Genomic DNA, 225,283 nt, shown 5'->3' on the forward strand with positions numbered 1-225,283 from the left:
GATAAAGATAGATGGCAAGGCCAACAGGCGCGAGCAGAATGGTTGCGACTTTGGCGGCAGAACTGCGCCGGATATCTCGCTTTTCGGCATCTTCTATCTGCCACCAGGCAAACAGCGTGATGATGCCGATCATCTGGACGAGATCGTTTGCGGTAAAGGAACTTGGAGGTCCGGCGGGCCAGATGGCGGCGTCGATCAAGAGGCCGAGGGAGAGGAAGGCGAGCAGGGCGACATAAATCCAGTTACGTTTCGCCATACGCAAGTCCCGCCGAAAGATGCATTGTTGTCTGTGCCGATATTGCTATCGACGAAACCATCTCCGTCAATCCCAAACTCTTATGGAGCAACGGAAGTGGCACGCATGGGGCGTTTCCTTTTCACTGGAAACGCCCCACGATTATCGTGATCAGGCCGGCGCCACTTCCCGGTCATCGAGCGCGTCGATGTCCTTGGCGTTGTTGTAGACGGCCTCATTGAGAATGCCTTCGCGCTTGGCGACGATGGTCGGCACCAGCGCCTGACCGGCAACGTTGACCGCCGTGCGGCCCATGTCGAGGATCGGGTCGATGGCGAGCAGCAGGCCCACACCTTCGAGTGGCAGCCCAAGCGTGGAGAGCGTCAGCGTCAGCATCACCACCGCGCCCGTGAGACCCGCTGTTGCAGCCGAACCCAGCACCGAAACGAAGACGATCAGCACATATTCCTGAATGCCGAGCGGCACCTGGAAGAACTGCGCGATGAAGATCGCCGAAATCGCCGGATAGATGGCAGCACAGCCGTCCATCTTGGTGGTGGCGCCGAGCGGCACGGAGAAGGCGGCATATTCGCGCGGCACGCCGAGGCTCCTTTCCGTCACGGTTTCGGTGACGGGCAGCGTGCCGATCGACGAGCGCGATACGAAAGCGAGCTGGATGGCCGGCCACGCGCCCGCAAAGAAGCGTGACGGCTTCAGGCCATGGGCGATCAGCAGCGCCGGATAGACCACGAAGAGCACCAGCGCGAGACCAATATAGACGGCCGCCGCATACCAGCCGAGCTGCGAAAGCGTCGTCCAGCCGTATTGGTCAACCGCACGCCCGAGCAGGCCGATGGTGCCGATGGGGGTGAGGCGGATGACCCACCACAGGATTTTACGCACGATGGCAAGCAGCGACTGGTTGAAGGCAAGGAATGGCTCCGCCGCCTTGCCAGCTTTCAGCGCCGCAACACCAAAGGCAATCGACACCACCAGCAGCTGCAGAACGTTGAAGTTCAGCGAGGTGCTGCCGGAACCGTTATTGATTTTGGTAGAGGCTTCAAGTCCGAAGACGTTGGCGGGAACGAGACCCTTAAGGAAGTCCAGCCAGGAGCCGGTGGAGGAGGGGGCTGCCGCTGCCGTATTGGCAATCGCCGTGTTGACACCCGGCTGAATGACGAGGCCGAGCACGATGCCGATGACCACGGCGATAAGCGCCGTGATGGCGAACCACAAAAGCGTCTGCCAGACGAGCTTTGCCGCATTGGAAAGGTTCTTGAGATTGGCGATGGAGGCGACGATGGCCGTGAAGATCAGCGGCGGCACTAGCGCTCGCAGGAGCTGCACGAAAATGCTGCCGATGGTCTGCAGCGTCACCGAAAGCCCGTTCGGGCTGCCGGCGGCATCGGGACCGATGTTGCGCGCAACGAGCCCGAGCAGCAGGCCGATGACCATGGCGATCAGAACCTGAAAGCCGAAATTGCGATAAAAGGGTTTAGGCCCGGAGGGGCCGGCGGACGTCGTTGCCTGTGACATGACATGTCTCTTTATTGTGCAAGAAAACGAGAATGTTGCACTTTTTACACGCATTCTCGAGGGAGGTCGCTGAGGATACGCCGATTTCCTCAGCAATTAAGGGATGAGCTTGCGTATTTGTTGCATTGCCGGGGAATTATTCTCTTAAGCGGCGATAATGAGGAAAAATATTCCCGCTTCCTTTTGCCGTGGCCGCTCAGTCTGCCGGAGCGACACCGGAGGCCGGAGAGCGTCTGCATTTGGCAGGAGCGTTGCGCACCCCGGGCCATGTCCACTGCTGCCCGATTTAAGTTTCTGGATGAGGCACAAGACTCTCATTCGAATAGGCTTTCCGGATTCTCGCCTTAACCGGACACCAAAGAAGAGCAGCGTCGTCCGATGGGAAGGAAAGCATGCCAATTGCGCCGACGTCATCCTCGGGCCTGTCCCAGGATCTGCCAACGTATTGATTTTATTCAACGTGATTAGATCCTCGGCATAAGGCCGAGGATGACGTTGAGTGAATGTTCACCCTTCATCATCGACTTCAAGGCGACAGCGACCTGTCCGGAAGTTTAACCCGACAGCCGTGGATCATGTCCGGCATGACGGAAGAGAGGTCTTCGGAGGTTGTGAGCACGCTTTACCCGCAGATCGGCTCCCTCCTTTGTTTTCCTCGCCGCAAATCCGGTCTATGACATCATATGCAGGTGATTCCCTTGCCAGATTTCGGGTGCAACGCTTTTACGCCAATGCGATCTTACGGATATCCGCTTCCATGACTGTGCGTTTCGTCCGGCCTTTTTCGGTTGCAGCCTATCTTTCCCGCTATCTCGGTCTGGCGGCGCTGGCGCTATTTCTGATCGCCGCCTGTGTCCACCGGTTTGGACCACTGACGACGCCTGACCTCGTGGGGTTGCTGATAATTGCCGCCGGCATCGCGTTGGCGGCGGTGCTTCTGGCGCTGATCGGCCTTGAGCGACTGTGGACAAAGGGCGCGCGGGGCGGGCTTTCGGCGCTTGCCGCTCTTCTCCTGTCGGCCCTGCCGCTCGGTGTGGTCGGTTACGGCGCATATCTTTATTGGCAGCAGCCGAAGATCTACGACATTTCGACCGACCTGACCGACGTGCCGGAATGGCTGGTGACGCCGGTGGCGAACCAGCAATGGCTGGCAAGGCCCGCCATGGTGGCAAAGGAAGACCGGGACGCGCAGGCGATTGCCTATGCCAGCCTCGCCGGCCGCCGTTATGAAGGCGCGATCGATCGCATCTATGCCGCCGCCAAGAAGATGGCCGCTGCCCAGAATATCCGCATCAGCCACACAAGAGGCGTCATCGGCGCGGAGGAAGCGCCCTCCACCGGCATTCCAGAACAGGACAAGACGCCCCCGGCTGAAGAGGGGCCCGTGGAAGACCTGCCCTCCATTGTGCCGGTGCCCACGGCCCGGCCGGCCGAGGCGCCGCAGCCCACCTTCTTTAATGGCAGCGGCGTGGTGTTGATGCAGGGCGAAACGCGCACCCGCATCTGGGGCCTGCGTTTTGATATCCTCATCCGCCTCAGGGAAGAGGCGGAAACCACCATCGTCGATATCCGCGTCGCCTCGCGTTATGCCCCGCATGATCTCGGCATGGGGGCGGCCATCGCCGAGGCCTATCTCGATGCGCTGGATGCGGAAATGCAGGGGTTGAACGACAATTGAGGTGTAGTTGACGCTACGCGTCGTCTTGATGGAGGACGAGAGGTCGCCACCTCTTTCTTCTCCCCGAGGGGGAGAAGGTGGCCCGAAGGGTCGGATGAGGGGGCAACGTTGCCGAATATATCTACCCTTGCCCCCTCATCCCGCTGCCGCGGACTTCTCCCCGGCGGGGAGAAGAAACAAGTGGCATCCGCTCGTTCCCCAACGGGGCGTAAGCGGCGAAAGTATCTTGAGAATTCGCGCCTCAAAACCCCGTCAGGCCGGAAAATACGCGCCCAAGAGCGAAGGCGTACCATCCGTCCGCACGTCGCCCTTTTCGATCAGGTCTTCGATATGCGCCAGCACCGAAAGTGCGGCTGCCCCGTGCAGGCGCTTGTCGGTGCTGGCATAGATCACCTTCACCATATCGGCGATCAGCCTGTCCCCGTCCCGGATACGCTTCAGAACCGCCTTTTCCCGCATGCGGCGGTGGGCGCGTAAGCCCCGCATGAAGGCGGCGGGATCGGTGACCGGTCCGCCATGGCCGGGCAGGAACAGCCGGTCGTCGCGGGTGAGCAGCCGCTCCAGCGAGGTCATGTAATCGCTCATCGCCCCATCCGGCGGTGCGACGATGGTGGTGGCCCAGGCCATCACATGATCGGCGGAAAAGACGATGCCGCTGCCATCAAGCGCAAAGGCGGCGTGATTGGCGGTGTGGCCCGGCGTATGCAGGGCGGTCAATGTCCAGCCATCGCCGGAAAGGCTCTGCCCGTCACCAAGCGCGATATCGGGCACGAAGGCCGTATCGGAGCTTTCGGCAAAGGGGTTGGTTTCACCCGCATAGAGCGGCCGGGCGGCGCGGTGCGGACCTTCCGCCACCGTCAATGCCCCGGTCACCTGCTTCAGCCGCCGGGCAAGCGGCGAGTGATCGCGATGGGTGTGGCTGACGAAGATGTGGGTGACCTCGCGGCCGTCAAGCGCCGTCATCAGCGCCTGAAAATGCGCCTCATCCTCCGGGCCGGGATCGATGACGGCGACGGAACGGTCGCCGACGATATAGCTGTTGGTGCCATGGAAGGTGAAGGCGGAAGGATTGTTAACGGTGAGGCGCTGGACCAGCGGGGCGACAGGAACCGCCTCGCCATAGGCCGGCTTGAAATCGAGATCGAATGCCGGGTCCGCCATCAAGACCTCCTGAATGAACGCCATGCCGCCAGTGCCGGCGGCGCCCGCCGCACAATCGCCAAGCCCTATCATGCCGTCTGCGGCACAGCATCCAAAAAGCTTGGGTTTTGTGAAAAAATTGGTCGCCGGGTCATTGCCGCGCCCGTCCGGCTTTGCTAATCAGGCGCGGTTCAGGCAGCGGCTTTTCGCTTTCGCTGCCCTGTTGGGGCGTCGCCAAGCGGTAAGGCACCGGTTTTTGGTACCGGCATTCCCAGGTTCGAATCCTGGCGCCCCAGCCAAGTTTCCCTTTTCAAGCCAGAATCACGGTTTCTCAGCACATCCGAGTTAGCTGGGAATCGAATTCGAGGCACTGTCGTACCGGACTGTCTTACACGACTGTCGTACACAGCTGTCTTACGGGAAGGCGAACCAAGTCCTGCTCACCCTCTTAGGAAAGGGTTTAGCATGGCAACGATTCAACACGTCTACAAGCGCGGTTCGGTCTACTGGTGGCGACGGCGTTTACCACTTGGAACAGGTGTCCATGCTTGGGTGAGGCTCGAAATCAGCCTGCACACCAAGGAACTGGAACGGGTGCGGGTCGTCGCTCCGGAGGTGACGCTTGCCAGCCATCGTCTCCTGCCCAGCCTGAGACAAAAGATGATATCGCCGGAAGACGCAAAGAAAATCCTGATACACGCCGCCAAGCAGCACAGCTTCCATCTGGATTCGATGATGGCGGCCGGTTCCAGAACAGGCGTCGACGCAGCAAGTAAGCGTTTAACGGAAATTCAGAGCGGTTGGGCGTTACGCCTGTTCGCCGCCCAAGGGATCAATGCAAGGATTGGTCCCGACGAAGAGCGCCAAATGCGCGCTGCCGGACTTGATGACGAGATGATCCACGGCGTTCGTGAGACAATGGGGTTCCTCAGTACCAATGGATTTGGCCAAATCGGTCGCCGTCAGCTGGAGGCTATCCTCCAGGACCACAACATCGCGCCGGCGGAAACGCACATCCTCCAAGCAGAGCAGCTTTGCTTGCGCGGCATGTCGGCAGCGTTGCTCAATACCGAACGGCGATGGTCCGGCGTCCGACCTGATGATATTGCCCTCCTCAATGCGGCGCTTGTCGGCGATACCGCAGCGACGGCTGTATCGCACGCTGCTTCGTCTCAATCCGTGTCGCAGCGAACGTCGGTAGCACCATTTGGAAGTCGAACTGTACCGTCGTTTTCGCAACCTTACACACCTCTTGAGAAGGTGCCTGCATCTGTTCGTACGATCGCGGTTGCCGCCCCTCCGGTTGAAACCGAGGACGAATTCGATCTCGACGATGAGGATGAAGCGGAACTGGAACTGCAGGATTCGGACAAGGGACTTGTCGAAATCGTCCAACTGGCAGCGGAGGAGAGGGTCGCAACCAAAGAATGGCGTCACAAGATGATTAAGCAACACGTGAGTATTGCCAAGTTGTTGGTTCGATTCGTCGGACACGACCAGCCGGCACGCTTGAGGCAGCGAAACATCTCGGAATTCCGAAGCATGCTGTTCAAGCTTCCGAAAAATCATGGAAAGTCGCCGAACGACCATATCATGCCCCTCAGCGAGCTTCTGGCTCGTGCCACGACGTTGCCGCCCGAGGAGGTTGGCTTGTCGCCCGCGACGATAAATCGCTACATGACCCAAATGGGCAACATCGTGGACATCTGCAAACACGCCGGATTTCCATTCGGGAATTTCGAGGGCGTTTCCGGCCTGCGAACCAAGAGGAAGGGCGACGTCAGAAACGAGCGTGGACGTTTCTCAACCGAGGAACTGCAGACCATCTTCTCGCTGCCAGTGTGGGAGGGGTCGAGTAGCTTCGACGAGCGCTTCGGCGGCGGAGACGAAATCTTCCATGACGCGGCCTATTGGGTTCCTTTACTGGCGATCTATGTCGGAACTCGTCGTGAAGAGATGTGTGGCTTGCTCCTCGATGAGGTCGAGACCCATTTTGAGCTTCCGTGCATCCGCATTGAGGAAAACTTCGTCCGCAAGCTGAAAAACGCTCAATCGAAGCGGCGCGTGCCCATCCACCCAGAGCTGCTTCGCCTCGGATTCCTTGAATACGTTGATGAGCTTCGCAATCTCGGTCACGTCCTGTTGTTCCCCGAACTGAAGGCTGCATCCCCTACGACGCCGATGGGTGACGTGTTTGATGACAGCTGGCAAAAAATACGATCGACAGCGCTGCCCAAGGCCAAGGATGATGGGAAGGTCCTGCATTCGCTGCGCCATTGGTGCAACAATGAAATGAAGCAGGCCGGCATTCGGGAGGAGTACCGAAAGGACATCCTGGGGCACACCAACGAGGGTGTGAATGAGGGGCGTTACACCGATCCGGCGCGGCTGCGTGTCATGGCCGATGCACTGTCAACATTGCCTTTACCGACCGCGCATTTGAAAGCTCATCCAATCCGACCGATCGAGTCAGTCCTGACGCATTCTTCCCGACCGGCACGAACCAAGAAAACTGCGACGTAAGGGAATTGAATCAATCAAAGGTTGAATTAGTAATCACGTAATTAAAATGCGAACTAAAAAAAATGCCGCGTTGAATTCATTGAGGAATCCAGCGCGGCAAATGGCGGAAAACTCTTGTATATAGAGAAAAATCTTTAAATTACATAATGTTGGCAATCTCGGTTGTAACGCGTTTTTGAAATTCGTGTCACCATTATCTCACGGTCGCTGATGAAGACCGGATGAAAACGGAGACAAGAAACGAATGACAAAATACACCCATAAGAAGAGGGCGGCTGTTGCCCAGACCAAGCCGGGGCCGACCATCAGCCCTGCCCAGGAGGACGAACTGAAGTGGCTACGGGACGCGTTCCAGTCGCTCGGACGCCGGACGACAGCGCAGGCCTTCGAGATCGGCGGCTACCTCGTGCGCGCAAAGTCCATTCTCCCGGACAAGGCGTTGGGCGCATGGATCAAGGCGGTGTGCAAGTTCACGCCGAAGACCGGCCGCAACTACATGGCAGTCCAGGCGAACCTGGCGGACTATAAAGAGCGGCTCGAGGCAGCGGCGGTTGCTCCGACGGTCCTCTTCGTGCTGGCCTACGCCGAACAGCCGGAGGTCGAACGGGTCATCTCGGCGATCGAGGCTGGCGAACAACTGACTGTGGCTCAGGTCAAAGCGACGGTGGGCGTCGAGGCAAAGCGAAAGGTCGCTACCACCCACGATGCTCTCAATGTTGGCGGCCTCGCCGGCTTGCGTAAGGCTGCCGAGTTGAAGATCACGCAGGACGTTACTGAGTTCCACGGGCTAATGTCCGCAGTCCTCAAGCGAGTTGAGAAGGCCATGGAGCCGATCGCCAGAGGCAGGGCGGTGAAGAAGGGGCTGCTCCAGGATGCGATTGTGTACGATTGCCGTCACGCCCACGATCTTCTCAACAGCATCGCCGCGCCGATGAAGGTGGAAATGGTTTCACATGTGAACTGGCGGCCGGCGCGTCTGCCCGAAGGCAGCGCATGGCGCACGGTACAGGCATTGCTTCACCGTATGGGCGGCGCTGACGACTGGCCGGATCGGACCGAGTTTGTCAGCTGGCTTCAGGACGAAGTCATTCCGGCGTTACGCTTCGTGGTCCATGGGGAGGCGCTTACCTCGACGGAGGAGGAAATAGAGAGCGCCGATGCGGGTGATGACCTTGCGTCACAGGAACCGGCAGAGGCCAGCGACCGGGTGCAAAGGGGAGAAGAGGCGACGCTGGCTCGCATCAACAGCGTGTTCAATGGGATGATCGCGCAGGCGTCATCGGTCGGAAAATCCCGGGAGCGCCGTTCCGTACCCTCGGCGGTCGCGGCGTAACGATCCCGGCAAAGACGACACCCATGGCCCCGCTCGCGCGGGGCTATTTTTTGTCCGCTGGTCGCCGCGTGTCCCGTTAACCATACCGGAGCTCTGTCGTTCCGGAAGTGTTCTTGCCGGCTTGCCGGACACAATTCTCCGGGCTATGTCGACAGGGTCAGCAGAAACCGAATATCTGCAGACACTTAGCGGCCCCCGCCGGTGGTGGAACACCGAACGAGGGCCTGACCCGCAACCTTGTGTTCTAAGGAATTGGGCTATGTCGACCCATATCTGCTTCGCTTCCGAACGGGAAGCTTTCTCGTCTCCTGATCCTGTTGACGATCGTGCGTCGCCGCGGCGCCGGTTGGCGTGCTTCACGATCCCGTGCGCCTTCGGACTGGCACTCGCCAGATTCTAACGGCTGATCATCCCTGACTTCGGACACAGCTTCATTTGAAGCCAGCCGGCCACCGGATGGGGAAATCATTTCCGCATCGGACGCCGTGCGCCTGAAGTTTGCCGGCCGGTCGCCTCCGTCAACAGGAGCAATATCATGACGACCATTCTTTCCGGTGCGCCTGGCGCGCCAGCCTATCCGCATGCCGTCGATCTCGACACCCTTCAGTCCCGTTTCGACGTCCTCATCGACGCACTTTCGTCGCAGTCCTTCTCCGCCGTCGCTCTTTCCAAGGCGCTTGCCGGCGGTGTCTCTGAAGCCGCGGCAATCCTGCGCGCCATTCCCATCCAGGAAGGGAGGCTGCTCGAGCGCGGCATCGGTATCATCGCCGACCTGAACCCGGACCTCGTGGTGCTGACGCAAAATCTGCGGCTGCCGGTCACGAAGACGGCGCTCGAGCTGGTCGAGAAAAACGATCCGAAACACTTTCGATCGCTGACGCTCGACGCCGACATCGGCGGACGCAAAACGTATACGCCGGACCTGATCATCGTGAACCGGAAGACGAAGCTTGCCCACGTCATCGACGTCAAGCGCAGCCTCGGCTCGTACGAAGTCTCGCGGATCAACGAGCTGAAGAGCCGCATGCTGGCCGCAGCACTCGTCGTTCCCGATCTTCTCTACCGCGAACATCATCGGCTGGTGGCCGAAGAAGTCCGCGTCGTCATCTTGAATGCAGAAAACCAGCGCTCGGACATTGCCGGTGGCGTCTGGCCCCTTAGCGATCTCGATCATCTCGTCGAGGTTTGCGGGGCGGGGAAGGCGATCGGCATGCTGCGTGAACGTTTCCATGGCCGGATCGACGAGAACTGGAAACTGGCTAGGAATGCCTTTGCCGGACCGATGGAGGAACGGGTACGTCGCGGTGGCTCTGCGGACATCACTGGCGTGAATGAAAACGAGACGACCGATCCCGCCGCTGGCTCGACCACGGAGGTCCATCAGCCAGCCGGTCGTGGCCAAATCCGTGTCGGCTTCGCCCGCATCCCACGGGCCGGCACGGGCTGACCGGCCCTCTCACGTTCCTTTCCGCTTTCTATTCCATTCGTTCGCGCCGAACCGTGCTGTTCGGCGACAGGAGACGCCTGTCATGAGCCGACACACTTCTAACGTGATCCCTTTCCCAAACAACCTCCCGCACGAAGCACCTCCGACGCCGAAGCCATCCAGCCGGATGAAGCGACTGGCGAAGTTGCAAGAGGCGACGAGCTGCGGGGCGACTTCCATGTCACAAGCCATTCCTCAGGCCATGGCCATGTGCGCGGCAAAGCCAGATGCCTCGCCCGATCCGGCGATCGTCGCCCAGGTCGTGATCGGTTTTGCCCGACGCAAAGGTATCGCCATGACCAGCGTCCCGAAAATCTTCCGTGAACAACTCCTCACGCTGTGTGCGGTCAGCGATCCGACTGCGCTGATGTTACGCGACTGGCTTGAGGGCAATCGCAAGCTGCTGGGCGTCATTGGTATGCCGACACCTCACGGTATTCATGGAACGGAGGAGGGCGCGTGATGGAAACGCTCACTGATCGCATCACGCGTTATCTGTTTGCCCGCATCCGCCGGCTGGCCATCCTCGATCTTTACGAGCGCGCCTCAGTCGTCGGATTGCTGGAGGCGGACTTCATCGTCGCTGGGGATGAGACGACCGGTACGGTCTGGCGTGTCCCGGAGCAATCCCTGCGATTGCTCGACGCCGACCCGGCTTGGGCGCGCGCCGAACTCATGCGGCGTCTCGGGAAAGCGCCATATAGGACGACGGCAATCGACGTGCTGATCCGGGACATTCCAGGAGAACCGCCACATGAAAACGTCCGTTCCGCCCCGAAGGGCAGGACCGATCGGGAAAACCATGCCGCATGCCGCCGCCCGAAATCGGGAGCCGATGCTGCATCGAGCGTTTCTGAAGCACCATCGGCGTCCAGCGAATTTCTGGCGCTGCTTCGCGAGCAGCTTGCTCCGCCAAGCGTCGCCCATGTCGCAGTCGCCCTATTGGTCGCCCGTGCCGTTGGTTCAAGCGTTCCCGACCTGTCGGTGCTCTCGGCCGCACTTCGGAACCCGGGAGCCTTCGTCTTGATCAAAGCACCGGTTGGCCGTTTCGAACGCCGCTTCGGTCTGATGCTCGAAGATGGCTTGATCCTGCCGTACTGGACGAAACTCGAAGACGTTCATCGCAGCAGCCCGCTCTCGGACGGATACGGTGATCGCCGCCGGGGAAAGACCCGTAAGACGATCAAGACACTAGCCGGCACCGATGTGCCGAAGGCGGTCGAGCGATCGTTGAGCCGGTTCCTCGTGGATGTCCTGCTGGAGCGGTCAGCGCCCGTGGTTCTTGCCGATGAGACAAAGACCGCGCTTCCGCCCTTTGTGTCGATGACGGCCGATCTCGTTCTCGAGAGCGGTGGCCTCGATCATGAACTGATCGCGGAACTCCTGCAGACGTGTTGCGGTATCGCGCCGAAGCAGTCGCTGCGGCAGATGGAGAAGATGGCGCTTGATCTTGAAGGGCTTTCGATCGATGCGCTGGCGCTGGCTGTTCGTCCCGGACGTGGTCTCGATAGCATCCTGTCAATCCTCGAAGTCCTCGGCGAACGGGCGCGCTCCTCCGACAAGTCGGACGATGATGACGATGACGGTCGCAACTCCGGGCGCGGTAGCGATCGGTCGGGGCGGCCGAAGGTCAAGAGCCGGTTTTTGATCAAGGACGGTGATGACCCACCAAAATCCGTGGATGGGATCGATGTCGTTCAGCCGGAGAAGCTGGCGGAGACATCCGGGAAGGAGGGCAGCGGCAGCGCATCCGTTGATCCGGCCAATCCGGAACACAGCCGGCTGCGTCAGCTGCGGGTCGAGAGACTCTCGGGCTATGGCGACGCACACGGTTGGGCGCTCGACCTCAAGACAGACCTTCAGCTCTGGCGCGACGGTGGGCTGGCCTGGAGCGAGATGAGTACGAAACTAATGCTGTCGGGATCGCCCGGCACCGGCAAGACGACCTATGCCCGCGCGCTTTGCAATACGTTGCAGGTTCCGCTGCTGGTGACGTCGGTAGCCTCCTGGCTTGAGCCTGGTTATCTCGGTGACGTTCTCAAGCGCATGTCCAAGGCGTTCGAGCTGGCACGGGAAAATGCTCCGGTCATCCTGTTCATCGACGAAATCGACAACATCGGAAGCCGGTCCGCAGGTCGACGGGAGCAGCACGATGACTACTGGCACTCGCTGATCAATCGGCTGCTTGAGCTTCTCGATGGAACCTCGAAGACCGATGGCGTGATCGTCATTGCCGCGACGAACCTCCCCGAAAAGATTGATCCGGCACTGTTGCGATCGGGCCGACTGGAAAAGCATGTCGCGATCCCTTTGCCGGATATGGAGGCACTGGCCGGCATCCTCGCTCATCATCTCGGTGACGATCTGGCTGGTGTGTTGGCGTCTGCGCCGTCATGCCGTCCCAAAACGATCGAAACAGCACGGCAACAACAGGTCCATGTCGGCGGTGATGCAGATGTCATCGACCAGTCCAATCGCGGAGTATCCCAAGATGCCTGAAGCCAGCCAGACGATTACACCTGAGCAGCATCCCGATCTTCGACGGCTGGCCTTGCTGGCGACCGGCAGCACCGGAGCCGACATAGAACGACTTGTGCGTGACGTTCGCCGGAAAACCAGAAGGCAGCAGCGGTCGCTGACTTGGGGCGATCTTGAGCATGCCTTGCTGGCCGGCCAGGTGAAACTCTCCGACGATGTGCGCTGGCGTACCGCCATCCACGAGGCGGGACATGCGATCGCCTTCTGTGACATGGGGATCGCAGAGGTCATCACCGCAAGCATCGGGATCGGAGGAATGGGGCAGGTGGTCAGCCGGCAAGGTCAACATCTCCCGCAGACGCAGGACTGGCTGATGCGCAGCATCGCCTGCATGCTGGCCGGGCGTACGGCAGAGCTGCTCATCTTTGGCGACACGGTGGCCGGGGCAGGTGGATACGATGATAGCGATCTGGCCAGGGCCACCGAACATGCGGTCGCCGCCGAGACCCGGCTCGGATTCTCCAATCATCAGCCGTTGCTCTATCGGTCAGTGGCAGGAAGCATCAACGAGCTCAGTCTCGACCGGCATCTGGCTGAGCGGGTCAACAGTCGCCTGATGGAAGCCGAAGCGATGGCCCGCAGTCTGCTGGAGAACAGGCGGGACGCGCTGGTCGCCATCGCCACGCGGTTGAAGGACGTCGGGGTCATGACGGGCGAGGAGATCACGCACCTGCTCGTCGCGTCCGCTGGTCCACCGACCTGACGAAACCCGACGGGGAGCTCTGAAACCGCGATTCCTGCCGGCGCCACGGCGATTCACCGTTCCCAAATGCCGATTCCGAAGTCGCGGAAATCGATTCCGATCTGCGGAAGTTCGATTCCCGCTCCGGTACCGGCACCGCGGGGACGAGTTCGGGTGACCTGCCATCGGCAGCCGTCCGAGGTGGCGATGGTTGCAAGAAGACGATGACGCGGTGCATCGAGTGACCCGGTCGATACACCACCACAAAACAGCCGGAAAGGCAGTTGGAAAGGTTCAGGATGTTGTCGAGAGTTGTGATGCTGTCCACCCCGCGAAAGCGGCATCTCAACGTGCGGCAATGCGCTTCACGCCGGATCAAGTCTTCTGCAAATCAATTCCTCTCAGATCAAAGTACCATGCCTTGGCCTACGTTCCGGGCAACTCGAAATACATCATCTCAATTTACGCTTCCGCGATTCCTGTTCCAGTTTTCTCGTTGCCAACGTCCCAATCAGTGATTCCGGCAAACCGCGTTTGCAGGCCGAAGCCGTCTGGCTGGCGATTAGAGACGAGCCAGCCCTCCCTGTCCGAAATGTCAACATAGGCAGACGACGCTTGTCCCTTGCATGGCCGGCACCGAGGCTGAGGCTCCACAACAAGGAGACAGGCAATGCCCCGGAAATCGAAGAAACAACGCAATGCAGAACAGGTCGCCCGGCAGCAGCGAGTGAGGGATGCGGCCAAGGTCCGACGTCGGCCGTCTCGCGACGATTTCGCGAGGGTGCTGCTCTGGCAGATGATCACGGCCGCTCACGGACGAGAAGATGCGCGGCTCGCCCTGGATAAGCTCAGCGAAGCCATCGTCGGCGGACTGGAACGTCAGGGATTCGATGCCCGCGAAAGCGAGGATGTCTTCGAGGAGCTGGCCGATCGGTACTCGGATGGCCTGTTTCCGTTCCGGCCTAAATGGCATCTCAAGTCTCAGCCTACGGTCTGCCAGCCATGACGTTGATGGCGCGGTGCCGCGATGTCAGTTCGCTTTCCCTGAAGGCTTGCAGCATCCTCCCGCAAACGGCGTTCCTTTATTGCCCAACGTCTTCCCCCCATTACTCCCGATCACGGCGTTTGCAGAGGAATCGCGGGCGGAGACAATCCGATCAAACGTGAAGCAAGTCCTCCAGGAACTCTGAACCGGGCCCAACCGCGGAGACGAAGAGATGATCCCGGGCGCGGGTTGCGGCGACGTAGAGCAGTTGTCGTTCTGTCGCCACGACCTCGTCCAACTCGAACTCGTCGGCGACGTCATCGATGCGCGCCGCCAACGGCAACACACCTTCATCGCAGGCGACGATTAATACAGCACGGAATTCTAATCCCTTTGCGAGATGCATCGTACCGATGAGCATTGCCTCTTCAGGGCCTCGCCCAGCAAGCGATGAAACTGTCTCGACGGCTGCCAGTTCGGCGACCTTCGATGCACGAGCTATCTGCTCGTTTGATCGGCAGAAGATGCCGATCTCGTTTGCTTTAATTCCCTGTTCCAGAAGGTTGCGAAGGAATTGCGAGGCAGCCGTAGCCTCTTCCTCAATTGTTGGTGCGACGACGATAACAGGCTCGACGCCATCGAATACCGATACCGTACCCTTGCGCAGGTCCTCCTCACCGTCGACGTCTCGGACACTTTCGGGAAGCAGCCGGTCCGCCATCCTTCTTATCTGATGCGAGGTGCGATAGTTGACCTTGAGCGTGAAAGACCGCCCGCGCACGTCGATACCCAGCCCCTTCCAGGAAAATGGTTGCTGAAAGATGCGCTGGCCGATGTCTCCGGCGAAGAAGAGCGAGTCCGGTCGGTTGGGCACGATGGCGCTCAGGAACCGCAGTTCGGCGACGCCGAGGTCCTGGGCCTCATCGACGACTACATGCGTGTAAGGCTTTTCGGTGCGGTCTTCGAAATGCTTGGTGACCACGGTGAACAGGTCCGCAGAGGTCAGTAGAGCTTTCGTTCGCAACTGCTTGCAGACCTCCGAGAAGACTGTCCAGAGCTCTTCGCGTTGCTTCGAGCCAAGCCGGTTCTTACGTCCCATCCTCGGTACTGTTGCATAGGTTTCGGCGCTGTCGATCTGCCAAGCGTCGATCACATGCTCCCATTCTGAATTGAGAAACTGAGGAGTATACCTCGTCACGTTCACCGCCTTCGTGGAGTCGGCGATAAGTGCCCTCAGTTTTTCTCGGCCGACCAGATAGGCCTTCCGACCCGTCATGAGCGCGAACAGGTCAGCTGCCGCTTGTTCGAATGACGATATGGTCACCCTGTCGGCGAGAGAGGGGCTGTCGGCAAGGAGCACGCCAAGCTTGCGCTTCAGCGCGGCGGCAAGCGGCTCCGAGAAGGTCGTCAAGAGCACCTTCGCCTGAGGCTCGTTGCGGAGAATGCGTGCGACCCGGTGTAAGGCGACCACGGTCTTTCCGGTGCCAGCCGAGCCGACCACGCGCACCGGTCCAGAAAAGTCCCGGTCCACCAACGCCCGCTGTGACGGATGAAGGAACACCGACCATTTTTCGAATGGCTGGTCGAGCGCCGCGGCCAGTTCCTCATGCCCTTCCAGGATACGGAACCGCCGTTGCGCATCAGGATGGCTATAGGGATCGGTGGTAACCGGCGCCGGCTTACTCAGAACACCTGTTGCGGCATATTCCAGCAAGGCCTCGGCGGCTTCCTGCGGTAAATGACCGGCGAGCGTGAAGAATTTGTCTTCGCTTGCGTCGAGGACGTCCCTGATCCAGTCCTCTGGGACACCGATCGACAGTGCGTCGTCGGTGGATAATTTCGAAAAAAGCGGCAGTGTCGAAACCGACGGCGTAGCTGGAACGAGGAACGGCAACTCTGGCTGTCGTGCCGGCGCCGGCTGGACCACGATCTCTTCGACCCGTTCGCGCACTTCGACGATCTGAAGTGCACCTGTGCGCGAATGGGTCTCGATCCGGCGTCGTTCTGCCCATTTGTAGGCGTCGTCGTGGTGGTCGACATAGGCGAGCATGACGCTGTCGCCGGTCTTATGGATGATGATCCGGAGATCGCGATTGACCCGGACCGACCAGAAGTTCGGGTCCTTGGACGCATCGATCCTGTGGAACTGCAGGCCTGGCCGGTTCGGATCGGTCTGCAGGTCGAACGCCGTCAGCTTCACCTGTTTCTGCTCGTCATTGGTCAGCTTGGCCAAGGATGCGGTAAAGCTGTCGGCGAGGATGGTGGGCATCAGTATGGTCCCCGTGATTCTTCGGCTTTTCGAAACTCTTCGAATCGATACAGTAAAATGTCTGGATCGGGGCGAGATGCCTCATCGTTGATCGCATTTACCAACAGCCCATCATGAGCTGCGTATTCAGATCGCGCGATGCGCTTGGAAACAACCACCTTCAGGCGATTGTTGATCGGCTCAAAGCCGATCAGTTGTTTGTCAAAGAGCACATGCACATCTGCCCGGAGCGCAATCCCGTTGCGGACGTCATTTGTCTTCGGACCAAGGTATCTGAAGAGATGTGCGGCCTCGACAACTGCTGAGGTCCGAGACCGAGTAACTGCGCATCGCTTCCAGGCCAATAGTACCTGCTTGCGGAAATCTCGCTGGCCTTCGCGAACAACGTTGAGAGACTCGGTTCGCCTGCGTTCATCCACTGGATCAGCCAAGTTGAAATCCAGGCCGGATAGAAGAGGGAGTGGTCCTGGCGACACCCGCCGCACCAACTCGCGACGTAGAAGTTCGAGTCTCGACAGGAGGCGGGGCCCTGGAGTCGCTGCCAAGATCGTCCGATCTGACGATAAGTGAAAATGAATGTGTTCGCTTCCACGGTTGGCGAGAAATTTGATACAGCCGGCATCGAGGGATCGTACCTCGCCGTCAATCGTCCTGAAGGCATAGGGGACGGGAGCGCCGAGCTTCCAGAAGAGGCCGACGAAAACCTTCTCGAAGAAGTCGGTTCGGGCCGTTTTCCCAAGCGCCTTATCCCCGAGCGTCTCTGGAGTGTAGAATTTTGGGTTCTGACCGCGGGAGAAAGGGTGACTCGGCTCTCGCCAGTCGGGGATTGAAACAGGTAATTGGGGAAATTCCTCCATCCCTAAACATCAGACCTTATATATCCAGACCAATCGCATCTTAGGATTGATCAAAATCCGTTAAGATATAATCCTCTTGGAACGCCTCGTACCGCCGCCACTGCCGCAGTTGACTATTCTCTACCGAACGCAAACGTGAGCCGATCAGTGGGTTGCTGGCCATGAAAAATCAAATCGGCCGACGTATAGCGTGTCATGCAGACGCTGCAGATCATGTTCCCATTCGCCAATCGCCCGACGATAGGAGGGGTTTTGCCGGCGCTTGGCGTTTCGAACAAACGCGGCGATGGTTTCCGCCAGTTTGTGTAGCCTGCGTAGCGAATTTGGCGTGCCCCAGAGTGCCATATGCGGACTCGGCAGGACAGGAGGCAGAGCAATTCTGAATACCCGATCGAGTATCGCGTATCTCATCGAAGGGGTAAGCACGCTTAGTTGGCCTACTTTGTATCCAAAGAAGGATAGAACGCCATCTTCAGGCGCATCAAACGAGTTTAAGCTTCCGTTGCCCTTTAGAGCGTCTGTGGACGGCCATTTGAAATATTCCCCGTCGAGTGCGAGTAGTTGTTCCTCAATCCTCGCAAGCTGCTCGAGCGCCTTCTTTCTGACCTCCTCACTTGCTGTTTGATTAAGAGATAAATTCAACTGCCTTAACCAGCGTTCAGCAAAGCTCATGGCAGAGATTTTTGTACTGACCTTGGCCGTTCTTTTTGCGTCTGGGGCTGACGGGAACTTGGAGGCAAGCGTCTCCAGCTTTGCGCCGTCCGCGTGGTCTGAATGTTCTTTTGCTAACGTCTGAAAGGGACGTGAGGGAGTGACAGGGAAGCGCTCGGAAGCGATTGCAGTAGAACTGACAACCGAGCAACTCGTCTTTGGCTTCCCCCGGATAGAAACATCGATGAACAGATACTCGCCGGAATACCGGATGGGATAAACGACCTTGCGGCTCGATACACCTAGTTCTCCATCTGGCATCCTAAGAAGAACGAAACCGTGCATCAGGTGACGGAACTCATCTCGATTGAAAACGAGTATTTGCTTCGTCAGCTCAGGCAACGGCCGCAATCGTTGAGGAGCCTTGGGAGAAGGCACATTCTTTTTGTTAAGGGCTCTGCTCACCCGGATGGCCAAAGCTCTGTCCGGGGTCATTTGCAGGCCGTGTTTGCTTACCAGTGACGATGTCTTTAGACCACGCTTTCTTCGTTTCCGTTGAGACACAGTTCTTCCCTCATCGCCTACACCCCAAACACCTTCAACACCTCGTCCCCGAAGTGGTTGATCACCTTCACCGCGATCCTCCCCGTGCTCGGCCGAGCGAACGGCCGCGACGTGTCCGCATAAAGCGTCCCCCACGCATCCGGGTCGATCTCCGCCTTCAGCGCGGTCTTCAGCGACTTGTAGGGATCGTTCGCGCCGAGGAAATAGGCGTGGCGGACGAAGAAGCTCTCCTCGTCGTAATCGGTGTCGATGAACCAGGCGGCGATGCCCTTGACGTCGTCGGAGCGGATTTCGCCGGTGGAGGGGTCGAAGACATCGACGCCGTGGACCTTCACCCTGATCTCGCCGCTGGGCGCATCGAGGATTTCGACGTCCGGCTCACCGAAGACGACGAAGAGGTTGCCCTTTCCGGTGTTCTTCAGGTCCTCGGCCATGTGCAGGTCGGGGTTCATGCGTGCCTTCAGGATGGCGAGTGGGCCGAGCCGGTTGAGGTCGGTCGCTTGCGCATCGAAATTGAAGGCGCAGGCGATCAGCACGTCGAAGCGGGCGTCGGAGGCTTCCCGAGCTGCAGCGGTGATCTGACTGCGGGTCAGCGTGCCGAATTCAGGTCCAACAAGGATCGCCGCGCGCTTCTCCGCCGCGCCGCCATCGGTATAGCGGCCCTCGGCGGCGATATAGTTGCCCGGCCAGGGCTCGATGGAATTGAAGTGGATCGTATCGGCCTTTGCCTGCTGGTGGACGCCGGCGCTGCGAAGATGCGCTAGCACCATCTCGCCGAAATCGGCCTCCGGCATATTAGCGGGGGCGGACGCGCGGGACGTGATTGCACCGGCTGCGGCCAGTTCCGCGCCCAGCGTGTCCTCGCGCGCGGCGACGACGCGATGCGGCGACAGGCTCTCGACGGTGAAAGGCCCGGCGACGCGCACCTTGCTCTTGTCCTCATAGGGGCGGTCGTAGAGTAGTTCGACATCGGCGGCGCGGGCGATCGAGCCGTCGATCTCCTGCTGCCTGCTGATGCGGCCCTCCCACCAGGCGGCATGCAGCTTGCGCACCGCGTCGGTCACCAGATGCACCTTGGCCTGCCCGTCCTTGCTGTCAAGCCAGGCGTCGAGATCGCGGGGGATTTCCCATTCCTCGAAGGCGGTGGACAGCGCCTCGTTGAGCCGCCGCCGCAGCGGCTCCAGCACGTCCTGCCACTTTTCCCAGATCACGTCGATCTCGGCATTGTTGGCGATGCTTTTTAGCGTCACACGAGCTGCACGATCATAGATGAAGCCCTGCCGGATATCGCCCGTGACTGGGGTATCGGCTAGAATCTTTCCGGAGACGTCCTGCTCCTTGGCGCGACCCTCGCGGCTGTCAGCCAAAAGGTAGTAGGGGAAGCGCGCGCTCATCAGCCGCGTGCGGGCAAGAGCCAGCGCCACACGTGATGTATCAACGGTGATCCAGCGTCGGCCCCACTGTTCGGCGACATAGGCTGTCGTGCCCGAGCCGCAGGTAGGATCAAAGACCAGATCGCCTGGATCACTGGTCATCAGAATGCATCGCTGCAAAACAGACGGGCTGGTTTGGACTACGTATGTTTTGTCTGGGCTGCCCGCCGTGTCAGTCCAGATGTTTGACACGGGATAGGCGCGAAAATCATCGATGTAGCGCACATAACGTAGAGTGCGCCCCGCCTTCTTGATCCTGCTTGCCTTTAGAAGCTTTTCAAAGCCAGCTTGTCCTGTCTTCCAGTATCCTCCGCTCGGGCCAAAGGTTGTTCCTTCAAATTTAACCGGAAATGAACCAGGCGGCCTATTTGAAGTTAGGCTCGTGAGCTGAAAGGCGCGACCATCCTCGTCCATTTGATCGTATCGAGCGCCCGAACCGTGACCAACACCAAGTTCCTTTGTAAAATAGGGTCTGCGGAATTTGATCTTGCTGATGTCTCGGCAGTACCAAATCAGATAGTCCTGAACAGCGGGTAGGAGGTCGCTTGTTTGGCCGCCAGTCTTTTGGAAGGTGATCTCGCTGACAAAATTCTCCTCGCCAAATACCTCATCCATCAGAGCCCGCACTCGATGCACGTTCTCGTCGCCGATCTGCACGAAGATCGAGCCGCTTTCGGCGAGCAGTTCCCGCGCCACCATCAGCCGGTCGCGAAGATAGGTGAGGTAAGAGTGGATGCCATCCTTCCAGGTGTCGCGGAAGGCCTTCACCTGTTCTGGCTCTCTGGAGACATCCTCCTTCTTGCCGTCCTTCACGTCCCGGCTCATGGTCGAGACCTGCCAGTTCGAGTTGAACTTGATGCCATAGGGCGGATCAAAGAAGATGCTCTGCACCTTGCCGCGCATCTCCTCCCGCTCGGCAAGGCTCGCCATCACCTGCAGCGAGTCGCCGAGGATCATGCGGTTTTGCCAATGCTTGGTGTGTTGGTAGAATTCCGCCCGAGCCTCCGGATCGGCAATGCCGTTGAAATCGGCAAACAGGTCCGGCGCGTCCGACTTCTCCTCGCGGGCCTTGTTCGTCCGACGCTTCAAATCGTCGATGATCGCCTTGGGATGCACCTTTTCCTGGATGTAAAGCGGCGGCGCATTGACCACGAGATCGGACCAGTCCTGACGGTCCTTGCCGCGCCAGACAAGTTGGGCGTCGCCGATCTCGATCTCGCCTGTCTCGGCCAGCTTTCTCATCTGCGCCTGCGTGATCCTGATCTTCGCGCCGTTCCAGATGACCTGGGGGTCGCGGTCCATGTCCCGATCCCGCTCCTCGCCATGCGCCAGCGGCCGATCGCGTGGGATGCGCATCTCGCGAGAACTCTCGCCCAGCATTTCCATCTGCTGCTCATAGAGCGACGCCATCTCGGCCGTCGGGTTGTTCAGCCGCACCGCCTTGTCGTGTGTGAGGGTGGAGACATCTTTTTCGCGCGGGGTCTTGGCCATGTGGACGATGTTCTTTCAGAGAAATTTCTTGATCAGGAAATGATGGACGGCGACGATCTCGGCGTCATACTCTCGTTCAATACCCTTGATGGTGAAATCGGAGACTTTTCCCCGGATCGTACCGGTACCGGGTGTCGATCCATTTCTTACAACACCATCTTTGACGTTCCCCAAAGGGCTTCCTGCGCCAAGCGTCGAGCCACTTCGAATGACGGCATCCTTGACATTGCCAAGCGCGGTTCCCGCGCCGGGCGTGGAGCCATTCCGGATCACACCATTCTTCAGATTGCCTAGCGCCTTGCCAGAACCGATGGTGTTTCCGTCGCGGATCACACCGTCCTTGAAGTTTGCCATTTTCAGTTCCCGGTCATTGTTGCGATTGATCGTGGTTGCTCGAGCTGTTTCATGTCGGAATCTGGCTCACCGTCGAGGCGGAGAAGAGGCTCGAGTAGCGCGATGTCATGTATGCAGCCCATTCCGCGCCACCTGCACTTTGCAGGATCGGCTTGAAGGCTGACGAAATATCGAGGCTTGTGAACCGGTCGGGGGACTGCAGCAGTTTCGGCCAGACCGATGCGAAATCCGATCCGTACTCCCGAAGTCTGGGAGCGGTTACCGCTTTCAAAGCCGAATTGCCGGCGGGCGAGAGATGCAGCACTCGCACGATGTCCGCGCCATATTCTCGGGCCTTCTCCATCTGGAATGCCAACATCTGCTGACGGAGAAGCTGGTAGAACGGCTCCCAGAAAAAATCCTCCAATGCCAAGCCAAGGTCAGCACGGATTGGTCCCTCTGGGTAAAAGGCGAGTTTTTCGTAGCGCTTCAGACGCGTAGCATTTCCGTTCGCGCTGATCGGAGCACCGTAGCACTCGGTGTACTTCCACTCGATCAACAGCGTTTCCAGTTTGCCATCTCGCTCGAACATCAACACCGCGTCAGCGGATGTCGCGTTCGCGCCACGCGAGCGAGAACCATTTTTACCTGACTCGTTCAGATAGTCTCCGCCGATCCACTCAAATCCGACAAACCACTCACCATCCGGACCTTCTTCGATCGGCCGCATGGTCGGCTTTTCACCCCCAAGTGCCGCCTGAACTAGACGCGCAAGCATTTCTGGCTTTCGAGCCAGAGGTGCCAGAAAATTCAGACAGCAAACCTGCGATGACAGACCATGATTGCTGTGCGTGTGCCACTGGATGCCTTTGTGTGTGAAATACGCGGGGACGACGCTCCTGATCGACGGAGCGAGATTCCGCTCAAAGCTCACCGGATCGAGGCGATAGGCTGAACCACGGTATCCTCCGTGCCCGGGCTCGGAGTCGGCGAAGAACTTGGATTGACTTTCCCGCTGGACCCTTATGAACGTATTCATCTGCTACTCCGCCGCGATTGTCAGCTGCGCTTCGGCCTCATCGCCCTCGCTCTCGGCGTCGATCCCTTCTTCCGGCTGATTGCCGCGATAAGCCTGTTTGCCTGTTGCCTTCTCGATCAGCGCGAGAAGCTGTTTCTGCCGCTCGGCCATGAATTCGATGAACCTGTCTGCCCGTAACAAAGACGGATCGACAAGGTGTGAAGACAAATAAGTGTCGAGCTCCGCAGCCTCGATCGGTGGGGTGGCACTGGTGCCCTTCTCCAGGGTAGCCAGATAGTCCGAAGGGGCAACGCCGCCAATAATGCGATTGGTGCGATAGGTCAGCGGTGTCTTGTTGATGATGGAGTCGTAAACTTCCGGTTTGATCTTGTTGTCCTCACACCACTTCTTCGGAAAGATATGGTGGATGTCGACGCTCTCGCCGAAAAAGACGATATGGTCAAATTTCAGACCGGATCGGAAATCGAGAGCGCCTTCCTTCATCAGCAGGGCGTTCATGCCCTTGTAGGCCGCCGAGAGGCGCATGCGCATGGTTTTCAGGCGATCGGACCGGAACGTTGTGTCGCTGACAGTTGAAGGCATTGCGCCGCCCTGCAGCCACACAGGTACCTCCATGAAGTCCTTCGCTATCCGGGTATCGACGGCCGAGCCATAGAGTTCGCCGAAGACGCCGTTCCAATACCACTGCTGAAGCTGCTGTTTCAGCGTGGCGTGGTGAAGAGCTCCCTCGTTTTCTGCGAGGATCGCGGCCAGCGGCACTATCTGCGACTGATAAGGCAGGTCCTCGACCTTATAGATGTTCAGTTCGAACAGAAACTTGGCAGCCCGCTCGAAACCCTGTTCGGCCTTGTCGCAATAGGCGGTGTACGCACTTAGTGGTAGATTGAGGAGGGCTTGTCGATTGCCCGTCACCTGGGGCAGGTCCTTGCCCTGCTTTCCCTCAGATTCGGCGGCACGTCGTTTGTCGCGTGTATGGAAGAGCGAAATCACCTGTAGGAGATCGGTGTTTGTCACGTTGGCGAGGATGCCCGTGTCCCGCCCAGCCGGCCGTAGAGTCTCTGCAAGCCTTTGGTGGCGGCCCTTTTGCCCGTCGGCCCCATACCAGTCCTTGCGTAGCTCAAAACCATCCGCTGCATACATGGCTGTTACCAACTCGAAGGCGTCGAGCGGCTTGCCGCCGGTATTGACCTTCTCGAAGACGGTGCAAACAGCTTCTTTGGTCGTGGCCTTGTCCAGGGTGATAACCGGCACCTGGTACGATTTGAAATTATCGAGGACATCCTTCTTGAAGGCTTTCCATTTCTCCTTTGCGGATTTGCCCTCGTCACCCTGCCAATGGTCGTTGAACCCGTCCTGCCAGTCGTCCCAATCGAATACTTCAGTCAGCGGGAACATCATCGACGCATATTCGTGTTCCCGCGACGAGAGGTCGAGCTTGATCTCCCGGCCGAAATCAGTCCGAACAATCCTATCTTCAGGCACGCCTACGATGGCTTCCTCTCGATTGGCCTCTGCATCGAGCGCCATTTCGATATAGATGTAGAACCACCGCTTCACTCGCTTGTTCTTCGGTGTGACGGTCTCGACCACCTTGTTACGAAGGGTGACCTGGTACAACGACGTCATCCGCTGCTGGCCATCGAGAAGGAGAGAAGAAGGCGAAACATGCTTTGCTGAATCCGGCGCGCCCTCAACGGGGCGAGGTTTGAAGTTGACCTCGCCGCCGGTCTCCAACGTCATTAGTGCGCCCACCGGGAACGCGCGCGAGACGGAAGCAATCAGGCTTTTAATGCGATCTTCGTCCCATACCCAACTGCGTTGAAAGTCAGGAAGTTGGAGATTGCCTTTTTGGCAGTTGCTGAGCAATTCGTGCAGCGAAAATGGATTCGTCTTAAACGTTGCGCCAGTCATCATGCCTCCTCGGGGATTCTCGCGCTAAAGTTAGCTACTAACTTGCTGTAGTCTTCTTCCATCGCAAAAGCATTGCGGAATTCGGCAAAGGCCCAGCGGCCATAGACCTTTAGGTTGTTGACGCCGGGGACCCAGAAGTTCGTCATTGTCTCAGCCTTGATCTGCTCATCGAGACCGCGGAAGCCCTTAACCTCGACGATCAGGTTCAACGGGTCATCCGGTCCGTGACCGTCATCAACCTGTATGATGAAGTCCGGCAGGTAGCGGCGCGGCACGCTGCCTGAGCGATAGGGTAGTTCGAAACCAAGTGCCTGGTTCTTCACGTAGGAGATCGTAGCTGGGTGCGCTTCCACGACGCGGGCAAATTCCGCCTCCCAATCGCTATCGCAGACGACGTAGTTCACGTGGGAAAGCCGGGTTTCCCAGAGCGTCTGCTTGGTCGTGATGAAGGACACGTGGTCGGTGTAGCCGTGCGGATTGTACGGATCGAGCATGGCCTTCACGACACTCTCCCCATCTTCACCGGCGCTGCGGACTATGGCTTGGTAGATGAGTTCGGATGCTTTCTCCGCCAACTCGGCATAGGTCAGCATGCCCGCCCTGGTGCCACCAGTGAGCTTCAGGCAAGTGGCAATCCAGCGTCGCGTAATGGGCTGGAGCTGGTTATAGAGGTAATAGGGAACGTCTTGATCCGGCTCACGGAAATACATCTCGATGAGCTTCTTGGTGAGATGCGTCGCGACGGTGTTCGGCCGCATGTCATCGAGCGCATCCGGAGAAATGTCATGGCCTTCGCCGACCAGCCCTTCGAGACGGACCGTACAGGGGCCGACCAATTCTGGCGTCAGGTCGAGGATTGAGTCCGCCGAGAAATTGGCCGAAAAGCTCTCAGAGGGGAGCTCGGCGCGATAGCCGGCAACGCGCGGAAAGCGGATGGAAAGGTCGTTGCGCTCCTTGAGCGAATGGACACGTGTCGTTGGCTTCGGCGGCGTGCGCGTCACTTCCTGTGGCTCGGTGGCAAAGTCGAAGGGAATGCCGAGGATGTCGGCGTATTCGGTATTGAACAATCCGTTGTCATTCAGCTCGTAGGACTGGCGGCGCAGGCCTCGACCAATCACCTGCTCGCAGAGGAGCTGCGTTCCGAATGCGCGGACGCCAAGTATGTGGGTGACCGTGTTGGCATCCCAGCCTTCCGTCAGCATCGACACGGAGACAACGCACCGCACCTGTTCGCCGAGACGGCCCTTCTGCCCGACGGTGTTCATCACTTCACGCAATAGCTCCGAGTCCGAGAGCTTGTCGGCCGCCGCGGCACCCTCGCGCTCCTTGATTTCCCTACGGAACTGCTCGATTTCTGCCTCGGCCATGTCGCGGAACTTGGCATCCAGCGCCTCTCCGGACTCAAGCTGTTGCGAGTCGATCAGCAGCGTGTTCATGCGCGGCAGCCGATTGCCATTGCGGTCATCGTAGTTCCGGAACAGCTCCAGATGCCCGTAGTGCTTTGTCTGGCGCTCACCTTCAACTTCCCGTTCCCAGCCCGAAATCCATTCGAAAATGAGCTTCGAACTGGCAGTGTTGTTGCAGACGACGATGAACACCGGGGGGACGCCAATGCCGGCCTTTTGCCAGGCATCGTATTCCTTCTCGTAATGGGAGTAGAGCGAGTAGAGCGCGGTCTGCAGTTCGGCAGGTATACTCAACGGATCAAGATCGCCGGATTTGCCCGCCCCCTTCTTCGGCATCTTCTTGCCGATGTGATCCCATAGATTGCGAAATACCGGAGTGGCGGCATTGACGGCATTGTCCGATACCGGAACGCGGGGCAGCTTTACGATGCCGCACTCGATTGCATCTACGAGAGAGAAGTCGGAGACAACCCAAGGGAAGAGGGTGCCTTCCTCATAACCCGACCCGCGCAAGAAGAACGGTGTCGCCGAGAGATCATAGACCGCGCGAACGCCGACTTTCCGCTTCAAAGCCTCGATGCCGGAAATCCAAAGCCGTGCAGCCTCATTGTTTTCCTTGGCCTCGTCCTTTTCCTCCCCCTTCAGTTCATCTTCCTCGTGGCTTCCCGGACGTTCGCGATAGCAATGGTGTGCCTCGTCGTTGATCACCACGACGTTCTTCATCTGCAGGAGATCGCCGCAGGCCCGCTGAAGCATCTGTCCCTCGGTTTCGAGTTCCTCGATTGCTTCGCCTTTCCAGCCCTTCATCAGACGGAGACCCACTGCGTTCAGCTCGTGAGCCTTGCGCCGCTGAAAAACATGATAGTTGACGATTTCGATCTTCGCCTTGTTCAAGTCGGGCATCATGTCCTGTGGAACAAGTTCCCGAGAACGATAGTAGCTATTGCCGTCAGAAGGCTTCAGTACGCGCAGTCGGTCCTTGATGGTGATACCGGGCGCAACGATAAGGAAACCTCTCGAGAACAAACTGGAGTTCGGCTGCCGAGCGGCATTGATCGCCTGCCAGGCAATGAGCATGGCCATGACAGTTGTCTTGCCGGCGCCGGTGGCCAACTTCAGCGCAAGGCGAAAGATTTCTGGGTTAGCATCTCGGTTTGCTTCTTCGAGATGGCGGAAGATGTGAGCGTACTGCTTGTTTTTGCGTGCCACCTCCGCAAGCCAGATCGCCGTTTCTACGGCCTCCACCTGGCAATAAAAGGGGCGGGGGCCGGAGAAGTTGTCACTTCGCCAATATTGGAGCAATCGCTGGGTAACGGGCGTGACACCCCAGTCGTTTGGATTGGGAATTGAACGCCATGACGCGATGTGGCCGCGAATTTCATTGATGATCGGCGTGGGGTTGTAGTGGCTGCTACCGTCCTTGGTCTGGTCGAGATCAAGCGTAGCCTGCTTTTTGGCGTCTGCTTTGATCTTGCGGCTCTTCGGAACGGGGGTCACGTATTTCGACCGGCGCCGGCCTTCAATGGGCGGTTGATTGAGCGGCTCGCCACTTTCAGACAGCGCATGATGGCGCGTGGGAACGTCATACGGCGAATTGAGAATTGGCTCGGCGTAAAATGGCTTGGTCATGCAATCTGTCCCAGAATCGGCATCGCCATTCAATCGCCCCCGCGAGGGTGATGCAACTCTTACGATGCAGATTGCTGCATGTCGCGAAGAATTGCACACGGAAATTATTTCCTCATTGCAACGGTATTCAAGAAGTTGGACTTGCATCCCGGTAGTCGCATGGGAATGGCGCGGTTTCGCGGGCTTCACATGCGCGGGTCGCGCACTCTTTCGTAAGTTGTGGAAATTAAATCACATCGCAGTTCAATTTTGTGGAGTTTTGGCCAAACCGCCCAGGTCCGCTTGATTGCAAGGCCGTGCCTCTAATAGTTTCCAATTCGTTACCACTCAAGGGTAGTGGTTGGGGATCGGATTAAGTGATTCAGGAAATTGGAAGTTTCGTCGTTGCCTCGATTCTTGGCGCGGCGAATTATCTTGTAAAGGATGCGGCTGCTCCGGGTATTGTCGCTCTAGGAATTGTCGTTCTCCTGGTAGTTTTTACTGCGGCTTTCTTTCGAGAAGTCGTTCAGCGCAGGAAAGCAGTTCAGTGGCTAAAACGTGAAATTCAGAACAGCCCGACAGGCGCTGATTTTAGTCGTGATATCGACGTTCTTTCCGCCTCAATCAAGAAGACAGGCACGAACAGGTATCGCCGGCAATTGGCGGCTGCGTGGGAGAAATACAGAGAGACCCTTGTACCTCACGAGGAAGACGGCAAGGTTGTGCTTCGCAATGCCGTCCGACCGTCCATGTTTCTCAATCCAGAGGACTTGGGTTTTGGGGTTGGCTTTTGGCGCATCGTACCCGGTCTCTTTGTTTCGGTTGGGCTTTTTCTGACGTTCCTGGGGTTGATTGCCGCTCTCTCGACTATGGCGCAAGGAGCCGAGATCGATAGCGGTGTCATGCGACAGCTGCTTTCTGTGGCCTCGGCGAAGTTTATCATGTCGTTGACGGGGCTTTTCTGCTCAATCGTCTTCACGATCCTTCTTAGAAGCATCTACGGGCGACTGGAGCAGTCGATCCATGAACTGTGTGCCGCCATTGAGCAGCGTCTCACCTATATCAGTCTGGAGGCCCTTGCCACAGAACAACTGAAGGCAACCCGGGAACAGCGGGAACATTTCCGATTGATCGGCATGGAGTTGGTCGCGGAGATTGGCCGTCCCTTGAGGGAGGAGCTCCCAGCGGCGATCCAGAGCTCGATTGCTGGGGCCATGGCGCCTATTGTAGAAAGAGTGGGTAAACTCGGCGCAGAGGGCGTCGGAGATATGGTGTCCGGGATTTCGGACAAGCTAACGGATTCTATCGGTATCGCGCTGACCGAGGCGAGCCAGAAAATCTCTGATGCAGGTGAAAGGCTTGGGTTGCTTGCTGATCGGCTGGATCAGAGCTCGGGGCGGATAGGCTCGGAGATGGAGGGCGTGACAGAACGTGTCGCTCAAGCTGTGGAAGACCTCCGTGCGGCTATCACGAATACGGCTGAGGTAACCGGGGGGACGTTTAACGAAGGTGCCGAGAAGCTCCTTGCGGTCATGAACCGTACGCTTGAGGGAATTCGCGACAATACGGGCGAAGGTGCGCGCGCCATGTCGGCAGCGGCTGAGGACATGCGCCAGGCGGCTGAATCCTTCAAACAGGAGATCGAGTCCGCAGCGCGAACAGGTACAGAAGCCGCGCAGGAACGCATGAAACTTGCAGGTCAGCAGGTGAGCTCGGCTATCGGCGATGCCGGCAAGGACGTGGCAGAAGTGTTCAGCCGCACCAGTGCGGAGATTGCTCGGGTTGCGGAAGAGGTCTCCGAGAAAGCCGGCGCCGGCTTGCTCGCTCCGCTGGCTGAAATAGGCTCCAGGTTGGAGGGGCTGGTCAAGCAGTTGAACGACGGTACGTCCAACATGCGACGCATGGCCGATGGGGTGAAGGCGGGTGCCGACGCTTCAGAAAAGGCTGCAGGTACCTTCAATGGAGCGGCTAGCTCCCTTGTTGCCGCTGTCACTCCAGTAAAAGCCGTCGTGGATCGCATGGAAGGTTCGATCCGGCAACTTACCGACAGCACACAACACGCGGCGAGCACTGTTTCGAGGTCTGCGGAGGCGACCGCCGAGTCTGCCGCTTCGGCTCTTGCCGCTGCGAAGGAAATCCTCCAGGCGGAAGCGAAATCCATCGAGAACGCTTTGGGCGGTGTCTCCGTGATGCTGGAACGTCTAAAGGGGCAGGGTGACCGCCTGGATGAGATGGATGGAAAGCTAGGCCAGGCTTTCGATCTCTACACGGAAAATGTGGAGAAGGCCGTCCAAGGCATGTTCGGCCACGTGCGCGATCTGCAGGAAAGGCTAAATCCTGCCCTCGATACCATGCGTGAAATCGTTGAACAGGCCGAGCAATTCGCTCCGCAGTCGCGGAGAGCCTGATGCGCGGCGGTTTCCGGACGCGTTACAAAGAGGAAGAGGAGGAGAGCGCATTTGTGTCCATGACGGACATGACCGTCAGCTTCCTCTTCATCATCATCCTTTTGCTGGCTTACTTCGCCCAGCAATATAGCGAAAAGGACACCGTCCCCAGACCCATACATGAGGAGGTCATTAAAGAAAGGAATGACGCGCAACGGGAGATAGTCCGACTGCAGGCAATCATCGCTGTTCATGAGAAAACGATCGCTACCCTCAAGCAGGAGATTAACGAGAAGCAGGTGGAGATCGAGCGGTTGCAGGCTGATATCGCGAAACTGCAGGCCGAGATCAAAGAGCTAAAAGAGGCGCTCGAAAAGCTTCGGAAAGTTGACCCACTGGAAGCCTACCTAGCCACGTCGGCGATCGAGAGACGACGAATTCTCGAAACTCTACGCGACCAGTTGAAGATTGATTTTCCTGATCTCGAGGTGGTTATCAGTGAAGAAACCGACGCTTTGCGCTTTCAGGGCGACGGCCTGTTTGCAACCGGATCGTCCACGTTGCGCCCCGACCGGAGGGCAATCGTGGAAACTGTCGCAACGAGGCTATCGCAGATTTTGCCCTGCTATACGATTGGCCCGCGTTCGAAGTGGACGGCCGAATGCAATCCAGGCAATGCGATTATTGAAGCTTTGCAGATTGAGGGACATACCGACTCGACCGGGGATTTTACGGCCAACCTGGCTCTATCTACCAATCGCGCAAACAGCACTTTTTCTACAATTCTCGGCAAATCGGGCGAGCTAGTCGATTTTCTGAACTTCCGACATCAACCCGTTCTGTCCGTCGCAGGATACGGCCAAATGCGCCCGGTTAAGGACAACTCGACGAAGGAGGGACGAGATACGAACCGCCGCGTCGACCTGCGAATCATCATGTACACACCAAGCCAGTCTGCGGAAATCGACCGCATTCGGCAGGCGTTGAATGAAAACAACCCCGGGGGTGTCGCGAATTGACCCTCAGCAAGAGCCTCTCCCAGAACCTTCAGTTCGCCAGGCCCGCCTTGCCAGCTTTGAACTCACTCGCATCTCGGACAGAGAGAATTCTATCCCGCTGGCCGGATGTTGTCGCCAATCCGCCCGAGAAAGACCGTGAAAAACTCGTGGCCATTGTGCGGGACAAACTGGAGAATAATAGCTGGGAGGACACGAAGCTCTCGCTGATTACAAGCGCTGGCAGGGCGTTGTTCGACGAGGATCGTCGCACTAGACCTGACCTGGTGGAGATGCGAGATTTTTATTACAGCGAGACCCGCGCCTCGACACGGGCGGGGTTTCTCGGCGGAATGTTCTCCATCTACATGGACAGCTTTGATGCCAAGGCGGAACATACGTGGCAATTGGCCGGTGCATTGTCGGCAGCGGCGGGGCGTCTCGGAGCTCGCTGGCGTATGATGCTCGATGCCATCCCGGAGATGCTCTCACCCGACGCTGTGGCAGAGGCCGTCGGCCGACAGATGGTGTTGATGGACGACCTCTGGATCGGACTGCAGAAGCTCGGTATTCGCAGCCCTCATGCACCCGGTCTGATGAATGCCGTCCACTTGGCCTATGTGAAGCAGATCGAGCCGCACCTCGATCAGCGGGTGGAGATGGAGCGGCTGATCGAGTGGTTGAAGCCGGAGGGCAGGGAGGCGAAGACGACCGGCGCCGGCGAAGCGATCTCGGCTCTGCTTGGACACTGGGTCAAGCATTCTCCGAAGCCCGATGACCTACGCTACCTCACAGAGAACATCATCGGCATTTACGGTGATCCTCGTGTCCAGCGTGGCGGCGTTTGGTCAGCAGTACCGGAAGACAGGATGGCGGTTATCCTGCGCTGGCTGACGGGCGAGAACATCCGGTTCTTCCTTGATGTCGTCTCTGAGGTGGAAGACAGCCACATGTGGGAGCCTCGCAGGAGATTTTGGCTCGGCCTGCATGATCGTGGCCGTATCGATGCAGCCTGGGTTGCTTTCAGCGATTCCGCCGCGAAAGAGGCAAGGCGACGCGGGGCGGGAGGTAAGGGGACGTTGAGATTTGGCGTTCAAACGGCAGGCTACGGTCGCGCGAATACATCACTGCTTATACTGAAGATCGGCAGGAAGATCGTCGTTGAGGGCTCTCACAGCTATAAGGTCCACATTTTCGACGAGTCCAACCAGCGTGCGCCTGCGCTCTACCAGTGGCGATATGACTGTGAAGCAATCAGGTTCATTCCCGGCTCCAATGCGAAATCGCACAACGGCGACTGGCAGAGTTGGGTCTTGGAACACATCTAGGTGAAAAAATGAACTTGGAAGCTTCTTTCTCTCCAGATGCAATCACTCTGTCCGCAAAGAACGAGCGCGCGGGTCTACTGCACCGGTTGGTGCGCCGTAGTGTCAAATCTGATCTTCAGAACCTGAGTCCCGACGAACGTTCACTGGCCTTTGCAATTGCCGATCTACGGGCCGCAGCGGACACGCTCGGCGAACAACTTTCGATCGATTCTGATCGCATCGTCATGTCCCATCGCATCGCTGCGTCCGTCACCGGTGAAACAGGCGCAGTACTCGGTCTGCCGCCTTTGGTAGAGATGACGCTGAAAACCGATGCGGAGGGAATTGTCGGTTCGTCAGGTTTCCGACTTAGGTACGAATGGTCGCGCAATGGCCAACGGCAAATGCCACGTCGAACTGGAGCCATTCTGGAAACCGCAAACGGTTTGCGACGAATTCCTATGTGGATGATGGACGCCATCGCCATCGCCGACGCCTACCGGCCGGATGGAAACGACGCCGCCGATTGGGAGGCGCTAGGACGTTTCCGCAAGGCACTTGATCCTGGTGCTGTCAGCGGAGCCTCGGACGAGGCGTCGCGTATCTCGATGACAGATTTTCTGAGCGGTCTGGAGGTGCGTCTCGTCGACCGCTTCTCACTCTCGCCAAAGGGGGAGACGGACTTCGACGTGGTGCCGTTCTCTGGTTATACCTTGGAGGTGCATGGTAGCGCTTCTGAAGCCGCCGAGGTTTCCGAGTCCATGAGCGAGGTACAGGGACTAGACCTGCAGCGATTTCAGACATTGGTAAGAGGAAGGGGGGCCCTGCCCGCCTATCGATTATCTCCTGGTCGTTACGTGGTGGTAGAACAGTCAGCGTCACCGGCCCTTGCCGTGATGGCTGAAATGCAGAAGGCAGCAGCCGAGGAGCGGCGCGCCTTCATCCGTAATCCCTTGCCACGAGTAACGGAAGCAGTGGAGGCGCAGCTCCGTTCTTCCGGGCAATTGGATGGTTTGTCGCCCCAGGCCGAGCAGGAAGCCATAGAGGCAGCGGTTGGTCCCGTACTTGTTGAAACCCGGGAATTTTCCGAACGGGTTACTGGCGTCGTCAAGTATGAAAAGCCGGGTCTCGGCGAGTTCGAGGATAGCGGGACAAGCTGGCTGCCGGAGGACTTCAGCGCGCGCCTGATCGATATCCTCGATAGGCAGGGTACTGCCGAGCTGCTGCAGACCCTGCGCGAGCGCGTCCAGGAAGCAATTGAGGCTGGAAGGCCGACCGTCGATTTCGAGGATTTGGAGGTCCCCGCTCGACCGGAAATGCTGCAGCTCATCGACGAGCGGATGGTGTCGGGAGACGCTGACGACCGTGGCGAGGATGAGGCAAAACCAGAAAAGGTGGGCCCATTCGTTCTCGATACCGAAGTGAACTACGACGATCTCAAATGGCTCGCTAAGCTCAGGCCGCGCATGTCCGAGTTGCCGGACACCCTACCCGAGGGCATTCGAACGCCGTTGAAAGGGCATCAGAAGGAGAGTTTCAGCTGGCAGGTTGGCGCGTGGCGGGCCGGATTGCCGGGCGTCCTCAATGCCGACGAGCAGGGCCTCGGCAAAACTCTCCAAACCATCTCTTTCCTGGCCTGGCTCAAGGAAGTGATCGCTCGTCCTCAAGCCGAGAGCCGGGGGCCTGTTCTCGTTGTTGCGCCAACATCCCTTCTCGAAAATTGGGAGCAGGAAGTCGCCCGACACATGCACGAGCCTGGGCTGGGTCATCTGATCCGCCTCTATGGGTCGAGTATCGGTGGACGCAAGCTGACGGGAGCGAAGGGAAAGGACACGGACGATGGGGAGGCCAAGCTTGACTTGGGCGCGCTGCATGAAGCCGTGGCAGAGGGGCGGGCGCATCGCTACTGGCTTCTCACCACTTATACGACGCTGACGAACTATCAGCATTCTCTGGCTCGCATACCCTTTTCCGCCGTTGTCTTTGACGAAATCCAGGCCTTGAAAAACCCTGTCAGCCTCCGCGCAGTTGCTGCCCGTTCGATCAATGCTGATTTTCGAATTGGCCTCACCGGTACACCCATCGAGAATGCCACTGTTGACCTCTGGGCAATCATGGACCAGCTCGCACCGGGATCGCTCGACAGCCTCAAAGATTTCCGTCAACGCTATGCGAAGCCAGAGGAAGACAACATGGCCGAGCTGCACGGCAGGGTTTTTCTGCCCCGTGGCGGCACGCCGCCTCTTGCTGTCCGCCGCCTGAAGGAAACGGTCGCAACCGATCTGCCCGCCAAATCCCGTCGTATTCACCCCCGCCTGATGCCGGATGTTCAGGCCTTGGCATATGACGATGCCCGACTGAAGCTTGCGCGAGGAGGCATGGGCGCGCAGCTCAAAATGCTTCATCACATTCGCAGCGTTTCCGTCCACCCGGCGCTGGAAATCAAAGCAAGTAACGATGAGTTCGTCGTATCGTCTGCGCGGCTACAGGCTGCCATGGATATCCTGAATCGCATCAAAGCGAATGGCGAACGTGCCCTTGTCTTCATCGAGCACCGCCAGATGCAGTATCGCTTCATCGAGTTGGTTCGCAGTGAATTAGGTCTGCCGCGAGTCGATCTCATCAACGGCGACACTCCCATTCCTCAACGTCAGGCAATTGTGAACCGGTTCCAGCGCCATCTGGATGACGACCAGGGGTTTGACCTTCTAGTTCTCGGTCCGAAGGCAGCGGGCACCGGGCTGACGCTAACGGCGGCGACCCACGTCATCCACTTATCTCGATGGTGGAATCCGGCAGTTGAGGAACAGTGCAACGATCGCGTACACCGGATTGGCCAGACGCGGCCTGTTACAGTGCATTTGCCCATGGCCATTCACGAAGGCTATCGGGAGCAGTCTTTTGACTGCCTCCTCCAGAGCTTGATGATGCGCAAGCGTCGCCTCGCCAGTTCGGCGCTTTGGCCCATGGGGGACGTCGATGACGACGTTGCTGGCCTTCAGAAGGGCATGGCGTCCGAGCGGTTAGGCATGGAGGCTGACCCTCTTGGCAAGACCATGGCGGCCATGTTTGCCCGCGACGAGCTGGAGCTGCCGCCGCGAGAAGCTGACGGTTCCTACCCCATCCATTGATACAGAATGGCAGATTTTCATGAATGACATTTGGGTGAGCAAAGGGCTGGTCATCGACGCGCCTTGGATCAGTTTGATCTTGAGTGGCCAGAAAGATTGGGAGATGCGCTCCACCGGTACAAGCCACCGCGGATGGTTTGGCTTGATCTGGAAGGGGATGGGGAGCGTCTATGGCGTCGCACGATTGGCCGGCGCCGGCGGTCCTATGAGCCCGCAGGAAATGATCGAGGCTTTTGAACACCACCGTATTCCAGAAGAGATGATCCGTTCGGGTGCGGTTGCTAAATGGAACAGGCCCTGGTTTCTGGCTGACGTCATAAGGCTTCCCACGCCAGTGCGCTACAAGCACCCAAACGGTGCCGTGACCTGGGTCGAATTCAGCGAGAATGTAAGCTCTGCGATCAAGGATCAGATTGCAGCGCTACAGGAGCCCCTCCCGGAGCCGGCGCCGGTGGTCAAACTGGAAGCCCATGGCATGCAATCGGAAGCCGTGTGGCGTCAAATCGGCGAAAGCGTGCTGACCCAAGGCAATCTCGATCACAATCACATCTATCTACGCGAGTTTTTCCATCGCTTCCCGAAAGATGCAGTAGGGGGCTCGAACAAGGCGGAGATGGCCTCTCGCGAAATATCGATCATGTGGGATGGCGGGCCCCTTGTTGTTACTGATCTGGATGGCTCGAAAAGGTTCTTTCGCGCAAGGGGGTGGCTAGGCTCCTTCTTCCGTTACAATGGTGCGCGTATCGGCGACCGCGTTATCGTCGAAGAGGGAGCGCCCTACAGTTACAGAGTTCGCATCCTACGGTGAGGTGAGGCAGGCTCTCTTGGTTGACGTTGTCTTGTTAGGGGTTATACCTTTCCCGGATGCAGCTATTTCACGACCCTTACTATTTATTTGGAAAAGAAGATGAGCAGCAGACAATCTCGCGGTGATTGGCTACTTGAATTCTTGTTGAATGAAAGGGGATGCTCAAATTTTGCCTGCGGAAAATGTTATTATCCAATCCGCGCTAAGCTTATAGGCGAATTGCGCAAAGCTTATTATTGCCGGGAGACTTCAAGCCGGGAGACTTCCGAGATGATTTTCGCGCAGCATCTTCCTCAATTGGAGCCAAAAGTCCTCGAATTTCTGGCAGAGAGCCTAGCAGCTGTACGTCCGCACCCCGGACAGACCGCTTCGGTTGAGACTACAATGTTTGTTATCCTTGGTCTTCACAGCGCCTATTCGCGGCGAGGAGACGAAAATCGACTCGATGAGATGCTCCAAGAATCGTGGGCGGGAACTGTCCTGGCCAAAATGCGGGCCCACTATGAAGCAGTCCAGAAGCGCATACGTAGCCATCGCGAGCGGGAACGAAGCGCCCCATTAGAGCGTGAGCGCAAAAAGGCAGAAAAGGCAGCCCGGCACTTGGCGCGGATTTCAAAAAAAGACGAACGCTACGAAGCATGGCTGATGAAAAAGACGACGTAGACTTCCCGTCTTGGCTGGCGATGTCGAGCAGCTTTAGCCTTTGATCCGCTATCGGGGCTATAGGGACTGCGAACGACTGTCGCCCCGCGGAAATAATTTCCGCATGCTTCCATATTTCCCCGGACTGCCGTTCTGGAATGTCGTACAAGAGTGTCGTAAAAGCATATTAGGTGATCAAGATTTGTTAACCTTCTCAGAGGCTTGAAAGAGGGCGAAATCCCTAGCTGGGAATCCTGGCGCCCCAGCCATTCCTGACTTTTATCATATATAGTTTTCACGCTTTTTGCGAGAATGTGCAAATAGAAACAATTTTAGATTGAATATTGCAGATTCCGCAACACTTTTATGATTTTCTAATTCAGATATCAGGAGTGTACAGTAGTGACCCAAACATTAGAACCAAGTCCATCCCACAACGAACTCCCAAACAAGCCCGATTTCGAATGGATTTTCTGGGTGCTTCCCATCATCGTGTTTGCCGTAATTGCATATCTCGGTGACTGGAAATGGGCGTTTATAATCGGAGGGGGAATTGCCGCGATGCTCTTTGTCTATTTCAAGTTTATCAAGCGATAATAGCCTCATAAGAAGTCATGTGATCTAGGCACCGAGTTTTCTGTATAGATTTCATAAAAAACGCCGCGCATCCAGAGACACGCGGCGTCCAATCTTAAATCTCGCGACGATGCCTTAAAGCGCGATATCAGGCACCTTCTTCACTGGCGCACCCGCAGGGGTCGCGCCGGCACCCTTCAGCGCATCAAGATCGATCTGCGGCGGGGTCGGCAACTGCAGGTGCTCGGCGGTGTAAGCCCATTCCTCACGTACCTTTTCCGGATCGTCATTGAGCTTGGTGCCGTAGCTCGGCACGATCTGGCGGATCTTGGCCTGCCATTCCGGCGTTGCCACCTTGTCCTTGAACACCTTTTCCAGGACGCTCAGCATGATCGGCGCTGCGGTCGATGCACCCGGCGAAGCGCCGAGCAGGCCGGCGATGCTGCCGTCCTGTGCGGAGACGACTTCGGTGCCGAGCCGCAGCACGCCGCCCTTTTCTTCGTCGCGCTTGATGATCTGCACACGCTGGCCCGCCTGCCACAGGCGCCATTCGCCCTGCTTGGCATTGGGGAAATATTCCTTCAGCGCGGCAAAGCGGTCGTCATCCGACATCATCAGCTGGCCGGCGAGATATTCCACCAGCGGATATTCATCGATGCCCACACGCACCATTGGCCAGGCGTTGCTGGTCGTGACGGAGGAGACGAGATCGAAATAGGAGCCTTCCTTCAGGAACTTGGTGGAGAAGGTGGCGAAAGGCCCGAACAGGATGACACGCTTGCCACCCAGCACGCGGGTGTCGAGATGCGGAACCGACATGGGCGGCGAACCGACCGAGGCCTTGCCATAGGCCTTGGCCAGATGCTGCATCGTCACATCGGGGTTTTCGTTGATGAGGAACGAGCCGCCCACCGGGAAGCCGGCATAATCATCGGCTTCCGGAATGCCGGACATCTGCAGCAGATGCAGCGCGCCGCCGCCGGCGCCGATGAACACGAATTTCGCATCCACCACCTGTTCGGCATCGGTCTTGGTGTTGGCATAGGTCACGCGCCAGCTGCCATCGGCATTGCGCTGAATGTCGGAGACTTCGCTATTGACCTGCAGGTCGAAATTCTGGTCACCCTGCAGATGCGACACGAACTGACGGGTGATTTCGCCGAATTCCATGTCGGTGCCGAGCGGCGACCAGGTCGCGCCGATCTTCTGGGACGGATCGCGGCCTTCCATCATCAGCGGCACCCACTTCTTGATCTGCTCGGGGTCGCTGGAATATTCCATGCCGGCGAACAGCGGGCTGGCCTTGAGCGCCTGATAGCGCTTTTCCAGATAGGCGATGTTCTCATCGCCCCAGACGACGCTCATATGCGGCGTGTGGTTGATGAAGGAGCGCGGGTTCTTCAAGACGCCGTTGCGCACCTGCCAGGCCCAGAACTGCCGGGAGATCTGGAAGGACTCGTTGATGTTGATCGCCTGGGTGATCTTGATGTTGCCGTTGTCGTCTTCCGGCGTGTAGTTGAGTTCCGCCAGTGCGGAATGGCCGGTGCCGGCATTGTTCCAGCCGTTGGAGCTTTCAAGCGCCACGCTATCCAGCCGCTCCAGCATCTGCATCGACCAGGTCGGCTCCAGTTCGCGCAGCCACACACCGAGCGTCGCGCTCATGATGCCGCCGCCGATCAACAGCACATCGACCTTCTTGGCGGTCGTGTTGGCGAGAAGCGGAGAGGAGGGCAGCGCCGCTGCGGCAATCCCGGCAAGCGCGCCACCCAGAACCTGACGGCGGTTCATTGGAAAAGCGTGGGAAAGGGAAGTGTCCTGGGAGAGATCAGTGAGCTGGGATTTGTCTTGATTGATGGGAGTCACGGCCATACCTGATTCTTGTTTTGTGTTAAAAACATTCCTCCCGACCGCCCCGTTATAGCAAAGCGCAAAGCGGCACAACCCGGACTTTTTCACTCCAGTTCAAGCACTTTTGCAGGTGGCTCGTCGGGACATATGGTCGCAACGGCATTTTTTGCGGTCTTGCGGATTGTCAGTTTTATGGATGCGAAGATCAGACAGGTCTTTCAAACGGTTGAAAGCGGTCTCTGGGCCAAATATCGCGAAACGGCCCACAATCCAGTGCCTGCGGGGTGCAATGGAACGGGCCACGTGATTTTAGGCAAAAGTTTTTTCAGGAAAATGACAATAATCCCGAAAAAGTGAAAAGGCCCGCCGTTGCGGGCGGGCCTCGTTCGTTCGGTTTCGGGCCGAAATCTTAGTTTGCGGCGAGGAATTCCGCGCAGTAGCTGGGGCCGTTGACGCCGGGGCGGTCGGAGACCGTGCGCACCGAGGTGATCGTATAATTGCTGGAAACGACCAGCTGCACCGTGCAGGAGAGCGAGGCGGTGCGGGCGGGCGAAATCTGGCGACCCTTCTTGCCGTCCTTGCCTTCTTCGAACTTGGCCGGAATGGTGGCCTTCTTGTAACCGCCGCGCCAGTTATAGACGGTGGAGCTGCCGGATTCCGTGTCGCTCAGCGGCGGGCCGAATTTCGCGAAGAAAATGCCTGCCGACTGACCGACCCAGCGTGTTTCCACGGGGCTCTTCTGGGTGAAGGAAGGCACGGAGCCTTCCGATGTCGTGCAGGCGGAGAGCGCAATGGCGAGCCCTGCGAGCGTTACGCTGCGAAATAGCATGGTGAAATGTCCTTTGTGCCGTGTCCGGCATCCCGCCGGTCATTCCGTTCCCCTAGCAGATTTGGCGGCGGCCGGCAGGGGAGGTATGCGGCTTGACGAAAATTTCCTGCCACAATTGCTTTTTTGTAACGTTTTTCAGCCCTGCACCCTTTGCCGCAAGCGGTCGGCGAGGCTGCCTCACTGCGGGGAGGAAACTTGTCATAAAAAATGCAATAAGCCGCTTGTCGAATGCCGGAGGCTGGTCTATAGAAGCGCCGCTGGTCACGGAGTGTAGCGCAGTCTGGTAGCGCACCACGTTCGGGACGTGGGGGTCGGAGGTTCGAATCCTCTCACTCCGACCAGCTGAAAGCCTTGTATTTACGATGGCTTGCAACTCTTCCCGATATTTCCTTAAAATCCCTGATGCAAAGTCTCGTGTCGAACCGACGTTTGAGACCCCGGCCGTTTGGTATTCAGTCACCGACTGCCCGGCATCGCCGCCCGCTTGTGCCCTCGATTAGCAATTGCACGAGCATTTCTCATTCTCGTCAGTGCGAGAATGAGAAAGGCAAACAACGGCCGGACGCCGGTAAGAGGCAGTAGGCCTAATCCAATCGACCATTATCAGCGGTAGCGGTGGTCACCACGCCAGTCGCGACGATCACGCCAATCCCTCCGGTCGCGCCAGTCACGACGATCATAGTCGCGGTAGTGGCGATCGCGGTCATAGGTGCGGTAATACACGCCGGTCGTATAATATCCGCCGCTCCGGTATCCTCTGTCGTCAACACAGCCGCTCAGGATGCCAACCGAAACCAGACAGATCGCTGCGGTTAAAATTTTCATGATCTTCATCTCCCAATGACGAACCCAAACGCGCGCTGGAGTTCGTAGTTCCATGGTTGAGAGAGTGACGTGTCGGCCATTAACCGGGCCTGAACGCGGTTCCACGGGTTTGCCTGAGGATAAGGTCCGTGGGTGCGCGATGGGTGATGGCGCAGGATCCAGCGCCGATGTGGCGGGGTGCCGTGGCGAGCCATCTTCTCGGTTTCTCCCGCCTTCGCAGACCTGATGCTTTTGACGTTATCAACTGCGAGGAAGCCAATGTCGGCTCAGCCGCAGGGAACGCAAAAGCACTTCAGCCGTTATCCATTCACAACAACGATGGAGGATAATATGCTGAAGGGTATTGCATTGTGGGCTATGGGTGTTCCGATCTTCGTGATCATTCTGCTTTATATGTTCGTGTTTTAAGCGGCGCCTCACACCAACGGCCCGCAACGAAAAAGGCGACCGCACTGCGGTCGCCTTTTTGTTTGTATCGGAAATTTTCTCAGTCCAGATCGCCGATCAGCCTTGAGGCCGTCGCCACATCGGTGCGGCGAATGTCGATCTCGTCGCGGTGTCTGGCCAGCAATTCGCTCGCCAGCAGCTTTTCCGCAAGATCGGCGGGCAGCGAGAGAATGACCCGGTCGCCCTTTTCCTCCGTCGCACCAACGCTGCGTTTACCGGCGATCATGCCGCCTGCAACCGTGTTGTTGGTGTCGGGGTCGATCAGGATGAAGGAGCCGGTCGCCCGGTTCTGCTCATAGGCATCGAAAATCGCCGTCTCGTCGAAAGAGAGGCGCACCTTGCCGATGGCGTTCATAGGCAGCGAGGTCTCATGCGCCTGCCATTCGCCTTCCTTCAGGTTCAGCTGGCTGATCGGCTGCACGCTGACGCGCTGGCGGCGGCTGCCGCTTTTCAGCCAATAGCGCTTGCCGGCCTCGATGCCGCCGGGCTGCAGGGCCACGATCTGCGCATCGAAGGCAAGGCCCGTCTGCGGTTGCGCCTCAATCGAGACGATCATGTCGCCGCGCGATACGTCCACCTGACGGTCAAGCACGAGGGTGACGGCATCACCGGCGACGGCAGCGTTGCGCACCAGATCGAAAGTGACGATCTGCTTGACATTGGCGACCATGCCAGAGGGCAAAACCACGACGCTGTCACCCGGTTTCACCGAACCGCCGGCAACCGTGCCCTGATAACCGCGGAAGCTCTCACCCGGCCGCGAGACGCGCTGTACGGGCAGGCGGAAGCCGCCGGACTGCGCGGAGCGCACAGTGGCAAGCTCCAGCGTTTCCACCAGCGTCGGGCCTTCATACCATGGCATGGAGGCCTTGCCTGATAGCACGACATTTTCGCCCTTCAGCGCCGACATCGGAATGGCGGTAATCTGCTTGATGCCGAGATTGGAGGCGAATTCGCGGAATTCGTGGGCGATCAGTTCGAAACCGGCCTTGTCGTAATTCGTCAGGTCGATCTTGTTGATCGCCAGCACGAATTGCCGGATGCCCATCAGCGCCGCGATGGTGGCGTGACGGCGGGTCTGTTCGAGAATGCCGGTGCGCGCATCGACGAGCAGCACGGCCAGATCGGCCGTCGAAGCGCCGGTCGCCATATTGCGGGTATATTGTTCATGGCCGGGGGTGTCGGCGACGATGAAGGCGCGCCGGTCGGTGGCGAAATAACGATAGGCGACATCGATGGTGATGCCCTGTTCGCGCTCGGCCTGCAAACCGTCCAGCAGCAGCGCGAAATCGGGCAGGCCGAGATCGTTCTGCTTGCCGCTGTCGCGATGCAGGGTGGCGGCCTGGTCTTCCTTGACGGCCTTGGTGTCCCAGAGAAGACGGCCGATCAGGGTCGATTTGCCGTCATCGACGCTGCCGCAGGTGATGAGGCGCAGCGGACGCGTATCGCGCGTTGCCTTCGAATGTTCGGCAAACGGCAGAATGGTGGCGGAAGAGGGGGGATTGATGGCGGTGGCACTCATCAGAAATACCCCTCGCGTTTCTTTTTCTCCATCGAGCCGGACTGGTCGCGGTCAATCGCGCGGCCCTGCCGTTCGGAAACGGTGGCGATTTCCAGTTCGGCGATCACGTCCTGAAGCGTCGCCGCCTCGGAACGGATGGCGCCGGTAAGCGGGAAGCAGCCGAGCGTCCGGAAGCGGATCGAGCCATGCTTGATCTCTTCGCCGGGCAGCAGTTCCAGCCGCTCGTCTTCGGCAAGGATCATCATGCCGTCACGCTCGATATAGGGGCGCTCGGCGGCGTAATAGAGCGGCACCAGCGGAATGTTTTCCGCCTCGATGTAACGCCAGATGTCGACCTCGGTCCAGTTGGACAGCGGGAAGGCACGCACGCTTTCGCCCTTGCGAACCATGCCGTTATAGATGTTCCACAGTTCCGGGCGCTGGTTGCGCGGGTCCCATTTATGATCGGGCGTGCGGAAGGAGTAGATGCGCTCCTTGGCGCGGCTCGCCTCTTCGTCGCGCCGTGCGCCGCCGAAGGCGGCATCGAACTGGCCGGCATCCAGCGCTTGACGCAGCGCTTCGGTCTTCATGATGTCGGTGTAAAGCGCCGATCCATGCGAGAAAGGCGTGACGTTCTCCGTCGCACCGCGCGGATTGGTGTGGGAGATCAGGTCGAGATCGTATTCCTTGACGATATTGTCGCGGAATTCGATCATTTCCTTGAACTTCCAGCCGGTATTGACGTGCAGCAGCGGGAAGGGAATGCGACCCGGGAAAAACGCCTTGCGCGCCAGGTGCAGCAGCACGGACGAATCCTTGCCGATGGAATAGAGCATCACAGGGTTATCGAATTCGGCGGCGACTTCGCGGAAAATATGAATAGCTTCGTTTTCAAGCGCCTTCAGATGGGGATCGAGCGGCGGCTTGGATGCGACAGTATTCTTGCTGTCCGTCTCGTGGACTGCGTTGGACATTGTGAACTCCGGGAGATGTACTGAATGATTATCGTTGCGGGATGGCGGAAATGGCGGATGTTTGCTCCGCACCGGCGACGTGAAGACCGCATTCGCGCTTCTCGTCGTTTTCCCACCACCATCGTCCGGCGCGCTCAGGCTCGCCGGGCTTGATGGCGCGCGTACACGGCTCACAGCCGATGGAGGGGTAACCGCGCTGATGCAACGGGTTGACGGGGATGTTTTCCTTGGCGACATGCGCGCGAATAAGGTCGATATCCCAGTCAGCCAAAGGATTGATCTTAATGAGATTGCGATCCGCATCAAATTCGGCGAACGGCGTCGTGGCGCGATTGCCGGACTGGCCGCGACGAAGGCCGGTGATCCAGAAGGCAGCGCCATCAAGCGCCTTGCCGAGCGGGATCAGCTTTCTGACATGACAGCAGGCGTGACGGGCTTCGACGCTTTCGTAAAAACCGTTCAGACCGTATTTTTCGGCATAGGCGTCGATATCGTCCTGTTCCGGCCGGAAGCGGCGGATTTCGATGCCGAAACGCTCTTCGGTTTCATCGATGAGATCGACGGTTTCCTTAAACAGCCGACCGGTCTCCAGCGTCACTACATCGATCGGCAGGCGATGCGTGCCGATGGCAGCCGTGATGACCTGATCCTCGATGCCGAGGCTGGTGGTGAAGACGGCGCGCCCGCCAAGACCGGCGATAAACGAAAGCCGACCCGCCAGATCGAGCCCGGCAAGCGTGGCATCGAGAGAGGCGGTATCGGCTAAGGCATTTGCTAAATTGATCGTCATTGTCACGTCCGGGATTTCCATGGCCGATTATTGTGGAAATTCGGCCCTGCGAACAGAAATGACAGTCTTTGTGCGCTGCACTTCAGAGCAAAAATGCCTCACGCGTGCAGGGTATGAGCAAAAGATACCCGTTCACCTTCTTCGCAGCTTGGATTTGAATTGTGACAACTTCTACGCTAAGCCGGAATTGCCGGGTTTCCGGGCTTGTGGTCTACTGGTTTTACAATGATTTCGCAGAAGGCAAAATATGCGCTGAGGGCGCTCCTTTCGCTGGCTAAGGCCGACGGCGCCTGTCCTGTGCAGATTTCCGACATTGCCCGTGAACAGGCCATCCCGAAAAAGTTTCTGGAACAGATCCTTCTCGAAATGAAGAAGGAACGTCTCGTCGAAAGCCGGCGTGGCAAGCAGGGCGGTTATCTTCTGGCGCGCCCGGCCGCAGACATCACCTTCGGCGAGGTGCTGCGCCTCATCGACGGGCCGCTTGCCCCCTTGCCCTGCCTGTCGCAGACCGCCTATCGCCGCTGCGAGGATTGCGATGGCGAAAAGCAGTGCGAAATCCGCCACGTCTTTGCCCGCGTGGCCGACGCGACGCGCAACATCCTTTTCAACACCACCATCGCCGATGCGGTGGCGGGTGTCGAAGTGCCCGAGCTTTTGACGGCCTAGCACCACACCATCCACGACCTCCACCCACGACCTCCATCGTCATCCTCGGGCTTGACCCGAGGATCCATGGTCAGGCTGGGTTGTGGATCCTCGGGTCACGCCCGAGGATGACCGGGGGAGAGGGATACCGGCCTGTCGGCACATGGTCTTGCAACTTGTGACACGAGTTTCGCAGTGGTGGATGCTCAAACAACGAAACAGGCGGCAGAGCCCTTAGCTGTCGCCCTCCTGCGTCCCCCAAACGAAAAAATCGTCTAAAACCCCATAATATTTTTCGCCATCGCGGCAAAAAATCGGCAAAAATGTGAAACGGTTTTGCATTCAGCAAAGTTTTACACGACGCTTGTTGCGCCTTTCGCTTATGCTGCGCTGTATTTGTTGCCCGGGAAAACGCTCTCGGGAAACACTTTTTCGATCGTATTCGGCCTCATTGACCAACTCTACTCAACCGGTAGAGTTAAGCCATCGCAATCAGGAGGGAATACCGATGTCCAAGCTTCTGTCCGGTTTGAGCGTTGTCGCGCTTGGCCTTTCACTGGCACTTGGCGGCGCTGGCTCGGCCGCCGCGCAGACCAAGCTGCTCAACGTGTCCTACGATCCGACCCGTGAGCTCTACAAGGATTTCAACGAGGCCTTCGCCAAGAAGTGGAAGGCCGATACCGGTGAGGATGTCACGATCCAGCAGTCGCATGGCGGCTCCGGCAAGCAGGCGCGCTCGGTCATCGACGGTCTGGAGGCGGATGTGGTGACGCTGGCGCTGCAGAGCGACATCGACGCCATCGTTCAAAATTCCGGCAAGATCAACAAGGACTGGCGCACCCGCCTGCCGCATAATTCCTCGCCTTACACCTCCACCATCGTTTTCCTGGTGCGCAAGGGCAACCCGAAGGGCATCCATAATTGGGGTGATCTGGTGAAGGGCGATATCCAGATCGTCACGCCGAACCCCAAGACTTCGGGCGGCGCACGCTGGAACTATCTTGCTGCCTGGGCCTGGGCCAATGAAGAATTCAAGGGCGATCAGGAAAAGATCAAGGCCTATGTCGGCGATCTCTACAAGCGCGCCCCGGTTCTCGATACCGGCGCCCGCGGCTCCACGGTCACTTTCGCACAGCGCCAGATCGGCGACGTGCTGCTGGCCTGGGAAAACGAAGCCTATCTCGCTGGCCAGGAATTCGGCGCTGATGCCTTCGATATCGTCGTGCCGCCGATCTCGATCCTTGCCGAACCGCCGGTTGCCGTGGTTGACGCCAATGTCGACGCCAAGGGCACCCGCAAGGCGGCGGAAGCCTATCTGCAATATCTCTATTCCGACGAAGGACAGAATATTGCGGCCAAGCACTTCTACCGTCCGTCCAATCCCGCCGTGGTCTCCAAGGACCTGCTGAAGCAGCTGCCCGATATCAAGCTCGTCACCATCGATGATCCGATCTTCGGTGGTTGGGCCAAGGCGCAGCCGGAACATTTTGGCGATGGCGGCATCTTCGACCAGATTTACAAGCCCGCAAAGTAAGCGGATGATGGGGTGAAACGCGATCACCCGTCCGCAGGGACAAGACAATAAGAGCCTGATCGACCGGACGCCGTGCCGGTCGATACTTTATAATAAACGCCGGGGAACGCCGGCTCCCAGAGGGCATTTCCAGGAAAAGCGGACCCCGGTTTCCTGTCCTGGAAATGTACAAAAACAAAGATTATCCGGAGCCTTGATGAGCAATAATACATCCGGAAACAGGTGGAAATGGCGGCAGTCGAGCGTCATACCCGGCTTCGGCCTGACGTTTGGCTACACCGTCACCTATCTGTTTCTCATCATTCTTATTCCGCTCGGCGGCCTCGTCTGGTCCACGGCGAAACTTGGTTTTGCAGATTTTATCGCGATTGCCACCGATAGCCGCACGCTGAATGCGCTGCGCGTCAGCTTCGGCACCGCCTTCATCGCCGCTTTGGTCAACGCCGTTTTCGGCGTCATCGTCGCCTGGGTGCTGACGCGTTACCGGTTTCCCGGTCGCCGCTTCGTGGATGCCATCGTCGATCTGCCCTTTGCCCTGCCAACGGCGGTGGCCGGTATTGCGCTCACCACGCTTTATGCCAATCGCGGCTGGGTCGGCTCGCTGTTCGAACCCTTCGGCATCAAGATCGCGTTCACGCCGACCGGCATCGTCATCGCGCTTATCTTCATCGGCCTGCCCTTCGTGGTGCGCACGGTGCAGCCGGTCATGGAGGAGATCGACCGTCAGGTGGAAGAAGTGGCGGCAACGCTCGGCGCCAACCGCTTCCAGACCATCACCCGCGTTCTGCTGCCAAGCCTCACGCCCGCCATCCTCACCGGTTTTGCGCTCGCCTTCGCGCGCGGCGTCGGCGAATATGGCTCGGTCATCTTCATCGCCGGCAATATTCCGTATGTCTCGGAAATCGCGCCGCTCCTCATCGTCATCAGGCTGGAGGAGTTCAACTATGCGGCCGCGACCGGCATCGCCACCATCATGCTGATCATCTCCTTCGCCATGCTGTTCCTCATCAATCTCATTCAGGCCTGGAGCCGCAAGAGGTACGGTTATGTCTGAGACCGCTTCCCGCACCTCGCCCCGGCCGTTTCGCGATCCCGCCAGCGAGAGCCTTCCCGCCCGGCTGGCGCTGATAACTGTCGCCTTCCTGTTCCTTGCAGCCTTCCTCGTGCTGCCGCTTGTCTCGGTGTTCTTCGAAGCCTTCCGCAAAGGCGGGGAAGCCTTCTGGGAAGCCGTCGTCGAGCCTGATGCGCTGTCGGCCATTCGCCTCACGCTGCTTGTCGCCGCTATTTCGGTGCCGCTCAACGTGGTCTTCGGGGTTGCCGCCGCCTGGGCGATCGCCAAGTTCGAATTCAAGGGCAAGGCGTTCCTGATCACGCTGATCGACCTGCCATTTTCGATTTCGCCGGTTATTTCAGGTCTGGTCTATGTCATCCTGTTTTCCGCCCACAGCGTGCTTGGCCCATGGCTGAAGAGTTACGGCATCGAAATCCTGTTTGCGGTGCCGGGCATCGTGCTCGCCACCATCTTCGTCACCTTTCCCTTCGTCGCGCGCGAGTTGATCCCGCTGATGCAGGATCAGGGCAATGGCGATGAGGAGGCGGCGATTTCGCTTGGCGCTTCCGGCTGGCAGACCTTCTGGTATGTCACGCTGCCGAATATCAAATGGGGCCTGCTTTACGGCGTGCTGCTCTGCAACGCCCGCGCCATGGGGGAATTCGGCGCCGTTTCCGTCGTGTCAGGCCATATTCGCGGTGAGACCAACACCATGCCGCTGCATGTGGAGATACTCTATAATGAGTACAATATCGGCGCGGCCTTCGCTGTGGCGACGCTGCTGGCCGGTCTGGCACTGGTGACGCTCGTTCTCAAAACCATTCTCGAAATACGCTTTGGCGCGGGCAACGCAGCCGGCAAGCATTGAAAGGCATCTTCATGGAAGTGAAAGTTTCCGGCATCACCAAGCAGTTCGATCGGTTTCCGGCGCTGAACGACGTGTCGCTCGACATTCGTTCCGGTGAGTTGATCGCGCTGCTCGGTCCTTCCGGCTCCGGCAAGACGACGTTGCTGCGTCTGATCGCCGGCCTCGAACAGCCGACGCAGGGTCAAATCTTTTTCGGCGATGAGGATGCGTCGCACCGCACGGTGCAGGAGCGCAACGTCGGTTTCGTGTTCCAGCACTATGCGCTGTTCCGCCATATGACGGTGGCCGACAATATCGCCTTCGGCCTCAAGGTGCGCCCCTCCGCCAACCGCCCGCCGAAAGTCGAGATCCGCAAACGCGTATCCGAACTTCTCGACATGGTGCATCTCTCCGGTCTTGAAAAGCGCTATCCAACCCAGCTTTCCGGCGGCCAGCGCCAGCGCGTGGCGCTGGCCCGCGCTGTCGCCATCGAGCCGAAGGTCCTGCTTCTCGATGAACCCTTCGGCGCGCTCGATGCCAAGGTGCGCAAGGAGCTGCGCCGCTGGCTGCGCGAATTCCACGACCGCACCGGCCACACCACCGTTTTCGTCACCCACGATCAGGAAGAGGCACTGGAACTGGCCGACCGCGTCGTCGTCATGAGCCAGGGCAAGATCGAACAGGTCGGCACGGCCGATGACGTCTATGACACACCGAATTCTCCTTTCGTCTTCTCCTTCATCGGCGAATCCTCCAGCCTGCCGGTGACGATCCGCGATGGCCATGTGCTGTTCCAGGGCGAAAGCATCGGCATCGATGAGAGCGGCACGGGCGAGGGCGAGCTGTTCTTCCGGCCGGAAGATGTGGTGTTGACGGATGAGAAGGACGCGCTTTACGGCAAGGTCACCACCTGTCGCCGCCTTGCCGGCACCCGTATCGCCGAAATCGACATCGCCAATAACGGCCACGAGCCCTATCACCTCGAAATCGAAGTGCCGCTCAACGCCGCCGTGGCTGTTGGCGCGGAACTGCGCTTCCGCCCGACGCGGTGGAAGGTGTTTGGGAAGAAGTAGGCAGAAGCGGCGCGATTGGCGGCGTTGGTTCTGCAGTCGCCCTCAGTTCCCCGTCATACCGGCCTCGAGCCGGTATCCAGCCAGCCCAAATCCTTGGGCTGAAAGGAATCTCCCCGCCGCGCAGATGCGCGCCAGCTGGATGCCGGGTCATCTTCGGGCTTGGTCCGGGGACCGGCATGACGGGAAAGATGTAACCAGCAACACAAGACGCCGAATTTATAGCGCCAAATTACCCACACCCTCATTCCTGTGCTTGTCACAGGAATCCAGCCGACGCGCGTCTGCGCGACGAAAAAGACTCCTCCAGCCCAAAGACTTGGTCTGGCTGGATCTCTGTGACAAGCACAGAGATGAGGGAGGGGATGCACACAGATAGGGGGAGAAGCTACACGGAGGTGAGCCAGGCACACGTACCGGCCCCACAAATGCAGAAACGGAAAAGGGCCGCTGAAGCGACCCTTCCATGAGTTTGGTCATGTTTACAGACCCGGGACTGTTTCTCAACGTTCCGAAGGCAGAAGAGGTTTACAACGAGGGTTGCCCCGTCGAAAACACACCCTTTCCATTGCCTGCACCAGAGACCGAAATCTCACTAGACATTGGATCACCTCCTTCCGATACGTTGAACATAACTAGAAGGTAGTACGATTCGTGAGTAATGCAAGAGGTGTTGCTTTAATCTGCCGCCGGACAGTTATGCCGCATCTGCAGCCTTCACGTCGAATTCGAAGTGGATGCTGTCATAGGGAAACTCCACGCCGGTCTCGTTCCGGTCGATAATGCCGGCATGGAGGAGCGACGTCACATCGCGATGAACGGCCTGCACGTCCCGCCCGACCCGACGGGCAACCTCCCGGATGGAAAGCGGTCCCTGTCCGGCGAGAGCCTTAACGATGGCAAGGCGCAATGGCGCGAGAATGCGGTGCAAATCCTCGTAACTGGAAAATTCGACTGATGGTTTCGCCTCCATCGGCTTTCCAGACATCGCCAGATTTCCGGCGGTAACAAAGCGGCTCTTTATGTCCTTGATCGTGCTGAGACGGACAGTAAGCGCTGTCATGACAAGATCCTTTCCATATCCGCTTCAAAAGCGTCGAACAGGGCTTCAAGTGAGGTGAATGTGATTACGTCTTCACGTCCATCCATATGACGATGATCGCCTTTGCCGCGTTCATTGTCATAACGCAAAACACATCTCCCTTTGATCACCAGCGCGAGCCGATATTTGAACGGATGGAGACTTCCGGGAACAGGCTCAGGCAAATGCCACAGGACAACCTCAAAGAAGGCCGTTTCATCGATCACTTTACGCGTCTTTTGGAGCAAAACAGCCTTCATGTTGTTATTCATGACAACATGAAGGCTTGTTGTCAATGAAAACAACACATGTGGTTCAAGACACTCGCATCACGATCTTGCCGATATGATTGCTGCTTTCCATCAGCCGGTGCGCTTCCACGACCTCATCCAGCGCAAAGACCCGGTTGATGACCGGCGCGACCTTGCCGCTTTCGACGAGCGGCCAGACCAGTTCGGTGAGGTCGTCGCGGATGGCGCGTTTTTCGTCGGCGGTGCGTGGCCGCATGGTGGAGCCGGTGACGGTGAGGCGTTTGACCATGATGGGGCGCAAATCGACTTTCTCGGCCGTCGTGCCACCCAGAAAGGCGATGATGGAGAGGCAGCCGTCCCTGGCGAGTGCGGCGATGTTCTTTTCGAAATAGGCCGCACCGATCATGTCGAGAACCACATCCACACCCTTGCCGCCGGTCTCGGCCTTGATGACGGCGGCGAAATCCTCTTCGCGGTAATTGATCGCCCGTCTGGCGCCAAGCTTGACGCAGGCGTCGCATTTTTCCGCGGAGCCGGCCGTCGCATAGACCTCAGCACCAAAGGCTTTGGCGAGCTGGATGGCTGTTGTGCCGATACCGCTGGTGCCGCCGTGGATCAGCACGCTTTCGCCTTCGGTGAGGCCCGCCATCTGGAAGAGATTGGCCCAGACCGTAAAGAAGGTTTCCGGCAGCGCTGCGGCTTTGATGGCATCATAACCCTTGGGGAAGGGCAGCGCCTGCCCGGCCGGCACGGTGCAATATTCCGCATAGCCGCCGCCATTGGCGAGCGCGCAGATTTTATCGCCCGGTTTGAATTCGGTCACACCTTCGCCGAGCGCAACCACTTCACCGGCAATTTCCAGGCCAAGGATCGGGCTTGCATCTTTGGGCGGCGGATAGATGCCCTGTCTCTGCGCGACATCGGGGCGGTTGACGCCCGCCGCCTCGACCTTGACCAGAATTTCGCCTTTGGCCGGTTTCGGCAAAGCCATCTGCGAAAGCCGCATGACCTCCGGGCCGCCATGGGAAGGAAGGTCGATGAAGCGCATTGTTTCGGGCAGGGTCGTGGGATCGGACATGGGCGAGGGCAACTCCCTGAGGATTGGCGTTACCTTAAAATGTAGGCCGGATGCGTCCTTTAGGGAAGGCGGCTCTTTGACGCTGGGGTACGTTGGGCGTTGTTGGTTCGCATGGGCGTGGAGTGAGCGGCTTTACCCCCCTCTGCCCTGCCGGGCATCTCCCCCACAAGGAGGGAGACCATGCGCGGCGAGGTTTCGCCCTTATAAAAAGTTTGAGAATGGAACAGAGAAAGAGCCGCTTGCCGATCTCCCTCCTTGTGGGGGAGATGCCCGGCAGGGCAGAGGGGGGTAAAGCCGCACACTCCGGGCCAACCGGATTCTAAACTCGCCCCTTGTTTCTCAATTTGTCTCGCCGAACACCCGGATGACCAGCCCGCCTTCGCTTTCCTTGGCGGCGGTTTTCACACTGGCGATTTCGCTGCCGATACGCTCGGGATTGGCGATGATCAACCCTTTCGGCAGGGTGAGGACACCGATCGAGCAGCGCAGCAGGGCGAAATCCCGCTCATTGCCGCGGCGGTCGAGCCCGACCATGTGGCCGGCCTCGCGGTCCTCGGGCGAATAGAGTTCCGCCACGTCGTCGTGAAAATCGCTGAGCAGGCGTTCGAGGATTTCCGTCAGCTCTTCCACCGTCCAGTCACGCACGCCGACGAAGAAATCGTCGCCGCCAATATGGCCGAGAAAGCAGTCGCCGGCGAAAAAGTAGCGGCGCATCAACGCTGAAAACAGGGTGATGGCGTGGTCGCCGGCGTTGAAGCCGTATTTATCGTTGAAGGGTTTGAAATTGTCGAAGTCGCAATAGCAGAAGAACCGCGTCTCGTCGCCGTCGCCGCAGCTGTCGGCAATGAAGCCACCAATGGCGCGGTTGCCGGGCAGCGCGGTCAGCGGGTTCTGATCCTGCGCCATCTTCAGCTGTTTTTCATTGATGACCTTGATGAGCGAGGCCGCCGAGACGATGCCGGCATAACGCATGTTCTCGGTCAGGATGATGCAGGCGCTGCCGCCCATGCTGGCGAACATGTTCATCAGCTGGTCGGCATCCGCATCAAGGCCGACGATCGGCGCGGGATCGACGAAATGGGAAATCGTGCGCTCATAGATCTTGTTCTTGAGCAGGTCGCGGCCGAAAGGCCGGTAGATATATTCCTTGAGGTGATATTCGTTGATGACGCCGCGCGGTTCGCCATTGGCGTTGAGAACCGGGAAAAATGCCTGCTGCGGGTTTCTGCGAAACAGCTCGAAGACATTGTCGACGCTGTCATGCTCATAGACGGTGGGAAGACGCTCGATTTCCCGGCGGATCAATATTTCGTCCAGCGACTGGCTGCTGCGCCGCGCCACGCCCATGCGGTTGAGATGCGGAAAGCTCTCCGGCAGTTCGCTGGTGAAGACCGTCGGCCTGGCGATCAGCCAGCCCTGCACCAGATCGACGCCGAATTCGCGGCAGGTCAGGAACTCCGCTTCCGTTTCTATGCCTTCGGCAATCACCCGCACACCGAGAACATGGGCGATGTTGACGATATTGCGCACGAGGTGCTGTTTGCGCGGAAGATGATCGACGCCACTGATGAAGTGCCGGTCGATCTTCAGGTAGTCCAGCGGATAGTCGCATAAAAGCTTCATCTCGCCGTGACCGGCGCCGAAATCATCGATCGCCAGCTTGAAGCCTTCCTTGCGCATGCGGGCAATCAGCGCCGTAAATTCCGGCACGCTGGTATTGTCGAAACGTTCGGAAAGCTCAAAGCAGATGGATGAGGCCGGAATACCTGCCCGCGCCAGATGGCCGACCAGCTTGTCGAGAATGGCATCGCCATGCGGGATCAGCCGCACATCGAGATTGAGGAACAGCGTGGTGGAGGAAAAGTCGGGCAGGGTGGAGAACTTTGCCAGCGCCCGGCTTGCCAGCATCTGCTCGAAAGCCTTCAGTTCGCCATCGGCAGCAGCCTGGTCGAGTAGCGCCAGCGGATTGGAAAAGCCAAGCCGGTCATGGCCGCGCATCAGCGATTCATAACCGAAGATCGTGCCCGTCGTCGCCTCGACAATCGGCTGAAACGCGGTTTCGAGCACAAGCTTTGCCATGGGAAACATATGCCCGGAGGCAAATCGCCTTATGACATCATTCTCCATCGTGACGGCCTGCATTTCGTTCTCCGCGATTGGCCGGCCCCCCGTTATTGCATGGCGTGAAAATCCGCCACACGGGGCCGTTTCTTTTACGGCGAACAATTGCAGATGACAGGTCAACAAAAGCTTTCACGACTGTGAAGCTTTGATGAACGTTTTGTCACAACCCCCTCAATATGCGGGGTTGCCGGGCAAGGCTTCAGGCCCGGCGCGCATGCCCGGTATGAGCGGCGTAAAGTTCCGCAACATTCATGCGTTCCCGGTCCGCTTCGACCGGAGCGGAAGGCCTTGTTTCGCTATTGTGTTGGGCAGAGGCCGCCCATAGCCGCAGCGCGGCCCTGACGACCTCGCTGCCGGATGCGTAAGCGCCGCAATTCACGGCTTCACGCATTCTTGCTGCCTGTTCCGGGGAAATCGATACTGTTACCATTGGCATGATATCACTCCCTTCTTTAAACGCTGCGATCGAGCCCTTGATGTCCAATTTGCGGACCGGGTACCGTCGTGGTCTATGGCGGGCGTTTTTATCGTTTTTCGTCTGGCGCCGCTTCCAGCGAAATTTGTATCACTTCCCATATTAGCACGAAACGCGTTTCATTCCCAATTCGCAGTATATCACGGTTTAGTTTTTCCCCTGTGAGGAGGGAAAGCGAGCCGGATGCGAGCCGCGCCGCAGCGCAAGGTTCATCAGGTTGCTCGGTATTTATGAGATTATCGGAACAAGGCGGCGGAAAATATGATCCATCGCAAATCCGCGACATAAAATGGCGCGTTTTTTATTGATTGATCGATCAATCAAGAATAATTTGCCATCCGTCAAGGAGACGACTATGCCCAAGATCGGAATGGAGCCTTTGCGCCGCAAGGCGCTTGTGGATGCGGCATTGCGCACCATCGGCCACCATGGTTCGCTGAATGTGACGATGTCTGACATTGCCCGGGAAGCGGGCGTGTCGGCGGCCCTTGCGCATCATTATTTCGGCAGCAAGCAGCAGCTTCTTCTGGAAACCATCCGCAGCCTGCTGCGCGACCTTAGGCGCGATGCCGTGGCGGCGCTGACCCGCGCTTCCGGCCCGCGCGAGAGGCTGAGCGCCATCGTGCACGTCTCCTTCCAGAGCGACCAGTTCACGCCGGAAACGGTGGCGGCATGGCTTGCCTTTTATGTCGAGGCGCAGCGTTCGGAGGAGACCCGGCGGCTGCTGGTGATTTATTCCCGCCGCCTGCGCTCCAACCTCATGGCAAGCCTCTCCCGGCTTTGCCCGCCCGATGACGCGGCGCGGATCGCCGAGGGGGCAGCGGCCCTGATCGACGGGCTCTATATCAGGCACAGCCTGCGTTCGGCCCCGCTTGGCATCGCCTCCGCGCCGGCGCTTGTCGAGGATTATTTCGACATGCAGCTCAAACACTATCCAGATGGACAGCGCCCCAAGCCGTCCATCCGCGTTCTTTAAGGAGACTTCGACATGACCATCGCGACGCCGCTCAAGGCGCAGCCCAAAGCCTCGCATTTCATCGACGGCACCTATGTCGAAGACACTGCCGGCACAGTGATCGAGAGCATCTTTCCGGCCACCGGCGAGGTTATCGCAAGGCTGCATGCGGCAACCCCGGCGATTGTCGAGCGCGCCATCGCCTCGGCCAAACGCGCCCAGAAGGAATGGGCGGCAATGAGCCCCATGGCCCGTGGCCGTATCCTCAAGCGTGCCGCCGATATCATGCGTGAACGCAACGATGCGCTTTCGACGCTGGAGACACTCGATACCGGCAAGCCGATCCAGGAAACCATTGTCGCCGACCCGACGTCCGGCGCGGATGCCTTCGAATTTTTCGGCGGCATCGCGCCTTCCGCGCTGAACGGCGATTACATCCCGCTCGGCGGCGATTTCGCCTATACCAAGCGCGTGCCGCTCGGCGTCTGCGTCGGCATCGGCGCATGGAACTATCCGCAGCAGATCGCCTGCTGGAAGGCGGCGCCCGCGCTGGTCTCCGGCAACGCCATGGTCTTCAAACCTTCGGAAAACACCCCGCTCGGCGCATTGAAGATCGCCGAAATCCTGATCGAGGCCGGTCTGCCCAAGGGCCTGTTCAACGTCATTCAGGGTGATCGTGATACCGGCCCGCTATTGGTCAATCACCCCGATGTCGCCAAGGTCTCGCTCACCGGCTCGGTGCCGACCGGCCGCAAGGTGGCCGCCGCCGCCGCCGGGCATCTCAAGCACGTGACCATGGAACTCGGCGGCAAGTCGCCGCTGATCGTCTTCGACGACGCCGATATCGAAAGCGCCGTCGGCGGGGCCATGCTCGGCAATTTTTATTCCTCCGGCCAGGTCTGCTCCAACGGCACGCGCGTCTTCGTGCAGAAAAAGGCCAAGGACCGTTTCCTCGAAAATCTGAAGCGCCGCACCGAAGCGATGATCCTCGGTGATCCGCTCGATTATGCCACCCATCTCGGCCCGCTGGTTTCCAAGGCCCAGCAGGAGAAGGTTCTCGCCTATATCGAAAAGGGCAAGGCGGAAGGCGCGACGCTGGTGACCGGCGGCGGCATTCCCAACAATGTCTCGGGCGAGGGTGCCTATGTGCAGCCGACCGTTTTTGCCGACGTGACCGACAACATGACCATCGCCCGTGAGGAAATCTTCGGGCCGGTTATGTGTGTGCTGGATTTCGATGACGAGGATGAGGTTCTCACCCGCGCCAACGCCACCGAATTCGGGCTGGCCGGCGGCGTCTTCACCGCCGATCTTGCCCGCGCCCACCGTGTGGTCGATGCGCTCGAGGCGGGTACGCTTTGGATCAACACCTATAATCTCTGCCCGGTGGAAATCCCCTTCGGCGGCTCGAAACAATCCGGCTTCGGGCGGGAGAATTCGGCGGCGGCGCTCGAGCATTATAGCGAGTTGAAGACGGTTTATGTGAGCACGGGGAAGGTGGACGCGCCTTATTGACGGTTGGCGGGTGGGGCTTACCCCCCTCTGCCCTGCCGGGCATCTCCCCCACAAGGGGGGAGATCGATCTGCGGCGAGGTCCCGCCCATCTCCACGTTTGAGATTGAAGTGACAAACGCGCGTCTTGCCGATCTCCCTCCTTGTGGGGGAGATGCCCGGCAGGGCAGAGGGGGGTAAGCCCCACCCAAAACCGGAACCCTTGGGAAAGAAACGGTAATGCAAGCAGATTACATCATCGTCGGCTCCGGCTCCGCAGGTTCCGCCATCGCCTATCGCTTGTCGGAGGACGGTCGTTATTCCGTCATCGTCATCGAGGCCGGGGGGTCGGATTTCGGCCCCTTCATCCAGATGCCGGCCGCACTCGCCTGGCCGATGAGCATGAAGCGTTACAATTGGGGTTACCACTCCGAACCCGAACCGAACCTCAACAACCGCCGCATCACCGCACCCCGCGGCAAGGTCATCGGCGGCTCGTCCTCCATCAACGGTCTCGTCTACGTGCGCGGCCATGCCGAGGATTTCAACCGCTGGGAAGAACTCGGCGCGCAGGGATGGGCCTATGCGGATGTGCTGCCCTATTTCAAGCGCATGGAACACAGCCATGGCGGCGAAGAAGGCTGGCGCGGCACGGATGGGCCGCTGCATGTGCAGCGCGGCCCGGTGAATAATCCGCTGTTCCACGCCTTCATTCAGGCCGGCGCGCAGGCCGGCTTCGAGCTGACCGACGACTATAACGGCTCCAAGCAGGAAGGTTTCGGCCTGATGGAGCAGACCATCCACAACGGCCGTCGCTGGTCCGCCGCCAATGCTTATCTGCGGCCGGCGCTGAAGCGCGGCAATGTTACGCTGGTTGGCGGTTTCGCCCGCAAGATCGTCATCGACAATGGCCGCGCCGTGGGTGTGGAGATCGAGCGCAAGGGCGTGGTCGAAACCATCAAGGCCAATCGCGAAGTCATCGTGTCCGCATCCTCATTCAATTCGCCGAAGCTGCTGATGCTGTCGGGCATCGGCCCCGCTGCGCATCTGAAGGACATGGGCATCGAGGTGAAGGCGGATCGTCCGGGTGTGGGCGCAAACCTCCAGGACCATATGGAGTTCTATTTCCAGCAGGTCTCCACCAAACCGGTCTCGTTATATTCCTGGCTGCCATGGTTCTGGCAGGGCGTGGCCGGCGCGCAATGGCTGCTGTCGAAAGGCGGGCTTGGCGCTTCCAACCAGTTCGAGGCCTGCGCCTTCCTGCGCTCCGCACCGGGCCTGAAGCAGCCTGATATCCAGTATCATTTCCTGCCCGTCGCCATTTCCTATGACGGCAAGGCGGCGGCGAAAAGCCATGGTTTTCAGGTGCATGTCGGCTACAACCTGTCGAAATCACGCGGCAACGTCACGCTGCGCTCAGCCGATCCGAAGGATGATCCGGTCATTCGTTTCAACTATATGAGCCACCCGGAAGACTGGGAAAAATTCCGCCATTGCGTGCGTCTGACCCGCGAAATCTTCAGCCAGAAAGCTTTCGACGATTTTCGCGGACCGGAAATCCAGCCGGGTGAAAAAGTGGCGAGCGACGATGAGATCGACGCCTTTTTGCGGGAGCATCTGGAAAGCGCCTATCACCCCTGCGGCACCTGCCGGATGGGCGACAGGGACGATCCGATGGCTGTCGTCGATCCCGAATGCCGGGTCATCGGCGTGGAGGGCCTGCGTGTCGCCGACAGTTCGATCTTCCCGCATGTGACCTATGGCAACCTCAACGGCCCGTCGATCATGACCGGCGAAAAGGCCGCCGATCATATTCTCGGCAAAACCCCGTTGCCGCGTTCCAATCAGGAACCGTGGGCGAACCCGCGCGCGGCCGTCAGCGACCGGTGAGGATCAATGGTAATCATCCTCGCGCTGGTGGCGGACGGCGGCGATGGTGACGGTTTCCGGGCTGTCGATGCGGAACAGCACGACATATCCGGAGGAGCCGAAAGGAACGAGGAGTTCGCGCATCAGGCTGTTTTCCGCAGATGCCTTGCGGCAACTGAAGGGAAAGTCGCTAAGGATCTCTAATCCTGCCCTGATGGCGCGGATCGCTTTCTCCGCCACATCGATATCATAGGCAATCAGAAAGTCGTAAATTCGGTCAAAATCACCCAGCGCTTCTTCAGTATAGCGAAGCTCATACGTCATTTCCGCTTCGCGGCTTTCGCAGCATCAAGTTTTCTTTGCATCATCGAGAGAACATCGTCTGTGGTATAATAAATCCCAGTACGCTCCGCCTCTTCGAGCGATGCCAAACCGCGTGCGATAAACTCCGCCTGTGATTTGCGGATCTCCACCTGCCTGCGCACGGAATCTTCAACGAAGGAGGAGAGCGTCTCGCCGTCCTTCAGCACGCTTTCGGCCGCCTCGCGAAAATCCGCCGTTACCCGCAGCGAAGGCAATGTTGCCGTTTTCATGTCGCATCTCCATGCGTTGCAATTGCGATGCGCAGGATGTCTCAGTTATGAGGTCGAGTCAATTTCAAACTCGGCGGAGGTAACGTGAAGCCCACTATTTCAGGCCTCCGGACCCGCCACCCCAAAGTAACCCAACCCCGGTATCTTCACCCCCGGCCTGCTGAAATCGACCCCGGCGACCAGACCCAGAAAATTGATCTCGAAACCGCTGCGCGCACCCGCCGCAACGCCAAACAACCCACCGAGTGACACGCTCGCATCCTTCCAGTCGTCGGCAATGTGATAGAACGCGCCGTTCGGCAGGTAGTCGCGGCCCACGGCATCGGGCGGCAGAACGACGCCGAGTTCCGGCACGCTGCGTAGCACATGGGCAACGAAGGTGTTGGAGTTCGGGCCGGGATAGATGCGGTAGCCGCCCGGTTTGGCATAGGGGTAATCGGCAATCGCCTGTTCGATCCTGGGGATCAGCTTTTCCGCCTCAGCACCATGAATGGCCACCACCTGGCGCGGCGTGTTGGAATACCAATAGGCATCGGCCGCATAGCCATTGCGGCGGATGGGCGTTCCCCAACCCACTTTGTCATAACGATCATAGGCCGTCGCACCCGGTTTTTTCAGCACGATCCAGGCATGGCTGGCGACGGAACCCTTGAAGCCGCCGGTCATGGCGGAAAACACGTAAACCGCAGCCTGCTTGTCGGCTCCGGCTTGCGGAAGGGTGCCGGAGGAGGACCAGCGGGCATCGCGCCAGCCCTGCGGATGTTCCCGCATGGCCCACAAGCCGGCGGATGCCAGAGCGGGAAGCAGATAGATAATGGCAATCGCCAGCAGCAGACGTTTTGCAAATTTCACTGATAGCCCCGTGCATCGAAAAATCAATTGCGGTATCAACGGCATAAAATCAGAACTTTTTGAGGCTGCGAACATGAACAATTCCGTTACCGTCGAAGTCACCAGGGGCAGCCTCGTCGAAAGCCGCCATCAGGGCCTTGCCGTGGTGGTGGATGGTGATGGCGGCGTTGTGTTTTCCGCTGGTGATGTAGGGCGCGGCATCTTCCCGCGTTCCGCCTGCAAGGCCATGCAGGCGCTGCCGCTGGTGGAAAGCGGGGCTGCGGATGCCTATGGTTTCGGCAATCGTGAACTGGCGCTTGCCTGCTCCTCCCATTCCGGCGAGGACGCGCATGTGGAACTTGCCGCCGCCATGCTTGCGAAGGCCGGCAGGGATGTCGATACGCTGGAATGCGGTGCGCACTGGTCATCCGACCAGAAAACCATCATCCATCAGGCCCGCACGCTGGAAAAACCGACGGCGCTACACAATAATTGCTCCGGCAAACACTCCGGCTTCATCTGCGCCTGCTGCCACACGGGTACCGACCCCAAGGGCTATGTCGGTTATGATCACCCGCTGCAGCAAGAAATCCGCGCCACGATGGCAAGCCTGACGGGCGCGGCGCTCGGCCATGATAATTGCGGCGTCGATGGTTGCTCCATCCCCACCTATGCTGTGTCGCTCACGGGACTGGCGCATGGTTTCGCCAGAATGGCGACGGGCACGGGGCTGGAAGAGGGCCGCGCCAAAGCCTCGCGTCGTCTCATCGAGGCCTGCATGGCGGAACCCTTTTACGTGGCAGGCAGCGGCCGCGCCTGCACCAGGCTGATGCAGATCGCACCGGGCAAGATTTTCGCCAAGACCGGCGCTGAAGGTGTCTTCGTGGCGGCCCTGCCGGAAAAGGGCATAGCCATGGCGGTGAAATGCGAGGATGGCACGACGCGGGCGGCCGAAGCCATGGTCTCGGCACTGCTCGCCCGCTATTTCGATGATGGCAGCGCCGAAAAACAGGCTCTGACAGGCATGGCCAACCGGCAGATGCGCAACTGGAACGGCATCCATGTCGGTGATGTCAGAGTCGTCGGGCTGTAAAATCCGGCGTTAAAAAAACACGATAAAACCTTTGACGCCGCCGGTTGCCGGCACGATGATGGCTTGCCCTGCGCGTGACGGCCGAACCCCGGCCGCCGGCAGCCCGGCGTCCGCAGCAAGAGGAGGTGGACGCCTTCATTGTCCTGGAGGTCGCATATCCATGTTTACCCTGTTTTTCTCCCCCGGTTCCTGCTCCCGCGCCAGCCATATCGTGCTTGAGGAATCCGGCCTGCCTTACACGGCCCACCGCGTCAATTTCGCCGAGGGCGAACAGCGCTCCGAGACATTTCTGAAGATCAATCCGAAAGGCCGCGTGCCGGCGCTCGCCACCGCAAGCGGCGTGCTGACCGAGACGCCTGCCATCCTCGCCTTCATCGCCCAGATGGCGCCGGAAAAGAAGCTCGCACCGCTTGACGATCCCTTCGAGTTCGCTGTCATGCAGTCCTTCAACGCTTTCATTTCCTCCACCGTGCATGTCGCCCACGCCCATGGCCGGCGCGGCAGCCGCTGGGCGAGCGACGATAGTTCGCTGGCGGATATGAAGGCGAAGGTGCCGCAAACCATGGGCGAGTGCTTCGAACTGATCGAGCACGGCCTCTTGCATGGCCCGTGGGTTTTGGGCACGGCCTATTCGGTGGCCGATCCCTATCTTTTCGTCATGTCCGGCTGGCTGGAAAGCGACGGTGTGGATATTGCCCGTTTCCCGAAAGTGCACGACCACTTCCGCCGCATGAACGACCGCCCGGCGGTGCAGCGGGCGCTGGCGAGCGAGAGGGGTCAATAGTTACTGCCGTCATCCTCGGGCTTGTCCCGAGGATCTGCAACGTATTGATTTTATTTGACGTGGTTGGATCCTCGGGACAAGCCCGAGGATGACGTTGAGTACGGAGGGACGTCTCCAGTCCGCGCCCAAAGCAAAGCTCGTGTCAAGCCGCCTCGGCCGCGCGCGTATCCCACATGGTCTTGAATGCCGTGCGCGCCTGGCAGCGGGTGAGCCAGGCCTTTACCGCCGGATGGGCATCAAACAGCGGCTGGTGACCCTGCGCATAACGAACGATTTCCGCCGCATTGAGATCGGCGACGGTGAAACGATCCCCCACCAGATAGTCATGTTGGACAAGATGCTGCTCCAGCACCCGGAACGGGCGCTTCAGCAGCCGTGCGGCAACATCGATCACCGCTTTGCCGCTGTCGCTCTCCGACAGGCCTTCGGCGATGGCGGAGGAAATTTTCAGCGAATTGGTCTCGATTTCGGTTGCGGCAAAGAAAGACCATTGCAGCATCGCCGCATCTTCCTTCAGATCGACCGGGGCGAGCGGCCCGCCATATTTGCGCACCAGATAGAGATTGATGGCCATGGATTCGTAAAGCACCATGCCATCATCCTCGATGCAGGGAATGGTGCCCATCGGGTTGACGGCGAGAAATGCGGGAGACAGCGTGTTGAGCGGCGCATCCGCTGCCAGCGGATCGGCAAGACGGCGGGCCTGTATGACGGGCACGTGCTTGAATTCTATGCCGAGTTCGCCTGCCAGCCAAAGTGTGCGCGTGGCGCGGGACCGGTAGACACCGTAAATCGTCAACATCGAAATTACCCCTTGAACCTGTTCGATGGCGGCACGTTACGGTCTCGCCGCTTTAAAGTGAAGTTGCAGATATCAGGGGCAACTATGATTTTTTCTGATCCGTCAGGAAGTCCGTATCCGGCGATAGCCGGTATTCGAAACGGTCGATGAACCGCTCGAACAGGCGGGCGAAAGTCTCCACATCGTCGGCCGGCCAGCCATCCATCACATCTTCGATGACGCTCATCTTGGTGCGGCGCATTTCCTGCAGCAGGCTGGTGCCGAGCGGCGTGATCTCGACGATGCTGCGGCGGCCGTCTTCCTGCGAGACGCCGCGTTTCAGCAGGCCGCGCCCCACCATGTCCGCCACCACTCGGCTACCGCGTGAGGGATCAATGCGCATGCCCTCGGCAATCGCACCCACGGTGACATCACCTTCGGCGCGCCGCAGAATATCCAGAACGTCGATATGCGAGAGTTCGAGACCCGGAGCGAGCTTGGCAAGCGCCATGCGGCCGATGATGCGGCGACCGATCATGATGCGCATGCGCGTCATCGTATTGCCGATCCGCTTGATGTCCTCGGGCAGATCCTCGTTCCAGTTTTCCTCACTTGCCACTCTCGGTCGTTCCTTTTCTTGCGCGGTCGCGATCACATTTAGCGCGAATAGCATGGATGTCAAAAACTTGCCATTGACATATATATGCTGATAGCACACAAATTGTCGCAGCAAATATGCCGGAACTCAACGAGATTTTTCATGGATATGTCCGCAGCCCCCGTGGCGCCGCTTGTGTCGGATCATCGGCGCAGGCTCATCGTTTTCCTGTTTCTGATGCTGGCCATGTTCATGGCCACCCTCGACAACCAGATCGTATCGACAGCGCTGCCCACCATCGTCGGCGAGTTCGGGGCACTGGAACGCTTCGGCTGGATCGGCTCCGCCTATCTTCTGGCAACCAGCGCGGTCATGCCTGTTTATGGCAAGCTCGGCGATCTGTTCGGGCGCAAATATGTGATGATCGCGGCGGTGGTCATCTTCACGCTGGGCTCGCTCGCCTGCGGTCTGGCCTGGTCGATGGATAGCCTGATTGCTGCCCGTGTGTTGCAGGGGCTTGGCGGCGGCGGCATCATGGTGTCGATCTTCTCCGTCAATGCGGATCTGTTCGAACCGCGCGAACGCGCCCGTTATCAGAGCTATTCCAGCCTCACCATCATGGCGTCAGGCAGTGTCGGCCCGATCCTCGGCGGCACGATGAGCGACCTGTTCGGCTGGCGGTCGATCTTCCTCATCAACCTGCCGCTCGGCATCATCGTCATTGCGGGCCTGGCGCTGATGTTGCCTTACCGTCGTCCGGCGCGCCAGCCGAAGATCGACTATCTCGGTGCGGTTCTGCTGGCGGCCACCATTGCCAGCGTGGTGTTCTGGGCCGATAGCAGCGAATTGTTCGGCTCGCTGATCGCCGCCCCAAGCCTCGGCATCATCGCCTTCGCCGTCATCGCCGCCTTCCTCTGGGTGCAGGTGGAGCGCCGTGCGCCGGAACCCGTCGTACCGCTCAGGCTGTTCAAGGATTCGACCTTTCCGCTCTTGATGATCGTGTCGCTGACCAGCGGCGGCATCGGCATCGGCATGGTCAATTATTACGCCCTGTTCCTGCAGACCACGACCGGCCTTTCCCCCTCCCATGCCGGCCTGTTCTTCATCGCCGTCACCGGCGGCATCGTCATGGGCTCGCTATCGGCCGGCCGGCTGATTTCGATTACCGGTGTCTACAAGCCGTTCTCGGTGGCGGGGCTCACCATCAACGTCATCGCCATGCTGCTGTTCACGCAAATGCATGCGGGCACGCCGTTGGCACTGATCGCCGCACTGATGCTGGTGCAGGGTTTCGCAGTCGGTCTCGGCCAGCAGGCGCCGATCATCGGTGTGCAGAATTCAGCACCCAAGGCTGATATCGGTGCGGCGAGCGGCGCGGTGACGCTGACCCGCATGGGCGGCGCTGCCATCGCCATCTCGGTCTATGGCGCGATTGTCACCTCCAGCCTCAAGGGCGTGGCGGTGGATATTCCCGGCGTCGGCAGAATAGAGGAACTGACGCCGAAAATGCTCGCCGAACTGCCCGCCGCCTCGCAGGCCGCAGTCGCCTCGCTTTATTCGGACGCCTTTACGCCGCTATTCTTCGCGGCCGCCGCAACCGCTGCCATCGGCCTTGCGGCAGCGCTGATGCTGAAGCCGGTGCGTCTGCCGGCCGCGGTTGAGGCGAAGCCGGCGGAAGCAGCGGGGGAGTAGGCAGGTCGGCAGGCAGTTGTGAACGCTGGTTTTGTGCTGAAACCTCTCCTCCGTCATACCGGCCTTGTGCCGGTTTCCAGTCAGCCCAAGTCCTTGGGCTGAGAGAGCTCTTCCCGCCGCGCAGACGCGCGGCTGCTGGATTCCGGCTCAAGGCCGGAATGACGGGAGATGCTTACAAAACAAAAACACCATCACTGGAAATTTAACGCCCGTTCCGCGTTATGCTCGCAGCACTTTACATTCGCGCGGGCGGCCCTATCTCAATGAATATGAAGCCGGAACAGCTCCTGAACTCCACGCCCAAGGGCCTTTATTGCCCGGCGGGCGATTTTTATATCGATCCCGTGCGCCCCGTGGCGCGGGCGCTCATCACCCATGGCCATTCCGATCACGCCCGTGCCGGCCATGGCGCGGTGCTGGCCACGCGCCAGACGCTTGATATCATGCGCATTCGTTATGGCGAGGATTTTTGCGGCAGCGAGCAGGCGGTGGCATTCGGTGAGAGGGTGGGGGTGAACGGCGTCACCGTCGGGTTCCATCCGGCTGGCCATGTGCTGGGTTCGGCGCAAATCTCCGTCGAGATGAATGGCATGCGCATCGTTGCATCGGGGGACTACAAGCGCGGCATCGATCCAACCTGCGCGCCCTTCGAGACGGTGCCATGTGATGTCTTCATCACCGAGGCTACCTTCGGTCTGCCGGTGTTTCACCATCCGCTGCCGCGCGTGGAAATCGGCAAGCTGCTCACTTCCATCAAACAATTTCCCGAACGCACCCATCTGGTCGGCGCCTATTCGCTCGGCAAGGCGCAACGTGTCATCCGGCTATTGCGCGATAATGGTTATGCCGAGCCGATCTATATCCACGGCGCGCTGGCGCGGCTTTGCGATTATTACGTTTCGCAGGGTATCGATCTCGGCGACCTGAGGCCCGCCACGCTGGAAAAAAGTAACCCCGCCGCCTTCAAGGGCGCGATCGTCGTCGGCCCGCCCTCGGCCTTTCAGGAACGCTGGGCGCGGCGCTTCAACGAGCCGCTGATCGCCTTTGCCTCCGGCTGGATGATGGTGCGGCAACGCGCCAAGCAGGGCGGCGTGGAACTGCCTCTGGTCATATCGGACCATTGCGACTGGCCTGAATTGCTGGAGACCATCAGGGAAATCGGCCCGCAGGCCGTCTGGGTCACCCATGGCCGCGAAGAGGCGCTGGTGCGCTGGTGTCAATTGCAGGGCATTGCCGCCAAGCCGCTGCATCTTGTCGGTTACGAAGACGAGGGGGATTGAGATGAAAGCCTTCGCCACCCTTCTCGACCGCCTCGTCCTCACTCCGTCGCGCAACGGCAAGCTGAAGCTTCTCACCGATTATTTCCGCGATACGCCCGATCCCGACCGGGGTTACGGTCTGGCGGCGATTGCCGGCACGCTGGACCTCAAAAGCGTCAAACCGGCCATGCTGCGCGAGCTGGTGCTGGAGCGTATGGACGAGGTGCTGTTTCGTTATTCCTATGATTATGTCGGCGATCTGGCCGAGACCATCTCGCTGGTCTGGGGCAATATCGGCGGTGCTGATGATTCCGAGGCGCAGGACCCGCGTCTCGGCGACGTCGTGACGCTGATGAATTCGCTGGGGCGCACCGAAGTACGTGGCGCGGTGCGCGATCTGCTTGACCGGCTCGATACCTCCTCGCGTTTCGCCTTCCTCAAACTCGCCACCGGCAGCCTGCGCATCGGCGTTTCGGCGCGGCTGGCGCGGCAGGCGCTGGCGGATTTTGCGGGCAAGGATATCACCGAAATCGAAACCCTCTGGCACGGTCTGACGCCGCCCTACACCACGCTTTTTACATGGCTGGAGGGCAAGTCCGACCGGCCGCTACTGGCCACGCCCGCCATCTTCCATTCGGTCATGCTGGCCACACCGGTGGCCGATGGTGACCTGGATCAGCTGGACCCTGCCGATTATGCCGCCGAATGGAAATGGGACGGTATTCGCGTGCAGCTCTCCCGCGCCGGGGAGACGCGAAAGCTTTATTCCCGCTCCGGCGACGATATTTCCGGGGCATTCCCGGATGTGCTCGATGCGCTTGATTTCGAAGGCGTGATGGACGGTGAATTGCTGATTGGCGGGACAGTGCGCTCCAACAATCTCACGCGCACTTTTTCTGACCTGCAGCAGCGGCTGAACCGCAAGACGGTGACGGCAAAGATGATGGACGACTACCCCGCCTTCATCCGCGCTTACGACCTGCTGTTCGATGGCGAGAACGACATCCGTGCACAAACCTATCTGGAGCGCCGTGGCAGGCTGTCCGATATCATCGAGGACGCCCCGCATGACCGTTTCGACCTGTCGCCGCTGATCGGCTTCTCCACATGGCCGGAACTCGACACGCTGCGCGCCGCTCCGCCCGATCCGGTGATCGAAGGCGTGATGATCAAGCGCCGCGACAGCGCCTATCAGGCCGGCCGCGCCAAAGGGCCATGGTTCAAATGGAAGCGCGATCCCTATAATATCGATGCGGTCATGATGTATGCGCAGCGCGGCCACGGCAAAAGGTCGAGCTATTATTCCGATTTCACCTTTGGTGTGTGGGCGGAAGGCGAGGGTGGCGAACAGCTCGTGCCGGTCGGCAAGGCCTATTTCGGTTTTACCGATGCGGAACTCGAAGTGCTGGATAAATTCGTCCGCGACAACACCGTCGAGCGTTTCGGCCCGGTGCGGGCGGTGCGGGCCACGCCGGATTTCGGCTTCGTGCTGGAAGTGGCCTTTGAGGGCATCAATCGCTCCACCCGCCACAAATCCGGCGTCGCCATGCGGTTCCCGCGCATTGCGCGGCTGAGAGCCGACAAGCTTCCGGCCGAGGCGGACCGGCTTTCGACGCTGGTGGCGATGATCGACGGTGTCGAGGGATCGGTGTGATGGTCTGCGCCAGTCTCGAAATTTACTGTAGCTAGCCCTGCCTCTAGTTCCGTCATTCCGGCCCCGAGCCGGAATCCAGCCGCCGCGCGTCGGCGCGGCGAGAGGGGTTTTTACGCCCAAGGACTTGGGCTGGCTGGATACCGGCTTGAGGCCGGTATGACGGAGAGGGAGCCAGTTATCAGGCAGGAAACATTGCGCCGTCCAGAAATTGCCACGATGGCTGCGAATACATTGTTGTCATTCGCGAATCCGTGATTGGACAGTCTCCCGCCGCAGTGCTGAACTGCTAATACCTCCATCCCCGTCCTCAGAGTGCACCCATGGCCGATAAACGCTTTCTTTCCTCAGCCTTCGGACAGGAAGAGAGCGGCGTGATATGCCAGGGCCTGACGCGGCGCGGCCTGCTTGCCGGCGCCATGGGCCTGTCGGTGGCAGCACTTCTGCCGCAGGGTGCGAAAGCCGGCATTGTCGCCCCCGAGGTTCTGCCGCTGGAACGGCAGGATTACGCGGAGGCCCGCCAACATTTTCATACCCGCTTGCTGCGCAAGATGGCCGCGCCGGAAAAATCCTCGGCGCTTGGCACACCGCCCGGCGCGGAACGCGTCACCTATCCCGGCGGGCCGGATGGTTCCATCGAGCTTGTCGCCTGGCTCTCCCACTATCAGCCGTCCAAAACACCAAAGCCGGCAGTGCTTTTCCTGCACGGCGGCAATGCCACGGGAGACGGCCACTGGGCGCTGATGAAGCCCTATTGGGAGGCTGGTTTTGTCGTGCTGCTGCCGTCTTTCCGGGGCGAGAACGGCCAGAGTGGCAATTATTCCGGTTTTTACAACGAAACGGCGGATGCGCTGGCGGCGGCCACCTATCTGGAAAACCTGCCCGGCATCGATAAAAAACGTTTCTTCATCGCCGGCCATTCCAATGGCGGCACGCTGACATTGCTCGCCGCCATGAGCCGCAAATTCCGTGCGGCGGCCCCCATGTCGGCGGGCGTCAATTCATGGCGATATTTCAACCGGTATTCGGACGAGATCTGTTTCGACGAAACCGACGAGCGCGAATTCATCATGCGCTCCTCGGTCTGTTTCGGCCCCAGCCTCAAATGTCCGGCCCTGTTGCTGCGCGGCGATGAGGAGCGGCCTTTCGATGCCGATCACCAACTGTTCGTGGATCGCGCCCTGATGTCCGGGTTCAAGGTGGACAAAAAACTGCTGCCCGGCACCCACAATGGCGTGGTTCCGGGCGCAGTGGTGGAAAGCATTCGTTTTTTCAATCAGTTCGCATAAAAGGGCCGAAAGCCGCTTTTGCAGCTTTCGGCCCTCCTACGAAATCAGGCGCTCTTCTTGAAATAACCGAGCAGCCGCATGGCATTGGCGGTTACCAGCACCGTCGCGCCGGTATCGGCAAAGACGGCGAGCCACAGGCCGGAAAGGCCGGTGACGGTCGTGACCAGAAACACAGCCTTCAGGCCAAGCGAGATCGCCACGTTCTGGCGGATGTTGCTCATGGTGGCGCGTGAGAGGCCGATGAGGCGGGCGGCATCGCCGACATTGTTGCGCATCAGCGCCGCATCCGCCGCTTCCATTGCCACGTCCGTGCCGGAGCCGATGGCGACGCCGACGCTGGCGGCGGCAAGCGCCGGCGCATCGTTGATGCCGTCACCCACCATCACCACGGTTTTCTTTGCGGCGAGTTTGCGGATTTCCTCGACCTTGTTCTGCGGCAGCAGTTCGCCGCGTGCTTCAAGACCCAGCTTGTTGCCGATGGCACGCGCCGTGCGGGCATTGTCGCCCGACAGCATCAGCGAGGAAATGCCCATCTCCTTCAGCGCCCTGATGCCTTCGGCCGCATCCTTGCGCGGTTCGTCGCGCATGGCGAAGAGACCGCTAGCCGCACCGCCGGCCATGACCACGGCCACCGTCTTGCCTTCGCTCTCAAGTGCCGTGATGCGGTCGGCCAGCTCCTTCGAGAGTGTGCCGACTTCAGTTGCAAAGCGCGGTGCGCCGATGAACAGGGCTTTTCCGCCAACGGTGCCCTGCATGCCGCGACCGGAAATCGCCTTGATGTCGGAACCGGGCAGGGGCTTCAAACCGGCCTTTTCGGCGTGGTTGACGATGGCTCTGGCAAGCGGATGGCTCGATTCATGCTCGATGGTGGCGGCTTCGGCGATCAGCCCTGCCTCGTTGCCGTCAAGCGCCACCACGTCGGTCACCACAGGTTCGCCGAGCGTCAGCGTGCCCGTTTTGTCGAAGGCGACGGTTTCGGTGCGCGCCAGCATTTCGATGACGGCGCCGCCCTTCACCAGCATGCCGTGGCGTGCCGCAGCCGAAAGGCTGGAAGCTATTGCCGCGGGAACGGAGATGACCAGCGCGCAGGGGCAACCGATCAGCAGCAAAGCGAGACCGCGATAGATCCAGGTATCCCAGTCACCGAGACCGGCAAGCGGCGGTACCACGATGGTCAGAGCCGAAATCGCCACGATCAGCGGCATGTAATAACGCGAGAAATTCTGGATGAAGCGTTCGGTCGGTGCGCGCGCATCCTGGGCTTCCTCGACAAGCGTGATGATGCGGGCAATGGTGTTGTCTTCCGGCGCGCGGTCGACACGGATGCGCAGCGAACCGTCATGGTTGATCGAACCGGCAAAGACGCGGGCGCCTTTTTCCTTGGCAACCGGAATGCTCTCGCCGGTCATCGGCGACTCATCAACGCTCGATTCGCCCTCCATCACCACGCCGTCGGCGGCGATACGGTCACCGGGACGGGCCACGACCACCTGGCCGATGCGGACCTGATCGGCAGCGACCTGACGGAGCGTGCCGTTTTCCTCGACCAGCGCCGTTTTCGGCAGCAATGAACCAAGCGCCTTGATGCCGGAACGGGCGCGTGCGGCCGCAAAGCCTTCAAGCAGTTCGCCGATCGAAAAGAGCAGCACGACGATGGCGGCTTCTTCCGCTTCACCGATGAAGATCGCGCCGATGGCGGCAATGGTCATCAGCATCTCGATGGTGAAGACCGCGCCGAAACGGGCGGCGTTGAAGGCATTGCGTGCAATCGGAAACAGCGTCACCAGCGTGGCGATGATGAAGGCATAACCGCCCCAGGCCGGAAAGGTGAGTTCCGCCGCATAGGCGGCCGCGACCAGAATGGTGCCGGTGAAGGTGTTTCGGGCCTTCGCCGTGCGCCACCATGCACCCTTCTCATCGGCGCCATGGGCGTGTCCCACCTCGGCGCTTGGCGTGACTGTCGCGGGCTGTGCCTTTGCATGCGAATGCCCGGCGTGATCATGGTCGTGGCCGCCGCAATTGGCGTGGTCATGGTCCGCATGATCGTGCCCGGAATGGTCATGGCCCGAGTGGTCATGGCCCGAGTGATCGTGGCCTGAATGATCATGATCACCGTTGCAGGATCCGTGGTCGTGCCCGTTATCTTCCGCCTTGCCCCGCGCCGATTTGTCTTGTGGCAGCAAGGCGGGTTTGAAGCCGAGCTTGCGCAGCGTATCCTCGATTTTTGCGGTCGGCGTTGTGTTTTCGACAAGCGAAAGGTTCAGTCTTTCGCGTGCAACCGACACCTTGACGTCGGCAACACCGGGCAGGCGGGAGAGCGCGGTTTCGATCTTCGCGGCGCAGCTGCCGCAGTCCATGCCGCCGACCGAAAAGGTCAGGGCATTGTTCTGCTCAACGCTGGGGGCGGCTTCCGCAGGGTGGTGACCTCCGCACGATGAATGGTCGTGGTCATGCTCATGGTCGTGAGGTTCCGCTGCGATCTTTTCGCGCGGAGCCTTCTCCTGCGGCAGCAAAGCAGGCTTGAAACCGAGCTTGCGCAGCGTATCCTCGATCTTTGCGACCGATGTCTTGTCTTCCGCCAGCGACAGGTTCAACCTTTCGCGTGCAACGGACACCTTGACGTCGGCAACGCCGGGCAGGCGGGAGAGCGCGGTTTCGATCTTCGCCGCACAGCTGCCGCAATCCATGCCGCCGACCGTGAAGGTCAGGTCTCCCGATTCCCCGTTCAGATTGCCGCGTGTCGAAATATTCATGGTTTTCGCTCCTGAATTCCAGTCGACAGCCAATCTGGCACCTCTAGCAACTAGAGGTTCAAGGGCAAAAATGCGATTTTCCGATTTTTTTTGAAAAGTGCACACCAGCTTCGCGCCAGCCGCGCGGTTCATCATGCAGCCATATTGGATTCCATGAAGCGGTTCAGATGACAGCACTCTTTATGAAACACTGCCGCCGGGCGGCCTCTCTGGCGGGTCTTGTGGCTCTGCCGCTCCTCAGCGGCTGCCTTTTCGTGACGGATACGACCCGGATGGACCCGGATGTCTTCGTGCGGGAAACGGCGCCGGTCTTCAACTTCAATTCCGTCAGCTCGAACCGCCAGCCGGAACTGCCGCCGCAGCCGGGCCAGCTTTCAACGCGTCCGCCGGATCTGTTCAGAACCCGCTTCCATCAGGAATACGGCCCGCCGGTGCGCGGGCAGGGCCTGAGCGCGCCGCAGGTGCAGGGTCAGGCCGCACCGCTTGCGCCAGATCGCATGGTGACCTATGGCCTGCCGGTTTCCAATCCGCTGCATCGGGTCATGTATGGCCCGATCCGCGACGAGGACCGTTCGCTGCCGGCTATTCCTTATGGCCGCATCGACCCGCGTTATCTGCGGCAGGAAGTAAGTTATCAGACAGCGGAAGCGCCCGGCACCATCATCGTCGATACCAAGCAGCATTTCCTTTATCTGGTGCAGCCGGGCGGCAAGGCGATCCGTTACGGCGTCGGTCTCGGGCGCGATGGTTATGCGTGGTCGGGCCGCGGCAAGATCCAGTGGAAGGCGAAATGGCCGCGCTGGACGCCGCCGGACGAAATGGTCAAGCGCCAGCCGGAGCTTACCTCCATCTCGGCGGCCAATGGCGGCATGACCCCGGGTCTCAACAATCCGCTCGGCGCGCGTGCGCTTTATATTTTCAAGGACGGCAAGGACACGCTTTACCGCGTGCACGGCACGCCGGACTGGCAGTCCGTCGGCAAGGCGACGTCCTCCGGCTGCGTGCGCATGCTCAATCAGGATGTCATCGACCTTTACGAGCGTGTGCCCAAAGGGGCGCAGATTGTGGTTATCTGACCACGTTCTAAAAGAAAGAGATGCGAGCTCCAATCCACCGGCGCCTTGTGACTGGCTTTTAGCGGTCGGTTAACTATTTTCGCAATACGCATGATACGGAACAAATGACGTACAACGGCGATATAGCCGTTCGAAATGTGGGACAAACCGGCCTTATGACAAGCACCGACACAGATCTTTCCAGACGCACCTTTCTTTCCCTTCTCGGCATCTCCTCCGCTTCGCTTCTGGCGGGCTGCGCTTCATCCGGCACGGGAGACGCCATCCGCCAGCAGGCGAGCGCCATCGGCAGCGATTTCCGCCAGATGTTCTCGCCCGGCGTCAGCGATGCGGAACTGGCCGTCATGTACGGCTCGGTTGAAGATGGCGGTTACGTCATTCCCGCCGTACCCTATCAGAAAATCGACCGGCGTTATTACCGCCAGCGGGTCGTCGACCCGACCGGCGAACGCCCCGGCACCGTCGTTGTCGATACGCGCTCGCGCTTCCTTTATGTCGTGGAGCAGGGCGGCAGCGCCATGCGTTACGGCGTCGGCATCGGCCGCGATGGCTTCGCCTGGTCGGGCGAAGGTGTCATCCAGTGGCGTCAGAAATGGCCGAAATGGACCCCGCCAGACGAAATGGTCGCCCGCCAGCCGGAACTCACCAAATATTCATCCAAGAATGGCGGCATGCCGCCGGGCCTGAAGAACCCGCTGGGCGCGCGCGCGCTCTATATCTTCCAGAACGGCAAGGACACGCTTTACCGCCTGCACGGCTCGCCGGAATGGAACTCCATCGGCAAGGCCGTCTCATCCGGCTGCGTGCGCCTGATGAACCAGGACGTCATAGACCTCTACGACCGCGTGCCGCAGAAGGCACGTGTGGTGGTTTGGCAGTAGGTCCAGCTGGACGCATTAAGAAGGTATCCGGTAAGTGAATTGACGAGTAATGGCTGCAACACGAAGCGTGTTGTGGCCATTATTTATTTCTAATATATCAATATTGTTTTTAATGTTGATATTCAATTCTATAGTATATTTAAAAAAATCGTGACTCTTGTTGACTTTAGTTATAATAATATTTGGGTATTCATGGGTGGCTACTGGAATTGATTTCCTATTGCAATCATTCTCATATCTCAGTTGTTGATCGAGGAGTGAATGGCATGACTCTTTATCTCTCAAATAGTTGGCAGGTGGGTACAAGTCCCTACGAAATCTTTTACGGTGATCGCTACGGCGTAGCGAGAAACGACGTATTTCAGCTTGGCGGCAGCGAGACCGGAACTCTGGGCGGCATTCGAAACGGTTGGGAAAAATTTATCGGTGGCGCGGGTATAGACACGATATACGTCGCTCCGAAGTACTACTATTCTTGGACTGCTGTGATGATTGATCACAACGGTTTGGATGGTGTCGAGCGTATTGAGTTTAACGGCGCTACCTCCTGGCCTGTAAAACCAGTTTACTTCGCTGGAATGGCAGATTTTTCGAGCGTGACATATATGTCGCCCGGCGTGACGATCTATGGTCGTGAGAACAGCAATATATTCGTCGGTAGTCAGCTTGGGGAGAGGGTCGAAGGCGACGGCGGTGACGATCTGCTCTTTGGCAATGCCGGCGACGATAGGCTGTACGGCGATACCACCGATGTAAATCCTTGGCCGGCGCAATTGAATGCCGCTGGCAATGACTGGCTGTTCGGCGGCACCGGCAATGACTATCTGGATGGTCAGGGCGGTAACGACAATCTGTCCGGTGATGCGGGCGATGACAATCTTTACGGCGGACCCGGAAGCGACCAGCTTAACGGCGGAGACGGCTCAGACAAGTTGTTTGGTGAAGCCGGAAATGACCAGGTGCGCGGTGGGTCTGGAAACGATGAGCTATTTGGTGGAGATAATGATGATCTTCTTGATGGGGGAGCGGGTAGAGACATTCTTTGGGGCGGTGTGGGCGCGGACACTTTCCAATTTGTGACGCAAGCTGCCGTGACTTTGGTTGAAGACTTTGAAGTCGGGATCGACAAGTTACGTTTTCATAACGCAATCGCCGATGACTTCAGCGACTTGACGATTATCGATAACTCTGCCGGATATGCGAGTATAACTGTCGCCGATGTCGAAGTTATTTTGAACGGGGTTTCATCAGCCTCGTTGAACAATTCGATGTTCGAGTTTGGCGTGTACGCATAAACTACCAGGCTCCTCCGTCACCGGCGGCGGAGCCTGACTGAATTTTTATCAAATGCTGCAGAAGTAGCATCGGTTTTGTGTTTGGAATAAACGTCGAACATGTAGACTGAGAACATACAGCTCACACTTGTTGCAGCAAGCACGCTAGTAAGGTTGAAGTTCTGATTTTCTATAATTTTTTGTCATAATTCCATTTTCATCAAATATTTCCAGCTCACCGTTTTCTTTATAATCAACCATTTTCTGCCCGTTATTATAGTAAATAATACCTGGAGTTACGGATACTTTTCCGTTTTCCCCAAATTTGAGGGCTATGGCAGAGCCGAAAAATTCTTTTAGAGCTTTCTCGCTATAATACATATCGCTGCGTGATGCTTCGCTGTAATAGCCGTTGTTCGCTGTTCTCAGGGCAGCTAAATCCAGCCGGGCCTGATAGGCGCGATCGCTGGTGAAATATTCGACTTGCTTGTTAACCAGAGCTTCGTCTTCACCATTCGCGATGCGTTTTGCGCCCCATTCAGCATACTGCGCATTATATTCGTCACGCGGCGGCACAATAATTTCAGGTACATAACGGGGGCTTGCCCGCGCAGCTCTTGTGATCAGGTTGGTTACGATGAACTCCGCGTTTTCCGCGGTGCGCTCGATCGGATTAACGTAATAGGACGACATCATATTCGTGGCCGCGGCGTTCATGGCGCTCATCGTCGCTTGCGGAATGGCGGCGGAGACGGTCTCTTTTTTTGCGGCGGTTTCCAGCTTTGCTTTGGTAGCCTGCGAAGCGAGCGTCAAAATCGTTTCGATGGCTTGCGCAGTTTTTTGCTGACCTCCGGCTACCATTCCGAGGATCGGGGTCGCGGCGTCGTTGCCTGATATTTTGGGGACCGAAAAAGTTTGATTGAGAATGGTCAGCGCCATTGAATTTGCAGAGATCAAAGTCATAGCTATGCCTTTTGAAATCTGCCGCAAAAGGCCTTCACCGGCTTTTGAGGCTGGAAACGCTGCTAAAAGTCATTTTAGCTGCATAAAATATAAATACAACTTTATCGGGAATTGGTAAATAAATACTTTCGACACCCCAGATCTTGAGGGGTATTAAGACTTCGAAAGACCGTCCTTCAACGCGTTCACCCGATCCCGCAGCTGTGCCAGCTCCTCCAGCCCGCAGCCGGTGGCGCCGCCGATGGCCGCCATGATCTTCACGCCCTCTTTTTTGAGGTCGGCGCCTTTTGGCGTTAAGGCCACCAGCACCTGCCGCTCATCCACCGTGCCGCGCTTGCGGGTGATCAGGCCCGCATGTTCGAGCCTTTTCAGCAGCGGTGACAGCGTGCCGGAATCCAGCCCCAGCATTTCGCCAAGCGCCTTGACCGTGGAGGTCTGTTTTTCCCACAGCGCCATCATGACCAGATATTGCGGATAGGTCAGTCCGATCGGGTCAAGCAGCGGTTTATAGGCACGTGTGAAAGCGTGCGCTGCGCCATAAAGGGCAAAGCATATCTGCTGGTCCAGCCTCAACAGGCTTTCCATCTTCGTGTCGTTGCCCTCTGCGCCCATAGTCCTGCTCCAAAATAAAACCGGGGAGGGAACAATCGGCCCCCGCTTTCGGTTCCTGCCACATGGATGTGCGGCGAAATTTCGTGAAAACTATCGCAAAAAACAAAATTTCATTCAACGTGCAAAATCATATTGCGCACAATTTAATTGTTCGCTATAAAACACTCAACACCAACCCGAAGGGAGTAAATGCCATGCCTATTCTCTACACGACCAAAGCATCCGCCACCGGTGGCCGTGCAGGTAACGCCAAGTCGGAAGACGGCGTTCTCGACGTAACGCTGACCGTTCCGAAGGAACTGGGCGGTGACGGTGCCCGCGGCACCAACCCGGAGCAGCTTTTCGCCGCCGGTTATTCCGCCTGCTTCCTTGGCGCACTGAAGGCGGTTGCCGGCAAGCAGAAGGTAAAGATCCCCGAAGACACCACTGTGACGGCAACCGTCGGCATCGGCCCGCGCGAAGATGGCACGGGCTTCGGCATCGAAGTGTCGCTGAAGGTCAACATTCCCGGCCTGGAGCGCGAAAAGGCAGAGGAACTGGTTGCTGCCGCTCATATTGTTTGCCCTTATAGCCACGCCATGCGCACCTCCACGGAAGTGCCGGTTTCGGTGGCCTGATATTGCAGTCATGAAAAGCAGGGCCGGGGTTCATCCCCGGCCTTCTTGTTTGTGGAAATAAATATGCTATATTCTTTCCAAGGAAAGGATGTTTGCCATGAATATTCACGCCAAGACTGCCATGGATCCTGCAGCGCAGGGCAGGGTCGTCACCAAGGCCGTTATCGCCGCTGCCGAGCGGCTGGGCCTGAATGCCGCCCGCATGGCGGATATTCTCGGCGTTTCCGCCCCCACCGTCTCGCGCATGAAAAGACTGGATTTCCTGCTGGAGCCGGGCGCCAAATCGTTCGAGCTGGCGGTACTGCTGATCCGGGTTTTCCGCTCACTGGACGCGATTGCCGGCGGTGATGAGGCCGTCGCGAAAAGCTGGCTACGCAATCACAATGTTGCGCTGAACGCCGTACCTGCTGAAAAGCTGACCACCATTACCGGATTGATCGATGTCCTCTCCTATCTGGACGCCCGACGCGCTCCTGTCTGAAAAGCGCGCCGCATCGGGAAAATACTGGCGGCTGGTGGAAGCACAGCATCAGGTTTCCACCATGAAGCTGGTGGATACGGTGGAGGAGCAATCGTTGCTGGAAGATATTCTGGAGACGAGCAAGCGGCCGTTTCCGCCCGAATGCGCCGGGCTCGATTATCTTCTCGCCACGCCCTTCCGTTATGGCGCCGCCTATCCCTATGGCTCGCGTTTTCGCCGGGCGGGTTTCACCGAGGGCGTTTATTACGCCGCCGCCAGGGTGGAGACGGCGCTTGCCGAAATGGCCTTTTACCGGCTGCTGTTTTATGCCGAATCGCCGGGCACACCGCTGCCCGCCAATCCCGCCGAATATTCCGCCTTCGCCGCCCGTGTCGCCACCGATGCCGCACTTGATCTGACGAAACCGGAGCTGAGCCGTAACGAGGCGCTGTGGACCGATCTCACGAATTACGAGCCGTGCCAGGCATTGGCAGAGCAGGCGCGCGAGGCAAAGGTTGAAGCCATCCTTTACCGCTCGGTGCGCGATCCCGCAGGTGGCATCAACATCGCAATTTTGTCGCCAAAGGCCTTTGCGGCCAAAACGCCGGTAGAGCGGATGAGCTGGCGCATTCACCTGTCTAAAACCGGGGTGCAGGCCCTGTGCGAATTCCCGATGCGCCGCACGGGGTTTTTGGCCTCGGATTTTGCCAATGACCCGCGTCTGGCCGGCCTCTTGGGGTGACGGCCGCTGGTTGAGCAGACGCTGCCGCTTCTTTCTTCTCCCCGCCGGGGAGAAGGTGGCCCGAAGGGCCGGATGAGGTAGCACCGTTGCCGGATTTCGGAGAGCTTGCCCCCTCATCCCGCTGCCGCGGACTTCTCCCCGGCGGGGAGAAGAAACAGGCGGCATGCCCTCGGCCTGTTCAGGCCCAGCCGTAAGCCTGAGCCCCGCTACTGCTTGCCCACACGGGCACGCAGCTCTTCCACATGCGCTGCGATTTCCGGCGTTACGACATCGCCAAAGTCTTCCATTTCAAACAGCGGGCGGATTTCGATTTCGCTGCGCTCCAGCATCGGGTTGGGGCAGCGCTTCACCCACGCCACCGCCTCATCCATGTCCTTGACATTCCACAGCCAGAAGCCGGCTACCAGCTCGTTGGTGTGCGGGAAGGGGCCATCAACCACGGTGCGGCTGTCGCCATCAAAAACAACCCTCTTGCCCTTGGAGGAGGGGTGCAGCCCGTCGCCGGATTTCATGATGCCGGCATTGACCAGCTCCTCGTTGAATTTTCCCATTGCCTCCATGAGTTCAGTCGTGGGCATGACGCCATCTTCGCTGCTCTTGGTGGCTTTTACAAAAACGATTGCACGCATGATCTTTCCTCCTCGATTGTATGTTCCGGGTCGTCGGGTCCTTAGTCTGGTTTTCCAGCACGACGGCCCGATGACATTCTGGCCGACAAAAGTGGCGTCATGCCGTCGTGCGGTCAGCCTAGATCGATAAGATCGCGGCGCAGCCGATCGGGGTCGCCGCTGCCAATCCTCGCTTCGATTTCCGCATGGGTCTGTTCCCAGATGGGAAAGGCTGCCGCGAGCACTGCCATGCCATCCGCCGTCAGTCGCAGCCGTTTGCCGCGCCTGTCTTTCGGGTCCTGTTCGATGCTGACCAGCCCGCGCCGCTCCAGCGGCTTCAGGGCCGCCGTCAGCGTCGTGCGGTCCATGGCGAGAAGATGGGCGACCGGTCCCATCGGCGGCGGCTCCGGCCGGTTGAGCGACATCAGCAGGGAAAACTGGCCGTTATTGATGCCAACAGGCTTCAGCGCATTGTCGAACAGCCGCGCCAAAGCCCGTGCAGCGCGTTGCGCATGCAGGCAAAGGCAGGCGTCCCGCACGAAAAGAGTTGTCGAAAAAGGAATCACGCTGGCGTTTGACATGCTATAAATATGTTGATATCAACCTAATTAGTCAAGCGGAACTTGATGCTCCGCTGATGGTTTAAATGACTTTCAATGCAGAAATAGGCGGTGCCCTCCGGAGGAGCGGAGTGGTGCCGTGGTGAAAGACGGATCCAAGGAGGAAAGATCATGTCTCATCCTGTTGTTTCGAATGAAGAGTGGCTTGCGGCCCGCCGCGATCTGCTGGTGAAGGAAAAGGAACTGACCCGCGCCCGTGATCGGCTGAACGAGGCGCGGCGCGCATTGCCCTGGGAAGAGGTGACGAAAGACTATATTTTCGATGCGCCTTCCGGCCCGAAATCGCTGAAGGAATTGTTCGGCGATTGCAGCCAGCTCATCGTTTATCACTTCATGCTGGCGCCTGACTGGGAGGAGGGCTGCGTTGGCTGTTCCTTCTTTGCCGATCACGTCGATGGCGCGCTCGTCCATCTCAGGCATGGCGATGCGAGCTTCGTCGCGGTATCGCGCGCGCCGCTTGAAAAGATCGAAGGCTACAAACACCGCATGGGCTGGAAATTCCCCTGGGTTTCCGCCGAAGGCACTGATTTCAACTATGATTATCAGGCCTCCTTCCGCGACGAGGATATGGCCAGCGGCGAAATTACCTATAACTATCGCGAAATGGCGCCCTATGGCGACCTGAAGGATTTGCACGGCATCAGCGTTTTCGCCAGGGGCGAGGACGGCAGGATCTACCACACCTATTCCACTTATGCCCGCGGCGCGGAACAGACGCTCGGCACGCTGATGCTGCTCGATCTGGTGCCAAAAGGCCGTAACGAAGAGGAGGTAATGGATTGGGTGCGCCGGCACGATCAGTATGAGGACGCGCCGAAAGCGGCAGCCTGCTGCCACTGAAACGGGAAGACTAGGAGGAGACAACAATGGAAATGGAAAGCGTAAAGCCGCAGAAGGAACATGAATTCCTGTCGAGGTTGGTCGGCGACTGGGTGATGGTTGCCGGCCATGAGGGATATGATCCTGATGATCCGAACCAGCGTTTCACCGAAACCGTGCGCTCCATCGGCGGACTGTGGATCATCGGCGAGGGCACCGGCAGGATGCCCGACGGCGACCAGATGACAGCGGTGATAACGGTCGGTTTTGACCCGGCAAAGGGCAATTTCGTCGGCACCTGGGTAGGCTCGATGATGACCCATCTCTGGGTCTACAAGGGCTGGCTGGAAGATGACGGCAAAACCCTGACGCTGGAAGCCGAAGGCCCCGCCTTTGACGGTTCCGGCCGCATCGATACCTATCACGACGTGCTGGTGCTGCATGACGACAATCATCGCAGCTTTTCCGGCAGCGTCCGCCAGCCGGATGGCACATTCAAGACCTTCATGACATCGGAGTTCCGCCGCAAGGGGTAAGGCCCTGCCGGAACTTGCCGCAACGACAAGCGCCGCCGCGTCCTGCGGCGGGCGATCCCGAATATAGACGCCCAAACCTCCTGAGGAGACGAAGATGTCCGATACACATGGAAAATTCATCTGGGTTGAACTGATGACGCCTGATATGGAGGCGGCCGCCCGCTTTTATGGCCATGTCGTCGGCTGGCAGACCAAGGATTTCGGTTCGCCGGAAATGCCTTATCTGGTGCTGGAAGCCAATGGCAAAGGCATGGGCGGCGTCATGGAACTGACCGAGGAACTCAAGGGGCAGGGCATTCCGCCGAACTGGACCGCTTATGTCGCCGTGGACGATGTTGATGCCTCGGCCAGGCAGTTCGAGGAAAAGGGCGGCTCCGTCATGCGCCAGCCGCAGGATATTCCTGAAATCGGTCGGTTTGCGGTGGTGACAGACCCCTATGGTGCGGTTCTATGCATCATGACGCCACTGCCGATGGAAAGCGGCGGTTTTCCCGAAGATGCGCAAAGCCTGCCCGGCCATGTCGGCTGGCATGAGCTGATGACGGGCGATGTGGATGGCGCGATCGCCTTTTATGGCGAGGTCTTCGGCTGGACCAAGGACCATGATTTCGACATGGGCGAAATGGGGCCGTATCGCATCTTCGCTGAGCACGGCAAGGCCATAGGCGGCATGATGAAGCGTATGCCGCAGGCGCCCGGCTGTTATTGGGGTTATTACTTCAATGTCGACGGCATTGATGATGCCATCACCCGTGTCAGCACCGGCGGCGGCAAGGTCGTCAACGGTCCAATGGAGGTTCCCGGCGAAAGTTGGATCGTCAACTGCGAGGACCCGCAGGGCGCTTTCTTCTCACTTCTGTCGCAGAAGAAATAATGATGCATGCCCTCCCGCCACTCGATTGGCGGGAGGGGCCTTCGTTTTGAGAACAGTCATGCCGAGGCGAAAAATGCTTCCGCATCGTCGACTTCCACCAGCCGGCGTTTGTCGATCAGCCAGAACCGTGTTCCAACCGCCCGCACGAAACTCCGGTCGTGCGAGACGAGCACGCAGCTGGCCTGACGGCCGGTGATTTCCGCCTCCAGCGCTTCCTGTCCCTCAATGTCGAGATGGTTGGTCGGTTCGTCCAGCAGATAGAAATTCGGCTCGGTCAGGCGCAGCGCCAGCATGGCAAGCCGCGCCTTCTGCCCGCCGGAAAGCGTCGCGACGCGACGTTTCTGCATTTCCATGTCGATGCCTGCACCGGCCAGCAACCCGTGCGCGCGCTGGTCACCTATGTCGAACCGGTGTGTGATGAGTGTCAGCGGCGTGCTGGCATCATCGATCTCGGCGAGCGACTGGTCGACATATCCCGCCACCAGCGAGGGGGTGGCCTTGATGCCCTCCGCCACCGGTTCGTCAGCCCTTATTGCCGTCTTCAGAAGCGAAACCAGCCGCGTCTTGCCGACGCCATTATGGCCGAGAATGACGACGCGGTCGCCCTGCCGGATGAATTGCTGGCCGGTGCGAAACAGCAGGGTGCCATCCGGTGTCGAGACGGGAATATCCTCCAGCGTCACCAGTACCTTGGCGTGTGTGCCGCGATTGGCAAGCTGGATCTTTCCGGCAGATCGATCCTGATGGGCGGGCCGGGCTTTTTCCTCCAGCTTCTCGGCGCGCTCGCGCAATTGCTTGGTCTTGATGGTTAGAAGATCGCTGCCCGAATTGATGCCGATATTGTTGAGCTTCGCCGCCTGCCGGCGCAACTGCTGCACGGTCTTCATGTCACGCTCGAAACGCCGTTCATCGGCGGCATCCTCCTCTTCCAGCGCCCTTCGCGCATGGCCATAGGGCAACCGGAAGAGCGCGGAATTTTCCGGCCGCAGGAACAGCGTGGTTTTGGTGACATTGTCGAGAAAGGCACGGTCATGGCTGACGATGATCACCGCCGTATCGCGTGGCAATTGTTGAAGAAAACCCTCCAGCACCTTGATTTTTTCAAGGTCGAGATGGTTGGTCGGCTCATCGAGCAGCAACAGGTCCGGCTCGGTGATCCACGCCCGCGCCAGCATGGCAAGCCGCTGCCAGCCACCGCTCAGCGCCTGCAGCGGGCGATGGCGATAACTTTCCGGCACGGCCATCTCGTCGAGGATGATGTCGGCCCGCCAGCTGTCGCTGTCGATCACATCCGCCGGCAGGGCGGATAATACCGCATCCCGCATTGTCCGTGCGAGAAGGGCCGGGGGCAGATGCTGGTGGACGATGGACTGCGTCAACCCGCGCAACCGGGTGATATCGCCGCTGCTGGCATCCAGTTCGCCGGCAAGGCAATTGAGCAGGGTGGATTTGCCGCAGCCATTCGCGGCGACGATGCCGATGCGGTCTCCCGCATGGATGGTGAGGCTGAGACCGGAAAAAAGCGGCTTGCCCAGAATGATTCCGAGGTTTCGAAGCGTGATAATGGTCATGATGTATCTCTGGCGAAACGGATCAACGACGAAGCTGGCTGCCACATGCGGGCAGGGTTGTTCGGTCGCGATGATCCGTCATGAAAACATGCGTGATGGCAGACGATCTGCGTTCCGCGCGGCCTTTTGGGCAAACCAGAGTCTTGGAAGTTCCGGTCAGCCCTGCAAACGCATCTGCAGGGCAGAAAGGTGGCGGATCTGGCGGTAACGCCAGAAGCAGGAAATATCCATGCGAAGCCTCCTTTCTTGATACGAGTTGAACGGCTTGATGATTAGCAGCGCTGGTGACGGGAGGCAATGGGTTTTGCGCAGGTGCGGCCGTTACAGGATGGCGCCACGGTGCGGCATATTTCTTCTCCCCGCCGGGGAGAAGGTGGCCCGAAGGGTCGGATGAGGGGGCTACGCTAGCGATATGCGGAGAGTTTGCCCCCTCATCCCGCTGCCGCGGGACTTCTCCCCGGCGGGGAGAAGAAACAAGCAGCGCGCGCCCGGCCCCATAGGTGCTTCAACCCATATTTACCGCTTCAAACTACCCAAAATCCCGCGCACGATCGCCCGTCCCACCGAGGTCGCCACCGAGCGGGCGGCACTTTTCATCGCCGCCTCGATCACCGTTTCGCGCTGATAGCCGGTCTTGCGGGTGCCGCCATTGCGCGAGCTGGTGGAGGCCGGTGCGGGCTCCTCGTCGCCGAAGCCGGGCAAGCGCCAGCGTCCGGAAGCGTTGTCGGACTGGTTGGCGGCATTTTCCTCTTCCGCGCGCTTGGCGGCTTCGGCTTCCGCTGCCTTCTGGGCGCGGGCGGCGAGGATTTCGAAGGCGGATTCCCGGTCGATATCCTTGTCATATTGGCCGGCGACGGGGCTGAGGTCGATCAGCGACTTCCGCTCCGCATCGGTGAGCGGCCCGACGCGGCCGGAGGGCGGCCGCACGAGGGTGCGCTCGACGATGGACGGCGCGCCCTTGTCATGCAGGGTGGAAATTAGCGCCTCACCCGTGCCGAGCGTGGTGATGGTGTCGGCGGTGTTGAAGGCCGGGTTCTGGCGGAAAGTGTCGGCGGCGGTGCGCACGGCCTTCTGTTCGCGCGGCGTATAGGCGCGCAACGCATGCTGCACGCGGTTGCCGAGCTGGGCGAGAACGGTTTCCGGCACGTCGAGCGGGTTCTGCGTCACGAAATAAACGCCCACGCCCTTGGAGCGGATGAGGCGCACCACCTGTTCCACGCGCTCGACCAGCACCTTCGGCGCATCGTTGAACAGCAGATGTGCTTCATCGAAGAAGAACACCAGGCGCGGCTTTTCCGGATCGCCCACTTCAGGCAGTTCTTCAAACAGTTCCGAGAGCATCCAGAGCAGGAAGGTGGCGTAAAGGCGCGGGTTCATCATCAGCCGGTCAGCCGCAAGAACCGAAACCGTGCCGCGGCCATCCGCGCCGACGCGCATGATGTCGGCAATCTTCAGCGCCGGCTCACCGAAGAAATTGGCGGCACCCTGCTGTTCGAGAACCAGCAGCCCGCGTTGCAGCGAGCCAACCGAGGCCTTGGAAATCAGGCCGAACTGGCTGGAAAGCGCCGATGCGTTTTCGCCCATATAGTTCAGCAGTGATTGCAGGTCTTTCAGATCGAGCAGTGGCAGCCCGCCCTGATCGGCGATCTTGAAGGCGATGTTGAGCACGCCTTCCTGCGCTTCCGAGGCGTCCATCAGCCGGGCAAGCAGCAGCGGTCCCATCTCGGCGATGGTGGCGCGCACGCGATGGCCTTTTTCACCGTAGAGATCCCAGAAGATGACGGGAGACTTGCCATAGGAGAAATCGGTAAAGCCGATCTGCTCGGCGCGTTTCTGTACCCAGTCTTTCGCCTCGCCCTCGGCCGCGATGCCGGAAAGGTCGCCTTTGATATCGGCGCAGAACACCGGAACGCCGGCCTTGGAATAGCCTTCGGCGAGAACCTGCAACGTCACGGTCTTGCCCGTTCCCGTCGCGCCGGTGATGAGGCCATGGCGGTTGCCGAATTTCAGTTCCAGATATTCGCCCTTGTTCAGGCTGTCATCCGGATTGCGGCTGGTCCCGATATAGAGCTGTCCGTCCTGCAACATCGACCAATTTCTCCTGCGGCTGATGCATGACCCTTAAAATCACCCTGGATTTCACAAAAGTCATGTCCGAATTAAAAGCGTAACGAGCGTGCCTTGACCGCTGATGGTAAACGCGGCCTTTTCATAGTTTGGTTGTGATGATCTTATAAGGACAGTTTCAAGGCGCAACAACTGCTTGATGGCGATGAATAAAAAGCGCTTGATGAAAGTTGCCGCACCTATCCGTGGCCGCTTGAATGCGGCATGAGATTGTTTTACGTTGACGTTAACGTCAGTTATTCGATGTTGGCGTCGTTTTTCAACAGGAGGCAAGAATGAACGAAATCGTTGATCAGATCGCCGCGAAGGCGGGTATCGACCCTCAGCTGGCCGAAAAGGCTGTTGGCATGATTCTCGGTTTTCTCCAGCGCGAGGCGGCCGACGGCCCGATCGCCAAGATGATCGAAGCCATTCCGGGCGCCAGTGATCTTGTGGCCCAATATAACGGCGAGGGTACCGGTAATGGCGGCGGCGGTCTGCTGGGCGGACTGATGAGCGCGATCGGCGGCGGCGGCATCATGGGTCTTGGCCAGCAGTTGATGAGCCAGGGCATCGGCATGAGCGAGATTTCCACGCTCGCCAAGGAAACCATCGCCGTTGCCCGTCAGCACGCCGGTGACGAGACCGTTGACCAGGTGATCGCCTCGGTTCCGGGCCTCAGCCAGTTCGCGTAAGGCGACATTAATCCATTGCGGGGCGCGGTGGCTGTTCTTTGAACCGCCGCCGCGCCTCTTCTATGTCCGCATGGTGCGTTTCCGCCCAGATCCACACGCCGCAAAAGGCACTGCCGAGCGTGCGGCCGAGATGGGTGAGATCATAATCCACATGCGGCGGGATGACGGGATGCACGGTACGGCGCACCAGCCCATCGCTTTCCATCTGTCTCAGCGTTTTTGTCAGCATCTTCTGGCTGATGCTGCCCACATGTTTGCCGATCTGCGTGAAACGCAGCGTGCCATGCTCTTCCAGCACCTCCAGAATGAGCATCGTCCATTTGTCCGCCACCTTGGCGATGATATCCTGAACCAGCGCCTCGATGACCGGATCGGTTTCCGTGGGCGGCGGAACCTTGCGCTGGCTCTCGATGGCCGGGTCGGCGGCATGCCGTTTCATCTTACACTCTCCTTTGGGTAAGTATAAATCTTTTGGGTGCCTACTTTCGATTGGAGAGTATCATAGCTAACTTCCTTTCAGCCAACAAGCAAAGGATGCTGCAATGAAAATCACCGACAACACCATTCTCATCACCGGCGGCGGTTCCGGCATCGGCCGGGCGTTGGCGGAAGCGTTTCATCAGGCGGGCAACAGGGTCATCATTTCCGGCCGCCGTAAGGCCGTGCTTGATGAGGTGACGGCTGCCAATCCCGGCATGGCCTCGATGGTCATGGACGCGACGGACGCCGCAGGCATCCGCGCGTTTGCCGAAGCTCTGGTGAAGGCCCATCCGAGCCTCAACGCCGTCATCAACAATGCCGGCATCATGCGGCCGGAAGAGATCGCCGCCGCGCCGGATTATCTGGATACGGCCGAAGAAACCATTGCCACCAATCTTCTCGCGCCCATCCGCCTGACGGCGGCGCTTTTGCCGCATTTCCTCAAGCAGCCCGCCGCCACCGTGCTCACGGTCTCCTCCGGCTTGGCCTTCGTGCCCATGGTGCTGACCCCCACTTACAGCGCCACCAAATCGGCCATTCACGCCTATTCGGTCGCGCTGCGCCAGCAGCTGAAGGAGACGCCGGTGGAGGTCATTGAAATCGTGCCGCCCTATGTGCAGACGACGCTGATGGGCGAGGGGCAGGCCGTTGACGAAAGGGCCATGCCGCTTGAGGCGTTCATTTCCGAAGTGATGGACATTCTCAAGAACCGCCCGGATGAGAAGGAAGTCGTGGTGGAGCGCTGCAAGCCGTTGCGTTTTGCTGCGCAGAACGGCAATTTCGATCAGGTCTTCGCCATGATCAACCATATGCATCCTTAAGCGTCGGCGTCTGTCGCACAAGGACATCCTGTGATAGCGTCGCGCTCTTTCCCTTGGAGCGCGCGCTTTCATGGCCCAAGGCCAGTTTCTGATGCCGAAAACCAGCATGCCCGGTGTCGCCGCCGTGGTGGCGGATAGCGATCGTTGCTTTCCGCGCCATATGCATGATCAGTTCGGCATCGGCCTCATCGAGCGCGGCGCGCAGAAATCGCTCTCCGGCCGTGGCATGGTGGAGGCGGGCGCCGGCCATGTCATCACCGTCAATCCCGGCGAGGTGCATGACGGTATCCCGCTCGGGGAGGGTGGCCGCGCCTGGCGGATGCTCTATCTCGACATCGATATCGTTCGCGATGCCGTTGCCGATGTCTGCGAGAAGGATCACGGCGCGTTCGAATTTGCCTATCCCGTTGATGCGAGGCCTTTGGCTGATCGGTTCAACGCTGTCTTTTCCGCCGCCACTGCGACGGAACGACCGGGCGAAACCCTGCATGGCGATGAGACCTTGCTGGTGCTTCTGGCGGCTGCGATGGAGACGGCGGCTAAACCGCCTGTGGTGACTGCGCCCGACACCATCAGGCGCGCGAAAAGCAGCATCGATGACGACCCTTGCCACCCGTTCCGCCTTGCCGATCTGGCCGGGGAGGCCGGCATGAGCCAGTTCCGCTTCCTGCGGGCCTTCGCAAGAGCAACCGGCCTGACACCGCACAGCTATCTTCTCCAGCGGCGCGTGCATGTGGCGCGCCATGAACTGGCCAGAGGCACACCGCCCGCCGAGGCGGCCTTCATCGCCGGTTTTGCCGACCAGAGCCATCTGAACCGGTTCTTCGTGCGGCAATTCGGGGTGACGCCTGCGGTTTACCGGGCGGCGACGGGCGGCTGATCGCCGTTCTCTTCCGTCATGCCGGACTAGATCCGGCATCCAGCCACGGCGCGTCTGCGCCGTGAGGGGAGTTTTTCGCGATCAAAGACTTGATCGCGCTGGACCCCGGATCAAGTCCGGGGTGACGGTGTGCGGGTGTGGCGCTGCAATTTCATCCAAGACACCCACCCCACGCACCCTCATGCTCCCGTCCTCCACCCACAGGACACACCCGCATCATGACACCCGAATTCCTCATCACATCCTTCATCGTCGCCGCGTCTCCCGGAACCGGGGTGGTCTACACGCTGGCCGCCGGTCTTTCGCAAGGGGCAAGGGCGAGCATCATCGCGGCTTTCGGCTGCACGCTTGGCATCGTGCCGCATCTGCTTGCCGCCATCACCGGGCTTGCCGCCATTCTGCACACGAGTGCGCTGGCCTTCGGCATCGTCAAATATCTGGGGGTTGCCTATCTCCTCTACATGGCGTGGAACACGCTGCGGGAAGATGGTGCGCTGAAGATCGACGATACGAGGGAGCCCCAGAAGGCCACCCGTGTCATCGGCGAGGCGATCCTCATCAATCTGCTGAACCCGAAACTGTCGATCTTCTTTTTCGCCTTCCTGCCGCAATTCATCTCGCCGGATGAGGCTTTGCCGACATGGCGCATGGTCGATCTCGGGCTGATCTTCATGGCGATGACATTTCTGGTCTTTGCGCTTTATGGCTGCTTTGCCGCCTCTGTAAGGCGTCAGGTGATATCACGCCCGGCGGTCCTCGCCTGGCTGAGGCGCAGCTTCGCGGCCGCTTTCGTGGCGCTGGGTGCGAAGCTGGCCCTGACCGAGCGATAAGACGGGACCGAATGGCCCCGTCGCCTCAGTCGTCCCAGTCGGGCGCGAGGTGGCCGGGGCTGACGATGCGGCCATTCGGCCTGGCAAGCGCGTGGATCGCCCGCATTTCCTCTTCCGACAGCGCGAAATCGAAAATATCGAAATTCTCTTTCAGGCGGCTTTCCGTCGCCGTTTTGGAAAGCGCCACGATATCCGGCTGCTGCACCGCCCAGCGCAGGGTCACCTGCGCGGCGGTCTTGCCGTGTTTCGCGCCGATATCCTTCAGAACGGGATCGTTCGGCACCTTGCCATCGGCCATCAGATAATAGGCCGTCACCGACATTCCGTGCTTGCGTGCGGCCGAAATCACCTTCGTCTGGTCGAGATAGGGGTGATATTCGATCTGGTTGGTGGCAAGCGGCGTATCGGACAGTTTCACCGCCTCGTCAGTCAGCGCTACATTGAAGTTGGAAATGCCGATATTGCGCGCCTTGCCGGCCTTGCGCACCGCATTCAGCGCGCCCATGCGCTCGGCAAGCGGCACGTCGCTTTTCGGCCAGTGCAGCAGCAGCAGATCGACATAGTCGGTCTTCAGTTTCGCTAGGCTTTCATCAACCGAGGCAAGAAAATCGTCGTGACGGTAGCGGTCCACCCAGACCTTGGTGGTCAGGAAAATATCGTGGCGGGAAATGCCTGACTGAGCGATGACCTCACCGACCGCGCCTTCGTTCTTGTAGATTTGGGCGGTATCGACATGGCGGAAGCCGAGCTTCAGCGCCTCCGGCAGAATGCGCCTGATATCGTCTTCCGGAATACGGAAGGTGCCGAAACCGAGGGCGGGAATATTCGCGCCATTCGCGCTGACGTCATACATGGGATGTCTCTCCTGTTTGCTGAAAACATGGCCGGCGGCGGACGCCGGGCGGGAAGCCGTCTTTCATTAACTGGTATCGGCGCAATCGGTTTCAACCGTTTTGACACGGTCACTCATCCGCGCCATTGCGGGCGGAGAAGCGCGGCGATAACAGTCGGCGGCAGAAGATCATATCGCGGTATGGATTTGAATATGCGGATGGAAGGAAATGTCGCATGTCACGCTCACAACGGTTGCTTGATCTGTTGCAGATCCTGCGCTCCCACCGCATGCCGGTCAGCGGTGCGGCCCTTGCCGCGCAGACCGGCGTCAGCCTGCGCACGCTCTACCGCGATATAGCGACGCTTCAGGCGCAGGGCGCGGATATCGAGGGCGAGGCGGGCGTGGGTTATGTGCTGCGCCCCGGCTTTCTTTTGCCGCCGCTGATGTTCTCCGGGCAGGAAATCGAGGCGCTGGTGCTGGGTTCGCGCTGGGTGGCGGGCCGTGCCGATGCGGGGCTGGCCGAGGCCGCCCGCGCCGCGCTCGTCAAGATCGCCGCCGTGCTTCCCGATGCCCTGCGCGAAGAACTCGACAATTCCACGCTTCTCATCGGCCCCGGGCAAGCCGTGGCAACCATCCGCATCGATCTCGCCGAAATTCGCGATACGATTCGCAAGGAGAGCAAGGTCGTGATGACCTATGGTGACGAAAAGGGAGAGTTGACGGAGCGGGTGATCTGGCCCTTCGCGCTCGCCTTTTTCGATCTGGTGCGGGTGGTGCTGGCATGGTGCGAAACGCGGCAGGATTTCCGCAGTTTCCGCGCCGATCGCATCGAAACTTTCCGCCCTTTGGACAGCCGTTATCCCCGCCGCCGGCAGGCTTTGCTGAAAGAATGGCGCGAGCGCGAAAAACAGCGGCGGCGGCCGGATCATGCTGACAAAAACTGACAGCAGACGGGTCTAGACCTCGTTCATCCGCAACACAGGAGAACGACCATGACCCACCCCGATTTCACCATCCTTTACGTCGACAATCCACCCGCCAGCACGCAGTTTTACAAGGCCCTGCTGGGTACGGAGCCGGTCGAATCTTCGCCGACATTCTCGCTCTTCGTTCTTCAGAACGGCATGAAGCTCGGCCTCTGGTCGCGCCACACGGTGGAGCCGAAGGCATCGGTGACGGGCGGTGGCGGCGAGCTTGCCTTCCGTGTCGAAAACGATGCACAGGTGGATGAGGCTTTCGCCGGATGGCGGGCAAAAGGTGTCCCCATGCTGCAGCAGCCCGCGAAAATGGAATTCGGCTACACTTTCACGGCCACAGACCCCGACAACCACCGTCTCAGGGTCTATGCCTTCGCGGGCTGACGCTACTTCTTCACCGCCACCACAAACAGCCGTGGAAAGCGCAGCAGCAGGCGGCCGTCCGTCATCGGCGGATAGGCCGCCTTGATACGCTGCGTATAATCGCTGAGGAAGGCTTCGCGGTTTTCCTCACCGGCGGCGGCGAGATAGGGGCGCAGCCCCGTGCCCTTCACCCATTCGACGATGCTTTCCGCATCCTTCATCGGGTGATTGTAGATGGTGTGCCACACATCCACGCGGGCGGATTTCGGCGCCAGTGCATTGAAATAGTCGGATGGCGCGGGCAGGGGTTTGCGCCGCAGCCTGCCATCGACAAAGGTATCCTTCCAGGAGCCGTTGGCGCCGGTGTCCTCCATGGCGCGATGTGTCGGTTCCTGCAGATTGTCCGGCATCTGCACCGCCAGAACCCCGCCGCTTTCCAGCTGATCCATCAATTGCGAAAGAACGGCAAGATGATCGGGCACCCACTGGAAAACTGCATTGGCGTAAAGCAGGTCGGCCTTCTGGGCCGGCCGCCACTGCGAAAGATCGGCCTTGCCGAAACGGGTATTCGGCAGCCGGTCGGCGGCCTTTTCCAGCATGTCGTCATCGCTGTCGATGCCGGTGATGACATTGACGCCGTAGCGGTCGGTCAGAAGCTCGGTGGAATTGCCCGGCCCGCAGCCGAGATCATAGCCGTTCAGTACCCGTTCCAGCGGCACCTGCGCCAGAAGGTCCCGGGCGGGACGTGTCCGCTCATCTTCGAATTTCAGATATTGCTGGGCGGACCATGCCATGATTTCCTCCTGCCAGAGAGCTGTAAGACCGGGAGCATCGCACGGGCGAAATGACGCCGCCATCATCCGATGCATGAATTATTGTGATGAACCTATTCAACAACCTTTTGTTTCGCCTCATAAAACATCTTTATCGGGGCGTCGCTTTGTTATTTTCCATCAAAATCCGAGATCGCGGCAATTAAAACTTGACCTCCTCGGGCGACAGGCATTCACTCCGGCCGATTTCCAGAGCATTTCCAATAAAGTGCAAAGCGTTTTGCGCCGGGAATTGCGCCAAGACAAAAAGACGGAGCGTTTTCGCCGTACGGAAACGCTTGAAAACAGGAGCCCGCCATGAGCGTCGATACCGCACCCCGATCAACCACCTGGACCTATGTTGACGGTCAATGGCTGCCCGGCAACCCGCCGCTCATCGGCCCGACCTCGCATGCCATGTGGCTGGCCTCGACGGTGTTTGACGGCGCGCGCTGGTTCGATGGCGTGGCGCCCGATCTGGATCTGCATTGCCAGCGTGTCAACCGCTCGGCCGTTAATATGGGCATGAAAGCGACCATGACGGCGGAAGAGATCGAGACCCTGGCGCTGGAAGGTGTCAAGAAATTCGACGGCAAGATGGCGATCTATATCAAGCCGATGTACTGGGCCGAACACGGCATGCCCGGCAGCGTCGTGGCACCGGATGCCAGCTCCACCCGTTTTGCGCTCTGCCTGTTTGAAGCGCCGATGGATGCCGGCAAGCCGCTGACACTTACCGTTTCGCCGCTGCGCCGTCCTTCGCCGGAAACCGCGATGACCGACGCCAAGGCCGGCAGCCTTTACCCCAATAGCGGCCGCGCCATTCTGGAAGCCCGTTCGCGCGGTTTCGACAACGCCCTGATGCGCGACATGAACGGCAATGTCGCCGAATCGGCCTCCGCCAACATCTTCATGGTCAAGGATGGTGTCGTCCTCACTCCGGTGCCGAACCGCACCTTCCTTGCCGGCATCACCCGTTCGCGGGTGATCGGCCTGCTGCGCCAGGCCGGCTTCGACGTTCGCGAGGCGACCTTGTCGGTCGAGGATTTCCGTGAGGCCGATGAAATCTTCTGCTCGGGCAATTATTCGAAAGTATCGCCGGTCGTGAAGCTCGATGACCGCGAGCTGCAGGCCGGTCCCGTGGCGCGCAAGGCGCTGGATCTCTACATGGACTGGGCGCGTCTCGGCGCGGACGTCTGAGCCTTCAATAACGCTTTTTTCAGAAGCCGCGATGGGTCTTACCCGTCGCGGCTTTTATTTTGAACTGCGAGCCTGAACGGCCTCACCGTGTCCGCACATCCGGCAAGGCAGCGGCAAGCGCCCGCAACGGCGCGGTCATATGTTTGTCGCGCCTGAGCGCCAGCGCGATCCGTCGCTCCAGCGGCGGGTCGAGTGAGCGCCACTCAAGCCCGGATGCCGCAGCTTCATGCTCCATGGCCATGCGTGGCACGATCGCAAGGCCGAGACCTGCACCCGCCAGTTTCTTGATGGCCTCGACACTGCCCAGCTCCATGGCGGGCTGCACGGTGCGGCCGCTCGCTGCAAACCATTGATCCACCAGCCTGCGCGTATTGCCACCCTCATAAAGCAGCAGCGGCTGCCTCGATAATGTTTCGGCATTCAGTACCTTTTCGCCGGTGCCCCGTGGAAAAACCGCGACCAGTTCGTCGAGATGGATGTCGCTGATATCAAGGCTGCGGCCGCTGGCGGGCAGGGCCACCACGGCGGCATCGATGGTGTTGGCCTCCAGGAGCCGCAAAATATCGTGGGTATTGCCGGTCTGTACGACGATGTCGATACCCGGCATGGCCTGGCGGATTTTGCCCAGCACCGGCGGCAGCAGGTAGATGCAGGCGGTGGCGCCCGTGCCGATGCGCAGCCGCCCCGTCACCCCGCTGCGATGTGGCGCAACCGTCTCGATGGCATGCGCCACCTCTTCCGCGATCCGCCTTGCATGGATGAGAAAATCCCGGCCCGCAGCCGTCGGCTGCGCCCGCCTGCCGACCCTTTCGATAAGCCGCACGCCGAGCTGCTTTTCCAGCAACCTTATATGCAGGCTGATGGCCGGCTGCGTCAGCCCCGCCTTGTCGGCGGCGGCGGAAAAGCTGCCGAGATCGGCCACATCCATGAAGCTGCGCACCTGCCGCAGATCGAGGTCCATCATCAAAGAAAACCTTATCGTTTGTATAAGATAGATAATCTTTATTTTGATTGCGCCGCAATGCACAATGATGGCGTGAATGATCCGCAGGACAGCAAGAATGACCCCTTCCACCGTTTCCAGCCTTTCGATCCGCCCCTGTGAAGAGGCGGATATTCCAGCCATTACCGAAATTTACCGGGATGCCGTGCTTTATGGCCGCGCGAGCTTCGAGATCGATCCGCCGACCGCCGAGACGATGGCCGAGCGCCGCCGCCTTCTGGTGGAAGGCAATTATCCCTATCTCGTCGCCGAAGTCGGCGGAAAGGTAGCCGGATATGCCTATGCCGGCGCATATCGTGCGCGCCCGGCCTATGGCGCGGCGGTTGAGAATTCCGTCTATATTGATCCGGCCATGAAAGGCATGGGCATTGGCCGCAAGCTTCTCGATGCGCTGATTAAGGAGGCGACTGCGCGCGGCTTCCGCCAGATGATCGCCGTCATCGGTGACAGCGCCAATGCCGCCTCGATCGGCGTGCATCGCGCCGCCGGTTTCGAGCATGTCGGCACTTTCAAATCCATCGGCTGGAAACATGGCCAATGGCTCGATACGGTGCTGATGCAACGATCACTGGGCGAGGGTGACACCACGCCCCGTTTCTGACCGATCAGGGTTTGGTAGAGCCGGGAATTTCCACCTTCAGCGTATCGCCGGCAAGTTCGCTGCCCAGCTCCACGGCCTTGGTCTTCTTGTCATAGACGCAGATATGGCTGACCGTCGCATCCGCGCCCTTCGCCTTGCCGGTGAGGATGGCAAGGCCGTAATTCTCGCTGCCGACGGGATCGACCACCGCCTTGGCATCCTCGATCATGTCCTTGGCGCCCGCAAGGCAGGCGGTCTGCACATCCGCCACGAATTCCTTCCACGCATCATCAGAAGATGCAGCGGCAGGCAGTGTCAGCGATGCGAAGGCGGCGACGAAGAGAATGTTTCGGGTGATGAAGCGCGTCATGGAATTTCCTTCCTGCATTTTCGGCAAAAGCGAACCGATAGGGTGGAAAACGGTACGCCAGGGTTGTGAAACAAATGTGGTGGCGGCTGGCCAGAGACGAATTTTCTCTTTTGTCGGAACATTTTGATATTTCGCAGGTTGCCCAAACAGAGGTTCGCTCCTATGGTCCGCTCACACGGTTTCTAGGAGCGGTAACCCGCTGCAAAAAGGAGTAAAAACCATGGCCTTCGAACTTCCCGAACTCCCCTACGACTACGACGCGCTTGCACCTTACATGTCGCGCGAGACGCTCGAGTTCCATCACGACAAGCACCACAAGGCATATGTCGACAACGGTAACAAGCTGGCTGCCGAAGCCGGTCTTTCCGACCTGTCGCTCGAGGAAGTCGTGAAGAAGTCCTTTGGCACCAATGCCGGCCTCTTCAACAACGCTGCCCAGCACTACAACCACGTTCATTTCTGGAAGTGGATGAAGAAGGACGGCGGCGGCAACAAGCTGCCGGGCAAGCTCGAGCAGGCGATTGCTTCCGATCTCGGCGGCTACGACAAGTTCAAGGCTGATTTCATTGCTGCCGGCACCACGCAGTTCGGATCCGGCTGGGCATGGCTCTCCGTCAAGAACGGCAAGCTCGAAATCTCCAAGACCCCGAACGGCGAAAACCCGCTGGTTCATGGTGCAGAGCCGATCCTCGGCGTCGACGTCTGGGAACACTCCTACTACATCGACTACCGCAACCTGCGTCCGAAGTACCTGGAAGCCTTCGTTGATAACCTCATCAACTGGGACTACGTCCTGGAGCGTTACGAAGCCGCTGCCAAGTAAGGCTTGGCGAACGGAATTTTTTGAACACCCGGCCTTTGTGCCGGGTGTTCTGCTTTTGGGGCACGCCGTTCCGGCCGTTTGTCACAAGCCTGTCATCAGCCGGGTTTATCGCGGCGCATCATGACTGAAAAAAGCAAGCCTCTCTTCTCCTTCGGCATCGTCGCCGATCCCCAATATGCCAATGCCGATCCCCGTCCGGACATGGGGCGCTACTACGCCGAAAGCCCGAAAAAGCTTTCCGAAGCGGTGGCCGCCTTCAACCAAGAGGACCTCGCCTTTGTGGTGACGCTCGGCGACATCATCGACCGCGATTTCGAGAATTTCGATGCGATCCTCAGCGTTTATGACGGGCTTCGCCATCCCTCGGTCCTGTTGCCGGGTAATCATGATTTTTCAGTTGCGCCTGAACATCTGACCGCCATCCATGCCCGCCTTGGCATGCCGGCCCCCTGGCATGACTTTGCCATCGGCAATGTCCGCTTCGCCGTGCTTGATGGCAACGAGGTCAGTCTCTTCGCCCCGCCGCCCGGCGATCCGCGTCGCGCACTTGCGCAGGAGCGGCTGAAGCACCTGCAGGAAGCGGGCGCGATTAATGCACAGGACTGGAACGCCTCACTCAGCGACGAACAGTTCGAATGGCTGCAAAGCGTCCTGCAAAAATCGGATGCAGCCGGCGAAAAAGTGGTCGTGCTGTGCCACTATCCGCTTTATCCGGAAAACGCCCACAACATGTGGGATGCGCCGCGCATTCTTGATCTTCTCGGCGCCCATGTTTCGGCGGTCGCATGGTTCAATGGCCATAATCACGAAGGCAATTACGGTGTGCTGGGCAACACCCACTTCGTCAATTTCAAGGGCATGGTGGACACGCCCGACCAGAACACCTTTGCCATCGCCGATGTTTTCGGAGACCGGATCGTCATTCGCGGTTTCGGCCGCGAGGAGAATCGCCTCTTACGGCTTTAAGGATGGCATGCCCGGCTGGTTGCTATGCCAGCCGCTCATCCACAATTGCCGCAGCTTTTCACCTTCCAGCTTGAAAAAGCTGCCGGTGCTTTCGCAGGTTAAAACCCGGTCCGAGCGGAAGTTGCGGATCGCCTGCCGTAATTCGCACCAGCCGACGATATTCACCGTCTCAGAATAATAGATCACGGCAATGGGCCGGATCTGCCGCCGGGTCTCTGCGCCGGTTTCATCGCGATAGCTGATCTCCAGCCGCTCTTCATCGCGCACCGCTCGCCGCACGGTGGCGAGATCAATGCCGACAGGTGCGGGCGCGATGCTGCCCCAGGCATGCAGGGCATTGGCCGACAGGGTTTTGGACAGGGGTTCGGGCAGGGAAGCGGCAATCTTGTCGCTCGCCTTTTTCGCCGCCTGCCGCAATTCGGTATCACTGGAACGGCCCACCATGGCGAGCGCCAGCACGATCGCCTCGGTCTCTTCGATGGAAAACATCAGCGGCGGCAGGCTGAAGCCGGGGCGCAGAATATAACCGACGCCGCGCTCGCCTTCGATGGGCACCCGCATGGTCTGGAGGGCGGCTATGTCGCGATAGACCGAACGCGCCGTCACTTCCAGCTTTTCGCCAATCATCTGGGCGGTAACGGGCCGGCGGGCCAGCCGCAGGATCTGAATGATCTCGAACAGTCTCGAGGCCTTGCGCATTGACATTTCCCCGGCGTTTTTTTCAAGACAACTGACATAATGCTGTCAGTTGGCTTTTTCTATAAACGGCAAAACACATTGAGAAACATGCATATTCCTAAATGTGCCATGAACCGTCTGGGGAGATACTGACATGAGTTATGCCGAAAATCTCTGGCTTTTCTTTCTGGTCCTGTTCGGCATCATCATCCTGCCGGGCATGGACATGCTGTTCGTGCTGGCAAGCGCGCTGACGGGCGGTAGGAAAACCGGCCTTTCGGCCGCAAGCGGCATGAGCGCCGGCGGCATCGTGCATTCGCTTTACGGTGCGGCCGGCGTTGGCCTGCTCGCCACCTGGATGCCGTCGCTGTTCCTGCCGCTTCTCATTGTCGGCGCTGCCTATATGGTCTGGATCGGCATCGGCCTGATGCGCAGCGCAATTGTCGTGAATGGCGATGAGGCGCAGGCGAGCGCCTCCTCGAAAAAAGCGTTCTGGCGGGCGGTGCTGACCTGCCTTTCCAACCCGAAAGCCTATCTGTTCATGATGGCCGTCTATCCGCAATTTCTAAAACCGGCCTATGGTCCGATCTGGATGCAGGGGCTGGTGATGGGGGTGATGGTGGCGGTAACGCAGTTTACCGTTTACGGCGCGCTGGCGCTGACGGCGGATAAAAGCCGGCAATGGCTGGTTTCTTCACCCGGTGCCACGATCTTCATCGGTCGCGCTGCCGGTTTCATGCTGGTTGCCGCAGCCCTGCTGACATTTTGGGAAGCTCTGTCCTGGAGCCTCGGCGAATAAGAGGAACAGTTTCGCCGCTTGAGGGAGACCATTCCTCGGCAAGCCGCCGAATGCTCCCCTCAGGCCCGTTGTTTTGTCACGGGTTCCTGCCGGAAAACCGCCGGATACTTTTTCGCCTGATACTCTACACTTCTGTTTTCACGGCGGAATTCACCGCAATGTGACTTCTTTTCGCCATGCGGAAAGGGCATCCTCGCGCCGTTCCATCAAGCGTCCGGCACCCGGCCGGAATCAAGGAGAGAGTGTATGAAACTGAAAACCATCGCGGCGGCCATGCTTTTCGGCTGTCTTTGCGCCGGAGCGGTCTTCGCTGCCGGCGAAGTCGAAAAACGCGAAGGCATGATGAAGCAGATCGGCGGCTCCATGGGGGCATTGGCTGCCATCTCCAAGGGCCAGAAGCCCTTCGACGCCGAGGCCGTCAAGGCTGCCGTGACGACCATCAGCACCAATGCCAAGGCTTTCCCCGAACAGTTCCCCGCTGGCACCGAGACCGGCAGTGCGGCTGCTCCCGCCATCTGGGAAAATTTCGAAGACTTCAAGGCCAAGGCTGCCAAGCTCGGTGCTGATGCCGACACGGTTCTTGCCAATCTCCCCACCGATCAGGCGGGCGTCACCACCGCCATGCAGACGCTCGGCGCAGATTGCGGCACCTGCCACCAGACCTATCGTCTGAAGAAATAATCCCGAATTTCAAAACGCCGCTTCCCGGCGGCGTTTTTTCACTTTGAAAGACACCTGACCAGCTCGGGTGAGAATGGGGAGAGGGGTATGTCTTCCATTTGGACGAAGCTTGTGGGCGGGGCCGTGATCGCAGCCGTTGCCGGCTACGGCATTTTCGCCTGGGTTACCGCGCCGCAGCGTCAGGCGCCCAGCCATTGGGTCAGCCTCGGCGAGCCGGATCTGGCCAATGGCGAAACGCTGTTCTGGGCGGGTGGCTGCGCAAGCTGTCATGCCGCACCGGATGCCACGGGAGACGCGCTGCGGACGCTTGCCGGCGGGCAGCCGCTGAAAAGCCCCTTCGGCACCTTCCACGTTCCCAATATTTCCTCTGATCCGCAGCATGGTATCGGCGGCTGGACGCTGGCGGAATTCGGCGATGCCATGACGCGCGGGGTGGGAAAGAACGGCGAACATCTCTACCCGTCCTTCCCCTACGCCTCCTATGCGCGCATGACGCAGAAGGATGTGAACGACCTGTTCGGTTATCTGAAAACCCTGCCGGCCAGCCAGAATGATGCGCCGGATCACGACCTGCCGTTTCCCTTCAACCTGCGCATGGCGCTCGGCGGCTGGAAGTTCCTGTATTTCGACACCTCCGCCCCGCCGCGCGTCGAGCTTGCCAATGCCAATGCCGAATTGCTGCGCGGCCAATATCTGGTCGAAGGGCCGGGCCATTGCGGCGAATGCCACACCCCGCGCGATGCTCTCGGCGGTTTCCTGAAAGACAAATGGCTGGCCGGCGGCCCCAATCCCGAAGGCGAGGGCCGTATCCCCGATATCACGCCCGGCTCCGAGAGCATCGGCGCCTGGACGGCGGCCGATATTGCCGGTTACCTGGAAACCGGCTTCACCCCGGAATTCGACAGCGTCGGCGGCTCCATGGTCAAGGTACAGCAGAACATGGCGCATCTGACCGCCGAAGACCGCAATGCGATTGCCGCCTATCTGAAGGCGATCCCGTCTCGATAGAGAGTTTGAAGCTCCCCTCCGTCATGCCGGCCTTGAGCCGGTATGCAGCCAGACCAAGCATTGGGCTGAAAGAGTTTTTTCGCCGTGCGGACGCACGTCGGCTGGGTTCCGGCTCAGGGCCGGAATAACGGGAGAGTGTTTTTTCGTTCCAGTTTCTCTTTCCAATCTAAAGCGCACAGCAACGGGCTAAACTCCAGGATGACGTTGACTGAGGTGCGTTGCCGGCAGTGCCAAGATCTCGCCGCCATTGACTCCCGCACCCACCCGGCAGATAACATCTGCGTGATGGTTCCTTCCGGGCGTTCCGGAAGGTGAAAAGGGAACACGATAGGGAGCAATCCTCATTCGTGGCTGCCCCCGCAACTGTGAGCGGAGAGCCTGAAACGAAATGCCACTGGCAAGCCATCTCGCCCCCATTCAAGGCGAGGGCGATGCCGGGAAGGTGTTTCAGGTTTTGACCCGCAAGCCAGGAGACCTGCCATCGCGGAAATGTCCATGCCGGCGGGGTGTCCGGAAGAGCGGAATGTCAGGGTCGTCGGTTCGGTACCCCTGTGTCAGTCTCGTATCCCCGTGGTGAAGTGTATCATATGCAGCTGCGCGGCTTTTTTGCCGTTCGGCTGTATCTTATGGCGCGGGGTCGCGCCGGGAGAGGGGTCACCATGTCCATCCAGCAGAATACGGCCAATGCTGCCGTTTCCGCAAAAACGGGCAGCTTCGCGCAATCGCTGACGGCGATCGTGCTGGGCCTGTTCGTAGTCGGTTTTGTCGGCTTTTCGCATGTGGAAGCCGTTCACAATGCCGCGCATGACACACGTCATGCCAATGCCTTCCCTTGCCATTGAGGGGAAACGGCATGTCATTTTTTCGCAATATCGTTTTTACCGCCGTTCTCGTCGGCATCGTTGGCGGTTTGGCCGTCTCGGCCATGCAGGCTTTCGGCACCACGCCGCTCATCCTTCAGGCGGAAACCTTTGAAAGCGCCGGCGGCGAAGCGGCCCACAGCCATGATGCAGCAGCACCCGGCGCTGCGGTTCCCGCCCATGAGCACAATGACGAGGCATGGGCTCCGGCCGATGGCTTCGAGCGCACCGCCTATACCGTTGCCGCCAATGTGCTGACGGCCATCGGTTACGCGCTTGTTCTGACCGGTCTCATCTCGCTGCGTGGCACCGATGCCGGCTGGCGCGAAGGTCTTCTGTGGGGCGTTGCTGGTTTTGCCGCCGTCATGCTCGCACCGATGATCGGCCTGCCGCCGGAATTGCCGGGAAGCCCGGCCGCAGCACTTGAGGCACGGCAGATCTGGTGGCTCTCGACGGTTGTCGCAACCGCGGGCGGCATTGCGCTGATCGCATTTCGCCGCGAGCCCTGGGCCATCGTTCTGGCTCTGGTGCTGATCGTCGCACCGCATGTGGTGGGCGCACCGCTGCCGCCGGAAGGCGAACATGCGCTGGCGCCGCTGCCGCTGGAACGGCAGTTCATCGTTGCCGCCACCATCACCAGCTTCGTTTTCTGGGCGCTGCTTGGAACATTGAGCGCGTTTTTCCTGAAACGCTTCCAGTCGGCTTGAAACCATGCAGGACGCAGCGGAGTGGAGTGACGAACTCGATGCGCTGCGTTTTGCGGTTCCCGGTCACGGCGCTTTCTGCGCCGTGCACCGCCTTGCCTTCAAGGCCGCTCTGGGCAAAAGTCCCGATCGTGATGCGGCGCTTGCCTATTTTCAAGACCACGAGGCTGCCTTTGCCGCTGCGGCACTCGCCAAGATCAAACGCTCAAATTTGCCCGCCGGCCGCAGCCTGCATTTGAACAGCCGCGATATCCGCCGCGCGATTGCCGGCGAGGGGTCGGAGTTTGCGGCGCGTGTGTGCCGGGTGCTTGATCGAGAATAGCGCGGGATGATTTGCGAGAGACATCTTCTCCTCGACCGTCATGCCGGACTTGATCCGGCATCCAGCCGACGCGCGTCTGCGCGGCGGGAGAAGTCTTTTCAGCCCAAGGACTTGGGCTGGCTGGATACCGGCTCAGGGCCGGTATGACGGAGAGAGGGCGGAATAAGGCTCTGCGCCTTACCGATGCTCCGCCGCGAAAATTCCAAGTTCCGCCTCGGCTTCCGGACCAAAGAGGCCGAGGTTTTTCAGAATTTCAACCGCGAAGCTCACCGGTGCGCTGCCGGCGGCCGTAATGACGCCGCCATCGCTGACCGCCTTCGCCTGGTCGCGATAAAGACCGTCGCCACGATAGGCCGGATAGGCCTTGTGCGAGGCGAGCGAATTACCGGTATGGGCGACATGGTTCAGGATACCCGTGCCCGCCAGCGCGCTTGCCGCCGCACAGATACCGGCAACAAGCCGGTCCTTTTCGCGAAAGCGCTGCACCAGCCCGCCAAGATCGGCGGCCGTGCCCTTTTCCCAGCTGAGACCGCCGGGAATGACGAGCGCATCGATGTTATCAGGATCAAGCGCGTCATAGGAGGTTTCGGGCGTTACATTCAGCCCGCCCATCGACGTTACCGGCCGCCCGTCCGGGGTGGCATGAACGATCTCGACGCCGAGATAGCTGCGTGCCGCCGCCGCAAGCAGCGCCGGTTCCCAGTCCGCAAAATCCTGCGCCAGCGCAATGGCGATCCGTGTCATGGCCGTCTCCGTTGGTTGTGATCAGGCGATGGACTGCATGTAGCGCATGCCGGTGACCGGGCGCGGCGCGAAATCCATGTTTTCGTAGAAACGATGTGCCGCCACATTGCCGGTCGTGGCGCTGACGGAAAGATAATCGCAGCCCAGCCGCTTGGCGATATCGCGGGCGCGGGAAACCAGATGCTGGCCGGTGCCGTGGCCGCGATGGCCGTCACGCACGAAGAGATGGTGCAGTTCAAGCCCGCGCCGGCCTTCCTGCGCCCTGTAGAGCGGCAGAAGCAGCGCGTAGCCGATCAGCGCGCCATCGGCTTCGGCGACAAGACCATGCACCCAGGGCAGGGGGCCGAACAGGTCGCGCTCAAGCTTGGCCGGCGTGATCGCCGCCGCATCGCCGTGGTAGGAGGCAAGCAGCGTGATCATCTCGTTAAGCTCGGGCAAATCCGTTTTGCGGGCGCCGCGAATGATGACGACGGGCGGTCTTTCCAGTGTAAGGGAGCTATCTTCGGTCATTTTTTCGGTCCTTTGGTCTTATCTGTGCCGTCAGGACGTTTGAAAACAACAAAGCCGCCTGACGGCGGCTTGTTGACAATATGATCTGTCGAGCCGCCCTTAAAGGTAGGCCCAAAAGTACGAGCAGGAGATGGGTGCGCGTTCGTTGATCATGTCATTGCAATGCGCCCGAATCCGTAATCTGTCAAGCGGCTTCAATTTGCAAATCGTGCGATTGCTGAAACAATCGCATCTTCCATCCCGGCATCACCGGTGGAATGCCCGGCTCCACCTATGGCAATCAGTTCGCTTCCCGGCCATGCGGCGGCAAGTTCGTAAGCGGTGACGGGTGGTCCCTGCAGGTCGCGCATGCCCTGGATGAGCATGCCGGGAATGCCTGCAAGCAGGCCGGCATTGCGCAGAAGCACGCCGTCTTCCAGCCAGGCCGCATGGTGGAAATAATGGGCGCAGAGACGCGCGCGGGTCAGGATATAATCACTGTCGCGCCATTTTTCCGGAAAGGCCGAGCTGGCCTCCGCACTGATCGAGCCCGCCTCCCACAAATGCCATTCAAGCGCCGCCATCCGGCGGATGGCGGGGTCAGGATCGTTCAAAAGCTGGAGATACGCGCCGACGGGATCTTCCTTCGGCAGATGATCCGGGATAGCCGCGATGAAACGCTGCCATTGTTGCGGCAGAAACATCGCCAGCCCCTTGTAAAGCCAGTCGATTTCCTTTTGCCGCGTGGTGGTGACGCCGGCCAGCACCATCGCGCGCACCCCCTCCGGGTGGCGCTGGGCATAGGCCAGCGCGAGTGTGGCGCCCCAGGAGCTGCCATAAATCAGCCAGTCATCCACCGAAAGCGCGCAGCGGATGGCCTCCATGTCGTCGATCAGGTGATGCGTGGTGTTGTGCGCCAGGCTCTCGCTAGCATTCGGCGTGCTTTTGCCGCAGCCGCGCTGGTCGAACTGGATGATGCGGTAGCGGGCGGGATCGAAATAGCGTCTGGCCGTCGCCGAAAGCCCTGAACCGGGGCCGCCATGCAGCAGGATCGCCGGCCGCCCCGCCGGGTTGCCGGCAATCGTCACATGCAGCCGGTGGCCTTCGGAAACCTCGAGGAAAACAGTCTCGAACGGGGTGATTTCGGGAAATATTTCGGCCATCCGGCATCCCTTCTTCAAGCAGGAGAGAGCGCATACAGGGCGCGGATGACAGTGGAATGTCAGCCCTGTTCCGGGTGGGTCCTAATGTTCGCCGCCGCACATGCCGTGATCGGAAAGCGCACGGATAACGTAACAATCCTCGATGGAATGGCCATCGCAATGGGCGACGATGCGTTCCAGCTCGTGTTCCAGTTTCCTGAGCTTGGCGATTTTTTCGCGCACATCGGCCAGATGTTCGGCGGCTATGCGATCCGCTCCCTCGCACGGCATCTGCCGGTGCTGGCTGAGCGCGATCAGCTCGCGGATGGCATCGATGTTCAGCCCGAGATCGCGGGCGTGGCGGATGAAGGCCAGCCTTTCGAGGTCGGATTTTTCATAACGGCGCTGGTTGCCATCGGAACGATCCGCCTCGCGGATGAGGCCCATCTGCTCGTAATAACGGATCGTCGGCACCTTGACGCCGGTGCGTTTAGACAATTCACCGATGGACAGCATGGCTTTCTCCATATCGCGGACTTGGCAGAGTGCTTCCGCCGCTCATCATCCGATGCTCTAGTCTCTAGAGATATGGTTTTTTTGCCTGCTGTTCAATGGGGTCAGGCCGCTTCGTTCACACCCAGCGCCTCAGCCAATGCCTTCAGAACTTCGTTCTCAATATTGGCTGCGGCTTCAGGCTGGGCGGCGGTCGCCATTTCAAAGGCCGGCTTGGCCGCGTCGGAGACGCCGCTGTCGAGATTCCACAATGCGGCGGCAAGACCGGCTGATACACTGGCGGCAGCCGGCGCGACCGCGGTGGCGACGCTCTCGGCGCTCGAGATGGCGCGGTGTGCGGCGCGGGTCAACTCCAGCAGGGCTTCGGTGGTGGAGTGGGTTTCCTTGTTTTTCGTCGGCTCAAGGGTCCGGACCGGAGATGCATAATAGCTGGTGGTGGTTGCTGCGATAGTCGTCATGACTGAGTCCCCAAGTTCTGATGGGGTATTTTTAGGGGCCGAAACATTCGCGAGGATTGCGTCGCGCAGGACTTGAACGAAAAATCGACGTAATATAGTATACCCCCCTATACTATATGAGGTGCTTATGTCCCATACGATCCGCAACAAGGACAAGCTGCTCGCCCGCATCCGCCGCCTGAAAGGGCAGATGGAAGCGGTGGAGCGGGCGCTTGATGATGCCAAGCCCTGCGGCGAGGTGCTGCAACTGCTGGCTTCGGTGCGCGGCGCGCTTTCCGGCCTGACGGGGGAGGTGATGCAGGAGCATCTGCACGAACATGTGGTGCACGCCGAAAATGAGGACGAGCGGGCGCGGGCAGCAGAAGAGCTGGCCCAGGTGCTGAAGACCTACATCCGCTAGCAGGCCCTCCAAACTGTCCGCGACTTTGGGAAAGGCCATGCGTGGAAAGACTAGCTTGAAGATCGAACAGGATTAGCGACATGACGACGACATCCGAATTCCCCGCCGCGACCGGCCACGACCATGTTTTTCTCGGCCAGAACCATGAGCGCAATGAAAAGCGCGTGTGGATGGTGATTGCGCTGACCACCGTGATGATGGTGGCAGAGATTGTCGCCGGCCACTGGTTCGGCTCCATGGCGCTGACAGCGGACGGATGGCACATGTCCACCCATGCGGGCGCGATGCTGATTTCGGCGCTCGCCTATCTTTATGCCCGGCGCGAGGCGCGCAACCCGCGCTTCACTTTCGGCACCGGCAAGTTCGGTGATCTCGCAGGCTTCGCCAGCGCCATCGTGCTGGCGGTGGTGGCGCTGCTGATTGCCGTCGAAAGCGCCATGCGTCTCGTCAATCCGGTTGAAATCGACTTCAACCAGGCGATCCTCGTCGCCGTCATCGGTCTTGCCGTCAATCTCGTCAGCGCTGTGCTTTTGAAGGATGACCATCATCATGATCACGGGCATGGGCACGGCTCGCATGCCCATCACGGCCATGGCAGCCACGCGCATCATGGAGACCATGGCGCGGCAAGGGGTGGCAGGGACAATAATCTGCGCGCCGCCTATCTGCATGTGCTGGCGGATGCGCTGACCTCGGTTCTCGCCATCGTCGCGCTGCTGCTCGGCAAATGGAACGGCTGGTCCTTTCTCGATCCGCTGATGGGCATTGTCGGCGGTCTGGTCATCGCCCGCTGGTCATGGGGTCTCGTGCGCTCGACGGCAACAACCCTGCTCGATGCCGTGCCGCAGACGGAAGATCTGCCGCAGGAAATTCGTGAAAGCGTCGAGACGGAAGAGGATCGCATCACCGACCTGCATGTCTGGCAGGTGGGGCCGGGGCATCACGCCGCTATTGTGGCGATCCAGTCGCAGGCACCGAAGGCGCCTGATTTCTACAAGCGGAAACTTGCGGCCATACATGAACTGTCGCATGTGACGGTGGAGGTCAGCCCGGCAAGGGCCTGAGAAGAATCGCCTATTCGTATTCGGAATAGGCGCTGCGCACCCACTCGGCCTGTGCTTCCGCCTTGTCCTCGGCGGAAGCCACTGCGGGCGTATCCTGATAGGCCGGCGCGCTGCCATTGCCCACGGCCCACAACACGTTGGCCAGCGAATGCGAAAGAATGGTGCTGGAAACGGTGGGGTTGCCGGGGCCGCGTTTGACGGCCTGCTCCTCCGGCGTGCTCTGCGCGCTGCCGGTTTTTTCGATCTCGCGGATACGTCCCTGATAATTGTATCCGCCGATATTGCTTTCGATCTGCATGTCGGTGATTCCGCGTTCAAAAGTTAACGAAGGGTTAACGGCGGCGACTTGTCTGAAACTTGCGCTTGTTGCGTTGCAGCGACTGTCCCGGCTTGACAGGCGGTGAAGTGGTGCTTCGTTTTTGCGGGAAGAGGCGGGAAGAGGCGGGAAGAGGCGGGAAGAGGCGAGTAAGGGGAAGTGATCCTTCATGATCGCGCAACGAAGACGAATAAGGTCACATCATGCCGACATTGTTACAGGCCTCGCCCCACCCTACGCGTCATCCTCGCCCTTGAGGCGAGGATCTATTTTCAAGCCCCATGGCGTCCAGCCGTGGATCCTCGCCTCAAGGACGAGGATGACGTGGCGGGTGGGGGAAGGGATGATGGATGAGCAGTGCTGGGTAAGGGGTGAACCCCGGAACTTATCGGACTACGCCGTTTCCTTCTCCACCGGCAAAACCGCTTCCCGCACCTTCGCAGGCTCCTCCACCATCTCGGTCTTCTGCAGCGCAGGCGTCATCACCTCAACCGTTGCCTCCGCCTCCTGCGGGGCGGGCGTCACCATGGCCGCCACCAGCGTATCGAGGCCGATCGAGCCGACAGCTTTGCCGTCCTCATCCACCACATGCGCCTGTGTCTCGTTGGCTTCCGACATATCGCGGGCAATGGTCTCCAGCGTCGCGCTTTCCGGCACGGACATGCCCTGCGGCTTGCTGTCCAGCGGCTCCATGACCGTGGTGGCCTGAAGCACGCGGCCGCGATTGACGTCGCGCACGAAGTCGGTGACGTAGCCATCGGCAGGGGAGAGAATGATGCTCTGGCCGTCGCCCTGCTGCACCACTTCGCCGTCCTTCAGAATGGCGATGTGGTCGCCGAGCCGCAAAGCCTCGTCCAGATCATGGGTGATGAACACCACGGTCTTCTTCAGCTCCTGTTGCAGATCGAGCAGCATGGTCTGCATATCGACGCGGATCAGCGGATCAAGCGCCGAATAGGCCTCGTCCATCAAGAGAATATCGGCGTCATTGGCAAGCGCCCGGGCAAGGCCCACACGCTGCTGCATGCCGCCTGAGAGCTGGTTCGGATAATAATCCTCGTAACCGGCGAGGCCGACCCGCTCCAGCCAGTAGCGGCCCTTTTCTTCGCTTTCCTTGCGCGGTACGCCCTGGATGTCGAGACCGTAGACGCTGTTTTCCAGAACGGTGCGATGCGGCAGCAGCCCGAATTTCTGGAACACCATTGCCGTCTTGAGACGGCGGAATTTCCTGAGCGCCGAGGTGCTCATGCCGCAGATATCCTCGCCGTCATAAAGAACCTCGCCGGCGGTCGGGTCGATCAGCCGGTTGATGTGGCGGATGAGCGTCGACTTGCCGGAGCCGGAAAGCCCCATGACGACGGTGATCTTGCCGCCCGGCATGGTGATGTTGATGTTGTTGAGGCCAAGCACGTGGTTGTGTTTGTCGTTCAGTTCGGCCTTGTCCATGCCGGACCGCACCGCTTCGAGATATTTCTCGGGATGCTTGCCGAAGATCTTGTAGAGGTTGCGGATTTCGATGCTTTTAGCCATGGGAGACCTCGCGGTATTTCTGCAGGCGCTTGCCAAAAGCCTGGCTCGCCCGGTCGAACATGATGGCGATGGCGACCAGAGCGAAACCGTTCAGGAAGCCCACCGTGAAGAACTGGTTGTTGATGGCCTGCAGCACGTTCTTGCCGAGCCCGCCGACACCGACCATGGAGGCGACGACGACCATGGCGAGCGCCATCATGATGGTCTGGTTTATGCCGGTCATGATGGTGGGCAGCGCCAGCGGCAGCTGCACGTTGAACAGCTTCTGGCCGTTGGACGAACCGAAGGCATCGGCCGCCTCCAGCACTTCGCGATCCACCAGGCGAATGCCGAGGCTGGTCAGGCGAATGACGGGCGGAATGGCATAGATCACCACTGCGATCAGGCCCGGAACCTTGCCGATGCCGAAAATCACCACCACGGGGATGAGATAAACGAAGCTGGGCAGGGTCTGCATCACGTCAAGCACGGGATTGATGAGGCGTTGCAGGCGTTCGGAACGACCCATCAGGATGCCGAGCGGCAGGCCGATGACGATGGCGATCAGGGTGGCGATGGCGACGATGGACAGCGTCGTCATGGCGTCCCGCCAGAGGCCGACCGCGCCGATCATCAGCAGGGAAATGGCGGTGCCGCCGGTGATCTTGAAGCTGCGCCCGGCCAGATGCACGATGGCGAGAATGACCAGCATGGTGATGATCCACGGCGTCTGGATGAACAGCCGCTCCGAGGAATTGAGGAAGAGTTGCAGCGGATGCACGATCACATCGATCGCATCGCCGTAATTGCGCACGATGTCGCGAAAACCATCGTCGATGGTCTTGCGTGCCACACGCATCGTGGAGTTGTCGATTGCCGGGAACTTGCAGAGCAGGTCCGGCAGGTAATTGCAGAGGGCCATTATTGTTGTTTTCCCTTTGGGTTTTTGGGATGGTGCGGCGGGCGACGGAGGCTGGGATACCCCCCTCTGTCCTGCCGGACATCTCCCCCCTCAAGGGGGGAGATCAGCAGGGCGCACCCTTTTCCAATTCTCAACGTTTGTGATGGGCGATACCCCGCCGCAGGTCGATCTCCCCCCTTGAGGGGGAGATGCCCGGCAGGGCAGAGGGGGGTAAGCGGCTTGCGCCGACTCCCCCATCAACCAATCACATCGAAGCCTTGATCTTCTCCGCCACCTCGGCCGGAACCCACTTCGTCCAGATTTCCTCATGGTTCTCGAGGAAATATTCCGCGCCATCCTCGTTGGTGCCCTGGTTCTCATCCATCCAGGCAAGGATTTCGGCGACCATCTTGTTGTCCCAGTTGCGGGCCTTGATGTAGTCAAGCGTCACCCCGGCCTTGCCTTCGAAATCCTTGGTGATGACGGTAAAGACATCGGCCACCGGATAGGCGTTGACCTTGGGATCGGCGCAATCGACCTTGGCGGTGCATTCGTCGAAATGGGCGCGGTCGAGTTCGACGCCGTCATCCAGCTTCACCATCTCGTATTTGCCGAGAATGGCGGTGGGCGACCAGTAATAGCCGAGCCAGCCCTGCTTCTTTTCGAATGCATTGGCGATGGAGCCATCAAGGCCGGCGGCGGAGCCGGTATCGACCAGCGTGAAGCCCTTCTTGTCGCCTTCGCGTGCCTTGTAGAGATTGGTGGTGGTCACCTGGCAGTTCCAGCCGGAGGGGCAATTGTGCACGGCGCCCTTGCTGGCGTCCTCCGGGGCGGGGAAGAGCTCGGGATGTTTCAGCGCATCCTCGACGGTCTTGATATCGGGATGTTCATCGGCGATGAATTTCGGGATCCACCAGCCTTCGATACCGCCTTCGGAAAGAATTTTCGATGCCTCGATCATGCGGCCGTCCTTGACGGCGGCGTCGAGCGGCTCGCGCACGGCGTTCACCCACAATTCGGGCGCCATGTCCGGCTGGCCCTTTTCGTTCATGGAGGCGAAGGTCGGCATGGTATCGCCGCTGACGACATTGACCGTGCAGTCATAGCCGTTTTCCATGATGAACTTGTCGACGTAAGCCGCGACACCAGCGGATGCCCAGTTCATTTCGGCGATGGAGATGCTGCCGCATTCTTCGGCGGCATTGGCGGAATTTGCTGCACCGGCAGCGATGATAAAGCCCGTTACGAGAATGGTCGAGGCGAGGAGTTTCTTCATGTGTAAGACCCCCAAGTCTGATGCAGTGTTTTCAATTGGCAAAGCGGGAGCACTGCAAAGCCCGGATTGCCAAGGGCGAACTGACATGGCGCATGGAAAGGCCGAAAAAAACCGGCGTCAAGAATATCCGCAAGACGTGCTGCAGGATTGCCGCGAGAAACGCGGCGGAAAGGCGCATGAATATGTCAACGACCGGCATAATACGGCCAAAAAGTGATATTGCAACGCGAAATGGCGCATCGCAGCCATGCGTTCGATTTTCGGAACATTTTTTCAGGTGGCGTAATACATGAAATGTATTTGAGATTTACTAAAGTCTATTATAATTCTTAGTAATACGAAATAAAAATTCACGTAATCGCAAAGTGAAGTTAAAGGAAAAGAAAACGGTGCATTTTTGTGGAAAAAATATTCAGAAAGAGGTTTTTTGAAGGTATTTTCATACTGTTTTGGCTCGGGCGGCGGCTCCGTCGCCGCCCGTTTCGCAATCAAGGCCTCACACGGCGTCCTTGCCGGCCACCTTCAGCGCGAAGGCATATTCGAAGGCGATTTCTTCCAGCCGCTGGAAACGACCGGACTTGCCGCCATGGCCGGCCGCCATGTTGGTCTTGAGCAGGATCGGCGCTTCCCCCGTCGTCTTTTCGCGCAGCTTCGCCACCCATTTGGTCGGCTCCCAATAGGTCACACGCGGGTCGGTGAGGCCGGAAAGCGCCAGCAGCGGCGGATAGGGTTTTTCGCTGACATTGTCATAGGGACTATAGGCAGCGATCCAGCCATATTCCTCTGCCGATTCCAGCGGATTGCCCCATTCCGGCCATTCCGGCGGGGTCAGCGGCAGGGTGTCGTCCAGCATGGTGGTCAGCACGTCCACGAAGGGAACGGCGGCGATGATGCCGGCGAATTTTTCCGGCGCCATATTGGCAACGGCCCCCATCAGCATGCCGCCGGCTGAGCCGCCTTCGGCGATGATGCCCTCATACGAGGTGAAACCTTCCTGAACCAGATGATCGGCAGCGGCGATGAAGTCCTTGAAGGTGTTCTGCTTGTCTTCCATCTTGCCGGTTTCGTACCATTCGAAACCCTTGTCCTTGCCGCCGCGAATATGGGCGATGGCATAGATGAAACCACGGTCGGCGAGTGACAGTGTGGTGGTGGAGAAGGAGGCGGGAATGGTGATGCCGTAAGCGCCGTATCCATAGAGCAGGCAGGGGGCGGAACCGTCAAGCGCCACATCCTTGCGATAGAGCAGGGATACCGGCACCAGCTCGCCATCATGGGCAGGAGCCATGATGCGGCGCGTGATGTAATCATCCGGATTGTGGCCGGAGGGCACTTCCTGCGTCTTCAGCAGCGTGCGCTCGCGCGTCACCATGTCGTAATCGAACAGCTGGCTCGGCGTCGTCATCGAGGAATAGGAGAAGCGGATGACGTCGGTGTCATATTCCGCCGCGCCGTGCAGGCCAAGCGAATAGGCTTCCTCGGCAAAGGCGATGGAATGTTCCTCGCCCGTGCGACGATCGCGGATGACGATGCGCGGCAGGCCGTCGCGGCGCTCAAGCCAGATCAGGTGACGGGCATAAGCATCGACGGAAAGAATGAGACGGCCCGGCTCATGCGGGACGATCTCTTTCCAGTTCTCTTTGCCCGGTGCTGTGACCGGCGCTTCCACGATGCGGAAATCCTTGGCATCGCCGTCATTGGTGAGGATGAAGAAGACATCGCCGCCTTCGCACATCGAATATTCGATGCCTTCCTCGCGCTCCGCCACCACGGCAGGTTCGGCGGTCAGGTCGCTGGTGGAGAGAAGGCGATATTCGCTGGTCTCATGGTCGTGAATGTCGATGAAGATGAAATCGTCGAGAACCGACGCGCCGACGCCCATGAAGAAACCGGGATCCTTTTCCTCATAGACCAGCCGGTCTGCCGATTGCGGCTGGCCGATAATATGGTGGAAGACCTTGGAGGGGCGGTGGTTTTCGTCCTGCAGCGTATAAAAGAAGCTCTTGCCATCAGGCGCCCAGGCCCCGCCGCCACCGGTGTTTTCCACGACGTCGGCAAGGTCCTCGCCGGTTTCGAGGTTGCGGATGCGCAGCGTGAAATATTCCGAGCCCTTGTCGTCGTAACCCCAGATGCCGTGACTGTGGTCGGAGGACTGGTCGAGGCCGGCAAGCCGGAAATAATCCTTGCCCTCGGCCTCCTTGTCACCATCAAGCAGCACGTGTTTTTCGCCGCCGCCGCGCGGGGTGCGGAAATAATGTGGCTGCTCGCCGCCGGTCACGAACAATGTCCCGTAAGCATAAGGCCCGTCATTGACGGGCACGGAGGAATCATCCTGCTTGATGCGGCCCTTCATTTCCGTGAACAGCTTTTCCTGAAGTGCCTTTGTGTCACCCATAGCGGCTTCCATATAGGCGTTTTCCGCCTCCAGATGGGCGCGGATGGCCGGGTCGAGCAGGGTGGGGTCCTTGAACATGGCCTGCCAGTTATCGGCCCGGAACCATGCGTAATCGTCGGTGCGGGTAATGCCGTGATGCGTGTCCTGAACGGGCCGTTTTTCGGCGGTCGGGGCGGCGGGCAGGTTCTTGAAAATCGGCAAGGGAAACTCGCTTTCCTGTAAAAATCCATGGGCGATACCAGGGTGTGGCACCAAGATGTAGAGTGACCCTACCGGCCGATCAAGTTTCAAATCTCCACAGGCGTTATGCGGCTTGGGCACAATTTGGTCAGCTTTCGATCACATTTTGGCAATATCCGGCAAATCAGCGATGATGGATGCAGGCCACCCGGCCTGCCGCCCACCACAAGAACAAACGAAAAAACTGACAGGATCCCATGCGAAAGCTTCTTCCCGCTGCCCTTTCTGCCTTTTTCCTTGGCTTGCAGGCCTTTACTCCCGCTTTCGCGATCGACGCCAGCGTCATGCGGCAGCTGAATGCGCTTGCCCCGGAAGAGCGCCTGGAGCAGCGTTGCGATATCGAGGCGATGGAGAGGATAGCGACGGAACAGAAGGGCATGCGGCCGGACAAGGTCATCGCTTATACCTTCGGTGATCCGGAAGTTGGCAAAAACTCCATCAAGGCGCCGGGCGCGGTCTTTAGAAGTTCCGGCGAATGGTACAAGCTCAAATACAAGTGCCAGCTGAAGAGCGACAGCCTCAGCATCCAGTCCTTCGATTACCGCGTTGGCGACCGGATTCCCGAGGAGCAGTGGAAGAAGTTGTATCTTTATGACTAAGCAAGGATTTTTTCGGTTGCGGGCAGGGGTTTAGCCGCCGCTTTTCTTGCCGCTCCGCCACCGGCTCTGTAACCCTGCTTGCCGATCAAAGCGAGGGAGACGGGCATGGCGACACGATTCAAGGGACTTTCGGCTTTTCCGATCACGCCGGCCGATGAGGCCGGGCGGGTGGACACGCAGGCCTTCTCCGCCCTGATCGAGCGGCTGGATGTGGCGGCGGTCGATTCCGTCGGCATTCTCGGCAGCACCGGCATCTATATGTATCTCACACGGGAAGAGAGACGCCGCGCCATCGAGGCGGCAGCCGCCATCCTCAAGGGCAGGCGCATATTGATGGCCGGCGTCGGCGCATTGCGCACCGATGAGGCCGTGGCGCTGGCCAGGGATGCGGAAGCCGCCGGCGCCGATGCCCTGTTGCTGGCACCCGTCTCCTACACGCCGCTGACGCAGGAAGAGGCCTATCACCATTTCGCCGCCGTGGCGGGCGCGACGGCCCTGCCGCTTGCCATCTACAACAACCCGACGACGACGCGCTTTACGTTCAGCGACGAGCTTCTGGTGCGGCTTGCCTATATCCCCAATATCCGTGCCATCAAGATGCCGCTGTCGGCCGATTCCGATTATGCCGGTGAGCTCGCGCGGCTGAGACCGAAGCTGTCGGATGATTTCGCCATTGGTTACAGCGGTGACTGGGGCTGCGCCGAGGCGACACTGGCCGGCGGCGACACCTGGTACAGCGTGGTTGCCGGCCTGCTGCCGGTTCCAGCCCTGCAATTGATGCGGGCGGCTCAGGCCAAGAATGCGGAAGAGGCAAAGAGGATCGATGCGGCCTTCCAGCCGCTCTGGGCGCTGTTCAAGGAATTCGGCAGCATCCGCGTGGTTTACGCCGCCGCCAACATCCTGCAACTGACGGCGTGCGAACCGCCCCGGCCAATCCTGCCGCTCACCAGCGCGGAACGCCAGCGGGTGGAAGAGGCGCTGGACGTCCTGTCCGCGCTGGAAACCGCGCCATAATTCGGGCGCTTTGCGGGCGGATTGCCACGTCCTTACACTTCGGAAAACCAAAATGCTGCGTCGCCTCTTCATTGCCGCCCTGTTAGTCTCTGCTTCATCCGCCGCATTCGCGGGCACCGGCCTTGTCGAGCCGACGCTGAAGATGACGCCGCAGCATGACGGCAAGGTGCGGGTGGCGATGACGCTGGATGCCTGCATGGGCAAGACCGATCACCGCATTCTCGATACGCTGGTGAAGGAGCGCATTCCGGCAACGATCTTCGTTACTGCCCGCTGGCTGAAACACAATGGCGAAGCGCTCGCCGTGCTCATGGCGCATCCGGATCTGTTCGAGATCGAAAATCACGGCGAAAACCATGTGCCGGCAGTGGACAAGCCGGTTTCCATCTACGGTATCGCCGCCGCCGGTTCGGAAGCGGCGGTTGAGCAGGAAGTGGAGGGCGGTCGCCAGGCCATCGTCGCCGCCACCGGCCTGCAGCCGCAATGGTTCCGTGGTGCGACGGCCAAATATACCAATTCGTCGATGTCCACCATCAACCGGCTCGGCATGCGGGTGGCCGGTTATTCTGTCAATGGCGATGGCGGCTCGCTGCTCGGTGCGGCGATGACGGCAAAACACATCGCCTCGGCAAAAGATGGCGACGTCATCATCTCCCACATCAACCAGCCCACCCATGAGGCGGGCGAGGGCGTGGTGAAAGGCCTTCTGGCGCTGAAAGCCCGTGGCGTCATCTTCGCCCGACTGGACGACCCATCCTTCGCGCCGCCGGGGAACTGATCTGCAAGGTTGCCGCATATTTCTTCTCCCCACCAGGAAGAAGATGCCCGAAGGGCAGATGAGGGGGCAACGTTGCCGAATATCTCTGCCCTTGCCCCCTCATCCGGCGCTGCGCGCCACCTTCTCCCCGGCGGGGAGAAGAAATATGCGGTGCTTGCTCGCTTCACTGGAAGCAGCAGTCGTCAAGGCTGGATGGACCCATCCTTCGCGCCGCGGGGGAACTGATCCGCAACGTTGCCAACGGTTTCTTCTCCCCGCCGGGGAGAAGATGCCCGAAGGGCAGATGAGGGGGCCAGCTCTCCGCATATCTCTACCGTCACCCCCTCATCCGGCGCTGCGCGCCACCTTCTCCCCGGCGGGGAGAAGAAATGGGCGGCCCCCGCTCACTCCGCTGGCGATGTTTCTCCCGAAGAAGCAGGAAACATCATCTACATCCACGCCCGTTTTTCGGCGGCGCAGACCGGAAAATTGCGCTAGCATCCTCCCATGATGCTGTTCAAACGCCCCGACACCGAAACCCTGTATTCCGCCCTTGTGAACAAGGACCCCGCCTATGAAGGCGTGGCCTATGTCTGCGTGACCTCGACCAAGATCTTCTGTCGCTTCACCTGCACGGCGCGAAAGCCGAAGATCGAAAATTGCCGGTTCCGTGAGACCATCGCCGAATGCCTGGAGGCGGGTTTCCGCCCCTGCAAGCGCTGCAAGCCGATGTTGTCCTATGGTACCGCCGACGAGACCGTCACTTCGCTTCTGACGGCGCTGGAAAGCGAACCGGCGCGGCGCTGGTGCGAGGAGGATGTGGTGGCGCTGGGACACGATCCTTCCACCGTGCGCCGCACCTTCAAACGTCGTTTCGGCATGAGTTTTCTGGAAATCGCCCGGCTGCGCCGGCTGGGAGACGCGGCGACGAGCCTTGCCTCCGGCGAGGCGGTGATCGGCGCTCAGATCGATGCGGGTTACGAATCCGGCAGTGGCTTTCGCTCGGCGATCAACCAGTTCTTCGGCACCTCGCCCGTCGCCATGAAGGGCAAGGGGTTTTTGAAGGGTGACTGGATCGATACGCCGATCGGCCCGATGTTGATCGTTGCCGACGATCATGCCCTGCATCTGCTCGAATTCGCCGACCGGCCGGCGCTTGCCGCCGAGCTGAAGCGGCTGAAGACCCGCACCGGCGCGGATATGGTGCTGGGCCGCACTGCGGTGACCGGACAGATCGAAGCGGAGCTCAAAGCCTATTTCGCCGGCAGTTCGGCTGCCTTCGAAACCCGCCTTGCCGGCCACGGCACGCCCTTCGAGCGCGATGTCTGGCGCAACCTGCGGGAAATTCCGGTGGGGGAGATCGTCAGCTATTCCTCACTCGCAACCAGCATGGACAGGTCATCCGCCGTGCGCGCCGTGGCCCGCGCCAATGGCGCCAACCAGATCGCCATCGTCGTTCCCTGCCACCGGGTGCTGGGGGCGGATGGCAGCCTGACCGGTTATGGTGGAGGGCTGTGGCGGAAGAAATGGCTGATAGAGCACGAGCGTCGCATGGCGGGCGTGCTGGCGGAGGCGCAGGCGCAGGGAATGCCGCTCGCTTCATGAGCGGCGTGGCTTTGTTGGGTTTTGAGAGGGTGTCCGTTGACGGCGGGCGCTTGTGGTTTACCCCCCTCTGCCCTGCCGGGCATCTCCCCCTCAAGGGGGGAGATCGATCTGCGGCAAGGTCTCGCCCATCTCAACGTCTGCGAATGAAGCGGTGGTAGCGCCGCTTGCCGATCTCCCCCCTTGAGGGGGAGATGCCCGGCAGGGCAGAGGGGGGTAAAGCCCCACACGCCCTCCGTCAAAGGACAACCTCCTGACAGCTCAAACCCGGGGCGCTTCGCACTTCCGCCGGAAAACCGCCGGTCAATCCGGCAGTTTCGGCACTACCCGGCGCGAGGGAAACAGCTCGCGCGTCACCGTCATGGCAATCAGCGACAGCGGCAGGGCCAGCATGGCGCCGGCCGCACCCCACATCCATGTCCAGAAGATGATCATCACGAAGACGAGGAACGGGTTGATTTCCATGTTGCGGCCCACGACAGCGGGAAAGGCGAGGTTTTCCATCAACAGGTGAATGGTGAAGAAGATCGCCGCCGGCATGAGTGCGAGAATCATGTTGTCATGGGTGATGATGCCGGCCACCGTCAGCGATATCGTCATGGCGGTGATGCCGAGAAACGGTACGAAGCTGGAGAGGAAGGCGAACAGCCCCCACAGAAGCGGCATGGCGAGCCCGCCGAAATAGGCGATGATCACCATCGTCACGCCAAGCCCGGCATAGATCAGCGCTGCCGTGGCGAAATAGGTGCCGAGCACTTCTTCCACCGAGCCGATGATGCGGATGGTTCTGAGCCGCTGGTGGCGGGCGGGAAAGGCCATGATGATCGCCTTGCGCAGCCGCAGCCGGCTATAGAGAAACATCAGCAGCGCGGCGAGGAAGATCAGCCCCTGAATGACGGCGGGGGTGATGTTAGCGCCGAGCACGGAAATGATCTCGCCGCTGCGCGAAATCAGCGACTCCATCGACATGGATCCCATGCTGAAACTGGCTGCCGAGATATTCAGCCATCTGAGACTTTGCAGATAGGGCAGGAAGCGGTCGATGCTGCGCTCCACCAGCGCCGGCCCTTCCGAAGCGAGCAGGGAAAGCGGTTCGCTCAGTGAATTGACCACGAAAAACATCACCGCCGCCACCAGCGTGGAGAGGATAAGCGCGACACCGAAGCCGGGAATGCCGTAAGAGCCGAGTTTTTCGGCGGCGATGCCGAGGATCATGCCGACCACGATGGCCATCACCACCGGGATGAGGATGAGCGACAATTCGTGAATGACCGCCATCAGCATGATGAGGAAAATGCCGATCACCGACCAGGCGACAACGACATCAAGCGCTTCGCGGCCGAGCGGCTGCTGGCTGCGCGCATCGTCGCGGCGTGAAGCGAAGGCAGGGGTTTCCAGCGGATCCGCCCTTGTCACCGGCGCGGCGCCGCCGCTGGCCACGTGATGGCCCAAAGTGCCGGTCTTGTCCGGTCTGGCATTTTCATTCATCGAACAGTCCCCCAATAAGGGCACAAACGTTCGAAAAATATGGCGGTTCCGGGGCGGCGCAAATTTTTGGCCGCCCCTTTTTACGTTTATGCGGAAAGCTTTAGTCCGATGCCCCATGGGTCTTTCAGAACGATGCCATCGCTTTGCCGCTCGGTCGCGATTTCCAGCCTGTCGAGCGCGGCAACAGCCCTGTCGAGTGCTTCAGGCTCGTTGAATTTCAGCGAGTAACCGGCAAGCCCCGTCATATTGTCCTTGCGTGCCGCAGCACCCCGGCTGTTCCAGATATTGGCGGCCACATGGTGGTGATAGGCCCCGGAGCCGAAGAAGCTTGCGCCCGGATACCGCGCCATGATGTTCAGCCCCAGTACGTCACGATAAAATTCATCCGCCTGCGGAATATTGCCGACCTGCAGATGAATATGGCCGATGGCCGTTCCCTCCGCAGCACCTGCGAAAGCGGTTTTCGGCGCGCTGTCGTAAAGCGCCTGCAGATTGAGGGCGAGGGTGGCCATTTCCACCGTACCATCAGGCTGGTAGGTCCATTCCGATGGCTGCCGGTCGCGATAGACCTCGATGCCGTTGCCTTCCGGGTCGGCAAGGTAGATCGCCTCGCTGACCAGATGGTCGGACGCGCCCTGAAGCTGCACGTTGTTATGGGCGGCATGCGCCAGCCATTGCGCCAGATCATCGCGGCTCGGCATCAGGAAGGCGGTGTGGAACAGGCCGGCGGCATTGCGCGGCGCGCGTTCCGCCGCATTGGAGGTGGAAAGCGTCAAGAGCGGCTGGCCATTCACACCCAGAACCTCGCCGCTCTGGTTCTTTTCAAGGACCGAAAGGCCGATGATCTTCTGGTAGAAATCCGAAACCCGCGGCAGATCGTGGACGACGAGATGAGCCTGACCGACATAGGCCGGTCGCGTCAGGGCGAATTGTTTGATTTCACTCATCATAATCTCCATATTGAATATGACGCGCCGGAAAGCGGATCGGCGGTCACCGGCATTGGCCGACGCCGCTTTGCGGCGTTTGTCTGTGGTGAATATGGGCGGATTTCGTCGTTCAGCAAAGATCGCCGTCTGGCGATTGACCGTCCACTATTCGTTGACAATGCCCTGTCGCGAGACCCGCACAGCCTTGACTTCGATCAAGGCGGATCAGGCGATAGCAGGCAAATATGAGCTTGAGCACGACACGCGAAACGGCGGAATAAGCCAAAGGAGACAGCCATGTACAAGAAGATCATCGTACCGGTAGACCTCAGCGCCACCGACAAGGGGGAAAAGATCCTCGCAAAAGCCAAGGCGCTGCTGGACCCCGATGGCGAGATCGTCCTCATCAACGTGGTTGAGGAACTGCCCGGTTACATGGCGATCGACCTGCCGGTCGACCTTATTGAAAACGCCATCAAGGACGCCAAGGCGAAACTTGCGGAGCTGAAGGCAAAGAGCGGATTTAACGGCAGCCAGGAAATCAGAAGTGGCGCACCGGCGCGTGAGATCATCGCCGCCGCGGAGGACCACAAGGCCGACCTCATCATCATCGCGTCGCATACGCCTGATTTCAGCAATTATTTCATCGGCGCCACCGCCGACCGCGTGGTGCGCCACGCCAAATGCTCGGTGCTGATCGACCGGTAAAAAGCGGCCATCAAAAGGGTTCCGGGCGAATGGCCGCCCGCACCGGCTGGAGGAAAACACCATGAATGTCGAGAGTTACGAGAAAATCCTGCGCGACCGACAGCGTGAGCTTTACCGCCGCCTGCACCGGATCGAGGTCGATTTCGAACAGCCGCGCAATCCCGATGACGAGGAACGCGCCACGGAGCGCAACAATGACGAAGTGCTGGACGAGATGGGGCAGGTGGGGCAGGACGAGCTGCGCGCCATCGACGCAGCCCTCGACCGCATCGCCAGGGGCACCTTCGGCACCTGCGTGAAATGCGGCAAGACGATCTCGGAGGAGCGGCTGAAGGCGGTACCCTATACGCCGTTCTGTCAGGAATGTGCTGCGGCTTTGTGATACGCAACTGAAAAGGGCTGCGAGGTCGCCGCGAGTTTCTTCTCCCCGCCGGGGAGAAGGTGGCCCGAAGGGTCGGATGAGGGGGCAACGCCAGCGATGGACCGCACCCTTTCCCCCTCATCCCGCTGCCGCGGACTTCTCCCCGGCGGGGAGAAGAAACAGGCGGCAACCGTTCGCTCCATCGGCGATTACTGTGGCCGCAGAACGACCCGCACCTCTCCTTTCGCAACAGCCTCGAACGCAATTTGATCGACGTTAACCGGCTGCTGTCTTGTTCCTGTCTAATATTGTCTCCATGCTTTGGTGGAAGCACGCAGACGGGAATGAATTATGAGTGATTTGTGGCGGTTCGGGCGCAAATATGATTTTCACGAGATTGTCGCCGATGGCATCGTCCATGGCGTCGGCATTGTTTTTGCGCTGGTCGGCGCCACGGCGCTGATTTTTTACGCCACCGTCTGGGGTACGCTGAGCGCGATTGCGGCCGCGTGGATTTATGGTCTCGGTCTGGTCGCCTGTCTCTCCGTGTCCTTCACCTATAATATCTGGCCGCATTCCCGGGTAAAATGGTTCCTGCGCCGGCTGGATCATTCGGCGATCTTCATCCTGATCGCGGCCACCTACACGCCCTTCCTGATGCGCGGCATCAACGATCCGCTGATCGCCACCATGCTGGGGCTGATCTGGCTTACCGCGCTCTGTGGCATCTTCCTCAAATGTGTGTTTCCCGGCCGATATGACCGGGTGGCCATCGGTCTTTATCTCGCCATGGGCTGGAGCGGCATCATGGTGGTCGAGCCCCTGTCGTCGCATCTCGCTCCAGTCACACTCTGGCTGATCGTCGCTGGCGGCGTCATCTATTCGCTTGGCGTGATCTTCCATGTCTGGGAAAAACTGCGCTTCCAGAATGCCATCTGGCACGGTTTTGTCGTCACCGCCGCCGCCATTCATTATTTCGCCGTGGTCACCGCTTTCAGCCTTGTTCCGCTGGCATCCTGAATAGCCTCCCCATATCACGCCGCAGACACTGGAGCAGACACTGGACAGGCCGCCGCGTCATCGCTTAAGGCTCGTGAGGATCGCGACCGCAACAGGGCCGGCGCGTATTCCACAATGAGCGAGGGCGAAGCATAATGACCGTGGAACTGCGTGACGCGACCGTGGATGATCTCTCCGGCATCATGGAGATTTACAATGATGCGGTCGTCAATACGACGGCGATCTGGAACGAGGCGCTGGTCGATCTGGAAAATCGTAAAGAGTGGTTCGCTGCGCGCAAGGCGCGGGGCTTTCCGGTCATCGTCGCCATCCTTGACGGGAAGGTTGCCGGCTACGCCTCCTATGGTGACTGGCGCGCTTTCGACGGTTACCGCCACACCCGCGAACATTCGGTCTATGTGCACAAGGACGCGCGCGGCCACGGCATCGGCAAGCGGCTGATGCAGGCGTTGATCGACCACGCTTCCGGCAATGACGTGCATGTGCTGATCGCCGCCATCGAAGCGGAAAACACCGCCTCCATCCGCCTGCATGAAAGCCTCGGTTTCAGGGTCGTCGGACGATTTTCGGAAGTCGGCACCAAGTTCGGCCGCTGGCTGGATTTGACCTGTATGGAGCTGAAGCTCTGAGCTGATGCTGAAAGCCACCTGTAGATCGGGCGAGTGCCGCCTTGTTCTTCTCCCCGTCGGGGAGAAGTCCGCGGCAGCGGGATGAGGGGGCAAGCTCTCCGAAATCCGGCAACGTTGCCCCCTCATCCGACCCTTCGGGCCACCTTCTCCCCGGCGGGGAGAAGAAACTCGCGGCACCGTTTGCGACACAAAGTCGATTAAGAGGTTCTAAACCCCCTCAAACCGGCTCGAACACCATCGAGTGGCCGTTGATACAGTAACGCAGTCCGGTCGGCTTCGGGCCGTCGGGGAAGACGTGGCCTAGATGGCCGCCGCAATTGGCACAGCGGATTTCGGTGCGCACCATGCCGTGGCTGACGTCGCGGAGTTCCGTCACCGCATCCGGTTTGATCGGCTCGAAATAGCTCGGCCAGCCACAGCCGGCATCGAACTTGGTGTCGGAGAGAAACAGCGGTTCGTCACAGGCGGCGCAGCGATAGAGGCCTTTTTCGGTCGAGTTCCAGTAGGGACCGGTGAAAGGGCGCTCCGTGCCGTGCTCGCGCAGAATGTAATATTGCTCTGGCGTCAGCTGTTCACGCCAGTCGGCATCGCTCTTGTTGACTTTGGGGGGTGTCAGATCGCTCATGGAATGATCCTTTCTGTTCCTGCCAGAAATAGTCATCGTCGTCACGGATTGAAAGAGGACACATCTCAATAACGAGTCCGTTATGCTGCGGACAGGGTGCCGATTTGGGTTGAGATGGCGTTGCCTATGCCTTAACTGAAAATTCGATTTGAAAAAGAGAACGCCAGCCATTGGCGCGCGGGGTTGGGGACACCCCAGGCAGATGTGTGGGGGACACCCCGGGAGATGTGAATGACACCAGATGTCACGCCGCTGACATTCCTGTCGCTGTTTCTGCCGTTTCTGGCAGCGCTTGCCGCACCGGTGCTGGTGAAGAGGTTGGGGCACAATGCCGCCTGGCTGCTGGCGCTTGCGCCGGGGCTGGCCTTTGTCCATTTCGCGCTGATGCTGCCTGACATTGCGGCGGGCGGTGTGGTGACGGGCGGTTACGCCTGGGTGCCAAGCTTCAATCTCAGCTTCTCCTGGTTCATCGACGGCCTGTCGCTCACCTTCGCGCTGCTAATCACCGGCATCGGCCTGCTGATCGTGCTTTATGCCGGCGGTTACATGAAGGGACATCCGCAGCAGGGCCGCTTCCTGTCCTTCCTGCTTCTGTTCATGGGAGCGATGCTGGGCGTCGTGGTCTCAGACAGCCTGCTGATGCTGTTCGTATTCTGGGAACTGACCTCCATCACCTCCTTCCTGTTGATCGGCTTCGATCACCAGCGTGCCGCCTCGCGCCGCGCTGCGCTGCAGGCGCTGGTGGTGACGGGTGGTGGCGGCCTGCTGCTGCTTGCCGGGCTGATCTTCATCTGGGACATGAGCGGCATGACGCAACTGTCGATGCTGGTGCGCGGCGGTGACATATTGCGCGACAGCCCGTTTTATCTGGCGGCACTGCTTCTGGTCCTCGGTGGCGCTTTCACCAAATCAGCGCAGTTTCCCTTCCATTTCTGGCTGCCAAACGCCATGGAAGCACCGACGCCGGTTTCGGCCTATCTGCATTCGGCAACCATGGTAAAGGCCGGCGTTTATCTTTTGATGCGTCTCAACCCCGTGCTTGGCGATACCGCCGCATGGCAGATCCTGCTACCCTTCTTCGGCGGCCTGACCATGCTCACCGGCGCGCTGCTGGCCGTGCGCCAGACCGACCTGAAGCTGATGCTCGCTTATACCACCGTATCGTCGCTCGGCCTTCTGGTGATGCTCACCGGCTTTGGTTCGGACCACGCCATTGAAGCTGCGGTGCTTTATCTGGTGGCGCATTCGCTGTTCAAGGGCGCGCTGTTTATGGTCGCCGGCATCATCGACCACGAGACCGGCACGCGCGATATCACGAAGCTTGCCGGATTGCGCAAGGCCATGCCCATCACCTTTGCAGCGGCGCTGGCCGCCGCGATTTCCATGGCCGGCCTGCCGCCGTTTTTCGGTTTTCTCGCCAAGGAAGAGATTTATTACGCGCTGGCGCATGGCAATCCGCGGGCCGTGCTGTTTACCGGCATCGCCATTCTCGGCAATGCGCTGATGTTCGCCGTCGCCTTCGCGGTGGGGCTGAAACCCTTCCTCGGCAAGCCGGGGAAAACCCCGAAACATGCGCATGAAGGCCCGCTGCTGCTCTGGCTCGGCCCGGCGCTGCTGGCGCTGAAGGGGCTCACCATCGCTCTCTTTTCCGGCATCGCGCATTTCTACATCTCCACCCCCATGGCGAGCGCCATTGCCGGTGAGCCGCGTCCGGTGGAAATCTCGCTCATTCCCCATATCGGTGTGCCGCTCGGCCTGTCGCTGCTCACGGTCGCGATTGGCATCGTCCTTTATATGCAGCTTGTCCCGCTCCGCGGCCTGATGGACCGCACGTTCAAGGCGCTGGGCGCCGGGCCGGACAGGGGTTTCGACGTCTTCATCGACGCGCTGGTGAAAATCTCCTTCCACGTCACACGGCTCATTCAGCCCGGTCGGCTGGAATTTTATGTCACCGCCACCTTCGCCGTCATCGCCGCCGTGCTGCTTGCGCCGTTGTTTCTCTATGGTGAACTTCCGGCGATGCCAGCGTGGCCGCACGATATTCAGATCCATGAACTGACCTTCATTGCCATTGCGGTGGTGGGGCTTCTTGCGGTGCTGACGGCATCGAGCCGGCTCACCGCCATCATCGCGCTTGGCATTCAGGGCTTTGCGGTGGCGGTCATTTTCCTGCTGTTCGGCGCGCCCGACCTCTCCTTCACGCAATTCATGGTCGAGACCCTGTCGGTGGTCATTCTGACGCTGGTCATGACGCGGCTTCGCCTGTCGCCCTCGGACCATCGCGGGCTTGGCCAGAAGCTGCTGGACGGCACCATCGCCATTGCCTGCGGCACCGGCTTTGCCCTGTTCCTGATGCGGGCGACGCAAGCGAGCTTCGATAACCGCCTGACGGACTTCTACAACACCTATTCCAAGGTCGTTGCCCATGGTGCCAATGTGGTCAACGTCATCATCGTCGATTTCCGCGGCACGGATACGCTGGGCGAAATTGCCGTGGTGATGATAACAGGTCTCGCCATCCTCGCGCTCATCCGCATCCGCCCGGCCCCCGCCGTCAAGGGCCCAGCAAAGACGCCGAAGAAGAAGGGAGTGCGGGCATGAATACGCTCATTCTGCGCACCGTCGCCCCCGTCATCACCAGCCTCATGGTGCTCTTCTCGATCTTCGTTTTGCTGCGCGGCCATAATGAGCCGGGTGGCGGTTTCATCGGCGGGCTGATCGCGGTTTCGGCGCTGGCGATCTATGGCATCGCTTATGGCGTGGCGGCGGTGAGGCGCGCCATCGTGTTTCATCCGCTGTCGATCGCAGGCGCGGGGCTGCTGATGGCGATGCTCTCCGGCCTCGTTTCGATTGCGGCCGGCGTGCCATTCATGACCGGGCTCTGGGTCTATCCAAGCCTGTTCGGCGTCGAGGTGCCGCTCTCCACCGTCATGTCCTTTGATATCGGGGTTTACCTCGTCGTGGTCGGCGCCATCACCTCCATTGCGTTGGCACTGGAAGAAAGGGAAAGCGACTGATGGAAGCGGTCTTCTCCATTCTCGTCGGCATCTTCTTTTCGGTGGCGATCTATCTCATGCTGTCGCGCCACAGCATCCGCATGCTGCTCGGCATCGCCATTCTCGGCAATGCGGTCAATCTTTTGCTGTTCACGGCGGGCAGGCTGACGCGCGAAGTGCCGGCGATCATTCCCGCGGGTATGGATACGCTGCCGGCGGGTGCTGCCAATCCACTGCCGCAGGCGCTGATCCTGACGGCAATCGTCATTTCCTTTTCCTTCTTCTGTTTCCTTCTGGTGCTGACCTGGCGTGCCTTCCAGGAGTTGCAGACCGACGACACGGACGAAATGCGCACCGCAGAACCGGCAGGCGAGCCAATGCCGCCGCTCGGTTATTGAGCGGGCGGAGCATAGACAGACATGGCCTCATCCACCCCTTCCGCAGTTACCGATCTTTCCGCAGCGTTCGTCATGGCGCCCGTGGCGCTGTCCGACTGGCTGATCATCCTGCCGGTCGCGCTCTGCATTGGTGCGGGTGCCGTGCTGATGATGATGCGACACGCCATCCGCCACCATGCGGCCGTTGCCATTGCGGCGCTTTTCCTGCTCGTGATGCTTGATGCAGCGCTTTTGTGGAAGGTCGCGACGCAGGGCCCGTTCACCATGGTGATGGGCCGCTGGCTGCCGCCTTTCGGTATTGCCTTTACCGCCGATCTGACCGGCGCGCTGCTGTCGCTCGCCGCTGCCATCGTTGCGCTTGCCGGCGCCATCCATGCCGCCGGCGATATCGACGCCAGCGCCAGGCGTTACGGCTTTTATCCGTTCCTGATGCTCTTGATGGCGGGTGTTAGCGGCGCTTTCCTGACGGGTGATCTGTTCAACCTCTATGTCTGGTTCGAGGTGCTGCTGATCTCGTCCTTCGGCCTCATCGTGCTCGGCTCGACGCGCCAACAGATCGACGGGGCGCTGAAATACGCCATATTGAACCTCATCGGCACAACGCTGTTCCTAATCACGGTCGGTTATCTCTACGCTATCTTCGGCACGCTCAACATGGCCGATATCGCCCTGAAGGCGAACGGGCTGCGCGGAACCGCGCCGCTAATGACGCTTGCCAGCCTGTTTGCACTGGCTTTCGCCATGAAGGCCGCCGCCTTTCCGGTGAATTTCTGGCTGCCCGCTTCCTATCACACGCCGCGCATCGTCGTATCCGCCCTGTTCGGCGGGTTGCTCACCAAGGTCGGCATCTATTCGCTGCTGCGCGTCATGGTCATGCTGTTTCCTGTCGAGCGCGAGGAACTCAGCATCGTCATCGCCATCTCGGCGGCACTGACCATGGTGCTGGGCGCCATGGGCGCACTCGCCCAAAACGACATCCGCCGCATGCTGGGTTATATCGTCATATCGGGCATCGGTTACATGATGGCGGGCATCGCCATCGGTACACCGTCGGGCGTGTCAGGGGCGATCTTTTACGCGCTGCATTCCATGGTGCTGATGACGGCGCTTTATCTTGCCGCCGGCCATGCCGCCCGCCTCGGCGGCAGCTTCAGCCTGACGGCGCTGAGCGGTCTTTACCGGCAGGCCCCGTGGTTTTCGGCGCTGGCGCTGGCGCTGTTTTTTGCCGGCTCCGGCCTGCCGCCGTTTTCCGGCTTCTGGCCGAAGGCGGTGCTGGTCAAATCGGCGATCGATATCGGTGCATGGTGGCTTGCCGCCGCCATTCTCGTCTCCGGCTTCATCGCCACCATCGCTTTCGGGCGGATATTCCTTCTGTGTTTCTGGCGCCCGGCGGCGTCGGCAGGCCAGCCGTCATCACTGGCACCGTCCTCTCCGGCGCTGCCCTCCGTCGTGCCGCTGGTCGGGCTGACCTTGCTCGTGGTATTTTTCGGCCTGTTCCCGGAAAGCCTGCTCAGTCTCAGCCAGCAGGCAGCCGTGGGGCTCGGTGATCCCCAGGCCTATATCCAGTCGGTCTTTTCGCAGGGAGGCAAGCCATGAGCCTCTATATCGTCCTGTCGATGTTCCTTGCCATCTGGCTTGCCATAACCGGCAGCGTCACGCCGGCGAACATTGTCTTCGGCGTCATCGTTTCGGTACTGGCGCTCGGGCTTATCCGTCATCAGATACCCAGGGGTAATAATCACTGGCTGCGGCTGACGCGGATACTGTCGCTCGTGCTGCTGTTCTTCAAGGAACTGGCACTGTCTGCCTGGAAGGTGGCGGTGCTGGTGACGCGGCCGAAGCTCGACGTGCAGCCCGGCATCTTCGCTTATCCGCTGACGGTGAAGACGGACTTCCAGATCACGCTGCTCGCCAATCTCATCACGCTCACACCCGGCACGCTGTCGGTCGATGTATCCGGGGACAGGAAAACGCTCTACGTCCACGCAATCGACTGTAGCGATATCGAAGCCGCCAGAAACGACATCCGCAACGGCTTTGAAAAAAAGATCATGGAGGCGTTTCAACAATGACGCCGGAACAAATAGTTTCATTTGCAACTATACTTGCCTCGGTTGTACTCTCGGCAGCCTTTTTGCTGACAGTATATCGTGTCGTCATCGGGCCGACCCTGCCGGACCGGATCGTCGCGCTCGACATGCTGGTCGGCATCACCATCGGCTTCATCGCGGTCATCGCCATCCGCACTGGCTTCATCCTTTATGTCGATATCGCGATTGCGCTGGGGCTCGTCGGTTTTCTCGCAACGGTGGCCTTTGCCCGTTTCGTTCTGGCGCGCGGCGCAGATGGCGGGCGAAAGTCGAAAGCGGTGCTGGATGGCGAAAGAGCGCGAGAATCTGAAAAAAAATCGCAGAATCAAATGGTTGGCGGAAAAAGAAAGGGCGGAAAATGACCGGCTGGCTGGTGGCTATCCTCGTTGCGGTGCTGACGGTCTCGGGAGCCGCCTTTTCACTGATCGCCGCAATCGGGCTCAATCGCCTGCCTGATGTCTATACCCGCATGCATGCGGCCTCCAAGGCGGGAACGGTGGGGTCCGGGCTGTTGCTTCTGGCGGTCGGCATTCATTCCATGGATATGTCGACGCTGGCACGGGCACTTGCCGGTTTCTTCTTCTTCATTCTGACAGCACCTGTCTCCGCGCATCTTCTGGCTATGGCCGCGCATAAGGCAGGTTATCCGCTTCACGACAAATCGGTAGTTGATGACCTCAAGAAAATTTGAAGTTGAAATTACCCCCAATAATAGGGGGTATTCATTTTCAATTACCACTTGGCATAGTATTTTATTACCCGTAATTTTTTGTATTGCGATTAGACTGTTTTGAACTGAAAAATTCACAATAGGAATTTGACTTTTGCTGTTTTGCTGTTATCCAAATTAAGTGTAAAGTTGCTAATCGCGATTTGCATCTAGCCTCTTCATAGTCGGCATAGGCATTTTATTAATGTCTAATCTATGACCTCTCGGGTCATTGCTGCCCATGTCGCGGGCCATAAGTTGAATCTCGGATCAATACGTTTCCGGTTTTCGCTTGAAATCTAGGGGTAGATTTCATGTTGGTTTCAACAAAGCGAAGGTGGGGCACCGGGTAACTTCACATCGCTCGAAGCGGCGTTCGCTCGCTTCCGGAGATAAATAAACAGGAGATACTTAAATGACGGAAACTGCATACGGTAACGCCCAGGATCTGCTGGTCGAACTGACGGCGGATATTGTGGCTGCCTATGTTAGCAACCACGTCGTTCCGGTAACAGACCTTCCCGGCCTTATTTCGGATGTTCACACGGCACTCAGCGGCACCTCGGCACCGGCATCGGTGGCGGTCAATGTTGAAAAGCAGAAGCCTGCCGTCTCGGTTCGCAAGTCGGTTCAGGACGATCATATCGTCTGTTTGGAATGCGGCGGCTCGTTCAAGTCGCTGAAGCGCCATCTCACGACACATCACAGCATGACGCCGGAAGAATATCGCGAAAAATGGGACCTGCCGGTCGACTATCCGATGGTTGCGCCCGCCTATGCCGAAGCCCGCTCGCGGCTCGCCAAGGAAATGGGTCTCGGCCAGCGCCGCAAGGCCAGCCGCTAATCGGATCTGCCTGTTCTTCTCCCCGCCGGGGAGAAGATGGCAGGAAGGGTCAGATGAGGGGGCAAACTCTCCGCATGTCGCCGACTAAGCCCCCTCAATCCGCTGCCGCGACCTTCTCCCCGGCGGGGAGAAGGCGGCAAGCGGAGCCCGCCCGCCTCACATGTTTCCTTTGAAGCTGTCTTTACCATCACATGAATGTCCAGCCGGTCCGTCGACCGGCTTTTTTATTGTCGCGTCGAATCTCGTGTGAGGAAAAAAATCCTTTATCGTGCGCGGCATTTCTGCAAAAATAAAACCATATCAAGCGCATATTCTTCGCGGCCAAATTCACGCTTCCCCGGGTGAGCTCTCAGGTGTATGAATTAATTCCTATTCGTAGAGGAGTTGCATATGCCGTCGGATATATTGCCCCTGTCTGTTGCCGCGCGGCCATGTGTGCCGGTCGCCGATCGTCATTTTCGCCGTTTTCCGCCTGCCGCCGGGCGGGATGAGATTGCCCGCATCTGCCGGCTGATCCGGCAGCTGACCACTGAAATGGTGCAGTTGACCGGTGAGCGGCTGGGCGCACGCCGTGACAGACGGCGAAGCGAATGCCATGTGCGCCAGATCGCCATGTATGTGTGCCATGTGCAGCTTGGCATTCCCATGTCGGATATCGGCCCCTGTTTCGGCAGGGATAGAACGACGGTCGGTCATGCCTGCCAGGTTGTCGAGGACCGCCGTGACGAGCCGGCCTTTGATGAATTCATCGCTGCACTGGAACGATTGGCCGGCAGCATTTTCAACCTGATGAAAGGGGTGCGGGATGAGTGAGGCAAAAGCCACTCCGGTTGATCCGGCCCTGCTGCGGCTTCTGCGTTGCATCGCAGCCGGCCCGGCTGAAATCCGCGAAGAAGGCGGCGATATCCTCCTGCACCGAATGCGGCAGGAGCGTTCGGCACTGCGGTTGCCGGCGGCCTTGATGCAGCTTGCGCTCTCTTCCGGGCTGGTCGAGAGGCGGGAAGACACGCTGTCTGCCGCACCGCCACTCGGCTCTTATCTCAAGCGCGCGATGGCGAAGGACCGGGACGAGGTTTTTCAGGCGCAGCATCGGGATTTGCAGAACATTGTCGTTGATGTCGATGGCGATAAACAACCGGCCCGGCAAAACCTCAACACATCACCACTCATGGCCTTTTCCCGTCTGAAGGAACGGGATGGCACGGCTTTTTTCCCGGCGGAAGCCTTGCAGGCGGGCGAACGCCTCTCGGCTGATTTCCATCGCGGCCATCTCAGCCCAAAGGTGACGGCAACATGGGAACCGCGAATAGCGAACCGAACCAAAGGGGAGGCGGGCGGCGCGCTTGATCTCACCGAGGCAGCGATGGCCGCACGGGTCCGGTTTGCCCGCGCAGCCGATGCCATGGGGCCGGAGCTTTGCGGCGTCGCCATCGATGTCTGCTGTTTTGAAAAGGGGCTGGAGGCGGTGGAGCGGGAGCGGCAATGGCCGGCGCGCTCCGCAAAACTCCTGCTGAGGGCTGCACTTCTGTCACTTGCGAGACACTACGCACCGCCGCCCGGTCGCGCCAGACGCACAAGCCACCATTGGGGCGAAGAGGATTATCGCCCGCCGATGGCGGCAATGACGGTGACACGGTAATGGGTCAGGCGGGTAGTGATCAGGCGGCGAGCAGCCTTGCTTCTTCACGAATGCGCTTGACCATGGAGCGCAGGCCATTGGCACGCTGCGAGGAGAGATGCTCCACCAGCCCGATCTTGTCGAACACCTCGATGGCATCGAGACCGGCGATTTCGGAGGCCTTTTTACCGGAATAGACGGCAAGGACGATGGCAACGAGACCGCGCACGATATGCGCGTCGGAATCACCCTCGAAGGTCATGAGAGGATCTTCCGCCCCATCGCTATGGCTGACCAGCCAGACCTGGCTGGCGCAACCCTGCACCTTGTTTTCAGCGGTACGCTTGTCCTCCGGCAGATCGGGCAGCGCCTTGCCAAGTTCGATGACGTAACGATAGCGATCCTCCCAGTCGTCAAGGAAGGCGAAGTCATCAAGGATCGTTTCGAGAGAGGCCATTTGCGCGCCGTATCGTCCACTATTGCATGTCTTTGCTACGATATAGGGCAAGTGTGACCGGTTTTGAACCGGGCAGGCCATGAAAAAGCCCACGGAAAACAGGTTTCCGTGGGCAAGTTTGGCAGGCAGTCACGCAGACGGGCATATCCGGCTGCAGAGAAGGGGCGGCGCGGCGATGCGCGACCGGCAATAATCAGGGGGCAGGGCGCTTCTGCGGCAGGGGAATGACGGTGCCGGTCTTCAGCATGTCGGTATTCCCAGGGAATTCGACGCTGATGGCAGGCGCTTCGGCCAGTTTTTCGGTCTCGACAGCCACTTCAGCGGCGGGCGCGGTCTTGTCACCGGCGGCAAGCTGCGCGTCGAGCAGTTCATAGGCAACCTTGGCGCCTTCCTTTGCCCGCTCACCGAGCGCGTGGAAGGTTTCGGCGCCCTTGACGCAGACGTCGGGCTTTTCGATGCAGATGGCGCTGACATAACGATAGGCCTCACCGGCGGCCGAAACGGCGCTGGGAAGATCGAATGCCGAAGGTTCCTTGGTGGGGTCGTTGTAGCTACCGAAATAGGACAGCGCCACCAGCACCAGCGAAAACCAGAATGTTCCTTTGATCAGAAACCACATTGTCAGACACCCTGCCAGATGATCTTTGTTTTGAAGCCCCGCCCGGTTTCGGGTCATTGGCCTTTGTCCCGTTTTTCGGGCTTGGGGAGAAGCTACAGGCGACCGGCGAACAGCCAATTGCAAAAAGCGGCGCAATTTAATTCAAATTGTATCTATTCTCCTCGCATCGGGACGCCTGCCATCAATTCATTCGCATTTTAACAGTCCATGTTAAGCATAATTGCGACAGAGGCCGCGCGTTCCGGGGCAAAGAAGCGGCATGCATTGCCACAAAGGTTAACGCGATGGCAAAAATGAAGCGAAATCCGTCGCTTACCCGTCATTAACCATGATTGGCAAAGCTTCGAATAAATGCCCCGTAATGGGACTGCGGCGCATTTGAAGGCCGTTTGCGGCCATTCTTTTTATCCATTCCTTAAGCCGCCGCCTTCTATTGTCGGGACCATAAGATCCGCCTCAGGGATTCGGTATTGGTATTGCGTAATATGAGAGAAAAAGCGGTCGCACTGGTCGACCATGCAGCGGGCAGATGGCTTGCGCGCATGGAAGAGGACGCCGAAAGGCGCGCCGGAACCGTTGCGCGCCTGCGCCGGCTGATTGCCTTCGGTGCCGTCGGCCTTCTGGTTGTGCCCGCCCTCTTCAGCCTCGTCTTCAGCCCCGCCATCGCGCTGCCCATCGGCGCAGCCCTGGTGCTGGCGCTGTTTCTGTCCGCCGCCGCCCTGTCGATTGCTTTTTCCCGGCCGCTGCGTGGTGCAGCATCCTTCTCCGCTCCTGCGGCTGATGACGACCTTGTCGCAGCGTCGCAGGTGCCGGGCCTCGTGCTCACCATCAATGAAATCGGCCTCGTCGAACGGGTCTCCGGTCGTGACCGTGAGAAATTTCCGGTCGAGCTTCAGGCCTGCAAGGACCATGTCTTTGCCGAATATGTTTATGTCTCCGATCGTATCGAGCTGATGCAGGCCTTTGATCTTCTGCGGCAGGGCGAGGACAAGGCCAGCGCCGAGCTTCGGTTCGAGACCGGCGCAAAATCGCGCCCGGCGCAGTTCATGCATGCCCGTATCGAGATGACGGCGATCCGCAGCACGACCGGCCGGTTGCGCCGGGTCGTCGCCCAGCTTTCCGATGTCACCGAGATGGAACTGCTGCGCCGCGATGTCGCCCGCAAGGCGGCAGAGGCCGAATCGGCCAATGACGCCAAGTCGCGTTTCCTTGCCGCCGTCAGCCACGAGCTGCGCACGCCGCTCAACGCCGTCCTCGGTTTTTCCGATATTCTGGCCGGTGAATATTTCGGCCGGCTGGAAAATGATCGTCAGCGTGAATATGTCGGCTTGATCCGCCAGTCCGGCGCGCATCTCCTGTCGGTCGTCAACACCATGCTTGATATGAGCAAACTGGAAGCCGGCCGCTACGAGCTGCTGATGGAAAGCTTCCCGATTGCCGAAACCATCTCCTCCTGCGAGGCGATGCTTGGCCTGCAGGCGAAGGAAAAAGGCCTGACTTTGACGAGCCGCATCCAGCGCGGCATCGGCGAAATCTCGGCCGACCAGCGCGCCATCCGCCAGGTTCTCATCAATCTGGCCGGCAATGCCATAAAATTCACCGATGCGGGTGGTGTTGTGTCGATCGACGCCGCGCGTGAAGGCAAGATGCTGAAACTGACGGTCAGCGATACCGGCATCGGCATTGCTTCCGACAAGATTGATCTGCTGGGCCAGCCCTTCATGCAGGTTCAGAATGAATATACCCGTCGCTATGAGGGCACGGGTCTTGGACTGTCCCTGGTCAAGGGGCTGGTGGCACTGCATGGCGGCACCTTCGTCATCGCCAGCCAGCCCGGCGAGGGGACGGTCGTAACGATCATGCTGCCTGCCGACGGTTCCGGCATGGCGGGTGGCGAAGACGCTGAAACTGAACGCATGGTGGAATTTCCGCCGCGCATCCGGCAGCTCGGCGAAATGGCTGCGATTATGAAGAAGGATGGTGACGATGGCCCCGCGAAAGCGAAAATCGCCTAAGAAAACAACGGCCCAGATTGGCGCCGGGTTTGTTTCCTTGGTGGTTGCGGCCATCGGGCGCGAAGTCCTGCGCCATCCGAAACTGGTTGGCGGCTGCGGTGCTTTCGCGGTCGTCTTCGGCTTTGTCGCGGCCAATGCGCTCTGGTACCAGCCGGGCATTCACCCGTCTCCCTTCCTGCGCACGCGTGATGCGGAAAACCCGAACGGCATCGCCGGTTATCGCCCGGCAGAGCCGCTCGGTACCCACGGCAACGTCACCACCTTTCGCATAGAGCGGCCGGACGAGACGGAAGCGACGCAGCCACCCGCCGCCGAGACCGCGGCGCTGCCGCCAGCGGAAAGCCAGAAGCCACAGCAGATCGTTGCCGATATTCAGGGCGAACTCAAAAAACGCGGGCTCTACGAAGGCGATGCGGATGGCCGCATGGGACCGAAGACCGCCGCCGCCATAATGTTCTTCGAAGAAACGCTCGGCATGGAACAGACCGGCGAGCCGACGACCCGGGTGCTGGCAGCCCTCAGGATCGACGGCGCCACCGTTGCGGCAATTCCAAAGGACCGGCCGTCCGACGCCAACACCGGCGGCGGAGTGGAAATCGATCCTGTCGCCGCCGCCATCCGCAAGGCGGAGAAGCCGCAGGTCAAGGCCGAACCCGCCTCCCTCAACAGCGCGACCGCTGGCGCAAAACCGGCAAGCAGCGCGCTGATCGCCAAGATCCAGCAGGGGCTGATCAACATCGCCTACGCCGACGTGAAGGTGGACGGCGTGGCCGGCCAGCAGACCCGCAACGCCATCCGCGCTTTTGAAAAACACTATCGCCTGCCGGAAACCGGCGAGCCGAGCGAAGTGGTGCTGAAGAAACTGAAGTCGATCGGGGCGATTTAGATCAGGCTTTCGTGGAATTTCTAGTGATGGCAGACCGGGGTGCGCGTGGCTTACCCCCCTCTGTCCTGCCGGACATCTCCCCCACAAGGGGGGAGATCGACCTGCGGCGAGGTTTCGCCCATATCGAGGTTGAGGATGGAGTGACGACAGTGCTTCTTGCCGATCTCCCTCCTTGTGGGGGAGATGCCCGGCAGGGCAGAGGGGGGTAAACCCGCGCAACTTCGGCCCGCCATCAACGAACCCACCGCCAGAACACAACATTGAGAGCAAGCCCCAACCTCTCGCGAAAGCACCGCCAATGCGCCTCAAATCCGAAATCTTCGTCTCCGCCCTTATCCGCCGCGTTTTCGCCGCCGGCGGATTTGCGGCCGTCGAAAAGAAGGGTGCGGAGGAGGCGGGTGCGATCTTCATCCGCCAGCGTCTGCGTGATGGCCGTGAAAATCTCTATGGACCGGCACCGCAAAGTTTTGCCGAGGACGAGGAAATCCGCGCCGAGCGCCGTTTTGAAACGCGTCTTGCCGGTGCGGAGGGTGAGGAAAGCGCCGCTCTTTTGGAAAAGGAACGGCGCTTTGACAGCGATCTGTGGATCGTGGAGATCGAGACCGATGAGATCGGCACGCTCTTGACGCTGGTGGATCAGCCGTAGATGTAGACGGCCATTCATATTGTTGTGCGAGGGGTTTTAAGTATGAAGATCAGGCTTGGCGTTTTGGCTGCATTGGTTTTAATGTCCTGCTCAACGCAGGAAAAAAGCGTCCAAAAGCCTTTTTCTTCGGCGGATGTGGGGCGTGAGATGACGGCTTATACGGTGATGGTCGCCAAAGCCCGCCTCGTCCAGCGAAAGTGCCCTGAACTGGAAATGAGTTTCAAGGCGCTGCTCGCGGCTACCGAAAAATATCCGGCCATGCAAAGAATATCCGCAGGTAACAACGCCACCGCTGAGATCGAGAACAGCATCGACAAGACAGCCGTAGTTGACGGTATCACACAGTTCGAAGCTGCCAATGGTCTTCGTGGTGCGGACCAGAAGGCATTTTGCCGTTTTGGCCATGAACAGATAGCGAAGAAGACAGAGACCGGGCGATTGCTTCAGCTGAAAAAGGCCCTCTGAGGCGATTTTCACAAAGCAGGGCGCTGGAACCGACATTGAACTCAACCGAGTTCAATGTCGTAAAATAAGTCTCTTCTGACTCACGTTCCCGTTCTGTGAACGACCGTTACGCTGCGGCTTGGCCGCTCGCGGCCGTGCGTGTAGCTGTCCGCGCGCCGCCAGCTTTCCAGTCGTTCTTCGCATTCGACGATGTCGAGACGGTCGAGCAGGGCTTCGGCGCGGCTCATGTCGCCTTCGGCGGCGGCAAGATGCGGGTAGAAACATTGCAATATGAAGGCGGCCTCGGAAAATTCCATGCCGAGCCCGGTGAGCGTGGTGGCGAGCTGCGCGCCGGAAATATCAAGCATGATACGTTCCGACAGCCAGTAACTGGATGACAGCGAATCCGCCAGCGCCACCGCGAACTGCCGGGCGTTACGCTCGCGCGCGAAACGCACGAGCAGCGCTTCCTGCACTTCGCTCAGGCGGCGCAGACCAAGCACGTCACCTTCGGGGCGGTTGAGGTGGCGGGCCATCTGTTTGATCCGCTGACGCATTTCTTCTTCGAGCGCGGATACGGCATCAATTTTTGTGGTGGTCTCTGGGGTGGCCACGTCCGCCACTTCCGGTTCGACGGGGGTTGCCACCAACTGCGGTTCGGCGGCAGTCGTCGGCTCATCCGGCCGCTTCAGATCTTCGGCATGCCGCAGGCCAACCAGCGCGTCGATGACGGTGGGGGAGAGGTCTTCGCGGCGCACGATGGCGCGGGCATGCGCGGCACCCTGCGTGCGCGCAATGGTGATCAGCGTTTCGTCAGTGAGGCACTTCGACGCGATAAGGAAGGGCGCCGCAAGCGAAATCGGCTGGCAGGCGATGAAGAAGGCGACGGCCGAAGGCACGCTCGGATGCTGCGACAGGGCGGCAATCGCTTCCCGCTTGGCTTCTTCGGTGGAGGCGTTGAAAAGCGGCATGAAAAGTTCGGCAAACTGCCGAAGGTCCGTTTTTGACGGATGGGAAACATTCTCGAAATTCGTCACCGTGGCCATAAGCACCACATCTTTCTTCCTCACGGCTCTTGGCCTCTCAAGTTCTCGAAACCGGTCGGTCAACGCACTACCCAACAAACGCAAACACAATATCGGCTCAAATTAGAGCAAATCCGTTGACGTCCTGTTAACTATGGGGGGTGGCAAGAGATATTCTGCCTCTATCAACAAGGAAATTTTAAAACCTTCATGACGGAAAAAATGTCATGGAACTTTGCCGCATCGCCTTTGTTTTCAACGGGTGCAGCCCTGTCGGCGATAAATTGCCGTCCCGCGATTAGGGTTAACGGATCATTAACCTCTGTCTGTTTGTAATTTCATGGGCAGTATTAGGATTCCATGTTATTCTGACGTTCGGAATAAAAGCCAAAATGGCGGCGAAATGCCTGAATGTCCGCATAGTCCCGCGCTAAAACCTTCTGCGGTTTTAGGGACATGCGAAAACCAGCCTGTGGGCTGGATTATGCGCAATGTGATGGTGACGAAATTCCCGACGCAAGACGAGGCTTGCGCGGTTCCCATAGGCAACATTGACTCCCGAAGAGGAGAGAAGCATGGCAGACATTATTCCAATTGGCGACGCACGACGAAGCCTGCGTCCCGCCGGCATTGCAGCCAGGGTGATCGGCCCCGCAAAGGTGGTGCTGTTTACCGGCGTGCGTTATGAAAAGCGCGAAACCGAGCCCGCGGGCAAGGTCGTGCGCAAGGGCAAATCCGCACCGGAAACTGCTCTGAAATCCTGATTATATGTAAAAGACCGGCGTTACTTCCACGGCGTCGGCTGGCATTTCGCTTCGTTCAGGAAACGTTCTGCCTCTTCTCCGAAACTTGGCTGCGGCACCAGGGTCCGCAACACCACATATCCTTCCGTCTGATCCGATTCCGCCAGAATGGCCTGTGAGAGCGATGGCGGCTGCGCCTTGCGGATAGCGGCGATCTGCACCGCATCGGCAACCAGAATATCCATCACCCCGCCGGCAGACGTGCGGTCGTTCATGCTGAACACCTCGTTCGAGGCCTTGTCGTAAACCGCGACCGACCAGAAGGGCACAACGCCGACGGCGGTGAGCCGGACGGGCTTTTCCTCAATATTGAACGTGCAGACCGCAACCCGCATGAAGGGATCGCCGCTGGCCAGCGTCTTTTTCTCCGTCGTCTCTTCGAGCAGATGAAACAGATGCGGCTTTCCTTCCGCAACGGCGCGGGTATAGGCATCGCGATTGCTGAAATGCGGTATCGCCAGAAGAATGATGACGTGCAGCACGGCGGCGGCGACAAGGCCGGTGAGGATGGCGAGCAGGACCCTAAGCATTGCCACACCCCAGCTTGCGGATCTGCGGCATGGCGATGTCGATCAGGCCGGAACTGCCGGCAACCGGCGTGTCGAGCAGCGTCATGACCAGCTTGAATGTCTGGCCCTGCGGCACCGCCAGCCAATTATAGGTCTGGGCGTCGGGGGCGATGGTGATGTCGATGCCGCCATCGGCGCTGCGCAGAAGCGTGCGGGAATTCAGTGCAAACGGCCGCCCGGCATCTTCCGCCAGCACATTGCCCTGCTGATCGGCGGTATAAAGCGTCCAGAATCGCGAAGGCGGCACGGCGCCGGCCAGCCGGTAACGGCATTCGCCGCTGAGCCGCTGGCCATCGCTGTCGACGGAGGCGGTAAAGGCCAGCCCCTCGGTAGTGCCATAAAGCAGCCTGCCGGCATCGGCACGGTGCGATTTGGCGTAAGGGTCGGCCTCGATCGTCTGCGCTTCGGGAAACGCATCCCAGGAACCAATGCGGATCGATCCGAAACCGGATGTCGCCTCAAGCGCCGCCAGTGTCACGGCAATACCGCCGCCAAAGGCGATCAGAAGGGCAATGCCGACAAGGAATGGAACTCGGAACACGCTGTTTTCCCGTTTTTGAACAGGTCGAGGACTATCACTGATTCCCCGTTTGGAAAATGGTGCCCTTTGTTTAGTCTTTGTGAAAATGAGTGGAATTGCGAATTCCGGTTCTCACGCGCCCATGACCAGCTTGAAGGCGATGGCCCACATGGTGACCGCGATGACGCCTTCGAGAATGCGCCAGGCGGAGGGTTTCTCGAAGATCGGCCGCAGCCAGCGCGCGCCATAACCCAGCGAAAAGAAGAACAGCACCGAGCCGGTGGCCGCACCTGCCGCAAAGGTCTTTTCGAAGCCGGGAAATTGCGTCGAGATGGTGCCGAGCAGCACGACGGTATCGAGATAGACATGCGGATTGAGGAAGGTGAGCGCCAGACAAATGGCCAGCGTCTGCCACAGGCTCGCCTCCTGCCGCTCGGCCACCGACAGCGCTTCGGAAGATCGCAGCGCCGAATGCAGGCTTTTGGCGCCATACCAGATGAGGAAGGCAGCCCCGGCATAACGCATGATGGGATCGAGCGCCGGCATGACGGCGCTGATCCGCTGAAACCCGAAAACGCCAACCGTGATCAGCAGCGCATCGGCAATGGCGCAGGTGGCGCAGACCGCAAACACATGCGAGCGCGCCAACCCCTGCTTCAGCACGAAAGCATTCTGCGCGCCGATGGCAACGATGAGGCTGAGGCCCATCGTCAGGCCGGTGAAGAAGATTTGGATGTCCATGCGTGTCGCGGCCCCTGCCTCTTTCCATGTGTAATGGCCGAAGGCGCTGCTTTCGGACCGACTGCTTGGATATTTGGGTGGAATGGTTTAATCCAGTTAAATAAACTCAATCCAGATAAGTCTGGCTAATGCGCTACACGTTATTCAACGGACAGATCTCATGAGCGGTCTTCTCACCTCCATCCTCATTCCTGTGCTCGTCACAGGAATCCAGCCGACGTGCGTCTGCACGGCGAGGGAGCCCTTCCAGCCCAACGGCTTGGGGTGGCTGGATTCCCGTGACAAACACAGGAATGAGGGCGGGGATGACCAGCGCCGATGGTTGAAGTCCTCATATGCGCTGTGTCAAAATCAGCCTTCACATCGAGTATCGTAATGCTCGATTACCCTTCCATGCGCGCCGTGGCGCTCGTTGCCCAGACCGGCAGTTTCGAAAAGGCGGCGCAGGTGCTGTGTGTGACGCCTTCGGCCGTCTCGCAGCGCATCAAACAGCTGGAGGAGCGGCTGGGCGTGGTGCTGATCGTGCGTGGCAACCCTTGCGTGGCGACGGAAAAGGGCGAGTGGCTCTGCCGTCATATGGACCATGTCGGCATGCTGGAAAGTGAATTGTTCCGCCAGCTGCCGGCATTGGCGGAAGCGGGATCGGGGCAGGAGCGCGTGACGCTCAACATCGCCACCAATGCCGATAGCCTCGGCACCTGGTTTCTGGATGCGGTTTCGAAATTCACCGGCAGCAACGATTATCTCGTCAATATCGCGGTGGATGATCAGGATCACACGGTGGAATGGCTGCGCGGGGGCAGGGTGCTTGCCGCCGTCACCGCCCATGCCAAGCCCGTGCAGGGTTGCCGCGTCACACCCCTCGGTGTGCTCAGATACCACGCGACCGCCAGCCCGGATTTCATGACCCGCCATTTCGCCGATGGCGTCACGCCCGCAGCCCTTGCCCGCGCCCCGGGCCTGACCTTCAACCAGAAGGACAGGCTGCAGGCGAGCTGGATCAGGCAGGCGCTGGGAGAAGACGTCTCCTATCCCACCCACTGGCTGCCCTCTACCGATGGTTTCGTGAAGGCAAGCCTTGCGGGCATGGGCTGGGGGCTTAATCCGGTGCAACTGGTGGCGGAGCATTTGAGGGGAGGCCGGCTCGTGGAGGTCGTTCCCGGCACGCCGCTCGATATTCCGCTTTACTGGCAGGTCAATCGTCTGGCCGCCGACCGTTTGGGCGCGCTGACATCGCATATGGTGGAGACGGCGAGGGCGGGGTTGTTGCGGTGAGCTGCGGTGTGGAAAAACGGTAACGACGGAGTACGAGGCTCACCCCCCTCTGCCCTGCCGGGCATCTCCCCCTCAAGGGGAGAGATCGATCTGCGGCAAGGTTCCGCCCATCTCAACGTTTGAGAATGAACTGGCGGTAGCGCCTCCTGCTGATCTCCCTCCTTGTGGGGGAGATGTCCGGCAGGACAGAGGGGGGTAAGCCACACACTCCAACAGAAATCTTCAGGCAATGCGCCAGACGTCACCGCCGCGTCGCATCCTCCGCGCCTTCCCGCAGCGACGCATCCGCCACCTTCTGCGTCGTCACGCTCAGGGCCGAAGCATCCTTCATCTTCTTGGCGATGGAGCGGATGACGCGTGTCGCCTCAGCCGAGAGTGAGCGCGGGCGGGTCAGCGCCGGCATGGCCGGTGTGCTGGCGGATGCGGATGCGACTTCTGCCGAGGGTTGCGGGCGCGCGCCCGTCGGCAGCGGATTCTGGATGCCGGGGATCGGGCGCAGTTCCATGCCCTGATGGGCGTAGTCCATCAGCCGCTTGTAGGTCATGGCGGGAAGCGCGCCGCCGGTCATGTTGTTCATCGGCGTGAACTCGTCATTGCCGAACCAGACGGCGGTCGTATAGTTGCCGGTAAAGCCCACATACCAGGCGTCGCGATAGGCCTGCGACGTGCCGGTCTTGCCGCCGGAGACGATGCCGTTATCCAGCGCGCCGCGCCGGGCCGTGCCCATCACCGGAATGGTCACCAGCATCTGGTTCATCTTCGAATTGGCGTCTTCGGAAAGCACCCGCTTGGCGGGCGGCTCGTCATGGCTGAAATCGTAGAGAACGTTGCCCTCGTAATCCATCACCTGCTCGATGCCGTGGCGGCGCGACTGCATGCCATCGGCCGGGAACACGGCATAGGCGGTGGCCTGATCGAGAACGGTGACTTCCGAAGTGCCGAGCGGAATGGTCTTGTCGCTGCGCAGTGGCGTGGCCACGCCCATGGCCTTGGCGGTATCGACAATCACCTGCGTGCCGAGCACATCCTTGGCGAGCCGCACAGGCACGGTATTGTAGGATTTGGCGAGCGCCATCTGCAGCGTCACCTTGCCGGCATAAGAACGGCCGTAATTCTGCGGCGACCAGCCGCGCCATGTCACCGGTGCGTCAGAAATCAGCGTTTCCGGCTTCATGCCCTTTTCCATGGCGGCCGAGTAGGTATAGACCTTGAAGGAGGAGCCCGGCTGGCGAAGGGCTGCGGTGGCGCGGTTGAACTGGCTTTCGCCATAGTCACGGCCGCCGACCATGGCGCGCACACCGCCGCCGTTTTCAATCATCACCATTGCGCCCTGCTTGACGCGGTAACCCTCGCCATATTCACGCAGCTCCATTTCCATCGCCTGTTCAGCCGCCTGCTGCAGGCCGGTATCGATGGTGGTGCGCACGACGACGGTGTGGTCCTTGAACTTGCCTTCGGCGGCCAGCCGCTGCACCTCGTCAAAGGCCCAGTCGAGGAAATAATCCGGCGCCTTCACATCGGCGCGGTCGATGACGGTGGCCGGGTTGCGCCGCGCGCCGATCACCTGGCCCTCGGTCATCAGCCCGCTCTGCACCAGGTTGGAAAGCACGGTATTGGCGCGGGCGCGCGCCGCCGGCAGGTTGACATGCGGCGCATATTTGGCCGGCGCCTTGAACAGACCGGCCAGAATGGCGGATTCCGAAAGCGTCACGTCGGTCAGGTTCTTGCCGAAATAAAACTGCGCCGCCGCAGCAGCACCAAAGGTGCCGCCGCCCATATAGGCGCGGTCGAGATAAAGGCTGAGGATTTCCTTCTTCGACATGTTGCTCTCAAGCCAGAGCGCGAGGAAGGCTTCCTTGATCTTGCGCTCCAGCGAGCGCTCATTGGTGAGAAACAGGTTCTTGGCGAGCTGCTGCGTCAGCGTCGAGCCGCCCTGCACCACACCGCCGGCGCGGGCATTTTCGCTCATGGCGCGGGCAAGGCCGATGAAGTCGATGCCGAAATGATCGAAGAAACGCCGGTCTTCGGTCGCCAGAACCGCCTTGATGAAATGGTCAGGCATCTGGTCGATCGGCACGCTGTCTTCGTGGATGATGCCGCGATGGCCAATGGTGTTGCCGTAACGGTCAAGGAAGGTGACGGCGAAATCGCCGCGATAACGCCAGTCCTTCTTGGTCTCTTCGAAAGCAGGCATGGCCAGCGCCAGAAGCACGACTGCACCTGCCGTTCCGAAGGTCAGCGCATCACAGGTCAGGTTGACGACAAGTTTCTTCCAGCCGCGCACATGCAATTTGCGCGAGGCGATGGTGACGTCTTCCCAGAAATCCACCAGCCGTGCCGCAGCCGTCCACAGGCCGCTATCGATGAAGCTATCGATCCGGAGCAGGATATGCCGCTTTTTGCGGCCGTTTTTATCGTCTTTTTCTTCCTGCACCTGGCGATGTTTTCCTGTTCAACGCAACGCGGCCCGTCGATATGCCTGCCCGATATTCCCGCTCCAACCCATTCCCGACGCAAAAGCGTGGCATGGTTATGTCGGAATTGCTTGACGTGGCGACTTCTTGCGGGCCAATGACCCTCAGCCGCCGCCAATATGCTAAAATATCGTACAAACCAGCCCTTGGCGATACGATATAAAGGATTAGGGACCGGTTAAACACTCCCGTCCAAGAGATCAAAATGAAACGGAAATGTTAACGATGAATGACGCGCCGTTCTGGAAAACCAAATCGCTCACCGAGATGACCGGCGAGGAATGGGAAAGCCTGTGCGACGGCTGCGGCCTGTGCTGTCTCAACAAGCTGGAAGACTGGGACACCGGCGAAGTGGTGTTCACCTCGGTACGCTGTGTGCTGCTTGACGGTGAAAGCTGTCGATGCTCCGATTACGAAAACCGCCGCGCCACCGTGCCGGACTGTATCCAGCTTGACCTGAAGAAGGTGCATGAGATCGGCTGGCTGCCGCCCACCTGCGCCTATGCGCTGGTGCGTGATGGCAAGGATCTGTACTGGTGGCACTATCTCGTCTCCGGCGATACGGACACGGTGCATCAGGCCGGTATTTCGGCACGCGGCAGAACCGTCAGCGAGGCCGATGTGGATGTTGACGACTTCGAGGATTATGTGGTCGATTGGCCCCTGACAGTGGGTGAGAGGGCAGGCGAAAAGGAACGGACTTGACGGAAAGTGTGATTTTTCGTCTTGGTCCTATTCCTGCCCCATCAGTCACCTAAGGCATATCGCCCGAAAGTGTTTTGCGGTTTCGGGAAAACGATACGCCTCAAACAATGACCGCTCTCACCATTCAGGCAAATGATCCGCAAAATGCGGACGAGGGACATCAAAACGCATGCGCTACCGGCTGCCCGCCATCGTTCTTTCGTGCCTTGCCCTTCCGGGCTTCCTGCCGCTTTCCGCTTCTGCCCAGCAACAGCCGCAGGCGTTTGAATGCACGCTGGTCACCTCCATCGAGACGGGGGCGGTCATCAACCAGCAGGGCGCCTGCGACCAGCGCGTGGCCCCGGCCTCCACCTTCAAGGTGCCGCTGGCGCTGATCGGCTACGATGCCGGCATCCTTCAGGATGAGAAGTCGCCCGCCTGGGACTGGAAACCCGGCACGGAGGCCCGCGCTTCGGACCGCAAGACGGTTGATCCCACGATATGGGAGCAGGATTCGGTGCTGTGGTACTCGCGCGAAGTCACCCGCCGTCTCGGCCCGGAAAAATTTGCCGCTTATGTGAAGCGTCTCGGTTACGGAAATGCCGATGTTTCCGGTGAACCGGGCAAGAATAACGGGCTGACCCATTCCTGGCTCGGTTCATCGCTGACCATCTCACCGGTGGAGCAGGTCGGCTTCATCCGCCGTCTGCTGGCCGGCAACCTGCCTTTTTCCCGCGATGCGCAGGCAAAGACCCGGGCGATCGTGCCAACGTTCGATGCGCCGGAAAGCTGGGCAGTGCACGGCAAGACCGGCACCGGCTATATGCGTGATGAAAAGGGCAATCCCGACCGTAACCGTCCTTTCGGCTGGTTCGTCGGCTGGGCGGAGCGGGAAGGCCAGCACATCGTTTTCGCAAGGCTGCGCGTTTCCGACAAACCATCCAACGAACCGCTCGGCCCCGCCGTACGCGACGCCTTTTTGCGCGATATTCCGCGGCTGGCGGTGCACCGGTAGAAGGATCGTCCGGCTTGGATTGCGCCTTTATCTGAAAAGTTCAGCGTGCGTTCCGGCGCGCGTGAATACGACGAGATTCTGCTTCTCATCGAGGATGTAGATCAACAGAAAGTCGCCGCCGACATGGCATTCGCGATGATCGCGCCATTCTCCGGTCAATTCATGGTCACGAAACTCTGCCGGTAACGGCCCCTCATTGGCGACGAGGAGAAGCATGATCTTCTTCAGTTTCTCCATATCGTAGCGCCCGGAATTGTTCAGACGCTGCCAGTCTTTAAGAAATTGCCGGGTGAAATCTGAACTGCGCGGCAACGTCGCACGTTTTGACGCGGCCGGTTTTTCACGGCGTTTGCCGTCTGTCACCGCTTGTCGCCGTCAAGGGCGTCAAGCATAGCTTCCGCTGTTTCGAAGCGGGAACGCCTCGCCGCCGCGATAGCACGTGCTTCTTCGATGGCGGCAAGCGTTTCGGCATTGGGTCGCGTCAGTTCGATGGGCAGGGCTTTTTCGCGGGCAATCCGCGTCAGCATCATGCGCATGACATCGGAAACGGTCAGGCCCAGACTGTCAAGCACGGCGGTCGCATCGTCCTTGATCGCCTGATCGATACGCGCTCTGACATAAGCATTTGCGGTCATGCTCGACCTCCTTTTGATAATGTTGTATGTAGCTCAAATGAGCATCATTTTCAATATTCGATGCACAGGTAACGGAATGCCTTGAATCCGGGAAAGGACATCAGGAAATGTCGAACGCCTCCCGCGATGTCATCGGGCTCTATACCGAACACGGCGCTGATTTCGACAGGGAGCGCGGCCGGTCCCTTGCCGAAAAACCATGGCTGGACAGGTTCGCCTCGCTTTTGCCCGGCGGCGGTTCCATTCTCGATATCGGCTGCGGTTCCGGCGAACCGATTGCCGGCTATTTCATCGCCAATGGCTATGACGTCACGGGCATCGACGCGTCCCCGCCGCTGATCGAACTTTGCCGCAGCCGGTTTCCGGAAAATCTCTGGGCAATTGCCGACATGCGCGAGCTGGCTCTCGGTCGCCGTTTTGACGGCTTGATCGCCTGGCACAGTTTTTTCCACCTGAAGCCCGAAGATCAACGCCTGATGTTCGGCATTTTCCGCCAGCACGCCAATGACGGTGCGGCCTTGATGTTCACGGCCGGGCCGGGCCATGGCGAAGCGATCGGCACTTTTCAGGGCAAGCCGCTTTATCATGCCAGCCTTGCACGCGAAGATTATGAGAGCCTGCTCGCCGCACACGGGTTTCGGCTTCTCGATCACACCGTCAATGACCCGCAATGCGGTGGGGCAACGGTTTATCTCGCCAGACGCGTGGCGGCCTGAGAGGCGAACGCGCGGTTACCGGACACAAAGGTAAACGACGGAAATCCCTGCTTTTATGGCTGGTGCCAGTGCTCACGATTGTGTGTTCAACAAAAACCTTGCCCACACCTTGACCTTCCCATCATGGAAAGCCCTACATAGGGTCTCGAAAGGGGATTTCCCATGAACGAGACAGTCAGACACGCCCATTCGAACCAACCCGTTTCCATTCCCGTGGAAGGCATGACCTGCGCGTCATGCGTGCGGCGGGTGGAAACGGCCGCGGCCAAGGTGCCGGGCGTTGCATCAAGCTCGGTGAACTTCGCCACGAAGAAGCTCACCGTCGAGCCCGCCGAGGGCTTTTCTGCCAGGACGCTCGGTGCCGCCATCAAGAAGGTCGGTTACAATATCGCACCGGACCGGCATGAATTTGCCGTCGAAGGCCTGCGCAATGACGCGGATGCCGGACGGTTGAAAATCATTCTGGACGCCGTCGCCACTACCGTCGACGTGAAAGTGGACGCTGCCGCCGGTAAGGTGACGGTGGAAACCATCGGTGGCCGGCGTGAGCGGGATGCGCTGGTGGAAACGGCAAAGCTCGCCGGCTTTGCCTTGACGACGCGCAAGCCGCACGATCATTCCGCCCATCAAGACCCCAACCAGCACCAAAGCCAACACCATGGACATCATCAGGGCCACAGCCAGATGGCGACGGCCGGCGAAAGCGGCGGCCATGACCATATGCAGCATGCAGGCGAAGAGGGCGCGCTGAAACGCGACCTGACGATTGCCGCGATCCTGACCGCACCGCTTTTCGTGCTGGAAATGGGCGGCCATCTCTATGAGCCGATGCATCACTGGCTGATGGGCATCATCGATACGCAGAACCTCTATTACATCTATTTCGTGCTGGCGACGGCGGTGATCTTCGGGCCGGGCCTGCGCTTTCTCAAGACCGGTTTTCCGGCGCTTTTGCGCGGCGCGCCGGAAATGAACTCGCTGGTGGCGCTGGGTGTCACGGCGGCCTATCTCTATTCCGTGGTGGCGACCTTCGCGCCCGATCTGCTGCCGGCAGAGGCGCAATTCGTCTACTACGAGGCGGCCACCGTTATCGTGACGCTGATCCTCACCGGACGGCTTCTCGAAGCCCGCGCCAGCGGCCGTACGGGAGACGCCATCCGCAAGCTGATGAGCCTGCAGGCAAAGACCGCCCGGGTGGAGCGCGACGGTGCGACCATCGATATTTCCCCTGACGATCTGGTGACGGGCGATATCGTCGTCATCCGTCCCGGCGAAAGGCTGGCGGTGGATGGCGAAGTCGTCGAAGGCTCGTCCTATGTCGATGAGTCCATGATTTCCGGCGAACCCGTGCCGGTGGAAAAGACGGTCGGCGCAGCGGTCGTCGGCGGCACCATCAACAAGACCGGCGCCTTCAAGTTCAGGGCAACCAAGGTCGGCGCGGATACCATGCTGTCGCAGATCATCCGCATGGTGGAGGAGGCGCAAGGCTCCAAGCTGCCGATCCAGCTGCTGGTCGACCGCGTCACCGCACTGTTCGTGCCCGTTGTCATCGCGATTGCCGTGCTGACCTTCATCGTCTGGGCGATCTTCGGTCCTGAGCCTGCCTATACTTTCGCGCTGGTCAATGCGGTCGCGGTGCTCATCATTGCCTGCCCCTGCGCCATGGGTCTCGCCACGCCGACCTCGATCATGGTCGGTACCGGCCGGGCGGCGGAACTTGGTGTGCTGTTCCGCAAGGGACAGGCGTTGCAGGAACTGCGCTCGGCGCAGATCGTCGTGGTCGACAAGACCGGCACTGTGACCAAGGGCCGCCCGGAACTGACCGATCTGGTGGTTGCGGAAGGGTTTGCCGATAACGAAGTGCTGGCGCTGGTCGCCGCCGTCGAAGGCCGTTCGGAACATCCGATTGCCGAAGCCATCGTCCGGGCTGCGGAAGAAAAGAAGGTTGCGACCCCTGCAGGACTCGAACCTGCGACCGTCGAGAACTTCGAAAGCGTGACGGGTTATGGCATCGCCGCCACCGTCAATGGCCGCAGGGTCGAAGTCGGCGCAGATCGGTTCATGGCCAAACTCGGCCATTCCGTGGAGATTTTCGCTGAAGCCGCCGCAAGGCTGGGTGACGAGGGCAAGACGCCGCTTTATGCCGCCATCGACGGCAGGCTGGCGGCTGCGATTGCCGTCGCCGATCCGCTGAAACCCTCGAGCGTCACCGCCATCCGGGCGCTGCAGGCGATGGGTATCGAAGTGGCGATGGTGACGGGCGACAATGAACGCACGGCCAACGCCATCGCCCGGCAGGTCGGCATCTCCCGCGTGGTGGCGGAAGTGCTGCCCGAAGGCAAGGTGAAGGCGATCCATGAAATGCGCGCCGGCGGCAAGGTGCTGGCCTTCGTGGGTGACGGCATCAATGACGCGCCGGCTCTGGCCGAGGCCGATATCGGTATCGCTGTTGGCACCGGCACGGATGTCGCCATCGAAAGCGCCGATGTGGTGCTGGTCGGCGGTGATCTTCTCGGCGCGGTCAATGCCATCGAGATGAGCCGGGCGACCATGCGCAACATCAAGGAAAACCTGTTCTGGGCCTTTGGTTATAACGTGGCGCTGATACCGGTTGCGGCGGGCGTGCTTTATCCCGCCTTCGGCATCACGCTATCGCCGATGATCGGCGCGGGTGCCATGGCGCTGTCCAGCGTCTTTGTTCTCGCCAATGCACTGCGGTTGAAACGGGCGAAGGTCGCTCACAGGGAGGTGACATCGTGAATATCGGCCAGGCATCGGAAGCATCGGGCGTTTCCGCCAAGATGATCCGTTATTACGAGCAGATCGGCCTCATAACCCCCGCCGCCCGCACCGGCAATAATTACCGGGTTTATGGCGACCAGGACGTGCACAATCTGCGCTTCATCAAGCGGGCGCGCACGCTCGGTTTCTCGCTGGAAGAAACCGAGACGCTGCTGAAACTCTGGCAGGACAAGAGCCGCGAGAGTTCGGCGGTGAAGGAGATCGCGCTCGTCCATATCGCCGATCTTGAGCAGAAGATCGCCGAGATGAAGAGCATGGTGAAGACGCTGTCGCATCTCGCCCATTGCTGCGGCGGCGATAACCGGCCCGATTGCCCCATCCTCGATGATCTCGCCGGCGCTGAAAAGAGTGTCGGCGAGCCCGCAAGAACCCACTGAACTGCAATGACAGCCGGCACGACCATATCGCTACCGGTCAAAAGGAGAAAAACCATGACTGCGACCACCTTCCTCGTGTCAGACATGACCTGCGGCCATTGTGAAAAGACCCTGCGCGGCGCTCTCGCCGACGTGCTGCCCGACGCGCCGTCAGCATCGATCTCGCCACCCACAAACTCACGGTGACGGGCGACGCCGCAACGGCGGAAGCGGCGATCCGCGATGCCGGTTATTCGCCGGAGCGGGTGGGCTGAAAGGCGGCTTCCGTTTGCGCAAAGGTGAAAATGTGCTACATATGTTGCACAAAATTGGAGTGCGAACAGATGACGGTGACCACAAAAATAAGACGGCAGGGCGGGGCTGCGGTGATGACTATCCCGCCCGCTCTTTTGAAGATGCTTGGGCTGGAGATCGGCGAGCAACTGACGCTCGCCGTCGACAATGGCACTTTGGTCGCCAGCCCGGTTCGACCGGAAAAGAAGCGCTTCACGCTCGCTGAGTTGTTGGAGGGTGCTGATGAAATCGCCGCGCTGAATGCCAGGGAACGGCAGTGGGATGAAGCGCTGCCGGTTGGCAAAGAGGCGCTTTGATGGTTCGCAGCCAGATCCCGAAACGCGGCGACGTCTATCTGGTCGATCTGAACCCGGTTATCGGTAGTGAAATCAAGGACGAACACCACTGCGTCGTCATCACGCCGAGAGAGATCAATGCGGTCGGCCTATGTCTCGTCGTTCCCGTGACCACCGGCGGGATGTTCACGCGCAAAGCAGGGCTTGCCGTGAACATATCCGGCCACAGAACGACTGGTGTCGCACTTTGCAATCAGGTGAGAAGCATGGACATCGTCGCCCGTGTTGCCCAGAAGAAAGCGAAATATCTTGAAACTCTTGATGATGCGACGATCGACGAAATCGCCGGACGTATCATCAGCATGATCGATCCTGCCTGAGTCCCGCCAATGCGAGTTCCTAAACCTCGTCGAAAGCCCCGCCTTCCCGAGAGGGGTTGCGGTTGATCACCCGTTCTTCCGCATCGTCGGGAAGGGCCTCGTCGCTTTCCTGATAGGGATCATCCTCGCTCTCGGCCTCTTCCTCCTCGATTTCCTGTTCGATGGATTGCGGAATTTCTCCCTTGGCCGGAAGGGCGTCGATATCGAGATCGAGCAGATCCTCGTCCATGGCGTCTTCATTGAGCGGCATGATTTTCTTGCGGTCCATGACGATATCCTTTCTATCGGTTCTTCAGCAAACGGCCGGGCGCGCGCGGGGTTCCTGCCGCCCGCCAATTCCTTCAAAGCAAATTGCGTGAAAAGCTGTCTTGACCTCAATGGTGCTTGAGGTTCTAGTTTGCCCGCCGTATCGCAAAAATGGAAAGGATACGGCTTTGACGAGTATGGAAATGACGGAGAAAAACGGCTGGGGCGAATTACTGAGCGGAGCGAACCTCTCGCTTCTGACCGTCATTTCCTCCGGTATCGGCCTGCATGCCTTCAACCAGTTCGCGGTGGTGACGGCCTTGCCCGTCGCCGTCAACGAAATTGGCGGGGCTGCCTATTACAGCTGGGCCTATAGTCTCTATTTCGTTGGTTCCGTGGCTGGTGGTGTTACCGCCGTGCTGTTTCGGGAGCGTTTTGGCGCCCGCGCCGTTTTGCTTCTGTGCTGCCTGATCTTTTCTTTCGGTTCGATTCTCTCCGCAATCGCCGGGGATTTCTTATGGGTGGTCGTCGGCCGGGCGTTGCAGGGGCTGGCCGACGGGCTGATCGTGGCGGTGTGCTACAGCCTCATACCCGCCGGTTTCCGCTCCGGCCTGTTGCCGAAGGTCTTTGCCATCGAGGCGGCGATCTGGGCGGTTGCTTCCTTCATCGGCCCGCTGACCGGCGGTTTCGCTACCGAACACCTGTCCTGGCGCGCCACCTTCCTGCTGTCGGCGCCGCTGATCGTGCTGCTGCTGGCCTACACGACCGTCGCCGTTTCCGCCGAGCGTCCGGTGGCGGCGACGCGCAAACCATTTGTGCCGCTGGTTCTGTGTCTCGTTGGCGCACTTGCCTTTTCCGCGCCTTCCGCCTTCGAGGATGCGAGCCTGCGGGCAATCTCGCTGCTGGCAGGTGCCGCGCTGTTATGGGCCTCGCTGCGGGTGGGCATCCGGCCTTCTTCCGGCCTGTTCCCGAAGGATTCCTTCCGGTTGAAAACGGTGCTGGGCAGCGGTTTCTGGGTATTGTTCCTGATGTCCTATGCCCATGCGCTGGGCAGTGTCTATCTCGCTTATGTCGCCATCAATCTGTGGCACTATGAGCCAACTTTTGCCGGTTTCATCGTGGTGACGATGCCGCTTGCCTGGAGCTTCGTGGCGATGCTGATCGGCAGTCTGCGCTCGATCCGCCTGAGGGAAATTTGCCTGCATTATGGCCCTTACCAGATGGTACCGGGCTGCGCCCTGCTGGGGCTGGGGCTTGCAAGCGGAAACTGGGGCGAAATGCTGCTCGGGCAAATCCTGATCGGGTCTGCCTTCGGCATGTCATGGGCCGGCATCAGCCAGGCCGCCATGGAGGCAGCCCCGGAGGAAGAGCGCAAGATGACGGGTGCATTGCTTCCCACGGTCGCGACGCTGGGGGCGGCGGCCGGTGCGGGTGCGAGCGGCACCGTCGCTGCCGCCACCGATCTCGTTGCGCAGATCGAGCGGGCGGATGTGACGATGCCGATGGCCTATCTTTACGGGCTGGGTGCCGCCGTCTCACTCATTGCGCTCCTTACCGCCCGCGGGCTGCGAAGCGCACGCGGCTGAGCACAGGTTTCCGGCCAAGGCGAGAGGTCAGGACTGCGTGGCGGCGATGGTGATCGCCGCCAGATAAACGACGAAGGACATGATGGCGATCGCGCCGATAATGACGACGATGCCTTTGCCGGCACGTTTTTTCTCCGCCTTGTTTTCATTGGCTTCGGTCGGAAACAGAATGGGGTCGCTGGTATCGCGGATTTTGGTCATGCCGTTTCTCCTTTTGGCGAACTGGTCGGCTGTTGCTGGTCTATCAACCGCCATATCCGCCAAAAGGTTCCTCAGGGTTTGAGCGCCCAGCTGGTCGCGTGCACCACCGCACCGGCAGCCGCCTTCAGCAGCGCCGAACGCACGGGTTCGAAACCCTCGATGCGTTTTGTGCCCACATATCGGCCGCGATTGGCGAAGACTTCGATGGAGCCATAATCCAGGAAAATACGGATACGGGAGGCCCGTGCGCCCTTGGCGATATAATGCGGCGAGGGGCCATCGCGCCCGTCTTCATGACGAATCCAGAGGCCGGTTTCATCGGAAACGAGACCGAGCGTGACCGTCGGATGCTCGAGCGCCAGCTCGAATGGCGCGCCAGCCTCGGCAAGCTCTATCAGAATTTCCACCGCGCCGTTGATGAAGGTCACACGTTCGCCGGCGGCAAGGCGCGTGCGGTCGAGAATATGGCTGCGCAGGCTTTCCGCAGCACCGATGGGCGGGGTCAGAAGCTCGCCGTTGACGTAATGAATCCGGCGCGGCAACGTCATGGAGGTGGGGAAATCGATCTCGGGGCTGGCATCCGCCCAATTGGCGAGCCAGCCGATGCCGATGATGCTGTCGCCATCCAGAAACGCCTGAAAGGCGTAATTATCGGTGCCGAAATCCAGTTCCTGACCCGATTCCTTGGTGAAGGCCTTGCCGTCGAACCAGCCGACATCGGCCATGGTGAGGTTCTTGCGGCCGGTTTCCGGGTCTTCCGAATGCATCAGCCCATAAATCAGCACCCAGCGGGTGGAGCGGGCATTGGCCGGACCGTCCAGCGGCAAGAGGCAGGGGCATTCGATCGCTGTGGTCTTGTAGCGCGTTTCCACCCACAGCTTGCCGACATAGGTCCAGCCGGATGCGGCGGTGGGGTCCAGCGTCTCGTAAAGCAGAATGACGCCACCGCCTTCGCTCTGGCTGCCAAGCAGCATTTTCCACAATCCATCGGGACCACGAAAGACGTAAGGATCGCGGAAATCCGGCGTCAGCCCCTGTCCGTCCGGGCGTTGTGCGAGAACGACCTCTGCCTGCCCGGCCATGATGAGATCGGCGGAGGTGGCGGTCAGCTGGATCTGCTGTTCGGGAATGCGGTCCTGCACCTGTTCGGTGAAGAAGACGCGGATGCCGGTGCCTTCGACCAGCGGAATGGTGGAGCCGGAATAAGCCCCGCCGCGCTTGTCCGGCCGCGTCGTCAGGTCTTCGGATGGAAACAGGAAGATCGGCAGATGCCGCCAGCGCAGATAATCCGAAGAGACCGCATGGCCCCAATGCATCGTGTTCCAGCGCAGCCCGTGCGAATAATGCTGATAGAAAAGATGCGGCCGGCCTTCGAAACGGCCAAAGCCATTAGGATCGTTCATCCAGCCGAAGGGCGGGCGGAAGTGATAGCTATCGGGCAGCTCGGGAGCGGCATTGTCGGGCTTGGTATGAACGACGGTGATGCCGGTCTCGAGCACATCGGAAGCGGTAAACCAGTAGATGACGGAAACGGCTGTCGTCACCGTATCGTAACTCAGTTCCACATGGCCGCCGCCGAACACCTGATAGATTCGAAAACCGAACTCTTCGGTATTGACGCTTGAAACTTCAGCGAATTTTCCATTCTGGTTGGAGAAGGAGACGGCGCCGGGTTCGGCGGTCTTTTTCGCCTTGAGCCAGACATGGAAGGTGGCGTTGACCGGCAGGTCGGTGTGGAGGGTGCGGATGGCGCTTTCCGGCTCGGCGTTTAAGGCTTCAACGACGGTCATTCCCGTTCCTTTCGTTGCTGCAATTCTGGTTCAGAAAACGCAACGAATGGGACGAAAGAAAGTTCAACCGCCGTAGCTTTCGCCCAAGCGGGCTATTAGGTCTGTTCCTGCGCTGCGGTTTCGTATTTGCCGTCCAGTTCGAACACCAGCCCATCGGGATGATAGAAGGTGCGGCCTTCGCCGGAAAAATAGGCCGCGACGATCTGGTTGGTCAGGCGCGAGCCGAAGCCCGTGCGTGTCGGCGCGCTGACGGGTGGCCCGCCTGTCTCGCGCCAGCGCAGTTCGAAACGGTCGTTCCTGTCCAGCGTCCAGCGAATATCAACACTGCCGCGTTCATTGGAAAGTGCGCCATATTTCAATGCATTCGTGGCCAGTTCATAAACCGCCAGCGACAGGCCGAGCGCCTGTTGCGGGGCGATGTCCACGTCCGGTCCGGAAATGGTCACCCGCGCCCTGTCATCGAGATGAGGATAGACGGAATCGCAGACAAGGGCGGTGATGCCGGCGCCTTTGCCCGACGCGTGCATGAGGTTCTGGGCGTTGCCGAGTGCGGCGATGCGCTTCTTGATCGTGTCGCGCGCTTCTTCCAGCGTCTGGGAATGGCGCATGGTGGCGCTGACGACGGCCGTGGTGATCGCCATGGTATTCTTGACCCGGTGGACGAGTTCGCGCCGTAGCACTTCTTCACGTTTGCGGCCTTCCACCGTCGCCGTCGTCTCGATCGTGATGTTGATCAGCCCGGCGACATTGCCGTCATCGTCATAAAGCGGGCTGTAGGAAAAGGTCCAGTAGGTGTCTTCCGGATAACCGTTGCGATCCATGACGAGATGCAGGTCTTCGGCAAATGTGCCCTTGCCGGACAATGCGGTTTCCACAAAATGTTTCACATCGTCCCAGACGTCGGACCAGATGACACGAAACGGCTTGCCGAGCGCATCCCGTTCCTTGAGACCCAGAAACGGCCGATAGGCATCATTATAGATGATGTTGAGATCGGGCCCCCAGAACAGGCAGATCGCGTGGCCCTGCTTGAGCATGGTCCGCACCGTGGTCTTCAGCGCGACGGGCCATGTGTCCACCGGTCCCGCCGCCGTTGATGCCCAGTCGAAAAGCCGGATGGCTTTGCCCATTTCACTATCGTCATCGGGGAAATGCGGCACGAACTCATCCTGTAGCGCGGGGCTGATTACCCCATCTATGTAGGGACTAATACCCCTCGAGTTCAAACTGAATTTCTCTAAAGCCTGGCGCGGCCTGTCGAATTTGCCGCTGGCACCCTCGCAACTGGGCGCAAAAACCGCCATATCAGGCAAAAGCAGGGAGTTTAACCGTGATCAGATTCGACAATTCCTATGCCCGCCTGCCGGAACGGTTCAGCGCCGCCGTGCTGCCGACGCCGGTGAAGGCGCCGCGCCTCATCGCCTTCAATCGCAAGCTTGCAGACGAACTCCTTCTGGATGTTTCCGGCCTTGACGATGAAAGGCTGGCGGCGATCTTTTCCGGCAATGTTGTGCCGCAGGGGGCAGAGCCGCTGGCCATGGCCTATGCCGGTCACCAGTTCGGCGGCTTCGTGCCGCAGCTGGGCGATGGCCGCGCCATTCTTCTTGGCGAAGTCATCGACAAAAACGGCAAACGGCGGGATATCCAGCTGAAGGGCTCTGGTCCTACGCCCTTTTCGCGCCGCGGAGACGGGCGTGCGGCGCTTGGCCCGGTGCTGCGGGAATATATCGTCTCCGAAGCGATGCATGCGCTTGGCATTCCCGCCACGCGGGCCTTGGCGGCGGTTCTGAGCGGCGAAAGGGTGCAACGCGAAGTGGGTCTGCCGGGTGGCGTTTTCACCCGCGTTGCGGCAAGCCACATCCGTGTCGGCACCTTCCAGTTCTTTGCTGCGCGCGAGGATGATGAGGCGATCAGGAACCTCGCGGATTACGTGATCGATCGCCATTATCCCGAGGCAAAAACCGCTGACAATCCTTACCTCGCTTTGCTGCGCGGCATCGCTGAAAGGCAATGCGACCTCATCGCCCGCTGGATGATGGTGGGCTTTATTCATGGCGTGATGAATACCGATAATATGGCGGTATCCGGCGAGACCATCGATTTCGGCCCGTGCGCCTTCCTTGATGAATACCACCCCAACAAGGTGTTTTCCTCCATCGATGCGCAGGGTCGTTATGCCTATAATAACCAGCCGGGCATCGCCCAATGGAACATCGCCAGGCTGGCGGAATGCCTGTTGCCGCTGCTCGATCCTCAAGTGGAAAAGGCCGCCGAACTTGCCAATGCCGTGCTGGCCGATTTCGCCGCTGCCTTTCCCAAACGCTGGCTGGCCGGCATGCGCGAAAAACTCGGCCTGACGCTGGAAGAGGAAGGTGATCTCGATCTCGTGCAGGCACTTCTGGCTCTGATGCAGGCATCGGAAGCGGACTACACGCTGACCTTCCGGCGTCTTTCCCACGCAGCGAATGACGATGCCGAACCATTTCGCGGCATGTTCATCGATATTGCCGGGGCGGATGAATTTCTGGCCCGCTGGCGGGAGCGCGCTGGCCGCGAGGATATTTCCGATGCCGACAGGTCACGGGCGATGTTATCAGTCAATCCGGCGGTCATCCCGCGTAACCACCGTATCGAGGAACTGATCGAAGCGGCGGTGGAGGACGATGATTTCGAGCCGTTCCACGCCATGCTGACGGCAATCGCGACGCCCTTCGAGGAGCGGTCGGACAATTTTGTCTACATGCAGCCGCCGATGAGCCATGAGCGGGTGTTCAGGACATTTTGCGGGACGTAACCAAAGGTCGATCCCGCAGTGTTGGAACGAGTGGTTGCGTCTTTCGCCTTCTCCCCGAGGGGGAGAAGGTCGCGGCAGCGGGTTGAGGGGGCAAGCTCGCCGGATTTCGGAGAGAAAGCCCCCTCATCCGACCCTTCGGGCCACCTTCTCCCCGACCGGGGAGAAGAAACATGCCGCAACGTTGAGCCTTAAATCACCCCACCCGGGCCAGCGGCTCATGCGAGCCATAATACCGGCCGAACCGGTTTTCGAGGAATTTCGGCAGCGCTACTTCTTCCTGCCGCACGAAGCCCTTCTGCGGCAGGGAACCCTCGGCAAGCAGATCGAGAACCGTGCAGATGCCTGCTGCGGTGGTGATCTGGATGGCGCTCATCATCCGGCCGGAAACAGGGCCGGCATAAACCTTGTTGGCATAGGTCTCCTGCAGGAAACGGCCGTTGCGGGTGCCGCAGACCGTGACGAAGACGATGACCACGTCCTGCATGGTGCCGGGCAGGGCGTTTTCGAACAGGTCCTTCAGCACGTCGCGGCGGTTGCGCAGGTTGAGGTCGTTCAGAAGCGCCTTCATGATCGCCACATGGCCGGGATAACGGATGGTGCGGTAATTCATCGTCCGCACCTTGCCTTCCAGCGTGGCGCACAGGGTGCCGAGGCCGCCCGAGGTGTTGAAGGCCTCGTAGGTGACGCCGTCGAGCGAAAATTCCTCGCGCTCTTCCAGCGCCGGAACGGCGGTGAGGCGACCTTCGACAATGGCTTCGCAGGGCTCGATATATTCGTTGATCAGCCCGTCCGTACTCCAGGTGAGATTGTAGTTGAGCGCGTTGGACGGATATTGCGGCAGTGCGCCGACACGCATGCGCACGCTGTCCAGCTTGTCGAAGCGGGCGGCGAGATCGGCGGCGACGATGGAGATGAAGCCGGGCGCCAGACCGCATTGCGGAATGAGCGCGGTCTCAGCCGTTTCCGAGAGCGCCTTGACCTTTCGGGTGGATTCCACGTCTTCGGTGAGATCGAGATAATGCGTGCCCACAGTGACCGCAGCTTCCGCAATGCCCGCCGTCAGGTGGAATGGGGCGGCGGACAGCACGGCGAATTTGCCCTTCAGCAGTGCTTCCAGCGCCGGGCGATCGGCGATGTCGACGATCTCGGTATCGACGCGTTCATGTGCCGGCACGTTGGCCAGCTGGTCGGCCGAGCGGTCGGCAACCGTGATGCGATAATCGCCCGTTGCGGCCAGCATCCAGGCGATCGCTGAACCGATATTGCCCGCGCCGATGACGACAATGTTTTTCATGTTTTTGTTCCCCGCAGTAAATTCGCATGTCTTTGCGCAACAAATGCGCCTCAAAGACAGAATGCCAGCTTTTATTGACGATTCGCAGCTTCATTATGTGCAGATAGCGGTCTATTATTGAACAGTTAGACGACAGGATTGATCATTATGGCAATCGCCGACAAGGACCGGGCGCTGCTGGCCCTGCTTTCCGAAAATGCCCGCATGCCGGTGGCGGAACTGGCGCGCAAACTCGGCCTTTCCCGCACCACCGTGCAGGCGCGCATCGAGCGGCTGGAGGCCGACGGCGTGATTGCCGGTTATGGCCTCAGGCTTTCGGAAAGCTATCTTTCCGGGCTGGTGCGCGCCCATGTGCTGATCACCATCGCACCCAAGGCGCTGCCCGGCGTGACAGCCGCACTTGCCGCCATCAAGGAGGTCACGACGTTGCATTCGGTGAGCGGCACATTTGACCTGATTGCCATTCTGGCCGCCCCTTCGATCCTCGATCTCGACCGGCTGATAGACCGCATCGGCGCGCTTGACGGCGTGGAGCGCACGCTGTCGTCGATCATTCTGTCGACGCGGATTTCGCGGTAGGGATGTTTTGGGAAGTGTAAGGCACGCAAAACCCACTTCCGTCATGCCGGACTTGATCCGGCATCCAGCCGCAGCGTCTGCGCGGCGAATAGAGTCTTTTCAGCCCAAGGACTTGGGCTGGCTGGATACCGGCTCAAGGCCGGTATGACGGAAACAATGTTCTACGCAACGAAGCGGCAAAGGCGCTTGTCTCTCCCATGCTTTTGTCACTACGCGAGGGCGAAGACCATCTAAGCAACCGCCCTCTCGTCATAAGCCCTCTGCGCCGCCATCACCGCATCAATATTGCCCTCGGCCCAATGGGCGAGCGCCGCCACCGTGTCGGTGAGCGTCCGCCCCAGCGGCGTCAGCGAATATTCCACCGTGACAGGAACCGTTGGAAAGGCCTGCCGGGAAATCAGCCCGTCACGCTCGAGCTTCTTCAGCGTCTGCGACAGAACCTTCTGCGAAATGCCCTTGATCTCGCGCCGCAGCAGGTTGAAGCGCACGGGATCGCGCCGCAGCTTGTCGAGGATCAACAGCGCCCATTTGTCGGCGATCCTGTCCAGCACCATACGTGTCGGGCAGCGGTCCTCATAAACGTCATAGACATTCGCCATCGATTTTACCCTGTTGTTTCAAGGCCATGCCGGTTTCCGCAAGGAAACCAGATAACCGAAAAGTGCTCTCTTTTCATGATTTCGCAAACGCAGTACCTGTATTTCCGAAACATGGTTTCCATTAGATACTAAGGATATTTGAGATGACAGGCAAGATACTTGTAATCGGTTCCACCGGCACCATCGGTACGCCGCTGGTCAAGGCACTCGTGGCAAAGGGCGAAAGCGTCAAGGCTGCCTCGCGCAGCGGCAATGCGGCGGATGGCGCCGAAGGGGTGCGCTTCGATTATACCGACCGGGCGACTTACGCCGATGCATTCGACGGCGTGGACCGGCTGTTCCTGATCCTGGCGGGCGGGCGTCTGGACGCCATCGACGCGCTGACGCCCGTTGTCGAGGAGGCGGCTCGTCGCAAGGTGGAGGTCGTTTTCCTCAGCGTTCTCGGTGTCGATGCCGACGATTCCATTCCCTATCGCCAGATCGAGCTGAAGATCATTGCGTCGGGTACGCCTTACGTCATCCTGCGCCCCAACTGGTTTGCCGATAATTTTCACAGCTACTGGAAGGCCGGCATTGAGCATGGCGAGATCGCCGTGCCGGCCGGCGAGGGCAAGTCGAGCTTCATCGACGTGCGCGATATCGCCGATAGCGCCGCCGCCGCGCTGACCTCCGATGCCTTTAATGGCAAGGCCTTCAACCTGACCGGGCCGAAGGCCTTCGGTTACGGCGAGGCAGCCGCGGTGATTTCAAAGGCTATCGGCAAGCCGGTGTCTTATGCCGCCGTTTCGGACGAGGTCTTCATCGGCATCCTCACCGGTGCGGGCGTGCCGAAGGATTACGCCTCTTTCCTCGCCTCGATCTTTCATCCCGTGCGTGAAGGCTGGACAGCGGTGGTGACCGGTGATGTCGAGACCCTGACCGGGCATGCGCCGCGCTCGCTGGAAACCTATGTGGCCGACCATCTGGACGCGCTGAAAGGCTGACGCCGGCAAGCGATAGGCCCGCCGCGCTCACGCCGGATCGGCGGAGCCGCGGCGGCCCTTGAAGAACATCTTCAGCCGCTGGATCTCCTCGGCGCTCCAGCCGTCGGGCTGCGTCACCTCCGTCCATGCATCGATGTAATGTTCCGGCGCATAGACATGGCCGTAACCGATCGGTGCGGTGGTGGCGGAGGCGACATCGAGGCCGAGCTGCAGCAGCGTCACCACCGGGAACCAGCGGAACGACGTGGAAACATCCGGCCCGTGATGTGCCATCCACTCTGGACGCCGATAGAGCGAAGCGGTTTCGAAGAAGGTGATCGGGTCACTCGCATATTGCAGATAGACGATCCGCATCGGCCCCCATTTCGCATCGGGCATATGGGCGGTGGTATACTGGTTGGCAAAACGGATGACGGAGGAATCGCGGAAACGCGGCAGCCATTCCGGCGTGCCTTCAACCCGGCCATTGGTGGCCATGCGCCATGTGGGGCTGGAGAACGGCGGGCCGCTCCACAGCGCGCCCTGGAACGGGTCTGACAGCACATCGTAAAGATCGGAGGATTTCTGCGAGTTGAGCGAACCGAGGCTGAGGCCATGCAGATAAAGCTTCGGCCGTGTTTCTTTCGGCAGGGTGGTCCAATAGGCGTAGACGGCTTGAAACAGCGCCCGCGCCGTTTCCACACCATAGTCAGGTTCGGTCAGCAGCGCGATCCAGCTGGAAAGATAGGAATATTGCACGGCAACGCTGGCGATGTCGCCATCATGCAGATATTCGACCGTATCCAGCGCTTCGGGGTCGATCCAGCCGGTGCCGGTGGGGATGACGACCAGCAGCACCTTGCGTTCGAAGCCGCCGACCCGCTTCAGTTCCTCCAGCGCCAGTTTGGCTCTTGCTTCGGGTGTCGAAGCGGAATTCAGGCCGGCATAGACCCGGAGCGGTTCGCTGGCCGGACGATGGGTGAAGGCGGTGATTTCCTGCGCTTCAGGCCCGCCTGCCACGAATTCACGTCCGCGGCGGCCAAGCGATTCCCATGTCATGAGCGACGCGCTGCTGCCGGTCTTCAGCGGATCGGACGGGCGCGGCACGTCAGGCTCGATCAGCGCATCCACCTGTTTCAGCGAGGAATCGGCAAATTTCAGGCCGATATCGAAGATCAGGCCATTGAGCAGCATCCACGACAGCACGATGGCAGCGGCTATGCCGAGAACATTGGCGAGCCGGCGCGGCAGGAAATGCCGACTGCGCGCGGCAAAGAACCGGCGGATAAGCTGGAAAAGCCGGCCGGCGCCAATGAGCACCGCGGCGACCAGCACCGCGATGCCGCCGGTCTTGGTGGGATGGGCGCTGGGCAGCGGATCGAGCTCCATCAGCACGCGAATGGAATTCTGCCAGTCCTTAGCCTGCCACAAAAACGCAATCGCCGTGATGGCGGCGGCCAGCGCGATGAGAAAACGAATGCCGCGCGTGTTGTGTCGCGACGGTTCAGGCAGTTCCAGATAGGCCCAGATGGCGTGCAGGGCGACGCCGATCAGATAACCGATGGCAAAGGAAAACCCGCACAGAACCCCCTGCATCAGCCATGTGCGCGGCAGAAGCGAGGGGGTGAGCGAAGCGCAGAACAGGACCGTGCCGAAGACGATGCCGGTTGCCGAAAGACCCGCAAACAACCGCTCAACCCATTGTTTCACCAACTTGACTTGCCCCTTCTGCTCATTGCCTGGCGCGGAGTGTAATATGCGGCGGGCGAGGGTGCAAATCATGTTGGCAGGATAAAAATCACTAAAATAGGAAAATAATCCTTTACACCGTGACGGTGGTTTGGTAGTGTTTGGCTACGGTCGGAGATTTGCGGCTGACGGCAGAGGCCGGTTCGAAGGGTTGCCTTCGGGGTTGATTGCAAACGTCCGGCAATTCTCGATGTCATCCTCGCCCTTGAGGCGAGGATCCATAACCGCCGAAGACGTGGATCCTCGGGTCAAGCCCGAGGACGACGACGGAGCTTGAGGCTTGCCTGCAATTTGAACCCGTTCCGTGTGGCATTTCCACCAGCCGGTGCGTCCTGTCGCATTCACATTATTTTCTCTCAGGCCGACCCCATGACGAATTCTGACACTTGCGACCCGGCGCTCTACAGCGCGTGGCCGGAACGATCTGCCTATGCGGGCGAGGGCATGCCGGATACCGCGCCTGAGACAAAGTCGCGGGCCGACAAGCTGGCTGCCGAGGATGCGGCGCGTAACGGCGAGCTAAGGCAGATGCTGAACGAGATGACGGAAGAGATGCGGGATCAGTTCCATCTGTACCGCACCCTGCGGCAGGAGAGCGAGGCGGCCCTGTTGGGGGCTGCGGATGACGCTCCCGGCAAACAGGCGCGTGCCGATGTGAAGGCTGCGACGGATCAGCTTTCGCTGATCGTGCGCACGCTGGAGCGGATCGACGCGCTGCAACGGGTGCTGGCGGAAGAGAGGGAAGCGCTTGCCGCTGAGGACGAAACCGATACCGAGGATTACGAGGCCGCAGTGGCGCATTTCCTGAGGCGCATCGACGAACTGGCCGACCAGAAATGCCGCGCCAAGCTGGAGGCGATGCTGACGCCGGTTGCAGCCGGGGAACCTGATGCATGACGGAGCTTTCGCCCGACCCTCATATCCAGGATCAGGTCTTTGCCCTTTCGCGCGACTGGCGTTTCCTTGGCAACCTGCCGCAGCAGCCGCCTGGGGGCGACTGGCGGACATGGCTTTTGATCGGCGGGCGCGGTTCCGGCAAGACCCGCGCCGGTGCCGAGTGGGTGCACGGCATTGCTTCCGCCGGCAAACAATCGGATTTGCGCATCGCGCTCATTGCGGAAACGCTGGGTGACGCCCGTGAGGTGATGATCGACGGTATTTCCGGTATCTGCCGCATCGCCCGCCGTCGCCGTCCCGCTTTCGAAGTCACGCGTCGCCGGCTCCTCTGGCCGAATGGCGCGATGGCGCAGGTGTTTTCCTCGGAAGACCCCGAAAGCCTGCGCGGCCCGCAATTCCACATGGCATGGGCGGATGAGCTGGGAAAATGGAAATATCCGCAGGAAACCTGGGACATGCTGCAATTCGGCCTTCGACTGGGCGAGGCACCGCGGCAACTGGTGACCACGACGCCGCGGCCCATTCCGTTGTTGAAGGCGCTGCTGGCCGATCCTTCGACCCGGGTTGCGCGAATGCCGACCGCCATGAATGCGCAGAACCTCTCGCCCGGTTTCCTGAAGGCCATGCAGGACCGTTATGGCGGCACGCGGCTGGGGCGTCAGGAAATCGGCGGCGAGCTGATCGACGAGCGCGAGGGCGCCTTGTGGAAACGCGCCGATCTGGAAACAATTGTCGAGGGGACGGATGAGCCGCCCTCGCGGATCGTGGTGGCGGTCGATCCGCCTGCCGGTGCTGGTGAAAATTCCTGCTGCGGCATCGTCGTTGCGGGGCTTGGCATGTCGGGCAAACTCGCCGTGCTTGCGGATTGTTCGGTGGAAGGCGAAACACCGGCCGGCTGGGCCCGCGCCGTGGTCGCCGCCTTCCGCCGCCACGCGGCTGACCGGGTGGTGGCCGAGGTCAATCAGGGCGGAGAGATGGTGCGGGCGATGCTGCAAAGCGTGGACGCCGACCTGCCGCTCACTCTGGTGCGGGCCAGCCGTGGCAAGTTTACCCGCGCCGAGCCGGTCGCCGCACTTTACGAGCAGGGCAGGGTGCGTCACGCGGCGCGGTTTGAGAAGCTCGAAGACCAGATGACGGATTTTGGGCCTGACGGCCTGTCATCCGGTCGCTCGCCCGACCGGCTGGACGCACTTGTCTGGGCGATAACGGCGCTGACGACGATGGTGGTGAATGAGCCGAGGGTGCGCGGGATGTGAGGCGATGTTGGCCCACGTTCCGGCGTCACGGGTATGATAGGCAAACGGGTGCGTCTTGCGTTCTTCTCCCCGAGGGGGAGAAGGTCGCGGCAGCGGGATGAGGGGGCTACGGTCAAGATATTCGGAGAGGTTACCCCCTGATCTGACCCTTTGGGCCATCTTCTCCCCGGCGGGGAGAAGAAATTTTTAGCTCCGTATCCGCCCATGATCGGGCGCCGGACAAGTCTTACTTCTTCGGAGATTGCGCCGGTTTCGGCTGGGAGCCGGTTTCGCGCATCTGGCGCCACTCGTTTTCGAGACGGTCATAAACGGTCTGGGGGATTGTCGCTGTCATGGTGGCATTCCTCCTTGAATTGTTAACGCAGCTGGATTGCGCGGTGAATGGAGTTAGCGCGCCAAGGTTTCGGAACTCAAGGAATTTTTTACCCCAAAACCACGGCCTGCGGATTAAAATCGATTAAGGTTTTTTCAAATCGATTTAGTCCTGACGGCCGTCATGTGGAAAAACCGGGCGATATATCGCCTCTCATTTTCAGGAGCCGGCTATGGCCTATGACGAGGCGCGATTCTTCGCGTCTGTGCGGGTTTCGATCTTTGGTGGCCGCCTGCGTGCCGCGCAACTTGCGGGGATAAAGACGATACTTGCCGGATGTGCAAAGGCCGTGCCGCAAAGCGAAGCGCGCTGGCTGGCCTATATGCTGGCGACCAGCTTTCACGAAACGGCTGCCACCATGCAGCCGGTGCGCGAGACGCTGGCGGCAAGCGATGCGGAGGCGATTGCGCGGCTGGACCGTGCCTTTGCGGCCGGCCGCCTGCCGATGGTTCGCAAGCCTTACTGGCAACGGGACACGGACGGAAAAAGCTGGCTGGGGCGAGGCTTCGTGCAGCTGACACATCGCCGCAACTACGAGGCCATGTCGGTGCTGACAGGCATCGACCTTGTGGAACGGCCTGAGCGGGCCATGGAAACGGAGGTGGCAACAGCCATCCTGATCCACGGCATGATCGCCGGCAGCTTTACCGGCCGCCGGCTTGCCGATTTCTTCGGCGCGCAGCGGGAGGACTGGGAGGGTGCACGCGCCATCATCAATGGCAGCGACCGGGCGCGGCTTGTGGCTGGCCACGCACGCGCATTTCATCGCGCCCTTGTCGCGGCGCGGATTGAACCGGGGCGGGCCAGATGATAACCCGTTACGCGCGCCCAGAAGGCCGCCTTCGAATTTTGCATGACAGGTGACACCGTGATCCGCCATATCGTTTTTTTCACCGTTCCCGAGGAAAACCGCGACGCCGTGCGCAAGGGGCTTTCCGGCCTCACCGCGATCCCGCATGCGCTGACGCTGGAAATCGGCGAGAACGTGAAGAAGGACCAATGGGGCAACTCGGTCGATTTCATCGTTTACGGCGAGTTCGAAAACGAGGCGGCGCTGGCGGCCTACAAGGCCGACCCCGCCTATGATCTCTCGACCCGCACGGTGAAGCCGCTGCGCGAAACCCGCGTCGCCGCTGATTTCAACAGCGACACGGCGGTGAAAGCGCCGATCCGGTAAACGTCCGGTTTCGGCTGCGAAAGTGACGTGCATCCACACGTAGTCTGCTGAGAACGCGAGAAAACCTTTCCTCCGTCGTGGGGCTGACGCCCCCGGTACCCTCATTCCTGTGCTTGTCACAGGAATCCAGCCGACGCGCGTCGGCGCGGCGGGAAGAGTCTTTTCAGCCCAAGGACTTGGGCTGGCTGGATCCCTGTGACAAGCACAGGGATGAGGGCATCGGGGCCTGAGCCGCCATCAAAACAAGGACAACCCAATGCGATTTCCGTTTTCCCTGCCGTGGCTGCGCCCGGCGGATGGCAAAGCCGTGCCCGAAAGCAAAATGACGTCGGGTGCCTTCATGGCGGTGGCGAGGCAGGGCGGGCAGGCCTTCTGGTCCGGCCGGTCCTATGCCGCACTTGCCCGCGAAGGCTTCATGAAAAACCCGGTCGCCCACCGTGCCGCCCGCATGGTGGCGGAAGCGGCCGCATCGGTGAACTGGCTGCTTTATGACGGCGACGAGGAAATCGGCGATCATCCGCTGCTGGCGCTCCTGACGAAGCCGGGCGCCCATATGGGCGGGCCGGATTTTTTCGAGGCGCTGTATGGTCACCTGATGCTGGCCGGAAATGCCTATGTCGAACCTCTGATGATCGGCGGGCGTTTAAGGGAATTGCATCTGCTGCGGCCGGATCGGGTAAGCATTGTCGAGGGGGCAGATGGCTGGCCGGTGGCTTATGACTACCGCGCCGAAGGGCGCGCGTCGCGCCGCATCGCCGCCGAGCGCGATGGGCTGGGGCTGCTGCATCTGAAACTTTTCCATCCGCTGGATGACCGGGCAGGTTTTGCGCCGCTGGCTTCCGCAGGTGCAGCACTTGATCTGCACAACGCCGCGAGCCAGTGGAACAAGCGCCTGCTGGACAATTCCGCCCGGCCTTCGGGCGCGCTGGTCTATCAGCCGAAGGAAGGCGGCAATCTTTCCACCGAGCAATATGAACGGCTGAAGCGCGAGCTGGAGGAGGGGTATCAGGGAGCGATGAACGCCGGCCGACCGCTGCTTCTGGAAGGCGGGCTGGACTGGAAGGCAATGGGCCTTTCGCCGCGCGACATGGATTTTCTGGAAGCCCGCAACGGAGCCGCCCGCGATATCGCGCTGGCGCTCGGCGTGCCGCCGATGCTGATCGGCATTCCCGGCGACAATACCTATGCCAATTACCAGGAGGCGAACCGCGCCTTTTATCGTCTCACCGTGCTGCCGCTCGTCAACCGCACGGCGGCAAGATTGTGCGGCTGGCTCGCACCGGTCTTCGGCGCGGGGCTGCGGTTGGAGCCGGATCTCGACAAGATCGCCGGGCTCGCCGGCGAGCGGGATGCGCTGTGGAGCCGTATCGGCGCGGCCTCGTTTCTGAGCGCCGAGGAAAAACGCGAAGCCGTCGGTTACTGAGGGGGCTAACCGCGCTTTCACAGCCGTCTGTTTCTGCTGAACCATTTTCTGAAGTGGCGGATTCTCTTTGTGAGGCTTTCCGCCCAAGCTTCTCCGAAGACTCGTGAAATCACCCACCGCAGGCGCACACACAGCACCTGCGGGCGACGCGGTGCGTTCGCCCGATTGCAACATCCTAAACCGGAATGATTACCCATGTCTGAATTCGCCAATGAGGCCGGCATCTGGGCCGCCCGCATCACCGGCGCCGTCGCGGGTGCCGGCGTGTCGCTTGTTTATCTGCTGCCGAAAAGCAAACGTGAAGCCGCGAGCCGTTTCATCACCGGCGTGTCCTGCGGCATGATCTTCGGCGGGCCGATCGGCCAGTGGATCGTGCAGCAGCTCGACATTGCCGGCGCGCTTTCCGGCCGGGAAATCATGGTGGCGGGCTCCGCCGCCGCAAGCATGATGGCCTGGTGGGGGCTGGGCGTGATGGTGCGCGTGGCCAGCCACTATGGCACACGCCCGCGCAGCTGAACCCGCGCCGCAAGGCGGCTTCATTTTCACATCGCAGGAGTTTCCCATGCACGCCTATCGCGGGCCGCGTCCCGCCACGCGCAAATTCGCCAGTCTGGAACTGCGAGGCATCGCCGGCGACGGCACGTTTTCCGGTTATGCCAGCGTCTTCGGCGAGGTCGACCTCGGCCGTGACGTGATCGAGCGCGGCGCTTTCCGCCGCTCCATCGAGGAGCGGGGAGCGGCCGGCATCCGCATGCTCTACCAGCACGATCCGGCCGAGCCGATCGGCGCCTGGCGCACCATCCGCGAGGACGAACGCGGGCTTTATGTCGAGGGCGTTCTGGCGCCGGGTGTTGCCCGCTCGTGCGAGGTGCATTCGTTGATGAAGACCGGCGCGCTGGACGGGCTGTCGATCGGTTTCCGCACCGTTCGCTCGGGCAAGGCCGAACGTTCCGGTGTCCGGCGCATTCTGGAGGCCGATCTCTGGGAAATCTCGGTCGTGACCTTTCCGATGCTGCCTTCGGCCCGGGTGTCCGACGTCAAACATGCCCGCTTTTTCCGTGACCGCGAGACCGAACTGGCGCGCAGCATGCGCCGCGCCGCCCGCTCGCTGTTCGACACCGCGTTCAAACGCTGACTTCCCGACACGTATTTCCGAAACAAGGATGGCGACATGACAGACCAGATGACAAAACCGGCGGCAATGACCGTTGCGCCGCAGGTAAAGGCCGTGCCCGACACGATGACGGCGGCCTTCGACGAGTTCATGGAGGCCTTCGAGGCTTTTCGCGAAACCAACGACCAGCGGCTCAATGACATCGAACGCAAGATGGGTGCGGATATCGTGACCCGCGACAAGCTCGATCGTATCGACAGGGCGCTCGACGATAACAGAAAGATCATGGACGATCTGGCGCTCAGGAAGGCGCGGCCTGCGCTTGGCCGGAGGGACGCGCCCTCGCACGATGCCGAAGAGCATAAGGCCGCCTTCGAGGCCTATATCCGCCGGGGTGAGGAGGGCGCGCTGCGTGATCTGGAGGCCAAGGCCTTTGCCGGATCGAGCGGCGCGGATGGCGGCTTTCTGGTGCCGACAGAGACGGATGGCGAGATTGGCCGGCGCATGACGGCGATTTCGCCGATCCGGGCGCTCGCCACTGTGCGGCAGGTGTCCACGGCCGTGCTGAAGAAACCCTTCGCCGCCGGCGGACTGGCCACCGGCTGGGTCTCCGAAACCGCGGCCCGTCCCGAGACGGCGACACCGAAGCTGTCTGAGCTTTCTTTCCCGACCATGGAACTCTACGCCATGCCCGCCGCGACCCAGGGCCTGCTGGACGACGCGGCTGTTGATGTCGAGGCATGGATCGCCTCGGAAGTGGATATCGCCTTTGCCGAACAGGAGGCTGCCGCTTTCATTGCCGGTGATGGCGTCAACAAACCCAAAGGTTTTCTCGCCTATACAGCCGTTGCCAATGACAGCTGGAGCTGGGGCAATATCGGTTATGTCGCGACCGGCGTTTCGGCCGGCTTCGCTTCCGCCGGGCCGATGGATGTGCTGCTCGATGCCATCTATGGCCTGAAGGCCGGCCACCGCCAGAATGGCGCGTTCCTGATGAACCGCAAGACGCAGGCGGCGCTGCGCCGTTTCAAGGATACGACCGGCGCTTACCTCTGGCACCCGCCCGCCGCCGCCGGCCAGCCCGCCTCGCTGATGGGCTTTCCGGTAACGGAGGCGGAAGACATGCCGAATGTCGCGGCCAACAGTTTCGCCATCGCCTTTGGCGATTTCCGCTCCGGTTATCTCGTCGTCGACCGCACCGGCGTGCGCATCCTGCGCGATCCCTATTCGGCCAAACCCTATGTGCTGTTCTACACCACCAAGCGCGTGGGTGGCGGCGTACAGAATTTCGAGGCGATCAAGCTGGTGAAATTCGGGGTGAATTGACCCTCGACGGTGCCGCTCGTTTCTTCTCCCCGCCGGGGAGAAGGTGGCCCGAAGGGCCGGATGAGGGGGCAACGTTGCCGGATACCATTACCCTTGCCCCCTCATCCCGCTGCCGCGGACTTCTCCCCCATGGGGAGAAGAAACTTGTTGCACCCGCTCGCTCATCCAGCGCGTAATTGCGTCATCCCCGGAGACCCCATGACCTACGCCCTCATAAATCCGCCGCAGGCGGAGCCGCTGACCCTTGCCGAGGTCAAGGCGCATCTGCGTCTCGACGGCAGCGACGAGGATGCGCTTCTTACAGCGCTGATCCGCACCGCCCGCGAGCATCTGGAGCGCGTGACCGGCCTTTGCCTGCTGCGCCAGACATGGCGGCTTTATCTCGACCAATGGCCGCAGACGGGTGTGATTCCGATTGCCAAGACACCGGTGCAAACCATCGAAACGATTCTGGTTTTTGGCATCGACGGGCGCGAGACCAATATCACCGCCGCTGATAAGTTACTGGACGGCGCGGCCCGTCCGGCGCGGCTGTGGCTGCGCGATCCGCCGGCCCCCGGACGGGTGATGAACGGTATCGAGATCGATTTCATCGCCGGTTATGGCGAAGCCGGGACGGATGTGCCGGATACGCTGAAACGTGCCATGCTGATGCATGTGGCGCAGATGTTTGCCTTTCGCGGCGCCGTTGCCCTGGAAAATCAGCCCGCAGTGGTTCCGGCTGGTTACGAGCGGCTGGTGGCGCCCTTCTGCCGCATGGGGCTTTAAGCCATGAACCTCGTTTTTCTCGACCCCGGTAGGCTGACGGCGCGGCTGGAGCTGGAAATGCGGACGGAGATGCCGGACGGGCAGGGTGGTGCGCTGGAAAGCTGGGCTGTCCTGTGCTCGCTCTGGGCGGCGATCGAACCGGTTTCGGAGGCGTTCCATGAGCGTGCCTCGGCCGAGGGCGTGGCGATCACCCATCGCGTCTGGCTCACCTGGCGCAGCGATATCGCGGCCGGCATGCGCTTTCGCAAGGGCCGGCGCATTTTGGGCATCCGCACGGTGATGGATCCGGACGAGACCCGCCGCTTCATCGTCTGCCGCTGCGAGGAGGAAAGCCTGTGAGCGCTGCAAACGCACTTCTGAAGGCGGTTTTTGCGCGGTTGACGGGCGATGGAGTGCTGATGGCGCTGACATCAGGCGGCATCGTCGACCGGCTTCTGCCGCGCGCGCTTATGCCCTGCATCGTCATCGGCGAAATTGACAGCCGGGATTATTCGACCGCGACGGAAAAGGCCGAGGAACATGTCCTGTCGCTGGAAATCTGGAGCGACGCCGCCGGCCGCAAACAGGCCGGCGAAATCACAGAGCGGGTGAAAACCCTGCTCGACGATGCCGCCCTGCCACTCGCCAATGTCTCGCTGGTCAACCTGCAACTGCGCTCCTGCCGCTCGCGGCGCGAAGCAAAGTCACGGAATTTCATCGCGGACATGCGTTTCCGCGCGGTAACGGAATGAGCCTCTTTCAGGAACCCTGCCTGCGCATGGTCTTCCAGAGTACGAGCAGCAGCACAAATGAAATGCCGATCAGCACGGAAGCGATGGTCAGCATGGCCGAAACCCCGCCGCGATCCAGCGCCAGCGTGAAGATAACAGGCGCAAAGGCGATGGCGAGGTTCTGCGGCAGGGAAATGCGCGCGGCCTGAAGGCCATATTCTTCCGGCGAAAACACCGCCAGCGGCAACACGGCCCGGCTGACGGTGAGCACGCCCGCCCCAAAACCGAAGAATACGATAAAACCGATGAAAGCCGGCATGGCCGGCGCAAAGGCCAGCAGCAGCAGGAGCGACACGAGCAGCAGACAGAGGCCGATCATGGCGGTGACGAACGGGTTGCCGTGTTTGCCAAGCAGGAAATCCAGCCCGCGCGCGGTGATCGCAAGCACGCTGCGGGCGGATGCCAGCTGCACGGCCAGCGATTGTGTTGCCCCTGCCTGGACCAGCAGCAAGGGCAGCAGCGGCGACAGGCCGAAGGTCGTAAACGCGCTGATCGTCGTCATTGCGGCCAGAAGCATGAAGGCGCGGCGTGTATCGACGGGCGGGCGCGAAGCCCCGGTCACCTCCCGCGACACCGCGGCCTTGCGGGCCGGTCGCCCGGGAAGCACGAAGACGTAGAGGGGCAGAAGCACGAGGAGTTGGAGACCGGCATAGGCGACAAGCGTGCCGCGCCAGCCGAGATGCTGGTCGGCAAGCGCAGTGACCGGTAGGAAAACCGCCGCCGAAAGCCCGGTAAACAGCATCAGCAGCGTCAGCAACCGGCCGCTTTCCGCCCCGACGCGCTCCACCACAGCGGCATGGGCGGCCGTCGTCAGGCCACAGGTGGCGGCAAAACCGATCACGGCCCAGCCGAGCAGATAACTTGTCACGCCGCCCGCAAAGGCGAGCACGGCAAAACCGGCGGCAAACAGCAATGAACCCGCCACAAGCACGGGTGCCGCGCCGTGGCGCACCAGCGTTCTTCCCAGAAGCGGACCGCAGAGCGCGCTGATCGTCATCATGACGGTGAGGCCGGCGAAAACCACCTCGTTGGCGATGGCCAGTTCCTGCCCGATCCGCGGGCCGAGCACGGCCAGCATGTCGAACCCGCTGCCCCAGCTGATGATCTGCCCAACCGCAAGCACGCCGATAAGGCGCGCGCGGGACGGGAAGGGAGCGGCTTCGGACATGATGAAAATCAGGGGTGCGGAATGCGGAGAAACAATTGGTAGCAGGCCCATTGCGGCCCGGCAACATCAATCGAAACGGTAAGGAGAACAACATGGTGGCGCAGAAGGGCAAGGACCTGCTGCTGAAGATCAACAATGCCGGTTCCTATGTGACCGTGGCGGGACTGAGAACAAAGCGGCTGGCCTTCAACGCGCAGGCCGTGGACATAACCGATGGCGAAAGTGCGGGGCGCTGGCGCGAGCTTCTGGCCGGCGCCGGCGTTCAGCGGGCGTCGCTGACGGCATCCGGCATCTTCAAGGATCAGGCGAGCGACGCATCGGTACGCGGCGCGTTTTTTGCCGGCAGCATTCCGGGCTGGCAACTCCTCATCCCCGATTTCGGTACCGTGACCGGGCCGTTCCAGATCGTCGCGCTCGAATATTCCGGTCGCCACGATGGCGAGGTGCAATTCGAGATCGCGCTGGAATCGGCCGGTCCTCTCACATTCGGAGCACTGTGATGCCGCAGGGTTTGCGTTACGGGCGGGCGAACCGCCATCGCGGCGAGATCGAGGCGCTGATCGACGGTGAAAGGCGCATTCTCTGCCTGACGCTCGGGGCGCTGGCCGAACTCGAAACCGCTTTTCAGGCCGATGATCTCACCGCGCTCGCTGAACGCTTTGCGACCGGCCGCATGAAGGCCGCCGATATGATCCGGGTCATCGGCGCCGGCCTGCGCGGCGCGGGCAATGTGTTTTCCGACGAAGACGTGGCTGCGGCAACCGTGGAGGGCGGCATCGCCAGCCATGCCGCGATCGTCGCCGATCTTCTGACCGCCACCTTCGGCGGCCCGAAAGGAGAAACACAGCCGGACCCTTGAGTGCCGCAGCAGGCGAGGCGAGACCCCGTCCTTTCCCCTGGGAGGCGGTCATCCATGCCGGCTTCTGCCTGCTGCGGCTTTCCTCCGAAACCTTCTGGCGGCTGACGCCAAGGGAATTTTTCGCGATGACGGGTGGCGCACGCGCCATCTCCCGCAGCCCTGATCGTCAGGCGATGGAGGCGATGATGCGGCTGTTTCCGGACGGGTGAGGCGGACTTGTCTCGTTGCGGAAGCGGGGCGTTTTTTTTCGTGAAAACGGCCAGACAATTCAAAAACATATCGTTCCGAGTTGAATCAGAAAGGCAAGCGCGATGGCAGGCGAAGGATCGATTGCGGAGAACCGCGAGGAGGCGGAAGCGCTTGCGGATGTGATGGGCGATCTCGAAAAGCGCTCCGAGCGGTTCGGGGCGGCGCTGACATCGGCCTTGCAAGCGGCAACAACGGGCGGCAAGGGGCTGGACGAGGTGCTGCGCGGGCTTGGAGAACGCCTGTCGGGCATTGCGCTTTCCGCCGGGTTGAAGCCGCTGGAGAACATGATCGGCAATGCCGTCGGCGGGCTTTTGAACGGCGGCGGCTCGTTGTTTGCCTTTGCCGATGGCGGGGTGCCGGGGCGCAGCATCACGCCCTTTGCTGATGGCGGCGTGGTTTCCAGCCCCGCCTTTTTTCCGATGGGCGGTGGGCTGGGCTTGATGGGCGAGGCGGGAGCGGAAGCCATCCTGCCGCTGAAACGTGGCTCGGATGGCGCGCTGGGTGTCGCCGCACCGGCGGGCGGTGGTGGTGCGCAGATCGTCTTCAACGTGACGGCCACCGATGCAGCGAGTTTTAGAAAAAGCGAAGGCCAGATCGCCGCCATGCTGGCCCGCAGCGTCGGGCGCGGCCAGCGCGGTTTGTGACGTAGCGACCCTTTCAACACAGCAAAAAGATTCGTGGAACAACGACATGACGGCATTTCATGAAGTGCGGTTTCCGCTGCGGCTGGCGCTTGGTGTGAGCGGCGGGCCGGTGCGGCGTACCGATATCGTCAATCTGTCCAATGGGCGCGAGAGCCGCAACCAGCGCTGGAAGAATGCGAGGCGCGCTTATGATGCCGGGTCCGGCATCCGCTCGGTGGCCGATCTTTATGAGGTGCTCGGCTTTTTCGAGGCGCGGCGCGGTGAGCTTTATGGTTTCCGCTTTCGTGACCCCGTCGATTGCAAATCCTGCCCGCCGGGCGGGACACCTGCCGCCACAGATCAGAGGATCGGCACCGGCGATGGCGCAACCGCACAGTTTCAGCTGGTGAAGACCTATGCCGATGCCGGCGGTGCCTTGATCAGGCGGGTGGAAAAGCCGGTCGAGGGCTCTGTCCTCGTTTCCGTCGAGGGGGTGAAGGTCCCGCCTTCGGATGTGTCGGTGGATCATCTAACCGGCATCGTGACGTTTCGTGCCGGCAAGGTGCCACCTGCAGGTGCGGCGATCCGGGCGGGTTTCGAATTCGACGTGCCGGTGCGCTTTGCGATCGATCGCATCGACGTCAACCTCACCGCCTTCGAGGCCGGCCGCATTCCCTCCATTCCCTTGATGGAAATCCTGCCATGAAAACCGTTCCTCCGGCCCTTGCCACGCATCTGCAGGGCGATGCCACCACCACCTGCCATTGCTGGAAGGTGACGCTGAAGGATGGCGTTGTGATCGGCTTTACCGACCACGATGAGACGTTATCCTTTGCCGGCACGGCCTATCTGGCCGCCAGCGGTTTCGGGGCGAGCGACAGCGACAGCGAAACCGGGCTGGGCGCGAGTGCCGGCGAGGTGGCGGGCGGTTTTTCCAGCGAGGCGATTTCGGAAAGCGATCTGGCCGCCGGGCGTTTCGATGGCGCGAGAGTGGAGCTTTTTCTCGTCAACTGGCAGACGCCGGATGAGCATGTGCTGCTTTCCATGCGCGAGATCGGCGAGGTGACGCGGGCGGGCGGGGCGTTTCACGCCGAGTTGCGCAGCCTTGCCCATCGCCTCGGCCAGCCGCAGGGCCGGGTCTATGGGCGGCGTTGCGATGCCGCACTGGGTGACCGGCGCTGCGGCGTCGATCTTTCGCGGTTCACCGGCAATGGCCGCGTGGTGGCGGTGGATGCGGTGGGCAACCTGCTGGTCTCGGGGCTTGATGCTTTCGCCGATGGTTTCTTTAGCCGGGGGAAGTTGCGGTTTTTGAGCGGCGTGCTCGCCGGCAGGGGTTTCGATCTCGACGGTCATGTGCGACGCGACGGCGGCGCGCTTCTGTCCTTCTGGCTCGCGCCGGAACGCATGCCATTGCCGGGAGACGGTTTTTCCATAACCGCCGGCTGTGACAAGAGTTTCGCCACGTGCCGAACGAAATTCGCCAATCACCTGAATTTCAGGGGCTTCCCGCACCTGCCGGGGGCGGATTTCGCCTATTCTTACGCCAGCGGCGGCCAGACCCATGATGGCAAGGCACTATTTCCATGAACAATACCGGAGAAAAAGTACTGGCGCTGGCGCAGGGCTGGCTGGGCACGCCTTACCGGCACCAGGCCTCCTTGCGGGGTGTGGGCTGCGATTGCCTCGGCCTGGTCAGGGGCATCTGGCGTGAATTGTACGGCGCCGAGCCGGAGCTGTTGCCGCCCTATGCGCCTGATTGGGCCGAACGCGGCGGTGAAGACCGGCTGATGGCGGCGGCGAAGCGTTACTTTCTTGCGGTGCCTGATATGGACGAGGCGAGGCCGGGAGACCTCTTGCTGTTTCGCTGGCGGGCCGATGCGGCGGCGAAACATCTCGGCATTCTCGCCGAGCCTCAGCATTTCATTCATGCCTATGAACAGGCGGCGGTGGTGTGTTCGGCACTGGTGCCGGGCTGGAGACGGCGCGTGGCGGGCGTCTTCCGTTTTCCCGATCCCTGATATTTTTCGAGGCAAGCATGGCGACCATAGTTTTTCAGGCGGCGGGTGCGGCGCTCGGTGGCATTTTCGGCCCCGTGGGTGCCATTATTGGCCAGGCGGCCGGTGCGCTGGCGGGCAATACCGTCGACCGTGCCCTGCTTTCCAGCGGCCGCACCGTATCGGGCGCACGGCTTTCGACGGCGCGTATTCCGGGGGCGGATGAGGGAGCGGCGATCAACCGGCTTTACGGAACGGCAAGGATCGGCGGTACGCTGATCTGGGCGACGCGGTTTGAGGAAATCGTCGAGGTGGAGCGGCGGGGCGGCAAGGGCAATCGCGGCCCGAAGGTGGAGACTTTTCGTTACTTCGCCAATCTCGCCATTGGCCTCTGCGAAGGCGAGGCGGCCATGGTGCGGCGCATCTGGGCCGATGGACGCGAAGTTGATCTCACCGGCATCGAGATGCGGTTTTATCCCGGCAGCGAAACGCAATTGCCGGATCCGCTGATTGAGGCGAAACAGGGCAGCGGCAATGCGCCTGCCTTTCGCGGGCTGGCCTATGTGGTCTTTGAACGCCTGCCGCTCGACGACTATGGTAATCGTATTCCGCTGATGCAGTTCGAAGTCGTGCGGCCCGTTGGCCGGCTGGAAAAATCGATCCGCGCCATCACCGTCATTCCAGGGGCAACGGAGCATGGTTACGCCACGGTGCCGGTTTCCGAGCGCACCGGCATGGGACAAAGCCGTGTGATGAACCGCAACGGCCTGACTGCAGCGACCGACTGGCAGGCGGCCATCGACGAATTGCAGGCGCTTTGCACCAACCTGCAAAGCGTGGCGCTGGTGGTGAGCTGGTTCGGCACGGATATGCGGGCGGGCGAGTGCCGCATTCTGCCCGGCGTTGAAGTGGCGGCCCGCGATGGCGAAACGGTGCCATGGTCGGTTGTCGGCCTTTCGCGTGGTGAGGCGCATCCGGTCAGCCATCATGGCGGCGGCCCGGCCTATGGCGGCACGCCTGATGATGAAAGCGTGCTGCAGGCGATAGCCGACCTGAAGTCTCGTGGATTGAAGGTCTGCCTTTATCCCTTCGTGATGATGGACGTGCCCGCCGGCAATGGTCTGCCGGATCCCTATGGCAAGGGTGAACAGGATGCTTATGGCTGGCGCGGGCGCATCACCTGTTTTCCCGCACCCGAAAGGCCCGGTTCTCCCGACCGCAGCGCTACGGCGCGCCGGGAGGTCGAGCGGTTTTGCCACCGCGATGAGGGTTATCGCCGTATGGTGCTGCATTATGCGGCGCTTGTGGCGAAAGCGGGCGGGGTGGATGCTTTCCTGATCGGCTCGGAGCTGCGCGGGCTGACGCGCCTGCGCGATAAGAACGATGCCTTCCCCTTTGTGGAGGAGCTGGTGCGGCTGGCGGGTGATGTGCGCGCCATCATGGGACCGGCGGTGAAGCTGACTTATGCGGCGGACTGGAGCGAATATTTCGGCCATCAGCCGGCGGATGGTTCGGGAGATGTCTTTTTCCATCTCGATCCGCTCTGGGCGAGCCCTGATATCGACGCCATCGGTATCGACAATTATATGCCGCTGTCCGACTGGCGCAACGAGGATGCCGCAAACGGCAATCCGGATGGCATGACTGGCCCGGATGATGCTGACGCTTTCCGACGCGCCATCACGGCAGGTGAGGGTTTCGACTGGTATTATGCCAGCAATGCCGACCGCGCGGCGCGGCGACGCACGCCCATTACCGACGGGCTGAAGGGCAGGCCGTGGGTCTTCCGCTACAAGGACATCGGGAATTGGTGGGGAAACCGCCATTACGACCGGGTGCGGGGCGTGGAGAAACCCACGCCGACGCTCTGGGTGCCGGGCTCGAAACCCATCTGGTTCACCGAACTCGGCTGCCCGGCGGTGGACAAGAGCGCCGCGCGCCCGAATGTCTTTCCTGATCCAAAATCGGCGGAAAACGCCTTTCCCTATTTCTCCGGCCGGAACCGGGCAGACAGCCAGCAACGGCGGTTTCTGGAAGCGCATCTCGACCATTGGGATCAGGGCGATACGGCGATGGTGGATAAAAACCGGGTCTATCTCTGGACCTGGGATGCGCGGCCCTATCCCGCCTTTCCGCAGAATGGCGCGGTGTGGAGCGATGGCGGCAACTGGCGCACCGGCCATTGGCTGAACGGCCGGCTGGGCACGGCGACACTTGCCGATACCATCGCTGCGATCCTGACCGATCACGGCTTTCCCGCTTTCGACGTCTCCGCCGTCAGCGGCGACATGACCGGTTATGTGCAGGGTGATGTGACCTCGGCCCGCGCCCTGCTGGAGCCGCTGATGGCGGCGTTTCAGCTGGATGTGGCAGAAGACGGCGGCACCCTGCGTTTCCGCTCCCGCAACACGGCGGTTTTGCCGGTCCGGGATATTTCCGTGCTTGCCGATCTCGATGGCGAGCCGCTCTGGTCGGAAAATCGCGGCCATGACAGCGATTTTGCGGCTGAAGTCATGCTGACCTCGTTCAACCCGGCGCTCGATTACGAACAGGCTGGCGCGCGTTCCCGTCGTATCGACAATGCCGGCAGCCGGGTGATGCGGCTCGACCTCAACGCCGCCTTGCCGACGGAAACGGCGGAGGCCGCCGTCGAGGCGGTGCTGCGCGACAACCGTCAGGCGCGGCGCACAGTGCGTTTTGCCCTGCCGCCCACCGATATTGCCCTCGAACCCGGCGATTGTATCCGCCTGCCGGACGGCGCTTTTCCACAGGCGCCGGCAGGCCGGTTTCTGGTCAGCCGGATCGAGGATGGCGCGGTGCGGCAGGTGGAGGCACGCGCCTTTTCCGCTGCCCTTTCCGCTTTTACCGGCATGGTGGATGAGCGGCGCGTTGGCAATGCAAGCGGTGCCGAGGGGTTTGCGCCGGAAGTGCTGTTTCTCGACCTGCCGCATCATGATGGCGTCGCGCCGGAGCATTCGGCGAGGATCGCAGCCTTCGCAAGGCCATGGCGGCCGATCCTCGTTTCCGCATCCTCCGGCACGGAAGGTTACAGGCAACGCGCCGTGCTCGACCAGCCGGCCATGATCGGCGCGCTGGCGATGCCGCTTTTGCCCGGCCCTTCGGGCCGTTTCGACCGGACGAATGCTGTCCTGATCGACCTGGCTTTCGGCGGGCTCGCCTCGGCAAACGAGCTGTCGGTGCTGAACGGTGAAAACCGCATCGCCATCAAGGCCGCAAACGGCGTCTGGGAGATCGTCGCCTTCGCAAAGGCCGAAGAAATTGCGCCCTCGCGCTGGCTGCTCTCCAGCCTCCTGCGCGGACTTGCGGGCACGGAAGATGCGTTGGCCGCCGGCGCGCCGGCAGGCGCACCGGCGGTGATGCTGGATGCGGCGGTGCAGCCGCTCGGCCTTGCCGTTGGCGAACGGGGACGGCGGCTGAACTGGATCGTCGAGGCGGCGGGAAAAGCCGGCGCTTCGGCCGGGCCTTTCGCCTTCGAGGGTGGATTGCGGGCGCAGATGCCGCTTTCCCCGGGCATCTTTCCGGCGAGCGGAAAAAGGATGGCGTGCTGATCCGATGGAAACGCCGGAGCCGGATGGAGGCCGATGGCTGGGATGCGAGCGACATCCCGCTGGACGAGCCTTTCGAGCGATACCGTGTCGAGGTGCTGGAAGGTGAGGCCGTCAAACGAGTGTCGGAGGTTTCCGAACCCCGCTGGTTTTACCCTGTCGCAGCCGAACTCACAGATTTCCCGGTCCTGCGGGATCACATTTCCGTGCGTGTCCGCCAGCTCGGTCGCGCGGTGCCTCTGGGAGTGGTGGCGCAAGCCTTTCTCCCGCTCTGACAACTGCCTGAAAAACAACGCAAAGGATGAGAGAATGGACAGTACCAAGGCATGGTATCAATCACGTACCATCTGGGGCGCGCTGATTGCGGTTTTTGCGCCGCTTTTCAGCATTGCCGGCCTCGATCTGCCGGCCGGCCTGCACGGTGAGCTGGCGGAAGGGCTGGTAACGGTGGCGGGCGGAATTGGTGGCCTGATTGCACTTTATGGCCGCCTTTCGGCAACCCGCGCCATCCGCTGACGATAATCGCTGCAGCAGAACCCCCGCCGCGGCTCCTGGCGGCGGGGGCAGCATTCATTTGCCATTCAGACGCTTTGCGCTACATATTCGGTCACAATAAGGTTCGAGACGCACCCGGTTTTTGGAAGTTTGTAGAATGGCATCACCTCTCATCATCGCGACGCTTGCAGCCGGGCTTTCCGGTTTCACGGCGCCCGAGGCTGATCAGCAGGGCCACTACATTCTGGCTGCCAGCGATTGCGGCGCAGCCGTCGCCCGTGTTGTACGCGAAACCGGTGGCCAGCTTCTTTCGGTCTATCCTTCCGGCGACGGCCAGTCCTGTGTCGTCACCGTTCTCGTCCAGGGCAATGGCGAGCGCCCGCGCAAGGTAACGATGCGCGTGCCGATGTAGCTTGCCCGCATCGCCGAAATATCGGAAAACAATCCGAGACACTTAGCATGACCGGAACGCAGGCGGGCCGGGACACAGGAAAGGGCGGACAATGCGTATTCTCGTTGTTGAGGATGATGCCAATCTCAATCGTCAGCTGACCGACGCGCTGAAAGAGGCCGGTTATGTTGTCGATCAGGCATTTGACGGCGAGGAAGGGCATTATCTAGGCGATACCGAACCCTATGACGCCATCGTCCTCGATATCGGCCTGCCGCAGCTGGATGGCATCACCGTCGTTGAAAAATGGCGTGCGGCCGGCAAGGCCATGCCGGTCCTCATCCTCACTGCCCGCGACCGCTGGAGCGACAAGGTGGCTGGCATCGATGCCGGCGCCGATGATTACGTGACCAAGCCTTTCCATGTGGAAGAAGTGCTTGCCCGCGTGCGCGCGCTCATCCGCCGCGCCGCCGGCCACGCTTCCTCCGAACTGGTCTGCGGTCCGGTCCGGCTCGACACCAAATCCTCCAAGGCGACCGTCAATGGCACGACGCTGAAGCTCACCTCGCACGAGTTCCGCCTTTTGTCCTATCTCATGCATCACATGGGCGAAGTCGTCTCGCGCACGGAACTGGTCGAACATATGTACGATCAGGATTTCGACCGCGATTCCAACACGATCGAGGTGTTTGTCGGACGTTTGCGCAAGAAGCTCGGGGTTGATCTGATCGAGACGATCCGTGGTCTCGGTTACCGGATGCAAGCGCCGGCAGATGCGAAGTAATTCTCTCACCGCCCGCGTTCTGCTGCTCGCGTCCGCCTGGTCGGCGCTGGCGCTGGTGGTGATCGCCGTCGTTATTTCGACGCTTTACCGGCAGGGCGTGGAGCGCAGCTTCACCGATCTTCTGCGGGCGCAGCTCTATAACGTCATCAATTCCGTGACGATTTCCAACGAAAATACGCTGGCCGGCAGCCCGCAGCTCGGCGATCTCCGGTTTTCGCAGCCCGATACCGGTTGGTACTGGGTGGTGGAGCCGCTCGGCAATTTCCAGACTGCGCCGCTGGTGTCTTCCTCGCTCGGCGTGTCGACGCTGCCGGTGCCGAGCATTCTCGACGCCCCCTTCGACAACAGATACGAGCGCTTTTATGCCGTCACCGACGAGGCCGGCAACAAGGTGCGTGTGGCGGAAACGGAAGTCGTGCTGGACGGGGAGGGCCGGGCGGCCCGTTTCCGTGTTTCCGGCAATCTGAATGTCGTCGAAGACGATGTCCGTGATTTTTCCAACAGCCTCTATCTGGCGCTGGCCGTCTTTGGTGTCGGCAGTCTGGTCGTCAACGGTCTGGCCATTCTCTACAGTCTGCGGCCGCTTGATCAGGCCCGTGTGGCGCTCGGCAAGATAAGGGGCGGGGAGGCGGAAAGCCTCGAAGGTGAATTCCCGCGTGAAATCCAGCCGCTCGCCAATGAGGTCAATGCGCTGATCGACAGCAACCGCCGACTGGTGGAGCGTGCCCGCATGCAGGTCGGCAATCTCGCGCATTCGCTGAAAACGCCGATTGCCGTGCTTTTGAACGAGGCCCGCACGCTGGAGCCGCAGCATGGTGATCTGGTGCGCGCGCAAGCCGATGCCATGCAGGCGCAGGTGCAATCCTATCTCTCCCGCGCCCGCATCGCCGCCCAGCGCGGCTCGATCCTTGCCCGCGTGGAAGCGGAACCGGCGCTGGAACGGCTGGTGCGTGTGATGCGCCGCCTGAACCCCGAAAAGCAGTTCGTGCTGAATTTCGAGCAACCGGGCGCGGTACTCGGCATGGAGCAGCAGGATCTGGAGGAAGTCGTCGGCAACCTTCTGGAAAATGCCGCGCGTTTTGCGCAGACCAGAGTGGTCGTCACGCTTGCCACCGGCACGCACCCTTCTTCCGATGCCGAAATAGGCCGCCGGTCCTGGGTGGAGCTGACGGTGGAGGATGACGGGCCGGGGCTGGAGCCGGAACAGATCAGCGAAGCGATGAAGCGCGGCCGGCGGCTGGACGAGAGCCGTCCGGGCACCGGGCTCGGCCTGTCGATCGTTTCCGAGGTGGTGTCAGAATACCATGGCCGCTTTTCGCTGTCGCGCAGCGCCATCGGTGGGCTGAAAGCCGATCTGATTTTGCCGGGCCTTTCAAAAGAGCTTGCGTGAAGCAAGAAAAAAGGCAAGAAATTCAATGGCACCATATTGGGTGCAATGCGGTAGAAAAGAGGACAGGGTTTGGTTGACGTGTATGATGGCTGTCGCTCCGTGACGATGCGTTCGCTGGTGTCACGCCCGGCACTTCTCTCGATCCTGTGCGTTTCGATGCTGAGCGCCTGCACCACCACGGGCACGCGCCCGGCCGGTGGCGGCCTGTTCGGCCGCTCGGCACAGCCTTCGACACCTTTCCTTGCCAATCTTGAGGGCGGCATTGTCGGGCGAAGCGGCGTGCAGCTCGACAGGGGCGATCAGACCAAGGCGCTTGAGGCGGAATACAAGGCGCTGGAAACGGCGCCTGTCGGCACGCCCGTTGCCTGGAACGGCGATGACGCCAAGGGCCAGGTGGTCGCCAATGCGCCCTATCAGGTGGGCAATCAGAACTGCCGGCAATATTCGCACAGCCTCACCGTGGATGGACGCGAGACCAAGGTGCGCGGTGCGGCCTGCCGCAATGCCGATGGCAGCTGGTCGCCTTTGACCTGACGGGTTTGACGTAAATCAAGGCCACCGACCTCCGGCAATGACAAGAAGAGGCACGGCGGAACGGCCGAAACAGGGCTTGCGGTGCGGCGTGATGTCTCAAATTCACGTCATCCCCGCGCTTCATGTTTCCATGTGCCGCGCATTCGAGTAATTGAGCCTTATGTTCTGGATTGTCGTTGCGATATTGACGGCGGCTGTCGCCGTCGTCCTGATGTACCCGCTGATGCGGAAGACCGAGGCGCCTGAGACGCGCCGCGACGGTGAGGTTGCCGTTTACCGCGACCAGCTGGCGGAACTGGACCGTGAACGTGCGGCGGGTCTGATCGGCGAAACCGAGGCGGATTACGCCCGCGCCGAAATCGGCCGCCGCCTGCTTGCCGCCGCCGAGGCGGAAGAGGAGCAGGGCAAGCAGGACCGGCCGCGCCGGCACAATCTTGCCGCGAGCCTAATCACTGTTCTTTTGCCCGCACTCGGGCTCTGTCTTTACGTCTGGAACGGCAGTCCGGAAGTGCCGGACATGCCGCTCGAGGCGCGTCTTGAAAAACCCGGCAATGACATGAACCTGCTGGTCGCCCGCGCCGAAAGGCATCTGGCGCAGAACCCGGATGACGGCGCCGGCTGGGATATTCTGGCCCCGATCTATTTCAAGACACTGCGGCTTGGCGATGCCGAGCTTGCCTATCGCAATGCGCTTCGTATTCTGGGGCCAAGCGCCGAACGGCTGACGGGCCTTGGCGAAACGCTGGTGGCTGGCAATGACGGCATCGTCATCGAGGCAGCGCGTGATGCCTTTGCTGAGGCCGAAAAGCTGAAACCCGGCAATCCGCGCGCCCGCTTTTATCTGGCGCTGTCGCTGGAACAGGCGGGCAAGGCGGAAGAAGCGCGCGCGGCCTTTGCGGCGCTGGAGGCCGATGCACCGGCTGGCGCACCCTGGCTGCCGCTGGTTCGCGAACATATTACCCGCACCGGCGGCGAGACGGCCCCAGCCGCGCCCGGTCCGACCGCGCAGGATATGGCGGCTGCGAATGACATGACAGCCACCGACCGGCAGGCGATGATCGAGGGCATGGTGGCAAGCCTCGACGCCAAGCTGAAGGAAAACCCGGCCGATTTTGAAGGATGGATGCGGCTTGTGCGCGCCTATGCCGTGCTGAAGAATGAAGCCAGGGCCGGTGAAGCCCTGAGGGCCGGCCTGCAGGCTTTCCCGCCGGAGGGTGAGCAGGGCCGGCAACTGCTGGCGCTGGCGAAGGAACTGGGCGTTTCCGCCGGGCCGATCCGCACCAACGGGCAACAGGATGCCGCGCCGCAGGGAGTGACGCAATGACCCGCAAACAGAAACGTCTGGCAATCATCGGCGGCGGCATGAGCTTCATCGTTGCAGCCGTGCTGCTCGTCATGTTCGCTTTCGGCCAGTCCATCGCCTATTTTTACATGCCGGCCGATCTGGAAAAGACGCCCGTCAATCCCGGCACCCGCATCCGCCTTGGTGGTCTGGTGGCGGAAGGTTCGATCAAGCGCGGCGAGGGCCGCACGGTGAGCTTCACCGTGACGGATGGCGAGGCCAATGTACCCGTCAGCTACACCGGCATCCTTCCCGATCTTTTCCGCGAAGGGCAGGGCGTCGTGACCGAGGGCGTGTTCGATGTCGCGACCCGTGGCTTCGTGGCTGACAGCGTGCTGGCCAAGCATGACGAGAATTACATGCCGAAGGAAGTGGCCGACCGGCTGAAGGACAAGGGCCTGTGGCAGCATGGCGGTGACGGCGAGAACCCCGCCGCCGCAACGCCATCGGCCGGTGCCGTCTCCACTGACAAGACCGGAGCGACAAAATGATCAACGAGATCGGCCATTATGTTCTGGTTCTGGCGCTTGGCGTGGGGCTCATCGTCTCGACGCTGCCGGTCATCGGCGCGCGCCGCAACGACCGGGCACTGATGGATGTCGCCTCGCTTGGCTCCGTCATGATGTTCCTGCTGGTGGGTTTTTCCTTCGCGGCGCTGACGCGGGCCTATGCGGTCTCGGATTTCTCCGTGCGCAACGTCTGGGAAAACTCCCATTCGCTGATGCCTATGCTCTACAAGCTGACCGGCGTGTGGGGAAACCATGAAGGCTCCATGCTCCTCTGGCTGCTCATTCTGGTGTTTTTCAGCGCGCTCGTCGCCGCCTTCGGCCGCAACCTGCCGGAAACGCTCAAAGCCAATGTTCTGGCCGTACAGGCCTGGATTTCCGTCGCCTTCCTGCTGTTTATCCTGCTCACCTCCAATCCGTTTCTGCGTCTGTCACCGGTGCCGGCCGAGGGGCAGGACCTGAACCCCATCCTTCAGGATTTTGGCCTCGCCATCCACCCGCCGCTGCTTTACCTCGGTTATGTCGGCTTTTCGGTCTGCTTTTCCTTCGCCGTTGCGGCGCTTTTGGAAGGCCGCATCGACGCCGCCTGGGCGCGTTGGGTAAGGCCCTGGACGCTCGCCGCATGGACTTTCCTGACCGCCGGCATCTCCATGGGCTCCTACTGGGCCTATTATGAACTCGGCTGGGGCGGCTGGTGGTTCTGGGATCCGGTGGAAAATGCCTCCTTCATGCCGTGGCTGGCTGGAACGGCACTTCTGCATTCGGCGCTCGTCATGGAAAAGCGCGAGGCACTGAAAATCTGGACCGTGCTTCTGGCGATCATGACCTTCTCGCTGTCGCTGCTCGGCACCTTTCTCGTCCGCTCCGGCGTCTTGACCTCGGTGCATGCCTTCGCCACCGATCCGAGCCGCGGCATCTTCATCCTCGGTATTCTGACCATCTTCATCGGTGGAGCCTTAGCGCTCTTTGCATGGCGCGCGCCATCGCTGAAGGTCGGCGGCCTGTTTGCGCCGATCTCGCGCGAAGGGGCACTCGTCCTCAACAATCTCATTCTCACGGTCTCGACTGCCACGGTGCTGATCGGCACGCTCTATCCACTCATTTTGGAAACCCTGACGGGCGAAAAAATCTCGGTCGGTGCACCCTTCTTCAATCTCACCTTCGGCCTGCTGATGATCCCGATCCTGATCGTCACGCCGTTTGGGCCGATGCTGGCGTGGAAGCGCGGCGATCTTCTCGGCGCCTTCCAGCGGCTTTATGTGGCCGCCGCCATTGCAGCCCTTGCCGGGCTGACGCTCTGGTACGTGGAAAATGGCGGCCCGGTACTGGCGGCACTCGGAATCGCCGCCGGTTTCTGGCTGATTTTCGGTGCGTTTGCCGATCTCTGGTATCGCGCCAATTTCGGCAAACTGGCCTTCGGCATCGCATTCCGCCGTCTGAAGGGCCTGCCGCGCTCTGCCTTCGGCACGGCCCTGGCACATATGGGCGTCGGCATTACCGTGCTCGGCATCGTCATCGTCACCACCTATGAGACCGAAACCGTCCTGGAAATGAAACAGGGCATGGTGGCGGAAGCGGGCGGTTACAGCCTCACCTTTGATGGTATCCGCCACGCTGTCGGCCCCAACTTCACCGAGGATCGCGGCCATTTCACGGTGCGCAAGGCGGGGGTTGAGGTGGGCGACGTCTGGTCCTCGAAGCGGCTCTATACCGCGCGGCGCATGCCGACGACGGAAGCCGGTATTCTGACCTTCGGCCTCAGCCAGCTTTATGTCTCGCTGGGTGACCCGATGACCGATGGCGGCATGGTGGTGCGCATCTGGTGGAAACCCTTCATTCTGTGCATCTGGGGCGGCACGCTGTTCATGATGGTGGGCGGCTTCATCTCGCTGTCCGACAGGCGTTTGAGGGTGGGGGCACCAAATCGCAAGGCGAAGCCAGTACGGGCGGCAATGCCGGAGGCGGCGGAATGAGTGTGGCGCTTTCCTCATTCCTGTGCTTGTCACAGGAATCCAGTCGACGCGCGTCTGCGCGGCGGGAGAGTTTTTTCAGCCCAAGGACCTGGGCTGGCTGGATTCCTGTGACAAGCACAGGAATGAGGAAGATCGTGGCGGGGCTTACGCTTCTTCTCGCACTCCTGTTTGCCCCATGGCCCGCCTTCGCCTTCAACCCCGACGAGGTCCTTAAAGACCCCGTGCTGGAACAGCGCGCCCGCAACCTGACGTCTCAGCTGCGCTGCATGGTCTGCCAGAACCAGTCCATCGATGACAGCAACGCCGAGCTTGCGCGCGATTTGCGCGTTCTGGTGCGCGAGCGGCTGGTTCAGGGTGACAGCGACAAGGCCGTCATCGATTACGTCGTGTCGCGTTATGGCGAATTCGTGCTGTTGAAACCCCGCCTCAGCCTTCGCACCGTGCTTTTGTGGGGCGCACCCGTCGGCCTTACCCTTGCGGGCATTTTCGCCGTTTTCGTCTTTTCGCGCCGTCGTGCAACGCAGGAGCGGCCACAAAAACTGAGCGCGGACGAAGAAGAGAGAATCCGTAATCTCATTGAAAAATAACCGGTTTCCATGTCGGCCCCCGGTTCTTTTTCAACATTACGGATTTTTCATTCGTCAGACACTTCGCCGTAAGGTGTTGCCTCCTATATCTTCATCATCCACCGCTTCTCCCCCGGTCAAACGGGCTCCAGTCTGAATGAAGAAAGAAGGTACCAATGTCTCACTCTCAAAACGGACGTTTCTCGCTGAAAACGGCTCTGAAGGCCACGACCGTCGGCGGCCTTGCCGCGCTGATGCTGTCAACCGGCATCGCCGCTCCGATCGCCCATTCGCTTGCAGCACCCGTCGAAGTAACCGCGCCGCAGGTTCCGAGCTTTGCCAATGTGGTTGATGCGGTTTCGCCCGCCGTCGTCTCCGTTCGCGTCCAGTCGAACGTGCAGCCCGCTTCCGATGATTCCAGCAACTTTTCCTTCAATTTCGGCGGCCGTGGTCTCGACCAGCTGCCGGACGATCATCCGCTGAAGCGCTTCTTCAAGGAATTTGGCGGCCCCAATCAGGACCGTTCCGAGCGTGGCCCGAACCGCCACCGTGACGGCAAGGGCCCGCTGCGCCCGGTCGCCCAGGGCTCGGGCTTCTTCATCTCCGAAGACGGTTATGTCGTCACCAACAACCACGTTGTCGATGACGGCTCCGCCTATACGATCGTGATGAATGACGGCACCGAACTGGATGCCAAGCTTGTCGGCCGTGATCCGCGCACCGATCTGGCGCTGCTGAAGGTCGATGTGAACCGCAAGTTCACCTATGTGAAATTCGCCGATGACACCAAGATCCGCGTCGGTGACTGGGTCGTCGCCGTCGGCAACCCCTTCGGTCTCGGCGGTACGGTGACCTCGGGCATTATCTCCGCCCGTGGCCGCGACATCGGCTCCGGCCCCTATGACGACTACCTGCAGATCGACGCTGCCGTGAACCGTGGTAACTCCGGTGGCCCCGCCTTCAACCTCAACGGTGAAGTGGTCGGCATCAACACCGCCATCTTCTCGCCTTCCGGCGGCAATGTCGGCATCGCCTTCGCCATCCCCGCATCGGTCGCCAAGGACGTCATTGCCGACCTGCAGAAGGACGGCAAGGTCGAGCGCGGCTGGCTCGGCGTGCAGATCCAGCCCGTCAGCAAGGATATCGCCGAATCGCTCGGTCTTTCCGAGGCAAGCGGCGCACTCGTTGTCTCGCCGCAGTCCGGCTCGCCGGGCGACAAGGCCGGCATCAAGCAGGGTGACATCATCACGGCCGTCAATGGCGAGCCGGTCAAGGATGCCCGCGACCTGTCGCGCCGCATCGGTGGCATGGCCCCCAACGCCAAGGTTGAAATCTCGCTCTGGCGCGGTGGCAAATCGCAGTCGGTAACCGTGACGCTCGGCGATCTCGCAAGCGACGACGCTTCCAAGGCGACGCCCAGCCAGAACGACGACAAGGGCGGTCAGTCCTCCAGCGAGAAGGTGCTCTCCAGCCTCGGCCTGACGGTTTCGCCCGCCGATGACGGCAACGGCCTTGCCATCACCGATGTCGATCCCGACAGCGATGCTGCCGCCCGCGGCCTGAAGACCGGTGAGAAGATCACCTCGGTCAACAACCAGCAGGTCGCTTCCGCCGCCGATATCGAGAAGATCCTCGAGCAGGCCAAGAAGGACGGACGTTCCAAGGCGCTGTTCCAGATCCAAACGGACGACGGCAGCCGCTTCATCGCGCTGGATATCGACCAGGGTTGATAGGTTGACAGGCGATGCCGGTTCTTTGGGGAGCCGGCATCGCATCTCGCTCTCGAGACGGGGCGATTGAATATGGCAGGGCGCTACGGCCCGTTTTCTTCTCCCCGGCGGGGAGAAGAAAGGACCCGCAACGCCGGTCCAGGCAGTATCGCGGAGGAAACCTCATGGAAAACAAGGTTCAGGAAATGTCTGTCGCATCTCTTTCCGGTTGTGCGGAAAAGGGCGAGGGCGCTATTGTCCCGCACATGAAGATTCTTGTCATTGAAGACGACCTAGAGGCTGCGGCCTATATGACCAAGGCGTTCCGCGAAGCCGGGATCGTCGCCGATCACGCGAGCGACGGTGAGAGCGGCCTGTTCATGGGCTGCGAGAACGCCTACGACGTCATGGTGATCGACCGCATGTTGCCGCGCCGCGACGGGCTTTCCGTCATAAGCGAGCTGCGCCGTCGCGGCATCGAGACGCCGGTTCTGATCCTCTCCGCGCTGGGGCAGGTGGATGACCGCGTCACCGGCCTGCGCGCCGGCGGCGATGATTATCTGCCGAAGCCCTATGCCTTTTCGGAATTGCTTGCCCGCATCGAAGTGCTGGGCCGCCGCAAGGGCAAGCCCGAGCAAGACATGGTCTACCGGGTCGGTGATCTCGAACTTGACCGCCTGTCGCATGATGTCCGTCGCGGCGGCAAGGAAATCCTGCTGCAGCCGCGCGAATTCCGCCTGCTGGAATATTTGATGAAAAATGCCGGCCAGGTGGTCACCCGCACCATGCTCTTGGAAAACGTCTGGGATTATCATTTCGACCCGCAGACCAATGTTATCGACGTGCATGTCTCCCGTCTGCGCTCGAAGATCGAGAAGGACTTCGAGAAGCCGCTGCTGAAGACCATTCGCGGTGCCGGTTACATGATGAAGGACGAGGGCTGATTGGCGAAAATGGCCCGCCTCAGAATATTGTTCCGGTCGACCGCGGTGCGCCTCTCGGCGCTCTATATCCTTTTATTCGCGCTCTGCGCCGCCTTTCTGGTCTTCTACGTCACCGCACTTTCCGAAAAGCTGCTGAACCAGCAGACGCGTGATGCCGTCTTGCAGGAAGTATCTGATGTGCAGCGCATCTATAATCGCGGCGGCATCAACCCGCTGCTCAGGATGATGGAGCGCCGCGCCCGCCAGCCGGGCGCGAGCCTTTACGTCATTGCCGGCCCGAACGGCGAAATCCTTGCCGGTAACGTTGCCTCCGTGCAGCCCGGTGTCTTCGACAAGGAAGGCTGGACGGGCTTTCCCTTCCGTTACGAGCGTTATTCCGAAAGCGGCGACAGCGTGCAGCACCTCGCCACCGCCAATATTTTCCTGCTGGATAATGGCCTGCGCATCCTGATCGGCCGCGACCTTGGCGAGCCGACCAAGTTCCGGGCGCTGGTGCGCAATGCGCTGATGGTGGCGCTGGCGATCATGAGCGGCGGCGCGCTGCTCATCTGGTTCGGCATCGGCCGCAATGCGCTGAAGCGCATCGATCGCATGTCGGCGGCGACCAAGAAGATCATGGCCGGTGATCTGTCGCAGCGCCTGCCGCAGGGCCGCTCGGGAGATGAGTTCGACCGGCTGTCCGGCTCGCTCAATGCCATGCTCGGCCGCATCGAAAAACTGAACGAGGGCCTGCGGCAGGTCTCCGACAATATCGCCCACGACCTGAAGACACCGCTGACCCGGCTGCGCAACAAGGCCGCCGCAGCACTTGACGACGATGACGAGACCAAAAGGCGCTCAGCGCTTGAGGGCATCATCGCTGAGTCCGATCAGCTCATCCGCACCTTCAACGCGCTGCTGATGATCTCCCGCGTCGAGGCCGGCTCGATCGCCGCTGAAATGACCGATGTGGACGTCTCGGCAATCGCCGCAGACAGCGCCGAACTTTACGAGCCGGTGGCCGAAGATGCCGGCCTTGTGCTGGAAACCCAGATAGAGCCCGGACTTTCGGTGCAGGGCAACCGCGAACTGATCGGCCAGGCGCTGTCGAACCTCATCGACAACGCCATGAAATATGCCTGTGAAAGCGAAGGCGACAAAAAGCTCGTCATTCGTCTGGCGAGAGAAGAAGAAGCAATCGTGCTTTCCGTCGCCGATAATGGCCCCGGCATTCCCGCCGACAAGCGCGGCGAGGTGCTGAAACGTTTCGTGCGGCTGGATGAAAGCCGTTCCAAACCGGGCACCGGCCTTGGCCTCTCCCTGGTGGAGGCCGTGATGGAACTGCATGGCGGATCGCTGCTGCTGTCCGACACCGATGCGTCGAATGCCGCCTGCCCGGGGCTGACAGTTTCGATGGTATTTCCCGTCTCAAAACCATAAGCCAAGCCATACGGCGATCTCGTCGCTGCAAGCGATGGCGTTGCCTTGCGTCAGCGCGGGTAACGGTTAGGCGGATCACCGAAATTTGCGCAGACATTCTTTCCCGGTCGGAAAAATAGCTCCCATCCGAGATTGAATTGACAGGTGATCGGAAGAATATTCATGGGGATGATTGCTGCACTTTATGCGTCGGTCTGATGGCGATCGACAAGAGGACTTGGCGACAGATGGCAGGCACCACTCCCACAGCCAGCGACCGGCATCGCCCGGTCATTCTGTTCGATGCCGAATGTGTGCTGTGTTCCGTGAATGCGCAGTTTGTGCTGCGGCACGATAAGGCAGGGTACTTCCGGCTGGCGTCGATGCAGGGAGAGGTCGGCGCGGAAATCTATCGGCGTCATGGCATTGACCCCACCAATCCGGCAAGCATGCTGGTCGTCGAAGGCGACAGGGTGCGGCAGGACAGCGACGCGGTGCTGAGCATCTATGAGGCGCTTGGCATGCCGTGGCGGCTTGTTGCCATAATGCGCGTCATTCCCGCCTCCTTACGCGATCCCCTTTATCGCTTCGTTGCACGCAATCGCTACCGGTGGTTTGGAAAGCGTGAGCAATGCTGGGTAGCGCCGCCGGAATACAGGGACAGGATCCTTTAACCGGGTTGATGGCAGGTGGACGCTCGACGTTCGGACGGATGCGCGACCATATTGGGGATGTGGTCGCGCGCCCTCGTAGATGGGTCGCCCCAACTCAGAACGTATAGGCCACGCCCACCATCGCAAATGGCTGTATGTCCTTTTTCACCACCGGGCTGTCCTTGGCGTCGCCCAAGAGAAAACCGACGCCGCCGGTCCCGGTGATCGTCCAGTTCTCCGTAATCAAGTAGGAGACCGAGGCGCTGGCGTCGATGCGTTTGAAGCCGGCTTTGGCGTCGTAGCGGCGCAGGCCGGAGCGGGCCGATTGCGCCGAGGTGACGCCGAAATAGGATTTCATGTGGTTGTCATCCGCCCAGGTGGCGGAGAGGTCTGCGCCGAGAATGAACTGGTCGACCTTGTGCGAGACGCTGGCGCCGACGGTGGCGGTCAGGCCTTCGCTGCCGCCAATGGTCTTGTCCACCTTGGCGTAGATTTCGAACGGGTCCATGCCGTAGGCGATGACGCCGCCGACCACGCCGCCGGCCTTGATGTCGCCCATCCCGCGCAGGTTCTTCCTGTCGTCCTTTTCCTTGCGACCGCCTTCCCAGCCGCCCTTGATGCCCAGTCTGAAACCGTTCTGGTTCAGAACATTAACGGTGACACCGCTGAAATCGATGCTCAGCGTATCGCCATATTGCACGGAAACCAGGGGTACGGCGCCGGCTTCCAGCTTGTCGGAGCCTTCATATTTGGGGGCATAGGCCGCGCCGACGCCGAGCGTGATCTTCCAGTCGCTGGAGCTGCTGTAGCGGGCATTGTCGAAATTGCCCTGCGGATCGGCGAGCCTGTCCGATTTGCCGATATCGGCGGCAGAAGCGGGCGTGGAAATGATCTGCGCCATGGGCAGTGCTGTCAGGCACAATGCCATCGCACGCAGGTTCTTTTGCCATTTCACCGTAAAAAATTGTTTCATGATCATATCCGTTGCAGCATCGAGCGTTGGAAAACCGGGGAGTCGGGTTTCGTTGAGGAGGACGCTACGCGGGCACAGTTGCGGAGACATTACGTGGTGCCGGGACTTGCACTTCGGAGCGAAAAACCGGGGCGCGGCCTTGGAAAACATCGCCGGAAACGGTTTTCCTCATCGCAAAGCGCCTCGCATTTGTTACAACGCCAAGTCTATGCGCCCGAAGGCTTCGGCAGAGGATGGCGGCGGAACGGTTTGCGGGGAGCGGCCCGTTCCTGAAAATGCTGCAGGCGGAAGAGCGTGGATGAGAAAGCGGCAAGAGGGAGAGAGACAGTGACGAAACCCCAAAACGCCGAAAGGCGGCTGAGCGAGGTTCTGCCGGGCGTGATCCGCCCCTATACGCAGACGGAACTGAAATCCGTTCTTTCAACGCTGAAGGACATCGGCAAGGTTGAGCCGGCGGTGGCGGCGTTGCTGGCGGACGAAAGCCCGCTTAAGGATTTTATCGCTGCGGCCTTCACCCTGTCACCCTATCTGCGCGACATGGCGGCGGCGGATGAGGGGCTGCTGACGCTGGCGATTTCCAAACCGCTGACGCCGCTGCTCACCGATCTCGTTCGTGACGCGCGCGATTGCTGGAAACCCGGGCAGGAAGGCGGCTTACCCGTCGAAAACGAGGTGATGTCGCGGCTGAGAATCGCCAAGCGGCGGCTCTCCTTCGTCGCGGCGCTTGCCGATCTGGCGCGCATCTTCACCGCCCGCGATACGACACGCTGGCTGAGCGAGATGGCGGATGCATCGCTTTCCGCCGCCATCGATCACCTGCTGCTTTCCGCCCATGAGAGCGGCAAGCTGAAACTGAAGAACGTCGCCGCGCCGAGCGAAGGCTCCGGCCTGATCGTGCTCGGCATGGGCAAGCTCGGCGCGCGCGAACTCAACTATTCCTCCGATATTGATGCCGTGGTGTTCTTCGAACCCTCGGCTGGCATCATGGACGACCCCTATGATGCCACGGAGAATTTCGGCCGCATGATGCGCCGTCTTGTGCGTATCATGCAGGAGCGTACGGCGGATGGTTATGTCTTCCGCACCGATCTCAGGCTGCGTCCCGATCCCGGTTCGACGCCGCTTGCCATTCCCGTGGAAGCGGCGCTGCTTTATTACGAGGGCAGGGGCCAGAACTGGGAGCGCGCCGCCTATATCAAGGCGCGGCCGGTGGCCGGCGACATCAAGGCGGGTGAGAATTTCCTGCGTGAGCTGACGCCTTTCATTTTCCGCAAATATCTCGATTATGCGGCGATTGCCGATATCCACTCCATCAAGCGGCAAATCCATGCGCATAAGGGCCACGGCGCCATTGCGGTGAAGGGCCACAACGTCAAGCTCGGGCGCGGCGGCATTCGCGAAATCGAGTTCTTCGCCCAGACGCAGCAGCTTATCGCCGGCGGTCGCATGCCGCCGCTTCGTGTGCGGGCGACGGAGGAGGCGCTTGCGGCGCTGACGGAAGCGAAATGGATCGATGCCGAAACGCGTGACAGCCTGACGGAAGCCTATTGGTTCCTGCGCGAAGTGGAGCATCGCATCCAGATGGTGCGCGACGAGCAGACTCATGTGCTGCCGGACACCGAAGCCGAACTGAAGCGCATCGCCTTCATGCTCGGTTTTGCCGATACCAAGTCCTTTTCCGAGAAGCTGGAGGAGGTGCTGCGGCTGGTGGAGCGCCGTTATTCGGCGTTGTTCGAGCAGGAGACGAAACTGTCAGGCGAGGCCGGCAATCTGGTCTTCACCGGCCAGAAGGACGATCCCGATACGTTAAAGACGCTCTCCACGCTGGGCTTCGAGCGGCCGGAGGATATTTCCCGCGTCATCCGCACCTGGCACAATGGCCGCTACCGGGCGACACAATCGGTGGAGGCGCGCGAGCGGCTGACGGAACTGACGCCGGACCTGCTGCGGGCCTTCGGCGAAAGCAAAAGGGCCGATGAGGCGTTGCTGCGCTTCGACAATTTCCTCTCCGGCCTGCCGGCTGGCATCCAGCTGTTTTCGCTGCTTGGCAACAATCCGGCGCTTCTGTCGCTCCTGGTAACGATCATGTCTTCGGCCCCGCGTCTTGCCGAAATCATCGCCGCCCGCCCGCATGTCTTCGACGGCATGCTGGACCCGGCGCTGATGAGCGACGTGCCGACGCGCGAATATCTCGCTCACCGCATGGGCAATTTCCTCTCCAATGCCCGCCATTACGAGGATATTCTCGACCGGCTGCGCATCTTCGCCGCCGAACAGCGGTTTCTGATCGGGGTGCGGCTCTTGACCGGCGCGATCCGTGGCGAGGTCGCCGCCCGCGCTTTCACCCATCTTGCCGATCTGGTGATAGAGGCGGCGCTGAATGCCGTGCTGGCGGAAATGGAAGCGGCGCATGGGCCTTATCCCGGCGGCCGTGTCGCCGTCATGGGCATGGGCAAGCTTGGCTCCTTCGAACTCACCGCCGGTTCTGATGTCGATCTCATCCTGCTTTACGATTATGACGATGCCGCCCAGGAATCCACGGGCGTTAAACCGCTTGATGTTGTGCGGTATTTCACCCGCGTCACCCAGAGGCTTATCGCGGCACTGTCTGCCCCGACGGCGGAAGGTGTGCTTTACGAGGTGGACATGCGGCTGCGCCCCTCCGGCAACAAGGGGCCGGTGGCGACGCGTATTTCCGCCTTCGAGAAATACCAGCGCGAGGAAGCCTGGACCTGGGAGCACATGGCGCTTTCCCGCGCCCGGCTGATCTGCGGCGAAACCTCGCTGATGGAAGACGCGCGCCGCATCATCGCCTCCATCCTTTCGCAGAAGCGCGACGTGGCCAAGGTTTCCGCCGATGTGCTGGAAATGCGAAACCTCATCGAGCAGGAGAAGCCACCGGAGAATATCTGGGACTTCAAGCTTATCAATGGCGGTTTGGTTGATCTGGAATTCATCACCCAATACCTGGCGCTGGTCGGCCCCGTAAAAGGCCTTGCCCCTCATGAGCCGGGCCGTAACACGGCCGAGGCGCTGCAGGTGCTGGCCGCACCCGTCATGGAGCCGCAGGCGTTCGACGACTGCATGGCGGCGATGGGGCTCTATACCGAAATCTCGCAGATCGTGCGGCTGTGTATAGACGGCGCCTTCAATCCGAAGGAAGCGCCGGCCGGATTGACCGACCTCGTCTGCCGGGCGGGGGATTGCCCTGACATTGCGACGCTGGAGGGTGAGGTGAAGCGGCTGGCGAAAGCGGTGCGGAAGGTGTTTGTGGGGACGGTGAAGAATGGGGGGTAGGGTTGGTGGGTGAGGCTTCACCCCCCTCTGCCCTGCCGGGCATCTCCCCCTCAAGGGGGGAGATTAGCTAGAAGGATGCTCCCCGGCAAATTCGCAACGTTTGAGATGATCGAGCGATTGCAGCTGGTCGATCTCCCTCCTTGTGGGGGAGATGCCCGGCAGGGCAGAGGGGGGTATGGCACCCACCAATATTACCCAATCAATGCACCGTCCCGCAATGCCCCGCCACATGCGGAATAATAATCGTCACCACCGTGCCGCGACCCTCACACGAGCGGATCTTCATCGTCCCCCCATGCAGCTTCACGAGCGAGCGGGAAATGGCAAGCCCAAGGCCTGAGCCGCCCTGGCTCTTGGCATATTGGCTCTGCACCTGCTCAAAGGGTTGGCCGATCTTTTCCAAAGCCTGGGTGGGAATGCCGATGCCGGTATCGGCGATGGTGAGGATCATCGCGGCCTCGTGCACATGGGTGCGCAGCGCGATGCGACCGCCATCACCGGTGAATTTCACAGCGTTTGACAGCAGGTTGAGCATGATCTGCTTCATGGCGCGGCGGTCGCCCTGCATCGTCAGCCCGGCGCAGACCTTCTGCTGCACGGTGATGTTCTTCTGTTCAGCCTGAATGGCGGTCAGACGCAGGGTTTCCTCGATCAGCGGCGCGAGATCGATGGTCTCGCGGTTGATGCGCATATGGCCCGCCTCGATCTTCGACATGTCGAGAATATCGTTGATGACATTCAAGAGGTGCTTGCCGCTGTCATGGATATCGCGGGCATATTCGGAATATTTCGGCGAACCGACCGGCCCGAACATCTCGTTTTGCAGGATTTCGGAAAAGCCGAGAATGGCGTTGAGCGGCGTGCGCAGCTCATGGCTCATATTGGCGAGGAATTCGGATTTCGCCCGGTTGGCGGCCTGGGCGCGCTCTTTTTCGGCAAGGTAATTGGCGTTGGCGTCGGAAAGCTCGGTCTTCTGCCGCTCCAGCTTGTGCTGTGAGGCGGAGAGGTCGCCGATGGTCGCCATCAGCCGGCGCTCGGAATCGCGCAGCCGTTCCTGATGGCGCTTGAGCAACGTGATGTCGGTGCCGACGGAAACGAGGCCGCCATCATGGGTGCGGCGCTCATTGATCTGCAGCCAGCGCTCGTCGGCCAGCTGCACTTCCGTGGTGCGCGATAGACCGGACTGGTCGGCATCGGCAACGCGACGCTCCACCACGGGGCGGGCTGCGGCCGCATGCACGGTGCTTTTTTCGGTGCCGGCCACCAGCACGCTGTCAGGCAGGCCATAGGCCTTCTGATAGTGGGTGTTGCACATCACCAGACGGTCATTCTTGTCCCATAGCACGAAGGCTTCCGAGGTGGATTCGATCGCGTCGGCAAGACGCTGGTCGGCCTCGGCGTAACGCTGGGCGAGGCGGTGCTGTTCGGTGACGTCCATGGCGATGCCGATGACACGCGGACCGTTATTGGTGCGGATGACCTGGGCGCGGGCGCGCAGCCAGACATAATGGCCCTTGGCGTGGCGCATGCGGAAAATCTGGTCGATCTGGCGCAGATTGCCGCAACCGACGGCGCGGGCCAGTTCATAGAGATTGCCGTCTTCGGAATGCATCATTCGGGCGGCATCGGAAAAGGACAGTGGTGCAGCCTTGGGCGGCATGCCCAGAATTTCGTAAAGCGAACCGGACCAGAACATGCGGCGTGAGGAAAGATCGAAATCCCACAACCCGCAGCGGCCGCGCGACAGCGCCGTTTCCACCCGCAGGTTGGATTCGGCGAAGATGTCGTCGGCATCGCGGGCGCGCTTCACCTGCATGTAATAGGCGTAGAGCACCACGAGCAGGATCGAGGAAATGCCGGCAAACAGCGTGACGTTCATGGCGATTTCGCTGCGCCAGAAGGAGCGGATCGGCTGCAGCGAACGCGCCGCGATGACCATCGCGCCATCATCGCCGAAGGGGATCATCGTCGCGTAATGCTGCTGGCCGTCAATATTGGTCTCGATGGTGCCGGGTGCGCCGGGAAAACGCTGCACGATGGCGATTTCCGGAAGCAAAGCGGGAAGCGACGTGCCGATATAAAGCATTGCTTCCTTGCCGGCGCCGGCAAAAATCCGGCCATTGCTGCCTGAGAGCAGCACGATGGTGCCATCGGCAAGACTGCCCGATGGCAGCGCCGAAACGAGGCTTGCTTCCGCGCGGGCGCGGTCCTGCGCGGGAAAGACGGTGCCGTTGTTGAGAAGCGCTGCCTTGGCGGTCAGCGCCGTCAGCGCCGTGGAATGGCGGGCGGCCTCTTCCATGCGGCTATATTCCGCGACGATGCCGAGCATGCGCGAGGCCGCGACGACGACCAGAAAGGCGAGGATGAGAATGGGTATCAGCCGCTTCAGCAGCGTCTCGACCTGCGGCGCCGGGCGGTCGGAGCCATTCATCAAACCCATCAGGTCGCTGGAGAGCTTCTCGCCCCAGGCCGCAAGATCAGAAAATTTGGCATACGGCCGCTCATCGCCCGCAGTCGCCCGCCGCACGTTCGTCATTGTCCCGCCTTTGTGATGTCCCCATGATTCGAAGCGCCGCCGCTCGAATATGGCTAGTGAATCAAATGCGATTCGCCCTGTCCAGAGGCAAAAGTTAAAAGAATTTTAACCCCTTGAACCGACTCCGTATTTTTTCGGGACGCTTTCTTCCAGCCCCGTCGAACTCGGGAATTATGAGTGAAATCAGTGAGCCGGCACTAGAATACCGGCTGTCGCGGGAGGCGGGGGAAGCGGCTTTCAGACGCCGTCGAAAGCGTCGAGAGCCGGGCCAAGCGCGCTGACGACGCCGTTCCCGGCGGCCGGCAGACCAGTCAGCACCGCGCTGATGATATCCTCACGGCTTGCGCCACGCGCCTTGGCTTCCATGACATGAAAGGCGATGCCGCTTTCAAGGCGCAGCGCGGCCAGAATGCCGATATAGATCAGGCTCTGGGTCTTCACATCAAGCGTGGATGCCACACCCAGTTTCTGCACGGCCTGAAGCCATGCCGCATTGTGGGCGGGAGCGTCCGTCATGAAGCGTTGAAACGAAGCGCTGGCCTTGGACATGTCGGTCATCTGCAATTCCTTTCTGCTGCCGGGCCGGTCCTGGCCCCTTGAGACCATCATGTTGCGGAATGCATTACGCCGCCTTGATGGATATCAAGACGGCGTAACGGCATGTTCGAAAATGGTGGCAAAGCGGAAGCTTGGCTTAGCCTTTCAGGATACGCCCGACAATGTCGCTCACATCCGTGGACAGGCCCTTGGCGTCGGCAATCGTCGACAGTGCGGCCTTCGCGTGTTCGGCGCGGCTTGCCTCCAGAGACCGCCATGAACGCATGGAGGTGAGAATGCGCGCGGCAAGCTGCGGGTTGCGCTTGTCGATGGCGATGATCTGCTCCGCCAGGAACCGATAGGCTGCGCCGTCTGCGCGGTGGAAGCCGGTGGGGTTGGCAAAGGCCAGCGTGCCGACCAGCGAACGCACCCGGTTCGGATTGGTGGCGATGAAATGTTTCGATTTCATCAGCGCCTTGATGCGATCAAGCGCGCCGTTGCCGGGAATGGCGGCCTGCAGCGAGAACCACTTGTCGAGAACCAGCGCATTGTCGGCGAAGCGCGTTTCGAAAGCCGTAAGCGCTTCTTTCGTCTCGGCACTCTCGGGGAAACGCTGGGTCAATACGCTGAGCGCATGTGCGAGATCGGTCATGTTGGTGGCGTCGGCATAGGCTTTTGCCGCGCGGGCAGGGGTTTCCTCGGCAAAGGCAAGGAAGCTGAGAGCGCCATTGCGAAGCGAACGGCGTCCGGCACTGTCCGCATCCGGACTGTAGGCCTCGCCGTTACCCGACGCTTCCGCAAGCTGCCTGAAGGTTTCAAGCCCGGCTGTTGCGATCGCCTTTATCGTGGCGTTGCGCGCCTTGTGAATGGCGTCCGGATCGGTATTGCCACCCAGTTCGCGAGCGATATCCGTTTCGCTTGGCAGCGCCAGCGCCTGTGCGCGGAAAGCGGGTTCGAGCGAGGAATCGCCGACGATTTCAATAAGCGTTGCGATGAGCTCGGCGTCCGTGCGCACTTCACCGCCATTCTGCACCGCTTTGGTGGCGGCAATCAGTGCTGGCAAGGCAAGATCGGTCAGCGCCTGAAAACGGGCAAACATATCCGTCTCGTGCCGGGCGATCTGCACCAGATCGGCGGCGTTCTGCTCGAAATGCAGATTGACCGGCGCCGAGAAGCTGCGATTGATCGACAGCACGGGCCGCGAGGAAATGCCGGAGAAGGAGAAGGTCTGGTTGCGCTCGGTCAGGTGCAGCACGCCATCCCGATATTCGCCGCCGGCGACTGCCTGTGGCTCGGCGATCTGACCATTGTCGAGAATAAGCGCCAGCGACAGCGGGATGTGCCGTGGCTGTTTTACCGGCTGGCCGGGTGTCGGCGCCACGGTCTGTTCCAGCGTCAGGCTGAACGTCGCCTTGCCGGCATCATAAGCGGAGGAGACGGAGACCAGCGGCGTGCCGGCCTCGGTGTACCATAGCGAAAACTGCGACAGATCGCGGCCGCTGGCATCGGCAAAGCTCTTGACGAAATCTTCAACCGTCGCCGCTTCGCCGTCATGACGTTCGAAATAAAGGTCCATGCCCTTCTTGAAATCGTCAGCACCGAGGATCGTGGCGATCATGCGGGTGACTTCGGCGCCCTTTTCATAAACGGTCGTCGTGTAGAAATTGTTGATTTCGCGGTAAGTGTCTGGGCGTGGCGGATGCGCCAGCGGACCGGAATCCTCCGGAAATTGCTCCGATTTCAGATGGCGCACATCGGCGATGCGCTTGACCGGGCGCGAGCGCATGTCGGCGGAAAATTCCTGGTCGCGATAGACCGTCAGGCCTTCCTTCAGGCACAGCTGGAACCAGTCGCGGCAGGTGATGCGGTTGCCGGTCCAGTTGTGGAAATATTCATGCGCGATGATGCGCTCGATATTGGCGTAGTCCGCGTCAGAGGCGGTTTCCGGGTCAGCCAGCACGAATTTGTCGTTGAAGACGTTGAGACCCTTGTTCTCCATCGCCCCCATGTTGAAATCGGATACGGCGACGATCATGAAGATATCGAGGTCGTATTCGCGGCCGAAACGCTCTTCGTCCCATTTCATCGAACGCTTCAGCGCGTCCATGGCATAGGCCGCACGCGGCTCCTTGCCGTGCTCGACATAAATCTTCAGCGCCACTTCACGACCGGAGAAGGTGGTAAACGTGTCTTCCACCACGCCGAGATCACCGGCGACGAGCGCGAAGAGATAGCTGGGTTTCGGATGCGGATCGAACCAGGCGGCAAAGTGACGGCCCTCGTCGTAATTGCCGCCACCGAGGAAATTGCCGTTCGACAAAAGCAGCGGATTGCCTTCCTTCGCCGCGATGATCGTCACCGTATAGGGCGCCAGAACATCGGGACGGTCGGGGAAATAGGTGATGCGGCGGAAACCTTCCGCCTCGCATTGGGTGCAATAAACGCCATTGGTGCGGTAAAGCCCCATCAGCTGCGTATTGACCTGCGGATTGATGTAATTGGTGACGCAGATCTCGAAGGGCGTTTCCGCCGGCAGATCACGGATGGTCAGGCTGTCGGGCGTAGCGTCATATTGGCTGGCGGGGATCTCGACCTGATCGAGCAGCAGGCCCGAAAGCGTCAGCTCATCACCATCGAGAACAAGCGGTGCCTGTGAATCGACGCCTTCGCGTCGGTGAAAGATCAGACGGGCTTCGACCTTGGTATTCTTGGGGTCGAGTTCGAAGGTGAGATCCACCCGCTCCAGAACGAAATCGGTGGGGCGGTAATCTGCCAGGTGAACGATCTGGCCCGTGTCTGTTCGCATGACTGTTCCTGAATAACTTAGCGTGGTCTTCCCGCCATCATGTCGTCATAAGGCCGGGATGTAAAATAGGTGGAGTATTCGTCACGTTCATGTGCGCATCGGAGGACATTCTGTCCCGCCATAAAGGCTTTACCGGCCATGCAGACGATCCTCCCCCGCCGCCGGACCCATGGACCATCGCAGCAAATGTTGAACGATTACTGAAATTATATTTTATTTTCTTCAAATTTTAGCGCATGTCGCTTTGATCTGACGCGAGGCCGAAAACGCGAAAGCAATTCTTTGCCGTCACCAAATCAACCGAATTCATGGGTGAATAACATTTTTTGATGTAAAGGCCGGGAGGAATGTTCTAGCCTTGCGCAAATCCAATTCCCCTGCGTCGTCCTCCCCGCATGAAAATTTACCGATGGCGTGTTTGCGCAGCCGATATGAGTAACTGCCAATGAACGCCGAACCGACCAATCCCTTCCGCGGGATCAGCATGAAGCTGGTTTCGGTTGGCTTTTTTCTTGTCATGCAGACCTGTATCAAGGCCGCCGGTCCCGATGTGCCGGCCGGCCAGATCACCTTCTTCCGCTCCGCCTTCGCCATTATCCCGATTGTCGTTTATCTCGCCTGGCTGCATGCGCTGACCAGCGCGCTGCACACCAACAATCTTCTCGGCCATTTCAAACGCGGTTTTCTCGGCATCCTCTCCATGGCCTGCGGCTTTTACGGGCTGACCATGCTGCCGCTGCCGGAGTTTATCGCCATCGGTTATGCATCGCCGCTACTGGCCGTCGTCTTTGCCGCTTTCATCCTGCATGAGAAGGTGCGCGTCTATCGCTGGAGCGCGGTGTTCGTCGGCATGATGGGCGTGCTGGTGATTTTGTGGCCGAAGATGACGCTTCTGCGCGAAGGCGGTTTTGCCGCCGGTGAGGGCCTGGGGGCGATTGCCGTGCTGTGTGGCGCGGCGCTGGGCGGCCTGGCGATGATCCAGGTGCGGCAATTGGTCGATACCGAAAAAACGCCGACCATCGTGCTCTATTTTTCGCTCACCGCCACCCTGCTGTCGCTGGTGAGCGTGCCCTTCGGCTGGAGCGCGCTGACGATGACGCAGGCCATGCTGCTGATCACCAGCGGCATCTGCGGCGGCGTTGCGCAAATCTTCCTGACGGAGAGCTACCGCCATGCCGAAGTCTCGGTCATCGCACCCTTCGAATACAGCTCCATCGTCTTCGGGATCGCAGTTTCCTACATTCTGTTCGGAGACATCCCCACGCTCACCATGCTGATCGGCACGGCGATCGTCATCCTTGCCGGTATATTCATCATCTTCCGCGAGCATCAGCTGGGTCTGGCAAGACGGGCAGCCCGCAAGGCCTCTACGCCGCAGGGGTGAAGTCGCCATTTCCCCGATATGTTCCGTTGAAGTTGATGACGACGGGTATTTCTTCTCTCGGCGTCATCCTCGGCCTGTCCCGAGGATCTGCCAACGTTTTGATTTTGTTGAGGTGATTAGATCCTCGGGTCAAGCCCGAGGATGACGTCGCGGGAAACATTCGTCCCTTGCGCCCTCAATCTCGATGTCATGAGCGTGCAGAAATCTGAACCGGACAACACCACGAAAAGCCCGGGGATGACGTCAGAGTATTTGGCAAGGCTCTTAACCTCGCCGTCTCTCTCAGCAAAACGCACAAAAGCAAAAGGCGCCTTCCCGAAGAAAGACGCCAGCGCGCAATCATATATGTGGACCAGCTTGATACTGGCCTGAATGCTCTCAGCGCTCGCGGAAATCCGCAAAGACAGCCGAAGGACGCGTCACGCGGACCTGCTGCATGGCAGCGCGTGCGGTCATCTGTTCGTTAGCGGCAGCGCCGAAACGATGGTAACCCTGACTGGAGCGTGGGCCGAGGCCCGCCAGACGGAGCGTTTCAAAGCCGGAATGTACCGGACGGAAGCGAGTGGTCATTGCCTTGGTTCCTTAAACCGAATTCCTCCCAAGACACTGCGGTATATCGCAGCGCAGCATGGATTCGGCAAGCTCGCCAAATGCGTCGCTGTTATGCGAATTGCGCATGGCTTTTTTCATAATTCGTTTACACTGAGCAATAATAAGGCAATCAGCCTTGCGTAACCTTGGCCTGAAACGCCAATAAATCCTGCCATGCCAATGACTTGGAGGCAGGCGCGTTCAAAAGTTCCTGCGGGTGCAGGCTGGCCAGCGCCGGCAAAACAAGATGTCCGGCTGCGACATCACGCCACTGTCCGCGCAGCGTATGGATCGTTCCGGTGCCGCCGAAGAAGAAACGTGCGGTGAAGTTGCCAAGAAGCAACAGGTGTTTCGGCTCCGCCAGCGCGATCTGGCGCTCGATGAAGGGCCGGCAGATATCCATTTCGGCTTGAGTCGGCGGACGGTTGCCCGGCGGCCGCCACGGCACGACATTGCCGAGCATGATGTTGCCGCGTTCAAGGCCGATTGCTGAAAGCATACGGTCGAGCAAAAGTCCGGTCTTGCCGGCAAATGGCAGGCCTTCGCGGTCGTCATCGGCATCCGGCATGGGACCTATGACCATGATGGCGGATGAGGGATCGCCTTCGGTGAAGATCGTGCTGCGCGCGCTGTTCTTGAGATTGCAGCCGCTGAACCCTTCCAGCGCGGTTTTCAGCTCGGCAAGCGACCTTGCGCTTTCAGCGGCAAAACGCGCTGCCGCCACGGCCTGTTCGTCCGGCATCGCAACATTCTGCTGAACCGCGGGGGCGGGTGGCGCGCCGCGTGCCGGTGTCTGGCGTTTCGGCTGCTGCTGCGGCGAGTGTTGAGGTGTATCGCCGCCGCGTTCCATCGGCCGCTGGCTTGGCTGGCGCGCGGCTGCGCCCGCCTCCTGTCCCTGTGTCGGCCGGGCAGGGCGGGCGGCGGCAAATTCGGCGAAACGGTCGAGCGGCTGGTCTTCCAGCAGCCAGTCCACGCCCGCATCCGCATGGAAATGCAGGAGGGCGGCAAGTTCGGCCGGGGAAAGGTCGTGGGCGGCGATCATGGGGGGAAATTATCCCATGTTCCCCGCCCGGGGAACCCGTAAATCACGCTGTCCAGCGCTGAATGTCACCGCTTTCGCCGATCATCGCCAGACCATGGGCAATCGAGAGCAGCTCGCCGCCGCTTTCGATCCGGTCAGCATCGAAACGCCGGGTGAAAAGCTCCCGCACCGCGGGTACGAAGGAGGTGCCGCCGGTCAGGAACACCTTGTCGATGGCTTCGGGAGCCACCTGCGTTTTTTCCAGCACCTCGTCCAGTGCGCCTTCGATCTTGGCGAGATCGTCGGCGATCCAGCCGTTGAAATCGCTGCGTTTCACCATCTTGCGCCCGGCCTTGCCGAGCGGCGTGAAGTTGAACTCCGCTTCTTCCGCCGAAGAAAGCGCCATCTTGGTGGCGGAAATTGCCTGATAGAGCGGGTATCCCTCGTCATGGTCAACGAGATCGACGAAGAGTTCGAGCTTTTCCGGCTCCAGCGCCGAGCGCACCAGCGATTTAAGCGCCGTGAATTCCTTGGATGTCTTGAAGATCGACAGCTGGTTCCAGCGACCGAAATTCACGTAATAACCGGAGGGCACGTCCAGCACCTTGTCGAAGCTCTTGAACTTGCTGCCCTTGCCGATCTCGGGCGAGACCAGATTGTCGATCATCCGGAAGTCGAAATGATCGCCCGCCACACCGACGCCGGAATGGCCGATGGGGGTGGCGGAAAGCTTGCCGGCATGGGTCTCGAAACGGATCAGCGAATAGTCGGTGGTGCCGCCGCCAAAATCCGCCACCAGCACATTGGCGTCCTTCTTCAGGCTCTGGGCGAAATAATAGGCGGCTGCCACCGGCTCATAGACATAATGGATTTCCGGAAAGCCAGCGCGCGTCAGCGCCTCGTTGTAGCGGGAAAGCGCCAGCGCTTCGTCCGGATTGCTGCCGGCGAAACGCACCGGCCGGCCGGCAATGACGGTCGAGACGTCGCCTGGCCATTCGTCACCCGCATAGGTTTTCAGCTTGCGCAGGAACACCTCCATCAGATCCTCGAAGCTCTGGCGCTTGGCGAAGATCAGCGTGCCCTGAAACAGCGGCGAGGCGGCAAATGTCTTGATCGACTGCAAAAAGCGACAATCGCCGGCATTGTCGATGAACTGCCGGATGGCGGCGTGGCCCGCTTCCACATGCAGCGCGGCGGCACCGAGGCCGGCATCCTTCATGAAGGAGAGCGCCGTGCGCATGCTGTCATCCGTGCCGGCGTTGCTGGTGAAACGCATGGAATGGCTGTCGCCGCCACCGTTGGAAAGAGCCATGACCGTGTTGGTCGTGCCGAAATCGAGGCCAAGTGCCCGCTTTTGCGTCATCGCCATATCCTTGTCGCCGAAAAAATATTCGCCCGGCCCTTGGGTGGCCCGGCGTGAAAATAAGGGATGCCTTTGGCGTCCCGATGTCAGAGGAGGGCGGTTGATTGCACAGGGCAGATGGAATGGCAAGCGCCGGCCCGCCGTTTTTCGGCCAATTGCTGCCGGGCGGCCTGTCCCCTTTGTCTGAAGGGGGCTGGGGAAACATCGACAGGGGGAGCGGGTGGTAAACGATTTGCTCATGCGCCAATGAAAGAATGCGATAGTTTTCGGCAATATCTTTAGGGGTTTGTGGTTATAATGGCGCAAATCAGAAGATTAGGTGGCGAGGCATATTTTATACTCAAAGAATATAAATCGAAGCTCCCTGTATTGTGTTTCACCTGTTGCCCTTCCCAACCCGGAAAATTTGATGCCCCGCAAGATCACCGACTCCCTCCTGGAAGACGTACCGCTGGACTGTCCCGAGTCGGTGCGGGGCGAGATTGCGGTTTTCAACCGGCAGCTTCTCAATCTCATGGAAGCATCGCAGCAGGGTTATGCGCTTTTTGACGGCGGTGATGAGTTGCGTTTCGCCAATACGGTTTTTCGCAAGGCGCTCGGCATCGGGCCGGCTGATTTCCCGAGTTGGGTGGACCTCATGCGTAGCGGGTATCGAAGCTCCACCGGCACCGCCATTGAAACCGCCGATTTCGAGCTTTGGCTGCGTTCCGCCAGAACACGGCGCGGCAAGCTGCCCTTCCGCACCATTGAGACCGGTCTCAATGACGGGCGCTGGGTGCTGACGACTGAAACGACGTTGCCGGGCGGCTGGATGCTGTGCGTCGTCACCGATATTTCCGAACTCGGCATCGAATTGCGCGATCTCAGACAGGAGCGCGACAGGGCGTTGAAGTCGGCGCTGAGCGACGAACTGACCGGACTCGGCAACCGTCGTTACGCCATGGATAGCCTCAATCACATGCTCGGCCCCAACAAGGCGCAGGCGCTTGCCGTCATCATCATGGATATCGATCACTTCAAGTCGGTGAATGATCGCTTCGGACATGCCTACGGCGATCTGGTTCTCAAGGATTTCGCCGCGCGGCTTTCCGCGAGCGTTGGGCGCGATGATCTTGTCGGCCGGATCGGCGGAGAGGAGTTCCTGCTGGTCCTCAGCGGTTCGCGGATGCATATCGCCGAGACTGTCATGCGGGGGCTGCTGTCGTCGCTGGCGGATGCGTCACCGCTCGGGGATATGCCGGATTTTCGTTATAGTTGTTCGGCCGGCATCGCCTTTGCCAATCCCGGCGAGAGCGCCAGCGATGTTCTGCGCCGCGCCGACACGGCTCTTTACGAGGCCAAGAACACCGGCCGAAACCGCTTCGTGATCTACGAAACGGTTTCCTGACGGGTGCATGCGTGGCGGCTGTCAGTTTGACTTCGCCGCGCCGCCATCCACCCGCAGCATCGTGCCGGTGATATAGCTTGCCGGCACCGAGCAGAGGAAAGCGCCGGCGGCGGCAAATTCTTCCACCGTGCCGAGACGACCGGCCGGAATGCTCTTGACCGAAGCTTCACGGATTTCTTCGACGCTCTTGCCCAGGCGCTTGGCGTTGGCGCCATCCAGCTCGTCGATGCGGTCGGTGTGGATGCGACCGGGCAGAAGCAGGTTGGAAGTGATGCCGAAACCGGCCACTTCGCTGGACAATGTCTTGCTCCAGCCCACCAGCGCGCCGCGCAGGGTGTTGGAGAGCGCCAGATTGGCGATGGGTTCGAACACGCCGGATGAGGCGACGGTCAGGATGCGGCCGAAACCCTGTTCCTTCATCTGCGGCAACAGCGCATTGGTGAGCGTGATGACCCGCAGCACCATCGACTGGAAGAAGGTGTCGAGCTTCTCAGTCGTCATTTCCTGAGTGAGACCCGGCGTCGGGCCGCCGGTATTGTTGACGAGAATATCGATGCCGCCAAGCTTGTCCTTGACGGCTTCAACCATGGCCTCGACGAAATTGTCATCGGCCAGATCACCCCACACCCAGTCGGCCTTGCCCTTGCCGAGCGCGTTGATCGCCTTGCAATTCGCCTCCAGTTTTTCGCCGCTTCTGCCGACGAGAAGAACATTTGCGCCTTCCTTGGCGAGCGCCGTGGCAATGCCCAGCCCAAGGCCGCGAGAAGAGGCGAGAACGAGGGCGCGTTTGCCGGAAATGCCGAAATCCATGGGGTTTGTCCTGTCTTGTGAGGAGTGTCTGTGCTGTTTATAGGAAGGTGGCGTCCGCTTTTGAAGGTCAAATACACGTCATGACAGAACAATCTCTGCTTAAATTCTCCATTGCCGTCACGGTTCTTCTGGCCCTGTTCGGCATCAGTGCGGGTTTGTTCTCCGGCTCCTTCGCCGTGGTTTTCGATGGTGTTTATGCGCTCACCGATGCCTTCATGACGGTGCTGGCGTTGCTCGTGGCGCGGCTTATCGCAGCCTCGGCCGCGCCCAAGCCGGGTGGCCGGCTGGTGGAGCGTTTCACCATGGGTTTCTGGCATCTGGAGCCGATGGTGCTCGGCCTTAACGGCACGCTGCTGATGGGCGCGGCGATCTATGCGCTGATCAATGCCATCGACAGCCTGATGGATGGCGGCCGCTCGATCGAGTTCGACTATGCCATCATCGTCACCTTCTTCAGCTTTGCCGTTTCGCTTGCCATGGCATGGTTCGTCAAACGGCAGAACCGCCGGCTGAAATCCGCCTTCGTGGCGCTGGATGCCAAAAGCTGGCTGATGAGCGCGCTCTTGAGCATGGCGCTGTTCGTCGCCTTCGCCATCGGTTACGGGCTAACTGGAACATCGCAGGCATGGCTCGCGCCCTATGTCGACCCTGCCGTGCTGGCGCTGGTCTGCCTTGTCATCATCCCCATGCCGCTCGGCAATGTGAAACAGGCGCTCGCCGATATTCTTCTGGTCACGCCGCTGGAATTCAAGCAGCATGTGGACCGGGTGGCGACGGAGACGGTCGAAAAATTCGGCTTCGCCTCGCATTATTCCTACGTCGCCCGCGTCGGACGCGGCCGACAGATCGAACTTTTCTTCATCGTGCCGAAGAACTGGCCGGCCCGACGGCTTGAGGAGTGGGATGCCATCCGCGACGAGATCGGCGATGCGCTTGGCGGCGAGGGAGCCGACCGGTGGCTGACGATCGTGTTTACGACGGATGAAGAATGGGCGATTTGAGCGGGTGGAGCGTTCCAGGCCACTGAAGATATCGGCCCAACGGTCTTTACACTTTATTTTCAGCGCCTGAATTGCATGAGGGAGGCTAATCCATCGATCTGTTGGCGGCAGCCAAACGATTGCGCTCGACCTCGGCAATATTTTGCAGAACCCAGCCGGTTAGCCTTGTAAGAGGTTCCGCCAGAGATTGACCAAGAGCGGTCAAATTATATTCCACCTGCGGGGGAATCGTCGGATAGACTTTTCTGGAAACGAGGCCATCATTCTCAAGAGCGCGCAGCGTTCTTGTCAGCATTTGCTGGCTAATTCCCCCTATAAGTCTGCGCAACTCATTGAACCTCCTTGGGCCATCAAGCAGCATCGTAATCGTCATTATAGTCCATTTGTCACCGATGCGGCCAAGCATCTGGCTAATGGGACGGCAATCCGCACTCGTTCCGGGTTGTGATGGCGGGGTAGGTAGATTCATGTGACCAGGCCCTAAAATTATGCGTTCTTGTGTTGTTCCCAGTCTAACATACATAGCTAGTCACGAAAACATACTGCCATAGGAGATGTTATGACTGACCGGAAAACGATTGCAATTTTTGGATATGGAACCGGGCTCGGCGCGTCCGTCGCGAGACGTTACGGTAGGGCTGGATTCAAGGTCGCCCTTGTTGCTCGCAATGCTCAATCCCTCAGCGAGAGGGTAGACGAACTGCTGGCGCAAGGGGTGGATGCCAGGGCCTTTCCTGCCGACCTCAACGAGATTGAAGCAATCCCGGCTCTGGTCCGTGATATCGAAGAGAAGGCCGGCCCCATTCATACCGCGATTTTTGCGCCTGTCGGCAATTTCCGGATGCTTCCAGCGGTCGATCTGACATCAGCTTCGCTGAGAGAACTCACCAATATCCTGACATTCGCACCGGTTGAGGTTGTTCGGGCAGTATTGCCTGGGATGCTCGCTCGCGGCGATGGCGCGATCGTCATTGCGGATGGTCTTTCGGCCGTAACACCAATGCCGGGGCTAAGCGGCCCGGGCCCCGCTTTTGCTGCCACACGCAATTACATTCTTGGCCTTCACGATGAGATCAGGGATCGCGGAGTGTTCGCCGGAATGCTTCACATCGGAGCGATGATTGACAACTCCACGGGACTTCGTGCGGCAGTCGCCAACGGCCTGCCTGTCGGTGACGGGCGTTTTCCAACGATCGATCCTGACACACTTGCCCAGGAGATCTGGTCGCTCACAACCGAGCGGACCCATGCCGAAGCGATCCTGCCTGCGCAACATCACCAGCATTGAAGTGATTTGACTATTGATCGTGGGCAGCGACGATGCTGCTGCCTGCGATCAAGACGAGCTTGGTGGCGAGGGAGCCGACCGGTGGCTGACGATTGTGTTTACGACGGATGAAGAATGGGCGATCTGAGCGGGACGCCCGAGACTGGCCGCACGCAGTGCTTGAAAATAAGGATATCGGCGCCCGAAAATCGGCGGTCGCAACGCAGGGCCGGTGTTAGCAGTTTTCCGGATTGTTGCAGCGGCTTCGGCCGCCTGTAACGACTGATTGGATGAGCAAAAGCTCGGCAATATCGATCACAGGAGAGACCGCGATGAACAGTCAAATCGAACGTGCGGAAATATTCCGCAGCTTGCACATTCCGGGTGATCCCATCGTCCTCTACAACATCTGGGATGCGGGAAGTGCGGTGGCCGTTGCGCGTGGCGGGGCGAAGGCGATAGCCACCGGAAGCTGGTCTGTCGCCGCGGCACAGGGTTATTCGGATGGTGAGGAAATGCCGCTGGATGACGCATTGTCAGTCGTCGCGCGCATAACGAAATGTGTCGATCTGCCTCTCACCGTGGATTTTGAAGGCGGTTATGCAGATGATCCCGCCGCCGTCAGGCAGAATGTTGGTCGCCTGTTTGCCCTCGGCGTCATCGGATTGAACTTCGAGGATCAGGTGGTGCACGGCAAGGGTCTGCATGACATCGGTCACCAGTCGGATCGGCTTCGGGCCGTCCGCAGCGCAGCAAGTGATGCCGGTATCCCGGTTTTCATCAATGCGCGAACCGATGTGTTTCTGAAGGCGGCGGAAGGGGTGGATCACGCAACCCTGCTGGACGACGTATTCGCCCGCGAGGCCGCCTATGCTGCGGCAGGCGCGGATGGCTTCTTCGTGCCCGGGCTGAAGGATAAAAAGCTGATCGAAAAAATATGCCGGCAGACGACGCTGCCGGTCAACGTCATGACATCGGGAGACACGGAAGAGGTTCGCGCGCTGGCAGAGATCGGCGTCGCCCGGATCAGTTTCGGACCCGCACCCTACGCAAGGGTCAGCCGTGACCTGGAAAGCAGCGCGCGTATTTTTGTCTGAAAAGAGGCGCGCGCTTCACTCAAAAATCCGGCTGTCAATCGGTATCGAACATCCGGGCGATCTTGTCGCCGACCTTGCCCTTTTGCTGGACAAGTGCTGACGGCTTCGGAGAGGAACAGTCCGGCAAGGCGAAAATGGCCACGGTAACAACCATACTGTGGCCGGCCGGACTACATTTGCGCGATCCCGGCAGGGGCGTAACTCGCCCTGAGCCGTCTTGCATCTGTCCGCTCGAAACCTACATGGGCGGGGTTATTGGCAAATGGGTATTCATGGACAAGTCAAGTTTTTCGTCGCTACAGACGCCACGTCTGATCCTCCGCACGTTCCGGGATGAGGATTTCCCGTCTTATGCCGACTATCACGGTCGCAGCGACGTCTACAGATTTCTATACGCCTCACCGCCCCGGAAGACGGCGCTCGCGGCTCAGTTCGCCGAGATAGTGACGGGTTCATTCAAAGAGGATGGCGATACGCTGCGGCTTGCGGTAATCCGGCGCGATGATGACGCGCTGATTGGCGAGGTGCTTCTGAAAATCGCCAGCCGGGAAGCACTGCAGGCTGAAGTCGGTTATATCTTCAATCCGTCCTTCTCTGGAAAGGGTTACGCCACCGAGGCCGTGCGGGCGATGATCGGGCTGGGTTTCGACGTATTTGGATTTCACCGGATTTTTGCCCGGCTGGACACCCTGAACCGCGGCTCGATCGGGATCGTCGAACGTCTCAAAATGCGCCGGGAAGCACATCTCATTCAGAATGACCGCTTCAATGGCACGTGGGGTGACGAGTTCATCTATGCCGTTTTGAATGACGAGTGGAAAACCCTGTCGCAGGCCTCGCCAGAATAACGCCCTGGATGGAGGGTTGGTATCAGCTATCGACCCCTAACGGTCAAACGCCGAGGGCTGAAGTTTCCCGGACCGCAGAAGATGCTGAAGCGTGTAGGCAACCGACAGGGCATCATCCAGCGCATCGTGTCCTTTGAGAACGGGGTGATCGACACAAAAATAATCCGCTAGTTTGTTGCTTGGTGTTCGGGCAAGGTCTTCAAGGGGCATTCCGGCGGCAAGCAGCAGCTTGACGGCGTTATCGAACCGGGATGCAGGAATTGGCGGGCTTATACCGGCAATATAGCAACTGATCGCCATCATATTCAGTTCGTCTTTCCCCCAGGACCACAATTTCGCTCCTTGTGAGAACATCTCCACATCCGCCAGCGCCTTATGAAGGCTTGTGCCCTTCTCATCGATCTGTTCTTCGGTAATTCCGGTGAGGTTTGTAAAATATGCATCGAGCGCATATCTGTCGCCATACCGGTCAACAGGCGTGACATAGGATTTGAAGGTCTCCAGAACAGGGAAATCGGCTTCAAGGCCGATCCTCACGGCGCCGATCTGGGCGATGACGGGATCAGGATCGATTGCCGCACACCAGAACCGGCCTTGCGACCCCTGAATGCAGAGAAATTCACAGTCGAAGACGATAGCTGTTTTCATGTGTCTTGCCTGCCGATCGGATCGCTCGTCTTTGCCACACTAGTCCCGATCACCAGAATGGCAATGGTGGCTGCCAGCGCCTTGCCGGGGAGTAACTGGCGCTCGCCAAACGGTAAGGGCTCTTGACGCCTAAACATGTCACCCTTATTCTTATATTACGTGAACGTAAAGGTAGTAAAATAGTCATCAGGTTGTCTGACAATTAAGTGGCATGCGACATGTTTTGCCGCTATAGAAGCTCGACAAAGGCGTCTTGCTTTGCGAAGACAGGGGAGGCGAACTCCTTGTTGCGCACGGGCTTTTTACCTCGCACTGGCAATGCCCTGCCGATGGTGGAACGCGGATATAATAACAGCCGGATGGGACCGGCGATCTGAGAGGATGAGATGACGGAAGCGATGGAACTGCCCGAACGCGAAGCGATGGAATTCGACGTTGTGATCGTCGGTGCGGGTCCGGCCGGTCTTGCCGCCGCGATCCGGCTGAAGCAGGTGGAGCCTGAGCTTTCGGTTGTCGTTCTCGAAAAGGGTGCTGAAGTCGGCGCCCATATCCTCTCCGGCGCGGTGGTCGATCCGATCGGCATCGACCGGCTTTTGCCCGGCTGGCGTCAGGAGGAGGGGCATCCCTTCAAGACCGAGGTCAAGGACGACCAGTTCATGTTTTTAGGCCCGGCCGGTTCCATCCGACTGCCGAATTTCATGATGCCGCCCTTGATGAACAATCACGGCAATTACATCGTCTCGCTCGGCCTCGTCTGTCGATGGCTGGCGGAAAAGGCGGAAGGGCTCGGCGTCGAGATCTATCCGGGCTTTGCCGCCACCGAAGTGCTTTATAATGACGAAGGCGCTGTCATCGGTGTCGCCACCGGTGATATGGGCATCGAGAAGAACGGCGAGCCTGGCCCCGCCTTCACCCGCGGCATGGAACTGCACGGCAAATACGTGCTGATCGGCGAGGGTGTGCGTGGTTCGCTCGCCAAGCAGCTGATTTCCAGGTTTGATCTGTCGAGGGATCGCGAGCCGCAGAAGTTCGGCATCGGCATCAAGGAGCTCTGGCAGGTCAAGCCGGAGCACCACAAACAGGGCCTGGTGCAGCATTCCTTCGGCTGGCCGCTGGGTTTCAAGACCGGTGGCGGTTCGTTCCTCTATCATCTCGAGGATAATCTCGTTGCCGTCGGCTTCGTGGTGCATCTCAATTACAAGAACCCCTATCTTTATCCCTTCGAGGAATTCCAGCGCTTCAAGACGCATCCGGCCATTCGCGATACGTTCGAGGGCGGCAAGCGCATTTCCTATGGCGCGCGCGCCATCACCGAAGGCGGGTACCAGTCGGTGCCGAAGCTCACTTTCCCGGGCGGCGCGCTGATCGGCTGTTCGGCCGGTCTCGTCAACGTGCCGCGCATCAAGGGCAGCCACAATGCCGTGCTGTCGGGCATGCTGGCGGCGGACAAGATCGCCGCGGCGATTGCGGCCGGCCGTGCCCATGACGAGGTGGCGGAAATCGAGGCCGAATGGCGCGAAGGCGATATCGGCAAGGATCTGAAGCGGGTGCGCAACGTCAAGCCGCTCTGGTCGAAATTCGGCACGCTGGTTGGCGTCGGCCTCGGCGGTCTGGACATGTGGACGAACCAGCTGTTCGGTTTCTCGCTCTTCGGCACGCTGAAGCATGGCAAGACGGATGCGCAAAGCCTCGAGCCGGCTTCGAAGCACAAGCCGATCGCGTATCCAAGGCCCGATGGCGTTCTGACCTTTGACCGCCTGTCCTCGGTGTTCCTGTCCTCCACCAACCATGAGGAAGACCAGCCGGTGCATCTTCAGGTGAAGGACATGGAGCTGCAGAAGCGCTCCGAACATGACGTCTATGCCGGTCCTTCGACGCGTTATTGTCCGGCCGGTGTCTACGAGTGGGTGGAGAAGGATGGCAGGCAAGTCTACGTCATCAACGCCCAGAACTGCGTGCACTGCAAGACCTGCGACATCAAGGATCCCAACCAGAACATCAACTGGGTGCCGCCGCAGGGCGGTGAGGGGCCGGTTTACGCCAATATGTGATGGTGGCTAAAAGGGGTGAACTCCCCTCCGTCGTTGTATTCGGGCCTATCCCGTTTCCGTCATTCCGGCCTTGAGCCGGAATCCAGCCGGCGCGCGTCTGCGCGGCGAGAAGGCCTTTTCACGGCGCAGACGCGCCGTGGCTGGATGCCGGCTCAAGGCCGGCATGACAAAGGCGAAAGCGTTCTTTGCCCCCTGCCTATTTGTGGATTGCTCTTCGATTTCTTACATATAGGATGTTGGGGTGTCCTGCCGTCAACTGGCCCGTGGAATGCGGGATGGAAATGCGGTAACGCCTTGAATGTGCATATGGTCCCCAGGGGCGGCTCACGTTTGCGCCGTCACTCCGGTGGCAGGGAGTAAGAGAATGCCCGGCTTTCAGAAGCTGAATATCGTGCGGAAGACAAGGTTTGGTGCCGCTTTGGCGGCGGGCGTGGTTATTGCCGTTTCGCTGAGCGGCGGTCCGCTGGTGGCTGCCAGCTGCCGCGCCGATGCCATGGCCGGCATCGACTGGCGCGAATGCAACAAGCGTCTCCTGATGCTGGGTGGCAGCAATCTCGATTCGGCGATGCTTTACGGAGCGGACTTTACCTATACCGACCTGCGCGGCTCGTCGATGAAGGGCGCGAATCTCGAAAAGGCGAAACTCATCCGCACGGCGCTGGGGGAGGCGAACCTGCAGGGCGCCAATCTGACCAAGGTGGAAGCTTATCGCAGCGACTTCAGCGCCGCCGACGCCACCAACGCGAAATTTATCAACGCCGAAATGCAGCGCACCAAGTTCGAAAAAACCAAGCTCGACGGTACGGATTTCACCAAGGCCGAACTCGGCCGCGCCGATTTCGAGGGCGCGACGCTGAACGGCTCGAAATTTTCCCTGACCAACCTGTCGCGCGCCCGCTTCGGCGGCGCAACACTCGGCGGGCCGGTGGATTTCACCAGTGCCTTCCTGCTCCTGACGCGCATCGAGGGGGTGGATCTTTCCACCGCGACAGGGCTGGAGCAAAGACAGGTCGATATTGCCTGCGGCGATGCCAAGACAAAATTGCCGAGCGGCCTGACCACGCCCGCATCATGGCCGTGCCCTGAAGATCCGGACGACGACTGACAAGACAAAATCCACGCGAGTTTTTTGCGCGTGGCAGCGGCACAGGGCGGAATTGGCGCGCCCGCACAGGCGGACGCGCCGTCGCGTCGGTCAGAAGCCTGAAAGCACGATCTTGCCCTTGGCCTTGTTGCTCTCGATCAGCGCATGCGCCTTGATGAGATTTGCGGCATTGATAGTGCCGAAGACTTCCGTCAGCGTCGTCTTGATCTTGCCAGCATCGACCAGTTTCGCAACGTGGTTCAGCAGCTTGTGCTGCTCGATCATGTCTGGTGTCTCAAAGACCGCGCGGGCGAACATCATTTCCCAATGGATCGATACGCATTTGCGTTTGAAGGCCATGACATCGAAACCGCCGGCTGGATCGTCGATCAGCGCGAAACGGCCCTGCGGCGCAATGGTCGCCACGCTGTCGGCGGCGTGGATGTCGCTATGGGTGGTTGAAAACACGAAGCCCGGCGCGCCGAGGCCAAGCGCCTCCACCTGCGGGGCAATCGGCTTGCTGTGATCGACGACATGATGCGCGCCGAGGTCTTTCGCCCAGGCCATCGTTTCCGGCCGCGAGGCGGTGGCGATGACGGTAAGGTCCGTCAACGCCCGCAGAAGCTGGATGGCAATTGAACCGACGCCACCGGCGCCACCGATGACCAGAACGGCGTTGGCTGCGCCCGGAACCGGATCCTTCACCCGCAGCCGGTCGAACAACGTCTCGTAAGCGGTGATTGCCGTCAGCGGCAGGGCTGCGGCTTCCTCGAAATTCAGCGATTTCGGCTTTTCGCCGACAATGCGTTCATCGACCAGGTGGAATTCGCTGTTGGAGCCGGGACGGTTGATGACACCGGCGTAAAACACCTCGTCGCCGGGCTTGAACAGCGAGACCTTGTCACCGATGGCCTTCACCACGCCCGCCGCATCGAAACCGAGCACGCGGGTAGCACCATTTTCCGGCGACTGGTTGCGGCGCACCTTGGTGTCAACCGGGTTGACCGAAACGGCCTTCACCTCCACCAGAATGTCGTGCCCCTTCGCCTCCGGCTGCGGCAGGTCGATATCGACAAGCGCATCGCTGGCGGTGATGGGCTGGCTTGTCCTGTAACCGATGGCGCGCATGAACAGTCTCCTTTGCTTGTTTGCGTGCCTCTTACTTGATACATATGAACACCAATCGCAAGAATGCACATTTTGTGATGATACATACAAAAAGGATACTGTGATGTCGCGACCGCGCGCCAAGCTCACCGGCAATTTTCCCGGTTGCCCGGTGGAATCGACCTTGAGTTTTCTCGACGGAAAATGGAAAGGCGTGATCCTTTATCACCTCATCAATGAGGGCACGCTGCGCTTCAACGAGCTGCGCCGCCATATTCCAAGCGTCACCCAGCGCATGCTCACCAAGCAGCTGCGCGAGCTGGAGGAGGCGGGCCTGATTTCGCGCACCGTCTTCCCGGTGGTGCCGCCACGTGTGGACTACGCGCTGACGCCGCTTGGCGACACGATGAAGCCGGTAATTTCGGCGCTGAAAAGCTGGGGCGACGCCCATGTTGTTTGCAAGAACGGCGCGAAATACACACAGCTTCCGCAGGCCGAGGAAAAGGCCGCCTGAAAAATCACGGGTAAGACCACGTGCCGCTTTCCATGCTCGCGATGGTGCGATGCAACATGTATTTGCCCCGATTAATGCATAATGCTGCCATCGTGATTCGCAGCAGGGACATCAAAGCACATGAGCATGGGTTGGATGGAGGCCGGATTTCTCGGCCTTTTGCAAGGACTTACGGAATTTCTTCCGATTTCTTCAAGCGCGCATCTGAGGATAGCCGGGGAGTTCCTGCCCTCCGGCGCCGATCCCGGGGCCGCCTTCACCGCGATTACGCAAATCGGCACGGAAATGGCCGTGCTGGTCTATTTCTGGTCGGATATCATGCGCATTGCCGCCGCCTGGCTGCGGCAGAACCTGCGCCTCGGCCCCTATGACAAGGCGGATGCCCGCCTTGGCTGGCTCATCATCGTCGGTTCCGTGCCGATCGTGTTTCTCGGCCTGTTCTTCAAGGATGCCATCGAACATTCGCTGCGCAACCTCTATATCACCGCCGTGATGCTGATCGTCTTCGGCATCGTTCTTGGCATTGCCGACAGGATTGGTGAGAAGCGCTACAAGCTGAACCAGCTGATCTGGCGCGACGGTATCCTCTTCGGTTTCGCGCAGGCCATGGCGCTGATCCCCGGTGTCTCGCGCTCGGGCGGCACCATCAGCGCCGGCCTGCTGCTCGGTTACACCCGTGAGGCGGCCGCCCGTTATTCCTTCCTGCTCGCCGTTCCCGCCGTCTTCGGCTCCGGTTTCTACCAGCTCTTCAAGAGCATCGGCGAGGACAACCCGGTCGGCTGGGGGCAGACGGGACTTGCCACCCTGATCGCCTTCATCGTCGGTTACGCGGTTATTGTCGTCTTCCTCAGGCTGGTCTCGACCAAGAGCTACATGCCCTTCGTCTGGTACCGCGTGGTCATCGGCTTCATCCTGCTGGGGCTTCTGGGAACGGGCGTCATCAGCGCCGGCGGGTGAGGGGAGCCGTACTCGCCGTCATCCTCGGGCTTGACCCGAGGATCCATCGTGAGCCGGGTTGTGGATCCTCGGGTCAAGCCCGAGGATGACAATGGCGAGATTTCGATTTGTAAAAGTGAGGCCCGCTCTTTCGAGCGGGCCTTTCGTCTTTTAGAGCAACGTGCCGCTCAAGATCACCAGCGCCACCGAGAAGTAGATGACGAGGCCGCTGACATCCACCAGCGTGGCGACGAAGGGGGCAGATGCGCTGGCGGGGTCGAGACGCAGGCGCTGCAGGATGAAGGGCAGCATGGAGCCGGCAAGCGAACCGAAGGTAACGATGCCGACAAGTGCCGAAAACACGGTGGCGCCCACCAGCAGCCAGTGTTCGCCGTAGTCGTAAAAGCCGGCCTGCTGCCAGACCGTCAGACGCAGGAAACCGATGGCACCCAGAATGCAGCCGAGTGTCAGGCCCGTCGGGATTTCCCGCAGCAGCACCCGCCACCAGTCGGAAAGCTTCAGTTCACCGAGCGCCAGCGCCCGGATGATGAGCGAGGTAGCCTGCGAACCGGAATTGCCGCCCGATGACATGATCAGCGGTATGAACAGCGTCAGCACTACGGCCTTTTCCAGCTCGCCTTCGAAATGCTGCATGGCGCTGGCCGTCAGCATTTCGCCGAGGAACAGTGCTGCGAGCCAGCCGGCGCGCTTGCGGATCATGTCCGGAAAGCCGATCGTCATGTAGGGCTTGCCGAGCGCCTCCATACCACCGAACTTGTGGGCGTCTTCCGTTGTGTCGGCGATCATGGTGTCGATCACGTCGTCAACGGTGACGATGCCGAGAATATGCGAGCGGTCATCGACGACGGGCAGTGCCAGAAGGTCGTGCTTGCGGATCAGCCGGGCGACATCCTCCTGCGACATCAGAGGGCTGGCGCAAACGATGCCTTCCTTCGATGCGACAGAGAGGATTGAGGCGCCAGCTTCGCCGGTCAGCAGGCGACGCAGCGTCACGACGGTGGAAAGCGTTCCGTCCTGCGCCAGCACATAGATGGCGTAGACCGTTTCACGCGACCGCTCGACGACGCGGATGTGCGAAAGGGTCTGTTCCACCGTCCAGTCATCAGGCACGCTGACGAATTCCGTGGTCATGATCGAGCCGGCCGTGCGCGGCGGATACCCCATCAGGTGCTTGATGGAGAGAGCCGTCGTGCGGTCCAGCCGGGAAAACAGCTTTGCACGTGGTTCTTCGGCCATTTCCGCCATGACGTCGGCAACGCGGTCGTCAGACATCAGATTGACGAAGCGGGCAGCCTGTTCGACAGGAATATGGGCGATGATCGCGGCTGCGCCGTGCAGTTCGGGCCGGTCGAGAATGGCGACGGCCTTTGCCTGCGGCATGGCGAGCAGGGCGGTTGCGGCTTCGCCGACATCAAGCGTGTTGAGGTGCTCGACGCGTTCGGCAATGGTAGTGGAGCCGGCATTTCCGCTACGAAGAAGACGTGCGGCCTTGCTGGCCCTCTGGGAGAGGTTGTGGAAGTTCATGATTGCTCACCTTTCCGTCGATTCGCCGATAACGGCGAACGCGGTGGTGAGCCGACAGCGGTCGGATCAGTTCACGTTCGCCGGTCTCGGCAAAGGCAATCGACTGCTACTGTCGCTAGACATCTAATGATGCTCCGTTGAAATCCGCGCCGTGCCGCAAGGCATGCGCGTAAGGCCGTGTTGCGCCTGAAACCGAAAAGAGTCAAGCGCCCGATTGTGAAATTTCCGTAAGCTGCGATAGGGTCGGCTCAGGCCGCCTTTTCGCGCCGCTCGACGGTGACGGAAATGAGGAAAACGCCAAGCCCGAGCAGCGACAGAACCGCACCGACATAACCAGTCGAGGCATAGCCATACCCCATGGCGATGACGAGCCCGCCGAGCCAGGCGCCAAGCGCATTGGCGATGTTGAAGGCGGAGTGGTTGGAGGCGGCTGCCAGCGTCTGGGCATCCTGCGCCACATCCATCAGCCGCGTCTGCACAGCCGGACAGGCGGCAAAACCGCAGCCGATCAGGAAGACGCAGAGGCACAGCATGAACGGTTCATGCGCCGTCATGCCGAACACGACCATGACCAGCACGTTGAAGGCGAGCATGCCGCCAATCGTGCCGTTGAGCGAGATATCCGCCAGCCGTGAGCCGACCACATTGCCGACATTCATGCCGATGCCGAATAGCGCCAGCACCATGGAGACGGTGGAAACCGGCATCATCGCCACATCAGTGGTGGTCTTGGCGATATAGCTGAACACCGAGAACATGCCGCCGAAACCGACAGACGCGATGGCAAGCGTAAGCCACACCTGCACGCGGCGAAAAGCGCCGAGTTCGCGCCAGACACTTGCACCTTCCTCCACCCGGTCACGCGGCTGGAACAGCCAGAGCAGGGCGACGGTCAGAAGCGCTATGCCGCCGACCAGCATGAAGGCGGCGCGCCAGGACAGCAGCTGGCCGAAGAAGGTGGCAAGCGGTGTGCCGAGCAGCGTGGCGATGGTGAGGCCGAGCATGACGCGGCCGACGGCGCGGGCGCGTTTATGGATCGGCGCCATGGAGGCCGCCACCAGCGCAGCAACGCCGAAATAGGCGCCATGCGGCAGGCCCGTGATGAAGCGCAGCACGGTAAAGCTCAGGAAGTCAGGTGCGACGGCACTCAAGATATTGCCGGCTGCAAAAAGCCCCATCAGGCCGAGGAGCAAAGCACGCCGCGTCATGCGCGCGGCAAGGATGGCGATGATCGGCGCTCCGATGACGACGCCAAGCGCATAGGCCGTGATGACGTAACCCGCCTGTGGCACCGTCACGCCATAGGTCGTGGCGACGTCAGGCAACAGGCCCATGATGGCGAATTCGCCGGTACCGATGCCGAAGCCGCCGGCGGCCAGCGCCAGTTCGATAAGCGCGATGGCAAGCGGCGAGAGCGCCACGGCCGGAGTGTCCGTGTAAACGGTTTCATTCTCCGCTGCGGGACGGGCTTCGGAAATTTTCGACTGGCTCATGATGACCTGAGAAGGGGGAGGACCCCACAGAAAAAAGGGCAAGACCGTATGGGAGCGGTCTGCCCTGACTGGAGATGCGCGGTCATGAAAATGACCTTAAGTGCTCCCTAACATGAAATGATGCGTTGCGGTAGAGCGATTCTCGGTAAAAGAGCATCTTCACGCGATGGTGTTCGGAACTCTATATGAAGCCAGGCATTTACGCGCGGCTGCGAACGTTACGGGACCGGGTTGGACATGAAGCTCATTGCAATTTTCAATCGTGATGGCGGCACCTTTCGCACCACCGATATGGACGCCTATTGCGACCACGCCCGTGCGGTCTTTTCCCGGGCGGGGCACCAGATCGAATGCCGTCTGGTTTCCGGAAAGGACATTGTCGAGGAAATGCAACGCGCTGCCGATGAGCCTGATATTGAAGGCATCATTGCCGGTGGGGGCGATGGCACCATTT

General features: G+C 60.1%; 222 protein-coding genes, 2 tRNA genes, 1 pseudogene and 1 riboswitch (2 of these 226 cut by a window edge). Of the genes and pseudogenes, 142 read left to right on the top strand and 83 right to left on the bottom strand.

The window, feature by feature from the left end; all coding sequences use genetic code 11:
• A protein-coding gene (locus EXN68_RS00840; protein WP_142839257.1) for a hypothetical protein crosses the window boundary here: on the bottom strand, positions 1–256 show its 5' portion. Its footprint begins 152 nt before the window's first position; the window shows 256 of its 408 coding nt (coding positions 1–256); the start codon lies at positions 254–256; its stop codon lies beyond the left edge, outside the window.
• Positions 257–406: 150 nt separating this feature from the next.
• Positions 407–1,771, bottom strand: a complete 1,365-nt coding sequence (locus EXN68_RS00845) for a dicarboxylate/amino acid:cation symporter (RefSeq protein ID WP_142839258.1) — start codon at positions 1,769–1,771, stop codon at positions 407–409.
• A gap of 757 nt (positions 1,772–2,528) precedes the next feature.
• Here EXN68_RS00845 and EXN68_RS00855 point away from each other — a divergent pair.
• Positions 2,529–3,449 (top strand): DUF1499 domain-containing protein, encoded by a 921-nt coding sequence (locus EXN68_RS00855; RefSeq protein ID WP_142839259.1) that lies wholly within the window; start codon positions 2,529–2,531, stop codon positions 3,447–3,449.
• 252 nt (positions 3,450–3,701) lie between these two features.
• Here EXN68_RS00855 and EXN68_RS00860 read toward each other — a convergent pair whose 3' ends face one another.
• Entirely contained in the window at positions 3,702–4,610 is a 909-nt protein-coding gene (locus EXN68_RS00860) for an MBL fold metallo-hydrolase (RefSeq protein ID WP_142839260.1), read from the bottom strand.
• 203 nt (positions 4,611–4,813) lie between these two features.
• Here EXN68_RS00860 and EXN68_RS00865 point away from each other — a divergent pair.
• From EXN68_RS00865 to EXN68_RS00900, 8 genes are all read left to right on the top strand, one after another.
• Positions 4,814–4,888: transfer RNA gene (locus EXN68_RS00865), tRNA-Gln, on the top strand.
• Positions 4,889–5,054: 166 nt separating this feature from the next.
• Positions 5,055–7,112 carry a site-specific integrase gene (locus EXN68_RS00870; protein ID WP_142839261.1) on the top strand — a complete coding sequence of 686 codons (2,058 nt, stop codon included), beginning with the start codon at positions 5,055–5,057 and terminating at the stop codon, positions 7,110–7,112.
• Between the two features lie 244 nt (positions 7,113–7,356).
• Positions 7,357–8,445 carry a hypothetical protein gene (locus tag EXN68_RS00875; RefSeq protein ID WP_142839262.1) on the top strand — a complete coding sequence of 363 codons (1,089 nt, stop codon included), beginning with the start codon at positions 7,357–7,359 and terminating at the stop codon, positions 8,443–8,445.
• Between the two features lie 535 nt (positions 8,446–8,980).
• The gene (locus EXN68_RS00880) at positions 8,981–9,892 is read left to right on the top strand and encodes a hypothetical protein (protein WP_142839263.1); all 912 of its coding nucleotides are present in this window, start codon (positions 8,981–8,983) and stop codon (positions 9,890–9,892) included.
• Positions 9,893–9,974: 82 nt separating this feature from the next.
• Positions 9,975–10,394 (top strand): hypothetical protein, encoded by a 420-nt coding sequence (locus EXN68_RS00885; protein WP_142839264.1) that lies wholly within the window; start codon positions 9,975–9,977, stop codon positions 10,392–10,394.
• Complete coding sequence (locus EXN68_RS00890) at positions 10,394–12,430, top strand: AAA family ATPase (protein ID WP_142839265.1); 2,037 nt, start codon at positions 10,394–10,396, stop codon at positions 12,428–12,430. The genes EXN68_RS00885 and EXN68_RS00890 overlap by 1 nt, the downstream gene beginning before the upstream one ends.
• Positions 12,423–13,172, top strand: coding sequence for an ATP-dependent metallopeptidase FtsH/Yme1/Tma family protein (locus EXN68_RS00895; RefSeq protein WP_161991143.1), 750 nt, complete (start codon positions 12,423–12,425; stop codon positions 13,170–13,172). The genes EXN68_RS00890 and EXN68_RS00895 overlap by 8 nt, the downstream gene beginning before the upstream one ends.
• 649 nt (positions 13,173–13,821) lie before the next feature.
• Positions 13,822–14,157: a tellurite resistance TerB family protein gene (locus tag EXN68_RS00900; RefSeq protein ID WP_142839267.1), complete on the top strand. Its 336-nt coding sequence runs from the start codon at positions 13,822–13,824 to the stop codon at positions 14,155–14,157.
• A gap of 151 nt (positions 14,158–14,308) precedes the next feature.
• Here the strand turns inward: EXN68_RS00900 and EXN68_RS00905 are convergent, their stop codons facing one another.
• Positions 14,309–16,405: a 3'-5' exonuclease gene (locus tag EXN68_RS00905; protein WP_193559487.1), complete on the bottom strand. Its 2,097-nt coding sequence runs from the start codon at positions 16,403–16,405 to the stop codon at positions 14,309–14,311.
• Positions 16,405–16,836 (bottom strand): HNH endonuclease, encoded by a 432-nt coding sequence (locus EXN68_RS27340; protein ID WP_161991144.1) that lies wholly within the window; start codon positions 16,834–16,836, stop codon positions 16,405–16,407. The genes EXN68_RS00905 and EXN68_RS27340 overlap by 1 nt, the downstream gene beginning before the upstream one ends.
• Before the next feature lie 141 nt (positions 16,837–16,977).
• On the opposite strand from EXN68_RS27340, the gene EXN68_RS27345 reads away from it, so the two are divergent.
• Positions 16,978–17,235 carry a hypothetical protein gene (locus EXN68_RS27345; RefSeq protein WP_161991145.1) on the top strand — a complete coding sequence of 86 codons (258 nt, stop codon included), beginning with the start codon at positions 16,978–16,980 and terminating at the stop codon, positions 17,233–17,235.
• 171 nt (positions 17,236–17,406) lie between these two features.
• Here EXN68_RS27345 and EXN68_RS00915 read toward each other — a convergent pair whose 3' ends face one another.
• The 6 genes from EXN68_RS00915 to EXN68_RS00940 form a co-directional block, all read right to left on the bottom strand.
• On the bottom strand, positions 17,407–18,390 hold the full coding sequence (locus EXN68_RS00915; protein WP_142839270.1) for a hypothetical protein: 984 nt from the start codon (positions 18,388–18,390) through the stop codon (positions 17,407–17,409).
• A gap of 104 nt (positions 18,391–18,494) precedes the next feature.
• A complete protein-coding gene (locus EXN68_RS00920) occupies positions 18,495–21,401 on the bottom strand; it encodes a site-specific DNA-methyltransferase (RefSeq protein ID WP_142839271.1) in 2,907 nt (968 codons plus the stop codon).
• Positions 21,402–21,416: 15 nt separating this feature from the next.
• Positions 21,417–21,755 (bottom strand): hypothetical protein, encoded by a 339-nt coding sequence (locus tag EXN68_RS00925; protein WP_142839272.1) that lies wholly within the window; start codon positions 21,753–21,755, stop codon positions 21,417–21,419.
• A gap of 49 nt (positions 21,756–21,804) precedes the next feature.
• Positions 21,805–22,773 (bottom strand): PGN_0703 family putative restriction endonuclease, encoded by a 969-nt coding sequence (locus EXN68_RS00930; protein ID WP_142839273.1) that lies wholly within the window; start codon positions 22,771–22,773, stop codon positions 21,805–21,807.
• Between the two features lie 3 nt (positions 22,774–22,776).
• Entirely contained in the window at positions 22,777–24,684 is a 1,908-nt protein-coding gene (locus EXN68_RS00935) for a GmrSD restriction endonuclease domain-containing protein (RefSeq protein ID WP_142839274.1), read from the bottom strand.
• The gene (locus EXN68_RS00940; RefSeq protein WP_142839275.1) at positions 24,684–27,719 is read right to left on the bottom strand and encodes a BPTD_3080 family restriction endonuclease; all 3,036 of its coding nucleotides are present in this window, start codon (positions 27,717–27,719) and stop codon (positions 24,684–24,686) included. The genes EXN68_RS00935 and EXN68_RS00940 overlap by 1 nt, the downstream gene beginning before the upstream one ends.
• 356 nt (positions 27,720–28,075) lie before the next feature.
• On the opposite strand from EXN68_RS00940, the gene zorA reads away from it, so the two are divergent.
• From zorA to EXN68_RS00970, 6 genes are all read left to right on the top strand, one after another.
• Entirely contained in the window at positions 28,076–30,106 is a 2,031-nt protein-coding gene (gene zorA / locus EXN68_RS00945) for an anti-phage ZorAB system protein ZorA (RefSeq protein ID WP_142839276.1), read from the top strand.
• Positions 30,106–31,104, top strand: a complete 999-nt coding sequence (locus tag EXN68_RS00950; RefSeq protein ID WP_142839277.1) for an OmpA family protein — start codon at positions 30,106–30,108, stop codon at positions 31,102–31,104. The genes zorA and EXN68_RS00950 overlap by 1 nt, the downstream gene beginning before the upstream one ends.
• Positions 31,101–32,408: an EH signature domain-containing protein gene (locus tag EXN68_RS00955; protein ID WP_142839278.1), complete on the top strand. Its 1,308-nt coding sequence runs from the start codon at positions 31,101–31,103 to the stop codon at positions 32,406–32,408. Before EXN68_RS00950 ends, EXN68_RS00955 begins: the two co-directional genes overlap by 4 nt.
• Before the next feature lie 8 nt (positions 32,409–32,416).
• Positions 32,417–35,518 carry a DEAD/DEAH box helicase gene (locus tag EXN68_RS00960; protein WP_142839279.1) on the top strand — a complete coding sequence of 1,034 codons (3,102 nt, stop codon included), beginning with the start codon at positions 32,417–32,419 and terminating at the stop codon, positions 35,516–35,518.
• A 19-nt stretch (positions 35,519–35,537) separates the two neighbouring features.
• Positions 35,538–36,326, top strand: coding sequence for an ASCH domain-containing protein (locus EXN68_RS00965; RefSeq protein WP_142839280.1), 789 nt, complete (start codon positions 35,538–35,540; stop codon positions 36,324–36,326).
• A gap of 99 nt (positions 36,327–36,425) precedes the next feature.
• Complete coding sequence (locus EXN68_RS00970) at positions 36,426–36,989, top strand: hypothetical protein (RefSeq protein WP_142839281.1); 564 nt, start codon at positions 36,426–36,428, stop codon at positions 36,987–36,989.
• Positions 36,990–37,679: 690 nt separating this feature from the next.
• Here EXN68_RS00970 and mqo read toward each other — a convergent pair.
• Both mqo and EXN68_RS00980 read right to left on the bottom strand, forming a co-directional pair.
• The gene (mqo, locus tag EXN68_RS00975) at positions 37,680–39,413 is read right to left on the bottom strand and encodes a malate dehydrogenase (quinone) (protein ID WP_161991146.1); all 1,734 of its coding nucleotides are present in this window, start codon (positions 39,411–39,413) and stop codon (positions 37,680–37,682) included.
• 388 nt (positions 39,414–39,801) lie between these two features.
• Entirely contained in the window at positions 39,802–40,221 is a 420-nt protein-coding gene (locus EXN68_RS00980; protein WP_142839282.1) for a hypothetical protein, read from the bottom strand.
• A gap of 264 nt (positions 40,222–40,485) precedes the next feature.
• On the opposite strand from EXN68_RS00980, the gene EXN68_RS00985 reads away from it, so the two are divergent.
• Positions 40,486–40,562 (top strand) — tRNA-Pro (locus tag EXN68_RS00985).
• A gap of 262 nt (positions 40,563–40,824) precedes the next feature.
• On the opposite strand, the gene EXN68_RS00990 is transcribed toward EXN68_RS00985, so the two are convergent.
• From EXN68_RS00990 to EXN68_RS01005, 4 genes are all read right to left on the bottom strand, one after another.
• The gene (locus EXN68_RS00990; protein WP_142839283.1) at positions 40,825–41,046 is read right to left on the bottom strand and encodes a hypothetical protein; all 222 of its coding nucleotides are present in this window, start codon (positions 41,044–41,046) and stop codon (positions 40,825–40,827) included.
• Between the two features lie 487 nt (positions 41,047–41,533).
• Positions 41,534–43,015, bottom strand: a complete 1,482-nt coding sequence (gene cysN / locus EXN68_RS00995) for a sulfate adenylyltransferase subunit CysN (RefSeq protein ID WP_142839284.1) — start codon at positions 43,013–43,015, stop codon at positions 41,534–41,536.
• Positions 43,015–43,968, bottom strand: coding sequence for a sulfate adenylyltransferase subunit CysD (gene cysD, locus EXN68_RS01000; protein WP_142839285.1), 954 nt, complete (start codon positions 43,966–43,968; stop codon positions 43,015–43,017). Before cysD ends, cysN begins: the two co-directional genes overlap by 1 nt.
• 28 nt (positions 43,969–43,996) lie before the next feature.
• Complete coding sequence (locus EXN68_RS01005; protein WP_161991147.1) at positions 43,997–44,779, bottom strand: phosphoadenylyl-sulfate reductase; 783 nt, start codon at positions 44,777–44,779, stop codon at positions 43,997–43,999.
• A gap of 204 nt (positions 44,780–44,983) precedes the next feature.
• Here EXN68_RS01005 and EXN68_RS01010 point away from each other — a divergent pair, with 204 nt between their 5' ends.
• The 5 genes from EXN68_RS01010 to EXN68_RS01030 all read left to right on the top strand — a co-directional run bounded on the left by EXN68_RS01010 (position 44,984) and on the right by EXN68_RS01030 (position 49,908).
• On the top strand, positions 44,984–45,424 hold the full coding sequence (locus tag EXN68_RS01010) for an RrF2 family transcriptional regulator (RefSeq protein ID WP_003520468.1): 441 nt from the start codon (positions 44,984–44,986) through the stop codon (positions 45,422–45,424).
• A 487-nt stretch (positions 45,425–45,911) separates the two neighbouring features.
• Positions 45,912–46,937 carry a sulfate ABC transporter substrate-binding protein gene (locus EXN68_RS01015; protein ID WP_142839287.1) on the top strand — a complete coding sequence of 342 codons (1,026 nt, stop codon included), beginning with the start codon at positions 45,912–45,914 and terminating at the stop codon, positions 46,935–46,937.
• Positions 46,938–47,133: 196 nt separating this feature from the next.
• Positions 47,134–47,991 (top strand): sulfate ABC transporter permease subunit CysT, encoded by an 858-nt coding sequence (gene cysT, locus EXN68_RS01020; RefSeq protein ID WP_010971172.1) that lies wholly within the window; start codon positions 47,134–47,136, stop codon positions 47,989–47,991.
• Positions 47,984–48,856, top strand: coding sequence for a sulfate ABC transporter permease subunit CysW (gene cysW / locus EXN68_RS01025; RefSeq protein ID WP_142839288.1), 873 nt, complete (start codon positions 47,984–47,986; stop codon positions 48,854–48,856). The genes cysT and cysW overlap by 8 nt, the downstream gene beginning before the upstream one ends.
• 11 nt (positions 48,857–48,867) lie before the next feature.
• Complete coding sequence (locus EXN68_RS01030; protein WP_142839289.1) at positions 48,868–49,908, top strand: sulfate/molybdate ABC transporter ATP-binding protein; 1,041 nt, start codon at positions 48,868–48,870, stop codon at positions 49,906–49,908.
• 694 nt (positions 49,909–50,602) lie between these two features.
• Here EXN68_RS01030 and EXN68_RS01040 read toward each other — a convergent pair.
• The 5 genes from EXN68_RS01040 to EXN68_RS01065 form a co-directional block, all read right to left on the bottom strand.
• Positions 50,603–50,968: an HVO_A0114 family putative DNA-binding protein gene (locus EXN68_RS01040; RefSeq protein WP_142839291.1), complete on the bottom strand. Its 366-nt coding sequence runs from the start codon at positions 50,966–50,968 to the stop codon at positions 50,603–50,605.
• Positions 50,965–51,246 carry a toxin-antitoxin system TumE family protein gene (locus EXN68_RS01045; RefSeq protein WP_142839292.1) on the bottom strand — a complete coding sequence of 94 codons (282 nt, stop codon included), beginning with the start codon at positions 51,244–51,246 and terminating at the stop codon, positions 50,965–50,967. The genes EXN68_RS01040 and EXN68_RS01045 overlap by 4 nt, the downstream gene beginning before the upstream one ends.
• 55 nt (positions 51,247–51,301) lie before the next feature.
• Entirely contained in the window at positions 51,302–52,315 is a 1,014-nt protein-coding gene (locus EXN68_RS01050) for an NAD(P)H-quinone oxidoreductase (RefSeq protein ID WP_161991148.1), read from the bottom strand.
• Positions 52,316–52,654: 339 nt separating this feature from the next.
• Positions 52,655–54,457, bottom strand: coding sequence for a GGDEF domain-containing protein (locus EXN68_RS01060; RefSeq protein ID WP_142839294.1), 1,803 nt, complete (start codon positions 54,455–54,457; stop codon positions 52,655–52,657).
• A 181-nt stretch (positions 54,458–54,638) separates the two neighbouring features.
• Positions 54,639–54,875, bottom strand: coding sequence for a ribbon-helix-helix domain-containing protein (locus EXN68_RS01065; protein WP_142839295.1), 237 nt, complete (start codon positions 54,873–54,875; stop codon positions 54,639–54,641).
• A gap of 394 nt (positions 54,876–55,269) precedes the next feature.
• Here EXN68_RS01065 and betI point away from each other — a divergent pair, with 394 nt between their 5' ends.
• The 3 genes from betI (at position 55,270) to betA (ending at position 59,250) form a co-directional block, all read left to right on the top strand.
• On the top strand, positions 55,270–55,890 hold the full coding sequence (gene betI / locus EXN68_RS01070) for a transcriptional regulator BetI (RefSeq protein WP_142839296.1): 621 nt from the start codon (positions 55,270–55,272) through the stop codon (positions 55,888–55,890).
• Positions 55,891–55,902: 12 nt separating this feature from the next.
• Positions 55,903–57,384, top strand: coding sequence for a betaine-aldehyde dehydrogenase (gene betB / locus EXN68_RS01075; protein ID WP_142839297.1), 1,482 nt, complete (start codon positions 55,903–55,905; stop codon positions 57,382–57,384).
• Positions 57,385–57,600: 216 nt separating this feature from the next.
• Positions 57,601–59,250, top strand: a complete 1,650-nt coding sequence (betA, locus tag EXN68_RS01085) for a choline dehydrogenase (RefSeq protein WP_142839298.1) — start codon at positions 57,601–57,603, stop codon at positions 59,248–59,250.
• Positions 59,251–59,253: 3 nt separating this feature from the next.
• On the opposite strand, the gene EXN68_RS01090 is transcribed toward betA, so the two are convergent.
• The 3 genes from EXN68_RS01090 to EXN68_RS01100 all read right to left on the bottom strand — a co-directional run bounded on the left by EXN68_RS01090 (position 59,254) and on the right by EXN68_RS01100 (position 60,674).
• On the bottom strand, positions 59,254–59,553 hold the full coding sequence (locus tag EXN68_RS01090; RefSeq protein WP_142839299.1) for a type II toxin-antitoxin system RelE/ParE family toxin: 300 nt from the start codon (positions 59,551–59,553) through the stop codon (positions 59,254–59,256).
• Complete coding sequence (locus EXN68_RS01095) at positions 59,550–59,822, bottom strand: YlcI/YnfO family protein (RefSeq protein ID WP_142839300.1); 273 nt, start codon at positions 59,820–59,822, stop codon at positions 59,550–59,552. The genes EXN68_RS01090 and EXN68_RS01095 overlap by 4 nt, the downstream gene beginning before the upstream one ends.
• 99 nt (positions 59,823–59,921) lie before the next feature.
• A complete protein-coding gene (locus EXN68_RS01100; protein WP_161991149.1) occupies positions 59,922–60,674 on the bottom strand; it encodes a DUF3750 domain-containing protein in 753 nt (250 codons plus the stop codon).
• A 73-nt stretch (positions 60,675–60,747) separates the two neighbouring features.
• Between EXN68_RS01100 and EXN68_RS01105 the strand changes: the two genes are divergently transcribed.
• Positions 60,748–61,746: an asparaginase gene (locus EXN68_RS01105; RefSeq protein WP_142839301.1), complete on the top strand. Its 999-nt coding sequence runs from the start codon at positions 60,748–60,750 to the stop codon at positions 61,744–61,746.
• Between the two features lie 160 nt (positions 61,747–61,906).
• Entirely contained in the window at positions 61,907–62,530 is a 624-nt protein-coding gene (locus tag EXN68_RS01110) for a glutathione S-transferase family protein (protein WP_142839302.1), read from the top strand.
• A gap of 142 nt (positions 62,531–62,672) precedes the next feature.
• Here the strand turns inward: EXN68_RS01110 and EXN68_RS01115 are convergent, their stop codons facing one another.
• Together EXN68_RS01115 and EXN68_RS01120 are read right to left on the bottom strand one after the other, a co-directional pair.
• Positions 62,673–63,332: a glutathione S-transferase family protein gene (locus EXN68_RS01115; protein ID WP_142839303.1), complete on the bottom strand. Its 660-nt coding sequence runs from the start codon at positions 63,330–63,332 to the stop codon at positions 62,673–62,675.
• Between the two features lie 82 nt (positions 63,333–63,414).
• The gene (locus tag EXN68_RS01120; RefSeq protein ID WP_142839304.1) at positions 63,415–63,930 is read right to left on the bottom strand and encodes a MarR family winged helix-turn-helix transcriptional regulator; all 516 of its coding nucleotides are present in this window, start codon (positions 63,928–63,930) and stop codon (positions 63,415–63,417) included.
• Positions 63,931–64,071: 141 nt separating this feature from the next.
• On the opposite strand from EXN68_RS01120, the gene EXN68_RS01125 reads away from it, so the two are divergent.
• The 4 genes from EXN68_RS01125 to EXN68_RS01145 all read left to right on the top strand — a co-directional run bounded on the left by EXN68_RS01125 (position 64,072) and on the right by EXN68_RS01145 (position 69,800).
• Positions 64,072–65,601, top strand: coding sequence for an MDR family MFS transporter (locus EXN68_RS01125; RefSeq protein ID WP_161991150.1), 1,530 nt, complete (start codon positions 64,072–64,074; stop codon positions 65,599–65,601).
• 269 nt (positions 65,602–65,870) lie between these two features.
• Positions 65,871–66,881 (top strand): ligase-associated DNA damage response exonuclease, encoded by a 1,011-nt coding sequence (locus EXN68_RS01130; RefSeq protein ID WP_142839918.1) that lies wholly within the window; start codon positions 65,871–65,873, stop codon positions 66,879–66,881.
• A 1-nt stretch (position 66,882) separates the two neighbouring features.
• The gene (locus EXN68_RS01135) at positions 66,883–68,514 is read left to right on the top strand and encodes a cisplatin damage response ATP-dependent DNA ligase (RefSeq protein WP_142839305.1); all 1,632 of its coding nucleotides are present in this window, start codon (positions 66,883–66,885) and stop codon (positions 68,512–68,514) included.
• Between the two features lie 320 nt (positions 68,515–68,834).
• Entirely contained in the window at positions 68,835–69,800 is a 966-nt protein-coding gene (locus EXN68_RS01145) for an alpha/beta hydrolase family protein (RefSeq protein ID WP_142839306.1), read from the top strand.
• Between the two features lie 44 nt (positions 69,801–69,844).
• Here the strand turns inward: EXN68_RS01145 and EXN68_RS01150 are convergent, their stop codons facing one another.
• On the bottom strand, positions 69,845–72,553 hold the full coding sequence (locus EXN68_RS01150) for a heavy metal translocating P-type ATPase (protein WP_142839307.1): 2,709 nt from the start codon (positions 72,551–72,553) through the stop codon (positions 69,845–69,847).
• 167 nt (positions 72,554–72,720) lie between these two features.
• Between EXN68_RS01150 and EXN68_RS01155 the strand changes: the two genes are divergently transcribed.
• From EXN68_RS01155 to EXN68_RS28050, 3 genes are all read left to right on the top strand, one after another.
• The gene (locus EXN68_RS01155; protein ID WP_142839308.1) at positions 72,721–73,629 is read left to right on the top strand and encodes a L,D-transpeptidase; all 909 of its coding nucleotides are present in this window, start codon (positions 72,721–72,723) and stop codon (positions 73,627–73,629) included.
• Positions 73,630–73,784: 155 nt separating this feature from the next.
• The gene (locus EXN68_RS01160) at positions 73,785–74,510 is read left to right on the top strand and encodes a L,D-transpeptidase (protein ID WP_065115105.1); all 726 of its coding nucleotides are present in this window, start codon (positions 73,785–73,787) and stop codon (positions 74,508–74,510) included.
• A gap of 266 nt (positions 74,511–74,776) precedes the next feature.
• Positions 74,777–75,805, top strand: coding sequence for a calcium-binding protein (locus EXN68_RS28050; protein ID WP_142839309.1), 1,029 nt, complete (start codon positions 74,777–74,779; stop codon positions 75,803–75,805).
• A 144-nt stretch (positions 75,806–75,949) separates the two neighbouring features.
• Here the strand turns inward: EXN68_RS28050 and EXN68_RS01170 are convergent, their stop codons facing one another.
• Both EXN68_RS01170 and EXN68_RS01175 read right to left on the bottom strand, forming a co-directional pair.
• The gene (locus EXN68_RS01170; protein ID WP_142839310.1) at positions 75,950–76,723 is read right to left on the bottom strand and encodes a hypothetical protein; all 774 of its coding nucleotides are present in this window, start codon (positions 76,721–76,723) and stop codon (positions 75,950–75,952) included.
• 177 nt (positions 76,724–76,900) lie between these two features.
• A complete protein-coding gene (locus tag EXN68_RS01175; RefSeq protein ID WP_142839311.1) occupies positions 76,901–77,359 on the bottom strand; it encodes a MarR family winged helix-turn-helix transcriptional regulator in 459 nt (152 codons plus the stop codon).
• 194 nt (positions 77,360–77,553) lie between these two features.
• Between EXN68_RS01175 and EXN68_RS01180 the strand changes: the two genes are divergently transcribed.
• From EXN68_RS01180 to EXN68_RS01190, 3 genes are all read left to right on the top strand, one after another.
• Complete coding sequence (locus tag EXN68_RS01180; RefSeq protein ID WP_003511906.1) at positions 77,554–77,976, top strand: organic hydroperoxide resistance protein; 423 nt, start codon at positions 77,554–77,556, stop codon at positions 77,974–77,976.
• A gap of 97 nt (positions 77,977–78,073) precedes the next feature.
• Positions 78,074–78,457, top strand: a complete 384-nt coding sequence (locus tag EXN68_RS01185) for an MbcA/ParS/Xre antitoxin family protein (RefSeq protein ID WP_142839312.1) — start codon at positions 78,074–78,076, stop codon at positions 78,455–78,457.
• On the top strand, positions 78,417–79,178 hold the full coding sequence (locus tag EXN68_RS01190) for an RES family NAD+ phosphorylase (protein WP_161991151.1): 762 nt from the start codon (positions 78,417–78,419) through the stop codon (positions 79,176–79,178). Before EXN68_RS01185 ends, EXN68_RS01190 begins: the two co-directional genes overlap by 41 nt.
• Positions 79,179–79,384: 206 nt before the next feature.
• On the opposite strand, the gene EXN68_RS01195 is transcribed toward EXN68_RS01190, so the two are convergent.
• Complete coding sequence (locus EXN68_RS01195; RefSeq protein WP_142839313.1) at positions 79,385–79,807, bottom strand: YciI family protein; 423 nt, start codon at positions 79,805–79,807, stop codon at positions 79,385–79,387.
• 113 nt (positions 79,808–79,920) lie between these two features.
• Entirely contained in the window at positions 79,921–80,367 is a 447-nt protein-coding gene (locus tag EXN68_RS01200; protein ID WP_142839314.1) for a MarR family winged helix-turn-helix transcriptional regulator, read from the bottom strand.
• 150 nt (positions 80,368–80,517) lie between these two features.
• On the opposite strand from EXN68_RS01200, the gene EXN68_RS01205 reads away from it, so the two are divergent.
• The 3 genes from EXN68_RS01205 to EXN68_RS01215 all read left to right on the top strand — a co-directional run bounded on the left by EXN68_RS01205 (position 80,518) and on the right by EXN68_RS01215 (position 82,635).
• Positions 80,518–81,246 (top strand): DUF899 domain-containing protein, encoded by a 729-nt coding sequence (locus EXN68_RS01205; RefSeq protein WP_142839315.1) that lies wholly within the window; start codon positions 80,518–80,520, stop codon positions 81,244–81,246.
• Between the two features lie 26 nt (positions 81,247–81,272).
• Complete coding sequence (locus EXN68_RS01210; RefSeq protein WP_142839316.1) at positions 81,273–81,761, top strand: DUF1579 domain-containing protein; 489 nt, start codon at positions 81,273–81,275, stop codon at positions 81,759–81,761.
• Positions 81,762–81,855: 94 nt separating this feature from the next.
• Positions 81,856–82,635, top strand: a complete 780-nt coding sequence (locus tag EXN68_RS01215; RefSeq protein ID WP_142839317.1) for a VOC family protein — start codon at positions 81,856–81,858, stop codon at positions 82,633–82,635.
• A 56-nt stretch (positions 82,636–82,691) separates the two neighbouring features.
• Here the strand turns inward: EXN68_RS01215 and EXN68_RS01220 are convergent, their stop codons facing one another.
• Together EXN68_RS01220 and EXN68_RS01225 are read right to left on the bottom strand one after the other, a co-directional pair.
• The gene (locus tag EXN68_RS01220) at positions 82,692–84,206 is read right to left on the bottom strand and encodes an ABC-F family ATP-binding cassette domain-containing protein (protein WP_142839318.1); all 1,515 of its coding nucleotides are present in this window, start codon (positions 84,204–84,206) and stop codon (positions 82,692–82,694) included.
• Positions 84,207–84,722: 516 nt separating this feature from the next.
• Positions 84,723–86,294 (bottom strand): helicase HerA-like C-terminal domain-containing protein, encoded by a 1,572-nt coding sequence (locus tag EXN68_RS01225; protein ID WP_142839319.1) that lies wholly within the window; start codon positions 86,292–86,294, stop codon positions 84,723–84,725.
• 314 nt (positions 86,295–86,608) lie between these two features.
• Between EXN68_RS01225 and EXN68_RS01230 the strand changes: the two genes are divergently transcribed.
• Positions 86,609–87,007 carry a DUF937 domain-containing protein gene (locus EXN68_RS01230; protein WP_046798576.1) on the top strand — a complete coding sequence of 133 codons (399 nt, stop codon included), beginning with the start codon at positions 86,609–86,611 and terminating at the stop codon, positions 87,005–87,007.
• A 7-nt stretch (positions 87,008–87,014) separates the two neighbouring features.
• Here EXN68_RS01230 and EXN68_RS01235 read toward each other — a convergent pair whose 3' ends face one another.
• On the bottom strand, positions 87,015–87,446 hold the full coding sequence (locus EXN68_RS01235; protein ID WP_142839320.1) for a winged helix-turn-helix transcriptional regulator: 432 nt from the start codon (positions 87,444–87,446) through the stop codon (positions 87,015–87,017).
• A 103-nt stretch (positions 87,447–87,549) separates the two neighbouring features.
• Here EXN68_RS01235 and EXN68_RS01240 point away from each other — a divergent pair, with 103 nt between their 5' ends.
• The 3 genes from EXN68_RS01240 to EXN68_RS01250 all read left to right on the top strand — a co-directional run bounded on the left by EXN68_RS01240 (position 87,550) and on the right by EXN68_RS01250 (position 90,018).
• Positions 87,550–88,308, top strand: a complete 759-nt coding sequence (locus EXN68_RS01240) for an SDR family oxidoreductase (protein ID WP_142839321.1) — start codon at positions 87,550–87,552, stop codon at positions 88,306–88,308.
• 70 nt (positions 88,309–88,378) lie between these two features.
• Positions 88,379–89,188 (top strand): AraC family transcriptional regulator, encoded by an 810-nt coding sequence (locus EXN68_RS01245; RefSeq protein WP_142839322.1) that lies wholly within the window; start codon positions 88,379–88,381, stop codon positions 89,186–89,188.
• Positions 89,189–89,406: 218 nt separating this feature from the next.
• Complete coding sequence (locus tag EXN68_RS01250) at positions 89,407–90,018, top strand: LysE family translocator (protein ID WP_142839323.1); 612 nt, start codon at positions 89,407–89,409, stop codon at positions 90,016–90,018.
• Between the two features lie 25 nt (positions 90,019–90,043).
• Here EXN68_RS01250 and EXN68_RS01255 read toward each other — a convergent pair whose 3' ends face one another.
• Positions 90,044–90,871 (bottom strand): aldo/keto reductase, encoded by an 828-nt coding sequence (locus EXN68_RS01255; RefSeq protein ID WP_142839324.1) that lies wholly within the window; start codon positions 90,869–90,871, stop codon positions 90,044–90,046.
• A gap of 215 nt (positions 90,872–91,086) precedes the next feature.
• On the opposite strand from EXN68_RS01255, the gene EXN68_RS01260 reads away from it, so the two are divergent.
• The gene (locus tag EXN68_RS01260) at positions 91,087–91,797 is read left to right on the top strand and encodes a helix-turn-helix transcriptional regulator (protein ID WP_142839325.1); all 711 of its coding nucleotides are present in this window, start codon (positions 91,087–91,089) and stop codon (positions 91,795–91,797) included.
• Positions 91,798–91,845: 48 nt separating this feature from the next.
• Entirely contained in the window at positions 91,846–92,214 is a 369-nt protein-coding gene (locus EXN68_RS01265; protein ID WP_142839326.1) for a VOC family protein, read from the top strand.
• 2 nt (positions 92,215–92,216) lie between these two features.
• Here EXN68_RS01265 and tam read toward each other — a convergent pair whose 3' ends face one another.
• Positions 92,217–92,987: a trans-aconitate 2-methyltransferase gene (gene tam / locus EXN68_RS01270; RefSeq protein ID WP_142839327.1), complete on the bottom strand. Its 771-nt coding sequence runs from the start codon at positions 92,985–92,987 to the stop codon at positions 92,217–92,219.
• Between tam and EXN68_RS01275 the strand changes: the two genes are divergently transcribed.
• Both EXN68_RS01275 and EXN68_RS01280 read left to right on the top strand, forming a co-directional pair.
• A complete protein-coding gene (locus EXN68_RS01275; protein WP_142839328.1) occupies positions 92,986–93,327 on the top strand; it encodes a hypothetical protein in 342 nt (113 codons plus the stop codon). The genes tam and EXN68_RS01275 overlap by 2 nt on opposite strands.
• Positions 93,324–94,205: a branched-chain amino acid aminotransferase gene (locus EXN68_RS01280; RefSeq protein WP_142839329.1), complete on the top strand. Its 882-nt coding sequence runs from the start codon at positions 93,324–93,326 to the stop codon at positions 94,203–94,205. Before EXN68_RS01275 ends, EXN68_RS01280 begins: the two co-directional genes overlap by 4 nt.
• Positions 94,206–94,287: 82 nt before the next feature.
• Here EXN68_RS01280 and EXN68_RS01285 read toward each other — a convergent pair whose 3' ends face one another.
• Complete coding sequence (locus EXN68_RS01285) at positions 94,288–95,169, bottom strand: LysR family transcriptional regulator (protein WP_142839330.1); 882 nt, start codon at positions 95,167–95,169, stop codon at positions 94,288–94,290.
• 97 nt (positions 95,170–95,266) lie between these two features.
• Between EXN68_RS01285 and EXN68_RS01290 the strand changes: the two genes are divergently transcribed.
• Complete coding sequence (locus EXN68_RS01290) at positions 95,267–95,809, top strand: GNAT family N-acetyltransferase (protein WP_142839331.1); 543 nt, start codon at positions 95,267–95,269, stop codon at positions 95,807–95,809.
• Positions 95,810–95,813: 4 nt separating this feature from the next.
• Here the strand turns inward: EXN68_RS01290 and EXN68_RS01295 are convergent, their stop codons facing one another.
• On the bottom strand, positions 95,814–96,158 hold the full coding sequence (locus tag EXN68_RS01295; protein ID WP_161991152.1) for a hypothetical protein: 345 nt from the start codon (positions 96,156–96,158) through the stop codon (positions 95,814–95,816).
• A 220-nt stretch (positions 96,159–96,378) separates the two neighbouring features.
• On the opposite strand from EXN68_RS01295, the gene EXN68_RS01300 reads away from it, so the two are divergent.
• Both EXN68_RS01300 and EXN68_RS01305 read left to right on the top strand, forming a co-directional pair.
• The gene (locus EXN68_RS01300) at positions 96,379–96,981 is read left to right on the top strand and encodes a superoxide dismutase (protein ID WP_003494380.1); all 603 of its coding nucleotides are present in this window, start codon (positions 96,379–96,381) and stop codon (positions 96,979–96,981) included.
• Positions 96,982–97,101: 120 nt separating this feature from the next.
• Positions 97,102–97,947 carry a metallophosphoesterase gene (locus EXN68_RS01305; RefSeq protein ID WP_142839333.1) on the top strand — a complete coding sequence of 282 codons (846 nt, stop codon included), beginning with the start codon at positions 97,102–97,104 and terminating at the stop codon, positions 97,945–97,947.
• On the opposite strand, the gene EXN68_RS01310 is transcribed toward EXN68_RS01305, so the two are convergent.
• Positions 97,936–98,646 (bottom strand): helix-turn-helix transcriptional regulator, encoded by a 711-nt coding sequence (locus EXN68_RS01310; RefSeq protein WP_142839334.1) that lies wholly within the window; start codon positions 98,644–98,646, stop codon positions 97,936–97,938. The genes EXN68_RS01305 and EXN68_RS01310 overlap by 12 nt on opposite strands.
• Before the next feature lie 133 nt (positions 98,647–98,779).
• Here EXN68_RS01310 and EXN68_RS01315 point away from each other — a divergent pair, with 133 nt between their 5' ends.
• From EXN68_RS01315 to EXN68_RS01340, 6 genes are all read left to right on the top strand, one after another.
• Positions 98,780–99,424, top strand: coding sequence for a LysE family translocator (locus EXN68_RS01315; protein ID WP_142839335.1), 645 nt, complete (start codon positions 98,780–98,782; stop codon positions 99,422–99,424).
• 246 nt (positions 99,425–99,670) lie between these two features.
• Positions 99,671–100,105 carry a c-type cytochrome gene (locus EXN68_RS01320; protein WP_161991153.1) on the top strand — a complete coding sequence of 145 codons (435 nt, stop codon included), beginning with the start codon at positions 99,671–99,673 and terminating at the stop codon, positions 100,103–100,105.
• Between the two features lie 87 nt (positions 100,106–100,192).
• A complete protein-coding gene (locus tag EXN68_RS01325; protein ID WP_142839336.1) occupies positions 100,193–101,113 on the top strand; it encodes a cytochrome c in 921 nt (306 codons plus the stop codon).
• Positions 101,114–101,382: 269 nt separating this feature from the next.
• A riboswitch (cobalamin riboswitch) is annotated at positions 101,383–101,610 on the top strand.
• A 162-nt stretch (positions 101,611–101,772) separates the two neighbouring features.
• Positions 101,773–101,955 (top strand): CbtB domain-containing protein, encoded by a 183-nt coding sequence (locus tag EXN68_RS01330; RefSeq protein WP_046798597.1) that lies wholly within the window; start codon positions 101,773–101,775, stop codon positions 101,953–101,955.
• Positions 101,956–101,966: 11 nt separating this feature from the next.
• Positions 101,967–102,680: a CbtA family protein gene (locus EXN68_RS01335; RefSeq protein ID WP_142839337.1), complete on the top strand. Its 714-nt coding sequence runs from the start codon at positions 101,967–101,969 to the stop codon at positions 102,678–102,680.
• A gap of 4 nt (positions 102,681–102,684) precedes the next feature.
• Positions 102,685–102,999: a hypothetical protein gene (locus tag EXN68_RS01340; RefSeq protein WP_142839338.1), complete on the top strand. Its 315-nt coding sequence runs from the start codon at positions 102,685–102,687 to the stop codon at positions 102,997–102,999.
• A 177-nt stretch (positions 103,000–103,176) separates the two neighbouring features.
• Here EXN68_RS01340 and EXN68_RS01345 read toward each other — a convergent pair whose 3' ends face one another.
• The 5 genes from EXN68_RS01345 to EXN68_RS01365 all read right to left on the bottom strand — a co-directional run bounded on the left by EXN68_RS01345 (position 103,177) and on the right by EXN68_RS01365 (position 106,345).
• A complete protein-coding gene (locus EXN68_RS01345) occupies positions 103,177–103,743 on the bottom strand; it encodes a type 1 glutamine amidotransferase family protein (RefSeq protein ID WP_142839339.1) in 567 nt (188 codons plus the stop codon).
• Positions 103,744–103,764: 21 nt separating this feature from the next.
• Entirely contained in the window at positions 103,765–104,253 is a 489-nt protein-coding gene (locus EXN68_RS01350; protein WP_003509304.1) for a GNAT family N-acetyltransferase, read from the bottom strand.
• Between the two features lie 194 nt (positions 104,254–104,447).
• Complete coding sequence (gene pip / locus EXN68_RS01355) at positions 104,448–105,395, bottom strand: prolyl aminopeptidase (protein WP_142839340.1); 948 nt, start codon at positions 105,393–105,395, stop codon at positions 104,448–104,450.
• A gap of 81 nt (positions 105,396–105,476) precedes the next feature.
• On the bottom strand, positions 105,477–105,890 hold the full coding sequence (locus tag EXN68_RS01360; protein WP_046798602.1) for a MerR family transcriptional regulator: 414 nt from the start codon (positions 105,888–105,890) through the stop codon (positions 105,477–105,479).
• 101 nt (positions 105,891–105,991) lie between these two features.
• The gene (locus EXN68_RS01365; RefSeq protein WP_142839341.1) at positions 105,992–106,345 is read right to left on the bottom strand and encodes a hypothetical protein; all 354 of its coding nucleotides are present in this window, start codon (positions 106,343–106,345) and stop codon (positions 105,992–105,994) included.
• A gap of 127 nt (positions 106,346–106,472) precedes the next feature.
• Here EXN68_RS01365 and dmeR point away from each other — a divergent pair, with 127 nt between their 5' ends.
• Positions 106,473–106,745 carry a Ni(II)/Co(II)-sensing transcriptional repressor DmeR gene (gene dmeR / locus EXN68_RS01370; RefSeq protein ID WP_006312183.1) on the top strand — a complete coding sequence of 91 codons (273 nt, stop codon included), beginning with the start codon at positions 106,473–106,475 and terminating at the stop codon, positions 106,743–106,745.
• 80 nt (positions 106,746–106,825) lie between these two features.
• On the top strand, positions 106,826–107,809 hold the full coding sequence (gene dmeF / locus EXN68_RS01375; RefSeq protein ID WP_142839342.1) for a CDF family Co(II)/Ni(II) efflux transporter DmeF: 984 nt from the start codon (positions 106,826–106,828) through the stop codon (positions 107,807–107,809).
• 10 nt (positions 107,810–107,819) lie between these two features.
• Here dmeF and EXN68_RS01380 read toward each other — a convergent pair whose 3' ends face one another.
• The 4 genes from EXN68_RS01380 to EXN68_RS01395 form a co-directional block, all read right to left on the bottom strand.
• Positions 107,820–108,107, bottom strand: coding sequence for a hypothetical protein (locus tag EXN68_RS01380; RefSeq protein WP_046798605.1), 288 nt, complete (start codon positions 108,105–108,107; stop codon positions 107,820–107,822).
• A gap of 411 nt (positions 108,108–108,518) precedes the next feature.
• Entirely contained in the window at positions 108,519–109,655 is a 1,137-nt protein-coding gene (locus EXN68_RS01385) for a quaternary amine ABC transporter ATP-binding protein (RefSeq protein WP_142839343.1), read from the bottom strand.
• Positions 109,648–110,556, bottom strand: a complete 909-nt coding sequence (locus EXN68_RS01390; RefSeq protein ID WP_137037281.1) for an ABC transporter permease — start codon at positions 110,554–110,556, stop codon at positions 109,648–109,650. The genes EXN68_RS01385 and EXN68_RS01390 overlap by 8 nt, the downstream gene beginning before the upstream one ends.
• 244 nt (positions 110,557–110,800) lie before the next feature.
• A complete protein-coding gene (locus tag EXN68_RS01395; protein WP_080817415.1) occupies positions 110,801–111,811 on the bottom strand; it encodes an ABC transporter substrate-binding protein in 1,011 nt (336 codons plus the stop codon).
• Here EXN68_RS01395 and EXN68_RS27540 point away from each other — a divergent pair.
• Positions 111,810–112,028: a hypothetical protein gene (locus EXN68_RS27540; RefSeq protein ID WP_174022212.1), complete on the top strand. Its 219-nt coding sequence runs from the start codon at positions 111,810–111,812 to the stop codon at positions 112,026–112,028. The two genes, EXN68_RS01395 and EXN68_RS27540, sit on opposite strands and share 2 nt — an antisense overlap.
• A gap of 279 nt (positions 112,029–112,307) precedes the next feature.
• On the opposite strand, the gene EXN68_RS01405 is transcribed toward EXN68_RS27540, so the two are convergent.
• Entirely contained in the window at positions 112,308–114,407 is a 2,100-nt protein-coding gene (locus EXN68_RS01405; RefSeq protein WP_142839345.1) for a S9 family peptidase, read from the bottom strand.
• A 236-nt stretch (positions 114,408–114,643) separates the two neighbouring features.
• Between EXN68_RS01405 and EXN68_RS01410 the strand changes: the two genes are divergently transcribed.
• The 4 genes from EXN68_RS01410 (at position 114,644) to EXN68_RS01425 (ending at position 118,421) form a co-directional block, all read left to right on the top strand.
• On the top strand, positions 114,644–115,045 hold the full coding sequence (locus EXN68_RS01410; protein WP_003494410.1) for a DUF930 domain-containing protein: 402 nt from the start codon (positions 114,644–114,646) through the stop codon (positions 115,043–115,045).
• Positions 115,046–115,150: 105 nt separating this feature from the next.
• Positions 115,151–116,059, top strand: a complete 909-nt coding sequence (locus EXN68_RS01415) for a dihydrodipicolinate synthase family protein (protein ID WP_142839346.1) — start codon at positions 115,151–115,153, stop codon at positions 116,057–116,059.
• Positions 116,060–116,111: 52 nt separating this feature from the next.
• Positions 116,112–116,837 carry a polysaccharide deacetylase family protein gene (locus tag EXN68_RS01420; RefSeq protein WP_142839347.1) on the top strand — a complete coding sequence of 242 codons (726 nt, stop codon included), beginning with the start codon at positions 116,112–116,114 and terminating at the stop codon, positions 116,835–116,837.
• A 486-nt stretch (positions 116,838–117,323) separates the two neighbouring features.
• On the top strand, positions 117,324–118,421 hold the full coding sequence (locus EXN68_RS01425; protein ID WP_142839348.1) for a bifunctional transcriptional activator/DNA repair enzyme AdaA: 1,098 nt from the start codon (positions 117,324–117,326) through the stop codon (positions 118,419–118,421).
• A 300-nt stretch (positions 118,422–118,721) separates the two neighbouring features.
• Here EXN68_RS01425 and EXN68_RS01430 read toward each other — a convergent pair whose 3' ends face one another.
• Both EXN68_RS01430 and EXN68_RS01435 read right to left on the bottom strand, forming a co-directional pair.
• Positions 118,722–119,906 (bottom strand): AI-2E family transporter, encoded by a 1,185-nt coding sequence (locus EXN68_RS01430; RefSeq protein WP_142839349.1) that lies wholly within the window; start codon positions 119,904–119,906, stop codon positions 118,722–118,724.
• Between the two features lie 86 nt (positions 119,907–119,992).
• Positions 119,993–120,853: a VOC family protein gene (locus tag EXN68_RS01435; RefSeq protein ID WP_142839350.1), complete on the bottom strand. Its 861-nt coding sequence runs from the start codon at positions 120,851–120,853 to the stop codon at positions 119,993–119,995.
• Here EXN68_RS01435 and EXN68_RS01440 point away from each other — a divergent pair.
• From EXN68_RS01440 to EXN68_RS01460, 5 genes are all read left to right on the top strand, one after another.
• Complete coding sequence (locus EXN68_RS01440) at positions 120,836–121,084, top strand: hypothetical protein (protein ID WP_237681344.1); 249 nt, start codon at positions 120,836–120,838, stop codon at positions 121,082–121,084. The genes EXN68_RS01435 and EXN68_RS01440 overlap by 18 nt on opposite strands.
• Positions 121,085–121,132: 48 nt before the next feature.
• Positions 121,133–121,543, top strand: a complete 411-nt coding sequence (locus EXN68_RS01445; protein ID WP_142839351.1) for a universal stress protein — start codon at positions 121,133–121,135, stop codon at positions 121,541–121,543.
• A 61-nt stretch (positions 121,544–121,604) separates the two neighbouring features.
• Positions 121,605–121,925 carry a TraR/DksA family transcriptional regulator gene (locus EXN68_RS01450; RefSeq protein ID WP_142839352.1) on the top strand — a complete coding sequence of 107 codons (321 nt, stop codon included), beginning with the start codon at positions 121,605–121,607 and terminating at the stop codon, positions 121,923–121,925.
• Between the two features lie 330 nt (positions 121,926–122,255).
• Positions 122,256–122,924 carry a PAQR family membrane homeostasis protein TrhA gene (gene trhA, locus EXN68_RS01455; RefSeq protein ID WP_142839353.1) on the top strand — a complete coding sequence of 223 codons (669 nt, stop codon included), beginning with the start codon at positions 122,256–122,258 and terminating at the stop codon, positions 122,922–122,924.
• 134 nt (positions 122,925–123,058) lie between these two features.
• Positions 123,059–123,553 carry a GNAT family N-acetyltransferase gene (locus EXN68_RS01460; protein WP_142839354.1) on the top strand — a complete coding sequence of 165 codons (495 nt, stop codon included), beginning with the start codon at positions 123,059–123,061 and terminating at the stop codon, positions 123,551–123,553.
• A gap of 217 nt (positions 123,554–123,770) precedes the next feature.
• Here the strand turns inward: EXN68_RS01460 and msrB are convergent, their stop codons facing one another.
• Positions 123,771–124,178, bottom strand: coding sequence for a peptide-methionine (R)-S-oxide reductase MsrB (gene msrB / locus EXN68_RS01465; RefSeq protein WP_142839355.1), 408 nt, complete (start codon positions 124,176–124,178; stop codon positions 123,771–123,773).
• A gap of 231 nt (positions 124,179–124,409) precedes the next feature.
• Between msrB and EXN68_RS01470 the strand changes: the two genes are divergently transcribed.
• The 10 genes from EXN68_RS01470 (at position 124,410) to EXN68_RS01515 (ending at position 132,854) form a co-directional block, all read left to right on the top strand.
• Positions 124,410–126,779, top strand: coding sequence for a putative monovalent cation/H+ antiporter subunit A (locus EXN68_RS01470; protein ID WP_142839356.1), 2,370 nt, complete (start codon positions 124,410–124,412; stop codon positions 126,777–126,779).
• Positions 126,776–127,195, top strand: coding sequence for a Na+/H+ antiporter subunit B (locus tag EXN68_RS01475; RefSeq protein ID WP_142839357.1), 420 nt, complete (start codon positions 126,776–126,778; stop codon positions 127,193–127,195). The genes EXN68_RS01470 and EXN68_RS01475 overlap by 4 nt, the downstream gene beginning before the upstream one ends.
• Complete coding sequence (locus EXN68_RS01480) at positions 127,195–127,572, top strand: Na+/H+ antiporter subunit C (RefSeq protein WP_142839358.1); 378 nt, start codon at positions 127,195–127,197, stop codon at positions 127,570–127,572. Before EXN68_RS01475 ends, EXN68_RS01480 begins: the two co-directional genes overlap by 1 nt.
• Before the next feature lie 21 nt (positions 127,573–127,593).
• On the top strand, positions 127,594–129,168 hold the full coding sequence (locus EXN68_RS01485; protein ID WP_142839359.1) for a Na+/H+ antiporter subunit D: 1,575 nt from the start codon (positions 127,594–127,596) through the stop codon (positions 129,166–129,168).
• Positions 129,165–129,644, top strand: a complete 480-nt coding sequence (locus EXN68_RS01490; RefSeq protein ID WP_142839360.1) for a Na+/H+ antiporter subunit E — start codon at positions 129,165–129,167, stop codon at positions 129,642–129,644. Before EXN68_RS01485 ends, EXN68_RS01490 begins: the two co-directional genes overlap by 4 nt.
• Positions 129,641–130,024 (top strand): cation:proton antiporter, encoded by a 384-nt coding sequence (locus EXN68_RS01495; protein WP_142839361.1) that lies wholly within the window; start codon positions 129,641–129,643, stop codon positions 130,022–130,024. Before EXN68_RS01490 ends, EXN68_RS01495 begins: the two co-directional genes overlap by 4 nt.
• A complete protein-coding gene (gene mnhG / locus EXN68_RS01500) occupies positions 130,021–130,353 on the top strand; it encodes a monovalent cation/H(+) antiporter subunit G (RefSeq protein WP_142839362.1) in 333 nt (110 codons plus the stop codon). The genes EXN68_RS01495 and mnhG overlap by 4 nt, the downstream gene beginning before the upstream one ends.
• Before the next feature lie 433 nt (positions 130,354–130,786).
• Positions 130,787–131,215: a MucR family transcriptional regulator Ros gene (gene ros / locus EXN68_RS01505; RefSeq protein ID WP_003497181.1), complete on the top strand. Its 429-nt coding sequence runs from the start codon at positions 130,787–130,789 to the stop codon at positions 131,213–131,215.
• Positions 131,216–131,605: 390 nt separating this feature from the next.
• The gene (locus EXN68_RS01510; protein ID WP_142839363.1) at positions 131,606–132,028 is read left to right on the top strand and encodes a helix-turn-helix domain-containing protein; all 423 of its coding nucleotides are present in this window, start codon (positions 131,606–131,608) and stop codon (positions 132,026–132,028) included.
• On the top strand, positions 132,021–132,854 hold the full coding sequence (locus EXN68_RS01515; RefSeq protein ID WP_142839364.1) for a DUF6456 domain-containing protein: 834 nt from the start codon (positions 132,021–132,023) through the stop codon (positions 132,852–132,854). Before EXN68_RS01510 ends, EXN68_RS01515 begins: the two co-directional genes overlap by 8 nt.
• A gap of 19 nt (positions 132,855–132,873) precedes the next feature.
• On the opposite strand, the gene EXN68_RS01520 is transcribed toward EXN68_RS01515, so the two are convergent.
• Positions 132,874–133,290 (bottom strand): SufE family protein, encoded by a 417-nt coding sequence (locus tag EXN68_RS01520; RefSeq protein WP_142839365.1) that lies wholly within the window; start codon positions 133,288–133,290, stop codon positions 132,874–132,876.
• A 193-nt stretch (positions 133,291–133,483) separates the two neighbouring features.
• Positions 133,484–133,909 carry a DUF5330 domain-containing protein gene (locus tag EXN68_RS01525; protein WP_046798630.1) on the bottom strand — a complete coding sequence of 142 codons (426 nt, stop codon included), beginning with the start codon at positions 133,907–133,909 and terminating at the stop codon, positions 133,484–133,486.
• A 485-nt stretch (positions 133,910–134,394) separates the two neighbouring features.
• Here EXN68_RS01525 and EXN68_RS01530 point away from each other — a divergent pair, with 485 nt between their 5' ends.
• From EXN68_RS01530 to EXN68_RS01550, 4 genes are all read left to right on the top strand, one after another.
• Positions 134,395–135,924, top strand: a complete 1,530-nt coding sequence (locus EXN68_RS01530) for a sensor histidine kinase (RefSeq protein WP_142839366.1) — start codon at positions 134,395–134,397, stop codon at positions 135,922–135,924.
• Positions 135,896–136,810, top strand: a complete 915-nt coding sequence (locus EXN68_RS01535; RefSeq protein WP_161991154.1) for a peptidoglycan-binding domain-containing protein — start codon at positions 135,896–135,898, stop codon at positions 136,808–136,810. Before EXN68_RS01530 ends, EXN68_RS01535 begins: the two co-directional genes overlap by 29 nt.
• 298 nt (positions 136,811–137,108) lie before the next feature.
• A complete protein-coding gene (locus EXN68_RS01545) occupies positions 137,109–137,456 on the top strand; it encodes a DUF1491 family protein (RefSeq protein ID WP_142839368.1) in 348 nt (115 codons plus the stop codon).
• A gap of 42 nt (positions 137,457–137,498) precedes the next feature.
• The gene (locus EXN68_RS01550) at positions 137,499–137,921 is read left to right on the top strand and encodes a DUF5333 family protein (protein WP_142839369.1); all 423 of its coding nucleotides are present in this window, start codon (positions 137,499–137,501) and stop codon (positions 137,919–137,921) included.
• An 80-nt stretch (positions 137,922–138,001) separates the two neighbouring features.
• Here EXN68_RS01550 and EXN68_RS01555 read toward each other — a convergent pair whose 3' ends face one another.
• The gene (locus EXN68_RS01555; RefSeq protein WP_237681364.1) at positions 138,002–138,946 is read right to left on the bottom strand and encodes a DUF2336 domain-containing protein; all 945 of its coding nucleotides are present in this window, start codon (positions 138,944–138,946) and stop codon (positions 138,002–138,004) included.
• Between the two features lie 554 nt (positions 138,947–139,500).
• Between EXN68_RS01555 and EXN68_RS01560 the strand changes: the two genes are divergently transcribed.
• A complete protein-coding gene (locus EXN68_RS01560) occupies positions 139,501–139,689 on the top strand; it encodes a hypothetical protein (protein ID WP_142839370.1) in 189 nt (62 codons plus the stop codon).
• A gap of 20 nt (positions 139,690–139,709) precedes the next feature.
• Here EXN68_RS01560 and EXN68_RS01565 read toward each other — a convergent pair whose 3' ends face one another.
• The 3 genes from EXN68_RS01565 to EXN68_RS01575 all read right to left on the bottom strand — a co-directional run bounded on the left by EXN68_RS01565 (position 139,710) and on the right by EXN68_RS01575 (position 141,558).
• The gene (locus tag EXN68_RS01565; RefSeq protein WP_142839371.1) at positions 139,710–140,258 is read right to left on the bottom strand and encodes a DUF1254 domain-containing protein; all 549 of its coding nucleotides are present in this window, start codon (positions 140,256–140,258) and stop codon (positions 139,710–139,712) included.
• Positions 140,251–140,838, bottom strand: a complete 588-nt coding sequence (locus tag EXN68_RS01570) for a DUF1214 domain-containing protein (RefSeq protein WP_142839372.1) — start codon at positions 140,836–140,838, stop codon at positions 140,251–140,253. The genes EXN68_RS01565 and EXN68_RS01570 overlap by 8 nt, the downstream gene beginning before the upstream one ends.
• Before the next feature lie 111 nt (positions 140,839–140,949).
• On the bottom strand, positions 140,950–141,558 hold the full coding sequence (locus EXN68_RS01575; protein WP_052817581.1) for a LysE/ArgO family amino acid transporter: 609 nt from the start codon (positions 141,556–141,558) through the stop codon (positions 140,950–140,952).
• 375 nt (positions 141,559–141,933) lie between these two features.
• On the opposite strand from EXN68_RS01575, the gene EXN68_RS01585 reads away from it, so the two are divergent.
• The gene (locus tag EXN68_RS01585; RefSeq protein ID WP_142839373.1) at positions 141,934–142,833 is read left to right on the top strand and encodes a LysR family transcriptional regulator ArgP; all 900 of its coding nucleotides are present in this window, start codon (positions 141,934–141,936) and stop codon (positions 142,831–142,833) included.
• 241 nt (positions 142,834–143,074) lie between these two features.
• Here EXN68_RS01585 and EXN68_RS01590 read toward each other — a convergent pair whose 3' ends face one another.
• A complete protein-coding gene (locus EXN68_RS01590; RefSeq protein ID WP_142839374.1) occupies positions 143,075–145,267 on the bottom strand; it encodes a transglycosylase domain-containing protein in 2,193 nt (730 codons plus the stop codon).
• A gap of 265 nt (positions 145,268–145,532) precedes the next feature.
• On the opposite strand from EXN68_RS01590, the gene EXN68_RS01595 reads away from it, so the two are divergent.
• Together EXN68_RS01595 and blaOXA are read left to right on the top strand one after the other, a co-directional pair.
• A complete protein-coding gene (locus EXN68_RS01595) occupies positions 145,533–146,012 on the top strand; it encodes a YcgN family cysteine cluster protein (RefSeq protein ID WP_142839375.1) in 480 nt (159 codons plus the stop codon).
• Positions 146,013–146,181: 169 nt separating this feature from the next.
• Entirely contained in the window at positions 146,182–147,006 is an 825-nt protein-coding gene (gene blaOXA / locus EXN68_RS01600) for a class D beta-lactamase (RefSeq protein WP_142839376.1), read from the top strand.
• Between the two features lie 27 nt (positions 147,007–147,033).
• Here blaOXA and EXN68_RS01605 read toward each other — a convergent pair whose 3' ends face one another.
• Positions 147,034–147,369: a type II toxin-antitoxin system YafQ family toxin gene (locus tag EXN68_RS01605; protein WP_142839377.1), complete on the bottom strand. Its 336-nt coding sequence runs from the start codon at positions 147,367–147,369 to the stop codon at positions 147,034–147,036.
• Positions 147,366–147,641, bottom strand: coding sequence for a type II toxin-antitoxin system RelB/DinJ family antitoxin (locus EXN68_RS01610; RefSeq protein WP_142839378.1), 276 nt, complete (start codon positions 147,639–147,641; stop codon positions 147,366–147,368). The genes EXN68_RS01605 and EXN68_RS01610 overlap by 4 nt, the downstream gene beginning before the upstream one ends.
• A gap of 107 nt (positions 147,642–147,748) precedes the next feature.
• Between EXN68_RS01610 and EXN68_RS01615 the strand changes: the two genes are divergently transcribed.
• The 6 genes from EXN68_RS01615 to mazF all read left to right on the top strand — a co-directional run bounded on the left by EXN68_RS01615 (position 147,749) and on the right by mazF (position 152,485).
• Entirely contained in the window at positions 147,749–148,357 is a 609-nt protein-coding gene (locus EXN68_RS01615; protein ID WP_142839379.1) for a class I SAM-dependent DNA methyltransferase, read from the top strand.
• Positions 148,358–148,519: 162 nt separating this feature from the next.
• Entirely contained in the window at positions 148,520–151,117 is a 2,598-nt protein-coding gene (locus EXN68_RS01620; RefSeq protein ID WP_161991155.1) for a heavy metal translocating P-type ATPase, read from the top strand.
• Complete coding sequence (cueR, locus tag EXN68_RS01625; RefSeq protein ID WP_142839380.1) at positions 151,114–151,536, top strand: Cu(I)-responsive transcriptional regulator; 423 nt, start codon at positions 151,114–151,116, stop codon at positions 151,534–151,536. Before EXN68_RS01620 ends, cueR begins: the two co-directional genes overlap by 4 nt.
• A gap of 54 nt (positions 151,537–151,590) precedes the next feature.
• The gene (locus EXN68_RS01630) at positions 151,591–151,722 is read left to right on the top strand and encodes a heavy-metal-associated domain-containing protein (RefSeq protein WP_237681345.1); all 132 of its coding nucleotides are present in this window, start codon (positions 151,591–151,593) and stop codon (positions 151,720–151,722) included.
• A gap of 137 nt (positions 151,723–151,859) precedes the next feature.
• On the top strand, positions 151,860–152,126 hold the full coding sequence (gene mazE / locus EXN68_RS01635; protein WP_142839381.1) for a type II toxin-antitoxin system antitoxin MazE: 267 nt from the start codon (positions 151,860–151,862) through the stop codon (positions 152,124–152,126).
• The gene (gene mazF, locus EXN68_RS01640; protein ID WP_142839382.1) at positions 152,126–152,485 is read left to right on the top strand and encodes a type II toxin-antitoxin system toxin MazF; all 360 of its coding nucleotides are present in this window, start codon (positions 152,126–152,128) and stop codon (positions 152,483–152,485) included. Before mazE ends, mazF begins: the two co-directional genes overlap by 1 nt.
• 19 nt (positions 152,486–152,504) lie before the next feature.
• On the opposite strand, the gene EXN68_RS01645 is transcribed toward mazF, so the two are convergent.
• Positions 152,505–152,753, bottom strand: coding sequence for a hypothetical protein (locus EXN68_RS01645; RefSeq protein WP_142839383.1), 249 nt, complete (start codon positions 152,751–152,753; stop codon positions 152,505–152,507).
• Positions 152,754–152,928: 175 nt separating this feature from the next.
• Here EXN68_RS01645 and EXN68_RS01650 point away from each other — a divergent pair, with 175 nt between their 5' ends.
• The gene (locus EXN68_RS01650; RefSeq protein WP_193559500.1) at positions 152,929–154,317 is read left to right on the top strand and encodes an MFS transporter; all 1,389 of its coding nucleotides are present in this window, start codon (positions 152,929–152,931) and stop codon (positions 154,315–154,317) included.
• A gap of 27 nt (positions 154,318–154,344) precedes the next feature.
• On the opposite strand, the gene EXN68_RS27545 is transcribed toward EXN68_RS01650, so the two are convergent.
• The 3 genes from EXN68_RS27545 to EXN68_RS01665 form a co-directional block, all read right to left on the bottom strand.
• Entirely contained in the window at positions 154,345–154,518 is a 174-nt protein-coding gene (locus tag EXN68_RS27545) for a hypothetical protein (RefSeq protein ID WP_142839384.1), read from the bottom strand.
• Between the two features lie 71 nt (positions 154,519–154,589).
• Positions 154,590–156,308, bottom strand: a complete 1,719-nt coding sequence (locus tag EXN68_RS01660) for a glycoside hydrolase family 32 protein (RefSeq protein WP_142839385.1) — start codon at positions 156,306–156,308, stop codon at positions 154,590–154,592.
• 95 nt (positions 156,309–156,403) lie between these two features.
• Complete coding sequence (locus EXN68_RS01665; RefSeq protein ID WP_237681346.1) at positions 156,404–157,468, bottom strand: sensor histidine kinase; 1,065 nt, start codon at positions 157,466–157,468, stop codon at positions 156,404–156,406.
• Between the two features lie 173 nt (positions 157,469–157,641).
• Here EXN68_RS01665 and EXN68_RS01670 point away from each other — a divergent pair, with 173 nt between their 5' ends.
• A complete protein-coding gene (locus EXN68_RS01670) occupies positions 157,642–159,102 on the top strand; it encodes a protein adenylyltransferase SelO (RefSeq protein ID WP_142839925.1) in 1,461 nt (486 codons plus the stop codon).
• 193 nt (positions 159,103–159,295) lie between these two features.
• Here EXN68_RS01670 and EXN68_RS01675 read toward each other — a convergent pair whose 3' ends face one another.
• Positions 159,296–160,396, bottom strand: a complete 1,101-nt coding sequence (locus tag EXN68_RS01675; RefSeq protein ID WP_110757503.1) for a saccharopine dehydrogenase family protein — start codon at positions 160,394–160,396, stop codon at positions 159,296–159,298.
• A gap of 147 nt (positions 160,397–160,543) precedes the next feature.
• Between EXN68_RS01675 and EXN68_RS01680 the strand changes: the two genes are divergently transcribed.
• The gene (locus EXN68_RS01680) at positions 160,544–160,975 is read left to right on the top strand and encodes an Lrp/AsnC family transcriptional regulator (protein ID WP_142839386.1); all 432 of its coding nucleotides are present in this window, start codon (positions 160,544–160,546) and stop codon (positions 160,973–160,975) included.
• Between the two features lie 230 nt (positions 160,976–161,205).
• Here the strand turns inward: EXN68_RS01680 and EXN68_RS01685 are convergent, their stop codons facing one another.
• On the bottom strand, positions 161,206–161,574 hold the full coding sequence (locus EXN68_RS01685; RefSeq protein WP_142839387.1) for a winged helix-turn-helix transcriptional regulator: 369 nt from the start codon (positions 161,572–161,574) through the stop codon (positions 161,206–161,208).
• A 143-nt stretch (positions 161,575–161,717) separates the two neighbouring features.
• On the opposite strand from EXN68_RS01685, the gene EXN68_RS01690 reads away from it, so the two are divergent.
• Positions 161,718–162,557 carry an SDR family oxidoreductase gene (locus EXN68_RS01690; RefSeq protein ID WP_142839388.1) on the top strand — a complete coding sequence of 280 codons (840 nt, stop codon included), beginning with the start codon at positions 161,718–161,720 and terminating at the stop codon, positions 162,555–162,557.
• A gap of 27 nt (positions 162,558–162,584) precedes the next feature.
• On the opposite strand, the gene EXN68_RS01695 is transcribed toward EXN68_RS01690, so the two are convergent.
• Positions 162,585–164,225, bottom strand: coding sequence for an alpha/beta hydrolase (locus EXN68_RS01695; RefSeq protein WP_161991209.1), 1,641 nt, complete (start codon positions 164,223–164,225; stop codon positions 162,585–162,587).
• A gap of 65 nt (positions 164,226–164,290) precedes the next feature.
• Between EXN68_RS01695 and EXN68_RS28155 the strand changes: the two genes are divergently transcribed.
• The 12 genes from EXN68_RS28155 to EXN68_RS01760 all read left to right on the top strand — a co-directional run bounded on the left by EXN68_RS28155 (position 164,291) and on the right by EXN68_RS01760 (position 173,350).
• A complete protein-coding gene (locus EXN68_RS28155) occupies positions 164,291–164,341 on the top strand; it encodes a hypothetical protein (protein WP_404944516.1) in 51 nt (16 codons plus the stop codon).
• Positions 164,342–164,654: 313 nt separating this feature from the next.
• Positions 164,655–165,182, top strand: a complete 528-nt coding sequence (locus EXN68_RS01705; protein WP_142839390.1) for a hypothetical protein — start codon at positions 164,655–164,657, stop codon at positions 165,180–165,182.
• The gene (locus EXN68_RS01710; protein ID WP_142839391.1) at positions 165,179–166,438 is read left to right on the top strand and encodes a DNA-packaging protein; all 1,260 of its coding nucleotides are present in this window, start codon (positions 165,179–165,181) and stop codon (positions 166,436–166,438) included. The genes EXN68_RS01705 and EXN68_RS01710 overlap by 4 nt, the downstream gene beginning before the upstream one ends.
• 545 nt (positions 166,439–166,983) lie before the next feature.
• The gene (locus EXN68_RS01715; RefSeq protein ID WP_142839392.1) at positions 166,984–167,622 is read left to right on the top strand and encodes a hypothetical protein; all 639 of its coding nucleotides are present in this window, start codon (positions 166,984–166,986) and stop codon (positions 167,620–167,622) included.
• A gap of 57 nt (positions 167,623–167,679) precedes the next feature.
• Entirely contained in the window at positions 167,680–167,988 is a 309-nt protein-coding gene (locus tag EXN68_RS01720; protein WP_046798947.1) for a Dabb family protein, read from the top strand.
• A gap of 256 nt (positions 167,989–168,244) precedes the next feature.
• Complete coding sequence (locus tag EXN68_RS01730; RefSeq protein WP_142839393.1) at positions 168,245–169,411, top strand: phage portal protein; 1,167 nt, start codon at positions 168,245–168,247, stop codon at positions 169,409–169,411.
• A gap of 195 nt (positions 169,412–169,606) precedes the next feature.
• Positions 169,607–169,927: a DUF6107 family protein gene (locus EXN68_RS01735; RefSeq protein WP_142839394.1), complete on the top strand. Its 321-nt coding sequence runs from the start codon at positions 169,607–169,609 to the stop codon at positions 169,925–169,927.
• 46 nt (positions 169,928–169,973) lie between these two features.
• Positions 169,974–170,546, top strand: coding sequence for an HK97 family phage prohead protease (locus EXN68_RS01740; protein WP_052817609.1), 573 nt, complete (start codon positions 169,974–169,976; stop codon positions 170,544–170,546).
• 36 nt (positions 170,547–170,582) lie between these two features.
• Positions 170,583–171,851 carry a phage major capsid protein gene (locus tag EXN68_RS01745; RefSeq protein ID WP_142839395.1) on the top strand — a complete coding sequence of 423 codons (1,269 nt, stop codon included), beginning with the start codon at positions 170,583–170,585 and terminating at the stop codon, positions 171,849–171,851.
• Between the two features lie 198 nt (positions 171,852–172,049).
• Positions 172,050–172,619 carry a head-tail connector protein gene (locus tag EXN68_RS01750; RefSeq protein WP_142839396.1) on the top strand — a complete coding sequence of 190 codons (570 nt, stop codon included), beginning with the start codon at positions 172,050–172,052 and terminating at the stop codon, positions 172,617–172,619.
• A 3-nt stretch (positions 172,620–172,622) separates the two neighbouring features.
• Entirely contained in the window at positions 172,623–172,958 is a 336-nt protein-coding gene (locus tag EXN68_RS01755) for a phage head closure protein (protein WP_142839397.1), read from the top strand.
• Positions 172,955–173,350 carry a DUF3168 domain-containing protein gene (locus tag EXN68_RS01760; RefSeq protein WP_142839398.1) on the top strand — a complete coding sequence of 132 codons (396 nt, stop codon included), beginning with the start codon at positions 172,955–172,957 and terminating at the stop codon, positions 173,348–173,350. Before EXN68_RS01755 ends, EXN68_RS01760 begins: the two co-directional genes overlap by 4 nt.
• Before the next feature lie 7 nt (positions 173,351–173,357).
• Here EXN68_RS01760 and EXN68_RS01765 read toward each other — a convergent pair whose 3' ends face one another.
• Positions 173,358–174,557 (bottom strand): MFS transporter, encoded by a 1,200-nt coding sequence (locus EXN68_RS01765; RefSeq protein WP_161991157.1) that lies wholly within the window; start codon positions 174,555–174,557, stop codon positions 173,358–173,360.
• Positions 174,558–174,649: 92 nt separating this feature from the next.
• Between EXN68_RS01765 and EXN68_RS01770 the strand changes: the two genes are divergently transcribed.
• The 21 genes and pseudogenes from EXN68_RS01770 to EXN68_RS01870 all read left to right on the top strand — a co-directional run bounded on the left by EXN68_RS01770 (position 174,650) and on the right by EXN68_RS01870 (position 194,554).
• Positions 174,650–175,057 (top strand): phage major tail protein, TP901-1 family, encoded by a 408-nt coding sequence (locus EXN68_RS01770; protein WP_142839399.1) that lies wholly within the window; start codon positions 174,650–174,652, stop codon positions 175,055–175,057.
• Positions 175,057–175,416: a gene transfer agent family protein gene (locus EXN68_RS01775; RefSeq protein WP_142839400.1), complete on the top strand. Its 360-nt coding sequence runs from the start codon at positions 175,057–175,059 to the stop codon at positions 175,414–175,416. The genes EXN68_RS01770 and EXN68_RS01775 overlap by 1 nt, the downstream gene beginning before the upstream one ends.
• On the top strand, positions 175,413–175,625 hold the full coding sequence (locus tag EXN68_RS01780) for a rcc01693 family protein (RefSeq protein WP_046798666.1): 213 nt from the start codon (positions 175,413–175,415) through the stop codon (positions 175,623–175,625). Before EXN68_RS01775 ends, EXN68_RS01780 begins: the two co-directional genes overlap by 4 nt.
• Positions 175,626–175,727: 102 nt before the next feature.
• Positions 175,728–176,309 carry a phage tail tape measure protein gene (locus EXN68_RS01785; RefSeq protein ID WP_142839401.1) on the top strand — a complete coding sequence of 194 codons (582 nt, stop codon included), beginning with the start codon at positions 175,728–175,730 and terminating at the stop codon, positions 176,307–176,309.
• Between the two features lie 46 nt (positions 176,310–176,355).
• The gene (locus tag EXN68_RS01790) at positions 176,356–176,994 is read left to right on the top strand and encodes a TIGR02217 family protein (protein WP_142839402.1); all 639 of its coding nucleotides are present in this window, start codon (positions 176,356–176,358) and stop codon (positions 176,992–176,994) included.
• Positions 176,991–177,875: a DUF2163 domain-containing protein gene (locus EXN68_RS01795; RefSeq protein ID WP_142839403.1), complete on the top strand. Its 885-nt coding sequence runs from the start codon at positions 176,991–176,993 to the stop codon at positions 177,873–177,875. Before EXN68_RS01790 ends, EXN68_RS01795 begins: the two co-directional genes overlap by 4 nt.
• Positions 177,872–178,306: a C40 family peptidase gene (locus tag EXN68_RS01800; RefSeq protein ID WP_142839404.1), complete on the top strand. Its 435-nt coding sequence runs from the start codon at positions 177,872–177,874 to the stop codon at positions 178,304–178,306. The genes EXN68_RS01795 and EXN68_RS01800 overlap by 4 nt, the downstream gene beginning before the upstream one ends.
• Before the next feature lie 17 nt (positions 178,307–178,323).
• Positions 178,324–182,123: pseudogene (locus EXN68_RS01805) on the top strand (baseplate multidomain protein megatron).
• 34 nt (positions 182,124–182,157) lie between these two features.
• Positions 182,158–182,364, top strand: coding sequence for a hypothetical protein (locus EXN68_RS01810; protein ID WP_046798673.1), 207 nt, complete (start codon positions 182,158–182,160; stop codon positions 182,362–182,364).
• Positions 182,365–182,500: 136 nt separating this feature from the next.
• Positions 182,501–182,755: a hypothetical protein gene (locus EXN68_RS01815; protein WP_035218215.1), complete on the top strand. Its 255-nt coding sequence runs from the start codon at positions 182,501–182,503 to the stop codon at positions 182,753–182,755.
• Positions 182,756–182,846: 91 nt separating this feature from the next.
• Positions 182,847–183,518, top strand: a complete 672-nt coding sequence (locus EXN68_RS01820; protein WP_003509815.1) for a response regulator transcription factor — start codon at positions 182,847–182,849, stop codon at positions 183,516–183,518.
• Positions 183,508–184,908 carry a sensor histidine kinase gene (locus EXN68_RS01825; protein ID WP_046798674.1) on the top strand — a complete coding sequence of 467 codons (1,401 nt, stop codon included), beginning with the start codon at positions 183,508–183,510 and terminating at the stop codon, positions 184,906–184,908. The genes EXN68_RS01820 and EXN68_RS01825 overlap by 11 nt, the downstream gene beginning before the upstream one ends.
• A 105-nt stretch (positions 184,909–185,013) precedes the next feature.
• Complete coding sequence (locus tag EXN68_RS01830) at positions 185,014–185,442, top strand: hypothetical protein (RefSeq protein ID WP_142839927.1); 429 nt, start codon at positions 185,014–185,016, stop codon at positions 185,440–185,442.
• Positions 185,443–185,602: 160 nt separating this feature from the next.
• Positions 185,603–186,766: a c-type cytochrome biogenesis protein CcmI gene (gene ccmI, locus EXN68_RS01835; protein ID WP_161991210.1), complete on the top strand. Its 1,164-nt coding sequence runs from the start codon at positions 185,603–185,605 to the stop codon at positions 186,764–186,766.
• Positions 186,763–187,275 (top strand): cytochrome c maturation protein CcmE, encoded by a 513-nt coding sequence (gene ccmE, locus EXN68_RS01840; protein ID WP_142839406.1) that lies wholly within the window; start codon positions 186,763–186,765, stop codon positions 187,273–187,275. Before ccmI ends, ccmE begins: the two co-directional genes overlap by 4 nt.
• Positions 187,272–189,263, top strand: coding sequence for a heme lyase CcmF/NrfE family subunit (locus EXN68_RS01845; RefSeq protein ID WP_142839407.1), 1,992 nt, complete (start codon positions 187,272–187,274; stop codon positions 189,261–189,263). Before ccmE ends, EXN68_RS01845 begins: the two co-directional genes overlap by 4 nt.
• Before the next feature lie 122 nt (positions 189,264–189,385).
• Positions 189,386–189,850 (top strand): cytochrome c-type biogenesis protein, encoded by a 465-nt coding sequence (locus EXN68_RS01850; RefSeq protein WP_161991158.1) that lies wholly within the window; start codon positions 189,386–189,388, stop codon positions 189,848–189,850.
• 155 nt (positions 189,851–190,005) lie between these two features.
• On the top strand, positions 190,006–191,559 hold the full coding sequence (locus EXN68_RS01855) for a Do family serine endopeptidase (RefSeq protein ID WP_142839409.1): 1,554 nt from the start codon (positions 190,006–190,008) through the stop codon (positions 191,557–191,559).
• A gap of 164 nt (positions 191,560–191,723) precedes the next feature.
• Positions 191,724–192,482, top strand: coding sequence for a response regulator transcription factor (locus EXN68_RS01860; protein ID WP_035218197.1), 759 nt, complete (start codon positions 191,724–191,726; stop codon positions 192,480–192,482).
• A gap of 9 nt (positions 192,483–192,491) precedes the next feature.
• Positions 192,492–193,901 carry a sensor histidine kinase gene (locus EXN68_RS01865; RefSeq protein ID WP_142839928.1) on the top strand — a complete coding sequence of 470 codons (1,410 nt, stop codon included), beginning with the start codon at positions 192,492–192,494 and terminating at the stop codon, positions 193,899–193,901.
• A gap of 227 nt (positions 193,902–194,128) precedes the next feature.
• The gene (locus tag EXN68_RS01870) at positions 194,129–194,554 is read left to right on the top strand and encodes a thiol-disulfide oxidoreductase DCC family protein (protein WP_142839410.1); all 426 of its coding nucleotides are present in this window, start codon (positions 194,129–194,131) and stop codon (positions 194,552–194,554) included.
• Between the two features lie 94 nt (positions 194,555–194,648).
• Here EXN68_RS01870 and EXN68_RS01875 read toward each other — a convergent pair whose 3' ends face one another.
• Positions 194,649–195,512, bottom strand: coding sequence for a MipA/OmpV family protein (locus tag EXN68_RS01875; protein ID WP_161991159.1), 864 nt, complete (start codon positions 195,510–195,512; stop codon positions 194,649–194,651).
• 321 nt (positions 195,513–195,833) lie between these two features.
• Here EXN68_RS01875 and EXN68_RS01880 point away from each other — a divergent pair, with 321 nt between their 5' ends.
• Positions 195,834–198,803 (top strand): bifunctional [glutamine synthetase] adenylyltransferase/[glutamine synthetase]-adenylyl-L-tyrosine phosphorylase, encoded by a 2,970-nt coding sequence (locus EXN68_RS01880; RefSeq protein ID WP_142839411.1) that lies wholly within the window; start codon positions 195,834–195,836, stop codon positions 198,801–198,803.
• A gap of 199 nt (positions 198,804–199,002) precedes the next feature.
• Here the strand turns inward: EXN68_RS01880 and EXN68_RS01890 are convergent, their stop codons facing one another.
• The 3 genes from EXN68_RS01890 to pepN form a co-directional block, all read right to left on the bottom strand.
• The gene (locus EXN68_RS01890; RefSeq protein WP_142839412.1) at positions 199,003–201,339 is read right to left on the bottom strand and encodes a PAS domain-containing sensor histidine kinase; all 2,337 of its coding nucleotides are present in this window, start codon (positions 201,337–201,339) and stop codon (positions 199,003–199,005) included.
• A 237-nt stretch (positions 201,340–201,576) separates the two neighbouring features.
• Complete coding sequence (locus EXN68_RS01895; protein WP_142839413.1) at positions 201,577–201,897, bottom strand: carboxymuconolactone decarboxylase family protein; 321 nt, start codon at positions 201,895–201,897, stop codon at positions 201,577–201,579.
• Positions 201,898–202,033: 136 nt separating this feature from the next.
• Positions 202,034–204,682 carry an aminopeptidase N gene (gene pepN / locus EXN68_RS01900; protein WP_142839414.1) on the bottom strand — a complete coding sequence of 883 codons (2,649 nt, stop codon included), beginning with the start codon at positions 204,680–204,682 and terminating at the stop codon, positions 202,034–202,036.
• A 445-nt stretch (positions 204,683–205,127) separates the two neighbouring features.
• Between pepN and EXN68_RS01905 the strand changes: the two genes are divergently transcribed.
• Positions 205,128–206,066 carry a DMT family transporter gene (locus tag EXN68_RS01905; protein WP_142839415.1) on the top strand — a complete coding sequence of 313 codons (939 nt, stop codon included), beginning with the start codon at positions 205,128–205,130 and terminating at the stop codon, positions 206,064–206,066.
• Positions 206,067–206,444: 378 nt separating this feature from the next.
• On the opposite strand, the gene EXN68_RS01910 is transcribed toward EXN68_RS01905, so the two are convergent.
• The 3 genes from EXN68_RS01910 to EXN68_RS01925 form a co-directional block, all read right to left on the bottom strand.
• Positions 206,445–206,636 (bottom strand): hypothetical protein, encoded by a 192-nt coding sequence (locus EXN68_RS01910; protein ID WP_003509784.1) that lies wholly within the window; start codon positions 206,634–206,636, stop codon positions 206,445–206,447.
• A 151-nt stretch (positions 206,637–206,787) separates the two neighbouring features.
• Complete coding sequence (locus EXN68_RS01920; protein WP_142839416.1) at positions 206,788–207,699, bottom strand: uracil-DNA glycosylase; 912 nt, start codon at positions 207,697–207,699, stop codon at positions 206,788–206,790.
• Positions 207,700–207,742: 43 nt separating this feature from the next.
• Positions 207,743–209,041 carry an Hsp70 family protein gene (locus EXN68_RS01925; RefSeq protein ID WP_142839417.1) on the bottom strand — a complete coding sequence of 433 codons (1,299 nt, stop codon included), beginning with the start codon at positions 209,039–209,041 and terminating at the stop codon, positions 207,743–207,745.
• A 409-nt stretch (positions 209,042–209,450) separates the two neighbouring features.
• Between EXN68_RS01925 and EXN68_RS01930 the strand changes: the two genes are divergently transcribed.
• A complete protein-coding gene (locus tag EXN68_RS01930; protein ID WP_161991160.1) occupies positions 209,451–210,428 on the top strand; it encodes a GGDEF domain-containing protein in 978 nt (325 codons plus the stop codon).
• 21 nt (positions 210,429–210,449) lie between these two features.
• Here the strand turns inward: EXN68_RS01930 and EXN68_RS01935 are convergent, their stop codons facing one another.
• The gene (locus EXN68_RS01935; protein WP_142839418.1) at positions 210,450–211,238 is read right to left on the bottom strand and encodes an SDR family oxidoreductase; all 789 of its coding nucleotides are present in this window, start codon (positions 211,236–211,238) and stop codon (positions 210,450–210,452) included.
• Positions 211,239–211,318: 80 nt separating this feature from the next.
• On the opposite strand from EXN68_RS01935, the gene EXN68_RS01940 reads away from it, so the two are divergent.
• A complete protein-coding gene (locus EXN68_RS01940) occupies positions 211,319–212,239 on the top strand; it encodes a cation diffusion facilitator family transporter (protein WP_142839419.1) in 921 nt (306 codons plus the stop codon).
• Between the two features lie 85 nt (positions 212,240–212,324).
• Here the strand turns inward: EXN68_RS01940 and EXN68_RS01945 are convergent, their stop codons facing one another.
• Positions 212,325–212,708 (bottom strand): winged helix-turn-helix transcriptional regulator, encoded by a 384-nt coding sequence (locus EXN68_RS01945; RefSeq protein ID WP_142839420.1) that lies wholly within the window; start codon positions 212,706–212,708, stop codon positions 212,325–212,327.
• Between the two features lie 90 nt (positions 212,709–212,798).
• On the opposite strand from EXN68_RS01945, the gene EXN68_RS01950 reads away from it, so the two are divergent.
• The 3 genes from EXN68_RS01950 to EXN68_RS01960 all read left to right on the top strand — a co-directional run bounded on the left by EXN68_RS01950 (position 212,799) and on the right by EXN68_RS01960 (position 215,451).
• Entirely contained in the window at positions 212,799–213,527 is a 729-nt protein-coding gene (locus EXN68_RS01950) for an SDR family NAD(P)-dependent oxidoreductase (protein WP_142839421.1), read from the top strand.
• A 311-nt stretch (positions 213,528–213,838) separates the two neighbouring features.
• Positions 213,839–214,603, top strand: coding sequence for an isocitrate lyase/PEP mutase family protein (locus EXN68_RS01955; RefSeq protein ID WP_142839422.1), 765 nt, complete (start codon positions 213,839–213,841; stop codon positions 214,601–214,603).
• Between the two features lie 272 nt (positions 214,604–214,875).
• Positions 214,876–215,451 (top strand): GNAT family N-acetyltransferase, encoded by a 576-nt coding sequence (locus tag EXN68_RS01960; protein WP_142839931.1) that lies wholly within the window; start codon positions 214,876–214,878, stop codon positions 215,449–215,451.
• A 36-nt stretch (positions 215,452–215,487) separates the two neighbouring features.
• Here EXN68_RS01960 and EXN68_RS01965 read toward each other — a convergent pair whose 3' ends face one another.
• Complete coding sequence (locus tag EXN68_RS01965) at positions 215,488–216,099, bottom strand: 3'-5' exonuclease (RefSeq protein ID WP_142839423.1); 612 nt, start codon at positions 216,097–216,099, stop codon at positions 215,488–215,490.
• Between the two features lie 386 nt (positions 216,100–216,485).
• Between EXN68_RS01965 and EXN68_RS01970 the strand changes: the two genes are divergently transcribed.
• On the top strand, positions 216,486–218,150 hold the full coding sequence (locus EXN68_RS01970) for an electron transfer flavoprotein-ubiquinone oxidoreductase (RefSeq protein ID WP_142839424.1): 1,665 nt from the start codon (positions 216,486–216,488) through the stop codon (positions 218,148–218,150).
• Between the two features lie 364 nt (positions 218,151–218,514).
• On the top strand, positions 218,515–219,255 hold the full coding sequence (locus tag EXN68_RS01975) for a pentapeptide repeat-containing protein (protein WP_142839425.1): 741 nt from the start codon (positions 218,515–218,517) through the stop codon (positions 219,253–219,255).
• Positions 219,256–219,345: 90 nt separating this feature from the next.
• On the opposite strand, the gene EXN68_RS01980 is transcribed toward EXN68_RS01975, so the two are convergent.
• Positions 219,346–220,362, bottom strand: a complete 1,017-nt coding sequence (locus EXN68_RS01980) for a zinc-binding alcohol dehydrogenase family protein (RefSeq protein WP_142839426.1) — start codon at positions 220,360–220,362, stop codon at positions 219,346–219,348.
• 103 nt (positions 220,363–220,465) lie between these two features.
• Here EXN68_RS01980 and EXN68_RS01985 point away from each other — a divergent pair, with 103 nt between their 5' ends.
• Both EXN68_RS01985 and EXN68_RS01990 read left to right on the top strand, forming a co-directional pair.
• Positions 220,466–220,855 carry a winged helix-turn-helix transcriptional regulator gene (locus EXN68_RS01985; RefSeq protein ID WP_142839427.1) on the top strand — a complete coding sequence of 130 codons (390 nt, stop codon included), beginning with the start codon at positions 220,466–220,468 and terminating at the stop codon, positions 220,853–220,855.
• Positions 220,856–220,975: 120 nt separating this feature from the next.
• On the top strand, positions 220,976–221,812 hold the full coding sequence (locus tag EXN68_RS01990) for an undecaprenyl-diphosphate phosphatase (RefSeq protein ID WP_142839428.1): 837 nt from the start codon (positions 220,976–220,978) through the stop codon (positions 221,810–221,812).
• Positions 221,813–221,962: 150 nt separating this feature from the next.
• On the opposite strand, the gene mgtE is transcribed toward EXN68_RS01990, so the two are convergent.
• Positions 221,963–223,336 carry a magnesium transporter gene (mgtE, locus tag EXN68_RS01995; RefSeq protein WP_142839429.1) on the bottom strand — a complete coding sequence of 458 codons (1,374 nt, stop codon included), beginning with the start codon at positions 223,334–223,336 and terminating at the stop codon, positions 221,963–221,965.
• Between the two features lie 248 nt (positions 223,337–223,584).
• On the bottom strand, positions 223,585–224,829 hold the full coding sequence (locus tag EXN68_RS02000) for an MFS transporter (RefSeq protein ID WP_142839430.1): 1,245 nt from the start codon (positions 224,827–224,829) through the stop codon (positions 223,585–223,587).
• A gap of 237 nt (positions 224,830–225,066) precedes the next feature.
• On the opposite strand from EXN68_RS02000, the gene EXN68_RS02005 reads away from it, so the two are divergent.
• Positions 225,067–225,283, top strand: partial view of a diacylglycerol/lipid kinase family protein gene (locus EXN68_RS02005; RefSeq protein WP_142839431.1) — the 5' portion only. It continues 692 nt past the right edge of the window; 217 of the gene's 909 nt are visible here — the first part of the coding sequence; its start codon is at positions 225,067–225,069; its stop codon lies beyond the right edge, outside the window.

This window comes from Martinezella rhizogenes (assembly GCF_007002745.1).
GTDB lineage: Bacteria > Pseudomonadota > Alphaproteobacteria > Rhizobiales > Rhizobiaceae > Agrobacterium > Agrobacterium cucumeris.

Coding starts and splice junctions, on each gene's coding strand:
- EXN68_RS00950 (WP_142839277.1), top strand. CDS start 30,106: ATGCGCGGCGGTTTCCGGACGCGTTACAAAGAGGAAGAGGAGGAGAGC.
- EXN68_RS01690 (WP_142839388.1), top strand. CDS start 161,718: ATGACAGGCAAGATACTTGTAATCGGTTCCACCGGCACCATCGGTACG.
- EXN68_RS01415 (WP_142839346.1), top strand. CDS start 115,151: ATGGCGACACGATTCAAGGGACTTTCGGCTTTTCCGATCACGCCGGCC.
- EXN68_RS00900 (WP_142839267.1), top strand. CDS start 13,822: ATGCCCCGGAAATCGAAGAAACAACGCAATGCAGAACAGGTCGCCCGG.
- EXN68_RS01010 (WP_003520468.1), top strand. CDS start 44,984: ATGATTTCGCAGAAGGCAAAATATGCGCTGAGGGCGCTCCTTTCGCTG.
- EXN68_RS01255 (WP_142839324.1), bottom strand. CDS start 90,871: ATGTATGACGTCAGCGCGAATGGCGCGAATATTCCCGCCCTCGGTTTC.
- EXN68_RS01410 (WP_003494410.1), top strand. CDS start 114,644: ATGCGAAAGCTTCTTCCCGCTGCCCTTTCTGCCTTTTTCCTTGGCTTG.
- EXN68_RS01200 (WP_142839314.1), bottom strand. CDS start 80,367: ATGTCAAACGCCAGCGTGATTCCTTTTTCGACAACTCTTTTCGTGCGG.
- EXN68_RS00925 (WP_142839272.1), bottom strand. CDS start 21,755: ATGGCAAACTTCAAGGACGGTGTGATCCGCGACGGAAACACCATCGGT.
- EXN68_RS01565 (WP_142839371.1), bottom strand. CDS start 140,258: ATGCTTAGGGTCCTGCTCGCCATCCTCACCGGCCTTGTCGCCGCCGCC.
- EXN68_RS00905 (WP_193559487.1), bottom strand. CDS start 16,405: ATGCCCACCATCCTCGCCGACAGCTTTACCGCATCCTTGGCCAAGCTG.
- EXN68_RS01910 (WP_003509784.1), bottom strand. CDS start 206,636: ATGACCACTCGCTTCCGTCCGGTACATTCCGGCTTTGAAACGCTCCGT.
- EXN68_RS01930 (WP_161991160.1), top strand. CDS start 209,451: ATGCCCCGCAAGATCACCGACTCCCTCCTGGAAGACGTACCGCTGGAC.
- EXN68_RS01980 (WP_142839426.1), bottom strand. CDS start 220,362: ATGCGCGCCATCGGTTACAGGACAAGCCAGCCCATCACCGCCAGCGAT.
- EXN68_RS01005 (WP_161991147.1), bottom strand. CDS start 44,779: ATGGAAATCCCGGACGTGACAATGACGATCAATTTAGCAAATGCCTTA.
- EXN68_RS01940 (WP_142839419.1), top strand. CDS start 211,319: ATGACAGAACAATCTCTGCTTAAATTCTCCATTGCCGTCACGGTTCTT.
- EXN68_RS00885 (WP_142839264.1), top strand. CDS start 9,975: ATGAGCCGACACACTTCTAACGTGATCCCTTTCCCAAACAACCTCCCG.
- EXN68_RS01800 (WP_142839404.1), top strand. CDS start 177,872: ATGAACAATACCGGAGAAAAAGTACTGGCGCTGGCGCAGGGCTGGCTG.
- EXN68_RS01495 (WP_142839361.1), top strand. CDS start 129,641: ATGACGCCGGAACAAATAGTTTCATTTGCAACTATACTTGCCTCGGTT.
- cysW (WP_142839288.1), top strand. CDS start 47,984: ATGTCTGAGACCGCTTCCCGCACCTCGCCCCGGCCGTTTCGCGATCCC.
- EXN68_RS01090 (WP_142839299.1), bottom strand. CDS start 59,553: ATGACGTATGAGCTTCGCTATACTGAAGAAGCGCTGGGTGATTTTGAC.
- EXN68_RS00895 (WP_161991143.1), top strand. CDS start 12,423: ATGCCTGAAGCCAGCCAGACGATTACACCTGAGCAGCATCCCGATCTT.
- EXN68_RS01855 (WP_142839409.1), top strand. CDS start 190,006: ATGTCTCACTCTCAAAACGGACGTTTCTCGCTGAAAACGGCTCTGAAG.
- EXN68_RS01260 (WP_142839325.1), top strand. CDS start 91,087: ATGTCACGCTCACAACGGTTGCTTGATCTGTTGCAGATCCTGCGCTCC.
- EXN68_RS01965 (WP_142839423.1), bottom strand. CDS start 216,099: ATGAAAACAGCTATCGTCTTCGACTGTGAATTTCTCTGCATTCAGGGG.
- EXN68_RS01445 (WP_142839351.1), top strand. CDS start 121,133: ATGTACAAGAAGATCATCGTACCGGTAGACCTCAGCGCCACCGACAAG.
- EXN68_RS01320 (WP_161991153.1), top strand. CDS start 99,671: ATGAAACTGAAAACCATCGCGGCGGCCATGCTTTTCGGCTGTCTTTGC.
- ccmE (WP_142839406.1), top strand. CDS start 186,763: ATGACCCGCAAACAGAAACGTCTGGCAATCATCGGCGGCGGCATGAGC.
- EXN68_RS01105 (WP_142839301.1), top strand. CDS start 60,748: ATGAACAATTCCGTTACCGTCGAAGTCACCAGGGGCAGCCTCGTCGAA.
- EXN68_RS28050 (WP_142839309.1), top strand. CDS start 74,777: ATGACTCTTTATCTCTCAAATAGTTGGCAGGTGGGTACAAGTCCCTAC.
- mqo (WP_161991146.1), bottom strand. CDS start 39,413: ATGGCCGTGACTCCCATCAATCAAGACAAATCCCAGCTCACTGATCTC.
- EXN68_RS01210 (WP_142839316.1), top strand. CDS start 81,273: ATGGAAATGGAAAGCGTAAAGCCGCAGAAGGAACATGAATTCCTGTCG.
- EXN68_RS01615 (WP_142839379.1), top strand. CDS start 147,749: ATGTCGAACGCCTCCCGCGATGTCATCGGGCTCTATACCGAACACGGC.
- EXN68_RS01205 (WP_142839315.1), top strand. CDS start 80,518: ATGTCTCATCCTGTTGTTTCGAATGAAGAGTGGCTTGCGGCCCGCCGC.
- EXN68_RS01520 (WP_142839365.1), bottom strand. CDS start 133,290: ATGGCCTCTCTCGAAACGATCCTTGATGACTTCGCCTTCCTTGACGAC.
- EXN68_RS01265 (WP_142839326.1), top strand. CDS start 91,846: ATGACCCACCCCGATTTCACCATCCTTTACGTCGACAATCCACCCGCC.
- EXN68_RS01395 (WP_080817415.1), bottom strand. CDS start 111,811: ATGAAGAAACTCCTCGCCTCGACCATTCTCGTAACGGGCTTTATCATC.
- EXN68_RS01765 (WP_161991157.1), bottom strand. CDS start 174,557: ATGTCCGAAGCCGCTCCCTTCCCGTCCCGCGCGCGCCTTATCGGCGTG.
- betB (WP_142839297.1), top strand. CDS start 55,903: ATGACCATCGCGACGCCGCTCAAGGCGCAGCCCAAAGCCTCGCATTTC.
- EXN68_RS01550 (WP_142839369.1), top strand. CDS start 137,499: ATGAAGATCAGGCTTGGCGTTTTGGCTGCATTGGTTTTAATGTCCTGC.
- EXN68_RS01340 (WP_142839338.1), top strand. CDS start 102,685: ATGCAGGACGCAGCGGAGTGGAGTGACGAACTCGATGCGCTGCGTTTT.
- EXN68_RS01190 (WP_161991151.1), top strand. CDS start 78,417: ATGTCCTCTCCTATCTGGACGCCCGACGCGCTCCTGTCTGAAAAGCGC.
- EXN68_RS01365 (WP_142839341.1), bottom strand. CDS start 106,345: ATGACGACTATCGCAGCAACCACCACCAGCTATTATGCATCTCCGGTC.
- EXN68_RS01620 (WP_161991155.1), top strand. CDS start 148,520: ATGAACGAGACAGTCAGACACGCCCATTCGAACCAACCCGTTTCCATT.
- EXN68_RS01525 (WP_046798630.1), bottom strand. CDS start 133,909: ATGTGGTTTCTGATCAAAGGAACATTCTGGTTTTCGCTGGTGCTGGTG.
- pip (WP_142839340.1), bottom strand. CDS start 105,395: ATGGCCGAAATATTTCCCGAAATCACCCCGTTCGAGACTGTTTTCCTC.
- EXN68_RS01535 (WP_161991154.1), top strand. CDS start 135,896: ATGGCCCCGCGAAAGCGAAAATCGCCTAAGAAAACAACGGCCCAGATT.
- EXN68_RS01675 (WP_110757503.1), bottom strand. CDS start 160,396: ATGAAAAACATTGTCGTCATCGGCGCGGGCAATATCGGTTCAGCGATC.
- trhA (WP_142839353.1), top strand. CDS start 122,256: ATGAGTGATTTGTGGCGGTTCGGGCGCAAATATGATTTTCACGAGATT.
- EXN68_RS01280 (WP_142839329.1), top strand. CDS start 93,324: ATGAGCGTCGATACCGCACCCCGATCAACCACCTGGACCTATGTTGAC.
- tam (WP_142839327.1), bottom strand. CDS start 92,987: ATGGCATGGTCCGCCCAGCAATATCTGAAATTCGAAGATGAGCGGACA.
- EXN68_RS01305 (WP_142839333.1), top strand. CDS start 97,102: ATGACTGAAAAAAGCAAGCCTCTCTTCTCCTTCGGCATCGTCGCCGAT.
- EXN68_RS01715 (WP_142839392.1), top strand. CDS start 166,984: ATGGCCTATGACGAGGCGCGATTCTTCGCGTCTGTGCGGGTTTCGATC.
- EXN68_RS01155 (WP_142839308.1), top strand. CDS start 72,721: ATGACAGCACTCTTTATGAAACACTGCCGCCGGGCGGCCTCTCTGGCG.
- EXN68_RS01175 (WP_142839311.1), bottom strand. CDS start 77,359: ATGGGCGCAGAGGGCAACGACACGAAGATGGAAAGCCTGTTGAGGCTG.
- EXN68_RS01385 (WP_142839343.1), bottom strand. CDS start 109,655: ATGGCTAAAAGCATCGAAATCCGCAACCTCTACAAGATCTTCGGCAAG.
- EXN68_RS27345 (WP_161991145.1), top strand. CDS start 16,978: ATGAATGTGTTCGCTTCCACGGTTGGCGAGAAATTTGATACAGCCGGC.
- EXN68_RS01300 (WP_003494380.1), top strand. CDS start 96,379: ATGGCCTTCGAACTTCCCGAACTCCCCTACGACTACGACGCGCTTGCA.
- EXN68_RS01030 (WP_142839289.1), top strand. CDS start 48,868: ATGGAAGTGAAAGTTTCCGGCATCACCAAGCAGTTCGATCGGTTTCCG.
- EXN68_RS00845 (WP_142839258.1), bottom strand. CDS start 1,771: ATGTCACAGGCAACGACGTCCGCCGGCCCCTCCGGGCCTAAACCCTTT.
- EXN68_RS01425 (WP_142839348.1), top strand. CDS start 117,324: ATGATGCTGTTCAAACGCCCCGACACCGAAACCCTGTATTCCGCCCTT.
- EXN68_RS01860 (WP_035218197.1), top strand. CDS start 191,724: ATGGAAAACAAGGTTCAGGAAATGTCTGTCGCATCTCTTTCCGGTTGT.
- EXN68_RS00920 (WP_142839271.1), bottom strand. CDS start 21,401: ATGGCCAAGACCCCGCGCGAAAAAGATGTCTCCACCCTCACACACGAC.
- EXN68_RS01185 (WP_142839312.1), top strand. CDS start 78,074: ATGAATATTCACGCCAAGACTGCCATGGATCCTGCAGCGCAGGGCAGG.
- EXN68_RS01230 (WP_046798576.1), top strand. CDS start 86,609: ATGAACGAAATCGTTGATCAGATCGCCGCGAAGGCGGGTATCGACCCT.
- EXN68_RS01335 (WP_142839337.1), top strand. CDS start 101,967: ATGTCATTTTTTCGCAATATCGTTTTTACCGCCGTTCTCGTCGGCATC.
- EXN68_RS01160 (WP_065115105.1), top strand. CDS start 73,785: ATGACAAGCACCGACACAGATCTTTCCAGACGCACCTTTCTTTCCCTT.
- EXN68_RS01585 (WP_142839373.1), top strand. CDS start 141,934: ATGCTCGATTACCCTTCCATGCGCGCCGTGGCGCTCGTTGCCCAGACC.
- EXN68_RS00930 (WP_142839273.1), bottom strand. CDS start 22,773: ATGAATACGTTCATAAGGGTCCAGCGGGAAAGTCAATCCAAGTTCTTC.
- EXN68_RS01865 (WP_142839928.1), top strand. CDS start 192,492: ATGGCCCGCCTCAGAATATTGTTCCGGTCGACCGCGGTGCGCCTCTCG.
- EXN68_RS01630 (WP_237681345.1), top strand. CDS start 151,591: ATGACTGCGACCACCTTCCTCGTGTCAGACATGACCTGCGGCCATTGT.
- EXN68_RS01510 (WP_142839363.1), top strand. CDS start 131,606: ATGCCGTCGGATATATTGCCCCTGTCTGTTGCCGCGCGGCCATGTGTG.
- EXN68_RS00960 (WP_142839279.1), top strand. CDS start 32,417: ATGAACTTGGAAGCTTCTTTCTCTCCAGATGCAATCACTCTGTCCGCA.
- EXN68_RS01595 (WP_142839375.1), top strand. CDS start 145,533: ATGAATGACGCGCCGTTCTGGAAAACCAAATCGCTCACCGAGATGACC.
- EXN68_RS01750 (WP_142839396.1), top strand. CDS start 172,050: ATGACCTACGCCCTCATAAATCCGCCGCAGGCGGAGCCGCTGACCCTT.
- EXN68_RS01460 (WP_142839354.1), top strand. CDS start 123,059: ATGACCGTGGAACTGCGTGACGCGACCGTGGATGATCTCTCCGGCATC.
- EXN68_RS02000 (WP_142839430.1), bottom strand. CDS start 224,829: ATGAGCCAGTCGAAAATTTCCGAAGCCCGTCCCGCAGCGGAGAATGAA.
- EXN68_RS01705 (WP_142839390.1), top strand. CDS start 164,655: ATGACGAATTCTGACACTTGCGACCCGGCGCTCTACAGCGCGTGGCCG.
- EXN68_RS01745 (WP_142839395.1), top strand. CDS start 170,583: ATGACAGACCAGATGACAAAACCGGCGGCAATGACCGTTGCGCCGCAG.
- EXN68_RS01475 (WP_142839357.1), top strand. CDS start 126,776: ATGAATACGCTCATTCTGCGCACCGTCGCCCCCGTCATCACCAGCCTC.
- EXN68_RS01015 (WP_142839287.1), top strand. CDS start 45,912: ATGTCCAAGCTTCTGTCCGGTTTGAGCGTTGTCGCGCTTGGCCTTTCA.
- EXN68_RS01970 (WP_142839424.1), top strand. CDS start 216,486: ATGACGGAAGCGATGGAACTGCCCGAACGCGAAGCGATGGAATTCGAC.
- EXN68_RS01430 (WP_142839349.1), bottom strand. CDS start 119,906: ATGAATGAAAATGCCAGACCGGACAAGACCGGCACTTTGGGCCATCAC.
- EXN68_RS01850 (WP_161991158.1), top strand. CDS start 189,386: ATGAGGAAGATCGTGGCGGGGCTTACGCTTCTTCTCGCACTCCTGTTT.
- EXN68_RS01875 (WP_161991159.1), bottom strand. CDS start 195,512: ATGATCATGAAACAATTTTTTACGGTGAAATGGCAAAAGAACCTGCGT.
- EXN68_RS00855 (WP_142839259.1), top strand. CDS start 2,529: ATGACTGTGCGTTTCGTCCGGCCTTTTTCGGTTGCAGCCTATCTTTCC.
- EXN68_RS00980 (WP_142839282.1), bottom strand. CDS start 40,221: ATGCTATTTCGCAGCGTAACGCTCGCAGGGCTCGCCATTGCGCTCTCC.
- EXN68_RS01250 (WP_142839323.1), top strand. CDS start 89,407: ATGACACCCGAATTCCTCATCACATCCTTCATCGTCGCCGCGTCTCCC.
- EXN68_RS01040 (WP_142839291.1), bottom strand. CDS start 50,968: ATGACAGCGCTTACTGTCCGTCTCAGCACGATCAAGGACATAAAGAGC.
- dmeR (WP_006312183.1), top strand. CDS start 106,473: ATGTCCCATACGATCCGCAACAAGGACAAGCTGCTCGCCCGCATCCGC.
- EXN68_RS01985 (WP_142839427.1), top strand. CDS start 220,466: ATGTCGCGACCGCGCGCCAAGCTCACCGGCAATTTTCCCGGTTGCCCG.
- EXN68_RS01890 (WP_142839412.1), bottom strand. CDS start 201,339: ATGACGAACGTGCGGCGGGCGACTGCGGGCGATGAGCGGCCGTATGCC.
- mgtE (WP_142839429.1), bottom strand. CDS start 223,336: ATGAACTTCCACAACCTCTCCCAGAGGGCCAGCAAGGCCGCACGTCTT.
- EXN68_RS01225 (WP_142839319.1), bottom strand. CDS start 86,294: ATGTTGCAGGACGGACAGCTCTATATCGGGACCAGCCGCAATCCGGAT.
- EXN68_RS01295 (WP_161991152.1), bottom strand. CDS start 96,158: ATGACGCGCTTCATCACCCGAAACATTCTCTTCGTCGCCGCCTTCGCA.
- EXN68_RS01220 (WP_142839318.1), bottom strand. CDS start 84,206: ATGACCATTATCACGCTTCGAAACCTCGGAATCATTCTGGGCAAGCCG.
- EXN68_RS01795 (WP_142839403.1), top strand. CDS start 176,991: ATGAAAACCGTTCCTCCGGCCCTTGCCACGCATCTGCAGGGCGATGCC.
- EXN68_RS01810 (WP_046798673.1), top strand. CDS start 182,158: ATGGACAGTACCAAGGCATGGTATCAATCACGTACCATCTGGGGCGCG.
- EXN68_RS01275 (WP_142839328.1), top strand. CDS start 92,986: ATGATTTCCTCCTGCCAGAGAGCTGTAAGACCGGGAGCATCGCACGGG.
- EXN68_RS01180 (WP_003511906.1), top strand. CDS start 77,554: ATGCCTATTCTCTACACGACCAAAGCATCCGCCACCGGTGGCCGTGCA.
- EXN68_RS00970 (WP_142839281.1), top strand. CDS start 36,426: ATGAGCAGCAGACAATCTCGCGGTGATTGGCTACTTGAATTCTTGTTG.
- EXN68_RS01820 (WP_003509815.1), top strand. CDS start 182,847: ATGCGTATTCTCGTTGTTGAGGATGATGCCAATCTCAATCGTCAGCTG.
- EXN68_RS01195 (WP_142839313.1), bottom strand. CDS start 79,807: ATGCGTGCAATCGTTTTTGTAAAAGCCACCAAGAGCAGCGAAGATGGC.
- EXN68_RS27545 (WP_142839384.1), bottom strand. CDS start 154,518: ATGACCAAAATCCGCGATACCAGCGACCCCATTCTGTTTCCGACCGAA.
- EXN68_RS01480 (WP_142839358.1), top strand. CDS start 127,195: ATGGAAGCGGTCTTCTCCATTCTCGTCGGCATCTTCTTTTCGGTGGCG.
- EXN68_RS01785 (WP_142839401.1), top strand. CDS start 175,728: ATGGCAGGCGAAGGATCGATTGCGGAGAACCGCGAGGAGGCGGAAGCG.
- EXN68_RS01490 (WP_142839360.1), top strand. CDS start 129,165: ATGAGCCTCTATATCGTCCTGTCGATGTTCCTTGCCATCTGGCTTGCC.
- EXN68_RS01685 (WP_142839387.1), bottom strand. CDS start 161,574: ATGGCGAATGTCTATGACGTTTATGAGGACCGCTGCCCGACACGTATG.
- ccmI (WP_161991210.1), top strand. CDS start 185,603: ATGTTCTGGATTGTCGTTGCGATATTGACGGCGGCTGTCGCCGTCGTC.
- EXN68_RS01925 (WP_142839417.1), bottom strand. CDS start 209,041: ATGACGCAAAAGCGGGCACTTGGCCTCGATTTCGGCACGACCAACACG.
- betI (WP_142839296.1), top strand. CDS start 55,270: ATGCCCAAGATCGGAATGGAGCCTTTGCGCCGCAAGGCGCTTGTGGAT.
- EXN68_RS01245 (WP_142839322.1), top strand. CDS start 88,379: ATGGCCCAAGGCCAGTTTCTGATGCCGAAAACCAGCATGCCCGGTGTC.
- EXN68_RS01905 (WP_142839415.1), top strand. CDS start 205,128: ATGAACGCCGAACCGACCAATCCCTTCCGCGGGATCAGCATGAAGCTG.
- EXN68_RS01710 (WP_142839391.1), top strand. CDS start 165,179: ATGACGGAGCTTTCGCCCGACCCTCATATCCAGGATCAGGTCTTTGCC.
- EXN68_RS01990 (WP_142839428.1), top strand. CDS start 220,976: ATGAGCATGGGTTGGATGGAGGCCGGATTTCTCGGCCTTTTGCAAGGA.
- EXN68_RS01290 (WP_142839331.1), top strand. CDS start 95,267: ATGACCCCTTCCACCGTTTCCAGCCTTTCGATCCGCCCCTGTGAAGAG.
- EXN68_RS01150 (WP_142839307.1), bottom strand. CDS start 72,553: ATGAATATTTCGACACGCGGCAATCTGAACGGGGAATCGGGAGACCTG.
- EXN68_RS01310 (WP_142839334.1), bottom strand. CDS start 98,646: ATGCGCAAGGCCTCGAGACTGTTCGAGATCATTCAGATCCTGCGGCTG.
- EXN68_RS01050 (WP_161991148.1), bottom strand. CDS start 52,315: ATGTCCGATCCCACGACCCTGCCCGAAACAATGCGCTTCATCGACCTT.
- cysT (WP_010971172.1), top strand. CDS start 47,134: ATGAGCAATAATACATCCGGAAACAGGTGGAAATGGCGGCAGTCGAGC.
- EXN68_RS01740 (WP_052817609.1), top strand. CDS start 169,974: ATGCACGCCTATCGCGGGCCGCGTCCCGCCACGCGCAAATTCGCCAGT.
- mnhG (WP_142839362.1), top strand. CDS start 130,021: ATGACCGGCTGGCTGGTGGCTATCCTCGTTGCGGTGCTGACGGTCTCG.
- blaOXA (WP_142839376.1), top strand. CDS start 146,182: ATGCGCTACCGGCTGCCCGCCATCGTTCTTTCGTGCCTTGCCCTTCCG.
- mazE (WP_142839381.1), top strand. CDS start 151,860: ATGACGGTGACCACAAAAATAAGACGGCAGGGCGGGGCTGCGGTGATG.
- EXN68_RS01950 (WP_142839421.1), top strand. CDS start 212,799: ATGACTGACCGGAAAACGATTGCAATTTTTGGATATGGAACCGGGCTC.
- dmeF (WP_142839342.1), top strand. CDS start 106,826: ATGACGACGACATCCGAATTCCCCGCCGCGACCGGCCACGACCATGTT.
- EXN68_RS01545 (WP_142839368.1), top strand. CDS start 137,109: ATGCGCCTCAAATCCGAAATCTTCGTCTCCGCCCTTATCCGCCGCGTT.
- EXN68_RS01450 (WP_142839352.1), top strand. CDS start 121,605: ATGAATGTCGAGAGTTACGAGAAAATCCTGCGCGACCGACAGCGTGAG.
- EXN68_RS01115 (WP_142839303.1), bottom strand. CDS start 63,332: ATGTTGACGATTTACGGTGTCTACCGGTCCCGCGCCACGCGCACACTT.
- betA (WP_142839298.1), top strand. CDS start 57,601: ATGCAAGCAGATTACATCATCGTCGGCTCCGGCTCCGCAGGTTCCGCC.
- pepN (WP_142839414.1), bottom strand. CDS start 204,682: ATGCGAACAGACACGGGCCAGATCGTTCACCTGGCAGATTACCGCCCC.
- EXN68_RS01645 (WP_142839383.1), bottom strand. CDS start 152,753: ATGGACCGCAAGAAAATCATGCCGCTCAATGAAGACGCCATGGACGAG.
- EXN68_RS01095 (WP_142839300.1), bottom strand. CDS start 59,822: ATGAAAACGGCAACATTGCCTTCGCTGCGGGTAACGGCGGATTTTCGC.
- EXN68_RS01960 (WP_142839931.1), top strand. CDS start 214,876: ATGGACAAGTCAAGTTTTTCGTCGCTACAGACGCCACGTCTGATCCTC.
- EXN68_RS01350 (WP_003509304.1), bottom strand. CDS start 104,253: ATGACCGAAGATAGCTCCCTTACACTGGAAAGACCGCCCGTCGTCATC.
- EXN68_RS01920 (WP_142839416.1), bottom strand. CDS start 207,699: ATGATCGCCGCCCACGACCTTTCCCCGGCCGAACTTGCCGCCCTCCTG.
- EXN68_RS00860 (WP_142839260.1), bottom strand. CDS start 4,610: ATGGCGGACCCGGCATTCGATCTCGATTTCAAGCCGGCCTATGGCGAG.
- EXN68_RS01065 (WP_142839295.1), bottom strand. CDS start 54,875: ATGCCAATGGTAACAGTATCGATTTCCCCGGAACAGGCAGCAAGAATG.
- EXN68_RS01555 (WP_237681364.1), bottom strand. CDS start 138,946: ATGGCCACGGTGACGAATTTCGAGAATGTTTCCCATCCGTCAAAAACG.
- EXN68_RS01170 (WP_142839310.1), bottom strand. CDS start 76,723: ATGGCGCTGACCATTCTCAATCAAACTTTTTCGGTCCCCAAAATATCA.
- cysN (WP_142839284.1), bottom strand. CDS start 43,015: ATGAGTGCCACCGCCATCAATCCCCCCTCTTCCGCCACCATTCTGCCG.
- EXN68_RS01945 (WP_142839420.1), bottom strand. CDS start 212,708: ATGAATCTACCTACCCCGCCATCACAACCCGGAACGAGTGCGGATTGC.
- EXN68_RS00875 (WP_142839262.1), top strand. CDS start 7,357: ATGACAAAATACACCCATAAGAAGAGGGCGGCTGTTGCCCAGACCAAG.
- EXN68_RS01235 (WP_142839320.1), bottom strand. CDS start 87,446: ATGAAACGGCATGCCGCCGACCCGGCCATCGAGAGCCAGCGCAAGGTT.
- EXN68_RS01815 (WP_035218215.1), top strand. CDS start 182,501: ATGGCATCACCTCTCATCATCGCGACGCTTGCAGCCGGGCTTTCCGGT.
- EXN68_RS01215 (WP_142839317.1), top strand. CDS start 81,856: ATGTCCGATACACATGGAAAATTCATCTGGGTTGAACTGATGACGCCT.
- EXN68_RS01560 (WP_142839370.1), top strand. CDS start 139,501: ATGGCAGACATTATTCCAATTGGCGACGCACGACGAAGCCTGCGTCCC.
- EXN68_RS00880 (WP_142839263.1), top strand. CDS start 8,981: ATGACGACCATTCTTTCCGGTGCGCCTGGCGCGCCAGCCTATCCGCAT.
- EXN68_RS01315 (WP_142839335.1), top strand. CDS start 98,780: ATGAGTTATGCCGAAAATCTCTGGCTTTTCTTTCTGGTCCTGTTCGGC.
- msrB (WP_142839355.1), bottom strand. CDS start 124,178: ATGAGCGATCTGACACCCCCCAAAGTCAACAAGAGCGATGCCGACTGG.
- EXN68_RS01735 (WP_142839394.1), top strand. CDS start 169,607: ATGTCTGAATTCGCCAATGAGGCCGGCATCTGGGCCGCCCGCATCACC.
- EXN68_RS01420 (WP_142839347.1), top strand. CDS start 116,112: ATGCTGCGTCGCCTCTTCATTGCCGCCCTGTTAGTCTCTGCTTCATCC.
- EXN68_RS01975 (WP_142839425.1), top strand. CDS start 218,515: ATGCCCGGCTTTCAGAAGCTGAATATCGTGCGGAAGACAAGGTTTGGT.
- EXN68_RS01955 (WP_142839422.1), top strand. CDS start 213,839: ATGAACAGTCAAATCGAACGTGCGGAAATATTCCGCAGCTTGCACATT.
- EXN68_RS01130 (WP_142839918.1), top strand. CDS start 65,871: ATGAAGCCGGAACAGCTCCTGAACTCCACGCCCAAGGGCCTTTATTGC.
- EXN68_RS01680 (WP_142839386.1), top strand. CDS start 160,544: ATGGCAATCGCCGACAAGGACCGGGCGCTGCTGGCCCTGCTTTCCGAA.
- EXN68_RS01660 (WP_142839385.1), bottom strand. CDS start 156,308: ATGACCGTCGTTGAAGCCTTAAACGCCGAGCCGGAAAGCGCCATCCGC.
- EXN68_RS01360 (WP_046798602.1), bottom strand. CDS start 105,890: ATGCTGTCCATCGGTGAATTGTCTAAACGCACCGGCGTCAAGGTGCCG.
- ros (WP_003497181.1), top strand. CDS start 130,787: ATGACGGAAACTGCATACGGTAACGCCCAGGATCTGCTGGTCGAACTG.
- EXN68_RS01110 (WP_142839302.1), top strand. CDS start 61,907: ATGTTTACCCTGTTTTTCTCCCCCGGTTCCTGCTCCCGCGCCAGCCAT.
- EXN68_RS00870 (WP_142839261.1), top strand. CDS start 5,055: ATGGCAACGATTCAACACGTCTACAAGCGCGGTTCGGTCTACTGGTGG.
- EXN68_RS01530 (WP_142839366.1), top strand. CDS start 134,395: ATGAGAGAAAAAGCGGTCGCACTGGTCGACCATGCAGCGGGCAGATGG.
- EXN68_RS01830 (WP_142839927.1), top strand. CDS start 185,014: ATGCGTTCGCTGGTGTCACGCCCGGCACTTCTCTCGATCCTGTGCGTT.
- EXN68_RS01485 (WP_142839359.1), top strand. CDS start 127,594: ATGGCCTCATCCACCCCTTCCGCAGTTACCGATCTTTCCGCAGCGTTC.
- EXN68_RS01325 (WP_142839336.1), top strand. CDS start 100,193: ATGTCTTCCATTTGGACGAAGCTTGTGGGCGGGGCCGTGATCGCAGCC.
- EXN68_RS01470 (WP_142839356.1), top strand. CDS start 124,410: ATGACACCAGATGTCACGCCGCTGACATTCCTGTCGCTGTTTCTGCCG.
- EXN68_RS01390 (WP_137037281.1), bottom strand. CDS start 110,556: ATGGCCCTCTGCAATTACCTGCCGGACCTGCTCTGCAAGTTCCCGGCA.
- EXN68_RS01755 (WP_142839397.1), top strand. CDS start 172,623: ATGAACCTCGTTTTTCTCGACCCCGGTAGGCTGACGGCGCGGCTGGAG.
- EXN68_RS01730 (WP_142839393.1), top strand. CDS start 168,245: ATGCGATTTCCGTTTTCCCTGCCGTGGCTGCGCCCGGCGGATGGCAAA.
- EXN68_RS00890 (WP_142839265.1), top strand. CDS start 10,394: ATGGAAACGCTCACTGATCGCATCACGCGTTATCTGTTTGCCCGCATC.
- EXN68_RS01345 (WP_142839339.1), bottom strand. CDS start 103,743: ATGACACGGATCGCCATTGCGCTGGCGCAGGATTTTGCGGACTGGGAA.
- EXN68_RS01135 (WP_142839305.1), top strand. CDS start 66,883: ATGAAAGCCTTCGCCACCCTTCTCGACCGCCTCGTCCTCACTCCGTCG.
- EXN68_RS01790 (WP_142839402.1), top strand. CDS start 176,356: ATGACGGCATTTCATGAAGTGCGGTTTCCGCTGCGGCTGGCGCTTGGT.
- EXN68_RS27540 (WP_174022212.1), top strand. CDS start 111,810: ATGTGTAAGACCCCCAAGTCTGATGCAGTGTTTTCAATTGGCAAAGCG.
- EXN68_RS01770 (WP_142839399.1), top strand. CDS start 174,650: ATGGTGGCGCAGAAGGGCAAGGACCTGCTGCTGAAGATCAACAATGCC.
- EXN68_RS01045 (WP_142839292.1), bottom strand. CDS start 51,246: ATGAAGGCTGTTTTGCTCCAAAAGACGCGTAAAGTGATCGATGAAACG.
- EXN68_RS01285 (WP_142839330.1), bottom strand. CDS start 95,169: ATGATGGACCTCGATCTGCGGCAGGTGCGCAGCTTCATGGATGTGGCC.
- EXN68_RS01610 (WP_142839378.1), bottom strand. CDS start 147,641: ATGACCGCAAATGCTTATGTCAGAGCGCGTATCGATCAGGCGATCAAG.
- EXN68_RS01825 (WP_046798674.1), top strand. CDS start 183,508: ATGCGAAGTAATTCTCTCACCGCCCGCGTTCTGCTGCTCGCGTCCGCC.
- EXN68_RS01060 (WP_142839294.1), bottom strand. CDS start 54,457: ATGCAGGCCGTCACGATGGAGAATGATGTCATAAGGCGATTTGCCTCC.
- EXN68_RS01145 (WP_142839306.1), top strand. CDS start 68,835: ATGGCCGATAAACGCTTTCTTTCCTCAGCCTTCGGACAGGAAGAGAGC.
- EXN68_RS00940 (WP_142839275.1), bottom strand. CDS start 27,719: ATGACCAAGCCATTTTACGCCGAGCCAATTCTCAATTCGCCGTATGAC.
- EXN68_RS00965 (WP_142839280.1), top strand. CDS start 35,538: ATGAATGACATTTGGGTGAGCAAAGGGCTGGTCATCGACGCGCCTTGG.
- EXN68_RS01125 (WP_161991150.1), top strand. CDS start 64,072: ATGGATATGTCCGCAGCCCCCGTGGCGCCGCTTGTGTCGGATCATCGG.
- EXN68_RS01895 (WP_142839413.1), bottom strand. CDS start 201,897: ATGACCGACATGTCCAAGGCCAGCGCTTCGTTTCAACGCTTCATGACG.
- EXN68_RS01845 (WP_142839407.1), top strand. CDS start 187,272: ATGATCAACGAGATCGGCCATTATGTTCTGGTTCTGGCGCTTGGCGTG.
- EXN68_RS01435 (WP_142839350.1), bottom strand. CDS start 120,853: ATGAGTGAAATCAAACAATTCGCCCTGACGCGACCGGCCTATGTCGGT.
- EXN68_RS01650 (WP_193559500.1), top strand. CDS start 152,929: ATGGAAATGACGGAGAAAAACGGCTGGGGCGAATTACTGAGCGGAGCG.
- cysD (WP_142839285.1), bottom strand. CDS start 43,968: ATGTCCAACGCAGTCCACGAGACGGACAGCAAGAATACTGTCGCATCC.
- EXN68_RS01380 (WP_046798605.1), bottom strand. CDS start 108,107: ATGCAGATCGAAAGCAATATCGGCGGATACAATTATCAGGGACGTATC.
- mazF (WP_142839382.1), top strand. CDS start 152,126: ATGGTTCGCAGCCAGATCCCGAAACGCGGCGACGTCTATCTGGTCGAT.
- EXN68_RS01575 (WP_052817581.1), bottom strand. CDS start 141,558: ATGGACATCCAAATCTTCTTCACCGGCCTGACGATGGGCCTCAGCCTC.
- EXN68_RS01935 (WP_142839418.1), bottom strand. CDS start 211,238: ATGGATTTCGGCATTTCCGGCAAACGCGCCCTCGTTCTCGCCTCTTCT.
- EXN68_RS01330 (WP_046798597.1), top strand. CDS start 101,773: ATGTCCATCCAGCAGAATACGGCCAATGCTGCCGTTTCCGCAAAAACG.
- EXN68_RS00990 (WP_142839283.1), bottom strand. CDS start 41,046: ATGAAAATTTTAACCGCAGCGATCTGTCTGGTTTCGGTTGGCATCCTG.
- EXN68_RS00935 (WP_142839274.1), bottom strand. CDS start 24,684: ATGACTGGCGCAACGTTTAAGACGAATCCATTTTCGCTGCACGAATTG.
- EXN68_RS01775 (WP_142839400.1), top strand. CDS start 175,057: ATGCCGCAGGGTTTGCGTTACGGGCGGGCGAACCGCCATCGCGGCGAG.
- EXN68_RS01240 (WP_142839321.1), top strand. CDS start 87,550: ATGAAAATCACCGACAACACCATTCTCATCACCGGCGGCGGTTCCGGC.
- EXN68_RS01515 (WP_142839364.1), top strand. CDS start 132,021: ATGAGTGAGGCAAAAGCCACTCCGGTTGATCCGGCCCTGCTGCGGCTT.
- EXN68_RS01870 (WP_142839410.1), top strand. CDS start 194,129: ATGGCAGGCACCACTCCCACAGCCAGCGACCGGCATCGCCCGGTCATT.